We start from the raw sequence: 230,686 nt of genomic DNA on the forward strand, positions 1-230,686 counted from the left end.
CAGGTGCTGAAGCCGGGCTCTCCGCTGCCCAGGCCCAGGCCGTGGCGGCCCTTCTCGAAGATGTGCAGTTCGCTGGGAACCTTGGCCTTGCGCAAGGCCAGCACGAACAGGAGGCTGTTCTCGGGGGGGACGGCGGTGTCGGCGTCGGTCTGGGCGATGAAGGTGGGCGGGGTCTCGGCGGTCACCTGGGTCTCGTTGGACAGGCTGGCCACCAGGGCGGGGTCGGGGTTGTCGCCCAGAAGGTTACGGAGCGAGCCTCCGTGGCCGTAGGGGGTGGCCATCGCGATGACGGGGTAGAGCAGGATCGCGCGGTCGGGCCGGCTGCTCTGGCGATCGATCGGGTCGGCGGCGTCAGGCTTGCCGGCGTCGAAGTGGGTGGCGGCGGTTGAGGCGAGGTGGCCGCCGGCGGAGAAGCCGAGGATGGCGACCCGCTTGGGGTCGAGGTTCCACTCACCGGCGCGGGCACGCAAGGTGCGGATGGCACGCTGGGCGTCATGGAGCATGACTGGGTGGTGATATTTCGGCCCCAGCCGATATTCAAGGACGCCGGCGGCGATGCCCAGCTTGGCGAACCACTCGGCGACGTCGTGCCCTTCATAGCCAATGGCCAGGCCGCCGTAGCCGCCGCCCGGGCAGACGACCACCGAGGCACCCGTGGCCTTGGCGGGATCGGGCAGGTGCATGGTCAGCTTGGGGATGTCGGCGGATTCGGTCCCCTTGGCGCCCGGGGCGCCGTCGGCCCAGAGCGGGAACGTGACTGGCGCCGCGGCGTCGCTGGAGCGTGCGTTCAGGGCGATCGAGGCGAGGCCGAAGGCGGCCAGCATCAGGGTCCGTCGCGGACTGGGTCGGGCCATGGGGCACCCTGCCTTTACTTGGAGAAGTCGTCGTCCGTCTGGATGCTACGGGAGGCGAAGGGGCCGAGTGTCGCGGGCGCCGACGGGCCTGTCAAACCCCTGCCCCGGAATGTCAGGGCTCGACGCCAGTCTGCCAAAAAGGCAGATCGAGGGGGAAATCGTCAAAGGCCCAGGTTTACTCAAACCGTTTTAATGAATCGACTTAAGAATTTTTTCTGAGGTCCGGCACGCATCGTGCATCTCCCCGCGTCTGTAACACGGCGGTCGGGACCCGATTCGGGGCCAGGCCGTCGCGACCGTCCCAGGCTTCGGCGTCAGGGCGGGTGGAGTCGGCGACGCAGGAGAATGCACCGTGGCGAAGATGTTGGCCTACGATGAGGAGGCCCGCCAGAAGCTGGCCAATGGCGTGTCCAAGCTGGCCCGGGCGGTCAAGAGCACGCTCGGCCCTCGCGGCCGCAATGCCGTGATCGACAAGGGCTGGGGCAGCCCCACCGTGACCAAAGACGGCGTCACCGTGGCCGAAGAAATCGAGCTGACCGACCCCTACGAGAACATGGGGGCCCAGCTCGTCAAGGAGGCCGCCAGCAAGACCTCCGACGCGGCCGGCGACGGCACGACGACGGCGACCGTGCTGGCCGAGGTCATCTTCAAGGAAGGCCTGAAGGCCCTGGCCGCCGGCGCCGACCCGATGGCCCTGAAGCGTGGCATCGACAAGGCGGTCACCGCCGTCGTCGAGCACATCAAGGGCCAGTCGAAGAAGGTCTCCGGCAAGAAGGAGATCACCGAGGTCGCCGCCATCGCCTCGAATAACGACCTGGTCATCGGCAGCAAGCTCGCCGATGCCTTCGAGAAGGTCGGCACCGACGGCGTCATCACGGTCGAGGAAGGCAAGGCCGCCGAGACCACCGTCGACGTCGTCGAGGGGATGCAGTTCGACCGCGGCTACCTCAGCCCCCACTTCGTCACCGACCAGGACCGGATGGAGGTCGTCCTCGAGGACCCCTACATCCTGATCTACGAGGAGAAGATCAGCACCCCCAAGGTGTTGATCCCGCTGCTCGAGCAGATCGCCCGCGCCAACAAGCCGCTGGTGGTCATCGCCGAGGACGTCGAGGGCGAGGCCCTGGCCACCCTGGTCGTCAACAAGCTCCGCGGCATCCTCCAGGTCGCGGCCGTCAAGGCCCCCGGCTACGGCGATCGTCGCAAGGCCATGCTCGGCGACATCGCCATCCTGGTCGGCGGCAAGGCGATCTTCAAGGACCTCGGCATCGAGCTTGAAGCCGTCACCCTGGATGACCTGGGCCGTGCCCGCAAGGTGACCATCACCAGCGAGAACACGACCATCGTCGAGGGCATCGGCTCGGCCGACGAGCTCAAGGGCCGGGTCGAGTCGATCCGCCGCGAGATCGGCACGACCGAGAGCGAGTACGACAAGGAGAAGCTCCAGGAGCGCCTGGCCAAGCTGGCCGGCGGCGTGGCGCAGATCAATGTCGGTGCCGCCACCGAGACCGAGATGAAGGAGCGCAAGGCCCTCGTCGAGGACGCCCTGCACGCCACCCGCGCCGCCATCGAAGAGGGCGTTGTCCCCGGCGGCGGAACAGCCCTCATCCGCGCCGCCAAGGCGCTCGACGGCCTGAAGCTCGAGGGCGACGAGGCCATCGGCATCAGCATCATCCGCCGGGCGCTCGAGCAGCCCGCCCGCAACATCGCCGAGAACGCCGGCATCGACGGCTCGATCGTCGTGGCCAAGATCCAGAAGTCGGCCGACCCCCACTTCGGCTACAACGCCGATAACGGCACCTTCGTGGATATGTTCGCCTCGGGCATCGTCGACCCCGCCAAGGTCACCCGCTCGGCGCTGCAGAACGCCGCCAGCGTCGCGGCCCTGCTGCTGACGACCGAGGCCATCATCGTCGAGAAGAAGGTCAAGAAGGCCCCCGGCGGCGACCACCACGACCATGACCACGGCGGTGGCATGGGCGGGATGGGTGGCATGGGCGGGATGGGTGGCATGGGCGGCATGATGTGAGCCGGATTGCTCCGGTTCCCTGCCGCTCGACGTCGCATTACGAAACGAACCCGAGAATTCATCAACGGCCGTCCGGCCCCGCCCAGAGTGGCCGGGCGGCCTTCGAACGACTGAGGAAGCCCGAGATGGCCAAGATTCGCCCGCTGGAAGACCGCGTCGTCATCATCCAGATCGAAGCCGAAGAGAAGACCGCCGGCGGCATCGTCCTGCCGGACACCGCCAAGGAGAAGCCCCAGCGCGGCAAGGTCATCTCCGTCGGCCCCGGCAAGATGCTCGACTCCGGCGAACGCGCCCCGGTCGGCGTCGTCGAGGGGGACGAGGTCCTCTTCGGCAAGTATTCCGGCACCGACATCAAGGTTGACGGCGAGGAAGTCAAGATCCTCCGCGAAACCGACATCCTGGCGAAGATCGTCAAGTAAGTCACCAAAGCCCGGTCGGGCCCTGCCCGGCACCCTGCCCCTGACTCCGAGTCGGGTGGGGTGCGGCGGCCCTCCGGGCGTTTCGAGGAGATCCCTTCCGTGGCCAAGCAACTGCTCTTTTCCGACGCCGCCCGGCGCAAGATGTTCGACGGCGTCGACATCCTGGCCCGCGCCGTCGGCACGACGCTCGGCCCGACCGGCCGCAACGTCATCATCAACAAGTCCTTCGGCGGCCCGACGGTCACCAAGGACGGCGTGACGGTCTCCAAGGAGATCGAACTGGACGACCCGTTCGAGAACATGGGCGCCAAGCTCGTGAACGTCGTCGCCAGCAAGACCTCCGACGTGGCCGGCGACGGCACCACGACGGCGACCATCCTGGCCCGGGCCATCTATCGCGAAGGCCTGCGCAACATCACCTCGGGCGCCAACCCGACGGCCGTCCGCCGCGGCATCGAGAAGGCCGTCGAGGCCGCCGTCAAGGAGCTGTCCGAGAAGATCTCTCGGCCCGTCTCCAAGAAGGAAGAGATCGCCCAGGTCGGCACCATCTCGGCCAACAACGACGCGACGATCGGCTCGATGCTGGCCGACGCCGTCGAGCGAGTCGGCCGCGACGGCGTGATCACAGTTGAAGAGGGCAAGTCGGGCGTCACCACCCTCGAGTTCGTCGAGGGGATGCAGTTCGACAAGGGGTACCTCAGCCCCTACTTCGTCACCAGCCCGACGACGATGGAAGTCATCTTCGACGACGCCCTGATCCTCCTCTTCGAGAAGAAGATCAGCAACCTTCGCGAGCTGATCCCCCTGCTGGAGAAGGTCGCCCAGTCGGGCCGGCCCCTCCTGATCGTCGCCGAAGATGTTGACGGCGAGGCCCTGGCGACCCTGGTCGTCAACAAGCTCCGCGGCATCCTCAACATCGCCGCGGTCAAGGCCCCCGGGTTCGGCGACCGCCGCAAGGCGATGCTCGGCGACATGGCCGTCCTGACCGGCGGCACCGTGGTCAGCGAGGACCTGGGCCTGAAGCTGGAGAACCTCCAGGTCAGCCAGCTCGGCCAGGCCAAGCAGATCAAGGTGGGCAAGGACAGCACGACCCTGATTCAGGGCGCCGGCCAGAAGGCCGACATCCAGAAGCGGATCGACCAGCTGCGCCGCCAGATCGAAGAGACCGAGAGCGAGTACGACAAGGAGAAGTTCCAGGAGCGCCTGGCCAAGCTCTCCGGCGGCGTTGCCCTGATCAACGTGGGCGCGGCCACCGAGGCCGAGATGAAGGAGCTGAAGGCACGCGTCGAGGACGCCCTTCACGCCACCCGCGCCGCGGCCGAAGAGGGGATCGTCCCGGGCGGCGGCACCGCCCTGCTCCGCGTCGCCCCGGCCGTCGAGAAGGTCATGGCGTCGCTCTCCGGCGACGAGAAGCTGGGCGCCGCCATCGTCCTGCGTGCCCTCGAGGAGCCGGTCCGGCACATCGCCGAGAACTCCGGCCACGACGGCGCCGTCATCGCCGACGAGGTGAAGGCCGCGACCGGCGCGACCGGCTACAACGCCAATACCGGCGAATATGTTGACATGTTCGCCGCCGGCATCGTCGACCCGACGAAGGTGACCCGCTCGGCCCTGCAGAACGCCGCGTCCATCGCCGCGCTCATGCTGACCACCGAGGCCATGATCACCAACATCAAGGAAGACGAAGAGAAAGGCTCGCAGCGAGTCGAAGGCTCCGTCCGCTGAGCATCCGATCGAGGGCCCGCCTCGCGACCATTCGCGCGGCGGGCCCCGCCCCTTCGACCGACCCCTGGGGCCGCCCGCTATGGACCTCTGACGCGAGATTCCCGGCCAACACGACCTGCAATCTTTCCTGTCCGCCCTTCGACATGGTCCCCGATCGACGCGAAGACGAAGTTCCCGGTCAGGCTCAATCGACCGCGCACCGGGCCTCGAGCCCCATCATCGGCCCATCAGCCCCTCCGAACAGGGCGTCAAGCCCGGCGGGCCCGGCTGAACGGCGACCGATCGTGTCCCCAGTCCCGACCGAAATCTAGCCTTCCAGGGAGGCGGGCCAGCCGCGTTTCCGGTATCTGAACGCCGAGCCCCTGTGCTATCTTGGTCTCGTCGAAACGGAGCGGAACCGAACCCGATTGAGAAGCCGTGCCGATGGCGACCAAGCGCGATTTCTACGAAGTCCTCCAGATCAAGCGCGACGCGGGCGCCGATGATATCAAGAGAGCCTACCGGCAACTGGCCCTGAAGTATCACCCGGACAAGAACCCCAACGACCCCGAGGCCGAGACCCGGTTCAAGGAACTGGCCGAGGCGTACGAGGTCCTCTCCGACACCGGCAAGCGCCAGCGGTACGACCGCTACGGCCCCGCCGGGCTCGACGGCGCCGCCACGCACAACTTCAATAATGCCGAAGACATCATGTCGGCCTTCTCCGAGATCTTCGGCGGGGGGGGCGGCGGGCTCTTCGGCGACATGTTCGGCGCCCGGAAGCAGCGCGGCCCGCGCGCCGGCTCCGACCTGCTGATGAAGCTGACGATCGACCTGGAGGAGTCCGCCCGGGGCGCCACCAAGGTCGTCGAGGTCTCCAGGCGCAAGCCTTGCGAGGACTGCAAGGGCTCTGGCGCCCGCAAGGGGACCGTCGCGACGACCTGCTCGTATTGCGGCGGCCAGGGCCAGGTCGTCCAGTCTCGAGGGTTCTTCCAGGTGGCCACCACCTGCCCGGCCTGCGGCGGCGAGGGGGTGCGGATCACCGACCCCTGCCCCACTTGCCGAGGCCAGGGGCATGTCCCCGAGGTGGCCCAGCTCAAGATCGACATCCGGCCGGGCGTCGACACCGGGACCCGCCTGAGGCTGCCCAACCACGGCGAGCTCGGCGACCCGGGCGGCCCGCGCGGCACGCTCTACATCCAGATCGAGGTGCGCAAGCACGCCCTCTTCGAGCGCCAGGGCAATGACCTGGTCTGCCAGGTGCCCATCAGCTTCCCCCAGGCCGCCCTCGGCGCCGAGATCGACGTCCCCACGCTCGACGGCCCCGATCACCTGAAGATCCCCAAGGGAACCCAGACCTCCGACATCCTGCGGATGAGGGGCCGGGGGATGCCCGACATCAATGGACGGGGGCGCGGCGACCAGCTCGTCGAGATCTTCGTCGAGACCCCCAAGCACCTCTCGGCCAGGCAGGAAGAGCTCCTGCGAGAACTCGCCGAGCTGGAACACTCCGACGTCTCGTCCAAGCGAAAAGGGTTCCTGGAGAAGGTCCGCGACTACTTCACCGAGGAAGCCGACGACGTCGCCGAATGATCGAAGATCGACCGGATTCGCCCCCCGCACCGACACCCACGATCGAGGATAACCCGCCGGAGCGGCCCCCTTCCCGGGCCGACCGCCGGCGGCCAAGATCAGGAACGAGCACGATGGCCGACCCAATTCAGAACGACACCAACGACGAGACCCAGGCGACCGGCGACGTCGGGGCGCTGCAGCGCGAGCGCGACGAGCTGATCGAACAGCTCCAGCGGTCCCGGGCCGACTCCGCCAACTTCCAGAAGCGCATCCGGGCCCAGGCCGAAGCCGACCAGCTTTACGCCATGGGCCCCCTGGCGCTCGACCTGGTGTCCGTCCTCGACAACTTCGATCGGGCCATCGACGCCGCCCGGTCCGCCGGGGCGTCGACCATCGTCGACGGCCTGGAGCTGGTCCACAAGCAGATGATTGCCGCGCTCGGCAAGCATGGGATCGTGCCGATCCCGGCGCTCGGCCAGCCGTTCGACCCCAACGTCCACGACGCCATCATGCAGCAGCCCGACGCCCATCACCCCGAGGGGACCGTCGTCGGCGAGATGGGCAAGGGCTATCGCATCCGCGACCGCGTCCTGCGTCCCTCCAAGGTCGCCGTCTCGGTCATCCCCCAAGCCTGAGCTGAGCCCGCGCCCCCGACGCCCGAGGTCTGCATGCCCACTTATGATTACATCTGCGACGCCTGCGGACACGAGTTCGAGGCGTTCGAGTCCATCAAGGCCGACTCCCAGGTCGACTGCCCCACCTGCCACGAGCCCAAGCTGAGGCGCAAGATCGGCGGCGGCGGGGCGATCATCTTCAAGGGGTCGGGCTTCTACCAGACCGACTACCGCAGCGACTCTTACAAGAAGAGCGCCCAGGCCGACAGCGCCGCCAGCACGCCGCCCCCCGCGCCCAAGTCCGACTCGTCGGGCGGGTCGACGTCCGGCGGATCATCGGGCGGGTCGACTTCCGGCGGGTCATCGAGCGGGTCGACCAAATGATCCGCGGCCGCTGCCCCACCTGCCGCAAGGAGTACGAGGGGGAGTCGCTGGCCGCCCTGCCGCACTTCCCCTTCTGCTCGGCCCGCTGCCGCCTGATCGACCTTGGCCGTTGGGCCGACGGCACGTTCACCATCCCCGGCAAGGATGTCCCCCCTGCCGAGGAAGACAAGTCCGACGAAGGTGACTGATCGCGCCGCCGCGGCCGCTCAGGTGCCTTGTCCTGGCGACTTGATTCTCGACTCTACTTCGTTCGCCAGGGAGACTTCCGACAGGAGGCGACGCACCGTGTCATCGGTGTTCGCCTTCGTCGCCGTCCGGACAAAGTCCCTCGGGTCCGCGCCATACGTCACGCCGACCGTCAGCGAATCCAACTCGGACGTCCCCCGGAGCGTGGCGAGAACATCCGTGAAGTACTCCTCCAGCCCCTCGGCATCCTGACCGAACTCATCGCCTTCAAGCAACGGCCCGAGTAAGGGTTGGATGGGGAATTGGCCGGGGAACTCGCCATAGTCCCAACCATCATCGGGATTTGCCCAGCGCAGCCAGGCGGCAAGTTTCTGGCGCGGGTCAAACTCCTCGCCGTCGTTCCCACGGTATCTGTACCCGAGTTCGTGGTATTTCGAGGCCGTTCGTCTCAGCCCCTGCTCGGTTGCGACGGCATAGATTGGGGCCCCCGCCTGGCCCATAATCAGGGCGAATGCGTAAGGGGTTTCCGTCGGGTTCTGGCGACGATAGTCCCTCAAAACATGGACAATCGCGGCGCGGAGCATGTCGGAAAGCGGTGCCCGATCCATGTGTTGTATCTCCCCATGAAGCGCCTTGACCACCTCGGCGAAACGAGAACGCCCCGTCGAAGGCCAAGCCTGGCGACGGGGCGTCATGGATCACGATCGTCGAACTCGGCTCAGCCCATCAGGCGGTCGGCCTTCTGGAGCAGGCTGGTGACGGGTAGGCCGTGGGGGCAGGCCTCGTCCAGGTTCACCACTTCGAGCAGCCGCTGGCTGATCGGCGGCAGGGCCTGGTAGAGGGCCCGGGCGGCGGATCGCTTGCCGTAGGCCTCGTAGTAACGCAGGTAGCGGAAGACGGTGGCGACGGGGACGCCCTTGGCGGCGGTCTCGCAGAGGTGGCCGCAGCCGTGGCAGTAGAGGTTGGCCGTCTGCTGGCGGTGCTCCTCGAGGAGGCGGGCCTCCTTGGGGGTGAGCGCCTCGCGGCTGGCGGCGACGTTCTCGCGGAGGTCGCTGCGGTTGACCATCTCGCTGACGACGACCTGCATCCGGTCGTCCATCCAGACCGACTTGATGGCGGCGACTTCCTTCTTGAAGCCCTTCTCCTGGAGCGCCTTCATCTTATCGGGGAAGTTGACGGCGCCCCCCTGCGTCTTCATCGCGACCAGGCCGACGTTCGCCTTGACGCACTTATCGATAGCACGCTGGAGCTCGTCGTGGCGGTCCTTGCCGCCGACGTCGCGGAAGTTGTACTTGATCATGACCTGGTCGATCCAGCCAGCTTCGGCCACCGCTTCGAGCACCTCGGGCAGCAGGGCGTCGTGGCAGGAGAGGCCGCTGAAGCGGATCTTGCCCGACTTCTTCATCGCGGCGAAGGCCGCCTTCACGCTCGGGTCGCGGAGCATCGCGACCTGGGGACCGCCGATCCCGTGGATGAAGTAGGCGTCGACGTAGTCGGTCTTCAGGCGTTCGAGGGTGGGGTTCAGGTGATCTTCGAAGTTCTTCAGGACGGCGTCGCCCTTGGCCTGGCGGTAGTTGCCGTTCTTGCTGACGAGGTAGACGTCCTTGCGCATGCCGGTGCGTTCGAGCACCTGGCCGAGCGTGGTCTCGGACTTGCCGTTCTCATAGTTCTCGGACGTGTCGATGTAGCGCACGCCGGCGGCGATCGCCTGCTGGACGAAGCTAGGAGCCACCGACCAGCTCGTGCCCATACCGAGCTTGGTCACCATCTGGCCGGTCTTGCCGAGCTTGACCAGCGGCACGGCGGGGGGTGCATTGGCGGGTGCCGGTACCGGGGCCTGGGCCAGCAGGCTGTCGGCCGAGCCGAGTGCGACGCCGGTGGCGGCCGCCGTCTTGAGGAACTGGCGCCGGTCCCGATTGCCGCCGCAGGGATTGCACGTGTCGCCCATATCGCCGGACCTCCGCGAGTTGAGGCGGTTCGGCTCCGTGCGACGCCCGGCGGGCACGGCTTGACCGACCCGGGTTCGGCGTCATTCTGGCACGGGCGGATCGGGTTAGTCAACAAAGCTTCGACATCGAGGTGTCGACGTCCCGCGATCGCCCGCCCAGGCCGGGTGGTTGCTCAGCCTTCGTAGATCCCCTTGATCCCGTTGGCCGGGATATCGGCGATCTGCAGGACGGTCTCGGGACCGTGGACCAGGCCGAGTTGCTCGAGCACCAGCACGCCGTAGCGCGACTTGCGTGGGGCCCTGACCTGGGCGTCGGTGTCGGCGCGGATGATGCGCCCCTGGTACGTCGTGCCGGCGAACGCCACGCGGACGGCCGGCTTCTCGGTTTTTTGCTTCGTTCGCAGGCCGTCGAGCGTGGCCTGGCATTCCTCGAACGTCATCGGAACCCCTCCTTGAGGTCGGACCGAGGACGGCCTCGCGACCGGACACCTCGGTCGACTCCGATCATGGCGATGCCTCGAATTCCGGTCAACCCGGAACGCGTAAGGCCTCGGGGGGTCCGAATTCTCTCGGCGTACGCCGGCTCTCAGGCACGGGCGGCGAGGATTTCATCCAGGGTGACGACGCGTCCCTCGTCGACGGCCTTGCGCACCAGGAGGCCGGTGAGGGTCGCCTCGCGGGCCTCGGCCAGGCTAATCGGCGGCGCGACCGGCTCGGGCAGGCGAACGGCCGCCAGGAATGAGGCCAGGGCCAGCTTGGTGTCGACCTGCCGGGCCGGCGGCATCGTGACCCGGGGGCGCGAGCGGTCGCGGTAGGTGACCGATCCGGTCGAGAAGTCGAGCCCGCCGCCGCGGCCGACCACGCGCATCGACGAGCCGGTGAAGGCGTCGTCGGCCGGCGCCGCCCAGCTCTGCTGGAATGTGGCGCGGAAGCCGCCGGCCCATTCCAGCTGCACTGAGTAGTGGTCGGTGACGTCGCGTCGGGGCTGCGCCGCGGTGAACAGGTCGCGCCGGCCCATGCCGAAGGCACGCGTCGGCGGCCCGCCGGCGATCCAGTGCAGGAGGTCCCAGACGTGTACCCCCTGCTCGACCATCCAGTCGCCCGACCGCTCGCGGCTGGCCAGCCAGTTGTCGTGGCCGTTGACCGGCCCGTTGCTGCTGACCCAGGCGGCCGTCGCCTCGATCAGCTCGCCCAGGTCGCCCCGGCGCAGTCGCGCGACGCCGTCCTGGTAGAGCGGATTCGACCGACGCTGATGGCCGACGTGCACGATCAGCGAGGGGGCCGAGGTCGCCTCGGCCTCGATCGCGTCGCACTCCTCCAGGGTCAGCGCCAGCGGCTTCTCGCCGTAGAGGTGCTTGCCCGCGCGGAGGGTCGAGCGGTAGGTCGAGGCGTGCAGGTCGCACGGCAGGGCGACGACCAGGGCCTCGATGTCGTCGCGAGCGAGCATGGCGTCGATCCCGTCGAGGCAGTCGGGCCGCAAGCCTTTGGCCTTCTCGACGATGCCGCCGCCGCGAGTCCGGTTCTTATCGTCTGCGTCGGCCAGCGCCACGATCTCGGCATCGGGCAGGTCGAGCAGGGTCCGCAGCAAGCTCGTGCCGCGATTGCCCAGCCCCACGACGCCGATGCGCACCGGGCTCGACGGGTCGACCGCCTCGACAGGCCGGCCTTGAGACAAGGCCCAGCCCGCTGCGGCCGAGCATCCGAGGAAACGCCGGCGGTTGATGTGGATCGGCGGCATGGCGAGCGAGCCTCGCGGTCAGGTCGTGGGAGATCGCCCAAGTCTAACCCACCACACCCCTTCGCGGCAAATCAGGCCGGCGAGCGCCCGTCCCACTCCTGTTCCAATTTTGTTGGATCGCCAAACCGGCCCCGGCTATCCTGGCCGATCCAACAGCCCGACGCCTCCGGAGCCCGCCACCCATGCCCAAGCTCGTCACACTCCTGGTCCTCGCCACGTTGGGAGTTGCGTCCCGGGCGAACGCCGACGCCCCGTCGTTCCGCCTCAGCACGTTCCAGGCCGACGTCACCCCGCCGATGGGCCATCCCCTGATGGGGGGCGGGATTGCGCCGGCGAAGGAGGTCATCGACCGCGTGCAGGCCAAGGGCGTCATTCTGATCGGCGGCGAGAAGCCGGTCGTGATCGTGGCGGTGGACTGGTGCGAGATCCGCAACGAGGCCTACGACCGCTGGCGAACAGCGATTGCAGAGGCGGTCGGTACGGACCGGGCCCGGGTACTGGTCAGCAGCAACCACCAGCACGACGTCCCCGTCGCCGACCTGGATGCCGAGAGGATCCTGCTCGCCCGCGGGCTCGTCGGCCGCGTCACGAATCTTGAGTTCCACGAGGAGGTCGTCAGGCGCGTGGCCAAGGCCGCCGCCGAGTCCATTCCCAACGCGAAGCGAGTCACTCACCTGGGGACCGGCCAGGCCAAGGTCGTCGGGGTCGCCTCGAACCGGCGTTATCTCAGGGCCGACGGCTCCATCTCGTTCGATCGGACCAGTGCCTCGAAGTCGGCCGAGGCCCAGAGTCAGCCCGAGGGGATCATCGACCCCTGGCTCAAGACGCTCAGCTTCTGGGACGGCGAGACCCCGCTGGCGGCCCTGAGCATCTACGCCACGCACCCGATGAGCTTCTACGGCAAGGGGGGCGTCACCAAGGACTTCGTCGGGCTGGCCCGCGAGGCCCGCCAGGCGGCGAACCCGTCGGTCTTCCAGATCTACGCGTCGGGATGCAGCGGGAACGTCACCGCCGGCAAGTACAATGATGGGTCGCCGGCCAATCGGGGGATTCTCGCCGGCAAGATCGAGGCGGCGATGGCCGAGGCCTTCCTCGCCACGACGCGACACCCGCTGACCTGTTGCGATTTCAGGGTCGTGCCGCTACGCCTGGAACCCCGAAACGACGAGGGCTTCACCCCGGTCGACCTGGAGAAGCGGCTCTCCCCGGCTTCCAAGCCGTTCGACCAGTGCCTGGCGGCGATGGGCCTGAGCTGGCGCAAGCGGGCAGACGCCGGTGCGACGATCGACGTGCCGGCCCTCGACTTCGGCCCGGCGCAGTGGCTGCTCCTGCCGGGGGAGTCGTACGTCGAATATCAACTCTACGCCCAGTCGGTCCGGCCCGACTCCTTCGTCCTCACCTCGGGATACGGCGAGTGCGCCACCGGCTACGTCCCCACCGAACGGGCCATCGCCGAACATGACACCAACCTGCATGACTGGTGCTGGGTGGCCCCCGGCGCCGAGCCCCGGATGCACGCGGCCATCCGCGCCGTGCTGGAACCCCATCGCTGAGACCTCGGGCGGAGCGGCTTGCCATCCAGGGGTGCACACAGCCCTCGAACTTGATGACCGCCCGCGTTCGTTCGCCCCGGGCCCTCGTCAACGCCGAACCCCATCGGCGCGAGACTCGACCAACTCGCGCCGAACCCTGACGTCGTCCCGAGCCCAGAAGTACGACGAGGGCTCATCCAGAGGCAAGTAATTCGGGCGGCCGGGTCCAATTACTGTACCATTGCGCTTGGGTGGGTTGCGTGGAGGTTTAAGCCCAGACAAGCTCCCACCCGAATGGGCCCGATGCACCGGCGAGTCCCCCCTCGCCCGCGCCTCCGGTCGGGCCAGTCTACCGTTGACATTTCGATTTCCGGCCGTAAAAGGAGCGACAATGTTCGTCGATCCCAGATTGGCGGACCGGGATCGGGTCGACGACAACTCCGGTCGTGCCCGCATTGAGCCGGGAAATGAGCCTTCCGGGCTGGACCCGAGGGCCGGTCCCGACCTGAATCGATCGTCCTGCCGCCCGCTGGCGGGACCGCCTTGTGGGGACGCTCGCATTGAGAGTGAAGGCGGCGCCGGTTTCCATGAATGACTTCGATGTCGAGATCAGTCGAGCCATCCATGCTCGCCGCCACGCACTCTCGCTGGCCGTCGTCGAGCGGCAGTACTCGCACCATCCCGAGATGAGGGAACTCTACGGCGAGCGAGGATATGCGAAGTGTATCGAGGATACCGAGTTCCTCCTCGCCCACCTGTCGGCCGCCCTCCTGGCCTCCAGCCCCTCGCTCTTCGCCGGCTACGTCGGCTGGGCCGGGTCCGTCCTGTCAGCCGCCGGCATCCGACTGCAAGACATTCGCGAGAACCTGTCCTGCCTCCGGGACGTCCTGAAAGAGCAACTCACGGAGGAGATGGCGGGCGCCGCGACGGGTTACGTCGAGTCGGCGATGGAGCGGCTCGCCGGTACTCTTCCGGAGACGCCCGGCCACCTGCCGAAGGGTGAGTTGGGCGACGAGATCGCCGGGGAATATCTCCGCCTGCTCCTGGCCTGCCAGCGTCACGCCGCCGCGTGCCTGATCCTGGACGCCGTGGAGGCGGGTATGGCAATCCGCGACGTCTATCTCAGGGTCTTCCAGCCCTGCCAGCGAGAGCTCGGCCGGCTGTGGCAGGAGGGAATGGTCACCGCGGCCCAGGAGCATTACTGCACGGCGGCCACCCAGCTGATCATGTCCCAGCTCGCCCCCCGCCTCTTCATCACCACGCGTAACGGGCGCCGGGCGGTGGTCGCCTGCGTGGCCGGGGAGTCGCACGAGGTGGGGACCCGCATGGTGGCCGACCTTCTGGAGTTGGCCGGCTGGGACACGATCTATCTCGGCGGCAACGTTCCAATCACCGGGGTCGTCCAGTCGCTCGTCGAACACCGGGCCGATCTGCTCGCTGCCTCGGCGACCATGACGTACCACCTGCCGGCCATGGTCGACCTGATCGCGGCGGTGCGGGCCGAGCCGGCGCTTGTCGACCTCAAGGTCATGGTGGGCGGGCGCCTCTTCAACGCCGAGCCCGGCCTCTGGGAACGCATCGGCGCCGATGGCCACGTCGGCGACGCGGACGAGGCCTGTCGCCTGGCCGAGCGGCTCATGCAGCAGGAAGTCGGCGAGGGGCCGAGGGTCGGTCGTCGGGTCCTGGAGATGCGACGCGAGGCCGCCCCACATGCCCCATCCGCCTTGCCAGACACCTTCTACGACGAGCTCGGACGGGTCAACAGCGAAGTCGTCGCCCTGAACCGTGAGCTGGTCCGCAAGAATGCCGAGGTCGAACGGCTGCACGCCGAGGTCAGCCGCCAGGCCGAGGACCTGGCGGCTGCCGACCTCCGCAAGAACGAGTTCCTGGCCATGCTGGGGCACGAGCTCCGCAATCCGCTGGCCCCGATCATCAACGCCCTCGCGCTGCTGGGTCCCGAAGACCCCGACGCGGCGACGGTCCGATGGGCCAGGGACCTTATGGGCCGCCAGGTCCGGCAGATGATCCGGCTGGTCGACGACCTGCTCGACCTGTCGAGGATCATGCAGGGCAAGCTCGAACTCCTGAAGGAGCCGGTCCAGCTCGCGGCCATCATTGCCGACGCCGTGGAGACGGCCCGGCCCGTCATCGACGCGAAAGGCCACACGCTGACGGTCTCGCTCCCCGACCAGCCGCTGATCCTGGAAGCGGACTCGATCCGCATGTCGCAAGCGATCACCAACCTCCTGAACAACGCCGCCAAGTATGCCGATCCGGGCGGGAAGATCGACCTGACGTCCCGGCTCGAGGGGACCGAGGCCGTCATCCGCGTGCGCGATACCGGCGTGGGCATCACCCGGGAGATGCTGCCGAAGATTTTCGATCTGTTCATGCAGGAAGGGCGTTCTGCCGACCTGGCGCAAGGCGGGCTGGGGGTCGGGCTGGCGTTGGTGAAGAGCCTGGTGGAGATCCACGGAGGCGTCGTTGAGGCAAGGAGCGAGGGACTGGGCCGGGGAAGCGAGTTCACCGTCCGGCTCCCGATGCCCGCGTTGGCAAACATGGCGACGGCCGCGGTCGCGACGGGCTCACGCGAGGCGGAGCCGGCGGGGCTCTGGAAGTCGACCGACACAAGGTGGCCCCGCCGTCGGATCCTCGTGGTGGATGACAATGAAGACTCGGCCAACGCCCTCGGGAGGTTGCTCTCCAGGCTCTACGACCAGGACGTCGAGGTCGCCCACGACGGCCCCTCGGCGCTGGCGGCGGCCCTGAGATTCCGCCCCGAGGTCGTCCTGCTGGACATCGGCCTGCCGGGGATGGATGGCTACGAGGTAGCCCGGCGGATGAGGCAGATGCCGGGGTTCGCGACGGTCACGCTGCTGGCGCTCACCGGCTGGGGACATGAGCAGGACCGGCAGAAATCACGAGAGGCGGGCTTCGACCAGCACCTCGTCAAGCCCGTCGCCCCGGAGGCCATCCTCGAGCTTCTCACGAAGGCCGAGTCGGCCGGGGCCTGAGGGGCCCCGCATCCATCATCGTGCACTATAATGCGCATATGACGTCCGCTCGCCCAACGTCCGGCGCGGAACCCGAGCCATGACGCCGACCATCGCCGGAAGCGAACTGAATCAAACTCATATCGACGAATATTCTAGGATCCACCGGGCGGGTCGTTCGCCCCGCGCAATCCATCAATCGGATCCGGAATTTTCTTGGCGTGCCATCCCTGCATCGAGCAAGATGATCCGCCAGAGTCTGCGCCTCGGCGTCGCTCCAGGTCTCACGCCGGCGTCGGTTCGCGTCTCCCGTTCGAGACTCCGGGCCCATTCTCGCCGATCCGCCCCCCGAGGCCGGGATCGGATCCGGGCATTCGACGGGTGGAGCGACGGACGTCGTTGCCTCATCCGGGACGGATGCCGGCACACCATTCATCCGAAAGGCTGAACGGCCGGACGAGACAAGTCAGCTCGAACGAAGCGTTCAGGGCCGTGCCCTCATCCCTCAGGACGATCGAAGCCTGCTGGGATCCCCGCTCGCCGCAGCGATGTCGTTTGCCGACAAGGGTCCATTTCTCGGGTCGATCGAGCGACCCGGTTCCGAACCTTTTCGCGTTTGCCCTCCCAGGGCCGGCTCACTAATAAATAAACATATTTCTTATATTTGCCGGCCGACTCCCCGGCCTGCATCCGATCAACCACCTCTTCCACGACGCCCCATCGACCTGACCTAGATCGGTAGGGTTGGTCCCACTGGATTCGTCCTCGAGCGGACCGAGGTCATCGACCCGTTCCCTTCATTCGAAACCGTCACCAGGGCGGCTCACTCGTCACGGGGGCGGAGCCGAAATTGGTCTCCGTCCGACTCGCGGACCTCGCAAGGCCCAAGCTCGTCCTAAGTTCCATGAGTGCCGTGCGCTCCAACGCAAGTTGCGGGGCGTACGCCTTCGAAAATCATCGTAAAAAGGAGCGACAGGAATGAGACCGGTTTCACTCTGGTTCGCGATCGTGGCCCTCTCAATATCCCAGGGCTCGGGAGCCCAGGAGTCCGCGAAGCCGACCCCGGCATCCACGAGAGAGGCGGCGACGGCCAAGCGAGGCGATGACGCCAAGGCCATCGGCGAACTGGTCAACTCGTTCACCAGGGCGTTCGACGCCGGCGACGCCGACGCCGCTGCATTGACCTACGCCGAGGACGCCCTCGTCGTCGACGGGAGCGAACGGATCGAGGGGCGCGCCGCCATCCGCGACCGCCTCGCCGCGTCGATCGCCGACAGCCCGGGGAACACCATCGCCATCGAGGTGAGCTCACTGCGATTCCTCGGCCCCGACACGGCGCTCGAGGAGGGGAAGACGACCATCAGGCCCGCAAAGTCGGGAGAGGTCGCCGAGGTGACCCGATTCACCGTCGTTTACATCAAGCGCGACGGCCACTGGCTCCAATCCGCCGTCCGCGACGAGGCCGTCGTGGCCGACCTGAACCCTCACGACCGCCTGAAGGAGCTTGAGTGGCTGGTCGGGGATTGGATCAACGAGAGCCAGGACGCGGTCGTGCATACCACGTGCAAGTGGACCGACGACGGCAACTTCCTGACCCGCGACTTCACCATGAAGACCCGAGGCCTGCCGGTCCTGAGCGGCTCGCAGAAGATCGGTTGGGATCCGGTGAGGGGGCAGTTCAAGACCTGGATCTTCGACACCGAGGGCGGTTCCGGCGAGGGCTACTGGAGCCGCAACGGCGATGAGTGGGTCATCAAGGCCGAGGGGGTCAGGCAGGACGGCCGGCATGCCTCGGTCACGAACATCCTGAAGCGTCTGAGCAAGGACCGGGCGAGCTGGCAGTCGGTCGACCGGACCCTGGGCGACGTTGCAATGCCCGGGATCGAAGAAGTCATCCTGGTGCGCAAGCCACCCGAGGCCGGCAAGTAAGCCCCGGCGACCCCACGGCCCTACCTTTCTCTTCACAGGATTCGCATCATGAGTCGCATCCTCTTGAAACTGGCCCTCGGCCTTTCCCTTGCGCTCCTCGCCATTCCGTCCGACGTCTTCGCTGGTCGCGGCGGTGGCCGTGGCGGTGGCGGTGGCGGTGGTGGCGGATATGGAGGAGGGAGTCGAGGTGGATATGGAGGCCAGGGCGGCGGCTCGAGGGGGAATCCCTCATTCAGCCAGCCACGCCAACCGTCCTCACAATCGCGCCCGCAGGGCGGCTCGGGCTACCAGGATCGATCCTCGACCGGGAACCGCCCTCAATACGGCAATTCCGGTGGTGGCGCTTACCGGAATCAGGGGCAGTCACCGTCCAACGCCGGGGCCGCAGCGGCGGGAGCAGGTTACGCAAACAAGAACCAGAACAGGTCGCCCTCCAACGCCGGGGCTGCCGCGGCCGGGGCGGGCGCCGAGAACCGGAATCAAGGACAGACACCGTCCAACGCCGGGGCAGCAGCGGCCGGGGCGGGCTACGCCAATCGCAACCAGCAGCCGAATGCCTCCAACGCCGGGGCCGCAGCGGCGGGAGCAGGTTACGCGAACCGGAACCAGCAGCCAAACCTCTCCAATGCGGGAGCCGCGGCGGCCGGAGCGGGCTACGCCAATCGCAACCAGCAGCCGAACCTCTCCAATGCGGGAGCCGCGGCGGCCGGAGCGGGCTATGCCAATCGCAACCAGCAGCCGAACCTCTCCAATGCGGGAGCCGCGGCGGCCGGAGCGAGCTACGCCAATCGCAATCAGCCCGGCATGGTCAACGGATACTGGAACGGCAACAATTCCGCCGCCGCCTGGGGCGCGACGGCCGTCGGCCTTGGCGCGGCGGCCGGAGTTGCGGCCTGGGGCGTCGGCTCGCCGATGTATTCATACGGCTATTCGAGCTATAGCAATCCCTACGCCGGCCCATCCAACGGCCAGGTCGTCGATTCGCAGCCCTCGGCCGTGACGCAGGTCGCCGCCGCCGGCGCCGACTACTCCCAGCCGATCAGCACGACCTTCGCCCCGCCCGCGCCTCCCGTCGCCGACCAGTCGTCGTCGGCCTTCGACCAGGCCCGCCAGGCATTTCTTTCGGGCGACTACGACAACGCGCTCCAATTCGTCCAGCAGGCGCTGGCGAGTACGCCCAACGACACGACGCAGCGCGAGTTCCTCGCCCTGGTCTACTTCGCGAAGGGCAACTTCGATCAGGCCGCGGCGCCGCTCTACGCGGTCCTGTCGGTCGGGCCGGGCTGGGACTGGACGACCCTGAGCGGGATGTATCCCGACGTCGAGACCTATACTCGCCAGCTGCGTACCCTGGAGGCGTTCTCGAAGGCGAATCCGAACTCGGCCCATGCCTACTTCGTCCTGGCCTACCACTACCTGTGCCAGGGGCACGATGAGAACGCAATCGCCCAGCTCAAGAAGGTCGTGGCGCTCCAGCCGAGTGACACGCTCTCGGCGCAGATCATCGCCCAGTCTCAGCCTCCCGTAGCGAGTGCGCCCACGCCGGCCGCGGCTTCTCCGGCGGTCGACGGCAAGCTCACCGGGAATTGGACCGTAAAACAGGCGAAGGACGCGGGCATCACGCTGGCGATCCAGGACGACGGCCAGTTCAAGTGGGTCACCTCGGCCCCGGGCAAGCCGCCCATGACAATCGCCGGAACGTCGACCTTCGCGGACGGGGTCCTATCGCTCTCCGACCAGGGTGGACAGAATGGCGTGCTGGCCGGCCAGGTCGTGTGGCAAGACGCCGATCATTTCAATTTCCGACTTGCCAACGCACCACAGGCCGACACCGGGCTGAACTTCTCGCGATGAACGCGGTTGGATGTCGCTGGCGACTCCAAACGTTCGCCCGACCTCCCTGTTCCAGGCGGTCGACACGAGTCAGGTCGGTTGATTCGAGAACTCCGAGGCCGGAGGGGAGCGTCGCGCCCCTCCGGACGTCATTGGGAAAACCATGATGAGAGACGCGTTCTCACCGCTGGCTTTGATGGCCCTCCTGCTTTGCGCGTCTCTCTGGGGCGAGCCATCGGTCGCAGAGGCACAAGTCGTGACCGCGACGACTGAACCGGCGGCGGCCACCCCCGCTCACGCATCATCTTCGGCGGTCGCCCCGAAGCCTCGCTCTCCTCGGGCGACGGTGCGGACCTTCCTGATCGCGATGAGCCAGAACGAGGATGATCCGCGGCGGTTCGATGAGGCCGTCTCCAGCCTCGACCTCTCCGTGCTGCCGCCCGACCGGCGCGACGTGGGGCGGCTTGCGTTCGCGCTCGAGTTCATCCCGCGATCCACCTCAAGGCGTTCCGAGCGCCTGGGGATCTCGCCCGACAGCACGACGATCGTGCTCGAGCGGGAACATCAGGCGGCGGCCGGGATCATCCCCGGATAACCCTCTCACGATGCCGGTCGCTTGAGTTCTCTGGCATTCATCGAGGTTGATTGATGCCTGGGCCACGGCTCGTGCGCGGGCGGGCACACTTTCCCGAATCACGCGAAGTTTGAACGAACAGCAGGCAAGGTCTGTGGACCGCGTGGGCGACTCATCGAGAGCGCAGATCCCAACATGAAGGCGTTTCGAGCATGAAAATCGGGCCGATTAAAGTGGTCGTGTTCGTCGGGCTGGGGGCGATGCTGGGCTTCGTCGCCTCCACACAGGATGTCACTCCCATGTTAAGGGCCGGTGTCGTCGCACCTGTCGCGGCGCAGTCCGGAGCGACCGACAAGGACATTGAGAAGGCCAACGATGGTACGGAAGGCGTGAGCAGGAACCTCTTGCTCGCGCAGGCCGGCGCGAACTCGGCCAAGGCGAAGCCCGCCTCGGCCGCGAAGAAGCCGAACATCATGTTCATCATGGGCGATGATATCGGCTGGTTCAATATTGGCGCCTACCACCGCGGCATGATGGCCGGCAAGACGCCCCACCTCGACAAGCTCGCGGCCCAGGGCATGCTCTTCACCGACTATTACGCCGAGGCCAGTTGCACGGCGGGACGGGCCAACTTCATCACCGGCCAGTTGCCGATTCGCACCGGCATGACCACGGTCGGCCAGGCGGGCTCCCCGATCGGCCTGCCGGCCCAGGCACCGACCATCGCCACCGCGCTCAAGTCGATGGGCTACGCCACCGGCCAGTTCGGCAAGAACCACCTTGGCGACCTGAACGAGTTTCTGCCGACCGTCCACGGCTTCGACGAGTTCTTCGGCTACCTCTATCACCTGGACGCGATGGAAGACCCGTCGCATCCCAATTATCCGCCCGAACTCAAGGACAAGGTCGGCCCGCGCAACCTGGTCCACTCCTGGGCAACGGATCGGGATGATCCGACCTCTCAGCCTCGCTGGGGCAAGGTCGGCAAGCAGAAGATCGAGGATGCCGGCACGCTTTACCCCAAGCGGATGGAGACGGTGGACGACGAGATCCTGGAACACGCGTTGAAGTTCGTCGACAAGGCCAAGGAGGAGGGCAAGCCTTTCTTCTGCTACCTCAACCCGACGCGCATGCACATCGTTACCCACCTTTCCGAAACATACCAGAAGACCCGGACGCCGCAGAACGGCTGGTCGGAGTACGAGGCGGGGATGGCCCAGCTCGACGACATCGTCGGCTCGGTCATGAAGAAGCTGGCCGACATGGGCGTCGAGGACGAGACAATCGTCGTGTTCACGACCGACAACGGCGCCGAGAACTTCACCTGGCCCGACGGCGGCCAGACTCCCTTCGCGGGGGGCAAAGGGACCGTGATGGAGGGCGGATTCCGCGCACCTTGCATCGCCCGCTGGCCCGGCAAAATCCCCGCGGGCAAGGTCGAGAACGGGATCATCTCAGGCCTCGACTGGTTCCCGACGCTCGCAGCTGCCGCCGGCGAGACGAAGATCGTCGAGGAGTTGAAGCAGGGGAAGACGCTCGACGACACAACCTACAAGGTGCACCTCGACGGTTACGACCAGACGGACATGATCACCGGCGCGGGACCGTCGAAGCGCCACGAGATCTGGTACTTCGCCGAGGGCGCGCTCGGCGCGGCCAGGATCGATGACTTCAAGTATCGATTCATCGATCAACCCTCGGGCTGGCTCGGCGGGACCGTCAGGCCGGATGTTCCGATCCTGGTGAACCTGCGTCTCGATCCCTTCGAGCGCACCGGGTTCACCGGCTCGCTCGAGTACTTCCAGTGGTTCAAGTACGAGTTCTGGCGCTTCGTCTACGTCCAGGCGGAAGTCGCGAAGCTGGCCAAGACGGCGGTCGAATTCCCACCCATGCAGAAGGGTGCGAGCTTCAACCTCGAGGCCGTCAAGGACCAGATCCAGAAGGCAGCCCAGTCGCGGGCCGGCAAGTAGGTTGAGCCGACGCCCTCGGGCTCGGCGAGCCCGAGGGCGCTCTCGATTGCGCGCAGACACCGGAGTTTGAATGCGATCAGGGCAGAGAGCGGGCCAGGTAAGCCGCGGTCCGGCTCGATGACACCCTGGCGACTTCCTCAGGGGGGCCGGCGGCAACAATCCGGCCCCCGTCCTCGCCGGCGCCGGGGCCAATGTCGATGACCCAGTCGCTGGCCGCGGCGACCCGCATCTCGTGCTCGACGGCGATGACGGTGTTGCCCGAGTCGACCAACCGGTCGAGCTGCGCCATCAGCTTATCCACGTCCGAGGGATGCAAGCCGTTGGTCGGCTCGTCGAGGATGTAGAGCGTGTCGCCACGCTGGGCACGTTGCAGCTCGGTCGCCAGCTTGATCCGCTGGGCCTCTCCCCCGGAGAGCTCGGTGGCGGGCTGACCCAGCCGCAGGTAGCCCAGGCCAACTTCGCCCAGGACGAGGAGCGAACGCTCCACCTGCGGCTCCTCGGCGAAGAATTCGCGGGCCGCGTCGACCGTCATCCCCAGCACGTCGGCGATGGTCCTGCCGCGATACCGGATCTCGAGCGTTTGCGCATTGAATCGAGACCCGTGGCAGGCGGGACATGGGGCGTAGACGCTGGGGAGGAAGAGCAGCTCGACCATCACGAACCCCTCCCCCTCGCAGGTCTCGCAGCGCCCCTTGGCGACGTTGAACGAGAATCGGCCCGCGTCATAGCGGCGGTCCTTCGCCTCCTTCGTCGCGGCGAAGAGCTTGCGGACGTGGTCGAAGAGGCCGGTGTAGGTTGCCAGGTTGGACCTGGGCGTCCGGCCGATCGGCTTCTGATCGACCCGAACCAGCCGCCTGATCCCACACAGGCCCCCCTCGATCCGACCGCCGATGGGGGCGTCGACGTCCGACTCCAGCTCTTCTCCCTGGTCCTCGTCGGGCGCGAGCGTTTGGCCGAGCTGAGTCGCGACGAGCTCGGCGAGGGCCTGGCTGACCAGGCTCGACTTTCCCGAGCCCGAGACCCCCGTCACGGTCGTGAAGACGCCCAGCGGGAACCTGGCGTCGATCCCCCGCAAGTTGTTGCGCCTGACATCGGCCAGACGCAGCCAGCCGACGGGCTCGCGCGGCGTCCGACTCCCGGCCTCCCGGTTCCCGAAGAGGTGTCGTCGGGTTTGGGATTCGCTCACATGTTCGAGCCCCGCGGGCGGGCCGCTGTACAGGATGAATCCGCCCTGCTCGCCCGCCCCCGGCCCCACGTCGACGATCCAGTCAGCTTGGCGGATCAGGTCGAGGTCGTGCTCGACGACGAACAGCGAGTTGCCCGAGGCCTTCAGCCGGTTGAGCGCCCGCACCAGTGCCTCGGTATCCGCCGGGTGAAGGCCCGCCGAGGGTTCGTCGAGCACGTAGACGACGCCGAACAGGTTCGAGCGGACCTGCGTGGCGAGCCTCAACCGTTGCAGTTCGCCGGGCGAGAGCGTGGGCGTGCCGCGCTCCAGGGAGAGATAGCCGAGCCCCAGGTCGAGCAGCACGCCCAGCCGACCGACCAGGTCGCGGGCGATCCTCCGGACGACGATCAACTTCTCGGGCGACTTCTCCGCCAGCTCGACCATGCCTGGGGCCGTCCCCTCGGCATATTCGGGCAGGATTGCCGCGAGCCTGGCCATGGGCAGCCTGGAGAATTCGGCGATATCGAGCCCCGCAAATGTCACCGAGAGTGTCTCGCGCCGCAGCCGCTTGCCGAGGCAGGTCGGGCATTCTCGGCTGAGCATGTAATGGAGCGCCCGACGCTTCATCGGCTCGCTCTGCGTCTTGGCGAAGGTGTGCAGGACGTGCCGCCTGGCGCTGGAGAAAGTCCCCATGTAGCTCGGCTCGTCCTTCCGCAGGACGGAGCGCCGCACCTCCTCGGCGGTCAGCCCCGAATAGACCGGCACCACCGGCTGGTCGTCGGTGAAGAGGATCCAGTCGCGGTCCTTCCGGGGTAGCTCGCGCCAGGGCCGGTCGACGTCGTAGCCGAGCGTCATCAAGATCTCGCGCAGGTTCTGGCCGTGCCAGGCGGTCGGCCAGGCCGCGACGGCCCGCTCGCGGATCGTCAGCGAGTCATCCGGCACCATCGATCGTTCCGTCACCTCGTACACCCGGCCCAGGCCGTGGCACTCGGGGCAGGCCCCCTCGGGGGTGTTCGGCGAGAACGACTCCGCGTACAGGAGGGGCTGGCCGGCCGGATAATCTCCGGCGCGCGAGTAGAGCATCCGGATCAAGTTCGAGAGCGTCGTGACGCTGCCCACCGACGATCGGGTCGAGGGAGACCCTCTCTGCTGCTGCAAGGCGACCGCCGGTGGAAGCCCCTCGATTTCGTCGACCTCGGGCACCCCGAGTTGGTGGAAAAGTCGCCTGGCATAGGGCGAGACCGATTCGAGGTAACGCCGCTGGGCCTCCGCATAGAGCGTCCCGAACGCGAGCGATGACTTGCCCGACCCCGAGATCCCCGTGAAGACGACCAGCGCATCGCGGGGGATGTCGAGGCTTACGTCCTTCAGATTGTGCTCGCGTGCCCCCCGGACACGAACGAACTGGCTGTTTTGATGGTCTTCGTTCATGCAATTTCAGGCGTTCGCAAGTCGTTCGGGCGAAGGTCGTTTCGTGGAACGATCTGCGAAGCATTCAAATCCCGCGCCAATCAAATCGCCACCTCGATGACGACCGCTCGCAGCTCTCAACTCCCATGATCCTGGCCGGATCCGGACTCAAGATCATCGAGAGCTTGGGGCAATTTCGTCGTCAATAATGGCGATTGGTCAATCTTTCAAGACGCTGGATCGGGCGTGCCATTCCCCGGTGATGGTACGAAACTCGATTCGGAATTGCGACAAGACTGCATGAAATCGGGCATGGGCCCTGATCGATCGCTCCAGGCATCCGGGCATCGATCGCCTAGATGAGCCACCAGACAGTCTCGTCATCACGCAGCGATTCAGGAAGCGTCGTGCCAAAGTTCTTGACAAGAAGTCTCGCGACCGTAAATTGAGTCTTGTTGGGACTGAATCTCAGTTTCAATCATCTCCGAACCGATCCGGCGCTGGTCCCGCCGCGTGTTTGGTCCGGAGACGGGGCGTGCCCGGAGCGTTTTTCGCCTCCGGGGCGCGAATGTCCGGGAATCGATGACGTTCACCTCGCCCGCCGTCGGGCCTGTCAATCTCGCCCCGGATCGCCCGCTTGAGTGCGGGCACGGGCCGGGCCGGACGGCACCTCAAGTCAGGACCAGGACCATGAGTTCGCCGACCTCCCCTCGCCGCCGCCGCGCCGGCTTCACGCTCATCGAGCTGCTGGTCGTGATCTCGATCATCGCGGTGCTCATCGCGCTGCTCCTGCCGGCCGTGCAGAGCGCCCGCGAGGCCGCCAGGCGCATCCAGTGCGTCAACAACCTGAAGCAGCTCGGGCTGGCGCTGCACAACTATGAGGGCGCCAACCAGGCGTTTCCGCCGGCTTCGCAGGGGGGATTGAGCTCGGTGTACATGAATTACACCGGGTACAGCTTCATCCTGCCCTATCTTGAGCAGGGCAACGCCTACAACACATTTAACTTCTCGTTGAACTCGTTCAGCGGGACGACCCCCTATTACGGCTGGTCGCTGCCGGGCAATAGCACGGGCGTCTCGCTCCAGTTCGCCGCATTCCTCTGCCCGTCCAACCGGGCCATCGGCGAGGTCGGGGCCACCATCGGCTCGGGTTCCGCGGCGTACACGCTCGAACCCGGAAAGATCGCCGTCACCGACTATCTCTTCAACGCCGGCGCGGGCCGCTATGTCATCCCGGGCTACAATGACAGCCAGCTCGGCCCCATCGGCTTCGACACCGCCACCAAGATCGCGCAGATCACCGACGGCACCAGCAACACCATGCTGATGGGCGAGTCGGCCGGCGGCAACGCACGCAACAAGACCCGCGCCGTGGGCAGCGGCGACGCCCGCGTCTGCGTCCCCCTGAGCCCCGGCCTGGCCGCCGCGCCCACCGCCACCGTCTATTACGACAACCTCATGTTCCTGGCCTACGGCCGGTCTCGCCTCTGGGGCACGGACAAGCGGATCATCGGCTCGCTCGTGGGCCGCACGGTGGACCATATCGGCTATCCCTACAAGCCGAATGACTGCGGCATGGACTCGCTCACGGACGTCAGCAAGCCCGCCCCCGGCGATCCGGCTCCCGCCCCCGGTCAGCAGCTCAGCAACTTCCGCTCGACCCACCCCGGCCTGATCAACTCGGTCTTCGCCGACGGCAGCGTCCGGGCCATCAAGAACACGATCTCGATGCCCACCTACATGGGGATCTCCACCATGAGCGGTGGCGAAGTCATCTCCGCGGACGCTTATTGAACCGCCATCGAGGTTCTCACTCCCATGATCGATGCCATTCGCCCCCCCCGGCTCATCGCCCGGGGGGCCGTCTTGCTGGCCCCGGCGGCCTTCCTGCTAACCCTTTCCCTCGCCGGCTGCGGGCAGGAGCCGTTGCACTCCGAGCAAGGCTCGCCCGTCGTCTCGGTCGACTCCGAGGCGGGGAAGAAGGCCCTCGCCGAGTCGCAGCAGCTCTACGAGCTCCGCAAAGAACAGGAAGCCAAGGGGGCCAGGCGAAAGCGGGCCCTCCCCGTCGACCCGGGCTGATCCGCACGACGAAGCCTTGACCGCGTTCCCCCTACACTGATCCGAGGACACGCATGATCCGCGCAGCGACGAAGCACCTCTCACGGGCGGCACTGGCCGCCGCCCTGCTCATCCTCCCCACGGCGGCGTCGGCCCACTTCATCTGGATCACCGTCGAGCCCGCCAAGACGGCCGGCGGTAGCGCCACCATCCGCACCTTCCTCAACGAAGAGCCCGAGCCGGGCGGCGAGGCGTTCCTCAAGTACGTCAAGGACGTGAAGCCCACCGCCCAGGGCCAGCCCATCGCGGCCTCCCTCGGCGAAAGCTCGCTCGACGCCTCGTGGGCAGGCGCCCTGCCCGCCGCCATCGACGCCGAGAGCGTGCTGGGCGTCAAGACGGACAAGGCGAAGGTCTCCTATCGCCTCGTGTACACCGCCCGCGCCCAGAGCAAGGCCGTCGCCGCCGACGCCCCCGAGAAGGGCTCGCTCCTGCGTGTCAGGCTCGTGACCAAGGACGGCAAGTCCTACTTCCAGGCCCTCTTCGACGGCAAGGCCGTCCCCAAGGTCCGGGTCAAGGCGTACCCCTCCGAGGGCGACACCATCGACCTCACCTCCGACGATGCCGGACTCGTTGAAGTCGCCGGCCTCGCCGAAGGCAAGACCGGCGCCTGGGCCAACTGGACCGAGAGCAAGCCCGGCGAGCTCGACGGCAAGCCCTACACCGAGAGCCGCTACTACGCCACCCTCACCGTGGTGCCGACCCCTGCGCCGGCCGCAGCCTCGGCCGATGCGAAGGCCGGCGAGACGCCCGCCGTGGCCGTCGCCACCACCTTCGCCACCATGCCCGCGCCGGCCGTCAACAGCTTCGGCGGCGCCGTGCTGGGCGACTGGCTCTACGTCTACAGCGGCCACGTCGGCCGGACCCACAAGTACAGCACCGCGACCACCTCGAAGCACTTCCGCCGCCTGAATCTCAAGGATCGGACCACCTGGGAAGACCTGCCGATGACCGTCGACCTTCAGGGTGTGGCCCTGGTTTCCGACGGCAAGGCCATCTACCGCCTCGGCGGGATGGCCGCCAAGAACGCCCCCGGCAGCCCGCAGGACCTGCACTCGGTCGCCGACTTCGCCCGGTTCGACCCCGAGACCAAGGCCTGGACCGACCTGGCCCCCATGCCCACCCCCCGCTCCACGCACGACGCCGCCGTCGTCGGCCGCAAGATCTACGCCGTCGGCGGCTGGATCATGAAGGGCAGCAGCGAAGACTCCGACTATTGCGAGGACGCCTCCGTCTACGACCTCGACAACCCCGAGGCCGGCTGGAAGACTCTCGACCAGCCCTTCCGCCGCCGCGCCCTCGCAGCGGCCGAGGCCGGCGGCAAGCTCTACGTCCTGGGCGGCCTGACCGATGACTTCAAGGTCGAGCCCCGCGTGGACATCTACGACCCCGTCGCCAACGCCTGGACCGAAGGGCCCAAGCTGCCCGGTTCCGGCAAGACCGAGGGATTCTCCGCCTCGGCCTTCGGCGTCGAGGGCAAGCTTTACATGAGCGCCATCTCGGGCGTCATCAACCGCCTGAACACCGGGACGAACCAGTGGGAGGCCATCGGAGCCTGGGCCCAGCCCCGCCTGACCCACCGACTCCTGCCCGGTCCTGACCACTCCCTCCTCGCCGTGGGCGGCAACTACAAGGGCGACCAGACTCCCCTCATCGAGTCCATTTCCCTCCCTGCCACCCCCGACAAGACCAGCACCGCCGCCCGCTGAGGCTGGCTGATACGCTGATCTGACCGACACACCAACGCGGCGCGGCGGAGACCCACTGGCCTCCGCCGCGCCGCGTTGTCCCATTCCGGGATGGTCGAAGTCGCGGGGCGTCACCAATACAGTGAAACAGGCGTGACATACTTGCGTAAGAGTCGGATCAAGTTCGCGCCTTTGAATCGGAGGCCCGACAGCGAGTCGAGCGCACTCCCGGCCGGGGCCAGCCTCAGCAGGTCCTCGCCGGAGGGCCCCAAGCCGATGTCGGGGAAGAGCAGGAAGACGCGCGACTTATGAGATCGCGACCCAAACATGAGCGGAAACGGCCGAATTCAGGGCTGTGCAGCACGTCAGAGGCTGCGAGGCCGATCATAGTATCGCAATCCCATTGATTAACGCATTCCTTAATGAAATCGAGGAGCGTCCTCGAATCGTGCGAGTAACCACCAATCAAGCGAGTTGTCAGATCAAATTTCATCAAGTCGATGAGACTGATATCAACGTATCGTTCGGGACGATGAGGTCGATGAGATCGGCGATCAAAAACCCCGTCGCGGAGACTTCGAGCGTCATTCCGTCGGCGATCAGGCGGGCGCCAGCATCGGTCTTGATCCGTGCCTCGAAGGCCTTGACTCGTCGTGGTCGGTCCCACCCGGGTCTCCGATGGTCAGAATCGACAAGAAACGCTCGCAAGGATTCAGCTCACCAAAAGTTAAACATCCGCCCGCCGCGGAACGTTGGCCTGTCTCACGAGTTCCCAGGGCTGTCCGTGCCGGCGTCGTGGACAAGGTAGGTCGCGGGGGCAACGACGAGATCCGCCGGCCGACGAAGCGGGCAATGCGGTGGACGTTCATCGGGTCTCCTCCCACGATCGGGCACTTCCCAAACGCCGCGGGGCGTCGGACACTGTTAGGACCAAGGGCGTGCGTCTCACAGGCTGTGAGAGTCGACGCATGGGTGGCCCAGGGTTCGCGTGACGTCGGAGGGAGGCCGGCCCCGACGCGACCTAGTGTAAGCATGGCGTCCGCCGCCTTTTCGGATCCCACGGTCAAAACCAGACTGCAGGAGTTTCAAGCAATGGCCCGCCTGACCTCGGAAACCTTGCGTCAATTCCTCAACGGGGGTGATTCCCCCATGATCTCCATCTACCAGCCCACGCATCGGACGAACCCAGACGCCCGCCAGGATCCGATCCGCTACAAGAACCTCCTGAGTACCGCCGAGGCCTCGCTTCGCGAGAAATTTCCAACCCGTGAAGTGCAGGCCCTGCTGGCGCCCTTCCGCGCCCTGGTCGACGACACTTCATTCTGGTCGCACCAGGAGCACGGATTGGCCATCCTCGGCTCGGCCAACTCATTTGAGATCTTCCAGCTCCAGAGGCCCGTCGAGGAACTGGTCGTCGTCGCCGACAGTTTCCACCTGAAGCCCCTGATCCGGATCCTCCAGTCGGCCGACCGCTATCAGGTCCTCTGCCTCGACCGTCGCAAGGCGCGGATCCTCGAGGGCAACCGGGACCTGCTCGTTGAGCTGGACACCGGCGACCTGCCGATGACGCTCAAGCACACCGTCGGCGAGGAGAAGACCGAGCCGCACATGGCGGTCGCCGTGGTCATGAACGGCGGAGGAGCGGGTGCAGGAGCAGGAAGTGGCGCGGGAGGATTGCAGTCGGGCAACGGCGTCGCACCGGCGGTCATCCACGGCCATGGGGGCAGGGAAGACGAGGTGAAGAAGGACACGGAGCGATTCTTCAGGGCCATCGATCGCGAGGTCCTCGCGAACTTCTCACGCCCCTCGGGCCTGCCGCTGATCCTGGCCGCGCTGACCGAATATCACGCCGAGTTCCGAAAGCTGAGTCACAACCCGTTCCTCCAGAGTGCGGGAGTTTCGATCAACCCGTCGGCCCTCTCGGCCGAGCAGTTGAGGGACGACGTCTGGAAGGCCGTCGAGCCGATCTACTTCGCCCGCCTGGCCCACCTTTCCGACGCCTACCTCGCCGCTTCCGCGCACGAACACGGGCTTGATAATCCCCACGACGTGGCCAAGGCCATCGTCGCCGGCCGGGTCGGCACCCTCCTCGTCGAGGCCGACCGCATCAGCCCCGGACGCTTCGACGCCGCGACCGGCGAGATCCACATCCAGCCGCTGAAAGACCCCGCGATCGACGACCTGTTCGACGACTTTGCCGAGGCCGTGCTGAAAACCGGCGGAGAAGTGGTCATCGTCCCCGCCGACAAGATGCCGACCAAGACCGGGGTGGCAGCCACGCTTCGATATTGATTCAGGGGCAGAATCCCCGGGTTTTCTCGATCGAAATTGAGGTGAGCGGCCGGGATTTCGCCGAGGGATCCCGGCCGCTCACATTCCTCGGCCTGTCGTTCTCGATGAGTCGATCCATCGAGCCGGCAGCGTTCCTCCGTGATGATCGAAAAGACAAGTTCGGGCTGGGCTCGCCCTCGCGGCCTGACAAGATGGTCAAGCCACACGGGCATCATGACCGGGTTAAGAAGCCTCCCGGTGCGAAGGATATGGCTCCAATCCGCTCGGCCTGGCTGCCTTTCGTTGGCACGACCAGAATGTTGGGTTGCCCATGGGAAATCCACTCTGCCCATTCCCAAACGGCTTTTCACGGGGCACGGGCCCCAGCAACCTCATCGCGAGACAGGCTCTGTTCGGGTCGTCGCCCCTCGACAACGCGAACAACTGCTCGCACACCCGGATCGAGGAGGTACATACCCGATGGCCGATCTGCCCGCCGCGACCGAGCTCCGACGCCGGTGTCGTCCGACCTTGATCTTCCTGGCCTTCGCCTGTCTCGGGCCGGCCCGTACGTTCGCCGGCCCGCCCGAAGCCCCTCCGAAACGGTACGAGGCGGCCGTCGCCGCGCTCGACGCCTTCATCGCCCGCGAGGTCGTCCAGAAGAAGATCCCGAGCCTCTCGATCGCCCTCGTCGACGACCAGGCGATCGTCTGGTCCAGGGGCTATGGCTTCTCGGACATTGCTGGCAAGGTCCCCGCCACAGCCGACACCGTTTATCGGGTCGGGTCGGTGTCCAAGCTTTTCACTGACGTCGCCGTGATGCAGCTCGTCGAGCAAGGGAAGATCGACCTCGACGCTCCCGTCACGAAATACTTGCCCGACTTCGCGCCGAAAGGCCCGGCGACCGAGACCATCACGCTCCGTCGGATGATGGCCCACCGTTCGGGCCTCGTCCGCGAGTCCCCCGTCGGCCATTACTTTGATCCGACCTCGCCGACCCTGGAAGCGACCGTCTCCAGTCTCAACGGCACCGCCTTGGTCTACCCGCCCGGCACCCGCTTGAAGTACTCGAACGCGGCGATCGCCGCAGTCGGCCTTGCGCTCTCGAAGGTCGAGGGTATGCCGTTCGTCCCCCTGGTGGCCGATCGGGTCCTCAAGCCGCTCGGGATGTCCCGCAGCGGCTTCGCCCCGACGCCCGAACTGGCCAGGGACCTGGCCGCCTCGACGATGTGGACCTACCACGGCCGTGAGTTCCGCTCGCCGACCTTCGAGCTCGGGACCAGCCCGGCCGGCTGCATGTACACGACCGTCATCGATCTCGGCCGATTCATGAAGGCTCTTTTCGCCGGCGGGAACGGGGCGAACGGGTCAATTCTCAGGCCAGAAACCCTCGCCGAGATGTGGAAGGTCCAGTTCGCCGGACGCCCCGAAGACACGCGGGGGTTCGGACTCGGATTCTCGATTGGTGAGTTCAATGGACATCGGCGGATCGGCCACGGCGGTGCGATCTACGGCTTTGCAACCGAGCTTTCGGCCTTGCCCGACGAGAAGCTCGGCGTGGTCGTGATCGCAGCCCGGGACTGCGCCAACGGCCTGACCTCTCGGATCGCCGGCCTCTCGCTCGGCCAGATGCTCGCCGCCCGCGAGGACAAGCCGCTGCCCGCGATCGAGACGACGACCCCGCTCGCCTCGGGCCTGGCGAAGCGACTCGCCGGCCATTATCGGGCCTCGGGAGGTCGCACGTTCGACCTCCTCGAACTCCAAGGACGGCTCTGGATGGAGCGGGGGGAAGGTGGAGAACGGGTCGAGCTTCGAAGCTCGGGCGACGACCTCGTCGGCGATGACCTGCTCGTCGGCTTCAGCCCCCGGATCATTCCGGAAGGGGGCAAACTTCGCCTCGGCGACACGATCTTTGAGCGCGTCGCCGATGGGCTCCCCCCTGCCCCTCCCGAAGCGTTCAACGGCCTGATCGGCGAGTACGGCTGGGATCACAATGTCCTCTACATCCTCGAGAAGGAAGGTCGGCTGCACGCCTTGATTGAGTGGTTCTTTCTCTATCCGTTGACGCAAGAGGAACCGGACATTTATGCCTTCCCCGATGCCGGCCTGTACCAGGGTGAAAAACTGATCTTTCGCCGCGACTCCAGCGGCCGGGCCACCGCGGTGGAGGCCGCGAGCGTGTCCTTCAAGCGTCGCTCGATTGACGGCGAGAATGGCAAGACGTTCCGGATCACACCGGTCCGATCCGCCGCTGAGATCCGTCTCGAGACGGCAGAGATGAAGCCCCCCTCCGAGCCCGAAAAACCCAGGAAAGCCGACCTGGTCGACCTGATCGCCGTCGTGCCCGGCCTCAAGCTCGACATCCGCTACGCGACGACCAACAATTTCCTGAGCACGCCGCTCTACACCTCGGCGAGGGCCTTGATGCAGCGACCGGCCGCCGAGGCACTCGCGAGGGTCCAGGCCGGCCTTGCACCCAAGGGGTACGGCCTCCTCATACACGACGCATATCGTCCCTGGCGGGTGACCAAGCTGTTCCGCGAGGCCACCCCGCCGGCGCAACACATTTTTGTCGCCGATCCGGCCAAGGGATCGAAGCACAACCGAGGCTGCGCCGTGGACCTGACCCTCTGCGACCTGGCCAACGAGCAACCGATCGAGATGACGGGAGGCTACGACGAGTTCTCCGACCGCTCATTCCCCGGCTACCCCGGCGGCACCTCCCGCCAGCGCTGGCACCGCGACCTCCTCCGAAACGCGATGGAGGCCGAAGGATTCAACGTCATCGACACCGAGTGGTGGCACTTCGACTACAAGATCTGGAACGATTACCCCATCATCGACATCCCGTTCGAGGACCTGCCGCCCGCTTGATCCGGCTGAACCGCAAGGCTGACCCGGGCCGGCTCCGTGTCGACCTGCCCTCATTTCCTATGTGCGACATCCGACCCGGTGCCACAATCATGATCGGGATTTGACGCGGCTCCTGACTTCCGCCAGAGGATTCCCTCCGCCTCGGAGCTGTTCGCCCCGGCGAATTCGTCCAGCTTTTGATCTCGGCCCGTGGGCTCGATCGAACAGGACCACCACGTCTTCATCTCGCACGCGGGGCAGAGAAGCATCGGTCGTCAATCCAACTCATCGACCTGATCCGACTCGTTCATTCCGCACTCGTTGAGTGTGGCATGCCGGATCCCCGGCATGTGGCCCGCCTCATGAATCGCCGCCTGTAATGTTCGGCGGAGGACAACCTCGGGTTCGATCTTCGGGTCGCTGAACTGATGGATCGACCGGACACCGACCCGTTGGAGCTGTGATGCCTGCCCGAAGACGTCGTTGGATTCATCGCCAGGAGTGAGATCAACGGAACTGAGGGCGAGCACCGCTGCCGCGTTGATCGTCCGATCCTTCCGGAGCGGGACGATGATGGATGGCGAATTCAACTGGTCGTCCCGGCCTTCGCGATCTCGCCATGCAGACGACGGGATCGCTTCGAGTGCGATCGATGGCGGGCTCCTTATCGGCAAACCATAGAATCGGCCGAGGGCGTCCGCGGTGCGATCGACCGGCGTTTCATGCTCGACCTCGACGCTGCCGAGATGTTGGAGATCGATCGTCGTTCGAAGTTCCGTCGAGTGGTTCAGTCACTCGGATCGGTAAGCCTCGAACATGTTGCCACCGATCGAGCAAACAGCTAGACTGATGTCACGGATACGCAGGTGTACACTAATACGATAGAATTGGTGTTGCTACGTTTTTGCTTACAATGAGTGGAGACGAAACATGGGCGGCGATCTGGACGTGCTGATCGGCAAATGGATCGTCAAGGTACGGCCAATCGGCAGGCCCGACCCTTGGACCTGGGAGTATGAGTTCCACCCAAGTGGGAGAGTAACCTGGCAGGATCTGAAGGGCGCGGAGAAAGGCGTGGGCACCTGGGCCTCCACCTCGACGTTGGTGAATCTCTCGTGGAACGACTCGGCGACCCGCGAAAGCTGGTCACGACCGCTGACGCCCACACCTCCCCCCAACAAGACCTGGTATGAGTCGAGCTACTACAAGGGACAATATCAGGTTGAAAAACCCTTATGCCCCGGTTTCTCGACGGATGCGCCGTTCAAATTAGAGGCCCCCGGAGATATCCAGCAGAAGGGCCTTCTTTGTTGGGCTGCTGGTTCGGCCTCATGGCTACAGGGCACAAAGCGTGGTAATACCACCGTCGAAGAATTGGTGAAAAAGTTCAAGGCCGCCGGCAAACTCGACAGTGACAACGCCTTACGTGAAGAACACATGATCGACGTGTTCCTCGAGATTGGGATTACCCTGAAACTGATGCCCGCGGTGGATTTTACTTATTGTTTCGCCCTGGAAAAGTTGAAAACAAAGGGCCATCTCGTGCTGATGTCCGGATCCCCTGGCAATGCAATGGGGCACACTCGAGTCGTGTATGGAGTCGGCGAGCCATCAAACGAATACTTCAATGTCTTTGATCCCTTGGAGAATCATGGATACGAACTCAGACGATTCAGCGAACTGAGTGGCAACATCTACGTGGGCTGGGCGAAGTAAATTTGAGCGGATTGTGGGGGCCCGCTGGCCCCCCTCCGGACGCCGAAGAACGTGGCGTCGACGGGCACGCCGAAGAGGAGGCCCTTCGACAGGCATTCCACGCTGAGAATGATCTTGCCGCGAGAGAGACTGTCCCATCACGCGATCGCCTGGAATGCCCTGCCGAGCACGTCTGATCGCAGGAGGTCACTCCCACCAGCCATGCGAGGTTCGCCAAGTGAGTGCAGTCCCATCTTTGCCCGGCCCAGTCTCCGCTTCCATCCCGACCCCAAGGCCACGAAGACCAAGAGCAGCATGGTTGCGCGGAACCATTTCACCAAAACCATGTGTCCTCAATTGAAATCAAGGATTTTCGTTTTTGCTTCCACCGACCGAAATCACCTAGTAAAAATAAGGATCTCTCGCACAGATTTTTCCTCAAGTCATTAAATTTTAACGACTTAAGAACACCGCATCGAACGTGTATATTGCTCAGAACGTGTTGGAGCTTGAAAACGAAACGAACCCAAACGCCAAAATGGCAGCTTGCAGCGCATCCGAGTCAAGGTTAAGCCTCAACGCGAGAACCTCAGGTCAAACCGGAACGAAAGCCGAGACCCTGATCTTGTCGGGACGGCCGCCGGTCGTTACATTGCTTGATTCTTGCTTCCTCGCCTCTCGCCCGGACTTCGCCCATGTTCGACGACCTACAGAAACGGATGGCCAACGCGTTCGGGCGATTCCGCACCCGCGGCGTGCTGACCGAAGCCAATATCCGCGACGGGCTCGGCGAGGTTCGATCCTCCCTGCTCGAGGCCGACGTCAATTATGACGTGGTCAACGAGTTCATGGCCAAGGTGACCGACCAGGCCATCGGCACCCTGCAGATCAAGAGCGTCAGGCCCGAGCAGCAGATCGTCAAGATCGTCCACGATCAGCTGATCGAGCTGATGGGGCCGAGCGACCCTTCGATCCGATTCGAGAAGACCGGGCCGACGATCATCATGCTCTGCGGGCTCCAGGGGGCGGGCAAGACGACCACCTGCGGCAAGCTCGCCAAGCTCCTCTCTGACCAGGGTCGCAAGCCCTTGCTCGTGGCGGCCGACTTGCAGCGGCCCGCGGCCGTCGAGCAGCTCCGGGTGATCGGCAAGCAGCTCGACGTCCCGGTCCACGGGTCCGACGGGTCCACGGCCGACCCGGTCAAGGTCTGCCAAGACTCGATCCTCGCCGCCAACCGCCTGGGCCGCGACACCATCATTCTCGACACCGCCGGCCGGCTTCATGTCGACGACGACCTGATGCGCGAGCTGCAGCAGATCGAGAAGAAGGTCAAGCCGCAGCACGTCTACTTCGTCTGCGACGCGCTGACCGGCCAGGATGCGGTGGCCTCGGCCTCGACCTTCAACAAGGCCCTGGAACTCGACGGGGTCATCCTCACCAAACTCGACGGCGACGCACGCGGCGGCGCGGCCCTGTCGGTCCGGAAGGTGACGGGAGTTCCGGTCAAGTTCGTGGGCAAAGGGGAGAAGCTCGACAAACTCGAGGCCTTCAACCCCGAGCGCATCGCCGGCCAGATCCTGGGCATGGGCGACATCGTCGGCCTGGTCGAGTCGGCCCAGAAGGTGGTCGACGAGGACGAGGCAAAGCGTCAGCAAGAGAAGCTGGCCAAGGGGAAGTTCGACCTCAACGACTTCCGCCAGCAGATCGTCCAGATGAAGAAGATGGGGTCGGTCCGCGACCTCATGAAGATGATCCCCGGCCTGAGCGCCATGCCCGTCGACCTCGACTCGATGGACGCCGACGGCGAGGTCAAGCGGATCCAGGGGATCATCGACAGCATGACGCCCGACGAGCGGGCGTTCCCGGCCAAGATCGACATCGGCCGTCGGCGCCGGATCGCCGCCGGAGCGGGCGTCGACCCGTCGGACATCTCGGGCCTGGTCAAGCAGTTCGACGCGATGGCCTCGGTCGTCAAGCAGATGGCCCAGATGTCGATGCTCGACAAGATCCGCGCCCTCTCGGGCATGGGCCACGCCGGCGCCTTCAATCCGGGGGCCAAGCTGTTTGCCCCCAAGATGGGCTCCGGCAAGCGGCTCAGCCCCAAGGAACGCGAGAAGCTGAAGAAAGACCGCGAGAAGGAAGAGCGCAAGCGCCGCCGAGAGATGAAGGACGGCAAGGGAAGCGACCCCAACAACCCCGCCCGTCCCACCTGACGAGGCCACCAAGCCAAAGAGGCCCGGCCGGCGACCACCGTTCGCCCCGCCGGGCCAGTCCGTGCACGTTCGCCGTCCGATCAGGAGATGACCGAGGCCGACCTGGCTCTCGTCGGGAGAAACCCCGACGACCGGGACGGCCGAGGCGCGAGGCCGCCGCGGCTCGGGACGCGGCCTCGTCCTAATGTGGGGTCTCCGACGTGTCTCGCCATGCGTCCGAGCCGTGTTCGAAGTGTAGGAGTCTCGAGTGGTCCGCCTCCGCATGAAGTCGTTCGGCCGTCTCCACCGCCCCTTCTTCCGCATCTGCGCCATGGACGCCCGGTCCCCCCGCGACGGCAAGGCGATCGAGGAATTGGGGCACTACGACCCGATGGTCCGCGAGCTTGACAAGCGCGCCGTGCTGAACGCCAGCCGGATCCGCTACTGGCTCTCCGTCGGCGCCCAGCCGAGCGAGAAGGTCCAGTCGATCCTGGATCGTCACGGCATCGTCAAGCCCAAGCCGGGCGAAGACTGGAAGCTCCCCGAGCCCACCCCGGTCGCCCCCGCCTCGCTGGCCCCGACCCTGGCCTCGGCCCCCGTCGCGACCTCGACGGCCACCCCGCCCACCGCCTGAGCCGGAACCGGCACGTACCGAGACGCGGCGAATCGACCCGACCAGTCAGGCAGCAAAGCGACCCGCCCTATGTCCCCGCCCGCGATCCGGTTCGACCTGTTGACGCTCTTCCCAGGGCTGTTCGAGGGCTTCCTGTCCGAGAGCATCCTGGGCCGGGCGATCGCGGGGGGACTGGTCGAGGTGGGACTCTGGGACATCCGCCAGTGGGCCGAGGGCCGGCACAAGCAGGTGGACGACCGCCCTTTCGGCGGCGGCCCCGGCATGGTGCTCATGGCCCCCCCGGTCGTCGCGGCGGTCGAGGCGGTGAGGGCCAAGGGTGAAGACCCCGGCCGACTCATCGCCCTGACCCCGCAAGGCCGGCGGCTCGACCAGGCGTTGGTCCGCGACCTTGCCGGCTCAAGCCGCCTGGTCCTGCTCTGCGGCCGCTATGAAGGGTTCGATGAGCGCATCCTCGACGTGCTGGAGCCCGAGCTCGTGTCCATCGGCGACTATGTCCTGTCCGGCGGCGAAGTGCCGGCCATGGTCCTGGTCGACGCCGTCATGCGGCTGATCCCGGGGGTCCTCGGCGATGCCGAGAGCGCCCTGGACGAGTCGTTCGGGCCCGAGACCGGCCTGGAATATCCCCACTACACGCGTCCGCGCGAGTACAGGGACCGGGCCGTGCCGGAGGTCCTCTTGAATGGCGACCACGCCGCGATCGACCGCTGGAGACGCGAGCAGGGCCGGATCCGCACCGCCGAACGCCGGGGCGACCTGGTCGTTCCGACCGCCACGGGACCGAAAACACCGAAGAGGGCGAAGCCGACGGGCCAACCGCAGGCCGACGCCCGACCCGAGACCGACGACCGAACACCGCAATCCCCCCCCGAAGAGCCCGGCCACGCCGGCGCACCGGGGCGGACGGAGTAACCCATGCAGAACCGTTTGATGGAGCTGGTCGAACAATCCAGCATGAAGGCGACGCTCCCCAAGTTCGAGATCGGCGACACCGTGGACGTCCACGTGCGCATCTTGGAAGGGGAGAAGGAGCGCATCCAGATCTTCAACGGCGTCGTCATCGCCCGCTCGGGCGAGAAGACCCGCGAGATGTTCGTCGTCCGCCGGATCGTGCAGGGCGAAGGCGTCGAGCGTAAGTTCCCGCTCCACTCGCCGCGCATCGCCGACATCGTCGTGAAGCGATCCGGCAAGGTTCGCCGGGCCAAGCTGTACTTCCTCCGCGACCGGACCGGCAAGGCCGTCCGCCTCAAGGAGCGGTTCCCGTCCGGCAACGCGACCAGCGAGCAGGCCAAGGCCGCCAAGGCCGAACGCCGCGCCGCCCGGTCCGCCCGCAAGGTCGAGCGTGCCGAGCGTGCCGCCGCCTCCAAGGCCGGCACCACGGCGACCCCGGCCTCCGAGTGACCTCGGACGCCTGAAACCGAACGCAACGCGGGCGGGCCCCTCCAGTTTGGAGGGGCCCGCCCGCGGTCGTTTCGGTTGCCCCGAAGCCTCGGAGATCAGGCCTGCTTGTCGCCCTCGGCGATCTCAGTCAGGATCTCGTCCCCATGATGCGGCCCGGCCTTGGGCCGGTAGAGCATGCTGGCGATGAGGATTGAGATCATCCCGCCCCAGAAGAGCCAGTCGGGCATCTCGAAGGCGAAGTTGCGGACGGACTCGGGCAGGCCCAGCCGCCAGTCGCCCGCGGGCAGGTCGATGTGCTTGCCCCTGAGCCCGGTGGGATGAAGCGCGGTGTGGATGCCCTCTCCGACGAGCTTCAGGCCGATCCAGGCGACCAGCACGTAGGCCCCGGCGGCAAGCCCCGCGAAGCGCTCCAGCAGGATCAGGAAATAGCCGGCGACGAATCGCATGGTGATGATGCCGAGGATGCCGCCGGCGTAGACCACCGCCAGCTCGATGGTCAGGTCGAAACCCAGGATGTTGGCGATTACCGTGTCGCGGAGGTCTTCACGCAGGCCGTCGGCCATGGCCACCGCGGCGAGGATCGAGTCGATCGAGAAGGCGATGTCGGCGACCTCGACGTTGAAAACCGTCCGCCAGAAGCCGTACCCCGGGCGGCTCGCGGTGCCACCTTCACTGCCGTGGTCCCCTGAGAACAGGTGGCCGATCGCCAGATAGAGCAGGTAGAGGCCGCCGAACAGCTTGAGGAACCAGTAGTCTAGCAGCGACGCCGCGAAGAGCACCGCGATCGCGCGGAAGGCGAATGCGCCGATGATCCCGTAGCGCAGCGCGTGCTTCTGCCCCTCCTTGGGCAGGTGGCGGACCATCACGGCGAGAACCAGGGCGTTGTCCGCGCTGAGAAGGCCCTCCAGGATCACCAGGAACAGGACCGTCCAAGCAAGGACGCCGATGTCTGGCAAGGTCAACGCCCACATGCCGGGAAACTCCTCCGACTGCCGAAAGGTGCGGGGACGGGGACCCCGCGGGGCCGCGGGCATCGTCGGTCGCCTGCCGCGGCTTTGGGGGAAGGGTGGTCCCCGCCATCCAATTTCTCTTTCCGATCCGATGCGGATGGGCCACGTGCCCGGAGACGGGGCATTGCGCCCTGGGCGGGCGGGCGCAGTCCCCATCGGAAGCGATCATGATCGCATCTCCTTGCAGGCGGCGGCAAGGGACGACTATCGCCGCCGTGGGCTGCCGTGAATGGCCCGCTCGGTCGGGATCACAGCCGGGTCGATTCCTTGCATCCACGGTTTGCAGGCCGTGCTTCCATCCCCTATCCTTTTCTAGCCCCGCCGGGCCATCCCGGCGACGGCCCGGCGCAATGCCACGCGGAAGGACCCATCGATGAGCTCGCGCCGGAACCCCCATCGCGCCAGGATCGCACTCGAATCGCTCGAGGCTCGCAGAGCCCCGGTCGCCGACTTCGCCCTGGCGATCGGCCTGGGGGTCGCCCATTCCGAATCGTATGTTGACCTGAAGATCAACGCCACGGCCGGGGATGCCGCCGGCAATGTCGTCGTGGTCGGCTCGGTCCTGGGCACGGCGAATTTCGGGACGACGGCCAGCCCGTTGAACTTGACCAACTCGGGGATGCGCGACGGCTTCGCCGCCAAGTTCTCGGCGGACGGGTCCCTCGTCTGGGCGAAGACTCTGGCCGGGATGACCCCGTCGGCGTTCTCGCAGGGCTCGGCCGTGACCCTCGATGCCCAGGGGAACTTTCTGATCTCGGGAGTCTACAACGGCTCGGTCGACTTCGACCCGGGGGCCGGCACGCACCTCATGACGACGGCCGCCGACAGCTACGACGCCTATGTCCTCAAGCTCACGTCCTCGGGGGCATTCGCCTGGTCCGCGGTCGTGGCGGGGACCAACGGCTCGTACGCGTACAACCAGGCGACCTCGATCGCCGTGGACCCAGCGACCGGAGACGTCGCCTTCGCAGGCTCGTTCACGGGCCAGTCCGGCCTGATGGGCGCCACGTTCGACGCCGGTTACCGCACAGAACAGTTCGTTGCCAGGCTCGGGCCCGACGGCCAGCTCCGCTGGGCGGTGTCCACGGCCGGCTCGGCGTCATCGGTGGCTCAGGCGACCGGACTCGCGTTCGACGGGCTGGGCAGCGTCATCAACGTCGGCTTCTATGCGGGGACGGTGGACTTCGATCCGGGGCCCGGCCAGGTGCTGCTCGCCGGCGCGGGCGGTCGTGACGCCTACGTTCAGAAGCTCGACAGCCTGGGGAATTTGCTCTGGGTCAGGGGGTTCGGCTCGACCGACTTCGATCAGGCGAATGCCGTGGCCGTCGATGGGGCGAACCGAGTGATCGTTACCGGGTCGTTCAGCGGCTCGGTCGTCTTCGATCCGTCGAGCTCCGCGTCAACCTTGACTTCGGGCGGCGACTTCGACGGCTTCGTCGCTGTTGTCGGCCCGACCGGATCGCTCTCCTGGGTCCGGCAGGTCCAGGAGCAGGCGGGGGGAAGCTCCGGCGGCCTCGGCCTGGCGGTCGACGCGGGGGGCCGCATCTTCGTCGACGGCTTCTTTTCCGGCACGGCGAACTTCAATCCGGCCGGAGCGGCCGTCTCCAGAACAAGCGCTGGGCAGTACGACGTCTTTCTCGCCACCTACAGCGGCTCGGGCTCGCTCTATGGCGTCCTCCAGGCGGGCGGCACTGGCAACGACGTCGCATTCGGCCTGGGAATAACTCCCGGCGGCGATGCCTGGATCGCTGGGAACTATGCCGGCCCTGCGCAGTTCGGCGGGGTGGGATCATTGCCCGCCGTCGGAGCCGTAAGCGTCTTCCTGGCCCGTGTCGTCCAGCCGATCCCCCCCGTCGCGCCGCTCGCTCCGACGCTCCAGCCGGGCAGTGACTCGGGCTCGAGCAATTCCGACTCGATCACGAATGTCGCCCAGCCAGTCTTTGATCTGGCGGGGATCGTGGCCGGCAACACCGCGAGCCTGATGCGAGACGGCCTGATCGTGGCCAGCCGGGTCGGCCCCGGGCCACTGGCCGATCCGGGGCCGATCGCCGATGGCGTCCATCAATACTCAGTCAATCAGACCGACCCCTCGGGTACGGCTGGCGCATCGGGCCCGTTCGTGGCGGTGACCTACCTCGGCACGAAACCGGCGGCCCCCACCTCGTTGACCCTGCTGGCGATCGATGACAGCGCGACACCCGGCGACAGCATCACGAACGTGGCCCAGCCCAGGCTGACGGGCTCGGCCGTCACTGGGCTGACGGTCCAGATCGTCGACGCATCATTGAACATCGTCGCGACCACCGTGGCCAACTCCTCGGGGGCCTACACGGCGCGTCCCGTCGCGGCGCTCGCCGACGGCACTTACACCCTCTTTGCCCGGAGCGTGGACATCGCCGGGAATCAGGGACGATTAAGCCAGGCGTTCTCTCTCACGATCAAGGCGAGCCTGCCCGCCACCCTCGGGACGCCCGGCTTACTGGCGGCCGACGATAGCGGCACGGTCGGCGACGGCATCACGAACGTCGTCCAGCCCAGGCTGACGGGCTCGGCGACGGCGGGAACCGAGGTGCAGCTCGTCGATTCGGCCGGTTCGATCATCGCAACGGGGCTGGCGTCGGGGTCGGGTGTGTACACGATCCGGGTTCCGTCTCCGTTGATCAACGGGACATCCACCTATCGAACACGCGTCGTCGACGCGGCGGGGAATCTCGGCGTCCTCAGCCCGTCGTTCTCGCTGGTCGTCCTGAATGGCAAGCCCGCCGCGCCGCTCGCGCCGACGCTCTTCCCGGGAGATGACAGCGGCGTGGGGGGGGATGGGATCACCAACGTCGTGCAGCCCAGGCTGACGGGTGTCGTTGCCGGCGGCCTGACGGTGCAACTGGTCGACCCGGCCAGGCCCGACGTGGTGCTCGGTTCGACGGTTGCGGACGGATCCGGCGTTTATCTGGTCCGTCCGGCGGCGCCCCTGCCCCAGGGGGGCAACTCGCTGGCGGTGCGTGTGGTCGACGTCGCCGGGAATACGAGCGAGGTCGGGGCCAGGTTGTCGCTCACGATCATGACCGCCCCGCCCGCGACGCCCGCCGCACCTACGCTGTTTCTAGCAGACGACACGGGCATTGCCGGCGATGGAGTCACCGCGGTGCGACGGCCCAGGTTCGCCGGGTTGGCCGCGGTGGGCTCCTCGGTCGAGCTGATCGACGCCCAGGGACTGGTGATCGGCTCGGCCAGGGCGTCCGCCACCGACGGCTCGTACGTCGTCCAGCCCTGGGCTTCGCTGCCGTTGTACGCCAGCTCGGTGCGAGTGCGTGCCACCGACCTGGCGGGGAATCCGTCGGCCGCAGGCGCCTCGTTCGCGGTGTTCGTCGTCGGACCGACGGGAGACTTCGACGGCGACGGCAAGGCGGATCTGGTGACCTACCGGGCGAGCTCGGGCGTCTGGACGGTCGGAAGCTCATCGGGAGGGCCGATCCAGTCCTTTGTATGGGGGGCGGCGGGCAGCGGCGACATCCCGATGCGCGGCGATCTGGACCGCGACGGCAAGGCCGAGCTGCTGGTCTATCGGCCTCAGACCGCTCAGTGGTTCAGCCGGACGACCGCCGCAAATCCAATGGTGAATAGCCTGGTCTGGGGGGTGGCGGGCGGCGATACGAGGCCGGTCGTGGGCGACTTTGACGGCGACGGCAAGGGAGACATCGCCGTCTACAGCCCGAGCCAGGCCACCTGGACCATCCGCTATTCCGGCGGTGCCGCGCCCGCGTCGATCGTCTGGGGCGTGGCCGGCGGTGGTGACATTCCCGCGGCGGCCGACTTCGACGGCGACGGCAAGGCGGACCTGGCCGTGTACAACCCCTCGACGGCCACCTGGTTCGTCCGCTACTCGGGCGGTGCGGCGCCCATGTCGGTCGTCTGGGGCGTGGCCGGCGGCGGCGATGTGCCGATGCCGGCTGACTTCGACGGCGACGGCAAGGCCGACATCGCCGTCTACAGCCCGGGCTCGGCCGCCTGGTTCTTCCGGATGTCGGGCGGCGGGCTCAGCTCGGTCATCTGGGGCGCCGCGGGCAGTTCCGACCTCCCGATCGTGGGCGACTTTGACGGGGACGGCAAGGCCGACATCGCCGTCTATCGGCCGCAGTCGGCACAGTGGATCATCCGCCAGAGCCTCGACGGGGTCGTCGTCCGCGTCTTCGGCGTCGCAGGGGCCGACCTGCCCGCGCCGAACAGCTCGGCCCTGGCAACCTCCTCGACCTCGGCGCGAGCCGCATCATCGATCCTCGCGAAAGCCGCGACGATCGTATCGCCGCCCCCCCCCTCCTCGACGACGGCCCGCACCTTCGCCGCGTCGGCCCCCTCATCCTCGTCCCGCTCGACGACCGTTATCCCGGCCCGGCCCAGGGTTCTGCGGCGTCAGTCGTCGAAGCCTCGGGCGATTTCCGGCTCGTCTCTGGCCGAGATCCGGACAGCCGACGGCGTTTGAGAAGCGACGGAACCTGGTCCGAGCCCGAGTCTCGAGCCAGACCGGGTTGGGGTCGAGTCGAAAGGCACTGGCCGGTTATAGTGTCTTTCGGGGTCAGACTGCGGACGAGAACCGGTCGAGGGAGGCGGGCAACGTGGCACCGACGGGGCCTACGGACGAATTGCGCGAGCAAGGGATGCCAGCCGCCGTGGATTCGGCCTGCTCCTGGGCCGACCGCACCGGTGCGCTCGTCCGGATGCTCAACCGCAGCTCTCAGCCGTTCATCGCCGCCGACGTGGACGCCCGGATCACCTACGCGAACCCCGCGTTCGAAGCCCTCGTCGGCTATACCCTGGACGAGCTTCGCGACCGGACCGTCCACGACATCACCCCGACGGCCTGGAACGAGGCACGCGGCCAGGCCCTTCTCTCGGTGCTCGCGACCGGCAAACCCGCCCGCTATGAAAAGGAATACCGCCACAAGGAGGGGGGGCTCGTCGCGGTCGAGGCGATCGTCGACCTGGACCTCGACGACAACGACCGCCCCCGCGGATTCCTTGCCTTCATCACCGACATCCGGGTGCGTCGCGCCGCCGAGCGGGCCCTGCGCGAGAGCGAGCACCGGTTTCGAGAACTCTTCGACCAGGCCCCGTTCGGCTACCACGAGATCGGCCCCGACGGGCAGATCCTGGCGGTCAACCAGACCGAATGCGAGATGCTGGGCTGCTCACGCGAGTCGATGATCGGCCGGCCGATCTTCGACTTCGTGGTCGAGGAGGACCGTGAGCTATCCCGCCAGGCCGTCGCGAGGAAGTTTCGAGGCGAGCTCCCGTTAAAGCCGATCGAGCGGACCTATCAGACAGCCGACGGCCGTCGGCTGTCCGTCTCGATCGAGGAACGGTTCCACCTCGACGAGCAAGGCCGGCCGATCTCGATCCGCAGCACGGTGCAGGACATCACCGACCGCAAGCGGACCGAGCAAGCCCTGGTCGCCAGCGAGGCCCGCGCGACGGCCCTGCTACAGGAAGTCGAGGCCAAGAACCGCGAGTTGGCATTCTCGGAAGGCCGCTACCGCCAGCTCACCGAGGGGAGCATCGATGCGGTGATCGTCGCCGATCGTCGCGGCAAGATTACGCTCTTCAACCCCGCCGCCGAGCACATCTTCGGATTCGATGCCGCCGAGGTCGTCGGCCAGGACATGTCCATGCTCATCCCCGAGGGGGTGCAGGAAGGGCGCGACGTCGGCCGGACTCTGGAGATGACCGGCCTGCGTAAGGACGGCTCGACCTTCCCGCTGGAGATCTCGCTCAGCGCCGTTGACCTGGGAGGCGAACTGCAACTCCTGGGCTCCATCCGCGACCAGACGGAGCGTCAGCGGATGCGCGCGATGCTCGGACAGTCGGAGAAGCTCGCCTCGATCGGTCTGCTCAGCGCCGGCGTGGCCCACGAGATCAACAACCCTCTGGCCTACGTGGCCAACAACCTGGCGGTGCTCGACCGGGACCTCGCGGGCATCCTCGACATGGTTAACACTTACGAGCAAGCCCGCGACCGCCTGGCCGCCGTGGCCCCCGAGGTGACGGCCAGGATCGCCGAGATCTCCGAGGACCTGGACTGGGAATATGTCCGAGACAACCTGCCGAAGATGCTGGCCCGTACCCGCGAGGGGGTGCAGCGCGTGGCCAACATCGTCTCGAACCTGCGAGGGCTTGCCCGCACCTCGCCCCCCAAGATGGAGCAGGTCCAGCTCCCCGACCTCGTCGAGGGGGCGCTCGAGATGGTACGCGGCCGGCTGAGGCGGCACGGCGTCGAGGTCTCGACCCGGCACGAGGGCCCGCCCAGGGTTGTCTGCGTCGCGAACCAGATCAGCCAGGTCGTGCTCAACCTGCTCATCAACGCCGTGCAGGCGGTCGAGCAATTCAGGCCCTCCGGCGGCGGCCTGATCGAGGTGCGTACCGCCACGCTCGACGACCATCTCGCCGTCGAGATCCGTGACAACGGGCCGGGAATCGCCGCCGAGGACATCCCCAGGCTGTTCGATCCGTTCTTCACCACCAAGCCGGTGGGAGAAGGGACCGGGCTGGGACTGTCCATCTCGCACGGGATCGTCAGCGGCCACGGCGGACGGATCGAGGTCGAGTCGTGTCCCGGCCAGGGCACCTGCTTCCGGGTCCTCCTGCCGCAGAAGACCTGAGCCGAGGTGGCCCCTCCGATGTCCCGATTTCTCGAAAGCTGGAGCCGATGAAGCCAGTCACCAAGCACACTCTCCTGGTCGTCGACGACGAGCCCGACGTCTGCGACTCGGTGCACAACCTCCTCAGACGCGAGTTCCGGGTCCTCACGGCGAACGACGCCCGTGAGGGAGTCCGGATCATGCAGGAGGAAGAGGTGCACATCATCATGACCGACCAGAGGATGCCGCGAGTCACGGGCGTCGAGCTCCTCAAGCTGATCAAGGCCGGGCACCCCAAGGCGGTCCGGATGCTGTTCACCGGCTTCGCCGACCTGGAGTCGATCATCGACGCGATCAACCAGGGGCACATCTACCAGTTCCTCAAGAAGCCCTGGCAGCCCGAAGAGCTGATCGACGCGGTCCGCCAGGCCGCCGCCGAATACGACCGCCTCGTCTGCAACGGAGAGCAAGGCCAGGCCCTGCTCTCCGAGGTCGGGCAGCTGAAACAACGCATCTCCAGCCTCGAGGCGGAAGTCCGCCGCCTCGGCGGAAGCCTGCCCGAACCCGACGGAGCTTGAACCGGCGATGGAAGAACCTCGCCCCACGCTGCTGGTCGTCGACGACGAGAAGGACGTTCTCGAGAGCGTCCGCCATTTCTTCAGGCGCTCTTACCGAGTCGTAACCGCCGAGGGGGGCGCCTCGGCCCTGGAAATCCTCCGACGCGAGCCCGTGCACGTCATCCTGTCCGACCAGCGGATGCCGGGAATCTCCGGCGACGAGCTGCTGCGCCAGGCCCGCGACATCCAGCCCGACGCCGTCCGACTGCTCTTCACCGGCTACGCCGACCTGCCCGCGGTGATCCGGGCCGTCAACGAAGGCCAGATCTTCCGCTACATCAGCAAGCCCTGGGACGCCGCAGAGCTCGAGTCCATCGTCCGCCAGGCCGCCGCCCAGGCCACCTTGCTGGCCGAGCGCAAGGCCTTGATGGCCGAGCTCACCCGCACCAACGCCGACCTGAGCCGGGCCAACCGAGACCTGGCCGAGGCCGACCAGCTCAAGACCGCCTTCCTCGAGGTGGCCAGCCACGAGTTCAACACTCCCATCACCCTGATCCTCGGCCTCAGCGAACTTCTCCTCCTCTCGGGGGCCGAACGCGAACCGATGATGGTCGAGATGCTGGAGGCACTCTCCGCGGGCGCCCAGCAGCTCGCCAGGATGGTGGCCAACACCCTCACACTGCTCCACGGCAACGACTTCCGCCAGACCATGCGCACCAGTCCGGTGGATCTGACCGCCCTCCTGCGTTCCGACGCCGAGAAGCTCGCCCCGTTCCTGGGCGCACGCGGTCAGACCCTGACGCTCGACCTGGCCGACAACCTGGGCACCTTCGAGGTGGACGCCGATAAGGTCTCGGGCGCGGTGGTCAATCTCCTCACCAACGCCATCAAATTCACCCCTGATGGCGGTACGATCCGGCTGGAAGCCGCGGCCGACGATGAAGGCGCGACGATCCGCGTGGTCGACACCGGAATCGGCATCGACCCGGCGGCACTCCGGCGGCTGTTCACCCCCTTCTTCACCGAGCTGGATGCGAGCCGGCATTCCTCGGGCGACTTCGGATTCAACAAGCGAGGGCTCGGGCTGGGACTCTCCCTGGTCCGCCTTTTCGCCGAGATGCACGGCGGCCGGGTCCATGCCGAGAGCGACCCGGGTTCCGGCTCGACCGTCACGATCTGGGTCCCGCGCCGTCCAATCCAGGATCGGCCGCCCGTCTCCGAGGCCGGCCGTGCACCGTCGACCGGGTCCGTCGCCACCCCTTGAACGCCGTCGACCGCCCCCCAATGGTCCCGGAGCCCTCTCCTGATGCCGACCGCCCTGATCGTCGAGGATGAGCCCGAGGCCAATCGCCTGCTCGGGATGTTGGTCCAGCTGAAGGGCTATCGGGCCGAGAGCGCCTACACCGGGGCCGAGGCGCTGGCTATCGCGCGCCGCCAGCCCCCCGACATCATCTTCCTCGACCTGATGCTGCCCGACGTGAGCGGCCACGACGTCTGCCGGACCCTGAAGGCAGACCGGGAGACCGACCAGGTCCCCGTCGTCATGGTCACGGCCCGGCTCGCCCCCGAGAACCGCCGAGAGGGTTTCCGCGTCGGCGCCGAGGAGTACATCGCCAAGCCCTACCTGCCCGACCAGATCTTCCGGGCGATGGCCGAGGCCGCATCCAATCGGAAGCAGATGGATCAAGGGGAGCTCGCCGGCCTAATCACCCTTGATGACGCCGATCCGACGACCTGGCGGGAACTCTCCCGGCTGCTGACCTTGGCCCGTTCCATCACGCCGCTCGACCCCGCCGTCATCGACGCCGCGAGGTCCCTTGTTGACGAGGCCATGGTCGAGGCCCTGCCCGGCCACGTGACTCCGACGCTCGCCTACCACCTCGACGACGACCGCCTGACCCTCCACCTGACGGCCGACCCTGCCTGGGTCGCGAGTCTGAGACGACCCGACTCCGACCGCCTCGACCGGATTTGTCGGCCCACCCCCACATTCGACCAGATCGCTGTCGACCCGGTGAAGGGGCTCCTGACCCTGTCCTGCCACCGACCCGCCGGAAGGGCCCAGCCCCCCGAAAACACAATCTGACACAATTGGACCCATTTGGGCTTGGAACGTCGAGTCAGTTCGAGTAAATTACCTTCCTCACGCCGAGAGGCGTTTCGCCTTCCTAGCTCAATTGGTAGAGCAGCTGACTCTTAATCAGCGGGTTGTAGGTTCGAGTCCTACGGGAGGCAGTTCTGTCCGTCGCGTTCAGGCTAAGCCTGATGACGACCGATGGTTCTTCCTGCGACGAGTTCGATCTCTCCGTTATCTCACCACTGAACTTGTCCTCTCCCTTCTTCATGCCAGCGACTGCCCTCCTTGCCTCTGACTTGGGGCAAATCACGGGAACGGTTTTCGCTATTTCCACGCTCGATTCGGCTCACGCCCCCATCATGGCCAATCGATGCGGTAAACAGGTCTAGCTTTACGGCTCTCACCCGTTTGAGGCCGCGCACGCGAGGCTTGGTCTCTAGCTCCGAGTCGAGCAATTCGACCTGGCCAGAGATCAGAGTGCTCGCCGATGGTTTTGTCCTTCCGCGTTCGCACCGACTCGGCACGCCACAGGCTCGCCGAGTCGATGTTCGGTGCGTCAATCCGGCGACCATAAGATCCGAACGCCCCGCCATCATCCAGTGAGTTCGGCTGAGGGGTTTCCGCGGCAAGCGTCCGTGGATCGATCCCACGCATCGGACGGCTCGGCCGAGGCCGCGTCCATGGCAAGCAAGGCGACCGAACGATAGACGCTCCCGCAGCCTGCTGGGCGTGATCGACCGATTGCGCGCTGCAAGCAGCTCGATCTGGATACGGCGAAGTCGGGCTGCTCGACAGCCTAGCTGGATGCGGCCGAGGATCCAGCAAACACATCCAGCGACCGAATCGAGGCGATCACAACCTCCAAGCTGATCGGCTCGGGTCTCAGACGCCATCACCGGGGCGAGCGGAGCAGGCGACAGCGAGATCGGTGTCGTCGGCACAATCGCGAAGCATTACCCCAATTTGAGGTCAGACAGTCGCCAGTGGTGGCGGCGAAAGTCGCCTCTTTGCCACAGCATCAAGCATTACCCGAACGAATCGACCAAGCGCACTCGAACCAATCGATCGGCGAGCTCGCCTACGCGATGGCCGTTGCCCAAAAGTCGGGAAGATCAGGCCTTGGGCACCGCCCGGATCCAGATCATCTTGGCTGTACTCGTTCGATGGCGAGGGAGCGCTTCCTGAGCGAGCGGGCGTAGCCCTGCTGGGATTTCGTCGACGACGGACGCACGACATGGCGGGCCTGGGTCAACCTGACCTCGAAGACCATGCGTGCGGAGGCTTTGATCATCGAGAATCGCTCGGTGCCGATGGGAGCCCTGCCATAATCGCACCAAGGAAGCCGGCGAAAGCAATTCCAGGCGGACTCATCGCGATGGCAAAAGCCCCGGGACAGTGCCGTATCCCGGAGGGAAGCCCGCTGGATGCAGAATCGAGTCTAACTCACCGCATCAGGAAAAAAACATTTACACAAATTACAATATTAAAAACGAAAAGCAGACTTTAAGGACAATAACATGAAGTAGACTAAATTTACTTACTTTAGTGGCTCATCCGGCAAGTGTCCTGACACCCGGTACGGCGGCGATTCCCGGCGTTCGGCGTGGTTGATGGCGACGACGACGGCCCCAGACGAAGGGGTGACGATGCGCGTTCCAGTACGCTGTCGCTCGTTCGACCGCCTGGCAGATCTCCTCCCAAGTCTCGAACCGGCGGCCCTTCAACGCCAGGCTTCTCAGCACCTTCCACCACGGCTCGATCAGGTTCAGGTACGCCGCGGAGACTGGCTGGAAGACGAACTCCCAGCGGGGATGGGCCAGGCTGAACAGCAGCACGTCGGTGGCGCGGTGGGCGCTCAGGTTGTCGAGGATGGCGTAGACCCGTTCGGCGTCCGCCGGGACCCACGCCTCGACCTGGCCGAGGAACTCGACCCAGTTGCGGGTCGAGCGGCTGTCGTAGGGGCGGGTGAAGGCTTCGCCAGTGGCGGGTCGGAAGGCGCCGAAGACGTAACCCTTGCCGCGGCGGCCGTAGTCGGCCTCCTGCCGAGCGCGGCCGGCGGGCTGGCGGCTGCCCTCGGCCGTCGTCTCGGGCTTGGTTCGCAGGGGGTTCTGTCCCGGGAAGCTTTTGGCGCTCTCCGGCCCCATTTCGTCGAGGCAGACGACCGCCGAATCCGCCGGAGGCTCGCGGTAGAGTCGCTCGATGGCCCCCTTTTTTCGGCGAATTCGGGGTCCACCCGCTCGCCGAACCACGTCTCCTGCTTGCGCCAGCGGAGGCCCTCCTCCGCGAGGATCTCGTCGATCCGACTCCGCTTGATGGCGATGTCCTTCTGCTCGTTGAGGTAGGCCTCCAGGCGGTCGAGCGTCCAGCAGCCGAAGGGCAGGCCCAGGTCCTGGGGGGCGGTCAGCGCGACGGCCAGGACCTCGGCCCGCTGGTCGACGGTATAGGTCGGCGGTCGGCCGGCGCGGGGCCGCTCCTGGAGGCCGGCCATGCCCAGCTCGCTGAAGCGACGGATCCAAGCATAGACGGTCGGCCGCGAGCAGCCGAGGGCCGCAGCGATGGTGGGGGCCGATCGGCCGTAGGCGGCCTCCTGGACGATGCGGGCTCGCTCGACCAGGCGGACCGGGGCGGTGCGCGAGTGGAGCAACTCGGCGATGGCCTGCTGCTCCTCGGACGTCATCGGGCGGAGAAGGACGCGGGCGGCCATGGCGAGGTCTCCTGGGAGATACCTCCATCCACCTGCAAATCACCTGCCGGATGAACCATTTAGCTACACCATCAAAGACGGCTGAGTCAAGCAGATTTTCAGCTCGTCTAATTCGCACTTCTCCAGGAGATCTGCTCGATGTTTTCTCCCGTCTGGCAGGTGAGCCGAAAGCCCGAGACCGCTTCCTCCCTCGCCAGGACCCGGGAGAGGCGTGGTCGTCATCGGCTTTCGTTGCCGATGCTGGAGCGTTGCGAAGATCGAATCCTTTTGGCCAACGTGTCGTTGCTGGGGACGGCCCAGAGTTTTGCGGTCCTGGGGGCCACCACGGTGACCAACACCGGACCGTCCATCATCTTCGGAGATTTGGGCGTCAGCCCAGGTTCCGCGATTACCGGCTTTCCCCCGGGGATCGTGACCGGCGGGACGATCCATGCAAACGATGGCGTCGCAACGCAGGCTCACGCCGACCTCGCCACCGCCTACGGTGTGCTCGTGGGCTCGACGTCCACGCAAGTCCTGGCTGGTAATCTGGGCGGGCTCACGCTCCTGCCGGGCGTCTACAGGATCAACACGGCGGCCCAGTTGACGGGAACACTGACCCTCGACGCCCAGAGCGACCCGAATGCTTCCTTCGACTTCCTCATCGGCACGACCTTGATCACGGCGAGCGATTCGTCCGTCAACCTGATCAATGGAGCCCATGGCGACAACGTCTTCTTCCAGGTCGGGAGCTCCGCGACCTTGGGCGCGAACACCGCGTTCGCGGGGAACATCCTGGCGAACACGAGCATCACCCTGACGACCGGGGCCAGCATCGCGAACGGCCGGGCCCTCGCGGTCAATGCCGCAGTGACGATGGACACCAACTCCATCGCGATCGCCCCCGCGCTACTGGTAATCGACGACGTGACGGTGAACGAAAACGAAGGCACCGCCACCTTCACCGTCAGCCTGTCCCGCCCCAGCGGCGAGGCCATTTCTGTGGTCGCCGACACGGCCAACGGCTCGGCCGTCGCCCCGGGCGATTACACCGCAACCTCCTCGATCCTCACCTTCGCCCCGGGCGTGACCTCGCAGACGTTCACCGTCCCGGTGGTCAACGACGCCCTGAACGAAGCGACCGAGACATTGACGGTCAATTTGACGGGTGCCATCGGAGCCAACATCGCCGACTCCGTCGGTGTGGCCAGCATCCTCGACGACGACCCAACTCCAACGCTGTCGATCGACAGCGTGACGATCGACGAGAACGCCGGCACCGCGGTCTTTACGGTCACGTTATCGGCGGCAAGCGGCCAATCCGTGTCGGTCGGCTTCGCGACGGCGCCACAAGCGGCGACGGCACCGGCAGACTACCAGGCCGTCGCCGGCACGCTGACATTCCTGCCCGGCGGTGCCCTGACGCAGACGATTATCGTTCCAATCGTCGACGATGCCATCTTCGAGACCAGCGAGTCGTTCCTTCTCAACCTCTCGGCACCGACCAACGCCACCCTGTCCAACACCGTGGGGACGGGCACGATCGTTGATGATGAGCCTGAGCCCACGATCACCATCACCGGCTTGGCGATGACGGAGGGAGATGCCGGGACCAGTTCAGTGGCATTCGTGGTCACTCTGTCAGGTCTCTCGTCGCTTCCCATCACCGTCCAGTTCGCCACCGCCGACGGCACGGCGACGGCGGGCGTTGACTATGTCGCCAGTGGCGGGACGCTGACCATCCCCGCGGGAAGCCTGACCGGGACGATCCTCGTGCCGATCACGGGCGACCTGCTCGACGAGACCGATGAAGCATTTGTCGTCAATCTGACGGCGCCGACGAACGCCACGCTGGCCCTCGGCCAAGCCCAGGGGGCGATCCTCGACGACGACGCCACACCCACCGCGACGATCAGCGGGGCGACCGTGACGGAGGGCGATGCCGGGACGACCAACGCCGTCTTCACCGTCACGCTTTCGGCCGTCAGTGGCCGCGATGTCACGCTGAACTTCGCCACCGCCGACGGCACGGCGACGGCGGGCGTTGACTATGTCGCCAGTGGCGGGACGCTGACCATCCCCGCGGGAAGCCTGACCGGAACGATCCTCGTGCCGATCACGGGCGACCTGCTCGACGAGTTCGACGAAGCATTCGTCGTCAACCTCTCCAATCCCACCAACGCGACCGTCGCCGGCGCCCAGGGCTTGGGGGCGATTCTCGACGACGACACCTCGCCTGTTGCTGTCGCGGACGGATTTACTGGCGCACGAGGCACGACGCTGACCGTCTCGGGTCCCGGCGTTTTGTCCAACGACTCCGATGGCGACGGCAATCTGCTGACGGCCGTGCTTGTCTCCGGCCCGAGCAGCGGCGTCCTCGTTCTGAATGCCGACGGGTCATTCACCTACACGCCCAATGCGGGCTTCTCCGGCCTCGATCGCTTCACCTATCGCGCCATCGGAGGGGGCAATTCGAGCACCGTGGCCACCGCGACAATCACCATCCGGGACATGGTCGGCCCGGCCGTGCCGGACCTCACACGCTTCGGCTTCCACGCGAGCCCGACGTTCCTGGTCCTGACCTTCGGCGAAGACCTGAACCCAGCTCGGGCCGGCGACGTGTCCAACTATCGACTGCTCGGGCCGAACGGGCGTCCGATCGCGCTGACCTCGGCCGTCTACGACGGTGCGACAAGAACCGTGACACTTCGCCCCAGCCGCATGCTCCCGCTCAACTCTGGGTATCGGCTGGTTGTTAATGGTTCGACGCCGTCGGGAGTCGCCGATCAGTTCGACAACCTGCTCGATGGCGATCGAGATGGCCTGGCCGGCGGCGACTCGACACTCGAGTTCGGCCGTGAGGCGCTACGGGCCCTAGCCACCAACCGCACGCAAAGGGCGCTTGCGAGGCGGTTCCAGATCCCGGTCGTCAGCGACAGTGGCCTGTCCCGGCAGCTCATCGGGACGATGAATTCGCCTCGGTTCCTCCGCCTGCTGGCACGCACGTGGCGTTGATCTGAGGATACGCCACCGTGTCGCGTTAGCGTGAAATGACGTGCCCACGGATTCTCACCGCGATGGTCAGAGAATCCGGGGGCACATCGACAACAGATCCTGGTTACCTGGGCGTCCCCGGCCGCGGGCGTCATCTGATTCCGCATTTTTACATTATTGCATATGCTGATATAACCTGTTTCGTCTTAGCCAGTGACGCAATCGGCGTGGGCGAGGCATACGAGCAAATACGCCGATCCGTTCAGTGGGCCGCGATCGCCTCGGTGACAGGTTCATCCGACTCGTCCTTGATGAGGCTGCTCTTGTCGGCAATCACGCCGAACAAGTAATACAGGCCGGGAATGAACAGGACCCCGATCAAGGTGCCCACGAGCATCCCGCCGACTGACGCGGTGCCAATCGTTCGATTTCCGATCGCACCGGGGCCGGTGGCATAAACTAACGGGAGGAGACCGGCGATGAACGCGAAGGATGTCATCAAGATCGGCCGGAAACGCAATTTTCCGCCCTTGATCGCCGCCTCCTTGATGCTCAACCCCTCACGGTGCAGTTGCACCGCGAATTCCACGATCAAAATCGCGTTCTTGCCGAGCAGGCCGACCAGCATGACCAGACCGATCTGGGCGTAGACGTCGTTGGACAATCCCATGACCTTCAGGAGCAGGAAGGCTCCGAAGATCCCGATCGGCAACGACAGGATCACCGCCAGCGGCAGCATGAAACTCTCGTATTGCCCGACCAGCACGAGATAGACGAAGACAACGACGACCAGGAAGATATAGATCGCCGTGTTCCCCGCTCCCGCCTCATCATAAGATAGGCCTTCCCAGCCGATGTCGTAACCGTGGGGCAGAGTCTCGGCGGCGACCTCCTGGATCGCCTTGATGGCTTGGCCGCTGCTGAAGCCGGGAGCTGGTGCACCCTGAATGGCGGCGGAGGGATACAGGTTGTAGCGGTTGATCTCGTTCAGGCCCTGCTGCTTCTTGAGCGTCATGAAGGAGGAATAGGAAACCATCTCCCCTTGTTCGTTCTTGACGAACATTGTCTCCAGGTCCTCGGGATACCGCCGGAACTCCGGCGCGGCCTGAACGAAGACCTTGAAGAACTGGCCGAAGAGGATGAAGCCTTGCTCCCATGTGCTGCCCACGTTGATGGATAGGTTGTCCAACGCGGCTGCGATCGACACCCCCTTCTGCATGGCCACGTCGTTGTTGATGACCAGTTCATACTGCGGGTAGTTGCTGGCGAAGAAGGTGAACAGGCCCTTCACCTCTTTACGCTTCGACAGGGCGGCCATGAACTTTTCGGTCACTTTACCGAGTCGTTCGTAGTCATTCGTGTTCGTCTTGTCGAGGACACGCGTGGAGAATCCCCCGGCCGCGCCGAAGCCCGGAACCGCCGGAGGCTCGAAGAACTCGAGCTTGACATTGGAGATCGCACGACCTTTTTCGTCGAGCTTTTCGATGATCTCGCGGGAGGTCAGCTTGCGATCGGCCCATGGTTTCAGATTGATGAGGCAAGTCCCCGCGTTCGACCCGCGTCCCTCGGTCAGGACCTCGTAACCCGCCAACGAGGAGACCGAGTTGACTCCTTCGATGCCTTTGGCAACCACCTGCAGTTCGTGAGCCTTGGAATTGGTGTATTCGAGGGTCGAGCCTGGAGGCGTCTGGATGATCCCGTAGATCATCCCCTGGTCTTCGAGCGGAATGAAGCCGGTCGGGAGCTTCGTGTTCACGAGGTAAATGGCGACGCAAAAGCCCATGATCACGAACATGGTTAACGTGCGGCTCGTGACGATCGGGCGTAGGACCGCGGCATATCCGCCCGTGACCCTCTCGACCCCTCGGTCGAAGAGATGGAGCAAGTAGGCGAGCGGGCCACGCTTTTTCACCTGGTTCGAGTGGGGCTTGAGAAGCATCGCGCAGAGGACCGGCGTGAGCGTCAGGGCCACGACGCCGGAAAGCACGATGGCCATGGCCATCGTGAGACCGAACTGGCGGTAGAAGACGCCGACCGGCCCGGTCATGAAGGTCACCGGAATGAAGACCGCCGTCATCACCATGGTGATCGCGATGATCGCCCCGCTGATCTCCTGGACAACCTCCTTGGTAGCCCGATAGGGCGAGAGATGCTTCTCGGCCATCTTGGCATGCACCGCCTCGACCACCACGATGGCGTCGTCAACCACGACCCCGATCGCCAGCACCAGCGCGAAGAGCGTGATCAGGTTGATCGATAGGCCGAACAACAGCATGAAGAAGAAGGTCCCGATCAACGACACCGGAACCGCCAGGGTCGGGATCAGCGTGGAACGCCAATCACCGAGGAACAGGAAGACCACCAGGGCCACCAGGATGAAGGCCTCGAAGAGCGTGTGGAGCACCTTCTCGATGGAAGCCTCGAGGAACGCGGAGACGTCGTAGGTGACCGCGAAGTCCATGCCTGGTGGGAATGACTCCCCCTTCATCTCCTGGAGCTTCTCCTTGACCTCCTCGATGACGGCGGCGGCGTTGGAGCCCGGGGTCTGCTTGAGGACGATGGCTGCGGAGGGGAGGCCGTCGATGTCCGAATAGAGGTTGTAGTAGGAGGCACTCAGCTCGACCTTGGCGACGTCCTTGAGCCGCAGGATCTCTCCGTTAGGATTTGCTTTAATAATGATATTTTCATACTGCTCCGTCTTGTTGTAGCGTCCCACCCAGGTCAGGACGTACTCGACCGTCTGCGAGGTCGTGCCCGTCGCCTGGCCGAGCCGACCGGGAGAGCCGATCATGCTCTGCTGTCCGAGGGCCTTCATGACGTCCTCGGAGGACAGATTGTAGGCTCGCATGCGGTCGAGATTCAGCCAGACCCGCATCGAATACTGGCGGCTACCGAGGATCGTGGCGGTGCCGACGCCCCGGACCCGCTTGATCTCGGGCAGGATGTTGACGAAGGCGTAGTTGTAGAGGAAATTCTGGTCGACGCCCTTCTGGGTACTGAAGACGTTCACATACATCAGCATGCTCGTCATCATCTGCATGACGACGATTCCCTCCCGCTCGACCAGGGGAGGCAGCCGGTTCTTCACCATGTTGATCCGGTTATTCACGTTCAAGACCGCCACGTTCGGGTCCGTGCCCGGCTCGAAGACGATCTGGATCGTTGCCTCACCGGCACTGGTGGCGGCGGAGGCCATGTAGCGCATGTCCTGCACGCCGTTGATGGCCTGTTCCAGGATGATGAGGACCGAGTCGACCAGGACCGCGGCACTGGCGCCGGGATAAGCAACCGTGACCACCACGCTGGGCGGCGCGACGGAAGGGAACTGGGAAATCGGGAGGGTGTTGATCGCCAGCCCGCCCAGGAACAGGATGACCACCGAGATGACGATTGCCAACGCCGGCCGCTGGAGGAATTTTGCGAACATGGGCCTGACCGCACTTTCCTAAAGATTGCACGAATGTGGATGAGCCGAATTCCGGGCACCGACCGCTGCAACCGCCACGCCGAACGGCCGACACCAACAAACCGATCGGCTATAACCAACCCGCCAGGTTGTCCCGTTTCGCTCGGCAGGCAGTCGGCTCCGACCGACTCAGCCCCCCGCTCAACCTCGACCGCCGATTTGCCCGCACCGATGAGAGCCGGGCAAACCGAGCGGAATTCAGATCGGGCCGCGAATCGAATCCAGCCCTCATGATCCGAATTCGTCAATTGCTGTGCCGAGTGGAATGGACCGCGGCCCGTCGTGAGAGCCTCGGCTATTCAGCCCTGTTCTTGAGGTTCGACATGACCAGTTCCGGGGCGCTGAACTCGTATTTGACCTTCTCGCCGTCGCGAACCTGTTGGAGCCCCTCGAGGACGATCCTGTCTCCCACACCGAGTCCGTTCTTGATGACAAAAATATCGTCCAAGGTGTTCTGGACGACAACCTCGCGCTGGTGCACCACATCATCCTTACCGACGACGTAGGCATACCGCTTGTCGAGGATCTCGAAAGTCGCCCGCTGGGGGATCACGAGTGCGTCCTTCACCACTCGGTTGATCAACACGGTGCCGGTCTGACCGTGGCGAAGCAGGCGGTCCGGGTTCGGAAAATCCGCGCGGAAGGGGATGTTGCCGGTCTCGTTGTTGAATTGGGCCTCGATCGCACCGATCTTGCCGACCTGCTTGAACGTGCTGCCGTCCGCCAGACGGAGTCCAACTTTCCGCTCGTCCTTGTGATGATTCAGGCCGGCCATGTATTCGAGGTATTGGGCCTCGGGCACGTTGAAATAAACCCACATCAGGCTGTTGTCGGACAGGGTCGTGAGGTCGTCCCCCTCCTTGATCAGGCTGCCCAGTTGCTCGTGCAGGCGGTCGACGATTCCATCGAAGGGCGCTTTGACGTTGGTGAAGTTCAACTCCGCCCCGGCCAGTTCCGCCTTTGCCTGGGCCTTTGCCAGCTTGGCCTCGTACATCAGCACGTCATTTTGAGAGACCACTTTGGTGTCGAACAACCTCTTGCTGTACTTGAGCTCCAGTTGCGCGAGCTTGGCCTCGGCGTTCTCGGCGTCCAGCCTCGCCTGGTAGAGGGTCGGCACGATCTTGAACATCAGATCGCCCTTCTTCACCGCTTGGCCCTCCTTGACCATGATCGACTCGAGATAGCCGCTCTCCAAGGCACGGACATTGATGTGTCGCTGCGAGTGGATCTGGCAGACAAATTCCTGGGTGATCGTGACGTCTTGCGCCTTGGGGCTGGTGACCACGATCTTGTGTTGCTCCCCGTGCGGCTGCTCCTCATGCGCGTGAGAATCCGACTCGAGCTTGCCGGCGACGAGTTCATTCGCCCGCATGGCCTTCACGCTGATATCATCGAGATATGCGTAAATCTCTTTCGTGTGCAGCGACGGGAGGTCCACGCGCATCTTGTACAGGGCGAGGACGCCGCCGCCCAGCAGGACGATTGCCATCATCAAGGTCTTCACCGGCCGTCGCTTGGCGATTTCAGTCTGATTCATCGCAACGACGGGTTCATTCTGGTTCATCGCGGAACTCCTGTGCGACTCTTCTCGACTTTGTCCCGATTCCTCGGACCAAGGAATCGCGGTGTGGATTTGAGGGATTCGAGTACGGACAACGATCCGACTCGGTCCGACACCAAGGGGGGGGACGAGGTGGCGTCTGAAGGCGCGCAGGATGAACTCTCGACGGATCCTCAGCGATCGATCGCGGATCTCGGCCAACGGACCACGCCGAATCGACGGCCACGAGGGTCGTCGAGCCCCAAGACTTGGGCAGCGGCGAGACACGAATGAACCGAGTCGACGACGTCGATCGAACGACATCCCCCAGGCTCAGGACCTGGATGATGCGTGCAGGACCGGCGAAAGATCAGCCGGCATGAGGGGCGATTGGAGGGGGATTAACAGCGGAGAGGGTAGAGCGAGAGGATCGAGGGGCGGGCGATCGGCTGGCGATCGGGGAGATTGCGGAAGGACCACGGGATCAGGAAGGAATCACAAGACTTGGCCAGAACATCGGTCCAATCCTGCTCTTCATCCTCGGAAGAGATGGCTTTCAACTTCAGGAAGTCGTCGATCTCCACCGGTGCGACGCGACAGATCGTCGCTAGGCCCGGTGGTAGTGCGAGAGTGCGGCGAAGGCAATCGGGCCGGGACGAGAGGTTAACGGAGCGCGAGGTCCGGATCGGGGCAACCAACGCAAACGCCAGGAGTGCGAGCAGCACCAGCGAGGAAGTGAGCCAGAGCGTGAAAACGAGGCGTTTACGGTCGGGCATGGCATCTCGCTTCTCGAACGTCGTGATTCGAGGTTCGCTCGCCGAATTCCGGCAAGATAGCATTTCTACCAAATCGCTCCGCGATTTCCCCGGCTAGACGGGTGAAGCCCATGGCCCTGTTTTATCGACTCTCTCGGCTCCCGAGGAAGTCCCAAAGTTTTGGGTCAAGCGATACACGACGGTCAAGTCGTAAAATTTATAGCTAGACTCTCGACGAAAGTCAAGAAACGGTGTGGTCGTTCGATGCCTGGCAAGTCGCTTCGGTTGACCCTCCAGAGCAACTACGCACACGTGCTGCTCTGCATCGCAAGAAGGCCCGTCCCGCTTCCAACTCACGTCCAGGTTGCGTCTCCAGGGACTGAGCCGCTGGATCCAACAGGTTCGGCCGTGCTTCGTGTCAGATTATCGTCCACGTCGCGGATCGTTGAAAGCCGCGGGTCGGTCCGATTGCCCGGTCCTCGATCACCCAACCTCGAACGGGTCGGTTGACCACCCTTCTTCAGCTGAATGAACCTGGCCGCCCTGGCCCCGCCTCCAGGAGGCGGGGCCAGGGCGGCCGTCGTTCGAAGTCGAGCCGTTCGGTGGAAACAAGTCGCGACTGACCGTGAACGCCTGCTCCGAGTCAGTGGTTCGGAGAGGATCGCCCCCACGCATCGTAGGCAACGAGCGGATCGACCGATCACTTCCCCGCCGTCGCCGTATCCGTCGACGGTGGGGAGGGTTTGGTAGCAGCGGTGGATTCGACGACGGGGTCTTTGGACCCCTCCTGGTTGAACGGGCCGGGCAAGCTTGCGGGGGGTGGCGGGGGCGGGAGTGTCTCCGGTTTGTCGCCGGGCACCATCTGGGGGAGGGCCGGCGGAGGCGCGGGGATCTCCTCGATCAGGGCCGGGTCGAGTCGGTCAACCGGAGGGATGACGATCTTTTCGCCGACCTTCAGGCCGTCGAAGGTGGGGACAAGGTCCTTGTTAGCCGCCCAGAGGGCCTTGCTATACCGGGCCGACCTGTAATAGAGCAGCGAGATCGTCGAGAAGCTCTCGTCGCTGCGGACCGTGTGGGTGTACGGATATTGACCGTGAAAGTCTGCCGGGGTCGAGATCGTCAACACACCGCCGCCGAGCGCCTGATACGCATTCGCGGTGGCTGCCAGTTGCTCCGCCTTGGTGTCGATCAGGGTAGTCCTCGCATCCCTGAGGTCACGCTGGGCATAGAGCACGTCGATGTATTCGGTCCGGGCATTCTGGAAGAGAGTCTCGGCGACCTTGACCGAGGCCTCGAGCGAAGCCAGCTGCTGCTTCTTGATCTCGATGCTCTTGGTGTAGTTCTCCACCATCGTCACCCGGTTGATCACCTCGGTGAAGGCATTGAGGACGACGCGCTGGTAGTTGTAGACGCACTGCAATTGCCGGGCATTTGCGGTGAGGTACTGGGCCCTGATCGCTCGCTTGTTGACGAGCGGCGCCACCAGGCCACCGGCGATATCGCCGAGCACGGCTTGCGGCTCGAACAGATGACTCAGGTTGAGGGACTGGAGGCCAACGCCTCCGTTGATCACAAGCTGAGGGAAGAAGTTGACCCTGGCGACCTTCACGTCGAGCCCAGCGGCCGCCAGTTCACGCTCTGCTTGGCGGATGTCGGGGCGGTTCTGAAGCAGTTCCGACGGCACACCCACGCTCAGCGGGTGAATAGTAAGGTCGTAGAATCCCTCAGACACTCGTTCGACACGCTGCGGGTAGCGGTTGACGAGGAAGTTTATGCGGTTCTCGCCCTCGATGATACTCTGGTTGATGATCAGCTTTTCGCTCTGGTTGCGTTGAACTTCGGCCTGGAAACGAAGGACTGCCAACTCAGTGCCTCGAGCTGCTTCCTTCCTGAATTCGGCAATTTTGAGACTTTGCTCTTGAAGCTCGATGATTTGATCCAGATTCTCAAGCCGTTTGTCGAGCGCCATCAGCCTGTAATAATTCTCGGCAATCTCCGCGATCATGCGGGTCACGAAGAAGTTCCGCCTCTCGCTGGCGACGACGTAGCGCTGCCCGGCCGCGTCCCTGGCATTCCTTAGCTGCCTATAGATGTCCAGTTGCCAGGAGAGGTTGATGCCCGCCCCGTAATTTCCATGCGGATTGGAAAAGAATCTCCCGGGGAGGAACGGGTCGTTGAGCAGGGCGGCTCCGTCGAGCGTGAAGCGGCTGAATCTCTCCAGCCCCGCGCCGGACGCGATGCTGACGAAGGGAAGGTACGCCCCCGACCGCGCAAGCACCTCGTTGCCGGCGATCTGGACCTCCTCATTCAGTCCCTTCAGCTCCCGATTGTCGACCAGCGCCTTCTCGATCAAGCATGTAAGCATGCGGTCATTATAAAACTCGTCGATCCCGAGCTGGGATGAGTTTTCAGTGCTTGTCGTTCCATTGAAGTCGTTTGGCAGGCCTGGCGGCGGTTGCGGATGACGGAGGGCGGGGATTCCACAGGACGGCAGAACCAGCAGCATGATGCTGCAAGCGATCGCTCTCGCAATCACGTGCCACATCGTCTTTGTGTTCGAGAATCTCACTGTGAGGTTCATCTGCCTCGTCCTTGAGGAGGTTTTGCTCGTCGACTAGACCGCCGACCAAGCTGTTGGCCATCAACTCCTGGCTCGAGCAGGGCTCATTCGTGAGCGTCCTCGGCCCATGGTCGAACAAACGATGCCAGGGGGGGGACTGGATAATGATCGGCTTGTGCGGATTGTGGCTTGAGCAGCGATTTAAGCGACCAGGAAAACTGACAGGCCTAACCTCAGCTGAAATCGAAAAATTCTCAGCGTTCCAATTTTTCAGGCCCCGACTACGACCGCTTGCACCTGGTCTGAGGCGCGGTGCCGCGACGCGCTCAGCATGGAGATCACTTTCCCAATCGCTTCCTAAGCGGCGTTCGACGCTTCGACTGCTCGACCTCAAGCCCTCACCTACGAACCAGCGGGGAGCGTCAGACGCCGAATGCGGTGAGGGGGCGAGTTGATCAAACTTTCCCGGCTATGTCGGCGAAACTCATGACACGGATTTTCGGCACGACTGATGTGTCATACGTAGATCGGAGCGGAAACGCTGGCCCGGCCTCCGGTCTAGCCAAAATCGGCTACGTCCGAGATGCCCGCCAATTCGTGTGATAAATTCCAGGCGGAGATATCGAAAGGACTCGATGGCGGAGGAATGAATGCCCAAGCTTTTGTGCCGAAGCTCGATCGCCCAGGCGGCCATCGTGGTCGCCATTCTCTGGTCAAGGCCCGCCCACGCGCAAGTCGTCATTTACCAGGGCCCGCCCCGAGAACCCGGAGGCTTGGTGAACAACCTGGTCACGGGAGTCCAGTATGATCTCGTGAATCAGGCGAAAGCCGAGAGACGCCTCCAGCATGTCCAGGCGAAGCTCTGGCGCGATACCGAACGAGGCAACCCAGCCGCCGTGGAACGCGACGTCCGTCGGATCGACAGCCTCAAGTATCGCATCGTCGTAGACGAATGGTTGATCCGGAAGAATTTGCTCCTGGATCCCGGCTGCTATCCGTATCCGCTTCGGATGGACGCCATGACGTGCGAGGCTATGGCTCTGGTCCGGCGGCCAGCGCCCTAACCCCTCCTGACCAGCGAGCCTGGCGCCCCGCTTACGAAAGACTTGCCCCGCCCGCCCCACGAAGGTTTCTTCGCGGGCCTGCTCCGCCACTGATGCAACTCGCAATGTTGGTGGGCCTACCGCTCCGGCCATTGAGCCGGTCGCAGAAGTGAGGCTACCAAGTCAGATGTCCGGGGCTGCGAAGTTTTCCGGCGCCAGTGGGCGAGCGCCCAAGCTGCTCGGGGGCCGACCTGTGTAGGACCGCAATCGACGACACCCAGAACGCGGCCTCGTCTCTCACCAGCTTCAATCCGAGCGTTCAAGCCTCGAACCGATATCAGCGACCGGGACGGAAACGGGACGCATCAAGCATCCACTGTGCCCATTAATCGTCCACAGCAGGGGCGGGTCGCGGCGGTTGGTGGTGGATGTTGTCGCGAAAGGCATCGCAGAGATCGGCCGTAAACCCTTGACCGTGGCGGGGTTTGACAGCCTGGGGCGGGATCTGACGGGGAGGGGGGCGAATAGCGGCGTCCGGACTCGAACCGGAGACCTGCGGATTATGAGACCGCGGGAACCAAATGTCAAAGCGTTCGCGGATAGAGACTTAGAAGAACCAACTGCTTCGCTTGCCCACCATTTGCCCACCGGAACTCTCGACTCGATAAATGACCCGGACCTTTCCCTCCTTAATGAACTCTGGCCCGATCTCAAACCGGAGATTCGAGCCGGGATCGTCGCTATGGTTAAAGCAAGCGTCATCCACAAGCATTAATAATCCCGAACTGGACTAACTCCACAAATGGCGAGCACCAAGCTAACGGATTAGCAAACCGTCGCGGTTGCGACATAAGTGTCATTTCTGAAAGCAGGTTGCGGAACGATCGACGAGAAGCTTCCCACGATTTGCCCACTGGCGATTGTCGAATGTTAAACGACTTAAGCCTTGTGGTCCAAGCTTGGGCGGAATTACCCGAAGCGATCCGGGCCGGGATTCTCGCTCTGGTGAAGGACTCCGGTGCATGACTACTTATGACAAAAGAGCTAGCCGGTCGTTGGGGGGCACCTCAAGGATTGGAAGGCAGGGTTAGGCACCATCCGCCACGATGAGCTTATCGCCGACTGATTCGGTTCCAGGGGGCAGGTCAGTCGGGACCTGTCGGCCCCTGGCATTAATTACCGGCGGTGGGATTCGAACCCATACGGGGGCTCCCCCCCGGGGGATTTTAAGTCCCCTGAGAGCCCAGCGATAACTTTCGATCAGGCAACGACTTTGCATCATATCGGCGGTTGCAAATCCCTTCCCTTTCCCCTCGGGATAGGAGAGACGCAGTGGACCTCGCAGAATCTGCTCGGCGACCGTCATTACGACCTCGCACGGCTATGTTGTGCGAGAACCATCGCAGATTCTCGCCGAACTTGGGAAGGCTCCTTCCTTCACGAGTTTCCTTCGCAAGCTTGATCCACGCCGGAAATAAGGGCCCACGCCTAGACGTTGTCCCCTTCGGTGGAGGTGGACGCCGAGCCAGCCTGCAACTGCGCCCCCCAGCTCCAGGCGCTGATTGCCGGGATGTCATCGCCGTGTTGTGCGATGTATTCCTTGTGCTCGATCAGCTTCTCGTGGATCGCCTGCTTGAAGTAGGCGGCGCGGGAGCCGAGCTGGGGAAGCCGATCGATCACGTCTTCCACCAAGTGGAACCGGTCCAGCTCGTTGAGGACCACCATGTCGAAAGGCGTCGTCGTCGTGCCCTCCTCCTTGTAGCCCCGGACGTGGAGATTCTTGTGGTTGGTTCGCCGGTATGTCAGCCGGTGAATCAGCCAAGGGTAACCGTGGAAAGCGAAGATGATCGGCTTGTCCTTCGTGAACAGGGCGTCGAAGTCGTGGTCCGAGAGTCCGTGAGGGTGCTCGCTGGCCGGCTGCAGCTTCATCAGGTTCACGACGTTCACCACGCGGACTTTCAGCTCCGGCAGGTGCGTGCGAATGAGCTCGACCGCCGCCAGCGTCTCGAGGGTCGGGACGTCTCCGCAGCAGGCCATGACCACGTCCGGCTCGCCCCCCTTGTCATTGCTGGCCCACTCCCAGATGCCGAGGCCAAGGGTGCAATGCTTGAGGGCTTGGTCCATCGTCAGCCACTGCGGCGCGGGCTGCTTGCCCGCGACGACGACGTTGACATAGTTGCGGCTGCGAAGGCAGTGGTCAGTGACCGAGAGCAGGCAGTTCGCGTCGGGCGGCAGGTAGACGCGGATCACCTCTGCCTTCTTGTTGACGACGTGGTCGATGAAGCCGGGATCCTGGTGGCTCAGACCGTTGTGGTCCTGCCGCCAGACGTGCGAGCTGAGGAAGTAGTTGAACGATGCGATCGGCCTGCGCCAGGGAATGTGGTTGCATACCTTGAGCCACTTGGCATGCTGGTTGAACATCGAGTCGATGATGTGTATGAACGCCTCGTAGCACGAGAAGAACCCGTGACGGCCGGTCAGGAGGTATCCCTCCAGCCAGCCCTGACACTGGTGCTCGCTGAGCACTTCCATCACCCGACCGTCCGGGCTCAGCTTGTCGTCCTCGGGGTAGATCTCGGCCATGTAGCAGCGGTCGGTGACCTCGAGCACGTCCTGCCAGCGGTTCGAGTTATTCTCGTCCGGGCTAAAGATTCGGAAGTTCTGGCTCTCAAGGTTCAGCTTCATCACGTCCCTAAGAAAGGTGCCCATCACTCGCGCCGACTCGGCCGTAGTCGCGCCAGGGCTGGGCACGTCCACCGCGTAGTGACGGAAATCGGGCATCTTCAGGTCCCGCATCAGTAGGCCGCCGTTGGCATGAGGATTATCGCTCATCCGGCGGTGGCCCTTCGGGGGCAAGTCGGCCAGTTCAGGTGTCAGCCTCCCTTGGGCGTCGAACAGCTCCTCGGGCCGGTAGCTCTTCATCCAGTCCTCGAGGATTCGGATGTGATCGAGCTTGTCCATGTCGCCCATCGGAACTTGATGGCTCCGCCAGTAGTCCTCGCACTTCTTGCCGTCGATCTCCGGCGGGCAAGTCCACCCCTTCGGCGTGCGGAAGATAATCATCGGCCACGCCGGGCGCTTCAGGTTGCCCCTCGTCCGGGCGTCGTCCCAGATACGACCGATCTCCGCCACGACGGCATCGAGCACTCCGGCGAGCTGCTGATGGACCGCCGTCGGATCGTGCCCCTCGACGAAGTACGGCTTGTAGCCCATGCCCTCGAAGTACTTCTGAAGTTCTTCCTTCGGGATCCGGGCGAGGAAGCAGGGATTAGCGATCTTATAGCCGTTGAGGTGGAGGATCGGCAGTACGCAGCCGTCGCGCGCCGGGTTGAGGAACTTGTTCCCGTGCCAGCCGGTCGCGAGAGGGCCGGTCTCCGCCTCGCCGTCGCCGACGACACATGCGACGATCAGACTTGGGTTGTCGAAGGCCGCCCCGTAGGCGTGGCTCAACGAGTAACCGAGTTCGCCGCCCTCGTGGATGCTGCCCGGCGTCTCCGGCGCGACGTGACTAGGAATGCCCCCCGGGAAGCTGAATTGTTTGAACAGCCTTCGCATTCCCTCAGCGTCCTGACTGATCTCCGGGTAATACTCGCTATAAGTTCCTTCGAGGTAGGCGTGGGCAACCAGGGATGGGCCGCCGTGCCCCGGCCCGATGATGTAGATCATGTCCAGATCATCTCGCTTGATGACCCGGTTAAGATGCGTGCAGAGCATGTTCAGGCCTGGCGACGTGCCCCAATGGCCGAGCAGCCTGGGCTTGATGTGCTCACGCCTGAGCGGCTCTCTCAGGAGGGGATTATCGAGCAGGTAGATTTGCCCGACGGACAGGTAGTTGGTGGCACGCCAGTAGGCGTCGAGCTTGCACAACTCGTCCGACGAAAGAGGCGTCTCTTCGCCACGAGAATTGTCCGAGGGCATGGCGGTCTCGTTTGGTGCTCGAGTCATCGGTGTCACGTCCATTGGTCCACTCCGCAATAGAGATCGCTGGCATTTACTAAATCAAAAATGCATGTTATACTTATATTGAAAGTAGGCATGTTGTTTTCGTCGTAATTATGCCTTTCTAGTCAGTAGATATCACTTGCAGATAGTCGAGTTCGCGTCCGGGAAATCGGCGTTTCACCCGACGCATTTCGTCCGAAGGCGATATCAATTCCGAAGAGTTCGAGCCCCTCGCAGATGCGGCTGCGGACATCGGGAGAGTTTTCGTCGACACCCCCGGACAAAGTGCGAGTGCTCTTGCTCAGCCCTGTCCGTGGCATTTGCTAATCCGCAGTCGTGATTCTGGTCGTCCAGAACGATCATTCGCTCAGTACCTATCAATGAGCGTACTCTCACCACCTTATCGCGTTGATTCGGCCATCAGGCCCGCTGGAGGAGCATCGGTGTCAATATCACCGCGATTCGGTCGATTTCCAAGCGGAAAGAGGCCGATTGCACAAATCGACTCTTTACGCAGACGATTCGCTTCCAGCTAGCCCTTGCTATCGGTCACATCCCATCAGCTTATAGGTGACAGCTTCGCCCATCAACGCTCGGGAAACCGCAGCTTTCTGGCCTATTTGCTTACGGAGATCGATTGGCGGAACTGTCGGAGACTGAATGCGAAAAAGGCGAGGCCGATAGTGGAAACGGCTAAGAATTGGGGCCAGACGGTCTCGAGCCCGGCGCCTCGGAAGATGATCGCCTGCGAGAAACTGACAAAGTGGCGGGAAGGCAGCAGCAACGTGAGTCGCTGCATCCAGAAGGGTTGGCTTTCGACCGGCGTGTTGCCGCCCGAGAGTAATTGCAGCACGATGACAACCAAAATAATCAGCAATGCGAACTGGGCCATGGAACGGGCGATCGTTCCTAAGTAAAGCCCGAGCGCGGTGGCGGAGAACAGGTAGAGCACGACACCGAAGAGGAAGAGTCCGAGCGACCCTGCGATCGGCACGTGCAAAAGACCGCGCACGACGAAGATCATCGAGACTGATACGGCCATGAGAATGACGAGGCCGTTCGCCCAGACCTTGGAAATCGCGATCTCGAATGGGGTAAGCGGCAGCGTAAGAAGGTGCTCGATCGTGCCATGCTCGCGCTCCCGGATCAGCGCTGCCCCGGTGAGCACCACCGTGAGTGTGGTGATTTGATTAATTAGCGCAACGATCGCGGTGAACCAAGACGCCTCGCCATTGGGGTTGAATTCCTTGCGGACCACGACGCGCAGAGGCTGGTCGAGCTTCGCGTCCGTGCGCAGGATGAAAGAGGAAACCCGATCGTTGAGTATGCCTTGAATGTAGCCGGCACCGATGCTCGCCTGTTGCATCGCTGTAGCGTCCACGTTCACTTGCACCTCGGTGGGCCGGCCGCGGCGAAGGTCAGATTCAAATCGCGTCGGGATCGTGACTATGAACATGAAACGGCCGCGGTCCATATCTCTCGAGGCGTCATCAGGCGCGATGAGGACGGGCCGCTGGAATTGAGGAGGAAAGAATGAAGCGATCAACTCTTTCGACAGCTGGGACTCATCCTCATCAATAAACGCTAGGCTGGCGTTATTGACCTCGGATTTGACACCTCGCGCCTGTGTAATGATCGACAGCGAAAACGCATAAATGATAAAAAGAACGAGGACTGGGTCACTCGCTAGGCTGCGTAATTCCTTCACGCCGAGCCAGAGGATATTGGAAGGCCGCCTCATACTATTTCTCCTGGCGGGGTAGCCCCGCAACGCTGAGACCGATGAGGATCGGAATGAAGGCGGCCAGGGCGAGGGCATCTGTAAGGAGGCCGTAGGCCCCCAGGCCCTTGGTAAAGGCACCGACGCTGGCGTGCATGTAATACGTGGTGGGCCAGAGCATGCCGAAGACTCGGGCACCGCCGTCCAGGGTTGAGACCGGTTGGAGCAGGCCGGAGAATTGCGTGGTAGGCAGGATCGTGAGGATCGTCGTGATGAAAACGGCTGCCACTTGGCTGGAGGTGAACGTCGCGACGAGCATGCCGAGCGACGTGGTGGCCGTCACGTAAAGCAGAGCGCAGACTGTCAGCATCCAACCACTGCCCTTGAGCGGAACTCCGAATAAGAGGACGGCCATAAGCAGGAGCGCAACGTGATTGATCATGCCGATAGCGATGTATGGCAATTGCTTGCCCACTAGAAACTCAAGCCGACGTGTGGGTGTGACGTAGAAGTTGATGATCGATCCCAGTTCCTTTTCCCTGACGATACTCACGGCCATGAGGATTGCCGGGATGAGAATCAGCAAGATGGCGGGCACGCTCGGCACGATGGCGTAAATACTCTCGAATGTTGGGTTGTAGGCGAAACGGGTCTGGATCTCGACGGCGGGTTGCCTTGGAAAGTCGCCGGGGCTGCTCCGCACGTATTCCTCCAGGAATGTATTATGCACGCCCTGTAGGTACTGGCGAAGGCTCTCCGCGCGGTTCGTGGGAGCGCCGTCAACCCAGGCTGTAATCTCGCCTTTGTTGCCCTTGCCGAGGTTCCTACCGAAATTGGGCTGCACCTCGAGGGCGACCTCGATTTCATGCGATTTCAATCGCAATTGCAGGTCTTCTTGCGTCTTGGCTGGTGAATGACGGACGAAGTAGCGTGAGCCCTCGAATGAAGCGAGGTATGCGCGACTCTCGGGTGACTGATCAAGGTCCAAATAGGCAAACCGAATGTTCTCGACATCGGTCGTAATGCCGAAGCCAAAGGCAAGCATCATCAAGGCCGACCCGACGAACGCGAAAAGCAGACGAACTGGGTCGCGTTCGATCTCCTGGGCCTCGCGACGGCTGTAGGCTAGTGTCCGGCCTAGGCTCAGACCGGATCCCGGTTGATGCGTCAGGGCATTCGTATACGACGTGCCGGGTGCGGGCGTTACCGTCGCGTCTGAATTGCCGCTCGGCTTTGTCGCGTCAGGTACGTGTAATTCTGCCTCAACCTGCTTCTGTCGGGCGGCCTCGGCCTCGGCGATGTAGACGATGAAGGCGGATTCCAGGTCCTTGGTGCCGCGTACGGTCGCTAGACGCGTTGGGGTGTCGCAGGCCAGCACGACACCCGCGTGCATCAGGGAGATCCGATCGCAACGCATTGCTTCGTTCATGAAGTGCGTGGAAACGAAGATCGTCACTCCTTGTCGGCGTGACAGGTCGATGAGCAACTCCCAGAACTCGTCGCGGGCGACAGGGTCCACCCCTGAGGTTGGCTCATCGAGCAATAGCATATCCGGCTCGTGCAGTACGGCGACAGCAAGTGAAAGCCTCTGTTTCAGACCTAGAGGGAGATCCTGCGAGGGAGCATTGAAGTGTGCCCGCAGGCCGAAACGGTCCACCAGTTCGTCGATTCGGGAGCGGGCTCGGTCTTTCGGGATGTCGAAGATTTTGGCGTGGAGGTCAAGGTTTTGCCGCACTGAAAGCTCGCCGTAAAGCGAGAACGCCTGCGACATGTATCCCACCCGGTTCCGGGTGGATAGATCGTTGGCGTCCACGGGCTCGCCGAAGAGCTTTGCCTCTCCCTCGCTGGCGGGAAGTAGGCCTGTGAGCATCTTCATCGTCGTGGACTTGCCGCAGCCATTCGAGCCGAGGAATCCAAAGATCTCGCCGCGGCCGATGGTGAAACTTACACGGTCGACCGCGACGAATTTCCCGAAGCGTTTGGTGAGTCCCGTAGCCTGAATTGCCGGCTCTCCCCCCGGGTCCACGCGCGGCGGGATCACCAGGGTGCGACGACCACTCGTCTCGGCGCCGGGCAAAAGCGAGACAAATGCTTCCTCCAAGCTGCTCGCGCTGGTTCGTTCCATCAATTGGGCGGGTGTGCCGATGGCAAGGACTCGACCGGCGTCCATCGCGATTGTCCAGTCGAATCGCTGAGCCTCCTCCATATAGGCGGTCGAGACGAGCACGCTCATTCCAGGGCGTTGTGCTCGAATGTTGTCGATCAGGTTCCAGAACTGCTGGCGGGACAGGGGATCGACACCGGTAGTCGGCTCGTCGAGGATGAGCAGGTCGGGGTCGTGGATTAACGCGCCACAGAGGCCGACTTTCTGCTTCATGCCGCCGGAAAGCTTGCCCGCGGGCCGATCTGGAAACGGGCCCAGCCCGGTGGCGTCCAACAGCACCTTGATCCGTAGCTCGCGCTCCGCGTCTGGCACGCCGAAGAGTCGCGCAAAGAAGTCAATATTTTCGAAAACGCTCAACTCGAGGTATAGGTTCTTGCCAAGACCCTGGGGCATGTAGGCGATTCGTGGACACACTTCGCTTCGGTGCCCTGCATCGTTCATATCACCGCCGAGAACGAGGACCTCGCCCGTTTGGATCCGCTTCGAGCCGGCGATCAGGCCCATCAACGTTGACTTTCCCACGCCGTCCGGCCCGATAAGGCCAACCATGCAGCCGGACGGGACCTCGACGTCGAGGCCGTCCAGTGCGCGCACCGCTCCGTAAACGTGCGAAACGCCGCGGACCGAGACCACAGACTTATCGTGTTCAATCGGACTAGCGGACCTGCTGGATGTGGCCATTGGGTCCTCAAATCACTATTTGGAGGCTGTTTCGCCGGCAGCCGCGGGGACGACTGGCTTCTCTTTGGCTGGCGGGGCGGGTGCGGGCTTCTGAGACGGGTCGCTCGCGGGCGCCGCTTCGTCCGCTCCATCTTTCGAGGATGCATTCGCCGTTGCCGAGGCCGGGCTACGCGCGGGCAATCGCCGTTCGAGATGCTCCGGCCACTTCACGGTGTCGTCGAGCTTGACATAACCCACTCCGCGGATGCCGGTTTTTACTCGCTCGATGTACGGCAGGACACGCTCAGGGGGCACGGTCAACTTAACCCGGAACATCAGCTTGTCGCGCTCACTGCGAGTCTCAACTTGTTTGGGGGTGAACTGAGCCTCCGGAGCGACAAAACTGACCTTTGCCACAGCGGCAAACTCGGGGGCGATGTCGAGGACGATGCGGGCGTCAGCACCGATCTTGATCTTTACGGCATCCTGGGCAGGCAGGTAGATCTCCATGTAAACATCGGCGAGGTTAACGAGTGTGAGAACTTTGCCGCCGTTGCCCAAGACCTCCCCCTCCTCGGCGAGTCGATAGAGGACGCGCCCCTCGACGACGGAGTAAAGGGTCATATCGTTAATTCGCGTTTGGATATGTGCCACTTCGGCCTTGGCGGCGTCGACCGTCCTTCGGGCAGTGTTCATTCGTGCCTTCTCGCCGTTCAATGTCGCGCTGCAAGTCTTTACCAAGGTCTCCTTGAGGTCGAACTCGGCGCGGGTTGCGGCTTTGCGGGCGACGAGTGCGCGGGTTCGTTCGAACTCGATCTGGGCAAGCTTCAACTGGCTTTCTGCCTTAGCGATTGCCGCGTCGACCTCTATCGCCTTCGCTTCCTCCTCGGCGACTGTCGCCTCGCCTTGAGCAAGTTCCGCCTCGAGGGTGACGATGTCCATCTTCGCGACGACTTGGCCGGTTCGAACCATGTCCCCCTCGTGAACGAAAATCTTCGTTACCCGGCCAGGTATCTTCGTTGTCACGTCCACTTGAACCGACTCGATCCGCCCGTTTCCCGATGCGATACCCGGCGGCAGCGCCGTCAGCCGGGCTTGATAAGCCTGCCAGGCAAGGACCCCGCCCCCAGCTAGGAAGGCTAGAATCAGCACTAAGAATGTTCTCCTCTTCATCGTGGTCGCTCCCAACGATCCATTGACTCGCTTGCTGCGATTGAACCCAATCCCAGCCAGAATGAGGCCTACGTATCGTCGAGTGGGAAGCACGGATCAGGGCTTGACAGCCCCGAACAATATTCACTTCACGACGTGAACCCAGGCCCTGAAACCACTAACGCGGGCGACGGAACAAAATTGTAGCAGCGGAATTCGCGCCAGTTAAGGACCACGCGCGACAAAGCCAACGCGACGAAGACACAGTCGCCCGGCATCCGGTACAACCACGAATTGAGTCGCTACGAAAGCTCGAATTCGAGGAAGATCTCCCTCTGGCGAAACGGCAGTCTCTCCGAATGACCTATTAATTTGAAACGTGGAGAGGAGCTGAGCATGAGCCATAGTGACAAGATCAAGCGGGATAGGGCGCACGCGGCGAAGGAAAACTCGGCGGCAAGGATTCTTAACACGAACTTGCGAAACTGCGCGTAGAACTCGTAAAGCTGCAGTAGTGGGTGCGACATCAAGGCCTCAAGGTCTGCATCGTGTTCGAAGGATGTGATGGCGCTGAAAAAGTGACTGTGTTTCGAGACAAGGCCTCAGGTGCCGTTTGATTCGGAGATCGTGAGCTGACATTCAGCGGGCCAGCGCCAACTCCGGCTCCCACGGCCGGCCGGCGCGGACCACCGCGGTGGCGATCACCAGCAGCTTGCGAGCGACCGCCGTCAGGATCACCTTTGACTTCTTGCCCCACGACACCAGGCGTTCCTTGAACGCCTTCATTGCGGGGTTGTATCGCACCGCCGACAGGGACACAAGGTAGAGCACCCGTCGGAGCACGGCTCGGCCGCCGCGGACATGCCGACAGCCATGGCGAGTGCCGCTGTCGTCGGCGAACGGCGCCAGACCGACCAGTGCCGACATCCTGCTCCCGTCAAGGGCACCCGATTCCGGCAGGGCGGCCATCAGCGTCAGGCTGGTCTCCGGCCCCAGCCCGAGGATGCTCCTCAGCGGCTCGTCCCGCTCCTTCCACGCCGGGCTCGCCTTGACCGCCTCGTCCGGGAGGCGATCGGCCTCTGCGGCCTCGACCCCCAGCTAGGCAATTTGCCGCTCAAGGCCGGCCCTCACCATCGCATCGGAGCAGGAGCCCAGGCGATTGGATTCCATGAGCCGCATGCCCGGCAGTTATTGGCGTCGTGACTGCAGGGCGTCCAGGGCCCGGACCTCGGCCGAGGGGAGCGGTCGGGCCTCGGGGTGGATTGCCTTGGCGCAGTGGGCCAGGGCCTCGGCGTCGATCCGGTCGGTCTTGGCCAGGGGGCCTGAGGCCTTGGCGAAGTCGCCAGCCTGTCGCGGGTTGATCGCGGCGACGGGGATGCCGGCAACCAGGGGCAGATCGAGGCCGCCGGTGGCCTCGACGACGATCAGGGCGGGAGCCAGGGGTCTCAGCCGGGCGACCACCGCGTCGATGCCGGCCGGATCGTTTGAGTCGCGGTTCGGCGCGGAGCTGGGGCGAGTGGCGGTGTCGAGATCGGCCTCGGAGACGTCGATTCCGATGTCGATCGGGGGCTTGGTGTCCAGCATGGTCTCGGCACGATGAGGGTCTCCCGGCGTGTCCCGTCCTTGCAGATGCGGCCTCGGGGGGCCTGGCGACTGTTCAGGATCCGGTCGGGGTGGCGATGGAGGTGGCGAACCTCGCTTTTTCACGGCCTCGCGGTGTACGGGCCAAGGGGGCGACGGAGTAGTTGTTGAAGCCCGCCTCGACGGCCTCCCTCAAGCCGCTCCGGGTCGTATGACTACGCCGTGGAATCTCCTGATGCTTGATCTGCCTGAAGACCGGCTCGATCCGGTTCGGTTCCGTCGAGTCGGGCGGCAGGAAAGACAAGTAGATTTCCCGCTCGGCTAGATCCTTCCGGGCTGCGCGGACGGCCTTGCTCGTGTGGAAGCCGGCGTTGTCCAGCACCACCACGCGAGGCGCCTTCGACCACGGCAAGCCTTCAGGACCCCATCAGGTCGTGCAAGTCCCAGGTCCGCTCGGCCGTGAAGACCTCCAGCCGGCGCGTCCGCCCGAACGGCCTATCGGCCGCAAGGGCGTTGACCCTCCGGCCCTGCGGGGCCTCGTACCGGATGAACTTCCTCCGCCCCGGCAAGCTCCAGTTGTCGCCCACCGGCCGCGTGGGCGAGAAGCCGCACTCGTCGAGATCGTACAGCACCACGGAGCCGGCTTTGGCCCTGGCCATCAGGTTGGCCAGGACCCTGCCGGCCCGCTCGGCCTTGGCCGGGTCCTGCTTGTGCTTGAGCGTCGAGGCCGTGCGGCGATAGCCGGCCCTCATCCGCTTCAGGGATCGGCGGACCTGACGCGGCCCGAGCCCGATGCCGCGATCGGCCAGCGCATCGGCGAGTTGGCGGCTGGTCCGGGTGCGGTCCTCGGCGAGCAACCTCACCAACTCGTCGGTGACCTGAACGTGGCGTGCGGCATCGGGAGGCGGTCCGGAGCGAAAGGGCCGAAGGGCGTCGGTCCCTCGTGCGAGGAAGCCGCGGAGCAGGTCGCGGACAGTCTGGCCGCAGTAGCCCAGGTGCGAGCCGATTCTGGGTGCCGACCAGCCGGCATCGGAGAGGAGGACCATCGCGATGTGGTCCGGACCTTATTGACCTTCGGATGGTTAAATTCCGGTTCGGAAATGGGAGATCCGACCCGTTCCAGAGCGACCGAATCAGCCCCGGATTGCCCCTGACACCTCGCAGATTCTCCCGGACCACCCGCTCCAGGTGGAGGACATCCTCGGGCACGAAGTTGGCCATCCGCCCGTGCTTCAGGTGGCCCCAGATCATCTCCACCGGGTTGAGATCCGGGGCGTAGCCGGGCAGGTGCTCCAGCGTCAGCCGGGGGTAGCGCCCCAGCAAGGCTCGGATCGCCGGCCCCTTGTGGTTGCTCCCCCCGTCCCAGACCACGATCACCCGGCCCTTCAGGTGCCGCAGCAGGCCCCGGAGGAAGGAAACCACCGCCTCGGCGTCGATGTAGCCCTTGGGATCGGTCTTCCAGCACAGCCCGAGCCGGCGCCGCCCCGGCGCGACGCTGATGGCGGCGATCGTCGAGACCTTCTGGCGATGTCGCCCGCACCCGGTCAGCACCGGAGTCTGCCCCTTGGGGGCCCAGGTGCGGCGGACCGCCGGGTTGAGGAAGAAGCCGCTCTCGTCGATCAGGACGACGTGGGACCCCTCGTCCCTCGCTTTTTTTCGATCCGGGGCCAGTCCTCGGCGGCCCAGCGGGCGATGGCCGGGTTGTCCCGCTCCACCGCCCGGACCTCGGGCTTCGGCGGCGAGGAGCCTCGCCGGGTGAGCCAGCCGGCCAGGTCGTTGGAGTTGAAGCGGACGCCGTACTTCCTGGCGATGACCTCGGCCAGTCGCCTGGTGGTCCAGAGGTCGGTCTTGTCGCCGAAGGCTTGCGGGCTCCTGGCCAGCCAGGACAGGACGGATTGCTCCCTGCGGCGGGTGAGCTTGGGGGCCGGCCCGGGGTGGGGCGTCGCCTTGAGGCCCTCCTCGCCGGCCTCGCGGTGGGCGGCCACCCACCCGCCGACGGCCCGGGTCGAGACGCCGAGAAAAGCGGCGACATCCTGCTGCTTCCAGCCCTCGGCGACCCGCTGCACGACGAGACGTCGGCGGGCTTCGGGTTCGGTCGATGTTCCGGTGGGTCTCATCGCCGGAAAGTATCGGAAACGGACGCCATCCGACAAGAAGTTAGCCGCCTGAGGGGCAATAGGCGGGAGCGGAACCCGCCGCAAGGCGCGGAGTTCATCACGGATCGCGTCGTCGAGTGGAGTGCGGATCATACCGAATTAGAGAGAGACCGAGTCCTGATGCTCAGCGGGCGCAGCGCCGTCGGTGACGGTCGAGGCCGGCTACACGAAAAATAGCGATCGGGCGAGCCTCCCCCTGCCCTCCGACGTCGCAGCCGATCTGCCCCGGTTCGTCGCCGAGATACCGCCAGACGGCCCTGTCTTCCCGCTGTCGGACAAGGGCGCGGACATGCTGAAGCTCGACCGTGCCGCCGCGGGGATCGCCTATAAGAACCAGGGGGGCCTCGTCTTCGACTTCCATGCACTTCGATGCCAATGCGCTACACTCGCCGATGAAGCCGGAGTCTCGCGCCGCGTCGTCCGGAGGTTGATGCGGCACTCGACGCTCGAGTCGACCGGGCGCTATACCAGCCCAGGACAGTAGACATCGAGAATGCGGCCTCGTCGCTTCCCAGCCTCCGCCCAGCCAGCCCGGACCGTGAACTCACGGCGACCGGGAGGGAGGGAAACGCATCAACGATCCCCTTGCCCACTTTTTGCCCACCTGAGGGGACGGGTTGGGGCGGGCGGTGGCGGATGCTGGCGTGAAGGGCGTCGAGATGGTCGGCGAGGAGATCGGCCGTAAACCCTTGGCCGTGGCGGGGTTTGACGGCCTGGGGCGGGGCCTGACGGGGAGGGGGGCGAATAGCGGCGTCCGGACTCGAACCGGAGACCTGCGGATTATGAGACCGCCGCTCTAACCAACTGAGCTACGCCGCCGCTTCTGCAAGCGGGCTATTCGCCGCGAGGAGAGAATCTTATCACGCGGGGGCGATGGTTTCAAGGTCCGACGTCGCCGACGTTTGGACCGATGGGTGGGATTGGAGACGAGATCGCCGGGAGTGGGGACCGTGCGAGGGCGGCGGGGGATTGCCCGTAGCGGCTGGGCGGGATACCTTTGCCGGCCTTGGGATTGCGCGTGACGCGATCCCGTCTACCCGACGGTGACTGAGCCATGAACCTGCTGACCACGTACGCCGGGTCGATGATGGAAGGGTTCTTGCCAGCGGGCTGGGACCTGGCGAAGATCGACGCCTGTGCCTCGCATCCGCCGGGATCGATCGGCGAGCGGCAGCCCTGGTGGAATCCGGGGTTCAACCCGGTGGTCTGCGAGACGGTGGCCGACTTCGATGTGATGCTCGGGCATGAGATCGCCCTGACCATCAAGCGAACCGCCGACGAGGGGCGGGAGGCCGCGCTCATCCTGCCCGTGGGGCCGATGGGCATGTATCGCTGGGCCGTCTACTTCCTCAAGGAGTGGGGGGTCGGCTGCGAGCACGTCCACGGCTTCAACATGGACGAGTGGAGCGACCGCGAGGGTCGGACCCTCCCCTCGAATGACCCCGGCGCGTTCCAGAATGCGATGGAAGGGGCCTTCTACGGGCCGATGGGGTCGCGGAGCGTGCCGGCGGACAGGCGCTGGTTCGCCACGCCCGAGCGGCTTCCGCATTATGGAGAGCGGATCGCGGAGTTGAAGGCGAAGGGGGCCGAGCTCTCGGTGATCTTCGGCATCGGTCGGGTTTGCCACATCGCCTTCTGGGAGCCCCATTTCGCCGCCGATTACAAATCGGTGGAAGAGTGGAAGGCGCAGACCTACAGGCTGGGGGCGAAGCTGCATCCGCTCACGATCGAGCAGAATGCACTGACGAGCTTCAAGAGCCGGACGACGCTGGTGCCGGCGTTCGCCAACACGATCGGGCCGGGGGTGTTCCTCCAGGCCGACCGGATTATCGGCGGGGCCGACGGCGTGTTCGACCGGGGGATGCAGTGGCAGGGCCTAAGCCTCTGGATGACCCTGCGATATGGGCCCGACCCGTGGGTGCCCAGCAGCTTCATGCCCACCCTGCCGGGACGTCTCTTCTACCTGAAGGGCCTGGCCGGCCCGCTGGTCCCCGAGATGAACTGACGGCAGGCCGTCAAGGACCCCGCAGGACATGGCTGGTGTTGAAGCCGGCGGAGTTGGCGGGGTCCTCGATGGTGGCGAGGTAAAACCGGGCCGTGTTGATGTGGTCGGACCGAGTGAGTGAGGGTGTCGCGAGCAGCCCACCGGGCCCGGGGACACGATAATTCCAGACTCCCGCGACGTGAGCCTGGCCGCCATAGCCGCTGGGGCCGGGGGCCCAGTAATTCTCGACCCTGGCGGCCGAGTTGGCGACGCAGAGTTGGCCGAAGATGACGTCGTGGTGGCATGAGGCAGGGTCCAGGAGCGTGACCTGCCCGACGAGCCTGCCGGTGCGTCCGGCGATCGCCTGCGCGGCAGAGGCCATCAGCGTACCGCCGGAACTCTGGCCGATGAGGTGGAGTCGCTCGGGGGGGACGCCCGTCGCCAGCAGGGCCTCGGCGAGGCGTTGGCCGTGGTCTTCGGCGCGGGCGAGGTTACGTCTGGGGATGACGCTGCCGACCGAATCGGCCCCCCAGGCCCACTCCAGGACATTGGCGGAGTTGCCAAGTCGGCGGCCGATGGCGGCAGCAAAGGTCGGGGCGATCGTGTAGTGGATTCGGCCCGAAAACGGGTTGGCGCCGACGGCGATGACGACGGTCGGCCGCGACGGATCGAAGGGGTCGGCCGGCCCGCCGCCCGCGGTCAGATTGATGAGCACGCCGGCGTTGGCGTCGGGGCCTCGCTCGAAAAAGGCGGGCTGTAGACGGTACGGATTGGCTCCGACGGCCAGCGAGATGGCCGCGACGAAGAGGCACGACATGTGGTGCGACTCATGGTGGGTGCTGCGGCGCATCCCTGGCGATCGGCTCCGATCCGTCTACCCATAATCTACAACGTGGGCGAGGGGGCGGCGTGGAATCTCGTCGGGGCGGGTTCAGTCGATGCTCAGCGCCATAAGGGCGCAAACGATCATCATGAGTAGCAGGCCGATGATGAAGATGATGTCCGCGGTAAGGTCGAAGACCCGACGCCGCCTCCGGCTGCGATCGCGGAGCGCGAAAAAGCTGAGCATCGAGCAGGTCAGGAAGGCGAGGGCGTCGGCCGCCAGCAACTCCTCGGCGACGGTCTGCACCGCCCTGAGATGCGACAGGACGCCGATGAGGCCGATACCGGTGAGGCATACTCCGACCATCCCCCCCGAGGTGGAGAAGATCGTCAATCGGTGGGCGAAGGAATTGCCGTCGTCGTGCTCTTGAGTCATGGATGGCCGGCCGTCGGGGTGGCCGGTCCCCGGTCGAGCGACGCTGGACCGGGGCCGGACGGGCTATGCTAGAACGGCGGCCGCCCCGGTTCAATGACCGCCCGAGGCGAGGACTGCGTACTCGGCCGGGGGCCCTTCGTGGGTGTGGGTGCCGGGCTCGGCCCACTTGATCAGCTTGAAGTCCTCGACGAAGAGGACGTAGAGGACCGGGACGACGACCTTGGTGACGAGCGTCGCGAGCAGCAGCCCGACGATCTGCACGTAGCAGAGAGGCTCCCAGAGCGGCCCTCCCTTGATGGCCAGCGGGATCAGGCCGCCGACGGTGGCCAGGACCGTGACGAGCACAGGACGAAGGCGCACGAGCGCGGCGTCGATCACCGCCCGCCGCAGGGGCTCGCCCCGCTCGTGGGCCTCCTCGATGTACTCGAAGAGCACGATGACGTGGCTGATGATGACCCCGGCCAGCGACGAGAGCCCCAGCAGCGCGAAGAAGCCGAGCGGGACGTCGAACACGAGCAGGCCCATCAGCCCGCCGACCATGCCGAAGGGGACCGCGGCGAAGACAACCAGGGGCTTCGTCAGGCTGTTGAACTGGAGCACGAGCGCGATGTAGATGGCCACGATCGACGTGATCATGGCCACGGTCATCGTCCCGAAGCCCTTCTCCTGTTCCTCCTTCTCGCCGCCGAAACTGTAGTGATAGCCGGCCGGCCAGTCCTTCGTGGCCTCGGCCAATTTCACCCCGAGGGCCTCGACGACGCGGCTGGGGAGCACCCCGGGGATGGCGTCGCACTTGACGGTCAGGCAGCGCTCGTTGTCGCGCCTCATGATCTTGGGGGCGACGGCCTCGGGCCGGAAGCTGGCCACCTGGTCGAGCGGCAGGCGGAGGTTGCCGAACGCGCTGGTGAGGCTCAAGGTGCGCAGGTCGTCGAGCTGGCTGCGCTCGTCGGGCCTGAGCTTCAGGGTCACCGGGATCAGGCGATCGCGGGAGCGGATCGCGGTGGTCGGCAGGCCCGAGAGGGCCCCATTCATCAGCGACGCGATGGTCTGGTTGGAGACGCCGGTGAGGTTGGCCCGCTCGGCGTCGACCTTCAGGCCGAGTTGGAGGATCTCGGGGTCCCAGTCATCCTGGATGTCGATCGTGCCCGGGTAGTTGCGCATGAACGACTTGACCTGCTCGCCCAGACGCCTGATCGTCTTCAGGTCGGGGCCCATCAGGCGGACCTGCACCGGCACGCCGATCGGGGGGCCTGTCTCGAGCTGGTAGACGCGGACGCGTGCCGCGGGGACCTTGGAGGGGAGGATCGCCTTGAGCCTGGCCCCGAGCGCGGCAGTCTTCAGGCGGTCGCGGGTGTGGATCATCACCTGGGCATAGTTGGCCGCCGGCTGTTCGGGCACGATCGAGAGCCAGAACCTAGGCCCGCCCGCGCCGACGTAGGTCGTATAGGATTCGGCGTCATCGCCGAGCACCTCGTCGATGTGGGCGATGGCCCGCATCGCCTCGTCCTTGGTCTGGCGGATGGGTGTCCCCTCGGGCAGGAACAGGTCGACGCAGAAGACCGTGTGGAGATCCTTGGGGAAGAAGTTGGTGCCGATGAGCGGGAGCAGGCTGATGGCCGAGCCCAGCACGATGAAGCATGCGATCAGGGAGGTCCACTTGTGATCCATGCACATCTCTGAGAACCCGTTGTAGACCCGCGCGAACCGAGAGCCCTTGCCCCCCTCCCCCACGCCAGCCTCCATGCCGACCTGCCCCCTGAGCATCAAGTAGCCGAGCATCGGGATGAACGTCATCGACACGATACGGCTGGCCACCAGCGAGGCGGTGACGACCACCGGCAGCGAGTAGATGAACTCGCCGACCACGCCGCTGACGAGCAGCAGCGGCAGGAACGCGACGCAGTTTGTGATGGTTGCGTAAAGGATCGCCCTGGAGAGCTTCTGCGGGCCGAGCCAGGCGGCGACGTCGCGAGGGGTGCCATGCGCCAGCTCTCGATTGATCGCGTCGCCGGCCACCACCGGGTCGTCGACCAGCAGGCCGAGCGCGATGATGAGCGCGGCGATGGAGATCTGCTGGAGGTCGATGCCCAGCAGCGAGCAGATGCCAAGAGTCATCGCCAGGGTGATGGGGATGGAGATGGCCACGAGCAGGGCGCTGCGCCACTCCATGAAGAGGAGGGCCACGATGACGACGATGACGATGGCCTCGATCAGGCAGTCGTCGAACTCGTGGATCTTGTGCCGGACACGCTCGGGCTCGTCGCTGGTCCGATCGATGCGGAGGTCATCGGGCAGGACCCCGCGCATCTCGCCCAGCACTCGATCGACATCATTGGAGAACTCGGCGATCTGCGTCCCCTTCACCTGACGCACGGCCAGGGTGATCGCCCTGGTGGTCCAGAGCTGCTTGGGGCCGCCTGATTTCGAAGCCTCTGCCGCACCGTGGCCCTCCACACCGCCCGAAACCATCCCGGTGCCGACGTCGGGCTGGAGCGAGGTGGGCGGGTGCGCGGGGTCGGCCTTGATGGTGCGGAAATTCAGGTTCCGCGGGGGGTCCTCGTAGCCGCCGACGACCTCGACGAGATCCCTGAGGTAGACGGGATAGCCATCGCGGACCTCGACGACCACGTCGCGCAGCTCCTCGGCGCCGCCAAGCTTACCGGTTGGCTTGACGACCAGGTTCTGGCCGGGTAGCTCGACGGTGCCGCCCGGGACGTCGATATTTCGCTGGGCGAGCGTGCGGGCCAGCCCTTCGAAGTCGAGTCCGGTCGAGGCCGCGCGACGTCCGCTCATATAGAGATAAACCGCCTCCTCGACCACGCCCAGCTGCTCGATCTTGCCCACCCGGGGCGTCTGCCGCAGTCGATCCTGGATCAGGTCGGCGTGGCGTCTCAGCTCCTCGTAGCTGTACCGAGCCACCCCGCCCGGCTCGGCCTGACACCGGCGTTTCAGCTCGCCGACCAGCTCGGAAAGATCGGCCACGAGAACGCCCGGCCAGACGTCGGGGTGCCCCAGGCCGCTGCCCACGGCCGAGGCCTGCCAGCGCTCGACCTCGCGGCCCAGGGAAGCCCGGTCGATCCCGTCGATCAGGCGAAAGTCGACCACGCCGGCACCCAGGAGCCCCACATACTGGCCGTCCTCGGCCATCCCTGCGTCCTTCAAGTGGAGCAGAAGCGATTGGGCCAGGCGCTCGATGAGCGCCGGGTCGAGCGACGTGGGGTGGACGAGCACGCCGCTGTGCCTGCGGTCGCGCAAGCCCTCGGGCCGCGCCTCGCGCACGGCCTTCAGGCGTTCGGCGATGAGTGCGGCGCGACGCTCGACCTCGACGTCGGAGACGGGCGGGCTGCTGATCGTGAGCATCACCGCGACGGTGTCGCCGAAGTCCTTGTCAAGCCTCGGCCTTGGTGCCTGGCCGCCGGACATCGGCAGGTCGGTCATCGCGGCGAGCTTGTTGTCGAGGTCTTGCCAGATCGCCTCGGCGTTCTTCGTCGTGTCGTACAGGTCGACGAAAACCACGGAGAGCCCCTGGCGGCTGAGCGAGCGGACATGCTCGACGGCGGGGTTCTCGGCCAGCTTCTTCTCGATCTTGCGCGTCAGCTCCTGCTCGACCTCGATGGCGTTGGCGCCCGGGACGTTGGTCAGGACCACGCCGCTGCGGACCTGGATCACCGGGTCCTGCCGCTGCGGCATCGACCGGTAGGCCTGCACGCCCCAGAGGAGGGTGAAGACCAGCAGGGTCCAGGCGATCGGCCGCTTGTAGACGAAATACTGCGACGTGGTCATGGACGTCCACCGGGTTGAGGCCTGCGCTGGCGCGTTTCCATCCGTCTTACTCGGCGACCTGGACGGCCTGGCCGTCGTACAGCCTGTGTGTGCCGGTGGCCACCACCCGATCGCCGTCGCGGAGCGCCCCGGCCTGGCCGTCGAGTCGGACGGCGATCCGATTATTGAGGACGTCTTCAAACTCGACGGGGGTGGCCCGCACCACGTCTCGGCCGTCTTCCTCGATGACCCGGTAGACGTCGTAGCCCGATCCCGTAATCCTGGGGACGATGGCGGTGAGCGGAAGGAGGTGGGCGTTCACCTCGCGGCGGAAGGCGACGGTGGCCATCATGCCGGGGCGCAGGCCCTCGGGCCTGTCGATGCGGACCTCGACGGCATATGTGCGCGTCTGCGCATCGGCCATCGAGCCAATCTTGTGGATCGTCCCCTGGAACCGCCGGCCAGGCAGGGCGTCGCTGGTGACCTCGAACGTCTGGCCCAGCGAGAGCCGGCCGACGGCCGTGTCGGGGACGCCGAAGGCGATGACGACGCTGGAGAGGTCCAGCAGCAAGAACGCCTTCTGGTTGGCGGCGATGCGCTCGCCCCCCTCGATGGACCTGGCCGCGACCGTCCCCTCCTCGAACGGGGAGACGAGCGTGCAATACGAGAGGTTGGCGTCGGCCTGCTCCAGGTCGATCTTGGCCGACTGAACATCTCGCCGGGCCGCGTGGACGGCGGCCTGGGCCGAGAGCTGCTTGGCCTTCGCCGCGTCGAGGTCGGCCGACGTCGATGCATTACGGCGGACGAGCTGGTCAGTTCGCCTCAGCTCAACCTGGGCCAGGCCGGCGTCGGCCTCCTGCTGTTCGAGCCTGGCCTCGGCCGTCGCCAGCTTCTCCCCCGCCACCCCCCGCTCGCGAACATAGTCCGAGCGATCGAGCTGCGCCAGCGCCGTCCCCTTGGGGACGCGATCCCCTTCGTGAATGTTCCGCACCTGGCCACCGTTACCCCGGACCTGATACAGGGACTCGACCGTGCCGCCGACGCGGAACGAGAGCTCGGCCTTATGAAGCTCCTTGACCGCCGCGCTGTAACGCAGGCCCGAGGCGACGACTTCGGGCTGGAGCATGACCACGCGGACGGACGCGGGGGCCACCTCGGTCGAGACAACCTCCCTCGACTTCACGACAGAGGCCATCCACTGACGCCCGCCGAAGGAGGCCCCCGTCACGACCGAGAGCACAATAAGGCCGATCGTCAGTTTTCGACGATTCGTCGAAAACTGCGCAAAAAAAGGGAGAGGGCGCAATTCAGCTGGTGGCGAGGCCGACACGATTGCATTCATCGGCGAAGATCTCCCGGGCGACCTTGCGGAGGGTCTCGGCGTAGTCCCACTCGGAGACGAGTGGCCTCCAGCCAAGTCCATCGAGGAAGTGCTGGATGTTCTGGCTCATCACGGCGAAGGGGTCGCCGATTTCGAACGCGTTGAGCGTGTGGGGCAGCTTGGTCATCGCCTCGTGGGTGCCGATGGCCAGGGTAAAGACACCGAAGGCGACCGAGCCGGCCGTCGTCGGGGGCTTCAGGACGATATCGCCGGCCCGTTCCGCGTCGCGGACGATGTCGCAGACCCAGCCGCAGATCAGGTCGTCCTGGCATCCGAAGGCCCCCAGCCGCTCGGCCGTGGCCCGGTCGCCGAGGTCGGCCATGCGGACGATCATCTCGGCGTGGAAGTAGTGCGGGTGCAGCCGGGCAAAGAGCTCGTCGGCAAATCCGAGGGCGACCATCCGCTCGCGAGGTCGACCGTTATAGACCCTGGCCCGGTCGAAGAGGGCGATCCGCTGGGCGTTGCTCTGAACGGCGAGCGCGGTGACGAGGTCTTCCTTGGTTGCGAAATGGTGGTAGACCGTCCCCTTGGAATACTCCGAGGCCTCGGCCAGGCGGTCCATGCTCAGGCCCGCATAGCCCTGCTCGATGAGCATCGTCCGGGCGAGCGCCAGCAGCAGCTCCTCTCGCTGCTGGACCTCGCGTTGTTTGCGCTCGCTCGTCTTCATGGCGAGATTATCGACGGTTCGTCAGAAATCGTCAAGGCGTCAAATCACAGGCCAGCGGTCGAGTCCGGCGGGCCATCCAGGGGCCCGCGTGGGCGTGGGCTCAATCCGCCCGAGATTCGCCCGAGCTGGACTCGACGGGGATGGGCTCGACGCGGACACGGCGGATCCGGGTGGGGTCGGCCTGGAGGACGATGAGCCGATGGTTGCCGACGTCGACGGAGTCGCCCGTGCGGCCGAGCCGGCCGAGGATGTCCAGGATCAGGCCGCCAGCCGTCTCGGCGTCGGTCTCGGGGACGACGACCCCGCATTCTTCGGTGAGGGTGTCGAGCGGGCAGGTGGCGTCGATCTCGAAGGCGCCCCCCTCGACGGCCGTGACCTGGGGCGTCTCGCGGTCGAACTCGTCCTGGATCGGGCCGACGAGCTCTTCGAGGACGTTCTCCAGGCCGACCATGCCGACGACGCTGCCGTATTCGTCCAGGAGCATGGCCAGGTGGACCCGGTTGCGCTGGAACTCGATGAGGAGCTGGTCGAGCCGCAGGGATTCGGGGAGGAAGGGGACCTCGCGAACCCACTTGCGGAGGTCGGGCCTGCCGCTGGCCTGGCCGCCGGCGCGGAAGACGTCCTTGACGTGGATCATGCCGATGACGGTGGTCAGGTCGTCTTCGCAGAGGGGGTACCGCGTGTGCCCCGCCTGGCGGGCGATCCTGAGGTTATCTTCCAGGGGGCGCGAGAGGCTGAGGTAGACGATGTCGGGGCGCGGGACCATGATCCGGCGGGCGGTCTTCTCCTCCAGGTTCAGCACGTTCTCGATCATGATGCGCTCGGTGCGCGAGAGGTGGCCGCCGGCGACGCTCTCGGCGACGATGTGGCGCAGCTCTTCCTCGGTGTGGGTCATCTCGGAGTGGTCGGTCGCACCCAGGCCGACGACCCAGAGGGTCAGGTTGCTGGCCGAGTTCAGGAGCCAGATGATCGGCCAGAAGGTGTAGTAGAACGCGATCAGCACCGGGGCCGTCCAGAGGGCGACCGGCTTGGCCGAGCGGATGGCCAGGCTCTTGGGTGCCTGCTCGCCAAGGGCCATGTGCAGGAAAGTCACCAGCGAGAGGGCCATGAACGGCACCATCGTGGCGATCAGGCCGGTGGCGCCGTGCTCGGTCTGGACGCCCATCCAGGCGAACGTCTGGATGATGGCCGGCTCGACCTTCTCCTCGATGGCCCGGCCCAGAGCGAGGCTGGCCACCGTGATGCCAAGCTGCGAGGCGGAGAGATACGAGTCGAGCCGGTCGAGCGCCCGCAGGGTGAGCTTGGCCGCCCAGTTGCCGGCCTCGGCGAGCTGCTCGATCTGGCTGGTCCTGACCTTGACCAGGGCGAACTCGGCGGCGACGAAGAATCCATTGATGAACACGAGCCCGGCGATGACCAAGAGGTCGGTGAGTCCCATTGTCCTGCTGGTCCGCCGGAGGGGGGGTGGTCGGGCCGGTTGCCGCGCCCCGCCTGAGGTGGGGGCGACCAGAGCAGAATCGGCCCGGAGGTCGCCACAATTCTATCCGATTGATGGCCGAGGTGCACGGGGGTACCGCCGCGCCAAAGGCGCCCCGCTCGGCGGCCGCCCAGGATCCGAATTGCCGAGGGGCGCGGGGCCTCGCTAGAATCGGCCACCCAGACGATCGCAGGAAGAGGAATCCGTCCATGACCGCCGAAACTCCGCTGCAGACACCCCTCCACGCCTGGCACAAGGCCCACGGGGGCAGGCTCGTCGAGTTCGGCGGCTGGTCGATGCCAGTCCAGTACACCACCATCGTCGACGAGCACAACGCTGTCCGCAGGCACGCCGGCCTGTTTGACATCGGCCACATGGGCCGGCTCCGGTTCCGAGGGCCCGACGCCCTCGCCTGGGTCGAGCGGCTCACGACCAATCACGTCGCGAAGCTTTCCGTCGGCCAGATCCAGTACAGCCTGATGGCCAACGAAGCGGGCGGCCTGGTCGACGACGTGCTCGTCTACTCCATGCCCGACGGCCTGGCGATGGTCTGCAACGCCTCCAACCGGGCCAAGGTCATCGAGCAGTTCGAGTCCTCTAAGCAGGGCCTCAACGCGCAGCTGATCGACGACACCCCGACCACCTCGATGATCGCCGTGCAGGGGCCGGCGGCCGTCGGCCTCGCGCAAACGGTCTTCCAGGGGGCCGACCTGGAGGCCCTCAAATATTACTGGGCCACCGACGGCCGGGTGCTGGGTCAGCCCGCGGTCGCCAGCCGGACCGGATACACCGGCGAGGACGGCATCGAGCTCGTCGTCCCCGCCTCGATCGCCATGGCCACCTGGGAGGCCCTGATCGCGGCCGGGGCCATCCCCTGCGGTCTCGGCGCACGCGACACGCTGCGGTTCGAAGCGGGCATGCCCCTGTATGGCCACGAGATGGACGAGACGGTCAACCCTTACGCCGCCGGCCTGGGCTGGGCGGTGAAGCTGAAGAAGGGGCCGTTCATCGGCCGAGACGCGCTCGTCGGGTTCAAGGCCAACCCGGGCCGGACCCGGGTGGGCCTGAGGCTCGACGGCAAGCGGATTGCCAGGCAAGGGTATGAGGTCAGCGACGGCGGTCGCACCGTCGGGGTTGTGACCTCGGGCTCGTTCCCGCCGACCATCAACGCCAGCCTGGCCATGGCGCTGATCGAGCCCGCCTTATCGGCCGTGGGCACACCCCTGACCGTGAACGTCCGCGGCAACCTCGAGACGGCGACCGTCATCGCGCTCCCCTTCTATCGTCGCCCCGAAGCCTGACGCCCACCCCTCCAGTTCCCCACTTCCCCAAGAACGCCAAGCCGGGACACCCGACTCCAATGGAACCGACCCGCTGCCTCTACACGCCGACCCACGAATGGGTGCACCTGGACGGCGACGTGGCCACCGTGGGCATCTCCAAGTTTGCCGTCGACCAGCTCACCGACCTGATCCTGATCGACCTGCCCAAGGTTGGTGCGATGGTGACGCGTGGCAAGAGCTTTGGCGAGATCGAGAGCGTCAAGGCGGTCAGCGACATGTACGCCCCGGTCGACGGCGAAGTCGTCGAGGTCAACCCCGCCGTCGCCGCCGACGTCCAGCTCCTGGCCGCCGACCCCTACACCAAGGGCTGGCTCATCAAGGTCAAGCTCTCCGCCCCGCACCTGCCCGACGGCCTGCTCGACCACGCCGCCTACGAGAAGAAGGTGGCCGACGAGGCCCACTGATCGGTCGATTGGCGAGGGGAGCCGGGGGCGGCCCAGGTCCTGGGCCGCCCCGATCTTGAGGTTGATCTAGCCGATCGGGGCGACTTTTCCTAGGATACCCCGACCGCCCGCCACGATTTGTCGGGTCAAGTCACCTGGACTCCGCCCCCCGCATGGCCTCCCGGCTCGATGTCCGGGAGGGAATCTTTTCCATGGCATATATCGCCAATACGCCGGATGACGTCCGCGTCATGCTCGGCGCCATCGGGCTCGACTCGCTCGATCAGCTCTTCGACATGGTGCCGCCGGAGTACCGACTCCGTCGCCCGCTGGACATCCCGCAGGCGCTCGGCGAGCTCGAGCTGACCGATCACCTCACGCGTCTGCTCGGCCGCAACGAGGCGACCGACCGGCGTCCCTGCTTCCTCGGCGGGGGGGCGTATGACCACTTCGTCCCGGCCGTGGTCGACTCGCTCGCCTCGCGCGGTGAGTTTTTCACCGCTTACACCCCGTATCAGCCCGAAGCCAGCCAGGGGACGCTCCAGGCGACCTTCGAGTACCAGACACTGGTCTCCCAGCTCACGGGCATGGACGTCTCCAACGCCAGCCTCTACGACGGCGGATCGGCCGTGGCCGAGGCCGTTCTGATGGCGATGACCGTCACAGGCAAGCACGGGCGCGTGGTCGTCGCCGGCAGCCTGCACCCCGAGGCCCGGCAGATTCTGGCCACGTTCCTCGCCAGTCTCGCCCCGGAACTCGTCGAGGTCCCGGCCCGAAACGGCAAGGTTGACCCCGACGAGCTGGCCGCGGCCGTCACCGACGACACGGCCGCCGTGGTGCTCCAGTACCCGAACTTCTTCGGCGTCCTGGAGGAGATCGAGTCGCTGGTCGACGCCGCCAAGTCGAAGGGCGCCCTGGCGATCGTCTCGGTCGACCCGATCAGTCTCGGCCTGCTGCGCCGGCCCGACACCTACGGGGCCGACATCGTGGTGGGCGAGGGCCAGGGGCTGGGCAACCCGCTGCAATACGGCGGCCCGTACCTTGGCATCATGGCCTGCCGCGAGGAATATGTGCGCAAGATGCCCGGGCGCATCGTCGGTCAGACGGTCGACCGCCACGGCAAGCGGTGCTGGGTCCTGACCTTGCAGACCCGCGAGCAGCACATCCGCCGCGAGAAGGCCACGTCCAACATCTGCACGAATCAAGGCCTGTTGGCGCTCAGGGCCAGCATCTACCTGGCCGCGCTCGGGCCCGTCGGCCTGCGCCAGGTCGCCGAGCTCTCCACGCGCAAGGCCCATTACGCCGCCGAGACACTGGCCAAGGTCCCCGGCCTGACGCTCGCCTTCGATGGGCCCTTCTTCAAGGAGTTCGTCGTCCGGTCGGCCAAAGACCCGGCGAAGGTCCTCGCCGAGGTGGGCAATCGCGGCTACCACGGCGGGATCGCCCTGGGGCGATGGTACCCCGACCTGGCCGACGGCATCCTCGTCGCCGTGACCGAGAAGCGCACCCGCGAGGAGATCGACGGGCTGGCCGCCGCCTACGCCGGGGCGATCGCCGCTGCCTGAGCCGACCACGCCGTCGCCGAGATGTCACCGGAACCAACCGGCCGCAAGGCACCGCCCGCCTGGGCCGCTCCGCGAACCGAGCGATCCGAAATCCCATGTACAAGTTCCCCCACGTCCCGCTGCTCTTCGAGTCAAGCCGCACCGGTCGTTACACGGCGATCCTGCCGGGCTCCGACGTGCCCGAGGTGCCGCTCGACTCCCTGATCCCCGGCGAGCACCTGGCTGGCTCGGCCCCCCCGCTGCCCGAACTGGGCGAGCTGGACGTGGTGCGGCACTACACCAACCTGTCGACCCGGAACATGTCCATCGACTCCAACTTCTACCCGCTGGGAAGTTGCACGATGAAGTACAACCCCAGGCGCAACGAGCGCCTGGCGGGCATGACCGGGTTCTCGTCCATCCACCCCTACCAGGACGAGTCGACCCTGCAAGGGTTGCTTCAAATCCTCTTCGAGCTGCAAGAGCACCTCGCCGAGATCGCCGGCCTCGACGCCGTCAGCTTGCAGCCGGCCGCCGGGGCCCAGGGCGAGCTGGCCGCGTTGATGGTGGCCGCGGCCTATTTCCGCGACAAGGGCATGGCTCGCACCAAGGTGCTGGTGCCTGACAGCGCCCACGGCACCAATCCCGCCTCTGCCAACCTGGTCGGCTTCGAGGCCGTGACCATCAAGAGCAACAGCAAGGGATTCGTCGACCTCGACGACTTCAAGGCGAAGCTCGACGACCAGGCCGCCGTGTTCATGATTACAAATCCGAATACGGTCGGGCTGTTCGACCCCCAGGTCGGGACGATCGCCGAGCTGCTCCACGAGCGCGGGGCCCTGCTCTACCTCGACGGCGCCAACATGAATGCGATCCTGGGTGCCGTGCGGCCGGGGGACATGGGGGTGGACCTCATGCACTACAACCCACACAAGACGTTCTCGGGGCCGCACGGCGGAGGTGGCCCCGGGGCCGGCCCGATCGCCGTGCGAGAGCACCTGGCCCCCTACCTTCCCGCCCCGATGGTGGCCCGCGACGGCGACCGCTACCGGCTGGACCACGACCGGCCCAAATCGATCGGCCGGGTCCGGGCCTTCTTCGGCAATACGGGCGTGCTGTTCCGGGCCTACTGCTACATCAGGAGCCAGGGGCCAGACGGCCTGAAGGCGGTCAGCGAGCACGCGGTCCTGAATGCAAATTACCTGATGTCACTGGTCCGACACGTCTATCCCGTCCCCTACGGCGACCGCTGCATGCACGAGTTCGTCGCCTCGGCACGCGGCCTGGCACGCGAGAAGGGCATCCGGGCCATGGACGTGGGCAAGGGGCTCATCGACCGCAACTACCACGCCCCCACGGTCTACTTCCCCCTGATCGTGCCCGAAGCCCTGATGATCGAACCGACTGAGACGGAGAGCCGCGAGACGCTCGAGGATTTCGCCAGGGTCCTGCTCGAGATCGCCGAGGGCGACCCCGCGTCGCTACACGAGGCGCCCCACACGACCCCCATCAGTCGGCCCGACGAGGTTGCCGCCGCGCGGACGCCCATCCTCCGCTGGACACCGCCCGCGCCGGCCGCCGCCGACGGCCAGGCCCTGCAGGGGCGTCCGGTGCCCGCCGGCCGCTGAACTCACGAGATCCCGAACGCGACCGGGGCTGCCGACCATGAACTGCCGGATCTTGCCCCACCAGTTCGGCGACGGCCCCGGTCAGATGGCCCTGGATGAGGCGCTGCTCGACTCGGTCGGCGCCGCGCCCGAGTCGGCCGTCCTGCGCACCTACGGCTGGACGAGGCCGACCCTGAGCCTCGGCTATTTCCAGCCCGCTGAGCTGGCGGACGACGCCCGCTGGTCCGACCTGGAACTCGTCAGGCGGCCCACCGGTGGCGGGGCCCTGCTGCATCACCACGAGGTGACGTACGCGGTGGTTCTCCCCTCCACCCATCGACTCGCCAGGCGCGGGCCCGAACTCTATCGGGCGGCGCACGCCGCCATCGCGTGCGTGCTGTCCGAGCTCGGGGCCCCTGCGTCCAGGCGGGGCGAGCCGGGATCGGGGCCGCAGTCCGAGCCGCTCGGCACTGCCAAGCCGTTCCTCTGCTTCGCCGATCGCGACGCCGAGGATCTCGTCTTGCTCGGCCACAAGCTCGTCGGCAGCGCCCAGCGCCGTCGGGTCGGCGCACTGCTCCAGCACGGCTCACTCCTGCTGTCCCGGTCCCCGTTCGCCCCCGAGCTGCCCGGCCTGGCCGAACTTGCCTCGCTCAACGCCGAAGCCGTCGACTGGCACGGCCGGATCACCGCCGCGATCGCCGAGGCACTCGAACTGGACCCGGCACCCGGCTCGGCCACCCCCGACGAGCTGCGGGATGCCGAACGGCTGCAACGCGAGGTCTATCGAACCGATCGGTGGACACGTAAACGCTAATCCATATCGTCTCAAATCACCCTCAATTGAGCGTAACTTAATCCTTATTTAAGCCTGGCCCATGAGGAACTTTCTCGATTTTTCCGGGGAATGCTAATTTTCTGGACACTGAGCGGCTGATCTTATAATGATAGAGACTGGGGCTGGGCGAAGATCCGTCCCATCGGATCTGACCCATCCGGCCTCTTCGAGATCCTGCCCTTCGTTCCGAGTCTCCGTTTAATCTGTGCATGCGTGTGCGATCTCGGGCGTCTACTCCTCGAGGAGGGCGCCAACCGACGACTCGTCCGATGATGATCCGTTCAACGCCGCATCTTGCCCGTCCGACTCCCTATCTCGATTTCGGCCTCCATTTAGTCATCCCGGGCGTTGATCGTCTTCAGGACAACGCGGTGGTCCCCTGGCTCGAAGTGGTTGACCCTAACAAGGTCGGGACGGTGCACATGAAGGTTCAGCTCATCGTGGTTCAGGGAAAGCCTGAAGGGAAGACGATTCCCCTGGCGGGCCCGACATTCCGTATCGGCCGCGGCGATACGTGCCACCTGCGACCCAGCAATGAGCTGGTCAGCCGGGAGCACGCCGAGTTCGCGGTCAAGGGAGATCGCGTCACGGTCCGCGACATGGGCAGTCGCAATGGCACCCTCGTCAACGGCAAGGTGATCGCCACCGAGGTCAACCTGAAGGATAATGACACGGTCACGGTGGGCAACCTCACCTTCGCCGTCTCGATCCAGCAAGACGCCAAGGCGTCCGCCGCCGCCCCCGCTGCTGCCCCCGCGGGCAAGGCCAAGGCGATCCGCTCCCTCGACGACGTGGCGTCCGACGACATCGACTCGTGGCTCGTCGGAGACTCGGCCAACGGCATCCCCACCAGCCCCGCGGAGGTCTATCGCGGCGAGACGCTGACGATCGACTCCTTCAAGGCTTCCGAGAAGCCCCAGGCCAAGCCCGCGGCGGCCGCCCCGGCTCCCCCTCCCGTCGCGGCCAAGCCCGCGCCCGTCCCTCCCAAGCCCGCGCCGGCTCCGCCGAAACCCGCTCCGGCCCCCGTCGCCAAGGTCAAGGTTGAGGAAGAGGAGGAGACGCCCGTCGACGATGAGATCGTCGACGAATACGTCGAGGAAAATCAGGACGAGGAGGAGGAGGAAGACGACGACGACGCCTCGCCCGATGAGGAGTTCGTCGACACGTCCAACCCCTTCTATGTCCCCAAGAAGAAGGCGGGCGAGGCGGATGCCGCTCCCGCGTCCAAGCAGATGCACGGCGACACGGCCACCGCCGCAAACGACATCCTTCGCAAGATGATGGAACGCCGGCGCGCCTCGAAGTCCTGACCCGGACCATTGACGGCGACGCCCGAGAACCACCGCGAACCACGCCCCACGGGCCCGGCGAGGCATGCACCCTTCGCCGGGCTCGCGTTGTTTTCGAAGAGGATCACGCCCAAGTGACCAACGCCGACGACCTCGACGACGCGGGCCCCATCCTCGACGCCCTGCTCGACCGGCTGGAGACGGCCATCCTCGGCCAGCGGCCCTTGCTGGAACGGCTGGTCGTCGCCCTTCTGGCCGGCGGCCATGTGCTCATCGAGGGGGTGCCCGGCCTGGCCAAGACCCGGGCCGTGCGCACCCTGGCCGATGCGCTTGACCTCTCCTTCAGGCGGATCCAGTTCACCCCCGACCTGCTGCCGGCCGACCTCACCGGCACGCAAATCTACCGGCCGGGGACCGCCACCTTCGACGTTCGGCCCGGCCCGATTGTCGCCGGGGTGCTGCTGGCCGACGAGATCAACCGGGCCCCGGCCAAGGTCCAGAGCGCCCTGCTCGAGGCCATGCAGGAGGGTCAGGTCACCATCGGCGACCAGACCATCGTGCTGCCCGACCCCTTCTGGGTCCTGGCCACGCAGAACCCGGTCGAGCACGAGGGCACCTACCCCCTGCCCGAGGCCCAGCTCGACCGCTTCCTGATGAAGCTCAAGGTGAACTATCCCCCGCGAGATGCCGAGTTGGCCATGCTCGACCTGCCCGGAATCGCCGGCCGGCGCGGGCTCGGGCACGTCGAGACGGCCTTGCCCAGGCTGGGTGCCGAAGGGGTGCGTGCCCTGAGGCGCCGCGCGGCCGCGATTCACGTCGCGCCGGAGATCAAGGCCTACATCGTGGACCTGGTCCGCGCCACCCGCGACCCGGCCGCTTACGGCCTGGACCTGGCCCCCCTGATCGAGCTGGGGGCCAGCCCCAGGGCCTCACTCGCCCTGCTCGCCTGCGCCCGGGCCAACGCCCTGCTCAGCGGCCGCGACTACGTCACCCCGCACGACGCCAAGACCCTGGCCCGGGACGTCCTCAGGCACCGGGTCGTCCCCAGCTTCGAGGCCGACGCCGAGGACCTCTCGGCCGACGACCTCATCTCGCGGGTCCTCGACCGGATCCCGATCCCCTGAGCCCGGCTCAGGGCTTCGACGGGTCCAGCTCGACCGACGCCGAGTTGATGCAGTACCTCAGGCCCGTCGTCGGCGGCCCGTCGGGGAAGACGTGCCCCAGGTGGCCGCCGCAGCGCGAGCAGGTCACCTCGGTCCGGACCATCCCGTGGGTCGTGTCACGGTGCTCGTCCACGTTCGACTCGACCTTCGCACGGTCGAAGCTCGGCCAGCCGCAGCCCGAGTCGAACTTCGCCACGGAATCGAACAGCTCCAGGCCGCATCCCGCGCAGCGGTAGGTCCCTTCGCCTTTCGCGTCCCAGTACTTCCCAGAAAAGGCCCGCTCGGTCCCCTTCTGCCGCAGGACCTGGAACTGCTCGGGCGTCAATTCCGACCGCCATTCCGCGTCGCTCTTGGTGATCTTCTCGGACATCGGCGACTCCCTCCCGTCGGTTCGTCTTCAAGCCCGGCTATTGTAGACGATGCCCGGCAATGTCCACGATCAGGATGCCCGGATGATCCCCCTGGCCAGGCAGATGACCTCCAGCCCCTCGGCATGGTCGACGTGAGTCATGGCCGGCGGGCAGAATTCGGCCTGCGAGCTGGACGGGGTCGCCGCGCGAATGTCGTTGACCAGCTCCCGCAGCTCGTGGCGGATCCGGTCCACCTCATCGAATCCCCCGGCGAGCAGGCGCCGATAGGTCACCCGGATCAGGGTCGGCCCGTCGGGCACCTGGATCAGCTCGATGCCCGGGAACGGCATGGCCCAACCCTCGGCGGGCAGCCCGGCGGAAAGCCGGTCGAACTCGGGGCCGATCTCAGCCTCGCGCGGGGTCACCTCGTCGCGGAAGAGGTCGAGCACGCCGTTGGGCGTCGGGTTATCCAGCGGCACGGCGGAGCCTCCATCCTGTCCTGTGCGGATTCAAGTCAGTCGACGAGTTGAATCCGGGCAATTCACATGCCGAGTCGGCACAAGGTCTGCAGGCCGATCGCGCCTGGCGACCCGATCATCTCACCGCCAGGCGACCATTCATGGGCACTACGCTAAGTTCAAGGTCGAGGTCCGTCGGCAGGTGGATCTTTGGCATCCTGTTCATCCTCGCGGGCATCGGCCACTTCGCCCGCCCCGAGATGTACATGAAGATCATGCCGGACTACCTGCCCTACCACCGCGAGCTGGTCCTGATCAGCGGCGCCTTCGAAAGCGCCCTCGGCCTGATGCTACTCATCCCGACCACCAGGCGGCTGGCGGCCTGGGGACTCATCGCGCTGCTCATCGCGATCTTCCCCGCGAATCTCGATATGTTCCTCCACCCCGAGAAATCGGGCCTCTCGCCGGTCGCCCTGGCCATCAGGCTGCCGATCCAGGGGCTGCTCATCCTCTGGGCCTGGGCGTATACCGGGCCGGAACGGCCGACCGACGATCGACCCTGAGCGTCGCAAGGCGCAGGCCCCCGAATCGGCCGGGTCGCCGGGCCCGTTCCCCGTCACGGGTTGACACCCGATGCTAAGATGAGGATGTGAACCCTTCCCGTTGCCAGTCGGGGCCTGACATGTTGCTGTCCGTGAGAGTGACCGCGGCCTACAACCTTGGCGCCGAGACCTTCCTCAGCCTGATGATCGAGCCTCCCCTGATCGGGACCTCGTATCGGGTGATCACGGAGTCGTTCTCGACCTCGCCGACGCTCTCGTGCGACATCCGCAGGGACCTGTACGGCAACATCCAGCGCCACGTCGTGGCCCCCCCCGGCCAGTTCTCCTTCGAGTTCAAGGCGACGATCGACGCCACGCCCAACTTCGCCGTGCCGCTGGACGCGATCGAGCACCCGATCCAGTTCATCCCTCCCGAGGCGATGACCTTCCTGATGCCCTCGCGCTACTGCCAGGCCGACCTCCTCACCCGGATGGCGCTCACCGAGTTCGGCGACCTCCCCCCGGGCGGCGCCAGGGTGCTCGGCATCGCCGAATGGGTCAGGCGCCACGTCGAGTACTGCTACGGCACGACCGACGCCCGGACCTCGGCCTTCGACACGGCGACCGAGCGGGTCGGGGTCTGCCGCGACTTCGCCCACCTGGTCATCGCCTTCTGCCGCGCGATGGGCATCCCGGCGCGTTACGTCTCGGGATACGCACTCGGCCTCGACCCGCCCGACTTCCACGGCTTCGTCCAGGTCTATCTGGGCTATGCCTGGCATAACGTCGACGCCACCTTCGACAAGGTCCGCCCCGCCCTCGTCCCTATCGCCCTCGGCCGAGACGCCGCCGATGTGGCCATGACTACCACCTGGGTCCCGCACACCCTCCTGGAACAGACCGTCGAGGTCTCACAGATCGGCGACTGACCGGGCCGCCTCAACATCTGCAATGGAATCCCGCCCGGCGCATCGAAGAGGAGGGCTTGGGTCGGAGTGGAGGGGCCCGTCGTGGCATGCGGGCTGCGAGTCAACCTCTCAGTTCGGGCTGCGCCGGAGGCCGGACGCAGCCCATCCCCCCCAATCCAGGCCAAAGGGAGCCCGTGCGGACCACCGCCCGGGTCATTCATCGGGATGAGAACCGACCAGTTCAAGAACGTGCTCGCCCAGCGCAATCAGGTCCTCTGGATGATCCTCGCTTTCCAGAGCGGCTTCATGAACGCGGGTGGCTTCCTATCATGCCACCAGTTCGTCTCGCACATCACCGGCTACGGCACCGAGGTCGGCATCGAGGTCGGCCAGAAGGCCTACTTCGCCGCCTTCGGGACGGCGCTCGCCCCCCTCTTCTTCCTCTTCGGGGCGATCTATGCCGGCTGGCTCGTCGATCGCAGGGTCATCCAGGGCAAGGAGCCGCGCCTGGAGACGGGCATCGTCACGCTCGCCCTCCTGAACCTGGCCATCTACGCGGGGGGCCTCGCGGGTTTCTTCGGCGAGTTCGGCGAGCCCCTCATCCTGAGTCGTGACTTCCTGCTCCTATTCTCCCTCTGCTTCGCATGCGGGCTCCAGAACGGGCTGTTCACAGGCCTGACCTCGGGCCAGGTCCGCACCACCCATATTACCGGGCCCACCACCGACATCGGCCTGAACATCGCCAAGGCGTTCACCCTGGGCCGCGACGACCCCGAGCGGGGCACGCTTGTGGCGCAGAACTGGCTGCGGGCGAAGGTCATCATCGCCTTCTCCGGCGGGTCGATGATCGCCACCATGGCGTTCTCCCAGCTCAAGTACGAAGGCTTCGCCATCCCGTTCGCCCTCTCTCTGTTCCTCATCTGGTACATCCGGAAGCTGCTCAGGCTGGCCCACGGCGCGACCGCCGCGGCCGAGTCGCCGTCGGTCATGGTCCCCGTGGAGCCCACCAACGGCGGGGGAGTCGCCTGAGGCCGGGTGTCGCTCTCGATCTGGATGGTCGCTCCCTGGCCCCAGGATGACGGGGGTTGGCCCGACATCCCGGGAGCCTTTTTCATCACAACACATTGATATCATATTTAGCTTATCGATTTCGGGTCCTACGTTGTTTTAGACCACGGAGCCGGGTCATGGAATCGGCGGGCCTCCGAAGTGTTTGATACTTGTCGGACCGCGTGCGACCTCGCATACTAGGCTCGGAAGATCCGACCGAACCGCAACGTTCGGACCGACGCATCCTCGGCGTGAGGTGGCCATGATTCGTGTTCTGGGCGGTCCCAAGCGTCTCTGCGACGGTCTGACTCGCCGCGACCTGCTTCATGTCGGCTCGTTGAGCCTGCTCGGGCTGTCGGCGGGCGTCGACGTGCGGGCCGGGACGCCGTTGGCGGGGGCGAGGTCTTCGTTCGGACGCGCCAAGTCGTGCATCCTGCTCTTCCTCTACGGATCGCCGAGCCAGTTGGAGACGTTCGACCCGAAACCCGACGCCCCGATGCAAATTCGCGGGGAATTGGGCTCGATCCGCTCGAATGTGCCCGGCATGGACGTCTGCGAGCTGCTCCCTCGCCTCGCCAAGGTGATGGACAAGGTCACCGTGCTCCGCTCGATCTCGCACCCGTATCCGCTGCACGGAGTGGCCTTCGCGACGACGGGCATCCAGAAGATCGACGCCCCGATCGAGTTGAGCCCGAGAGATCCAGGGCACTGGCCGTTCATCGGTTCCGTCGTCGATTACGTCGACGGCAAGCGAGACGCGGGTGCGAGGAAGCCGGACGTCCCGCGGAATCTCGTGCTCCCTTTTCCGCTGAGTAGCCAACGCGTCGGCGAGCTTCCTCGCTCCGGCCCATACGGCGGTTTTCTGGGCCAGGGGTATGATCCGATCACGACGGAGTTCGTCGGCAAGGGGACGCAGAAGTCGACCAAAACGCTCGGCTCGCAGACCTGGAACGACTACGAGCTTTATCGAGGGATCACCCCGGAAAGTCGGCTCCAGCTCTCGTCGGTCTCGGAACTCGGGCCAGAACTGACGCTCGATCGGCTCGATCGCCGACGCTCACTGCTGACTCAGTTCGAAGAGGCTCGACGGGGGTTCGATTCGGCGGTCGAGGGTTCGCCCGCCATCGATCGCCACCGCGCGATGGCTTACTCCTTGCTCGGCTCGCCCCGGCTGCGACAGGCGTTCGACCTCGATCAGGAATCGGCGACGACCCGCGACGATTACGGCATGACGCTGTTCGGCCAGGCCACGCTCACCGCCCGACGGCTGGTCGAGGCGGGCGGCCGTTTCGTCACGGTGTTCTGGGATGAATACGGCCTCGCCATCGCGGGCTGGGATACCCACACCGAGCATCTCCCGCTCATGAGGGACGAGTTGCTGCCGGGCCTCGACCGCACGCTCTCCGCCCTCCTGATCGACCTCGACAACCGAGGCATCCTGGACGAGACGCTGGTCGTCTGCCTGAGCGAACACGGCCGGACCCCGCAACTGGCCAACTCGCCGGGCGGCGGCGGCCGCGATCACTGGTCGCGTTGCTACTCGGCCCTGCTCGCCGGCGGCGGCGTCACGCGAGGCAACGTCATCGGCCGATCCGACAAGATCGCGAGCGACCCCGTCGACCGGCGGGTTTCCCCCAAGGATATCCTGGCGACGATCTATCACCTGCTGGGGATCGACCCCAACACCACGCTCGCCGACCGCCAGGGCCGCCCGATGGCCCTCAATCCCGAAGGCGAAGTGATCACCGAAATGCTCGCGTAATCGAGCATCAGGTTGTCCGCGTTGGTTTGACCCGAGGCGGGCCGGGACGTTGAAGGGCTGGCATGGCTCGGGCCCGTCGACGACAATCGGCGAGGTTTATGCCTCCGTCCGCGGCGCAGTCTCACGCCGGTGGGTCGAGGGCGACAGGAGCCGGCCGACCATGCCTCGAACGAAAAAACTCGCGTCACGCGTGCTCATCCTCGCTCTGCTCGCCACGTCGGAAAGCCTCCAGCCCGCCCGCGCGGGCGAGGCCCAGGTCAACGGCCGGTCGTTCGCCCTCAAGGACGGCTTCGAAGTGCAGCTCATCGCCGGCCCGCCGCTGGTCGACCGCCCCGTCACGGCCGATTTCGACGAGCAAGGCGCCCTCTACGTCTGCGACTCGTCAGGCTCCAACGACCCGCCCGCCAAGCAGCTCATCGACCTGCCCCACCGGGTCGTCAAGCTGGTCGATACCGACGGCGACGGCACCTTCGACACGCGCACCATCTTCGCCGACAAGATGATGTTCCCCTCGGGAACTCTCTGGCACGACGGCTCGCTCTACGTCGCCGCGCCGCCGAGCATCTGGAAGCTCACCGACACCGACAATGACGGCGTCGCCGACCGCCGCGATGAGTGGTACAAGGGCAACACCCTGACCGGCTGCGCCAACGACCTGCACGGCCCCTACCTCGGCCCCGACGGCCGAATTTACTGGGCCAAGGGGGCGTTCGCCGAGCAGGCCCACGACCTTCCCGGTCGTGCCCCGTCGGGCAGCAAGGCCGCACACATCTTCCGGGCTAAGTCCGACGGCACCGCCAAGGAAGCCGTGATGACCGGCGGCATGGACAACCCCGTCGACGTCGCCTTCTCCGGCGGCGGCGAGCGGTTCTTCACGACCACGTTCCTCCAGAATCCCGCGGGCGGAAAGCGAGACGGTATCCTCCACGCCATCTACGGCGGGATCTACGGCAAGCCCAACGCCGTCACCGACGACCACCCCCACACCTCCCCCGGGATCCTGCCCGTCGTCATGACCCATCTCGGGCCTGCCGCCCCTTCGGGCCTGGCCATGTCCGAGTCCCGCGTCAACGGCGACGACCACTTCGGCAATCTCTACGCCGCCCAGTTCAGCATGCAGAAGATCTCGCGCCACGTCCTCGTCCCCGACGGTGCCACCTTCACGACCAGGGACGAGAACCTCATCTCGTGCGCCGACCGCGACTTCCACCCTACCGACGTCCTGGAAGACGCCGATGGGAGCATCGTCGTCTTCGACACCGGCGGCTGGTACAAGCTCTGCTGCCCGACCTCGCAGCTGGAGAAGCCCGACGTCCTGGGTGCCATCTACCGGGTCAAGAAGTCTGGCCTCCCCAAGCTCGACGATCCCCGAGGCCTCAAGCTCGCCTGGGCTAACGTCCCCGCCACCGACCTCGCCGCCCGACTGGCCGACTCCCGCCCCGCGGTCATTCGCCGGGCCCTGAAGTTGCTCGGTGAAGCAGGCGCCGGGGCCGTCCCCGCGCTGGCCACACTCATCAAGGCGGGCACGACCGCGGACACGCGCAGGAACGCCGTCTGGGCCGCCACCCGGATCGACGCCCCCTCGGCCCGCGACGCCGTCCGGCCCGCCCTGGCCGACGCCGACGAGTCGGTCCGTCAGGCCGCGATTCACTCGGCCAGCGTCACCCTCGACCGTCCCGCGGCACCGCTGCTCATCACGCTGCTGGCCTCGCCTTCGAGGCAGAACGCCCGCGCCGCCGCCGAGGCCCTCGGCCGGCTGGGAGACGCCTCGGCGATCCCGGCCCTGCTCGACGCCATCGATCGCTCGCCCGACGTCGTCCTCGAACATTCGCTGATCTTCGCTTTGATCGAGCTGAACCTGCCCGACGCGACCGCCCCCGCCCTGGCCGGCCCGTCCGACGCCCGCCGTCGCGCCGCCCTCATCGCCCTCGATCAGATGCCCGCCGGCCGCCTGACCTCGGCGTCCGTGGCCTCGGCGCTGACCTCGACCGACCCCGGCCTCCGCGAGTCGGGGGCCTGGATCATGGTCCGGCACCCCGAATGGGCCGACGACCTCGGCGGCACCTTGCGCGACCGGCTCAGCTCCGCCGACCTCGCCCCGACCGATCGTGCCGCCCTGGAAAGCCAGCTCGCCCGCTTCGCCAAGTCTCCGACCATCCAGGCCCTGATCTCCGGCAGCCTGGCCGACGCCCAATCGACCGTTGAAGTGAAGCTCAGCCTGCTGAGGACCATGGCCCAGGCCCGTCCGGGCGACGTCCCCGACTCCTGGCTCGCCGCGCTGTCGCAGGCCATCAAGTCCGAGGACCGGGCCGTCGCCGACGCCGCCATCGCGGCCGCCCGGTCGCTCCCCCTCGATCCCAAGAAGTCGGCCGCCATCACCCGGACGTTGCTCGAAGTCGCCCGGACGAAGTCGGAGCCGACCAAGGCACGACTGGCCGCCCTGGCAGCCATCCCCGGGGGCCTCCAGGAGGTCGACGGGCCGACCTTCGTCTTCCTCGCGGATCGTTCCTCACTCGACCTCACCCCCGCCGATCTGGGCGCTTCGGTCGAGGTCCTCTCCAGGGCCAAGCTCACCCCCGAGCAGCTCGAAGCCACGCTCCCGCTGCTGCGCGACGCCACCCCGTTCGACCTCGACCGGCTGGTCACCGCGTATCTGAAGTCCGACGACGCTGTCCTCGGCCGCAAGCTGCTGGACGCCCTCGAAGTCGCCTCCTCGCGATCGTCGCTCAGGATCGGCACGCTCAAGCCGGTCCTCGACCACTTCGGCGAGTCCCTCCGACCGGCCGCCGAGGCCTTCCTGGCCACCCTGGATGTCGACCAGCCCAAGCAGCGGGCCCGCCTCGAACAGCTCCTCGGCCAGGTCAAGGGGGGGGACATCCGCCGTGGCCAGGCCCTTTTCAACGGGACCAAGGCGGCCTGCGCCACCTGCCACGCCATCGGCTACCAGGGGGGCAAGCTCGGCCCCGACCTCTCCGCGATCGGCAAGATCCGCGAGGAGCGTGACCTCCTCGAAGCCATCGCCTTCCCCAGCGCCAGCTTCGTCCGCAGCTACGAGCCCGTCGCCATCGCCACCCGGTCCGGGAACATCCACAGCGGGATCCTGACCGCCGAGACCTCCGACGAGCTGGTCCTCACCGTCGCCGCCGACCGTGAGCTGCGCATCCCTCGGGCCGACATCGAGGAGCTGCGTCCCTCCACCGTCTCCGTCATGCCCGCCGGCTTCGACCAGCAGCTCACCACCCAGGAATTCGCCGACATCCTCGCCTTCCTCAAGTCGAGGCGTTGAGCAACGAACGACGCCCGCCGACATCGTCTTGTCGGCGGGCGTCGTGTTCAGGCAGCAACCGGCAGGCTTTTTCAGGCGAGGCGGGTTTTGAGGTTGGCCGCCAGGGTGGCCAGGAATTCCTCGGTGGTCTGGTAGGGCTGATCGGGGCCGATGAGCAGGGCCAGGTCCTTGGTCATCTTGCCGCTCTCGACGGTCTTGATAACGACGTCTTCCAGGGTCAGGCTGAAGTCGATGAGGGCCTGGTTCTTGTCGAGCTTGCCGCGATGGGCGAGGCCCCTGGTCCAGGCGTAGATCGAGGCGATCGGGTTGGTCGAGGTCGGCTTGCCGGCCTGGTGCTGGCGGAAGTGGCGGGTGACCGTGCCGTGGGCGGCCTCGGCCTCGACGACCTTGCCGTCGGGGGTGGCCAGCACGCTGGTCATCAGGCCCAGCGAGCCGAAGCCCTGGGCGACGGTGTCGGACTGGACGTCGCCGTCGTAGTTCTTGCAGGCCCAGACGTAGCCGCCCTCCCACTTCAGGCAGGCCGCGACCATGTCGTCGATCAGACGATGCTCATACGTCAGGCCAGCCGCCTTGAACTTGTCCTTGAACTCGGCGTCGAAGACCTCCTGGAAGAGGTCCTTGAAGCGGCCGTCGTAGGCTTTCAGGATCGTGTTCTTCGTCGACAGGTAGACCGGGTAGTTGCGGGCCAGGCCGTAATTCAGGCTGGCGCGGGCGAAGTCGCGGATCGAGTCGTCCAGGTTGTACATGGCCATGGCCACGCCGCCGCCGGGCGACTGGAAGACCTCGTGCGTGATCGGCGTCGAGCCGTCCTTGGGGGTGTAGGTGATCGTCAGCGTGCCTTCGCCCTCGAACCGGAAGTCGGTGGCGCGGTACTGGTCGCCGAAGGCGTGACGGCCGATGATGATCGGCTTGTTCCAGCCGGGCACCAACCTGGGGATGTTCGAGATGATGATCGGCTCGCGGAAGATCACGCCGCCGAGGATGTTGCGGATCGTGCCGTTGGGCGACCGCCACATCTTCTTGAGCCCGAACTCCTCGACCCGCGCCTCGTCGGGCGTGATCGTCGCGCACTTGACGCCGACGCCGTGCTTGAGGATGGCGTGCGCCGCGTCGACGGTGATCTGGTCGTTGGTCTCGTCGCGCTTCTCGATGCCGAGGTCGTAATACTCGAGGTTGATGTCGAGATAGGGGTGGATCAGCGTGTCCTTGATGGCCGCCCAGATGATCCGGGTCATCTCGTCGCCGTCGAGGTCGACCACCGTGCCTTCAACCTTGATCTTGGACAATGCACCGCTCCCGGGAATCTTCGCCGTTCGGGCCAACGAACAGCGTGCTCGACCGCAGTTCGATCTCGACATCGAGGGGGTGTTGGCCCAGCGAATTCGCACCCTCGGCCGGTCGGGCCGCCAGTATAACGCCCCGATCGCGACGCAGGTAGCGCGCCGCGCGACCGGTCGCCGCGCGCGACGCCACCCCTCGCGGGACAACCCATCCCGCGGGGGTGTTTAAAAGCGTCATTTCGCGTCCGAAGGCGTCAGCGGGCAACCTTTGAGGTCCGCCCGAAGTGCGGCGTCGGCACGCTCTTCGACGGCACGGCCGGCGGCGTCTGGGCCTCGGTCAGCAGGAACGGAGCCGGACCGCGGTGGACCGTCTGGGTCAGCTCGCCGAACCTGGCCGACTCGCAATACGACCGCATCAGGGCCGACGACGCGTGGTGCACGTCCCCTTCGATCCCCGCGACGCAGACGTCGAAGATGAACCAACCCCAGAGCGCATCCCGATATCCGTCGATCAGGAGCATCCGGCCGCCCGGCGCCAGCACACGGCGGATCTCGGCCACCGCGCGGTCCTGATGGGGATAATGATGGAAGCTATTGGCGCAGGTCACCGCGTCGAACGACCCGTCGGCGAACGGCAGGTTTTCGCTATCCCCTTGTACGGGCTGGACATCGGCGGAGAGCCTGGACCAGCGTTCGGCCCCCTTGCTCAGCATCCCGCGGACCAGGTCCATTCCCCAGACCTGAGCATTGGGTAACGCGGCCCGCACCCGCTCGGCGAAGATTCCGGTGCCGCAGCCGACGTCGAGCAGCTTGAACGGCCGGTCGCCGTGCACCGCCTTCAAGCGGCGGATGAGCGCCCTGTGTGATGGCCCGAACAGGAGAATCTGCAAGATGCTCCGGTCGTAGCTCTCGCTCCAGCGGGTGAACTCGTGAGTGGCCTGACCTTTGTCGTACGCCATGCGGCCTCCCTGCCTTCGGCGGTGCGGATTCAACGGTTCTTCGCCTAGGTAGCCGAATCCGACAAAGTCGGCAAGCCGGATCCCGGCCACTTTTCCGCTCCTTGAATGGACCCAACCTGCGACGTACCATTCCCCATCACCCTTCGAGACCCCGGCGAGCGGAGCGACCCCAACGTGCCGGACCTGCCCGTCTACATGGACAACCACGCCACGACCCGCGTCGATCCACGTGTCGTCGAGGCGATGATGCCTTATTTCACGACGACTTACGGCAACGCGGGGAGCGTCTCGCACCGGTTCGGATGGGACGCCGCAGCCGCCGTCGACTCGGCCCGCGAGCGGATCGCGGCGGCGATTGGGGCCGAGGCCCGCGAGATCGTCTTCACGTCGGGCGCAACCGAGTCGAACAACCTCGCCCTCAAGGGGGCTCTGCCTCAGCTCGCCAGGAAGGGAAAGCACGTCGTCTCGGCGATCTCCGAGCACAAGGCGGTGCTCGACCCCCTCAAGCGGCTGGCCCGCGAAGGCTGGGACGTCACCTTCGTCCCTTGCGACGCCACCGGTTACGTCTCGGCCGAGGTCATCGAGGCCGCGCTCAGGCCCGACACCGTGCTCGTCTCGGTGATGGCCGCGAACAACGAGGTTGGCACGATCAACCCGGTCCGTCAGATCGGCCTGATCTGTCGCGATCGAGGGATCGTCTTCCATACCGACGCCACCCAGGCCGTCGGCAAGGTGCCGATCGACGTTAACGACGACGCCGTCGACCTGCTCAGCCTGTCGGCACATAAGATCTACGGCCCCAAAGGGATTGGAGCCCTTTACGTCCGTCGCCGCGACCCGCAGGTCCGCCTCACCCCCATCTTCGACGGCGGCGGGCATGAGCGCGGGATGCGGAGCGGCACGCTGGCCGTCCCGCTCATCGTCGCGCTGGCCAAGGCCGTCGAGATCATGGGCCAGGAGTCGGAGGCGGAGAACGCCCGGATCCTGACCCTTCGGGAGCGGCTGCATACGAGCATCGGGGCACGCGTCGAGTCGATCCAGCTCAACGGGCACCCGACATTGCGCCTGCCCGGAAACCTCAACCTCAGCTTTGGTTACGTCGATGGTGAGGCCCTGATGATGGCGATGCGCGAGGTGGCCGTCTCGTCGGGGTCGGCCTGCTCGTCGGCCGAGCCCGACCCCAGTCACGTCCTGCTGGCGATGGGCCTGGATGACGACATGGCCCGTGCCAGCCTTCGTTTCGGGCTTGGGCGGTTCACCACCGCCGAGGAGGTCGACTTCACCGTCGACGCCGTCTCCCAGGCGGTCGCCCGGCTCCGGCCGATGAGCGCCGCATGGTCGTCCCGACCCTGATTTCCAGGGGCTTCCAACGCCTTCGGTTGTCAACCCGATTGACGACCCTGTATGATAGAAGCATTCCCGGCGGCGCGAGCCGTTGTTTGTATGACTCCCCTGCGACTTGAGAGGAGTGAGCGCGATGGCCGTGTCACTGAGCGAGAAGGCCGCCACCGAGGTCAAGAAGATCATCGAGGAGCAGAATCTGCCCGAGGGCACGGTCCTGCGAATCGGCGTGCAGGGCGGCGGTTGCTCCGGCTTCGCCTACAGCCTGAACTTCGACACCGAGACGACCGACAAGGACCGGATCGCCGAGTTCCACGGCGTCCGGATGGCGGTCGAAAAGAAGTACGACCCCTACCTCGACGGCACCGTTGTCGATTTCTACGACGGCCTGGAGAAGCGCGGGTTCGTCTTCAATAATCCCAACGTCGTGAAGAGCTGCGGTTGCGGCAGCTCGTTCCAGGTCTGAACCGACCCGGATGGCCCGACGGCGGATCGACCGCGATCCGCCGGGGCCGAACCGACTTGTTCCGATGAAACGCCGGTGCTTCCTCCTCGCAATCGCTGCGAGAGGGAGCCGCCGGCGTTGTGTCGTTTCGGGGACGGACCCAGGCGACCGGCACCGCCGCCCGGGCCCTGAAGGCAACCTCAAGGCTGACGACCTTTCCGCCTTGGGGTGGCCCTTTTCGCCCCGGCCCAGGCCCGTTTCTCGGCCGGGAAGGCGAAGGCGCCGGCTCAGGCCACGTCGACCTCCACGGGAATGACGTGGTGGATCTTCACGGTGCGCAGGTCGTCGTCCCGGGTCATCGGCTGAACCGCGCCTCGGTCGCTGGTCGCCCTGGCCATGAGGGTTTGCTTGCCGGGGGTGTCGGGAACCTGCCAGGTCCACTGCCAGAGCCGCCAGGCGAACTTGACCGGGTCGCCCAGCAGTTCGGCCTTGCTCCAGGTCTTGCCGCCGTCGACGCTCAGGTCGACTCCCGCCACCCCGGCCTCGCCGGCCCAGGCGGCTCCGCTGACCCGGTAAGGCTTGCCCCTGGGCACGACTTCCATGCGGGCGGGGCGGGCGATCTGCGACTTCAGGCCGTTCTCGCCCAGCGGCACCAGCGTCGGCTGACCTTGCACGCGGTCGAAGGTCGAGTAGTCGAAGGTCTGGAAGTAGCCGCCGAAGGCACGGTCGGTCACCAGGATGCGGGTCAGCCACTTCACCGAGGCCATGCCGTACCAGCCGGGCACCAAGGCCCGGACGGGGGCTCCGTGGAGCTGCGTCAGGTCCTTGCCGTTCATCTTGTAGACGAGCACGACGTCGTTGAGCGCCTTGGCCAGGGGAACGCTGCGGGCGTATTGGATGACCCCGGGCGTCTTGGGATCGGCGTCGATCCTCCCCTTGTCGGCCCCTTCCAGCACCACGTCCACGGCCCCGGGCTTGAGGCCGGCACGATCCAGCACGGCGGCGAGCGGAACCCCGGTCCACTCGGCGTTGCTGACGGCCCCGTTCTCCCAGAGCAGGCCGTTGGCCCTGGGCGTGAGGAAGACCCGGCCGTTGCCGGCGCACTCGATCATGGCCGTCAGGGTCCTGGAAGGGAGCCGTTTCAGCTCGTCCAGGCCGATCTCGAAGGGCGTCGCGACGGCCCCGTCGACCGCCAGGCTCCAGGTCGCGGCGTCGAGCTTGGGCACGGGGAAATGGCTGCGGACGAAGAACCGGTCGGTCGGCGTGATGAAGCTTTCGAGCGACGAGAACGGGGACTCGAGGTTCCTGGGCTCGGACTGCCGCAGCACAAACCCCGGGGCAGGCGGCTCGGCGTCGGCGGCCAGGGCCCCCGCGCGGGCACCCAGCAGCGGGATCGCCGCGGCGCCCCGGAGCAGGTCACGGCGTCCGAATCGAAATATTGAATCATGATCATTCATCGTCGCCAACCCCTAACCTGCCCGGCCGCGGGCGGTCGCCCCGAACCCGCCCCCGGCACGACATCCCGTCAAACCCGGCACGGGACCGATTACAACCGCAGCCGGGTCGCGCGGCAACGCCTAATCGGATCGGAGCTCGGCGAGCTCGCCCTCCTCGACGGCCGTGCCGGGCGGCGTGCGGTCGCGTCCGCCCAGCACGACGAGCCCGGCGGCGCTGAAGAGGGCGGCGGCAAGGAACGGGCTGCCCGGGAAGCCCCCCGAGGTCCCCGTCAGCGTCGAGGCCGCGAAGAGACCGGTGTAAAGCGGCGGCCCGAGGAACTCGGTCATCGCCCCGATCGACACGAGGCTCCCCTGAAGCTCCCCCTGCTCGGCGGAGGGGACCCCCGCCGAGATCAACGACTGCAAGGCCGGGCCCGCGACGAAGGAGAAGCAGGTGGCCGCGAAGATCGGGTACATCATCCAGCCCCGGCCGGCCAGCGCGATGGCCACCATCCCGGCGGTGGTGCAGAGCAGCCCCAGGCGGATCGCCCGGCGCTCGCCCAGCAGGGCCGAGGCCCGGCCGGTCAGGCCCCCCTGCGTCAGGGCGATCAGCAGGCCGACGAAGCCCAGGGAAAGCCCGACCTGCGCCGCGTCCCATCCATAGCGGTGCTCGGTGTAGAGGGTCCAGACGCTGACGTAGACCTGCTCGGCCATGAAGAAGAGGGCGTAGACGCCGATCAGCCGGGGCGCCATCCGGGCCGACTTCATGAGCGACCTCAGCGGGTGGAACTGGCCGACCTGCACTGGCCTCCGGCGCTCGGCGGGCAGCGACTCGGGCAGCACGAGCAGGCCGAAGGCGAAGTTCATGAGGTTGAAGGCCGCGGCCGCCAGGAACGGCGCCTCGACCCCGTACCGGCTCGCGAGCAGGCCTCCGACCGCGGGCCCGGCGATGAAGCCCAGGCCGCCCGCCGCGCCCAGCATGCCGAAGTTGGCCGACCGGTTGGAGTCGTCCGAGGTGTCGCCGACGTAGGAGTTGGCCACCGTCATGCTGGCGCCGGTCAGGCCCGAGATCAGGCGGCCCACGAACAGGATCGACAGGCTCGAGGCGTAGGCCATCAGCAGGTAATCCAGGCCCGCCGCCAGCAGCGAGACCAGCAGGATCGGCCGCCGGCCGTAGCGGTCGGACAGGGCGCCGAGGACGGGCGACGCCAGGAACTGCATCAGGGCGTAGCTCGCCACGAAGTAGCCGAAGTAGACGTTGACCATGGCCGGGTCGCGGCTGAACCTGCGGATCACATCCGGCAGGCTCGGGATGATGAACCCCAGCCCGAACGCGTCCAGGAACATCGTCACCATGATGAAATAGAGGCTCTTCATCGTCGCTCGCAGGCCACACGTCGTTCCACGCCCGAGATCACGCCGACGAGCGGACAAGCGACATCCCGGGCAGGTTCGGAGGGGAAGGCCACCGCCCCGGACCCGGCCGATCGGCCAGACACAGGCTGTTCGATCATGACCACACCAACCTCCGCCCGCTCGCGTGTCGAGTCTATCCGGCGTCACACCCGCCAGCCAGGGGCCTTCTTCAGGCCATGCGGCGCCTGCCACTCGAGCATCAATCGGCCCCCGAAAGGCGAAGAATTCCGGCGTCGACGCGTGAAAACCGTGGTTCCGCTTCGTCATTCAAATCATTATAGATTCGACCGATCTGAGTCAGGATTGCAGTGCCACGATCCATACCTCACTAAATCGGGCGACTTAATTATCTTGTAGTTGACTTCTCCGGTCGACTTGGCAAAGTATCTTCCGAAGCAAGCATTGTCGCGGTGTGTTCATCAACACCTCGGCCGGGGTTTCGCCCGGCCTTGGTGGGGGGAAGTCAGATCATGATCGTCCTTCAGAATTCCGAGAATGGATCGTCGGAGCACAGGGACGTGCCGACCTCGAAGGCCGCGTGCCCGGCTCGGAGGGGCTTCACGCTCATCGAGCTGCTGGTCGTCATCTCCATCATCGCCGTCCTGATCGCACTCCTACTGCCCGCCGTGCAGAGCGCACGCGAGGCCGCCAGGCGCATCCAGTGCACCAACAACCTCAAGCAGCTGGGCCTTTCGCTGCACAATTACCACGACACCCACAATCGGTTCCCGCTCGGCTCGACCTCGGCGACCTTGAAGAGCGGCTACCTCTATCGCCAACCGTTCCTGTCGGCCCTGCTGCCGTTCCTGGAGCAGCGTTCGCTGTACGAGAGCTTCAACTACAACCTGAGCTTCCAGGAGACGGCCAACGTCACGTCGCGTGCCGCGCGGGTGAACGCCTTCCAGTGCCCGACGGACACCCCCCAGACATTCGTCAACAACGGCGGCGCCGTCGTTGACGTGAAGGGAAACTACGGAGTCTCCTGGGGTCAGAACGTCTACGCCAACCAGCTCCTCCAATCGGTCTTCGACCTGAACTTCGGGGCCAGCTTCGCGGAGATCAGCGACGGGACCGGACAGACCCTGCTGTTGGCCGAGCTAATCCAGACTCCCCACCCGACCGGCCAGGACGTCTCGGTGATCGACCGCCGCGGCCGGATCTGGAGCGAGCAGTCGTCGTCACATCAGTTCTCCACCAAGCTCGCCCCCAACAGCCCCCTGCCCGACTACGGCGCCTGCTGGCCCAACTCGGTCCCCAGGACACCCTGCACTCGCAACACCGGCGACGCGATTAACCATTACATCGGATCGCGCAGCAACCACCCGGGCGGCGTCAACGTGCTGCTGGGCGACGGCTCGGTCCGGTTCATCAAGGACACCATCAACCTGGCCAGCTGGAAGGCCCTGAGCAGCCGGGCCGGCGGCGAGATCATCAGCGCCGACAGCTACTGATCCCGAACCTGCGAGAATGCCCCCGCCGCGCAGGGCGTGGCACGGCCCGTGTCGGGGGCGAGGTGACGTCCGGATTGCCAAAGATCGAGCGTGAATTGGCGGCGCGACGCGGGCGCGGTGGGGCGAAGAAGCCTCGCGGATCAGGCGGAAACGAGCTGACGCATCGCAGCGGCCCGGCGTGCCCGGCGAAGTCGGCCGGCACGATCCTCGATCCGGGTCTCGCCGGGAGACCGCAATCCGGCGGGCCCCGACGAAGTCGCCCGGGCGAGCGGCCCGTCCGCCCTCACGGGCTGGTTTTGAACCGATCCGAGCGCATCGACCAGGGACGGGCCGACCTGGATCGGCCGAGCCTGAGAGGCGTTCGCCCCCTCGAAGTGGGTTCGGTCGGGCGCGGAATGGGTTCGCCCGGCGCCGATCCCGCCGCCGCCGTGGCCACCACCGTTGCCATGGCCATTGCCGCGATCGATCCCGCCGTCGTGGTCGCGACCGGGCCGGTCTCTGAAATCCTGGTGCGAGGGGATTGGGGCCTTGTAGGCGGGGGGATCCCAGACCTCGCGGGGGACGGGCTGCTGGGAGCGTGATCGACCCCGGTGCATCAGGTCGAGCGCCCAGCGAAGGCGGCGGAAGCTCGCGGTTTCGTAGCGTCGGAGCAGGACGAGCCTCGGGTCGTCGAGGGTGGAGAGGCCCTGGATGGCGGCCTCGCGCTCGTCCTCGTCGATCTCGTCGAGGTTCTCATCCTTGCGTGCCAGGAGGCGTTCGAGCTGGTCGTCGACCAGGTCCTGGCGGTGGGCGATGGGGTCGTCGCCGTCGGGGGCGTCGGTCGGGTTGGGCAGGTCGCGCAGCTCGTGGGCGAGGCCCAGCAGGTCGAGCGCCAGCGTGTGTTGATCGTCGGACCAGTCGGCCCCCTTGTCGAGCGCGTGGCCCAGGGCCCGCCAGCGGTCAATCTGCCAGTCGCAGCCGGGGGCCGAGGACGAGAGGATCGCGGCGGTCTCGGCCGGCCTGCGTGCCATGCCGCGGGCGATGCGCTCGACGGCGGCCTTGCGCTCGTCGCCCCAGCAGGTCACGGCGCGGCGCGAGCGCGTGTCGCGTGCGAGGCGCTCCTCGATCCGGCAGCGCTCGATGCGAAGGCTCTCAACGGCGATCGTCTCGACGAGCCCCATCTCGAACGCGTTCATCGGCCGGAGCGACGAGTTCCACTGCTCGGCGCGCTCCTGGGCGGCCTTGCCCTCGGAGTCGGGGTGGACGACGACGCCCGAGCCGGCGAGCCCGTGGATCAGGCCGTTGCGACGCGACTTCGCCTTGCCCTCGGCGGTGCGGGGGCCGGTGCTCCGGAGCGCATTGCGGCGGTTGGCGTCGATGCGCCTCTGGCTGACTTCGATGGTGCCCATGGGTGCGGCGTCGCTCTCAAGGGGTGGAACTCAGGGGGTGCCGCCGACGTCGGCGGAGGGCCCACCGCGCGGCATCGCGCAGCAAGGGCCTCTCTAGATACCATCCTGAAAATCGCCGATTTCCTCCCTACTATTTCGGAATTTCGCGCGAATTTTTCGGGATCGTCTCGGAGATGAACGGCCGGTCGGTGAATTGCGTCAAAGGGGCCCGCAACTTTTTATGGCCTCCTTGGCAGGGGGTGGCGACGGAGACAACGATGACGTGACATCCACTTTCACCAAGCAGAATTCACCGATAGATCATGCGAACCCACCCGGATATTGTCGTCGATCCCGGCCGAATTCGCAGGAATTAGCGGGAATTAGCGGGAATCGCCCGGGCCGCCCAGCCTTGCGTGGAGAGGATGGATGGGTGGGTCGAGCATTTTCAAAGAATTAAAATTTTCGACTTGGCGCCGTTGCACGCTCTCATTAGGCTTACAAGTGCAAGAATTCTTTCACGGCCAAATTCCATCCTCGGCCCGCTGGAATTCTTGCCCGGGTGCAATCCACTCCGCACCCGCGTCTCGAACGTCCTAATCTGTTTTTTCGTCAGCAATGTGGGAGTCCCCATGTCCCGACGCGCATTCGCTTTCTCGCGCCTGCTCGCGGCGGCGGCCCTTTGCATGCTGATCGTCGGTTGCGACGGCCCGACCACGGGCACGGCGACCGAGGCCCACGACCAGGACAAGTCGGCCGGCCACATGGTCCATCCCGCGGCCGGCCCCAACTCTCCCATGGCGAAGAAAGCCGCAGCGAAGAAGGCCGCTCAGGCCCCCCAGTAATCCCCCCTCTTTCGGCCCGCCCCGGCCGGGTCGGGCCGCGCCAACCGTCTCCCTGAGTCGATCTCAACGATCGAACGGGGCGTCTGCGCCCTTCGTCGCCCTCGCCGGCCGCTAACGCATCAATGCGCGTGCCGGCCCCATTGCGCATCTCATTCGCCCGCGTCTCCCCCCTTGCTCGTGGAGGTCCTCGATGCAGATCCATCGTCGTTCTCGCGGCTTCACGCTCATCGAACTGCTCGTCGTCATCTCCATCATCGCCGTCCTGATCGCACTCCTCCTGCCCGCCGTACAGAGCGCACGCGAGGCCGCCAGGCGTACACAGTGCGTCAATAATCTGAAGCAGATGGGCCTCGCGGTCCACAATTACGAGAGCACCAATGGGTGCTTCCCGCCCTCTTCGATCTATCCTTCTCCGCTCGACAGCTGGGGCTGGGCTCCCGCGGGTCACCTGGCCCTGCTCCAGTATGTGGAGCAAGGCGTGATGTATAACGCGTATAACGCGGGTGCCGTGCACCCGAACGGCAACGGGAGCCAGATGTATGACATGAACGCGACCGTGTTCAACACGCAGATCGCCACCCTGCTCTGCCCGTCCGACCCGCCGATGGTGAAGGTGAGCCTCTGCAGCTATGTGGGCAACGCCGCGGGACCGTTCCCGATGACGGGCTACAGCGGCACCTTCGTGCCGACGGAAGCGTCGTGGCCCGAGGGCGCGCCCAGCCCCGGGGCGAACACGTCGACCCTGAAGATCTCCGGGATCGTCGACGGCACGAGCAACACGGCCCTGTTCAGCGAGAAGCTGACGGCGCACTCCAACGTGGGCAACGTGACGGCGGCCAGCGGCAACCCGAACGATGCCCGCCGCGTCTGGTTCAGGGCCCCCGACATGGGCCGCGAGAAGACCTCGCAAACCCTCCTGGCGGTCCAGACGATGCTGGCCAGCTGCAAGTCGATGGCCCCGTCCACGGTGGCGACGGGCTCGGCCAGCGAGACGTCGGGGTGGTTCCGCAGCTACCCTGCCTATGCGAACTACGGCGTGTACCACCACACCGGGACGCCGAACAGCCGGAACTGCGGGGCCAACTTCATCGCCGAGTGGGGACAGGACTTCTGGGGCACCTCCAACGCGTCGAGCCTGCACCCGGGCGGCGTGAACACATGCTTCTCCGACGGCTCGATCAAGTTCATCAAGGACACGGTCAGCCAGCAGACCTGGTGGGCGATCGGCACCCGGGCCGGCGGCGAGGTGCTCAGCTCCGACTCCTACTGATCTCTCGATTGATGCGACAACACCAGGCCGGTCGATGCTGCCCGGCCCCTGATCTTCGCCCCCCCCGCGACCTCCAGTGTCGGTCGCGGGGGGTTCTCGTTTCATCCCCCCTTCGGATCAGATCAGCTCGCGGATCGGCTCGCCCCGGGCCAGGAGCGGGATGGGCCGGCCGGAGTGGTCGGGGAACGAGAGGGTGTGGTCGATGCCGAGGTGCTTGTACCAGGTGGCCAGGACGTCGCCCGGGTCGAGCCTCCGGTCCTTCGGCTCCTCCCCCTTGCGGGTGGTCGAGCCGACGACCTGGCCCATGGGCATGCCGCCGCCGGACATGAGGATGGACATGGCGCCGGGCCAGTGCTCGCGGCCGGGCTGGCCGTTGAAGTTGGAGAGCCTGGGCGTGCGGCCCATCTCGCCCATCACGACGACCAGGGTGTCTCGGTCCATGCCGCGCGAGTGGATGTCGGCGATGAGCGCCGAGACGGCGCGGTCGAGCACGGGGAGGCGCTTGGCCATCTCGTCGAAGATGTTCCAGACGCTGGCGTGGTCGTCCCAGGAGAAGGCCTTCTGCCCCTCGATGCAGGGGAAGTCAACCGTGACGAGCCGCGCGCCCGACTCGACCAGTCGCCTGGCGAGCAGGCACCGCTGGCCGATGACGTCGCGGCCGTAGCGATCGCGGAGCCTCGGGTCTTCGCGCGAGAGGTCGAAGGCCCGACGCGCGGTGTCGCCGGTGAGCATGGAGACGGCCTGACGCTCGAAGGCGCCCAGGGTGTCGACCAGCCCCGAGGCGTCGAGGTCGGACCGCATCGTGTCGAACGCGGAGAGCAGGCCGAGCCGGCCGCGGAGCCGCGCCTTCTTCGAGTCGTCGAGCGCGAGGGCCGGCACGCCGAAGCCGTCGAGATTGGGGTTTCCCGCCACCGTCAGCGGGTCGTAAGCCGGGCCGAGGTGCGCGCCCCCGCCGTAGCGGATGACATCGGGCAGCCCCAGGTACTGGGGCATGCCCACGCGGCGGGTGGGCAGCACCTTGTTGGCGACGGAGAAGAGGACCGGGTAGCGGGGCCGGAAGGGGGGCGTCTCCAGGAGCTCTCCGGGATAGCCGGTGAGCATGCTGTGGGTGCTGTTGACGTGGCCCGGGCTTTCGTGGGCACATGAGCGGACGAGGCAATACTTGTCGGCCATCGCGGCGAGCAGCGGCAGCCGCTCGGTGATGGAGATGCCCGGGACGTTGGTGGGGATGGCGGCCTGGAGCCCCCGATACTCGACCGGGGCGTCGGGCTTGGGGTCGAACGTCTCCATGTGGCTGGGGCCGCCCCAGAGCCAGACGACGATCATCGAGGGGTCGCCGGCGGGGGACTGGGCCGCGACCGACCGGGCGCGGAGCATGTCGGCCAGCGACAGGGCCGACCAGCCGGCGAGCCCGGCCCGGAGGAAACCGCGGCGTGGGAGCGTCCCCTCGCAGGCGGTTCGTGCAGCAGGGCGCTGGCCGTGAGTCATGGCGGGGCCTCGCGGGTTCGACGCGCCCGGGCCGGATCGTCGCGAGCCGGCGGCCGTCGATGTTGAAGGCTAACGCGTCGACGCCCTCGCGGCAATTCTTTGTTGAGCAATTGTCGGCGAACGACCGGATCGAGGAGTTCAGCGGGCCTCGATCGCCTTGATCCGGGCGGCGGCTGCGGCGGCCTGCGTGCTTTTGGGGGCTTCGTTGACGATCCGCTTGTAGTAACCGAGCGCCGCGGCGGCCTTGCCCGACTTTTCCAGGTTCTGGCCGAGGGTGAGCCAGGTCGCGGCGCGGTCGACGACCTTGGCCTTGGGGGCGGGCTCGGCCTTGGACTTCGACGCGGGTTTGGCCTTCGGCTCATCGGGCATCGACTCGGACTCGGCGGGGACCAGGCCTTCGAAGCCGTCGTCACCGCCGCGGGAGGTGCCCTTCGAGGCCGGCTTCGAGGTGCCCGACTTGGCGGCGGCGGCGATCTTGGCGAGGTATTTCTCGGGGCTCTCCTGGAACTCGTCGCGGCAGCCGGTGCAGCAGATGGGGAAGGTCTTGCCCTGGTAGCTGATCGTCAACGTGGCGGCCCCGCCGGTGACGACGCACTTGGGCAGCTCGCCAGTGGATCCGGCCGCGGCGAAGGCCTCGCCCTCCTTGGTCAGGCCGACATCGATGATTCGCTTGTACTGGGGGGCCCCGGCGACCTTGCGATCGAGCCAGAGGGTGTATCTGATGCCGTTGGAGGGCATGCGTAGGGTGAGCCGCTCCTTCGAGCCGTCGGGTCCATCGCCGTCGCGATCGAGGACCAGCGACCGCTTGTCGGCGCCCAGGGCCCCCTTGAATCGGGCGGGCTTGCCCTCGGGGTCGGTCCCCTCCAGGACGAACTTGCCGCCGGATTCGGCGATGAGGCGGGCCTTCGCGAGGGTCTTGTTCCCCTCGAACTCGACGGACATCCCGGAGGGGGCGCCCGCTTCGAAGGTCCAGGCCCAGCGATGGGTCTCGGGCCAGCCGCGGACGGTGTCGGCCGCGGGGACGGCTCGGCCCTTCCAGGGGGCGACCAGGTTTTCCAGCGTCGCATACGCGGGCGGGATGCGCAGGCCGTCGGCCAACATCAGGGCGTGGGCGACGGGCAGGGCGACGACCCCGGCGAGGGCCAGGCCCAAGGCGGCCCTGGTTCCGGCTCTGAGCATGGCGTGACTTCCCCGGGGTCGGCGGCCTGGATTCAATCGATGCGTGGCGTTCAAGTCTAAGGTGGCGGGCCCTGGATTGGTACGGCCCCGACTCAGAGGCGCAGCTCGGAGCGGACCCCGCGCAGGTCCATCTCGAACTCGATGTCGACGATCGGCGGGCGGGCCTGGAACCAGCGTAGCCCGTGGATGGCGGCCTCGCCGGCCCGGCCGAGGATGCGCTCCATGAGTTCCGGGCTCGTCGGGTGCGCCGTGTAGACGTCGACGGCGGTGGTCGCGGACCAGGGGACACCCAAGCCGTCGAGCCTGGCCTGCATCAGGCCGAGGACGAACTCGGCCTTGGCGGCGATGGCCTCGGGGCTGGTCTCGCCGCCGCGGATGATGCCCGGCGCGTCGAGGACCCCTTCGGGAAGCTCGCCGGCGCCTGCGACGATGAAGGTGGGGGCATCTTCGAAGAGGACGGGGCGGCTGTAGGCGAAGCCATAGAGGGCGGGCTCAGGCGGCGCCGCGACGACCGGCGCGACGTTGGTGCGCGCCACCGGATTGACGCCGTCGACGAACAGGCCCCAGCCCTTGAGGATCGACGCATACTCGGCATTGAAGGCCGCGAACCCTTCGAAGGTGAACGGGACCGGGCTGCGCAGCTCGATCGAGCAGAGCGACTCACGCGGCCGACCGACGCGGGTCAGCTGGTCGGCGATGGCGTCGAAGCCCGCCCGATAGGGGAGCGGCCGGTTGAAGGTGACGTGGGCGATCTCGAAGCCGGGGGACGAGACGACCCCGCACGAGTAGGGGGCGATGCCGGGGAGGAACTGGTAATCGCCCTTGGGGTGGCTAACGAGCGGCATGGTCGAGGGGCCTCGCGGGGTGGGCGTGCGGGGGTTAGGATGGCGGGTCTGGCGGGGCGTTTCTTGCGTTGGACCGGGCGGGGCGATCGATTCGTGGCGATCACGAAGACCAACGCGGTGCGGCTGCTGGAGCGGCTGGGTGTGCCGCACGAGCTGCGCGACTACGAAGTGGACCCCGACGACCTGGCCGCCGAGGGGGTCGCCGTGAAGCTGGGCATGCCCGCCGAGCAGGTCTTCAAGACCCTGGTCGCACGCGGCGACCGCCACGGCATCTGCCTGGCCGTGGTGCCCGGCGATGCGCGGCTGGACCTGAAGGCGCTGGCGCTGGTCAACGGCGACCGCAAGGTCGAGACCGTCGCGCTGAAGGAGGTGCAGCCGCTGACCGGCTACATCCGCGGGGGCGTGACGGCGCTTGCCGGCAAGAAAGATTACCCGGTCGTGGTGGACGAGACCGCACAATTGTTCGACAAAATCTCGGTCTCGGCCGGAATCCGCGGCCTGCAAATCCTGATCGCCCCCGACGACTACCTGCGCGTGACCGGCGGCCGTTACGCCGCAATCGCCGGTGAGAAGCCCTGAGACCACCGGAGTTCCCGCGCATGACCGAGGTCTTCCACATCACGACCCGCGACGCCTGGGAGCACGCCCTGGAGGCGGGCGAGTATCGCTCCGACACCCTGGCGACCGAGGGGTTCATCCACGCCTCGACACGCGAGCAGGTTTTGTCGACCGCCAACCGCTTCTTCGCGGGCCGGGACGACCTGCTGGTGCTGCGCATCGACGTGTCAAAGCTCGCCTCGCCGCTGAGGCTCGAGCTTGGCGCCGATGTGCAGGAACTCTTCCCGCACCTGCACGGTCCCCTGAATCTCGACGCGGTGACGGGCGCCCGGCCGCTTGAGCCGGACGCTCGAGGTCACTTCACCGGGCCGATCGACTGAATGAACGGTCCGATCAGCGAGATTCTGCGGCCGTCGCGAGCTTGGGGACGTCGGCGTCGAACGGGGTGAAAACGGTGTTGACCAGGCTGTCGTCATGGACCAGGGCGGCGACATCTCCGGCGAAGAACGAGTGGTCGTCGGCGACTTCGAGGTTGAAGACCGGCTGCACCTTGTCGGGGTCAATGGCCGCGACGCGGGCGGTGCCGTTGGAGACGCGGAGGAGGTCGCCGGGCTCTAGCTCCCTGGCCATCTTCCAGCCCACTCCCACCTTCCAGAACCGGTGGATGGGGGTGGACACGATGGCCTTGCCGCCGTCGAGCCGGACCTTCAGGGTGGCGGTCGGTGGGTTATGGGCCACCTTCAGCACGGGTTGATATCCAATACCTCCCGTCCGCGGATTCTGGCTGAGCACGAGGTCTCCCAGCCTGATCGCCTCGATCGGCCGCGAGCCGTCGCGGGTCCGGACGACGGTGCCGGCGGCGAAGCAGGAAGACGACCCGATGAACCTGGGCGTCGGCGTCTCAACGATCACGTCGAAAGTGGGCTTGGAGTCTTGCTGCGACCGATACGCGTAGCCCTTCTGATCGGCCCACCACGCCTTCCAGGCTTCGGGGTCGCTGCCGAAGTCCTGCTTGGTCAGGCCGATGAGGACGGGGACGGCCCGTTCATTGACTCCCTCGATGTAGGCGTTGTAAGCGGAGATGATCTCGACATCATTGGACATCTGAGTCTGCGTTGCGATGAAGGCCCGGTCCGCTTCCCCGAGATTCCAGAGCGCCTCATTGCGCCAGGTCCGCGTGTTGTCACTCTCGATCGGGACGAATTGCTGGGGAGGCACCTGTCGGAAACCGGGGCCGGTCAGGTTCTCTTTCCCGTACGCCGGCTGGTGCGAAGGATGCTGCGACGGCGTCGACTGACCATCGAGCGGGGCCAGGGGCTTGGCGGGCGCGAATTGGGCCGGGAGGAAGGGGAATGGAGAGTCGCCGAGGTTCTGGGGCGGCGATGGCTGCTGCCCCGCAAGGCTCGAGTTGGCCACCAGCGCCGTGGCCCGGCCCGCGTCTCCCGTCGCAAGCGTCAAGAGCTCGACGGGGCTCGGGGCGGAGGCAAACGGGCGGAAATTGGGGCCCGGCCGCACCTGCTGGTTGTACTCCTGCACGGTGATGCCCGGTGTCGTATTGAGCGCCTGGACTTGGCGATCCAACAAGAGGACCTCGGTGGTCCGGTAGATTCGCCTGATATTGAACGCCTCGCCCTCGACCAGGAGGATCCCCGGCTCGCCGGCCTGGCGGGGACGCTGGACACCGGTAATGATCAGGGGCTTGTGGATCTGTCCGATGATCGCGTCCATGTAGTCGCGCGGGTCGCGGATCACCAGAGTCTCGCGTGCCAGGCGGCGGACCTCGGCGTGCTGGCTATGAACGGCCAGGGTGGCCAGCGCCTCGGTGGCCGACGCCGTGTCGATCTGGCCGAGGAGCTGAACGGCCAGGGTCTGATCCTCGGCCAAAGGGGTGACAAACCCCGCCCAGACGGCGGGGACGGCGCGGGAGTCTTCCAGGCCGTTGAGCTTGGCCGAGGCTTCCTCTCGTTTCGCCTTCTGGCGGAGCTGGCCCTTCCACCTTGCCAGCGTCGTGGACCATTGGCGGTTGGCCAGCTTCTGGGCCTGCGCCTCCTGCTTTGCCTCGGCGACGGCCTCGGGGGTCATCCAGCGGCCGTTGAACTTCTTGCAGCCGAGCTGCTTCCAGGCGTCGGCGTCATCGGGCTTCAGGCGGGTGACGGCCGTGAAGTGGGCACGGGCCTCGTCGGCCAGGCCGTTCTGCTTGCACCAGACGGCGAGCAGATATTGCGGCTGGGCCTTCTCGGGCGTCTTGTCTCGGCGGGCGTTGTACTCGGCCAGCTTCGAGGCCAGGTCGGCGTCGGCCTTCACCGCGGCGGCGACCTCGTCGGGAGACTTTAGCGTGCCTGCGTAGTCGACCAGGCCCAGCAGGCCGGGGGCGATCGGGTTGTCGGGCGAAGCGGCCAGCGCGGCCTTCAGCTCGCGGGCGCGGCCCTGCGGCAGGCCGCGGGCCTCGAAGGCCAGCGCCTTGCGGATGTGGGCCTCGGCATCAGCCGGCGCGGGGAGTTTCACCTCGGCGACCGGCGCGGGAGGCGGAGTTTCGGGGGTGGCCTGGGCGACGGCCAGGGCCATTCCGGCGATCAATGTGGCGATCACGGCGGAGCCTCCCGCTCGGGGTGGAGTCGGCCCGTACGGGAATGCGTCGGGCCGGCCCCCTTGGAGATGTTCCCAGAGTATGCACCGCCGGACGTGACCGCACAAGTCCATGCCTTGGTGCATGGGCTATTCGCGGCCGACCCTGGGTCGAGCCGGCGGGCGTCCAGCTCCCGGGGCCGGACGCCTGCTCAACGAATGCTCGTCCGAACCTCAGCGAGCTTCGGCCGCCGATGCGAGCTTGGGTGCGTCGGCGTCGAACGGGGTGAAGACGGTGTTGACCAGGCTGTTGTCGTGCACCAGGGCACCCGACTCGCCCACAAAGAAACTGTGGGCGTCGGCGACTTCCAGGTTGAACACCGGCTGCACCTTGTCGTCGTCGATCGAGGCCACGCGGACCGTTCCGTTGTAGAGACGGAGCAGGTCGCCCGGCTCCAACTCGCGGGCCATCTTCCAGCCCTTGCCCACCTGCCAGAAGCGGTGGATCGGCGTGGCCACCACTGTCTTGTTGCCGTCGAGCCGTACCTTCAGGGTTGAAGCGGGCGGGTTGTGGTGGACACGCAAGACCGGCTGGTAGCCGAGCGAGCCGGTCCGCGGGTCCTGTGCAAGGACGACATCACCCGAGCGGAGCGACTCGATGGGACGCGAACCCTCGCGGGTGCGGACCATCGTGCCGGCGGCGAAGCAGGAGTGCGCCCTCGGGTTCATCAACTGCTGGAAGTTGGGGGTCACGGTCTCGGCGAACTCGCTGACGACCGGCTTGACCGACTCCTCGGGGGAGCGGTAGGCGTAACCCTGGCGGTCAGTCCACCAGGCTCGCCAGGCTTCGGCGTCCGCCCCGAAATCCTGCTTGGTCAGGCCGCGCAGGGCCGGGATGACGCGATCGTTGATCTCGGCGACCGAGACGTTGTACTCGGCGATGAGCGCGAGGTCCTTGCTCATTTGCTGCTGGGTGGCGATGAAGGCCAACTCGGCCTGCGCGAGGTTCTCCCGGGCCCACATCCGATTCTTCTCGGCCAGGACATTCCGCGTGTTCCGCGTCATGTCGACCCGCATGTTGGGGAGCAGGCCGTTTGGCGTGTCTGCCACAAGATCCTGGACGCCCTGGGCATTGTGCTCGGCCTGCTTGGCGGCGCCGTAGTTGACCAGCGCGCCCAGGATCGCCCCGGGGTCGTTCCCCGGATTGTTCGCGACCGACTGGAACGGGGACGGAGCCCCCGAGGAGGACCCGGCGGGCTGGGCCGCGGGGAATGGCTGAGTGTCGTCGGGTCCGGTTAGCGAGTTGACCTCGTTGTCGGTCATGACGTAGGCGGTGGTCTGGTACATCCGCTGGACGTTGAACTGCTCCCCTTCCACGAGGATGACGCCGGCGCCGCCAGGGGTCTGAGGACGCTGGACCCCGGTGATGACCAAGGGCTTGCGGATCCGGGCGATCATCGCATCCATATAGTCGCGCGGGTCGCGCCTCGCCAGGGTCTCGCGTGCCAGGCGGCGAACCTCGGCGTGCGGGCTGTGGATGGCCAGGTCGGCAAGCCCCCGGGTGGCCGAGGCGGCGTCGATCTGGCCGAGGAGTTGGACCGCCAGGCGCTGGTCGGGCTCCTCCGGGGTGATGAAAGTCGCCCAGACGGCCGGGACGGCGCGGGGGTCATCGATCTCGTCGAGCCTTGCGGCGGCCTCATCGCGGTTCGCCGGCTGGAGGAGCAGCCGTTTCCAGCGGGCCAGGAGGGGCGTCCATCGACGATCGGCGAGCGACTGATCCCGGGCATCCTGCTTCAGGGTCTCGATGGCCTCGGGGGTCATCCAGCGGCCGTTGAAGCGCTTGCACCCCAGCGCTTTCCAGGCCTCGGCATCCTTGGGATTCAGCCGCGTGACCGCCGTGAAGTGCGCGCGAGCCTCATCGGCCAGTCCGTTCTGCTTGCACCAGACGGCCAGGCGCAGGTGCGCCGACGCCTTCTCGGGCGTCTTGTCGCGGCGGGCGTTGTACTCGGCCAGCTTCGCAGCCAGGTCGGAGTCGGACTTGACGGAGGCGACGACCTCGTCGGGAGATTTGAGGGAACCAGCGTAGTCGACCAGCCCAAGCAGGCCGCGAGCGACCGGATTGGATGGGGCGACGGCGAGGGCAGCCTTTAGCTCGCGGGCGCGGCCCTGCGGCAATCCACGGGCCTCGAAGGCGAGGGCCTTGCGGATGTGCACGAGGGCGTCGGTTTCGGACGAGACCGGGGCCGATTTCGGGCTCGCTGGCTTCGCCGCGTTGGCCTGAGCCGGGGGTACGGCGGGCGTGATTTCGGGGGCAGTCTGGGCGACGGCCAGGGCCATTCCGGCGATCAGCGTGGTGATCACGGCGGAGACTCCCGCTGAGGGATAGGGGGTCGGACCGGCGGGAGAGCGCCGGGCCGAATTCCCTAGGATGTGTCCCCAGAGTATGCATCGGCGCGTGGCACCGATCAAGTCCATGCTTTAGTGCATGGACTATTTTTAGGCGAGCAACTCCTTGACGACGCGGCCGGCGACGTCGGTGAGGCGGAAGTCTCGGCCCTGGGAGCGGACGACCAGCTTGGTGTGGTCGAAACCGAGGAGGTGGAGGATCGTGGCGTGGAGGTCGTTGACGTGGACCTTGTCGCGGGCCACGCCGAAGCCGAGGTCGTCGGTCTCGCCCAGGGTGACGCCTGGCTTGATGCCGCCGCCGGCCATCCACATGGTGAAGGCGTTGGGGTGGTGGTCGCGGCCGTCGTTGCCCCCCTGCACCATCGGCGTGCGGCCGAACTCGCCCCCCCAGATGACGAGGGTCTCGTCGAGCAGGCCGGTGCGCTTAAGGTCTTTGATGAGCGCGGCGGCGGCCTGGTCGGTGTCCTGGCAGTTGTGCTTCAGGTCGGCGACGAGGTTGCCGTGCTGGTCCCAGGCCTCGTGGAAGATCTCGACGAACCGGACCCCGCGTTCCACCAGCCGGCGGGCCAGCAGGCAGTTGGCGGCGAACGACGGCTTGCCGGGCTCGGCGCCGTAGAGGGCGAGGGTTTCCTTGCTCTCAAGGCCGATGTCCATCACCTCGGGGGCGTTGGCCTGCATGCGGCCGGCCATCTCGAACGAGTTGATGCGGGTGGCGATCTCGGGGTCGCCGGTGGCCTCCAGGCGTACGCGATTGAGCTGGCCCAGGGTGTCGAGCGTGTCGCGCTGGAGCTCGTCGTCGACCCCGGGTGGGTTGGAGAGGTAGAGGACGGGCTCGCCGCCGCCGCGGAACTGGACCCCCTGGTAGACGGTGGGCAGGAATCCACTTCCCCAGTTGGAATTGCCGCCGCTGGGCCCCTTCTTGCCCGAGCTGAAGACGACGAAGTGCGGCAGGTCGCGGGACTCGGAGCCGAGGCCGTAGGTGGCCCACGAGCCGAGGCTGGGGCGGCCGAATTGCTGCGAGCCGGTGCTCATCAGAATCTGAGCCGGCGCGTGGTTGAAGGCGTCGGTCGACATCGATTTCACGATGGCGATGTCGTCGGCCACCTCGGCCAGCTTGGGGAGCAGCTCAGACAGCTCGGCGCCGCTCTGTCCATGCTTGGCGAACTTGAACTTGGGGCCGAGCAGCTTGGAGTTGGGGTTGATGAACGCCGCGCGATACCCCTTGAGCAGCTCGGGCGGGGGGAGCGTGCCGTCGAACTGGGCGAGCTTCGGCTTGTAGTCGAACAGCTCCAGGTGGCTGGGGGCTCCGGCCATGAACAGGAAGATGACGCGCTTGGCCTTGGGGGCGAAGTGCGGCTTTTTGGGCGAGAGCGGGCCGGCCGCGGCGTTCGCGTTGTCCGAGTCCGAGAGCGCCGAGGCGTAGCCGCCGTCGGTCATGAGCTGGCCGAGGGCCATCGAGCCGAGGCCGACGCCGCACTGCTGGAGGAACCAGCGGCGGGCGACCTGTCGGGGGTCGAGGCGTCGATACAGGTGATCCTGACAGTTCATCGGTCGCCTCGCCTCAGGGTTTGGTGATGGTCTCGTCCAGATTCAGCAGCACGCGTGAGGCGGCGGTCCAGGAGGCCGCCTGCGCCGGGGTGACTCCCTCGGGCAAGGCGGGCGGCTTCGCCGGGTCTGAGGCGGCGAGGGTCCAGGGGTCGACGCCCCCGGGCCCGAACCGCTTGGCCTGGCGCTGGAGCAACGCCAGGAGCGGGGCCGTCTCGCGGTCCTCGGGCGTGCGGCCGGTGCAGAGGCGGAAGGCGTAGGCGATGCGCTCGGGGTCGGAGTTCCCCCCTTCGCGGAGGACGCGGAGGGCCATGGCGCGGGCGCAGTCGAGGGCCAGGGGCTCGTTCAGGGTGGTGAGCGCCTGGAGCGGCGTGTTGGACCGGCTGCGGCGGACGCAGGCGAAGTCGCCGTTGGGAGCGTCGAAGACCTGGAGCGCCGGGTAGGGGACTGACCGATAGCGGAACGTGTACAGGGCACGACGGAAGCGTCCCGCACCCTTGGACTCGGCCCAGGTCTTGGGCCCATAGCTGGCCGGCGGCTGGAAGAGGAACTCGGGGGCGGGGGGGAAGACGCTGGGGCCGCCGATCGTGTCGTCCAGCAGCCCGCTGGCCGCGAGCGCCACGTCGCGGACCACCTCGGCGTCGACCCTGAACCGGGGGCCGCGGGCCAGCAGCCTGTTCTCGGGGTCGCGGGCCGCCATCTCGGGCGAGACGACGGACGACTGCCGGTAGGTGGCCGACTCGGTGATCAGCTTATGGAGCGCCTTCATGCTCCAGCCGCCGTCCATGAACTCGACGGCCAGCCAGTCGAGCAGCTCGGGATGGGTGGGGGCCTCGCCCTGCGAGCCGAGGTCTTCGCTGGTGGAGACCAGGCCGGTGCCGAAGTACGACTGCCAGACGCGGTTGACCGCCGCCCGCGCGGTGGTGGGCGAGCGGCGGTCGACCAGCCAGCGGGCGAAGGAGAGGCGGTCGGTCGGTGCGTCGGCCGGCAGGGCGTTGAGGAACCCGGGGGTGCCGGGGGCCACCGTCTTGCCCGGCTTGAGGAAGTCTCCGCGCTCCAGGACGTGCGTCATCCTGGGGGTCTCGCGGGCCTTCAAGACGAGCTGGGCGGAGCCTTCGGGGTGGGTGGCCCAGAGGGCGTTGATGCGGTCGTTGGCGTCCTTCCAGTCGGCGACGGTGGTCCGCCAGTGGGCGAAGATGGCGGCGACCTGGGCGGGGGTCCGGCTCTCGGCGGGAACGTCCAGGGCCTTGCGGACGGCGGCGGGAATGGGGTCGGCCTTGGCGTTTTCGGAGGTGGTGACGGAGAGGCGGAAGCGGCCGAGGTTGTGGTTCTGGTTGTCGTCGCTGTTCCAGCCGCCGTGGTTCTGGGCGAGGTAGACCGTCAGGGCGGTGCCTGCGTCGTGGCTGATGGGCTCCTGTGCGACGAAGACGGCCTGCCTGGGCTGGTTGCGGCGGGCCGGGCCGACGTCGATGCCCCAGGCGGTCTCGGGCTTGTCGTCGATGGCGAACGCGACGGGGCCGGTGACCCGGAGCTTGCCGCTCTTGTCGTCGTACATCGACTTCAAGGGGGTCTCGGGCGGGTTGACATCGGCGGTGGCCGAGACGAGCTTGACCGGCTTGGTCTTGTCGGGCGTGTCCGCGGGGGCGGCCTCGACGGCAAACTCGGTGAGGGCGGAGGTCCCCTCGGGCGACCGGCCGGGCCCGCCGAGCGGCAGGTTGGGATCGTTGAGCTGCTCAAGGCGGAAGGCGCGGATGCCCTTCAGGTCGGACGGCAGGGTGGCCGTGAGCTTGAGCCGGTGCTTGGTGGGGGCGTAGCCCTGGCAGAGCAGCGAGCCGTCGTCCATCGCCTGGAACTTCTCGCCGCCGTCGGAGAGCGGGTCGACGGCCGGGCGGATGACGACCCATTCGGGCCCGGCCTCGGCCTTCGTCGTGGCCTCCCAGGCGGCCATGCGAGCGGGCCAGTCGGGGGTCCTGTGCTTGAGGTCGTCCTCGATCTCGGCGACCTGGCGGAAGAGGTCGGCGCGGCGGGTCTGATCGGCGGCGGTGTAGACGGCGACGTTGGACTCGTGCGACTCGTTCAGGAAGGCGAACAGGCGATAGTAATCATCATGCGTGATCGGGTCGAACTTGTGCGTGTGGCACTGGGCGCACTGGATGGTCAGGCCGAGGATCCCTTTGCCGATGGCGTCCATCCGGTCGAACATCGCCTCCATGCGGAACTGCTCGGGGTCGGCCCCCCCCTCTTCGTTGATCATCGAGTTGCGCAGATAGCCCGTCGCGACGGTCTGATCCTGCGTGGCGCCCGGCAGCAGATCGCCGGCAATCTGCTCGACGATGAACCTGTCATAGGGGAGGTCGCGGTTGATCGCGTTGATGACCCAGTCGCGATAGAACCAGACGTTGCGCGGCTTGTCCTTCTCGAAGCCGTCGGAGTCAGCATACCGGGCGGCGTCGAGCCAGATGCGGGCCCAGCGCTCGCCATGGCGCGGGCTGTCCAGCAGCCGGTCGGTCGCCCTGCTGAGGGGCTCAGGGCCGCGGTCGCCGAGGGCGGAGTCGAGTTCGGATAGGGTCGGGGGCAGGCCGATGAGGTCGAGGCTCAGGCGGCGCATGAGCGTGGCGGTATCGGCCTGGGGGGCCGGGGCGAGCCCTTCCCTCTCCAGCCTCGCCAGGACGAACGAGTCGATGGGGTTGCGGGCCCAGTCCTGACGCTTGACTGCGGGGATCGACGGCCGGACTGGGGGCTGGAACGCCCAGTGGCGACGGAACGGGGCGCCGCCGGCGATCCAGGCCTTGAGGGTGGCGGCCTCGGCCTCGGTGAGGGGCTTGCCCCCCTTGGCCGGCGGCATCCGCCGGTCGGGCTCCTCGGCGATGAGGCGCTGATAGACCTCGCTGTCGTCGAGGTTGCCGGCGACCACCGCCTTCTCGCCCGACTTGCCGGCGCCGAAGAGCCCTTCGGGGGTATCGAGCCTGAGGTCCGCCTTGCGGCGTTCGGCGTCGGGTCCGTGGCAGGCGTAGCACTTGTCGGAGAGGATCGCGCGGACCTGGCGGTCGAAGTCGGGCACGGCGGCAGCCGTCGCGTCGGCGGGATCGCCGGCGCGGGCGGCGTTGGCCGACAGGGCCAGGGCCAGGGCCATCCAGGCGGTTGCGGGTCGGCTCATCTCGGCGTGTCCCCGTCGGGAATTCGGCGCGTGGGAGAGGGTTCTACTCTTGTCCATCAGGCGTTGTTTGACAAGGGATCGAGGATCTCGGCGGGGCGATCGGGCCCGCTCAAAGGGGACCTTGCCCGGCCAGAGCGTTCGCTTCGGGAACCTCGCTAGCGGCCGGATTCCGGGGTCTTTGCGCAGCGGAAGCCCAGGTGGGACGAGCCGGTATCGACGGAGCCCCGGCCGCGGCCTCCGGGCATATAACGCGAGCAATACTGGTCGCTGCACAGGAACGAGCCGCCGCGCTGGACGCGCTTGAGCTGGCCCGGTTCCTGGGGGTCGAAGCCGTTGGTGGGGCCGGTGGGGTTCTTGCGAGCACCGAAGCGGTAGGCGTCGGGGCGGTACCAGTCGGCGCACCACTGCCAGACGTTGCCGGCCATATCCTTCAGGCCGAAGCCGTTGGCGGGAAACTGGCCGACGGGCGAGGTGCGCGAGAAGCCGTCGTCGCGGGTATTGCGGTCGGGGAACCGGCCCTGCCAGGTGTTGGCCATGATGGACCCCTTGGGGCGGAACTCGTCGCCCCAGGCGTACGATTTCTGGGACAAGGCGCCGCGCGCGGCATACTCGAACTCGGACTCGGTGGGGAGACGCTTGCCGGCCCAGCGAGCGTAGGCGGCGGCGTCGTCCCAGCAGACCTGCACCACCGGATGATCGTCGCGCCCGACCAGGTCGCTGCCCGGCCCCTCGGGGTGCCTCCAGCTAGCCCCCGGGACGTAACGCCACCATGCGGAGAGGTCTTCGAGATTCACCCGGCCGACCGGGGGGGTGAAGACCAGGGAGCCGGGGACGAGGTTTGCCTCTGGCGCGCCGGGAAAGTCTTTGGGATCTGGCTTACGCTCGGCGACGGTGATGTACGCGGCCGCCTTGACGAAGGCGGCGAACTGGGCGTTGGTGACGGGGGTGGTGTCCATCCAGAAGCCGTCGAGCTCGACGGTGTGGATCGGCCGGGCGTCGCGGAACGGCTCGTAGTCGCTGCCCATCGAGAACCGACCGGGCGGGATCCAGGTCATGCCGGCCGGCGCGGGGCCGGGGGGCTTGGGGTCGAGGATGACGGTGGGCTCGGCCACGCCGGCGCGCGGGGCGGTGGCCTCGGCGGTGCCGGGCACAGGGAGCCTGGGCGGCTCGTCGTCGGCCCGGGATTGGGCCGGATGCATGAGCAACGTGAGGGCGAGCAGCAGCGAAGGTCGTACCGGTGCCCTGCCCCTCAGCGAGTAGGCACCGGCGGAAGAAAGCGTCACCAACGAGCCAGCCATCAGCGCATCCCTCGGACCCCTGGCGTCCCGACGGCGACGCCGTCGACCCGACCTATGATTGTCCCGCCTGGATCGCGCGGGTGGAAGACCGGCCCGACTCTGTCGTGGTTGAACAAGCCAGCGTTGGCCGCGGTTCACTCCATGTCCAGGTCGTTCCGGAGTTGCCCGCAGTTCGCTGTCAACGGCGGGCATTGGCCACTACAATGACCGCACGGACACCCCACTTCCAGACCCCGGCCAGGCCCGGGAAAGGCCCCCGTCGATGAATCTGTTCCCCCCGGCCGATGAGACCATCGAGGGCGTCGGCCGGGCCCTGCGCGACGGGCGGCTGACCTGCGTCGGGCTGCTGGGGCTCTGCCTGGCTCGCATCGACGACCGCGAAGCGGATGTCAGGGCCTGGGTGGTGGTCGACCGCGAGGGGGCCGCCAGGCAGGCCGCCGGGCTCGATGCCGACCTGGCCTCGGGGCTCGACCGGGGGCCTCTGCACGGCATCCCGCTGGGGATCAAGGATATTGTCGACGTAGAGGGGCTGCCCACGGCGGCCGGGGCGAAGCAGTGGGCGAAGGGGGCGGCCGCGGACGATGCCGAGGTCGTGGCCAGGCTGCGGGCCGCCGGCGCGGTCATCCTGGGCAAGACGGTGACGACCGCCTATGCCTGGGTCGACCCCGCCGTCACGCATAACCCCTGGGACCTGGACCGGACGCCGGGGGGCTCGTCGTCGGGCTCGGCCGCGGCGCTGGCCTCGGGGATGTGCCTGGGGGCGATCGGCACCCAGACGGGGGGCTCGATCGTCAGGCCATCGTCGTACTGCGGCATCGCCGGCTTCAAGCCGCGATTCGGCGAGAACCCGACACGCGGGGTGGTGCCTCTCGCCGAGCACCTGGACCACCCCGGCCCGATGGCCCGCTGCGTGGCCGACCTGATCCACCTCCAGCGCGTGCTGGCCCCTTCGAGCGATTTCGAAGCGAAGGACGACGCGCCGCCGAGGGTCCTCGTGGCGGCCTGGATGCTCCAGCGGGCCGAGGACTCGATGCGCCGGGCCTTCGACCGGGCCCTCGAGGCGCTGGACCGGGCCGGCGCCACCATGATCGGCGTGGCCGACCCCCTCCCCTTCGAGGAGATTTTGGCCGACTACCGCAAAATCGTCGCCGTCGAGGCCGCGCACGTCCATGCGGCGCGGATGGCCGAGCTTCCAGGGGACTACCCGCCGCGGATCCGGCTGCTGGTCGAGGAAGGCCTGAAGGTTGCGGCCGACGACTATCGAGTGGCCCGTGAGCGGCAGGAGGCCCTCAGGTCGGCCGGGTCGCGGATCGACGGCGATTTATTGGCCGCGCCGGCCACAATGGGGGCGGCCCCCGACCGAACGACTACGGGGGACCCGTCGATGAACGCCCCGTTCAGCTTCCTGGGCCTGCCCGTCGTCACGTTCCCGGTCGGGCTGTCGGCCGAAGGGCTGCCGCTGGGCATCCAGCTCGCAGGGATCGGCCCGAGGGCGGGGTCGTCGGCCGCGACGCTCCGCGCGGCTGCCTGGTGCGAGCGGGTCGTCCGCGAAGGGTTCGCGACTTCGTTCGCCTGAGATTCAGATCCAACCCGAACCCAGCCCCGGTCGAAATTCTCCAGAGGCCCGCCGATGCCGGATCCGGTCGAAGCCCCAGGCACCCCGCTCCAGAATCTGGCCGACGAGGCCGCAGTCCAGGCGGCCCTCGATGATGCGATCCGCGCCGCGGGCGCCACCGACGGCGACGGCCTGTTCGTCCGCGCCCGCGAGAGCCTGGAGCAGACGATCAAGGGCTTGAAGCTCAGCCCCGAGGAGGAGCAGGCGCTCTCAGGCGAGATCGGCCAGTTGCGCGACCTGGCCGTGAAGCTCGACGAGGGGAGCGTGGAGATCGCCGCCTTCGGCATGGTCAGTCGCGGCAAGTCGTCGGTCCTCAACGCCCTGCTCGGTCGCGAGATCTTCCAGGCGGGGGCCACGCACGGCACGACCGTCAGCCGGGGGACCGAACGCTGGGAAGGCGCGACCTCGGCCGACCACACGTTTCACGGCTCGAAGCTGGTGCTGGTCGACACCCCCGGCATCGACGAGGTGGGGGGCGAGGCCCGCGAGAAGGCGGCCCGGGACGTCGCGCGGCACGCCGACCTGATCCTCTTCGTCGTCTCCGGCGACATGCAGCGCGTCGAGTTCGAGGCCCTGGCCACCTTGCGCGAGGCCAAGAAGCCGATCATCCTCGTCTTCAACCAGATCGACCGCTACCCGGACACCGACCGCGACGCCATCTACGCCAAGATCAAGGACGAGCGAGTGCGGGCCCTGGTGCGGCCCGACGACGTGGTGATGACGGCCGCACGGCCCGACCCGATCAAGGTCGTCACGAGGCTGGCCAACGGCACCAAGACCGTGGAGTGGGAGCGTCCCGAGCCCGACGTCGGGGCCCTGAAGCGGCGGATCCTCGACGTGCTCGAGCGCGAGGGGAAGGCGCTCGTGGCCCTCAATACTCTGCTCTTCGCCGGCGACCTGCACGAAGAGATCGTGGCGCACAAGCTGCGGATCCGCGACGAGGCCGCCAATCGCCTGATCTGGAACTACTCGCTGGCCAAGGGCGCGGCCGTCGGGCTGAACCCGATCCCGGTGGCCGACATGGCCGGCGGCCTAGCCGTCGACGTGGCGATGATCGTCGGCCTGAGCCGGCTCTACGGGATCGCGCTCACTCAGCAGACCGCCCGCAGCCTGGTCTACGACATGATCCGGGCCCAGGGCGCGCTCGGGGCCGTCGAGGTCATCACCCGCCTGGCCGGCTGGGGGATCAAGGCGTCGCTGGGCGGGGCCACCGCGGCGACCGGAGGGATGGCCCTGCCGCTGGCCGCTCTGGGGTACACCGCTCTGGGGCTGACCCTCGGGAGCACGGCCGCCTCCACGTCGTACTTCCTGGGACACGGGGCGAAGTTCTATCTGAAGCAGGGGTGCCAGTGGGGCCCCGCGGGCATCAAGACCGTCATCCACGAGATCCTCCGCGAGGCGCGTGAGGACTCGATCGTCGAGCGCCTGCGCGACGAGCTGAAGCGGACGATCGGCGAGAAGCTGCGGGGGCTCAGGGGCAAGAAGCCCTTGTCCTGAACGTGCGGGCCGGTCGCCTTGCAGGGATTCTCGTCAGGCCGATGGCGAGAACCGGTGACCGGCTCCGGAGCGCGGCGAGTGCGACTTCTCCCCGAATTTCCCGGGGCTGAGGTTCGAGTGCCGACGGCTCCGGGGCGGCCCGTAATCCGGCTGGGCAACGATGGGGCCTTGTGCTAAAGTCCCCGCCGATCGTCGCCGGAGCCCACTCGAGCCTGCCCGCATCGCGCCCGAATCCCGGCAAGGACGCCCAGGACTCGCGTATCCAGGCATGGAGGAGAGGGACACCTTATGAACGCTTCGCTGACCTTGAAGGCGCTGACCGCGCTGGCCTGCTTATCGGCACCGGTCCTTGCCCAGAGCCCCGCAGGCAGGGGCTTCCGACTCGGCGGCAACCGCGCCGCGGCCCAGGCCAAGGCGGCGGCCGCGGCCGCTCAGGCCACCCCCGTCGCGGTCGACGAAGCGCCGGCCAAGAAGGACCCGAAGCTGGTCCCCGCCGGCTCGGTCCCGTCGCCCCTGTCGCTGGAAGACACGCCGCAGCCGACGATCTCGCTGCCCGACGAGCCGGTCGAGCCCTACCTGCTGACCAAGGACGCCGGCCCGTTCATGGTGCTGGCCCACACCTTCCGCGACCCCAACGCGGTCAAGTACGCCATCGCCCTGACGAAGGAGCTGCGTGCGCTGGGCCTGCCGGCCTATGTCCTCCAGCTCAAGGATTTCCCCGGCCGCAGCAACGTGCATAACGTGCCACCGACGGCCCCGAAGTACATCAACCAGCCCAACATCACGCCGCCGGAGAAGTACCGCACTTACGACGAGGCGGCGGTGATGGTGGGCAAGTGCAAGTCGAAGGACGAGTCGGAGAAGCTGCTCCACCAGGTCAAGAAGATCAAGCCGGCTTGCCTCAACGGCATCCCGACCATTTTCCACTGGCGCGACAAGAGCCTCAGCCGCGCCTCGATGACCACCAACCCCTACATCCCCGTGCAGCATCTCTACTCGCAGAAGGCCGACCCGATCATCAAGCAGATGAACGGCGGCCCACACGCCATCTACCAGTGCCCCGGGCAGTACTCGCTGCTGGTCGCCGACTTCAGCGGCCGGTCGACGACCGACGTCAACAACAAGACCTTCCTCAGCCAGTCGGCGCTGAAGACGAGCCCGCTGGCCACCGCCGCGGATGATGCCGAGCGGCTGGCCGAGACCCTGTCCAAGGACCCGGCCCTGCGGCAGACCGGCTACAAGCCCTACGTCTACCACGACCGGTCCAGCAGCAAAGTCTTCATGGGCTCGTTCACCGACCCGGTCGACCCGGCCGCCGGTCAGCTCCGCGAGAAGCTGCTGCGTGCCGCCGGCGACCGCACCAGCACGATCAACAAGAAGGAAGGCGACATCATGGTCGCCCCGTCCGAGAAGCTGACCGACCTGGCACGCATCAAGGGCTGAGCGAGCAAGCCCGAAGCAAGGCCACCATGGCACACGAAGGGCGGGACACGACGCAGTGCCCCGCCCCGAGTCGTCGACACCATACGAGCAGACACCCGATGAACGACCCGATCCGCCTCTACCTGGGCACCCGCAACGCCAAGAAGCTGCGCGAGCTGGCCCAGCTCATCAACCCGCCCTGGGAGTCGAACGCCCGCCTCGGGCGGCTCGACGTCCATTCCCTCGACGCCCACCCCGACCTGGCCGACGTGGTCGAAGATGCCACGACCTTCGCCGACAACGCCGCGAAGAAGGCCTCCGAGGTCGCCCTGGCGCTCAACGCCTGGGTCCTCGCCGATGACTCGGGCCTGGCCGTCGACGCCCTCAACGGGGCCCCCGGCGTCATGTCGGCCCGCTACGCCGGCACCCACGGCGACGACGGCGCCAACAACCTGAAGCTGCTCGCCGACCTGGCCGAAATCCCCGAATCGCGTCGAGGCGCCGCCTTCGTCTGCGCCCTCGCCCTGGCCGATCCGACCGGCGCCATCCGCCTCGAGGCCGAGGGCGCCTGCCGCGGGCGAATCATCCGCGAAGGGAACGGCGAGGGCGGATTCGGATATGATCCGCTCTTCCTGATTCCCGAGTATCACAAGACCTTCGCCCAGATGGGGGCCCTGGCCAAGCATCAGCTCAGCCACCGCGCCCGCGCCTTCAGCAAGCTCAGGCCGATGCTCGACCGGCTCATCGCGACGGGGGCGATGGACGGCCCGGCATCCTGATGCGGGGCCCTGGGGTGTCGACGAAAAAACGGACGCCCCCCGAGTGGTCTCGGGAGGCGTCCGGTCGAGTCGGCAGTGTTTCGACGGGCTGATTCAACTCAGCGGCGGAACAGGCGTCCGACCAGGGGATGACGGCGGTCGCAGGGGTCGCACGAGGCGATCGCCAGCGGCTGGGCACCCTGCGGCGAGGCCAGGATGCTCTGGCTCGACGGCAGCACGGCGGCGCACTCGACGGTGACCGGCACCTGCACGCAGACCGTCACCGGCACCTGCTTGCAGATCGTCCGGGGGACGCAGATGGCCTTGGTCTCCATCACCTTGCGGGTGACGCAGACCGGCTCGCAGATGGTCGAGGTGACCGGGATCTGCTTGCAGGTCGTGAACGGCTCCCTGCGGATGCACTGCACGGTCTGGAGCTCGCAGACGGTCTCGGGAACGCAGCGAGTACGAGTCTCGCAGACGGTCTCGCAGACGGTCTGGGCGACCCGCTTGACGCAGGTCTCGGCCACCAGGCGGCAGGTGGTCACGGGGACGGAGCACTGCTTGGTCTCGGTGACCATCCGGCAGGTGACGACCGGGACCTGCTTGACGCACGTCTCGGAGACCATCCGGCAAATCGTCACGGGAACCCGCTTGACCATGGTCTCGCGGACCATCCGGCAGGTGGTCACCGGATCCTGGCGATAGGCGGTTTCCTTGACCATCCGGGTGACGGTGTACGGCACCTGGCGGTAGGCGATCTCGGCGACGGTCTTGCTGGACTGGTAGGCTTCCTGGCGGCAAGCCGTCCGGCTGACCATCTCGGTGACGCAGACCGGGACCTGCTTGACGCAGGTGCGGGGGACCATGTTGCAGACCGTGTAGGGGACGGTCCTGTACGCGGTCTCGGTGACGTTGCGGCGGACGGTGACGGGGACCTGCTTGACGACCTCGTTGGCGACCGTCTCGCAGATGGTCTCGGGGACCTGCTTGGTGACGACCTCGGAGACCGTCCGGCAGGTGGTCACGGGGATCTGCTTGACGACCTCCTGCGGGACGAGCACGCAGGTGGTGACGGGGACCTGGCGGCTGGTGGTGTAGGGCACCTGGCGGCAGACGGTCACCGGCACCTGCTTGCAGATCGCCTGACGCTCGTAGACCGTCTCTTCGACGTTCCGGACGACCGTCTGCGGCTGCCAGACTCGCTTGCAGACGTACGACCCGGGGCACTGGACCCACTGGCCGTTGACGCAGGCGACCTTGCCGGGGATGTAAACCTGCTCGGTGGCCCACTGGCCGCACTCGGTGACAACCTGCTTGGTGACGGTACGCGGGACGCAAACCGTCTCGTTGACGGTCCGGACACTGGTCTCCGTCACGTTGCGATAGCCGGTCTCGCAGACGGTCTTGTAGCTCGTCTGCTGGACCTGCCGGTTGACCGTGTAGCGGCACTCACGCAGGCTGGTCTCCTGCACCTGACGGTTCACCGTATACGAGCAGGTCTTCATCACCGTCCTGCGGACGGGGGTGTAGGTCGTATACCGGCATTCCTTCATGATGGTCTCGCAGACGGGCCTGCAAACGGTGTAGGCCACCTGCTTGTAGGCACACGTCTTGACGGGGACCATCTGCGTGTACGACTGGGACTGGAAGACGGTCTTCTTCACCGGCACCTGAACGGTATAAGGAACCGTCCGGTAGCAAGTGATGGGGACCTGCTTCATCACCTTGTAGGCGCACGTCTTGTAGGCCGTCTCCTGCACGGGGCGGCAGACGGTATACGGGACAGTCCGCATGTGCGTTTCACGCACGGGGCGGGCGACCGTGTAGGTGCAGTCCTTGTAGGTCACTTCCCGCACGGGCCGCTGGACCGTGTAGGGGACCGACCGGAACGACGTCTCGCGGACGGGCCGCTGGACGCTGTAGGACCGGGTCTCGAGATGCGTCTCACGCACGGGGCGCTGGACGGTATAGGAGACGTCCTTGTAGATCGTCCGCGAGACGGGGCGCTGGACCGTGTAGGTCTGCTGACGGGACACCGTCCGGTAGACCGGGCGCTGGACCGTGTAGGGGACCTCGCGGCAGCCGCGCTCGTAGACGGTCTTCAGGGTCGTGATGGTCTTCGGCTGCAAGATCGTTTCCGTGATCTCGCGCTCGGTCGGAACCAATTGCGTCTCATAAACGGTCTCCGTCACGGGACGGAGCACGGTCTGACGCTGGAGTTGGTATTCGGTATGTCCCTGACAATCCTGTGGGACGGGGCAACAACGGGTCGAGGCCGCACCAGCATAGCTAGCCGCCTCGGCGGAGTGATCGGCCGAGAACGCCAGCAGGCCGGCAATCAGGGCCACCAGCGAGGCAGACAATGGGTAACGCATCGCAAGACGCTCCTCGAAACACTCCCGACTTCATTTCGGGATTGCGGCCCCCATTCCCAGAGCCTCCGGCTCGAACCTGGGGGTCGCCAACTCAAGGTTAACTTTCGTCCAGAGCTCCCCCCCTCCATCAGCGTCTTTATCTAAATTCTCCAACTCTCCCCAAGGCCCCCAACGCAAGGTTTACCCATCCCTTACCCTGATTACGACCCATCCCCAGACCACCAGCATGACCCACCATCTCGACGGGATCAGCCCAATCGAAACTGCGTGCAGCCCTTGCCCTACCCCGTTATCCTGGGCAGGCGTTCGCTCGTCGCTCCTGGACGAGGCGGCCCCGCACCGACCAAGAATTCGAGGCTCTGAATCATGGGTGTCCTGGATCGTTTCCGGCTCGACGGTCGGGTTGCGTTGGTAACCGGGGGCTCGCGAGGGCTCGGCCGGGCGATCTGCCAGGCGTTTGCCGAGGCGGGAGCGACAGTCATCCTGACGGCGCGATCGGCCGACGCGGCGCAGGCGGTCGCGGCCGAACTGGCCTCGCAGACCGGCGCCAGGACGTTGGGCCTTGCCGCCGAGATGACCTCCGCCGCCGACGTCGAGGCGATGGTCGACCGTGCGCAGGACGCCTTCGGCGGGGTCGACATCCTGGTCAACAACGCCGGGATCAACATCAGGGGGCCGATCGAGACCCTGGCCGAGTCCGACTGGGACGCGGTGATCGACACCAACCTGAAGGGCCCCTGGCTCGCCTGCCGCGCCCTGGCCAAGCCGTTCAAGGCCCGGGGCTGGGGCCGAGTGATCAATGTCTCCAGCATGCTCGGCGAGATCAGCCTCGCCGATCGGACCCCTTACTGCTCGAGCAAGGGGGGGCTGACGCTGATGACCAAGACCCTGGCCCTGGAATGGGCCCCTTACGGCGTGAACGTCAACGCCCTCTGCCCCGGGCCGTTCTCCACCGAGATCAACCTTCCCCTGCTGAACGACCCCGTCCTGCGCGAGACGATGGTCTCCAAGGTGCCGATGAAGCGCTGGGGCGACCCGGAGGAACTGGGGCCGATCGCCGTCTTCCTGGCGTCGGACGCCTCCAGCTTCGTGACCGGCTCGACCTTCTTCATCGACGGTGGCTACACCGCCCAGTAGGCCGAGGTCAGCACTGCCCCGGCCCGCCGGCGAGGCCATAGAGGAACTGCCGCTCGATCCAGTCGGCCAGGTCGTCGGGCCAGGGCCTGGGGGTGGCCACCATGATCCGGTGCAGCATCCCCAGCAGGGCCAGCGTGGCCCGCTCGGGCTGGCCGATCGGCGCCACCCCGTCGGCTTCTAGCGAACGCAGCGTCTCGACGATCAGGCCGATATACCGGGCCCGCTTCGCTTCAATGTCCGCGTCGCGCTTCTCCGGCGGGGTGCTGTCGAGTTGGTGCAGCACCTCCAGATAGTGGGGGTAGAGGTCGGAGAAGCGCACCGACTCGTCGATGACGATGCGAAGGCGATCGCGGGCGCCGGGCACGTCGGCCAGCCGCGACTCGACCTCGTCGAGCCCCCGGCCCATCGCGTCGGCCACCATCGCGCGAAAGAGCCGCTCCTTGTCCTTGAAGAAGAGATAGAGCGTCCCCTTGGCCACCCCCGCCTGGGTGGCAATATCTTCCATTCGCACGGCGTGGAACCCGCGCTCGGCGAAGAGCCTCGTGGCCGACGCGAGGATCCTCGGCAATTTCTCGGGATCGGCCGGGCGCACGTGTCGCTCCCCAGACAACTCGGGTCCCGGCGCACGAACGTCGGGGCCTCCATTCTACCCCGCAACTCGCGACGGTGCCCTTGACACCAGCGAGGCCGGCTCGACACTATTCATGACTCGAAAGTCATTAACGATCAGGTTCCTTCGCCTGCGGGAGAAATTCCGATGAAGACCCCGGGACTGATGGGCTTGCAGGCCTTCGGCGGCCAGCTCAGGGAGGCGATGACGGGGCGAGTGCCGGCGGGCGAGTCATCGCCCCACGACGAGGCCCCGTCTTACTCGCTTGAGGCGTCCGACTACCTGGACTCGCTCTACCGGATTCCGGCCGCGGGGCACCTTGATCCGTCGGCCCGGTCGTCGACGGGAGGAGCACGAGTCTCGTTCCTCCGCGTGCTGCCGGGGATGGAAAGCCCGTACCTGGTCCGACATCGGCGCGACGAGGTCGTCTACGTGGTGACGCAGGGGCGGGGCCAATTCCTGGTCGACGGCGAGGCGGTGGACGCACCGGCCGGGACCGTGCTGCGGGTGAGGCCCGAGTCGTCTCGCGCCTGGCGCAACCTCTCGACCGAGGACTTCTGCCTGATCGTCGTCCAGACACGGGCGCGGCGGCCGGGGCCTTCAAGGCGGTCCGACGCCGTCGGACTCGCGGCCCCGATCCGCTGGCCCCGCTGAACGGCGATTGCGTCGCCCCGAGCCCCCATCATAGGATGAGCGAGGGCCTCGAACCTGGACGCTGGCTGCCGTGTCTTCCGGTGTCAAGCACGGGCGGCCGATCGAAGTGACGTGGACGAGAAGGACGGGCGAATCATGGCGGGTGCGAACGGTCAGGCGTCGCTGAAGATTCCGAAGGGCTATCGGGCCGGGGCCGTCCGGGCCGGGATCAAGCCCTCGGGGGGCCTGGACCTGACGGTGCTCGCCTCGGAGACCGATTGCAGCGCGGCCGGCACGTTCACGCTGAACAGGGTCGCCGCGGCACCCGTGAAGTGGGGCCGCGACCACGTCCCGTCCGGCGCCATCCGCGCCATCGTCATCAACGCCGGCAACGCCAATGCCGCCACCGGGGCCCAGGGCGAGGCCGACGTCTCGGCGACCGCCGAGCACGTCGCGCGAGGGCTCGGCTGCCGGGCCGATCAGGTGCTCGTCGCCTCGACGGGCGTCATCGGCCATCATCTGCCGATGGCGAAAGTCGAGGCCGGGGTCGCCGGTGCGATCGCCGAACTCTCCGCCGGCGAGGAAAACTTCCGGCTGGCCTCCCAGGCGATCATGACCACCGACACCCGGACCAAGGTCGTCGCCCGCACAATCGAGCTGGCAGGGCGCGAAATCCGCATCCTCGGCCTGGCCAAGGGGGCCGCGATGATCGGCCCGCGGATGGCCACGATGCTCGGGTTCCTGCTGACCGACGCCAACGTCAGCCCGACGGACCTGCAAGCGGCCCTGGGCGAGGCGGTCGAGACGTCGTTCAACTGCATCTCCGTCGAGGGGCACACCAGCACCAACGACACGGTCTTCCTGCTCGCCAACGGGGCGGCCGGCGGCGACCCGCTTGAAGGCGACGACCTGGGCCGGTTCGCCGACGTCATCAAGGACGCCTGCGGAGAGCTGGCGCGGATGATCCCCGAGGACGGCGAGGGGGCGACGCACCTGATCACCATCGACGTGGTCGGGACCATCGACCGCGAGGAGGCCCGCACCATCGCGCGGGCTGTGGCCGACAGCCCGCTGGTCAAGACCGCGATCCACGGCGCCGACCCCAACTGGGGCCGGATCGTGTCGGCGGCCGGTTATTCGGGGGTCGAGTTCGACGAGTCCGAGTTGTCACTGCACCTGAACGGCGTCCTGCTCTACGAGGATGGGGCCCCCCGCCCCTTCGACGCGGTGGCCGTGTCGGATTCGATCCGCTCCAACCGCGAGACCGCCATCAAACTCACCCTGACCCGCGGCGACGGCGCCATCCGGTTCTGGACATGCGACCTGACCGCCGAGTACATCCGGCTCAACGCCGACTACACGACCTGAACTCCGGCCGCCCGGCCCTTGCATCCGCCGTTCCCGTGCTAGCTTTGCACGGGGCGTGGTCGCCCCTTTGATCCAAGGGACTGCGATCAACGGATGAGGGCCGATGCCATGCGACGCCTGATGATCCTCGGTGCCATCGTTTTCTCCTGCCTTGCGACCGACGCCCAGGCCGGGGGCTGGTTCCGCAGGCGCGAGACGGTCGGCGGCAACAACGGGCCGGCGATGGCCAACGTGCCGCACTGGGCGGCCGAGCGGATGAGCCGATACCCGGCCCCCCTGAGCGTTCCGCAGCAGGGCCGTCGCCCCTGGGCCTATGCCCTGGCCAATGAGAACACGCAGTCGGCCCACATGGCCCGCTATTACCAGCTTGGCGGCGGCGTGGGACCGGTCCCCGACGCCTCTAACGGCTTCAGCGGCCCGTTCGGCCCCTTCTCGACCTGGAATGCAGCCATCCCTTGATCGGATTGGCCCGCATGACAAATGGCCCGGCGCGAGGAATCCCCGCACGCCGGGCCTTTGGCGTTTCAACTTCGACCGACTTTACCGGTTCACATCGTCATCAGACGATGCGCCGGATTCCACTCCTACGACCGGCGAGGACCAGGCCAGCCAGGCCGAGGCCCGACATGACCAGGGTCGAGGGCTCGGGCACGGCGGCCGAGACGGTCGTGAAGTTGTAGGTGAAATTGCCCGACGCCGTCGCTTCGGGATTTGCGCTGTCCAGGTCCACCAGCCGGAAGGTGGCGGACAGGACCAGGCCAGCCGAGATCAGAGAGTCGGTGGCGAAGATCGGGTTGAAGGGGCTGAACGAATCGGCGAAACCAAGGCTGTACTGGTCGCCGACGTTCGCCAGTAGCGTGTTCCCCCGCTCGTCGAGGACGGAGAGCCCGTCCGAGATCGAGACGAGTTCATAGCCGACGCGGATGCCGGCGAGGGAGCCCTGGTAACGGCCCGCGCTGCTGTCGGCCAGGATCTGGGTGGTGGAACCGGCCGGCTGGCCGAGCAGCTCGTTGAACGAGCGGACTTCGAGCCTGCTGTACTCCGAGGCGCTGGAGCCGTCGTCGAACGGGGTGCTGATGAGGCGACCGTCGAAGATGCCGGCCCCCGGCGAGAGCTGGAGCGTGCCGTTGGCCGAGGCCTCGGGAATCTGACCGGTCGCACCGCCGTAGACGCCCAGCCGGTGGAAGTGGTTCCCGTGGTTTAACAGCAGGGTCAGATGGCCTGAATTGGTGCCGGCCGTGGCGCCAATGTCTCGGCCGATGTAGTAATCGGCGAGGTCGGCGCGAGCCGAGGTCGTCAGGGCGGCGGCCAGGATCGCGGGTACGGCGAAGAATCGGGTCATGGTCATCACTCAAAGAACTCCAGCTCAGGGAACAGAAAGGGGGAAGTGCCCGACGGCCCATCGCCGCCGGGCAGAGAGATCAACCGAGGGGACCATTCAGGCCTCGACGGTGATGGTCTTCTTGCGGCGCAGCCCGGCGAAGCAAACGCCGGCGAGGCCGAGGCCCGACATGACGAGCGTGGCGGGCTCGGGGACGGCGGGGGTCACCGGGTCGGGGAGGTTGGTCGTGCCCGTGAACCGCAGGGTCAGGTTGTAGACGCCGGCCCCGCTGAAGCCGAAGTAGTAGTGGGCATGCGCACCGATGGCCGGCTCGTCGAAGGTGTTGCCGGGTGTCACGCCCGCGGCCGAAGCAAGCAGCGGTCTGGCGCCGCCGGGGCCGAACGTCCAGAGGGCGAACTGGCCGCCGTTATCGATCCCCGTGCCGCTGGCGCCGAGGAGCGACCACTGGCCGGAGGTGAAGATCGAGTTGTCCAGGTCCTCTGTGGCGAAGCCGAGATTCGGGGCCCCCTGGGCGGGGCTGATCGGGACGCCGTAAATGCTCCCGGCGCCCGAGGTGCCGAAGTAATCGCGGATCGACGGCGACAGCTCGCCCGCCTTGAGCTGATAGTTCACGACCGAGGCGACCGATTCGGGCGTCCGTTCGACCCCATCGGATGCCCCCACGGTGCTGCCGCCCAGGGTGGCTCCCTTACCGATGTGATAATGCAGGTGCAGACCGCCGTCCTCATAGGCGACGCCGATGTCGCCGTGACCGGCGGTGAGGCTATCCTTGCCGGAGACGCCGGCGGTGCCCTCGCCCACGATGAACGTGAACGTGGCCGTGTCGGTCAGGACCTGGTCGGCTCCCGCGGGGGCCGCCGAGAGGAACAGGCCCGCGGCGAACGCGGAAGAGATGGCGGAAATCATTCGATTTTTCACGTGTGTCGTTCCCTTGGATGCGAAAAGTGGGACATAAACTGAGAAAACGCGACTTCTGCACGCCGGTCGGTGGAAAGGCCGGCGCGCACCCTCCACGGGCGGCCGCGGGTTGTTGCCCGCGTCGGTGTGGTGTGGCTCGTGGTTGGGCCCGATCGATGCGGGCGCCTTGGTTTATTTGCCGATGCGTTCCAGGGTGGCGAACCAGCCGCGGTCGGTGACGACTTCGCGGGCCTGATACTCACAGCCGGTGCCGTCCCAGTGGGTGAACCGGCAGGTCTTTCCGACGGGCGTCCCGTGTTCCAGCCCCGGGGCTTTCAGCGTCAGCATCTGCGTCAGGACGGTCGCGGGCAGCTCGTGCCGCTCAACGCCTCGCAGGGACTTGGGCAGGGTCAGAAGCTCGGCTTTCTCGCGGCGGACAACCCAGAGGCGATAGGAGATCTCGCCGTCGACCGACTCTGCGTGGCAGATCGCGACGTCCGCGGGCAAGAGCGCCGCCAGCTCGGTGGGAAGCTCCTGGCGCATTTCCTCGCCAGACCGCTCGGCCTGGCCAGTCGTGCCGCACCCGGCCGGGCACAGGCCCGACGCGAGGAGCGCCAGACATGCAAAGAACCAGCGATATTCCGTCCGAGCAATGACCACCGAAACAACCTCCTCATCCGCTGAGAATCGATCCCAGAGTTCGCTCAGAACGCCGCCGAGGCGTCGACGATCTCGCCGCCATTGCGGCTGCCGAGCGACCACCAGACGGGCTGGGCCACGGTCGTCTTGACGAACCGGACGGCGCCATCGCCCAGCAAAACGTTGATCCCGCCGGGGTGCTGGCTGCTGGGCGTGACCAGGATGTTGGCGTCCTGCTCTCCGCCGTAGATGTGGCAATTGCGGCCGTTGATCTTCAGCACCTGGAGATACGTGGTGCCCGCGTGGCCCCATCCTGAGATCCAGGACCGGCCGTGGAAGGCAGACCAGGCGGGGTCGGGCACGTCGATCACCTGGCAGTAGCGTTGCCATCCGCCGAGGTCGCGCATGGTGCCGGTGGTCCCCGCGCAGAAGGAACGCATCGGCTCCGGCTCCCGGAAGGCCGACGCCGGGTCCAGTGCACTGCTCATCCCGCTGATCCGCCTCTCGGCGACGGCCACCGTCTGGCTCAGGCCGTCGGTGACCTCCGAGATGCGTACCGGCCCCGTGTGCCAGGTCGCCTTCACCGCCGACGTGTCCAGCCCGATAAAGCCGTTATGCCGGCCCTCGGAGGTATGACCGGCCGCCATCGGTGCGATCCCGGTCGCCTGCGGCGTCCAGCCTGCGTTCCCGGAGTAATTCGACGGGGCCGGTCGAGAGCTACCCATCACGTCATTGTCCGCATAGCGATCCGAGGGGCAGAGCAATGCGTTGATGACCGTCCGCGCGGCCGTGGCCGAGGGGTGCGTTCCGGAGATGACCGCCTGATGGCTGAGCGCGAACGCATCGCCGCAATTGTCGGCCATGCCCACCGCGAAGTTGATGGAATTGGCCAGCGGAGCCTGCTCCATCATGGGCAGGACCCGGGCGAACCAGCTGTGTAGCCCATTAAGGCAGCCCCCGTCCGGCCCTGCCGCCGCCGAGGTCGCCCCATAAGGAAATGATCCATGCGTTGACTCGTAGTTATGTAGTGCCAGTCCCAACTGCTTCATGTTGTTGGTGCACTGGATGCGCCTGGCCGCCTCGCGGGCCGATTGGACGGCCGGCAGCAGCAGTGCGATCAGGACCGCGATGATGCTGATGACGACCAGCAGCTCGATCAGTGTGAACGCGCGGACCCGCACCTTGCACGAGGATCTCATGCGAAGCTCTCCGTCAGGACGCGCAGACCCGACCTGAACCCATTTCGGGCCAGAGCGGACATGCCGCGTCACATGAACACGATTAATCAATAGGGGATGATCTGCGCTGTCGCTCATCCGTGCGCGTCAAGACGCACATGGCGAAGGCGAACGAGTCGCGAGGGCGAGCATGTCACTTCGGGGCTGGCCGATGGGTCAACGAGCTAGCCCGGGCGCACAAGTCGCGAGTGGGATGGGGGTTCAGGCGAGGGGTGGGGCCCGGCTGGGCTGGCGGCGCAGGGGCTCCGAGACGACCGGGCTGTGACCGGCGATCGGCTCGATGTCCAGGCACTGGACGAGGCCAAGTGCGATGGGGGGAGGTGCGACCTGATGGTCGACCTGGAGCTGGCACGCGGCGCAATCGTCGTCATGCCGGGCCAGGTCGTTCGCGGGGGCGGAGTCGCGGTGGGAAGATGATGCGTCGGAGAGGGAGGAACTGGTGGTGGAATCGCCCAGGCGCACCTTGCCGTGGTCGTGCAGGCCGGGGGCCGCGCACGTGGCAAACGCATAAACGAAGATCAGCCACCAGTGCCGCAGGTTCATTCAACGACGATCCGAGGGGGTGTCGACGGCAAGCCGCCGAGCTTGATCGAGGTCATATTCGCTCGAGCCGGTCTAAACTATCAGCCTCGTGGCTAACACGTCAACCTTGCAATCCGACATTCGCCGGCATGATCGGCCCGGCAATCCGTGCCATCTGCACCTATCTTCATCATTCCAGGATGACTCGCTCCTCCCCTTCTCCGGCCCTGTGCAACTTTTGCGCAACGTCTGATTGTCGCCGCGGGCGGCGCGTGCTAGCCTCGGCGAGTTGCATCGACGACGGCGTCGTCCCGGGGCCGCCCTCACGATCGCACGCTCCAGGAATGGTGGGGAGTCCTCCGATGAGTTTCCGACCGAGAGGCCCGGCGGCCTGGTTCGCCGCCGCTTGCCTCGCCGCATTTGCATCGCCCGCGAATGCCTCCGCGCCGGTAGGTTTGGGCTCACGCCCGATCGTCCCGGCCTTCGAACGCCTCGGTTCTAGCCTGCCCCTCGCCCAGGGAGGCGGGCTTCTGATCGGCGAACTCAACTGCGTCGCCTGCCATCGGGCCGAGGCCGGGATGACCGGGCCGGTCGCCCCCAAGCAGCCACCGATCCTGACCCGGGTCGGTGAGCGGACCAACGTCGCCTACCTGCGCACCTTCCTGTCCGGGCCGGCCGCCGCGGACCGCGGCACGACCATGCCCGACCTGATCGCCGGCTTGCCCGAGGCCGAGCGTGCGGCCACCGTCGAGGCGCTCGTCCACCTGCTGGCGAGCACCGGGACCGTCAAGGAGAGCTTCCCCGCCCTCCGGTCGATCAACCGCGGCCGGGCGCTCTTCGGCAAGGTCGGGTGCGTCGCCTGCCACGGCGACGTCGAGTCCAAGGACGCACCCCTGGCCGACTCGGTGCCGCTGGGGAATCTCGCGGGGAAATACACCCTCCCGGGGCTGTCGGAGTTCCTGGCCGACCCGCACAAGGTCCGCCCGTCGGGCCGGATGCCGTCCCTGAATCTGAAGAAGGACGAGGCCCTCGACGTCGCCGGCTACCTGCTGCGCGACACGATCCGCCGGCTCCCCACCAACACGGCCTTTACCGCGTATGAGGGAAGCTGGTCGTCGCTTCCCGACCTCTCACAGTTGACGCCGACCACAGCCGGCTTCGCCCGGGGCTTCGACCTGGGGGCTTCCGGGGCGACGAACAACTACGCCCTCCGATTCGAGGCCAGCCTCCCCATCCCGGCCGACGGCGAATATCGCTTCCAGCTCAGCTCCGACGACGGCAGCCGCCTTGAACTCGACGGCAAGCTCGTGGTCGACCATGACGGCGTCCACCCCTCGAGCGAGAAGTCCGGCCGGGCGACCCTCAAGGCCGGGGCACATCAGCTCGTCGTCACCTACTTCGATTCCGGCGGCCAGACTTCGCTGGATCTCGAGATGGAAGGGGAAGGCCTGCCCTGGCAGCCCGTCGAGACCCTCTTGACCCCCGCCGGCCCCGCCATCGAGCCGACCGCACCCGCGCCCGAACCGTTCCGGCCCGACCCGTCGCTGGTCGAGAAGGGCCGGACCGCGTTCACGACTCTGGGTTGCGCCTCGTGTCACGAACTCCGAGTCGGCGACACGCTCCTGACCTCGATGAGCCAGGGTCCAGGCCTCGCCTCGCTCGAGGCGACGAAGGGTTGCCTGGCCGAGGCGCCGGGCGGCAAGGCGCCTCGGTACGGCCTCGACCGTACTCAACGTGAGGCGATCGCCGCGGCGGTCCTGGAGTTCAAGGCGCCCGCCGTTCCCCTGCCTCCGGCCCGGGCGATTGCCCGGACGATGGCGGCCTTCAATTGCTACGCCTGCCACAAGAGAGACGACATCGGCGGGGTCGAAGAGGCGCGTGATCTGGCCTTCCAGACGACCCAGAAGGAGATGGGCGAGGAGGGCCGCCTGCCGCCGCCGCTCGACGGCGTGGGGGCGAAGCTCACCGATGCCTGGCTGCGAACCTTGCTCGACGAGGGGTCCAAGGACCGTCCCTATATGGAGACGCGGATGCCCCGCTTCGGCGGCAAGAATGTGGGCCATCTGGCGGCCTTGACTCAGGCCGTCGATCACCTCGACCCGGCCCCTCCGGCCGAGTTCAACGAGTCGGATCGCAAGGTCAAGGCTGCTGGGCGGATGCTCGCCGGGAGTCGCGCGTTCGGATGCGTGGCCTGCCATACGTTCAACGGTTCGAAGGCATCGGGCATCCAGTCGATCGACATGACGCTGATGACCGCCCGCCTGCGTCACGATTGGTTCAGGCGGTACGTGGTCGACCCCCAGTCGTTTCGGCCAGGGACGCGGATGCCCAGCGTGTTCTATCAGGGGAAGAGCATGCTCCCGGCGGTCCTCGACGGCTCGCCGGCGCAGCAGGTGGAATCCATCTGGAAGTTCCTCTCCGACGGCCGCTCGGCCGCGCCCCCCGCCGGCGTGGGCCGCGAGCCGATCCCGCTCGTCCCCAACGCCGACGCGATCATATACCGCAACTTCATCGAGGGGGCCGGCCCACGAGCGATCGGCGTCGGATACCCCGAGCGGGCGAACCTGGCCTTCGACGCCAATGATCTCCGGCTGGCCCTGGTCTGGCAGGGGGACTTCATCGACGCGTCGAGGCACTGGATCGGCCGCGGCGAGGGCTATCAGCCTCCGCTGGGCGACAACGTCCTGAGCCTGCCCGCCGGCCCCGCCTTCGCCAGCCTCGTCAGCCCGACGACCGCATGGCCGGCCGAGTCGCCGCGTAAGCCGGGCTCCGGCTCGCATTTCCGAGGTTACAGGCTTGGCAACGGGCGCAAGCCGACGTTCCTGTACGACGTCGGCGGTGTGCAGATCGAGGACCGGCCCGTTCCCGTCCCGGGCGTCGGCAAGCAGCCCGCCGGCTTCCGCCGCGAGTTGACCCTGACCCCGCCGAAGGCTCTCGAAGGTCTCTACTTCCGCGTGGCCGTGGCCGACTCGATCGTCCAAGGGCCCGGCGGTTGGTTCACGATTGGCGGCGACTGGAAGACCCGGCTGACGGGCGATGCCGCGGGCCCTGGAATCGTCCGCGAGTCCGGCGGACGCAAGGAACTGCTCGTGCCAATCCGACTCGAAGGCCCCCGGGCGACGCTCATCCAGGAGATCTCGTGGTGACGCACATGAATCGGTCTGGATGGACATTGGGTGTCGGGCTGCTCGCTCTGGTGTCGCTGCAAGCGGCGCGGGCCCAGGAGCCGGCGAAGAACCCGGAGGATGCGTTCTCGACGATCGAGGGCTTCACGATCCCCGCCGGGGTGGTGCTGGAGGTCGGAGCCCTGGAGTGGCTGCCCGGCGACCGGCTGGCGGTGTCCTCGCGGCGTGGCGAGATTTACGTGGTGCACAACCCGCTGGCCGCCGAGCCCGCGACGGAGTCCAGATTCGTCAAGTTCGCCGAGGGGTTGCACGAGGTCCTGGGCCTGGCCTATCGCGACGGCTGGCTCTACGCCACCCAGCGAGGGGAGGTCACCCGCATGAAGGACGAGGACGGCGACGGGCGGGCCGACCTCTTCGAGACGGTGGCTGACGGCTGGGAGATCGGCGGCGACTATCATGAGTATGCGTTCGGATCGAAGTTCGATAAGGACGGCAACCTCTGGGTCGCGCTCTGCCTGACTGGCTCGTTCAACAGCGACAACAAGTTCCGCGGCTGGGCCCTGCGCATCACGCCCGACGGCAAGGTCGTCCCCACCACCAGCGGCCTGCGTTCGCCCGGCGGGATCGCGGCCAACGCGGCCGGCGACATGTTCTTCACCGAGAATCAGGGGCCCTGGAACGGGGCCTGCGCCCTGAAAGAGCTGCGCCCGGGCCACTTCGTCGGCCACCCGGGTGGGCTGAAATGGTACGACGACGCCCCGGGCATCGCGGCCAGGCCGGCCGAGCCGAAGAGCGGCTCGCGACTCATCGAGGAATCGAAGCGCATTCCCGAGCTGATCCCGCCGGCGGTCTACTTCCCCTACCCCGTCATGGGCCAGTCGTCCAGCGGCATCGCCTGCGACCTCTCGGGCGGCAAGTTCGGGCCCTTCTCCGGCCAGTTCTTCGTGGGCGACCAGGCGGCCAGCACCGTGATGCGAGTGGCCCTCGAGAAGGTGAACGGCCGCTACCAGGGGGCCTGCTTCCCGTTCCGCAGGGGCTTCGGCTCGGGCAACGTGGCCCTGCTCTTCGGCCCTGGGGGCGAGTTGTTCGTGGGGGGGACCAACCGCGGCTGGGGCTCGCGCGGGCCGAAGGAGTTCGCCCTCGAGCGGCTGACCTGGAAGGGCGAGACGCCATTCGAGGTCCATCACATGACCGCCAACCCCGACGGCTTCTCCCTGTCCTTCACCGCGCCCGTCGACCGAGCGACGGCCAGCGACCCGGGGTCGTACCCCATGCGTGCCTACACGTACATTTATCAATCGAGCTACGGCAGCCCCGAGGTTGACGTCTCGACGCCGAAGGTGACCCGGGCCGAGGTGGCCGACGACGGGAAGAGCGTCCGGTTGACGGTCGACGGCCTGCGCGAGGGGCACGTCCACGAGCTGCATATGGACGCCCTGCGCGACGCCAGCAAAGGGCCGCTGCTGCACTCCGAGGCCTATTACACGCTCAATGTCATCCCCGGCCGCTGACGCGAGCACGCCCGCATCCATCCGTGCGGCCGCAGAATCGGGAGCGTCCCCCCGAAAGAGTCCGGTGCCCCGTTGCAAGGCGGGCCCGGACGGGGGACGATGAAAGTTAGCCGGCCTCGGGGGCAACGGACGAGGGAGCCCCCTCTCCCGGGCCTTCCGCATCTCATCAATCGGAGCGAACGCATGACCGACAAGCAGACGGTGAGCCGTCGCGGATTCCTGGAGACCGCAGGCACGGCGACGGGTGCCCTGGTGGCGGCGAACACGTTCGCGCATCCCGCGATCGGTGCCGTGAAGGGTGCCAACGAGAAGATCAACTTCGCGATCATCGGCCCGGGCGGTCGCGCCCAAGCCCATATCGACCTGCTGAACAAGTTCAAGGCCGAGGGCAAGGCCGTCGACATCGTCGGCGTCTGCGACGTCTGGGACGGCAACAAGGAGACGGGCCGCGGCCTCTACCCGTCGGCCGAGAAGTGCGGCCTGAAGGCCGACGACAAGAACGCCGTCACCAAGGACTATCGCCGGCTGCTCGAGCGCAAGGACATCGACGCGGTGGTGATCGGCACGCCCGACCACTGGCACGCCAAGCAGACGATCGACGCCATGCTCGCGGGCAAGGACGTCTACTGCGAAAAGCCGATGACCCACACGATCGAGGAGGCCCGCCAGGTCGCCGAGACGGTCAAGAAAACGAAGCAGGTCATGACCGTCGGCGTCCAGTCCACGGCCGACCCCCGCTGGAAGATGGCCAATGAGATGATCACCGCCGGCAAGATCGGCAAGGTCATGCAGGGCCAGACCAGCTACTACCGCAACAGCACGATGGGGCAGTGGCGGTACTACAAGCTGACGAAGGACATGACCCCCAAGACGGTCGACTGGAAGATGTTCCTGGGCACCGAATTCGGCCTCGCCCCGGACCAGCCCTTCGATCGCGCCAAGTACGGCCAGTGGCGCTGCTACTGGGACTTCGGCGGCGGCATGTACACCGACCTGTTCGTGCATCAGTTGACACACATGCTCCAGGCCATGGGCCTGAAGTTCCCCCGGCGCGTCGTCGGCGGCGGCGGCCTGTACATGGAGTATGACGGCCGGGACGTCCCCGATGTCGCGACCGTGGTCGCCGACTACGACGAGGGCGCCCAGGTCATCATCTCGGCGACGATGTGCAACGATGTCCAGCTCGGCGAGGTCATCCGCGGCCACACCGCCACGATCCGCTTCGGCGGCTCGCCCCGCGACGGCTTCACCGTGGCCGAGCAGCAGATCTCCGGGCGCCCGGCCCCTCCGGGAGCCAACTCCGGCGACGGCGGCCAGAAGTTCGCCCCCGATCAGCCCAAGGACGACACCCGCGCCCTCTGGGAGCACTACCTCGAGTGCATCCGGTCGCGCAACGTCGAGACCCTCTGTCCGGCCGACCTCGGCTTCGCGGCCATCGCCACGGTCAACCTCGGCGTGCAGTCCTACCGCGAGGGCAAAGCCTTCTTCTTCGACAAGGAGACCGGCAAGGTCTCCGAGGCCGACGACTCGTGGGCCAAGAAGTGGGAGAAGCGCAGCCACGAGCGCGGCAAGCCCGAGCAGGTCATCGGCTGGAACGCCGGCGACACCGGCTCCCTGCTGACCGCCCCCCCGTACCAGAAGCTGGAAGGCGACTGGGTTGACGGCAAGGACCCCGCCGAGAGCGCCTGAGCTCCGACGGAACCCGCGATATTCGACCTCGAGACGCCCCCCGAGCCCCAGGCTCGGGGGGCGTTCTTCGTGAGCGACCGGGAACGCAAACGGGCGGGCGGGATGACAGAATCATCCCGCCCGCCCGTCTCGATCGATCGATCGATCGATCAAGCAATCAACCGAATCGCATGCCTTGCGTCAGGAGCCGAGGACCTTGCGGACGTTCTCGGCGTTGACGGGGGCGATGATGCCCTTCTCGGTGATGATCCCGGCGATGTTGGCCGCGGGGGTCACGTCGAAGGCGGGGTTGTAGACGTTAATGCCCTCGGGGGCGGTCACCCTGCCGAAGCCGGCGGTGATCTCCTTCGGATCGCGCAGCTCGATCGGGATGAACGAGCCGTCGGTGATCGTCAGGTCGAACGTGCTGCTGGGGGCCGCGACGTAGAAGGGGATGCCGTGGGCCTTGGCCAGGATCGACACGCCGTAGGTGCCGATCTTGTTGGCCGAGTCGCCATTGGCCGCGATCCGGTCGGCGCCGACGACGACGAGCTGGATCTTGCCTTCCTTCATGACCTGGGCGGCCATGTTGTCGCAGATCAGGGTGACGGGCACCCCGCGCCGCTGGAGCTCCCAGGCGGTCAGTCGAGCGCCTTGGAGCAGGGGTCGGGTCTCGTCGGCGAAGACGTGGATCGACTTGCCCTGCTCGTGGGCGCTGAACATAACGGCCAGCGCCGTGCCGTAATCGGCGGTGGCCAGGCCGCCCGCGTTGCAGTGGGTCAGCACGCCGTTGCCGGTCTTGATGAGATCGGCGCCGAACGCACCGATCTGGCGGCACATGACCCGATCTTCGGCCTCGATCGCCCTGGCCTCTTCGAGCATGCGGTCGAGCAAGGCCTCGGGGGTGTTTGCCCCCGATTCCTTGCGGACCCGGTCCATGCGATCGAGCGCCCAGAACAGATTGACGGCCGTGGGCCGGCTGGTGCGGAGGAAGTCGGACGACTCCTGCGCGGCCTTGTGCATGGCGTCGACGGAGCCGCCCGGGGTGTAGCCGACGCGGGCCCCAACGACGGCGCCGTAGCCGGCCGCCACGCCGATGGCCGGCGCCCCACGCACGCGGAGGGCGCGGATGGCCTCCCAGATGGCGGGGACGTCGGAGAGCTCCAGGAAGAGCAGCTCGGTGGGCAGCAGCGTCTGGTCAATCATCCGGACGCGGCCATTGGCCGCGTCTCCGGCCCAGCCGACCGTCTCCACCGCGGGGGCTTCGTGGGTGCTTGCGCTCAAAGGTCTTCCTCGCCGTCTTCGTCGTCGTCGCCTTCGGCCTCTTCCGGGTCGATCCAGGCGTGGAACTCGGAGTAGACGTCCCAGATGTTCTTGAGCGCGCCCTTCAGCTCGGTGTGCTTGACCGGCGGGTGGGTGCCGCCGTAGCCGGAGACCTCGGAGGCGAGCTTCAGGAGGTCGAGGTTCTGCCGACGCAGCTCCAGGAAGATCTGGCTCTGGGTGTCGAGCTCCAGGGCGTCGCCCAGGACCTCTTCGGCGGTCTGCTCGTCTTCGTGCTCTTCGGCTTCGTCGAGATGGTCGTGCATCGGACTCGGATCCTTTCGGGGGGATCTTGCCCCGGCCTCCCGCGGTTCTTCGCGGGCCGGGTCGGGGGTTGAGATCATCGGAGAGTTCGGGACGGTTCAGGCGACCGCGTCCCAGGCCTCGTAGGTCAGGCCGAAGGTCTCGGCGACCGGCCGGTTGGTGACCCGGCCGGCGTCGATGTTGACCCCGTCGGCCACGCCGGGTAACGCCCTGGCGGCGGCCCGCCAGCCAACTTTGGCGAATTGGATCACGTAGGGAAGCGTGACGTTGCAGAGCGCGTAGGTGCTCGTCCGACCGACGGCGCCCGGCATGTTGGTCACGCAGTAGTGCACGATGCCGTCGACCAAGTAGGTCGGCTGCCGGTGGGTGGTCGGTCGGCTGGTCTCGATGCAGCCTCCCTGGTCGATCGCCACATCCACGATGACGGCGCCCGGCTTCATGCGGGCGAGGTCCTCGCGGCGGACGAGCCTGGGGGCGCGGGCTCCGGTGATGAGAACGGCTCCGATGACCAGGTCGGCCCGCTCGATCGACTCCAGGATCGTGTGGCGGTCGGAATAGAGGGTGGTCACATTCGGCGGCATGATGTCGTCGAGATAGCGCAGGCGGTCGAGGTTGACGTCCAGGATCCGGACGCTGGCGCCCAGCCCTGCGGCGACCTTCGCCGCGTTGGCGCCGACGACCCCTCCGCCCAGGATGGCCACCTCGGCCGGGGCCACGCCCGGGACGCCGGCCAGCAGGATGCCTCGGCCCTCGTTGGGGCGTTCCAGGTACTTGGCGCCTTCCTGGATGCTCATCCGGCCGGCGACCTCGCTCATGGGGGTCAGCAGCGGCAGGCCACCGCGCGGGTCGCGCAGGGTCTCGTAGGCGATGGCGGTGATCCCGCTGTCGATGATCGCGAGGGTGAGGGCCTCGTCGGCGGCGAAGTGGAAGTAGGTGAAAAGGACCTGACCGCGGCGGAGGTGGGGCCACTCGGACGCCTGCGGCTCCTTGACCTTCACGACCATGTCGGCGCGAGCCCAGAGGCTCGCGGCGTCGGCAACGAGTTCGGCCCCGGCGGCGGAATAGGCCGAATCGGCGATACCGCTGCCCGTGCCGGCCCCGGCCTCGACGAGCACGGTGTGCCCCGCGAGGGTCAATTCTTCGGCGCCGACGGGGAGCATGGCCACCCGGTACTCGTCCGCCTTGACCTCTTTCGGGACGCCCACGATCATCGTCAGCAGCTCCGTTGGGGGGCGACAAACCGCCCCGCGCAACCATTCCATCAGACCGCGTCGCTCGAATCAAGCCGAGACGCGACGGACACTTGCACGTCCGCCCCGGCTGCGGCAAGATCGAGGTGCCGCGCGGGTCACTTGCAGCCCATCGGAGGGGCCGACGCCTTGGACCTGAATCTCGAGCGGATCACGGCCATGGTGTTCTGCGTGGCCCTCGGGGGCGTGATCGGCTACGCCGTCGCGACCGCCCTGGGGGATGACCAAGAGCACCGGATACACTTCGCCCTGGTCAACGCCTACCTTGCCTGGGCCGGGTACATCGCCGGCTGCCTGGTGCGGGAACGCGTCCGGCCCCGCGATGATCGCGACACCCTCTGAGCCCGGGACGCGGGCGGCGGCTTGACGACACGCTCACCAGGTGCACAACACCTTGGGGGAGCGGGCGGCCGCTTTCGCGGACGGGCAGTCCCTGGAGGCGTCGCGGACCGATGCGTTTCGTCAAGGAATCTCACATCGCGGCCCCGCCGGGCGTGACCTTCGCGTTTCACGAGAGTTCCGGGGCACTCCAGCGGCTGACTCCCCCCTGGGAGAAGGTCGAGCTCGTCTCCGGAGGCGAGTCGATCCGGCCAGGCAGCCGGGTGGTCCTGCGCACCTGGTTGGGGCCGATCCCCTTGACCTGGGTGGCCGAGCACGTCGAATACGAGGTGGGCCGGATGTTCGCCGACCGCCAGGTCTCGGGGCCCTTCGCGTCCTGGTTCCACCGACACCTTACACTCGACGACGGGCAGGGCGGGACGACCTTGCGGGACGAGGTCGACTACGAGCCGCCGCTCGGCCTGCTCGGGCGGACGCTCGGGGCCGGGTTCCTCGAGCATAAGCTCCAGCAGATGTTCGACTACCGTCACGAGCAGACCCGAATCATCGTCGAGGCCCGCGACTTCCCGGGGGCACCCTCCGCGACGTCCTGAAGGCCGGTCAGTCGAATGAGTTGATCCTCAGGGCGAGGGCGATTCTGGAGATCGCCCTGGTGAGTTGCATCCGCCGGCCATCGGGCGTGCCTCCCATCCTGGCGGCCAGCCCGACCCAATCCAGGCCGGAATCACGAAGGGCTACGATCTGCTTCTCCTCCTCGGTCAGGTGGGAGCGGAACTCGCTGAGCAACTCGCCGCGAGAGATCATCTCGCTGGGAGAGTCGGCCGTGGAAGCGGGGCCTGCGAATCCGGACTCCATCGGTTCGGCCCTTCGGTAGTCGCGGCGGCCGGCCCTGAGGCGCTGAACTTCGTGGGCTAACTTGTTTCGGGCCATCGTGTTCAGCAACTTGGGGAGCTGAGAAGGCTCGTCAAGGTCGTACTGGCCCAGGGCGGCCCGGACGCAGAAGCTGGCCAAAACGGACTGGCAGATGTCCATCGAGTCGAACATCCGCCTGAGCCGCTGATCACGTAGGCGGAGCCGGATGGAGCGGCGGATGAATGGCTCGTAGTCGCGCACAAGCTCGGCGACCGCGTCCTCATCCCCGGCCCTGAGGCGCTCGACCAGCCTGTTGAAGTGGCTGTCGTGTCCCATCGTGTGCCGCCACCTCGGGAGAGATCCAATGGGCAAAACCCCCACCGGTCGTCCGGCGTGAGGGTCCAGGTCCAAAGGCGATGATTTAAGATGATCCCCGCTGAGGACAAGACTTAGATCGTCTCGACTCGGTCCTGAACTCTTATCGCCCGAAGATCTGAGTCGCTATAATAAAGTTCTATTCGCTTTCTTCCTGACCTTATGCAAATCGCGTGTTAAGGGCCAAATTCGTCGGCGACACCGGCTGTCTGTTGTCCGACGAGCGAACCCGACTCCGGATCGGCCAACATCCGGCACTGGCCAGGGTAAAGGAGGCCGGCCGCGAGCCCCGGGGCAAAACCGACGAGGTCGGCGGCGAGGTCGCCCAGGGTCGCATCTCGGCCGATGGCCGGATGGAGTTGGAGCAATTCACTGCCCACCGCCAATGCGATCCCGGCGATGATCAACTGAGGCACTATCGAGCGGGCGCCATCGACCCGCATCCAGAGAAAACCTAAGACGCCAAAAATCGCGGCATGGATGACCTTGTCCAGATGCTTGATCTCGCCGATCCCGTTGGCACCTTCGTTGACCGGCAGTCGATGGCTCGGCCAACCGCAGGCGACGATGACCACGGCGGTCCAGAGCAAGGCCATCAGCAGTCGATTCATCAGTCAAAGTCCCCGATTCCGCCAGGCTGCGGTGCCCGCGAGATGATCGCTGGCCCGTCTACAGGATGGGAAAGTCATCAAGGTCGGATGCCAGAGTCGGGAGGGCTTCCCTGGCATGGTTCCGGCTGATCGACGCCGCGAACCATCTCCATCCTACGCTCCACGCAAAACATTTGGCCACGTTGCCTGTCGACACGAGCCCGGGTGTCCCGGGGACATTTGACCGACTCGAACCGATCGCCGTTGCGTCCGAACCTATGACGGCACAGTCTCTTAAGCTCGTGCCGGGCGAGCATCCGGCGGCCGATTCGCTTGACCCCTCCGGCGGGGCCAAACTACACTTGGGATTCGTCGAGCCTGCGCGGCCGGCAGTGAATCTTCGAGGTTTGGGGGATGCATCAACGTGGCGTTGGAGTTCCGGGGCGGATCGATCGAACTTGACGCGGGGGATCGACTTATCGCGACCTGCACGGGCCCTCGCCTCTCGCAGGGCGCCGATCCCGCCGAGGCGGCGTTTCTTGCCCTGGCCGCGCCGCTCGATTTCCCGCCGCTTCGCCATGCCGTGGTCCCGGGTGACATCGTGGTCATCGCCAATGATGGCGAGACGCCATGCGCTCCGGCCGTGATCGCGGCCGCCTGCCAGGTCCTCTTCGATGCGGGAGTCGAGGCTGGGTCAATCACCGTGCTCTGCTCGTCGGCCCCCGAAGTTCCACTGCAACTTCCGGAAGGTGTTGAGTTTGCGGTTCATAACCCGGACGACAAGGAGCAGATGTCCTACCTGGCGACGACCCAGGAAGGGCGGCGGGTTTACCTGAACCGAAGGCTGACCGACGCCGATTTCGTCCTGCCTGTTGGTCGTCTGACGTTCGATCCCGCGTTCGGCTACAGGGGGCCCTGGAGCACCCTGTTCCCGGGGATGAGCGACACGGAAACCCGCCGCTCGTTCGCCCTCAGATCCAGCGACGACACCCCGCCCGACCCGGACCTGCCCAGCCCCGCGTTACTCGAGGCGTCGGAGGTCTGCTGGCTGATCGGCTGTCAGTTCCACGTCGGGGTCCTGGGCGAGCCGTCGGGCCCGATCCGGGTGGTGGCCGGCCTCGAGTCGTCTGTGCAGCGACGAGGGGCCGAGGAACTGGACGCCAACCTCCGGTTCAGGGCGCCGAGCCGGGCCGAGGTGGTGATCGCGTCGGTGGAGGGGAGCGACCTGGATGCCCTGACGGCCGGCCTGAACAATGCGGTGCGACTGGCCCGCCGGGGGGGCAAGATCGTGATCCTCTCCGGGGTGGAAGGTGACGTGGGCATGAACCTGGCCCGGGTCCGCGATGCGGGCGATCCCCGATCGGCGCTCGCCGCCATCAAAGGGGGGGAGGGCCAGCCCGACTACTTCGCCGCCCGTGCGATCGCCGAGGCGACCACCCATGCCGACGTCTACCTGCTGAGCAAGCTCGACCCCGATCTCGTCGAGGAAATGTCGATCACGCCGCTGAGCAAGCCCGAGGAATCTCGACGCCTGGTCGCCGCCGCCAGCGACGTCATCCTCGTCAATAAGGCCGATCTCGTGCGCTGTGACGCGGACGAGGACTGAAGGGGGCGGAACAGCCGGGTTGGGTTCGTTTCGTAAAAAGCAGGGTCAGCACGCCCAGAATGGGTTCGTTTCGTAAAAAGGCGGGATCACGACGTCCGAAATGGGTTCGTTTCGTAGAAAAGCGAGCTTACTTCGCCAGAAAATGGGGTCGTTCGGTTCGTTTCGTGATCTCGCGCCCGCAAGTGGGTTCGTTCGGCACCGGTGAGGCCGTGAGGTTTTGGTGCGAATTGCCAAAGATCGCGGTCGCCCCGAACGCGGGCTGGGTGAGCGCGGTCGAGGTCCATTCCTTAGAGTTGCGATCGGCGCGGAAAACCGGCGGAAATTCTCGGAATTCTTTTCGGGAATGGTTCGAGGGCCGTTAGACGGCCTCGGCGGCCGTGTAGAGGGGGGCGATGACCTCGCCGCGGGCGAGTTGGATCGGGCGTCCCAGGCGGTCGCGGAGTTCGGTAGCCGGGTCGATTCCGAAGGCGTCATAAATGGTCGCGGCCAGGTCGCCGGGGGAATACGGGCGGCTGGCGGGATAGGCCCCGATCCGGTCGGAGGCGCCGATGGCCTGGCCGCCCCGGACGCCCGCGCCGGCAAGGACGGTGGAGAAGACCGACGACCAGTGGTCGCGACCGGGCACCGTCGAGCCGACGCTGAAGCCGATCTTGGGCGTGCGGCCGAACTCGCCGGTGATCACGACCAGGGTCTCGTCGAGCAACCCCGAGACATGCAAGTCTTCGAAGAGGGCGTCAAGCGCCTGGTCGAGCGGCGGCAGCATCCGGTCTTTCAAGGTCTTGAAGATGGCGCCGTGGTGGTCCCATGACTGGACCCGTCCCATGTTCGCCTGCACGATCGGCACACCCGACTGCACCAGGCGCCGGGCCAGCAGCAACGACTGGCCGAAGGGGTGACGGCCGTATCGGTCGCGCACCTTCGGGTCTTCTCGGCCCAGGTCGAAAGCGTGGCCGACCTTGCCCGAAAGCAAGAGCGCATAGGCCAGGTCGCGCTGCTTGGCCAGCGGGTCGGCGACGGGGCTGGCCTCCAGGGCGTCGCGCTGCGCCGACAGGTCGCTGAGCAGGGACCGACGCGAGTTCATCCGCTCGACGCTGAAGCCGACCGGCATGCTCAGGTCATCGACCCGGAACTTGGGGTCGTTGGGGTCCTGGCGGATCTGCCAGGGGTCGTGCTTCGGGCCGAGGAAGCCGGCGTGCTGGCCGGGCCAGACGAGCGGGCCTTCCATCAGGAACGTCGGCAGCATGACGCCGGTCGGGATGCCGTCGGCGCGCGGCTTCAGGTAGTCCAGGGCCGCGGCGTAGCAGGGGTAATCGTCGCGCGAGGCGATCTTGTCGAAGAAGGCGCCCGGCTGCGAGTGCCCCGTCAGCAGCTCGTGAGTCCCGTTCAGGTGATTCGTGAAGCCGTGGGCCATCGACCGGATGACCGCCAGCTTGTCGGCATGCCCGGCCAATTTGGGCAGGTGCTCGCAGAACCTGAGGCCGGGTGCCCTTGTCTCGATCGTGGCGAACTCGCTGCGGATGCCGTCGGGGGCGTCGGGCTTGGGATCGAACGTGTCGATCTGGCTGGGAGCACCCGTCAGGAAGACGACGATCATCGACTTCGCCCTGGGCGACTTCGCGGCCAGCGTCGCACCGCGTGCCGCGCCCGCCAGCAGGCCCGACGTGCCCAGGCCCAGGAAGCCCGAGAACCCAACCTGGAGAAATTCGCGGCGAATGACCCCGTACGGGTGGCGATGGTCCGGAATCATCGGAGTCGTCCCCAGGTCTGAGCGCAGGTCCGGGCACCACAGGAGGCCTCAAAGTTCAGCTTATCTCAAACACGGCGGCGGGGCAATGACCCCTCCGAAAGCAGTGAAACAATGTTCAGTGGAATTTCATTGACGCAGGATTAAGGGTCGCTTAGTGTACGCATGTCACTCGAAATCAGCCGGGAGATCGGCCCGGGTGCGGCGGAGGAATTCGGTGATGACGATGCGTAGGACGTGCCTGGTGCGGGGCCCCCTGCTCTTGCCGGCGCTGCTGGCGGCCGGCTCGGCCTGGTCGGCCGGGCCGAAATCGGCGCCCGTCGTGGCGATGGCGGCGTTCGACATCCTGGGGAAGCTAGCCGGCGAGTCGGACCAGGCGAGGCCGGGGAGGGTGCGCCCGGGTCGCCTGTCGCGCCGACTGATTCGCGGGGCCTCGACGGTGGTGGCGGTCTTCTCCCCGGCAATCGGCCGGGAGATGGCGTCGGTGGATTTTCTCGACGGCGACCTGATGGCGATGAAGAACCCCGGCCCCAAGGAAAACCGGCAGACACCCAGGAGCGAACCGGTCGCGGCGAGGAAGGTGGTTGAACTCGGCCCCACATCCGAGAGCGATCCGAATCGAGACGAGTCGTCACCGACGCGAATGCGTCTCGTTCGGAACTGGGCGAGGGGGGTCAAGACGATCGAGGCGAGCTGGAGCCCTCATGAGGTGGGCCGGCCCGCCCTCGCGCGGCGATTCCGGCTGTGCACCTCCTCGCGTTGACGCCCTCACTCGACGGCGATAAGGGGAGACGGGCGACGCCCATGCCTCGCGGGTGCCCGTCCCCCTCGTCTCGTCCGCTCGGTGCGAACGGCTGCGGCCTCACTCTCCCTTGCGGATGAGCCATACCTCGGCAACCTGGCAGCCCCTGCCGTTGCCGCCTCGACCCGGCTCGCGGGTCCAGGAGAGCGTGAGGCGACCGTCGGCGGTGGCCTGGCGCGGGATGTCGAACTCGAGCGGGCGAGTCGGGCTTGGCTTGGGGATGGGGGGGTGGACGACGAGTCCTTCGGCCTTCAGCTCGATGGGGACCGGGTTCTGGTCGCCGGCGTAGACGACCCTGACGGTGTAGGCGGCGTGTGGGTCGAGGTCGTCGTAAGTCATCCGGTACGGGGCGTCATACAGGCTCTCGCCGTGGCGATACCAGGTGAGCGGCCATTCCGGGCGGGGCTGGAACCCCTGGCGGTCGACGCGGAGCATCGGGTCCGCCGAGACATCGGGTCCGCGTTCGACGTGCGGCCGTCGCGCGGGGTTCCCGGGGGCGTCATAGAACCCGCCCGGTCCCGGGTCGGTCCGATGGATGATCCGCTCGATCCCCCGCTTGCGCTCCGCCTCGTCGGGCAGGGCGGCGAGCCTGTCGAACTCGGCCTCCAGCCAGGCCCGGTTGTTGAGGGGCGCGTCGATGGAGTCGAGGTTCGCCCCGCGCTCCTCGCCGATCGCCTTGTAGCGCGGGACGCTCAGTTGCATGTGGATGCTCTGGAAGAGGGCCTCTCCCAGCTCGAAGACCCTCGCCCTGCGGTCGGCCGAGACCTTCGTCGTCCTGGCGAGGTCGAGATCCTCGCGGGCCAACTGGAGCGACTTGAGTGAGCCGAGTTCCTCGGCCCGCCTCAGGTCGTCCATCGCCCGGTCTTCCAGGCGAGTCTCGAAGATGAGCCGCTCGCGCACCAGGGCATCGTAATAGGCCCGATAGAGGGCCTGCTGGAATCGCCAGTTCTTGAGGTCACCTGGGGACGCCTGCCGCTCCAGATCCTGGAATTGCAGGAGGGTCGTCTCGACGGCGGCGTTGCTCAGCAGCGGGCCGACCCAGTTCCGCTCCAGCGAGAGTAGCCCCTGGGCGAAGCCCTCCGCGAGCTTCGGGCTGATGAAGTAGCGGCCGTACTGGCGCAAGACTTCGACGACCGGCGTGTCGGGCTCGAAACCGAGGGCGCTCCAGACGACCTTGTTCACGTCGTCGTTGCACCCTTCCGAGTAGGTGACGAAGCCGACGTGATCGCCGAGGGCCTTGATGATCTCCGCGCTTGCGCGGGGCCGGGGGATGATCGGCTCGCGGCCCTGGGTGACGAAGTAGGCCAGGTCCCAGTCGGGGACAGGGAACTGGCACTTCATGGTGTGGGTGATGTCGGGATAGAGGCGAACCGGATAGCGCCTTGGGACGCCCGCGCGGACTTCGGCCAGCGAATCGCGGGTGTGGGGCCCGTAGACGATGCCCGAGAGCCAGGCCGGCTCCTTGGCGACGATGGCGTAGAACTCCTCGGTCCAGGCCTTGTCGAAGCCCTGCGTGGAGACCCAGAGCTGCGCCTTGGGGTGGGCGTGCCTGAGCACGGCGGCGGCCTTTTCCAGGTGGAGCATCAGGCCACCGGGCCGGGTATGGCCGGGGTCTCCGCCGGGCACGAAGACGGCGTCGACGCGCGGCAGCTTGCCCAGCACCTCGGCCCAGCGCTCGAGCGACAGGCGTGCCTCGTCCGGCTTGGTGTCGAGGGCGTCGGGCACCGGATACCAGACCCAGACGTCGAGGCCGTAGTCGTCCAGGAGCTTCGACATCCCGACCATCATCTCCAGCGGCGGCCGGGGAAAATGGGGGCTTTCGGACTCGTCATCGGTCTCGGGAGGGAGGAGCTCGACGGCGTTGGTCCCGAAGACGGCCAGGTCGCGGATATACCGCTCCCACTGGTCGAGGTCCCAGCCGTCGTACGAGTTGGTCTTGGGACGGTAGCCGAGCTGGTGCCCCCGGATCGAGTCTTTTGGCGCCGAAGCGATCCGGAAGTCGGCCGGCAGGTCGACCCGGCCGGGGCTCATCCGCAGCTCGCGGAGCAGCCGGCCGACGCCGAAGAGGACCCCGCGTTCATCGCGGCCCTCAACCCAGACGACGGGGGCCTTGCCGGCGACCCAGACGCGATATCCCTCGGGCCGCGCGGGGGATGCGGGGCCCTCGTCGAACCCGGGCTTTCCCGAAAACGCCGCGCCGGAAGCGGAGGAACCGACCACGACCAGCGGCCCCGGGGTCGCCGGCCAGTCCGAGGTCACCGACCAGCTCTGGCGAGTGCGCCGGCCGACTTCCTCGACCAGCATCGACACGGCCTTGCGCTCGCGGGCGGTCAAGCTGGCGGGGACCACGACGGTCGCATTGCCCAGCGCGATCATGCGCGTCTCGGGCGTGCCCTCGATGACCGCCCCCTCGGCCGATGAGAAGGCGGAGAGTAGGGCGAAACCAAGGAGAAGGCTACCCCAGAACGGGTGCTTCGTTGCCTTTTGTCTCATGTCCGGACGATTCCTTGGGGACCGACACCACTTGATGCGATGACTGCCTAAGTAAAGTGACTATAAGACCGGTGATTCTATTTGACTTTAGGACTATCATCTATCTAAGCTGACCGGCCCTGTCGAGGCTGTAGTTTCTTAATAGTTCGACCGCGATCGTCGCTGACGCTCAATCCAACAGATTGGCCCGGGCTCATCCGAGTCCAGGGTGCTGTGGGCTGCGCTTCGCCATGTCAGGAGCTATGTTGCTCCTGTCCTGGATTCATCGTTGCAGTTCAGGCCTCAGATCATTTCTCCAGATCGAGGGAGTCTGTGCATGCGCGTTAATCACGAATTGAAGGGCCGGACCGGCCCGTCCCGCCGGCTCGTCGGCTTCACGCTGATCGAGCTGCTGGTGGTCATCTCGATCATCGCCGTCCTGATCGCGCTTCTGCTGCCGGCGGTGCAATCGGCCCGCGAGGCGGCCAGGCGGATGCAATGCGTCAACAATCTCAAGCAGCTTGGGATTGCGATGCATAATTACGAGTCGTCCACCTTGTCGTTTCCCTGGGGGCACGGCGGTTACAACAATAACGACTGGGGCGCCTTCGCGTTATTGCTCGCGAATTTCGAGCAATCGCCCATCTATAACGCGATCAATTTCTCGGACACCGGCCGCGCGACCGCGAAGCCGAGCAACGAGAACGCGACGGTCCAGTATGCGCGGCTGGGCGTCCTGGTCTGCCCGAGCGACCTCGACCGGCTGACCACGGGCTTCGGGCCGGTGAACTACGCGGCCAGCTTCGGGGCGACGCCCGCGGGGTTCGGCCTGCCGTCGCCCAACGGCCTGTTCGGCCACGTCGGCTGGACCAATATCGGCCCCGGCTACGGCCCCGACGAGCCCATCGTGCGGATCGCCGACGTCACCGACGGCCTGAGCAACACGGCGGCGTTCAGCGAGCGGGTCAAGGGGATCGGCACCTCGAACAGCTCCCAGCTGGACACCCTGATCCCGAGTGCCACGGCCACCGCCGTCCTGACCTCGACGTATCCCGGCAACAATGCCGTCGACTCGAACAACAAGGCCCTGCTCGACCCCTCGCTGGCGAACGGCCCGGCCCTGTATCAGAACCTCTGCCTGACGACGGGCAATCCGAGCAAGGTGCTAGGCGGGCTGCCCGCGGGCGGGCCGAGCCCTCCCTGGGGCCCGTCGGGGCCGGTCGGCGGCTACTGGTGGCTGGCCATCATGCCGTACGGAACGGCCTACAATCACGTCATGACCCCGAACACCTGGTCCTGCACCAACGGGACCGGAGGCCGGCTCCTCGGCGGTGCCTGGACGGCGGGCAGCCGGCATCCGGGCGGTGTGAACGTCAGCTTCGGCGACGGCCACGTCCAGTTCGTCAAGCAGACGATCGGCCTGCAGGTCTGGTGGGCGATCGGCTCCAAGGCTGGCGGCGAGGTCGTCTCGTCCGACTCGTTCTGAACGTTGAACTGGCGGAGAGTCCCGAAGATGAATCGACGGAGTTTTCTCGAAGCCGCGGCCATGGCCTTCGCGCTGATGACGGCCGCGTCGGGATGCAACTCGGGCGGCTCGCCCGGCGGGACCACGTCCGACGAGGCCAAGGTGGCCGGCAAGGTGACATTCCGCGGGAAGGTGCTGGACGGTGGAACCCTCCACTTCAACGCATCGATGCCCGGACGGATCGTCGGCAGCCGCGACGCCCCGATCTCGAAGGATGGTTCCTACACCATCAAGGCCCTGGCCGGACAGAACGTCGTGACCATCACGCCGAAGACGCGGACCAAGGCGACCTTCGGCCTGGAAGACGAGGAGAAGACCCTCCAGGTCCAGGCGGGCGAGAACTCCTTGAATCTCGACTTCATGCCCTGATGGAACGAAGCCGCCCGGCCTTCGTCGCGACGAGCGGGTCGGGGACTTGGGCTTGAATCAAACGGAAGGGCGGGCGGGGAGCATCGGCTCCCGGCCCGCCCTTCCGGCGTTTCTGGTCCACGAATCAATCGGCCACCCGCAAGGATCAGGGACGCGTGGGAACCAGTGCGGCTTTCAGGGGCTCCAGACCCGTGATGGGGGCCTGACAGGTGAAGCGCTCGCAGATGTAGGTGGTCGTCTTACCTTCGCGGGCGGCCCTGCGGGCGAGGAGCGGGACCAGATCGGCGGGGGCGGTGGCCTGGGGGCTGGCGGGGGCGACCACCTTGTGGGGGAGGAACCGGGCGGCGATGGCGGCCAGGACCGACCGGAATTCGTCGGGGTCGGCGCCGGCGAAGACGGCGAATTCGCGCGAGGGGGCGAGGAGGAAGTCGAGGGCGACCATGGATTGGCCGGCGGCCATGGGAACTTTCTCGAGGATGGTGTGGATCGACTGGAGCGTCGACCGGCCCAGGGCTTCGAGGTCGGCCCGGCCGGTCAGGGCGGCCAGGCGAAGCAGGCCGGTGGCGGCCATGGCGTTGCCCGAGGGGGTGGCGTTGTCGTAGGCGTCCTTCTGGCGGGTGATCAGGGCCTCGTGGTTCTTGCCGGTGTAGAAGAAGCCGCCGGCCTCGTCGTCGTGGAACTCGGCGATCATCTGGCCGGAAAGGTCGACGGCCGCGGCGATCCAGCGGGGCTCGCCGGTCGCCTCGTAGAGATGGGTCAGGCCGTCGATGAGATTGGCGTAGTCATCGAGGTAGCCGTTGAACCTGGCCTGGCCATCTTTGTAGCTATGAAGCAGGCGGCCGTCGGGCTGGCGCATCCGGTCGAGCAGGAAGGCGGCGGCGCGGCGGGCGGCGTCGACATAGCGAGGTTCGCCCAGGATCGCGCCCGCCTCGGCGAGCGGGGCGATCATCAGGCCGTTCCAGGAGGTCAGGATCTTGGTGTCCTTGGCCGGCGGGATGCGCGTCTCGCGCAGGGCCAAAAGCTTGGCGCGGTCCTCGGCCAGGTCGGCGAGGAGGCCGGGCTCGTCGCGGTTGAGAACACGGGCGAGGTCGGACAATGCCCGTGGGAGGTTGAGGATATTGCTGTGTTCCCAGTTCCCGGCCTCGCTGACGTCGTAGGCCTGGGCGAAGATGGCGGCGCGGTCGGCCCCCAGGGTCTCGCGGATCTCGGCCAGGGACCAGACGTAGAACTTGCCCTCGACGCCCTCGCTGTCGGCGTCCTCGGTGGAGTAGAGGCCCCCTTCGGAATCGGTCATCCGGCCCAGGACATAGTCGAGGGTCTCGCGGGCGACGCGGGCGAACTCGGGCTCGCGAGTGACCTGATACGCTTCCAGGTAGACGGATGCCAACAGGGCGTTGTCGTAGAGCATCTTCTCGAAGTGGGGGACCAGCCAGCGGTCGTCGGTGGAGTAGCGCGCGAAGCCTCCGCCAAGGTGGTCATAGATCCCGCCATAGGCCATCTTGAGCAGGGTCAGGCGGACCATGGAGAGCGACTGAGAATCGCCGGTGCGGCCGTAATGGCGCAGGAGGACCCGCAAATCCATGGGGTGCGGGAACTTGGGGGCGGAGCCGAAGCCTCCGTTGGCGGGATCGAACTGCTTGGCCAAGGCCCAGGCCGCCCCGTCGAGGAGGCGCAGGGTGAGTTCGCCGTCGGAGGGAGGGACCTGACCCGAGGTCTCCAATCGCCGGAGCATCTCGCCGGCGCTGTCGACGATCTCAGCCCGCCGCTCGCGCCAGGCCTTCTCGACGCCGAGCAGGACCCTGGGGAACCCTGCCATGCCGCGCGAGTCGACGGGCGGATAATACGTGCCGCCGAAGAAGGGGACGAGGTCGGGTGTGAGGAAGACGGACATCGGCCAGCCGCCGTGTCCGGTCAGGGCCTGGACGGCGGCCATGTAGATCTGGTCAATGTCGGGGCGTTCCTCGCGGTCGACCTTCACGTTGATGAAGTGCTCGTTCATGAGCGCCGCGATGGCGGGGTCTTCGAAGGACTCCCGCTCCATGACGTGGCACCAGTGGCAGGCGCTATAGCCGACGGAGAGGAAGATGGGCTTGTCTTCGGCCCGGGCCCGGTCGATGGCCTCCTGGCCCCAGGGGTACCAGTCGACGGGGTTCGACTGGTGCTGGAGGAGGTAGGGGCTGGTCTCGCCCGCGAGTCGGTTGCGGGGGTGTTCGCCGTGCGTCTGGGCCATGTCGGGTGCTCGTCTCGGCGGTCGCGAGGGCGTCGCCGATGCGGCCGGACGGAGCGGGCCGGCCCCGACTGCGTTGATGCCTTCTCGCCGAATCGACGGGCGCCCCTTGATATTTCCACCAATCATCGGGCCGCAACGGCCGAAACGGCAAGCCCCCAGCGATTGGAGGCCGCCGATCCGGTCGCTCGTTCGTTCAGGCGGGACAGTTTGGTCCGGGCGTTAGAAGCCGCCGCGGTCGATCAGGGGTAGGCGGCGGATCGCCCGCGAGATCAGGATGATTCCCGAGGAGAACGCATAGCCGCCGATCAGCCAGGCCAGGGCAAGCAGGCCAATGTGGGGGACGTGCACCAGGTAGAGGCCAAGCCCTCCGGTGATGGCCCCGCCGAGGGCGGGCATCCAGTGACCCGGGACTTCCCGGCTCGTGCTGGTGGCGGTGGACAGTTCGAAGAGCCCGACGGAGACGACCCAGCCAGCGATGATGTAGAGCAGCGCCAGCTCAGTAAGGCCGGGGCGCACGAGGGTGAGCACGCCGAGGCCCAGGACGATGAGCGTCTCGGACGTGAGGGGCTTGCGGTCGCCGACGATCGCGGAGAGGACCTCGGTCAGTCCGTAGGCGGTGGCGCCGACGCCGAAGGCCAGGACCAAGGTCTGGACTGCGAGGCCCGGGTAGGCAAAGGTCGCCACCCCCAGCAGGAGCAGGGCCAGGCCGGGGGCACCCGCGACCCAACGGCTGGTCGCCGAGGAAACTTTCATGCTGGGCTGGGCCGGGCCGCCACCGACAGCTTCGTCGGTCCGCCCCGAGGAGTCACCCTGTTCGCCGAGATTTTCTTGGTTTGACGGAGTCATGAGGAAGAAATCCCCCGATCCCGAAGACCGATCGTGGTCTTGGGGCCTGCCTTCGGGTGCCGAACCCGGGAAACGACGGACGCGGGAAGATCCCGACCAGGCCCGAAGATCCGCAAGACGAAACGAGGCGATGCAAGGCGATTCGAGTTTTTCGGCGGACGATTCGGGACGAGGAGGGTGGGGCGAACTCAGCGGCCGGTCGCGTGAAGGTCTCGCGACGGGTGCGGACGGTTGCCGATGGGGTGGAATCCTTCGGGCTTGGTCCGCGAGAGAGAGGAGAGAACTTCGACGATCCGGGTGGCAGCCCTTGCCGAGGCTCCGGGCTTGGCGACGTCCGCCCGGAGGTCGGCCAGCGTCTGCGACGCCAACTGCCTCGCCGCGGGATCACCCAGCCACCGACTCGCCCAGCCGGCGAGTTCGCCGGAGACGTCGTCGGCCGTCAGATACTCGGGCATCACTTCCCGGTCGGCCATCAGGTTCACCAGGCTGATGAACCGACTCTTGATGAACGGCCGGGCGATGATCAGGTCGATCCGGTTCACCTTGTAAAGGACGACAGAGGGAAGGGCCTCGACCATGAGTTCGAGCCCCACGGAGCCCGAGACAGCCCAGGCAACCTCCGCCATCCGAATTAATTCGGGCGTCCGCCCCGCATGCACGACGATGGGGAGCGTGAGCCCGGATTGGGCGATCTGATTAAGTATAAGCTGGCGGTGAGCCTCGTGAAGAGCACAAACCTCGAAATTTAACTCGAATTTCTCGCGAGCTAATTTCGAGGCCGCCTCCAGGAAGACGGGCATGTTGCGCAGGACTTCCTGGGTCCGCGACCCGGGGAGGATCGCCACCTTGCGGCCGGGGATCGCCCGCCGCTCGGCGAGGAAGGCCTCGTCGAGCTCGCGGCCATCGAGCTCGTCGAAATAGGGATGGCCCACGAAGATGGCCCCCTCGACCCCGCGATCGCGATACCACTGCGGCTCGAACGGCAGGCTGCATAGCAAGTGATCGACGTATTTGCGCACTTTCTTCACACGCCAGCCCGCCCAGGCCCAGATTTGGGGGGGGACGTAGTAGAACACCGGCACGCCGTGCCGCTTGGCCCGCTTGGCCAGGGCCCAGTGGAACCCCGGATAGTCGATCAGGATCACAGCATCGGGCCGCTCATCCCGGAAGTAGCGCTCGGCCTGATTGGCCAGGCCGATGAACTTGTGGAGATTGAGCAGGACTCGCAAGAACCACATCACGGCCAGGTCGACCAGGGGGAAGAGCAGCCTGGCCCCTTCCCGCTCCATGTGCGGGCCGCCGAACCCGACGATCTCGACGTCGGGCCGCAGACGCTTCAGCTCGCGAATCAGGTTCGCCGCGTGCAGGTCGCCGCTCGGCTCGCCTGCGGAGATGAATAACTTCATGATGTGCCTCTGCATCCTTGCCGGCGACGATGGCGCGAGTCCATTCGCGAAGATCCCTCTCAAGCTAGACGATCCCGGGCGAGTCGTGAAGGCGATTTGTCAAATTCGCGTGCCAATCCGAATGACGACCATGGCAAGCGGTCCTCCGCCTCAATCCCAGGCATGCCTCTTCAACCGAAGGACCGTCAAGGCTCCAACCCTTCCCAGGATCTCCCATTTTCTCTCGTGAGCTTAATTCACCGGGCCGGTCGACCAACTTGACATCGCCGAGCGTGATGCTTAATCTGCTTTCTCTGAGATTGAATCTCAGTGTCTAAACCCTCCTGGCTGAGCTGCGTCGTGGTCTCGCTCGCTCAGCCAAATATGCGAAAACGCGGACGCTGATCCGAATCTCGAACGGGAACTGATCCACAACGCTGAACGACAACCGGCAGTCCGAGGCTCAACGGGCCTCGGGGCGATCCTGGACCGGCCGGCCCCCTCACGGGTCGGCCCTTCGCCCAGATCCGGTGCGTCGGGAGGCAAGGCCGTGACGCCCCGACGGTGTCGCGGCTCGCTGGTGGATGGCCTGGTCCCCTGGCCTTCGACGATCTCGACTGTCGTCCGCGGACCGCACAACGCCCCTTCCCCCCAGGAGAGACCGACCGATGCGACGTCAGAAGCCCCGCGGATTCACCCTGATCGAGCTGCTCGTGGTGATCTCGATCATCGCCATCCTGATCGCGTTGCTGCTCCCCGCTGTCCAGAGCGCACGCGAGGCCGCCAGGCGGGCGCAGTGCACCAATAATTTGAAGCAGATCGCCCTGGCGTTCCACAATTACCACGACGTCAACGGCTGCTTCCCGTTCGCGCTCATCGGCCCGACCAAGTTCTCGGCCTTCACCGGCGTGCTCCCGTACATGGAGCAGACGCCCCTGTTCGCCACCTATAACACGGGGATGGCGGCCAGCGCGGTCGACAACACGACCAGCTCGAGCACCATGGTCGGCTCGTTCCTCTGCCCGACGATGATCGTCCCCTACACCAAGCCCGACTTCGCGGTGAGCGACTTCCTGGCCCCGACCAGCTACGTCACGTCCAACGGCAATGCCTACGCCAACCTCTACAGCGGCAGGCACCTCTACGGCCTGCCCACCGGCGTGATCATCGGCGCCACCACGACCAACAGCGGTGACACCGCGGCCCCGCTGACGACCATGACCTCGCCGCAGATCAGCATCGGGTCGATCACCGACGGGTCGTCCAACACCCTGTTCCTCGGCGAGCAAGACTACGGCTTGAAGAACGACTTCTTCAGCGCGACCAACAAGCGAGCGGGGCAGCTCCGCGGCGGCCAGGGCGTCTGGGCCCACGGCTATCCGCGCGGCCTGAACTTCTCCACCTGGGGGACGTTCAACCGCCACACCGTCACGGCCGACGTCACCAGCGAAGACAACGGGATCTACTCGTTCCGCAGCCAGCACCCGGGCGGCGGCAACTTCGCCTTCGCCGACGGCACCGTCCGCTACCTGAAAGACACCGTCACCAAGGCGGTCTACCGCGGCCTCTCGACCCGCGCCAGCGGCGAGGTCATCTCGGCCGACAGCTATTGATCAGCCGGCCGCCCTTGAAGCCTCCGACCCCCGGGTGCCTTCCCCCGAAAGTGGCACCCGGGGCGTGGGCCTCCGATCCCCCGATCGCCAACGACCGAAGACCGACGATCAGACCTGGACCCACCGACCATGCGATTTCGACGCACCCTCGCTTCGGCCACCGCGGCCCTCGCACTTCTGACCGCCGGCTGCGGCAACCCCACCGACCCCACGATCGTCTACAAGAAGCTGACCCCCGAGGAGTTCGCCAAGCTCCCGCCCGAGGAGCAGGAAACGCCCGAGGTCAAGGAGAACATGGGCGCCCTCTGGAAAGACCCGAACAACCCGAAGACCGCCACGAACCCGAAGCGTCGGCGTTGATCGGCCCGAGGCCCGGCGAGAAAGCCCCCCGATGAGCCGACGCGTCCTGATCGCCTGCGTCGCCGCCTGCGTGGCCACCGCGGGCCTGGCCCTCGGATTGCGCGAGCCGAAGGAGCAAGGTTCGGGCAAGCCGTTCCTGGAAGAACCGTGGACGGCAAGGACCGTCTCGGGCACGAAGATCGACCTGCGCTCGCCCGACCGCGGCGCCTCCGTCGTCATCTTCAATGCTCCACGCGACCTGGCCTCGCCGCGCACCGCCGAGGCCCTGCGCCAGGCCCACCCTGCGAACCGCGTCCAGGTCGTCGACATCTGCGTGGGAGACGTCCCCCCTCAGGGGTTGCCCCCCTTGCTCTCGGTCATCGACGATCGAGACGCGAAGCTCGCGCGCCGGTTCGGGGTCGGGGACCTGCCCGAGGCGTTCGTCCTGGTCGGAGACGGCAGGCTCTCCTATCGTGGAACGCTCGACGGGATTGACGAGGCTCTCGCCTCGGCGCTCTCGGGGCATGCGCCGGCAGCCATTTCGGATCAGGCCATCGCAACCCATCGGCCGGCGCCACCCATCGTCACCACTCCCACGTTCTATGGCGACGTCGAGCCGATCCTGCGGCGGAGTTGCCGGTCTTGCCACCAGCCCGGCCAGTCGGCCCCCTTCTCGCTGATCACGCACGCCCAGGCGGCCAAGCGAGCCGGCGACCTGGCCGACGTCGCGGAACGTCGGCTGATGCCCCCCTGGAAGCCCGACCCGGCCGAGTCGCCCCCCCTGCTCCACGACCGGACCCTGCTCGCCGACGAGATCGCCACTCTCCGCGCCTGGGCCGACGCCGGCGCCCCCGCGGGTCAGGCCCTTTCCAGAACGCCTGAGCCGGCCGCCGCGAGCATCAACCCCTCGGGCTGGGCCCTGGGCGAGCCCGACCTGATCCTGGAGATGCCCGAGGAGTTCGCCATCCCGGCCGAGGGAGGCGACGTCTACCGCTGCTTCGTGATGCCGACGAACGAGCCGACCGACCGCGCGATCACCGCCATCGAGGTCCAGCCCGGCAACCCCAGGGTGGTCCATCACACATTCAGCTATCTGGACGTCAGAGGCCTGGGTCGGGAGCGTGACACGAGCGACCCTGGGCCCGGCTATATGTGCTTCTCCGGCTTCACCGGCGACCGGATCTTCGGCGCCCTGGGGGGCTGGACGCCGGGCAACGAGGCCCATTTCTACGGCGAAGGAATCGGCCTGAACCTGCCGAAAGGGGCCGACGTGGTGATGCAGGTGCACTATCACCCCAGCGGCAAGCCCGAGACCGACCGCACCCGGCTGGGCATTCACTTCGCACGCAAGCCCATCCGCCAGTCGCTGCAATGGATCTCCGCCTGCGCCGATCCCGAGACCTTCGAACTGCCCCCGGACGAGTCCAGGATCCTGGTCGAGGCCGAGCTGACGATCCCGATGGACGTCGACCTGCACGCGATCACGCCGCACATGCACCTGCTCGGCCGGATGATCACCGCCAGCGTGAACACCCCCGACGGCCGAACACGGCCGCTCATCCACATCGACGACTGGGATTTCAATCGCCAGGACACCTATTACCTGCGCGAGCCGATGCACCTGCCCGAAGGCTCGGTCATCCGCGTCCTGGCCCGGTTCGACAACTCGGCCGGGAACGCGCGCAACCCGTCCAGCCCGCCTAAAGGCGTGCGCTGGGGCGAGGCGACCACCGATGACATGATGATCCTCTTCCTGGCGCTCACCCGATCGGGCCAGGACCTGACCCAGCCGGGTTCCAAGGACGACTTCATGGACGAGTTCTTCCGCAGGGCTGCCAGCCTGCCCGGGACCTCGGCCGCGAAGACGACCGAAGCACCGCCCGACAAGCCCGCGAACTGATCGCGTGTGCGTTCAGACCCAGGGGTTGTAGGTGCCGATGGTCCAGACCTGCCCCTCGGGATCGCGGCAGGTGAAGCTTCGGCCGCCAAAGTCTTCGTCCTTGATCTCGATGACGATCTCAGCCCCCGCCTTCTTGGCGCTTGCGTAAACCGCGTCGGCGTCGTCGACGATCATGCAGACGCTCTGGGTCACGAAGCCGCCGACCTGCTCGGGCCGCTTCATCAAGCGGCCGTATTCGGTGTCGCCGCACGACCCGAGCATGATCATCCCTCCACCGGAGGTCAGCTGGGCGTGGGCGATCGTCCCGTCATCGTTGCGGATGACGAGCTGGGCTTGCAGGCCGAAGGCGCGGTCCAGCCAGTCGATCGCAGCGGGAGCGTCGCGGTAGCGCAGGCATGAGATCAGGCTCGACCTGGGCGATTGCTCCGACATTGACGGCTCCTTTTCCTGGGTCCGATCGATCCGAGATCCACCCCTCGAACGGGGCGGTCGGCCAGACAATACGGGAATCGGGACGACGTTCCAGCCCACTCTCGTTGCGACCGGTTCGCGCCCGGCCCAGGTTCGCCGCTTGCCGGCAGGCACGCGAGATGCAAGCGTCCCCACATCCAACGGGCGGCGAACGGTTGCCAACCACCCCCGCCTTCCTCGATAGTTGGCCCTGAACCTCGATCGCCCCCACCGGTCCCGAGCATCCCCACGCATGATCGAGCTACGCCGCATCTCCAAGTCATACAACGGCAAGGTGGTCTTGCCCCCGCTCGACCTGACCTTCGCCACGGGCAAGACCACCGTCCTGATCGGCCCGAGCGGGTGCGGCAAATCGACGATCCTGCGGACGATCATCGGCCTGGTCGTGCCCGATGAGGGGACGGTCGTCATCGGCGGCAAGCTGCTGACGCCCGAGACCGCCGAAGCCGTCCGTCGTGGGCTTGGCTACGTGATCCAGGACGGAGGCCTCTTCCCCCACCTGACGGCGCGAGGCAACGCGGCGCTGCTGGCCCGCCACCTTGGCTGGGATGAGCCGAGGATCGCGGCGCGGATCGACGAGCTTGCCGAGCTGACCCAGTTCCCGCGCGACGGCCTCGACCGCCATCCCGGACAGCTTTCGGGCGGCCAGAGGCAGCGTGTCGGCCTGATCCGCGCCCTGATGCTCGACCCCGACGTCGTCCTGCTCGACGAGCCGCTCGGGGCGCTCGACCCGATGGTCCGGGCCGAGTTGCAGGCCGACCTCCGGGGCATCTTCCGATCCCTGAACAAGACCGTCGTGATGGTCACCCACGACCTGGCCGAGGCCGGCTGGTTCGGCGACGAGATCGTCCTGCTCCGCGCCGGCCAGGTCATGCAGCGCGGGCCGCTGGACGCCTTGATCGAGTCGCCCGCCGACCCGTTCGTCACCCAGTTCGTCCGGGCCCAGCGTGGGCTGGTCGAGATCCCCCGCGGAGCCGACTCGTGATCTATCTCGCGGCCTTCCTGCTCGTCGCCCAGGCGTCCCCCGCCGACCATGAGGTCCGCGTCGGATCGAAGGTCTTCACCGAGTCGGTGATCCTCGGCGACCTGGCGACCCAGATGATCCGCGCCGAGGGGGGCAAGGCCGTCCATCGTCGCGAACTGGGCGGCACCCAGATCCTCTTCCACGCCCTGGAGGCCGACGAGCTGGACGTCTATCCCGAGTACACGGGGACGATCTCGGGCGAGATCCTCGCCGGCAAGGTGGCCGCCGGCGACGACTCGCTGCGGGCCGCGCTGAAAGCCCGGGGGATCGGGATGAGCCGGCCGCTCGGATTCAATAACACCTACGCGATCGGCATGCGAGAGGACGTCGCCGCCAGGCTGGGCATCGTCAAACTTTCCGACCTGGCCGGCCATCCAACCTTGAAGTTCGGATTCGGCAATGAGTTCATGGAACGCGCCGACGGCTGGCCCGGCCTGCGCGACCGCTACCGACTTCCCCAGCGCGACACCCGAGGCCTGGACCACGACCTCGCCTATCGGGCCCTGGAGGCGCGCGAGATCGACGCCACCGAGCTTTATTCCACCGACGCCGAGATCAAGGCGCAGAAGATCCGGGTGCTCGCCGACGACGAGGGGTTCTTCCCCCCTTATCAATGTGTCCTGCTCCACCGGCTCGACCTGGAGCGGCGTTCCCCCGAGGCGTTCGCCGCCCTGAAACGACTCGAAGGGACGATCGACGAAGGCAAGATGATCGCGATGAACGCGAGGGCCAAGTTCGATCGGGTTCCCGAGGAGCGCGTCGCGGCCGACTTCCTGGCGAGCCGATTCGGCATCAATGCGGAAGTCGCCTCGAATTCGAGGATGTCGCGCATCCTGTCGAGGCTCGTCGAGCACATGGGATTGGTGAGCGTCTCCTTGACCCTGGCGATCCTGGCGGCGATCCCGCTCGGCATCGTCGCGGCCAAGCGACCGAGAATCGGGGCCTGGATCCTGGGCGCGACGAGCGTGATTCAGACGATCCCATCGCTGGCCCTGCTCGTGTTCATGATTCCATGGCTGGGCATCGGGGCCAAGCCGGCGCTCGTCGCCCTGTTCCTCTACAGCCTGCTGCCGATCGTGAGGAGCACCGCGACCGGACTGCTCGAGATCCCCCCGTCGCTCCGCGAGAGTGCGCAGGCCCTGGGGCTGCCCGCCTGGGCGCGATTGCGGCTCGTCGAGCTGCCGATGGCGACGCGCGGCATCCTCTCGGGGATCAAGACGGCCGCGGTCATCAACGTGGGGACCGCCACGATCGGCGCCCTGATCGGCGCGGGGGGCTTCGGCCAGCCGATCCTGACGGGCATCCGCCGCGACGACCTGGGCCAGATCCTCTTCGAGGGGGCCATCCCCTCGGCGATCCTGGCCCTGGCCGTGCAGACCGGGTTCGACCTCGCCGAGCGTTGGCTCGTCCCGCGCGGGATGAAGGGTTAGCGAGCTCAGGCGACGGTGAGGTGCTGGACCGCGAAGTAGCCGAGCGGGTCGAGCCACTGACGGCCGAGCGACCAGCCTGCGTCGTCGGTCATCGCCCGGATATGTTCGAGCGAATACTTGTGCGAGTATTCGGTCAGGATCGTCTCCCCCTCGGCGAAGTCGAACGTGGCCGGGCCCACCGTTACGGCCTGCGGCTTCAGGCTGACCAGGTGCATCTCGATCCGTTCATGCTCCGGGACGTGGACCGCTCGGTGCTCGAAGGCATCGAGGTCGAAGTCGGCCCCCAGCTCGCGATTGGCCCGGATCAGGACGTTGCGGTTGAACTCGGCCGTCACGCCCAGCCGGTCGTTGTAGGCGGGGATCAGGACCGCCGGGTCCTTGTCCAAGTCGAAGCCGATCAGGAGGCCTCCCCCCGGACCGACCATCTCGGCGATCCGGCGCAGCAGGCGGCGGGCCGCACGCGGTTGGAAGTTGCCGATCGTCGAGCCGGGGAAGTAGACCACCCGTCGCGCCCGAGGGTCGCCGGTGTGCGGGATCGGCAGGTTCTCGGTGAAATCGGCCGCGACGGGCATGATCCGCAGGCCCGGGAACGTGTCGGCGAGCGAGCCGGCCGACCGCACCATATGCTCCGCCGAGATGTCGACCGGGATGTACGCACGGGGAGTGCGCAGGGCCGCCAGCAGGAGCCGGGTCTTCAGGCTGCTGCCGCTGCCCAGCTCGATCAGAGCGATGTCTTCCCCCAGCTCGTGGGCCATCTCGGGGGCGTGGTCGCGGAGGATCGATAGCTCGGTGCGGGTGGGGTAGTACTCGTCGAGGTCGCAGATCTGGTCGAAGAGGTCCGACCCATGCTCATCGTAGAAATATTTACAGGAGATTTCCTTCTGGGTTCGGCCGAGGCCCGCGATCAGGTCGTCCAGGAAGGGGGCACGCGCGGAGGGGTTGCGCGCGCGGTCGCCCTTCGTGAGTGTCGTTGATTTCATCAATCTTTGGCCAATCTGATGCCGGACACTTGCCAACGTGTCTCGGCGGGGAAGAAGTTACGGTAAGTCGCCCGGATATGCGAGGCGGGGGTCAGGCACGATCCCCCTCGCAGGACGAGTTGATTGCACATGAATTTGGAGTTGTATTCGCCCAGGGCCCCTTCGGCCGGCCTCGCGCCCGGGTAGGGGATGTAGGGGCTGCGGGTCCATTCCCAGGCGTCGCCGAACATCTGAGCAAGTCCCGGGCCGGCGGCGGCCTCGGGGTGGAACGCCCCGGCTTCCAGGAAATTCCCGGCCTGTTCAACCCGGCTCGCGGCAAACTCCCACTCCGCCTCGGTCGGCAGCCTGGCCCCGGCCCAGCGTGCGTAGGCGTCTGCTTCATAGTAGCTGACGTGGCAAGCGGGCTCCGAGTCGTCGAGCGCCCGGAACCCATTCAGCGTGAACGCCGACCAGCCCCCGTCGGCCCGCTCCCAGTACGTCGGGGCGTTCCATCCCAGCCTCTGGACCGCGCCCCAGCCATCGGAGAGCCAGAACTCGGGCTTCCGGTAGCCGTCCGCCCCGATGAATTCGGCATACTCGCCGACCGTCACCAGCCGGGAGGCCAGGGCGAAGTCTTCCAGGTAGACCCGGTGTCGCGGCCCCTCGTTGTCGAACGCGAACCCCGGCCCGTCCGTCCCCAGCCATTCCAGCCCCCCCTCAAACGGCAGCCAGGTTAGTTCGGGCGCCCGCCTGGACGGGCGAACGACCGGCTCGACGTAGGCGGGCCGCAGCGGATTCTGGGCGAATGCGTACTTGAGATCGGTGAGGATCAATTCCTGATGCTGCTGCTCGTGGTTCAGTCCCAGTTCGACGACATCCGCGAGTGGGTCCCCCTCCGACAGGCAAGACTCCTCCATGAACGCGACCATGGCGTCATCGATCGCGCGGCGATACCGGTAGACGAAGTCGAGCGAGGGCCGGGTCATCAGGCCCCGTTGCGCCCTGGGGACGCGGTCGCCGATCGAGTTGTAATAGGAATTGAACAGGAAGTTGAACGCGGGATCGAACGGCCGGTAATCGGGCAGATGCGGGGTGAGGAGGAAGATTTCGAAGAACCAGGACGTATGTGCCAGATGCCACTTCACCGGGCTGGCATCGGGCATCGCCTGGACCTGGCAATCCTCGGGCGTGAGACGAAGAGAGATCGACTCGGTCATCGATCGCACGGCACGATAGCGGTCGACCAGCGACGGGCGGAACTCGGGCTTCTGGATGTCACTCCCAGGCAAAACTTCAGGTTCTCGATCAACTTGGATTGACATGTTTCATCCACCAGATCAAGCAAGACATCGGAGAGATCCGGTACGCCGGGAGTGGCCGCGAGCCGTCCATTTGATCCGTTCGGATTGCGGTTGCCCACCCTGGCCCAGCATCAGGTCTGCAAGCAGCAGGCCGAACGGATCGAAAACCGGAGCGGGCCTGCGAGTCAGAATACGCGGCGGACCGGGTTCGGCCAGGGTCGATTGTCGAGTGAGGATGGACCGACCGCGGATCCATGACCTAGACTTGAACGGCGAAATCCCGAAGCGGGTTCGCGTCCGCACTCATCCGGTCTCCGTCCGTCGTCCGCAGGACTTGGAGGACGCCTTGATGCCCGTCGCTCGCCGACCGAAATTCTCGCCCTCGTCCCTCGAGCTGCTCGAAGGCCGGACGCTGCTCAACGGGTCCCAGCTCGCACGCGTCGCGGCGGCCCATCCGGCGGCGGTCACGTTGCTGACGGCCTCGGCGATCAAGACCGATCCGGGCGCGGCCGCGGCGATCACGTCCGCCCTCCGCGGGGGAATCGGCAGCGAGTGGGCGACCTTGATCCGCAAGCAGGTGCGCAACCCGCTGGCGGTCGTTCGCTCCTTCAGCACCAATCAGGCGTCAACCTACACCGTCAACGGCCTGACCTTCCGCACCCCGGCCGCGCAGCCGGCCTTCACGGGCAGGGCATACGACCAGCTCCTGCCGACCGCGGCCGGCGCGGCCGTGTTCAAGCGGAATGTCTTCGAGCTGGCCGCCGTGATGCGCGGGGAGTTCCGCAATCCCGAGACGTCCTACTACGTCTTCGCCCTCGACCGAGGCGCCGGCGCCCGTCTGGGCCCGACGTTCGCCTCGCGGCCTGGCATCACGCCCGACGCCCTGGTCACGATCACCGTCGGCCCTTATGGCTCGTCGGCGTCGGGCACCATCCGCGACCTATCCGACGGCTCGACCCAATCGATCGACCCGGCACGCATCAAGATCCAGGGGGCCACGCTCCGGGTCTTCCTCGATACCGGCCAGGTCCCCTCGCGGGGGGCGGCGCTTGCTCAATATCGGTTCTCGATGTGGACCCAGACCCAGCCGGGATCGGACCTCGCCAACGTCGCCGGCTTTGCGCCGGATTCGACGATGGTGAGGATCGCGGTCCTGAAGAACGTGGCCGCCCGCCGCTGATCGGGTCAGGCGGGCGAGGAGGCCATGATCTCGCGGACGATCCTGGCCTTCTGGCCGTTGGTCAGGCGCTGCTCGCGGCCGTTGGCGTTGTAGACCAGGGTCTCGTGGTCGAGGCCCATCAGGTTCAGGACGGTCGCCTGGAAGTCGTTGGGGGTGACGACGTTCTCGACGGCCTTATGGCCCACCTCGTCGGTGGCGCCATAGGTCATGCCGCCTTTGATCCCGCCGCCGGCCATCCAGAGCGAGAACCCCTGGCCGTTATGGTCGCGGCCCGAGGTGTCGTCCAGGTTCCCCTCGCTGACCGGCAGTCGGCCGATCTCGCCCCCCCAGTGCACAATCGTGGTGTCCAGCAGTCCGCGTTGCTTGAGATCCAGGACCAAGGCCGCCGAGGGCTTGTCGGTCTTGCGGCAGATCGCGGGCAAGCCGGTGCGGATCGCCTGGTGATTGTCCCAGGGCTGGCCGCCCAGGAAGAGCTGGACGAACCGGACCCCGCGCTCGACCAGCCGCCGGGCGATCAGGCAGCGCGTGCCATACTCGCGGGTCAGGTCCTGGTCGAGCCCATACATCTTCTTGATGTATTCGGGCTCGTTGCTGACGTCGAGCGCCTCCTTGGCGGCCGTCTGCATGTGCGAGGCGAGCTCGTAGCTCTGGATGCGTGTCTCGAGGTCGGACTCGCCCGGGTGGGCCCCCTGGTGGCGTCGGTTGAGCGTGTTCAGGAACTCGAGGTTCTGCGCCTGGAGCGGCCCGCCCAGGTGCGGCGGCGGGTCCAGGTTCAGGATCCTCGGCTCTTGCGGGCGCAGGACGGTCCCCTGATAGAGCGGCGGCATGAAGCCGTTCGACCAGTTGTGGGAGGCGTCGACCGGGACCCCGTCGGGGTCGGACAGGACCATGTACGCGGGCAGGTCGCGAGACTCGCTGCCCAGGGCGTAGACGACCCAGCTCCCCAGGGTCGGCCGACCCGTGATGCCGGCGACCCCGTTGTGGAAATAGCGGATCGAGACCTCGTGGCCGTTGTGCCCGGTGTGCATCGATCGGACGATGCACAGGTCGTCGACGATCTTGGCGGTCTCGGGGAGCAGCTCGGAGACCTCGGTTCCGCACTGGCCGTGCTTGGCGAACTTCCAGGGGGAGCCGAACAGCTTCTTGCTGGCCCGGTTGACGAAGCTGAACCCCACCTCGCCGCCGTAGTCGGTGCCGTGGTGCTTGGTCAGGTCGGGCTTGGGGTCGAACAGGTCGACGTGCGACGGCCCGCCGTGCATGAACAGCGAAATCATCGCATTCGCACGCGAGGGGGCCTGGGGGGCCCTCGGCCTCAGGTCGAGCGGCAGGTTCTCGCCCGGCTTCTTGGGCGTGTCGGCGGCGAGGAGGCCCTCCTGACGGAGCAGGTGGGCGAGCGCGAAGGCCCCCACGCCGAAGCCCGTCTCCGCCAGGAATTCCCGCCGGTTGCGTCCGCGAGGATCAATCCACATAGAGAAACTCGTTCGAGCTGAGGAGTTGCTGGCAGAGGTTCGTCAACGCGGTTCGCTCGCGATCGGCCGCCCCGGCCCGGGCCAGCGTGGTGAGCTGGCCCTCGACGAAGACGCAGGCCGCGTCGAGCTCGTCGGGGGTGATCGGCCGGCGATAGGTCAGGGGCCAGGCGTGCGCGATCATCTGGGGGATGGAAACCGTCATCGGCCCCTGGAAGTCGGCCGAGGCATCCCAGACTCCCGCCGGGTCGCCCGATGACTGGCTGAGCGTGACCTTGGGGGCCCACTCGAATGTGTCGCAGTCATGGCCTTCGACGCAATCGACGGCGAAGTCGATCGTGTCGCCGGCCTGCACCTCGATCCGGGGGACGTCGGTGGCCGCCTCGCCCCGGGTGGCCCGCCAGGTCCCGAGCAGGCCGGCCCTCGACGAGACGACGCGTGCACGGACGCCGTCGCCGGTCGCACCGCCGTGCTTGAGCTTGCCCGAGACGGCGACGAACCCCGCGGCGGGCGCCACCCATCGGCGGATCGTGGCGTGCTGGGCGTCGTTGCCCGCGTGGCCGCCGCCCGAGGTCAGCATGCTCCAGCCGGCCTCGGCGTCGGGGAGCGAGGCCCCCCCCTGCCAGGCCGTGCCGCTCCAGTGGGCCATGGGGGTGAACCCTGTGATGCGCTGGCTGGCCTCATCGAACGGGCCGTGGCCATACTGCCAGGCCGAGGCCGGCCGCGTGATCTGCCCCGAACGCGAGGCGGTCAGCTCGGCCGCGTATCCGACGGGGGTCTCGACGGCGAGGCGTCGGGCGAGCATGCCGGCACGCTTGAGGATGAAGTCGCTATTCATGAGCATGAGCGACTGCATCGACGACGTGCTGGGAGTGCGCCGGTCGCAGTTCACCGCCATGATCGGGGCGTCGAAGGCGGCGAGGAACGAGACGGGCTTGGTTCGCAGCGACTGCAAGTAGATGCTCCGCCGCGCCGAGTCGCCCGCGGGCATGACCTGGCCGCCGATGTCTTCGGACACCGCGACCGGCGGCCCGAACTGGGTCAGGTCGAGCTGACCGCTGACCGCCAGGATCCGGTCCCGCATCGATTCGGCGTCGAGCCGTCGCAGCGGGGCCCGGCCGTACAGGATGTTGTCCTGGTCGACCGCATCCTGGGCCGGATTCCTGCGCGAGGTCTGCCGGTAGGCGGTCGACGTCATGATCAGGCGATGGATCGCCTTGAGGCTCCACCCACGATTGGGCAACTCGCCGGCAAGCCAGTCGAGCAGTTCCGGGTGCGAGGGCCGCCTGCCCAGCACGCCGAAGTCCCCCGGGCTGTCGACCAGACCCCGTTCGAAGTGGTGGAACCAGATCCGGTTGGCGAGCACGCGATTGACCAGCGGATGCGTCCCGTTCATCAGGTGACGGGCATACGCCAGGCGTCGGCCGGACGTGGGGAGCGAAGGGTCCTTGGGGGGGACGTCGAACCGCTTCCCCTCCTCGGCCGCGATGGTGAGGTCGCCGGGCTCGATCGTCTGGAGCGGCTGCCGATGATCGCCTCGGTGGAACAGCTTGGTCTCGGGGACCACGCCGGGGACCTCGTCGACCACGCTCACGAAGTCTTCGGGGGTCTTCTCGGCACGCTTCGCGGCGACCTTCTCCCGATCCTTCTTCAGCTCGTCGGCGGCCGGCTGGTTGTACTGGTAGAGGACCCCCTCGCTGATGTTGGCGCTCGGGTTGGCCGCGAGCAAGGCCTTCTGCTCCTCCGTCCGCTTGTCTGCGGGTGCCTCATACGCGGCCTTCAGCGCGGCCCGCTGGGCCTCGGGGAACGTGGTCAGGTGCTTGTCGAAGGCCGCGGCCAGGAACTTGACGACCTTGGCGTTCACCACCGCGTCCATCGCCACCGCCTCGGCCTCGATCGCCGCGGAGCGGGCCCGGTCGGCGTCGTGATAGAGCGAGACGAGCCGCTGGCCCGGTCGACGCCAATGGTTGGGGTCGAGGGCGGGCTCGAACACGGCGCGGAGGCGGAAGTAATCCGACTGCGGGATCGGGTCGTACCGATGATCGTGGCACTGGGCACAGCCCACGGTCAGGCCAAGCAACGACGAGCTGACGATCTTCAGCGTGTCGGCCACCACCTGGTTCGAAGCCAGGGGCTCGTCGGGCGAGCCGGTTGTCGTCGCGTCGACGGCCGTCCGCAGATACCCGGTCGCGGCCAGGGTCTCGGCCTGGTCGGGGGCCAGGTTGGTCCAGGGGCGCGGGACCAGCTCGTCGCCGGCCATCTGCTCGATGATGAACCGGTCGAGCGGCTTGTCGGCGTTCAGGGAACGGATCACGTAATCGCGATACTTGTACGCGTAGGGCCTCGGCGTGTCCTCGCCGCCGTTGCCGTCGGAGTCGGCATAGCCCGCGACGTCCAGCCAGTGCCTGGCCCAGCGCTCGCCGTACCGGGGCGACTCCAGCAAGGCGTCGATCATCCGCTCATAAGCGTCCGGCGAGGTGTCGGCCAGGTAGGCGTCGATCGACTCCTGCGAGGGGACGAGCCCCGTCAGGTCGGCGCTCGCGCGACGGATCAGGGTCAGGCGGTCGGCCTCGGGCGAGAACGCCAGCCCCTTCTCCTTGAGCTTCGCCACCAGGAACGCGTCGATCGGCGTCCGCACGCGGTCTTCGGGCTTCGCCTCGGGCGGTACGGGCTTGGAGATCGGCTGGAAGGCCCAGAAGGCGCGGTCTTCGGGGGTGATGTCGATGCCCGGCGGCAGGTTCTCCGGCTCGACCCTCGATGTCACCGCGCCCGCGGCGATCCAGCGCTCGATGATGGCGATCTGCTCGGGCGGCACCTTCTTCTCGCCGGGCGGCATCTCGCCGTCCTGCATCCGCATCAGCAGCAGGCTGTCGTCGGGCTGGCCCGCGACCAGGCCCGCGCCGGTCCTGCCCCCGCGCTCGGCGAGCCGCTTCAGCCGCAGGTCGAGCTTCCCCTTCGGCTTGCCGGTCCCGCCGTGGCAGTCCAGGCAATATGCCTTGAAGATCGGGCGGACGTCCCGCTCGAAGACCGGCGTCTCCCCGGCCGTTGCCCTCCCGAGCAGGCCCAGGACGCCGATCGCGACGGTCAGGCGGAGAGCATGCATGGCGGTCCCGGCGGCATGACGGCCGGTGTCGCCGGCCTTTCGAACCATCCCCGACGGCGGGACGGAGTGCATCGTCGCTGAATTATTGTTGGACAATCCGGCGAAAGCAACCCCGAACCGGTCGGGCGATGTTCGGACGCAACGTCAGGAGTTGGCGAAGCTGGGCTCCGGTGCGGGCTGGTAACGGACCGCCAGATGCGGCGTTTCGAGCCGGCGGCCATCGGCCTGCGACTGCAACGCGGCCGCGACGAGCCCGCTCGTCAGCAGCGTCCGCTCGACCGGATAGGGGGCCTTGCCGGTCATGAACATCGCCTCGGCGCCCGCCATCAGCGGAGCCGAGTACGCGACGTTGGGGTTGGGCGGCAGGTAGAACAACGTCGACAACGGCTGGGCCTGCCCCTTCAGGCGTGCGGCGAAGGTGAAGTCCTGCACCAGGCCGTTGAACTGGAGCATGGTCGCCTTCAGGCCGTCGGCGTACTCGATGCGATACGCGATCGGGGCCTTGACCCATTCGCGGATCTGCTCGTCATTGGGGTAGCGCTGACTGAACGTCTTGGGCTGGGCGATCGTCTGGCTGCGCGACAGCGCGGCCTCGAACAGGCGGGGGTCCCAGCCGCCGCCGGCCCACGATCCCGACGCCATCGCCTTCCAGACCGCGTCGCCGCGCAGGGCGTGCACTGCGGCCACGCCGGTCTCGCCCCCTTTGCGGCGTTCGGCCATGCACTGCATCATCTCCAGCGCGTGGAAGTCGTAGACATCGACGCCGCCGAAGGCGAGGCCCAGCACCTCCTCGATCTCGGCCCCCTGCGGCATGTCCACCGAGGGCATCCGCCAGGTCACGGCCAGCGACGACCCGGCCAGGAACGGGAAGCCCATGGTCTTCGACGTCTCGACCATCTCCTTGGCCCAGTCCCACTTCCAGGACAGATGCTTGTCGTTGAAGATCGGGGCCGTCTTGCCGTCCTCGCGATAGACGTCGGTGATCTGCTTGAACAGCTGATAACGCGGGTATTCCTTCTGGCCGATCGCGTTCGTCGGATACTCGCCGTGCTCGCCGATGACCAGGACGGCATCAACGGCGAGCTTCCCCTGGCCGTGCCGCAGGGCCTCGGCGACGGTCGGATAGATCGTGAAGCCGAACTCCTTGGCCCGGCCGCGGCTCAGGTCGTCGTCGGGCGTCTGGTCGACGTAAGCCGAGACGACGTCGAGATTCGGCCGATGCCACCCCCCCTTGTACGGATAGCCGACCAGGAACCGCTCGGCCATGTGCCAGGCGTGCGAGCCTTCCTTCCAGACGGTCGTGACGATCGCCAGCCGCTTGCGGGGCTCGTCGCGCGCCCAGAGCGTCGACGGCGAGACCGCCGCCAGCCCCGCGCCAAGACCGATCCCGCCCAGGAAGTCGCGTCGAGTCAGCATCCGTTGATCTCCAGGAGACAGGTCGTGGGGGCGCATCCGATGCCGGCGCCGGGGCACGAGTGTCACTCAGGAGCGCGGCCGGATCAAGGACCGCCCGGAATCCGTCAGCGATCAGTCATCCGTCGAGCACGACTGCGCCGCAAGCCAGCCCATGCTCCAGGCCCCCTGGAAGTTGTAGCCGCCGATGGCCCCGTCGAGGTCGAGCACCTCACCGGCGAAATAAAGGCCGGGCTGACGCAGGCTCATGAGCGTCTTCGGGTCCACCTCGTCCAGGTTCACACCGCCGCTGGTTACCTCGGCCTTCTCGAATCCGAGCGTTCCGGTGATCGGCAGCTCGAGGCCCTTGGCGGCCCTGCCCAGGCGCTTACGCTCGTCACGCGAGAGGTCGGGGCCCGTGCGGTCCTGGGGAATCTCGGCGGCCTCCATCAGGCGGACGCCCAGGCGTTTGGGGATCGCGTCGGGGAGGATCGAGAGGACCTGGCGGCGGCCTTCGCGGGCCGAGGCCTGGAGCTGGCGGTCGAGGGACTCGGCGTCGATGGCAGGCAGGAAGTCGATCCTCAGGCGGGGCTCGCCCACGTGCTCCCAGCGGGCCACCGCGCGGCTCACGTCCAGGATCGCCGGGCCGGTCAGGCCGAAGTGGGCGAACAGCAGCGACTCTCGGCGGCGCAGGACCGAGGCGCCCGCGCCGTCGATGACGCCGATGTCGGCGTCGGGCACGGTCAGGCCCTTCAGGTCGGGCACCCAGGCGGCCCCGACGCGGATGGGCACCAGGGCTGGGCGTGGATCCTTGATCGTGTGGCCGAACGAGCGGGCCCAGGAGTAGCCGTCGCCGGTGGTGCCGCTGCCCGGGAACGACTTGCCGCCGACGGCCATGATGACCTTGCGCGCCTGGATCTCGCCGTCGGCCAGCCGCAGCGTGAAGCCCTCCTCGACCGCCTCGACGCCCAGCACCGAGGCCGCCGTGCGTAAGAGGGCACTCGTACGCCCCAGACGCCTGAGCAGTGCGTCCAGCACGTCGACGGCGCGGTCGGTGGCGGGGAAGATCTTGCCGTTGGCCTCGACCTTGGTCCGGACCCCTTCGCGCTCGAACATCTCGACGGATTTCTCCACCGAGAGGCAGCGCAGCGACGGGCCGAGGAACGCACCGCCGTCGCCGAACGCCTTCTGGATGCTGCGGGCGCCCAGCGACTCGCGCGGGTCGAAGGCGGGGTCGATCGGCCCGGTGACCACGCGCAGGTCACGCAGGCCGCGCGCATTGGTCAGGTTGCAGCGGGTGCCCCCCGACATCAGGATCTTCACGCCCGCCCTGCGGTTCTTCTCCAGCAGGACGACCGAACGCCCACGCTCCGCCGCATTGATCGCGGCGCAGAGGCCGGCGGCTCCGGCGCCAAGCACGGCCACGTCATACATCATGGGATCGAGGGGCCTGTTCCCGCGCCCGGCGTGTCGGGGCTAGCCCGACAGGCCCGGGTCAGTCGGTGCGAATGGGGTGCATCTCGGCGAGGCAATGCTGGTAGTGGCGGAAGATCATCTCGACGTCCATCATCGAGAGCCCGAAGGCCGAGGCGATGGCCCGATCGTCGGCCCCAGGCTCCATGTGGCTGCGCACCCGGTTGGCCAGCGGCCGAAGCCGATCGGGCAGTGCGGGGACCGGCGTGTGGCGGCGGTGTTCAACCCAGGGGTGGCCCAGGGCGCGGAACCCGTCTTCGAACCAGTACTCACGGCCCCCGACGTTCAGGAGCCGGAGGAACCAGGGGTTGAATCCGTCGGCGATCAGCCTGGGCTTGCTCTGGCAGAGGTCGTCGCCCGAGGTGAACAGCGGGCAGTCGCCGCCCGGCCAGGGGTAGGCCAGGTCGATGCAGACCGTCTCCATGTTCGGGTTGCCCAGCTCGAACCAGCTCTCCGGCTGCACCACCATCCCGGGAATCTGCGCGAACGGGACCATCGGGCCGATGGCCCCGAGCGGGTGGATCAGGGGGCCTTGCGGCCCGTAGAATCCGTCGGAGATGTGCAGCCAGGCCCGCAGCCCTCGGGGCAGGCGGAACCCATGTCGACGCTCCCAATGCTCGATCGCACGGGTCGAGGCCGGGGGCCGGCACGCCTGAGGGGCGCCGTCGAACGCCGACCGCAGCGCATCGGGCGTGGGCAACGAAGCGGGGTCGAGGCCCATGGCCTCCCCCCATCGCCCGACCGCCTCGATCAGCCCGTTGGTCATCGAGGTTGCCTCCCGCTTGCCCGCCGCGACCGATCGCCGCTCGCCCGCCGGCCAATCCAGGGTCCGTTCAATTTGCACCGGCCGGCACCCCTTCGGTCGTCACTACGCGGCCAAACAGCGACACAACGCCCGCCTCGTCCACCCGAACGTCGATAAACTGCCCGATCAGCCGATCGTGCCCCTCGAACAGCACGACCCGGTCGCACCAGGTGCGCCCCGTGAGCTGGCCGAACTCAGACCCGGGCTCGCGATCCGGCCCCATCTTGCTCGGCCCCTCGACCAGGACCTCGACCGTCGTGCCGACGAACGGCAGGTTGTCCTCGCGACAGATGTCCGTCTGGGCCTTCAGAAGCTCGTTGTTCCGCCGCTTCTTCACGAGCTCGGGGACGTCGTCGTTGAACAACGTGTCGGCCTTGGTCCCCTGCCTGGGGCTATATTTGAAAATATAGCTGTTCTTGAACCGGGCTCGCTCGACCAGCTCGACGCTCCTGCGGAACGACGCCTCGGTCTCGCCGCAGAACCCGACGATGAAGTCGCTGGAGACCGACGCGCCCGGGATCGTCTCGCGGATGCGGGCCAGCATGTCGTCGTACAACGCCACCGAGTACATCCTCTTCATGCGCGACAAGACCTCGTCGCAGCCGCTCTGCGCGGGGACGTGCAGATAACGCGAGACCTTGGGCAAATCCCGGACCGCTTGCAGCAAATCGTCGGTCATGTCGTTGGGAAAGTTGGTGACGAACTTGATTCGCCGGACTCCTTCGATGGCATCAATTCGCGCCAGCAGGTCCGAGAGCCGGGTACGCCGGCCGTCACTCTCTTGATAGCGATAACTGTTGACCGTCTGGCCGATCAAAGTGATCTCGGTCGCCCCCTGGTCGGCCAGGATGCGGGCCTCGGCGACGATGTCGTCGGGGGGCCGGCTCTGCTCGGGCCCACGCACCGACGGGACGATGCAGTACGTACAGAACTTGTCGCACCCCATCATGATGCGCAAATACGCCTGGAATGCGTTGGGACGCATCGCGGGCTCGCGCAGGGGGTCGTACTCGGCGAAGCTGGCCGTCACCGCGAGCCGCCCACCGCCGGTTCGGGGCAGGCTCACGGCCATCCTGGGCGTGCCGGTTTCCTTGGCCTCGGCCAGCAACCGGGAGACCTGCCCGAGCTGGCCGGGCCCGATGACCACGTCCACATGGGGGGCCCTGCGGAGGATGACCCCTTGGTCCTTCTGCGCCATGCACCCGAGCACGCCGATCGACAGCGAGGGCTTCCGCTCCTTCAGCCGGCGGAGCTTGCCCAGGGCGCTGTAAGTCTTGTCCTCGGAACGCTGCCGGATCGAGCAGGTATTGTAAAGGATGGTGTCGGCCAGCTCGATGTCGTCGGTCAGCTCGTAACCTTCGCCGCGCAGCTTCCCCACGACGAGCTCGCTGTCGAGCACGTTCATCTGGCAGCCGACGGTCTCGACGTAGAGCTTCTTGCGAGGCGGGGTGGGGCAATCGTCCGGCATCATGGCGGCTCCAGCACCCGGCGGAACTCATCCGGGCTGGCGGCTCGGGGCACCTTCGACTCGCGAGGAGGGAGTCAAGCCCCTTCTCCGACCCGGTAGCGATCTTAGCACGCAGGCCCCCCATTGGGAATGCCCGTGTTTGGCCGCCTATCCGATGCATGCGATCGGGAAATCCCCCTCTCAGATTCGTCAGGTGTGGATGACACAGGGCCAGGTCATCGGTGGCGTCATTTCTGCCACTTTGATTCCGACACGGGAACCAATTTGCGCAAAACCGAATTTACATCCACCCTCTCCGTTTGCGCGTTTCATTCAATTTTTGAAATTCATCTTCAGACAAGCACTCCAATTGCACGCAAGCAAGCGGAGGAATCCTTTCGTCATACTTCCCGTTAAACCAATATCCAGACGAGGCAAGCAAACGGTTTTCGACGATTGTTCAAATGACAATCATCCTCGATCCCTCTGTCATTCAAATCTTCAAAAATGCTTCTTCGATGCCCATCGGCTTCGCCCGAGAGGGCCGATCCGTGGCCGGAATTTTGCAAATGTGAGGCTCGTCAGAAGAGGTTGCCTGTCGCTGACGGCCTTGCTCAAATGTCTGGAGGCGTGCCTTCACCACGGTCATCCAGAGGGTGTTACATGGTGGCTTCGGACGAGGGAGAGTACATCCCCCCGGAGAATGTCCAGGAATTGCTGCGGCGATACGCGAGCGGCGAGCGCCAATTCCCCGGAGTTGACCTCAGCGATGCCGAACTCGCGGCTGCGACGCTGGACGGTGCCAACTTCGAAGGCTCGTGGTTCTGTGACGCCAGCTTCGAGGGGGCGAGCCTCCGGGGAACCAACTTCCGGCTGTGCAACGTGAAGTGCGCCGACTTCCGGCGGGCCGACCTGACCACGGCGTCGTTCCGACGCGCGGCGGTCGAGGCGACCGACTTCGAAGGTGCCATCCTGACGGGGGCGAGCTTCGAGGGCGCGGGCCACTACGGTTACACGATCCATGACGGGGATGGGTTTCCGAACGGCGGACCAGACGGCTGATCCCGCGCGGTGACTATCCAGAATTCGACGGCAAGGCCGCAAATCGCCTCGTCCGACCGGGCCCTCCCGGGGCTCTTCAATGAGCGCATCACCATCCAAAAGGCGGGGGCATACGCATGTCGCAGAATCGCTCCGCCGGGGTGCGTCCGAGTTAGCGAAGCGAGCGGGGGCCGCCGGCGTCTCCGATGACGAGCCGCTCGATTGCCCCGACCAGGTCGTGCAGACGCTGAGCCGCCTCGGGCCTGGGGCGGGCTCCCGGGCCGGGCTGTTGGAGCATGATCGCGTAGACGACCGGCCCGTTGGGCGATTCGATCCAGCCGGTGCGGCACCGGGTAATGGGGTCGGTATCAAGGCTGCCGGTCTTGGAGATGAGCGTGCGGCCGTTCACTTTCCGGGTCTCCATCGCACGCCGGATGGCCTCGTGGGTCGGCCCGGAAACCCCCTTGAGCGTGCCCGCGGCCAGGCGTTGAATGACGGCGGCGAGCGCCCGCGTGGTGGCCGTGTTGTCGCCGGGCTGGTCGCGAGGGGCGAGCATGTAGCGGCGGGCCTGGATGGGCGCGAAGGCGGGGTCGCGCGCGGCAATCTTCGCGGTGAGTGCCACCGGCCCGCCCAGCGCAGCGGTCACCAGGCTGGCCGCCGCGTTGTAGACGTCGTTGGGGGCCTCGAAGCCGCCCATCATCGTCTCGCCAATCCGCCTCGTTGAGGCGCCCCGGAGCGACTTGCGGATCCCGGCACGCTGGTCGTCGGTGTAGGGGGCAAGCGCCGGATGGCCGGTCTCGTTGAGGATCGCGTCGGCGCCCGGCAGCGGGGCGTCCAGAGCATCCGGATAGGCGGCGAAAAGCTCGATGAGGTAGGCGGTCTTGATGGTGCTGGCGGTGGGCATCACGGCGTCAGGGCGGATGCTCAGCGATGGCTCGCCCTCGACTCCGCCGACCCAGATTCCCGCCTCGACTCCGTCGCCGTGCGCATCGATCATCCCCTTGAACGCGGCGCCGAGGTCTTCCGCCGCCTGGGCGCCGGTCGGGGCGAAGGTCGCCATGAGGAAGGCCAGCAGGAGCGAGGCGAGGGTTCGCGCGGACATGATGTGGCCTCGGGAAATCAGGGGCGGCGAGGCGGTTGCGATTGTTCTCGAACGCCAACCGGCCGGGGGGCTAGCCCAGGCGTTCGCCGGAGAGCTGGAAGCCTCGCAGGAAGTCGGCGGCTGGCATTGACTTGCGGCCCGCCATCTGGACGACCAGGATGCTCACTGCGCCGCGGCCGGCGGCGATGACGAACCGGTCGCCGAGCGCCTCCAGCACGGTCCCGGGCTCGCCACGCTGGCCTTCGGCCTCGTCCACCTCGGTCTTGTGGATCATCAGGCGGAACTCGGCCGCCTCAATCCCCTCGCGTTTCCAGGGGGTCGACGCCCCCGGCCAGGGCTGCATGGCCCTCACCTGGTTGTGGACCTCCTGGGCCGACTTCGTCCAGTCGATCAGGCCGTCGTCCTTGCGCAGCTTGGGAGCTCGGGTGACTTTGGATTTCCGCTGCGGCAAGACCTGCGCGGTGCCGTCGACCAGCGACGGGATGGTCCCGACGATGAGCGGGGCGCCAATCCGCGAGAGCCGGTCTTCCAGCTCTCCGGCGGTCTCGGCGGGGTCGACCGGCGTGCGGGCGACGGCGATCATCCCGCCGGCGTCGATCCGGGGGGTCATCCGAATGACCGTGACGCCCGCCTCGGTCTCGCCGTTCTGGATGGCGCGGGCCACCGGGGCGGCCCCTCGATAGGAGGGCAGGATCGATCCGTGCAGGTTCACCCCGCCTAGCGGCGGGATGCCCAGCAGGTCGGCCGAGAGGATCTGGCCGTAGGCCGCCGTGACGAACAGGTCGGGCGTCAGGGCCGCGATGTGCGCCAGGCTGTCGGCCGCGTTCACGTCCTCGGGCTGGAAGACGGGGATCCCCCGCCCGAGGGCGTACTGCTTGATCCGGCTGGGGATCAGCTCCTGCTTGCGACCCTGCGGGCGATCGGGCTGGGTCACCAGGGCGCGGACGTCGTGGCCCGATTCGCAGAGCAGTTCGAAGGTCGGCAGGGCGAAGTCGCCGGTGCCGAACATGACCAGGCGTGGCTTGGTGGGCATGGCGGAGAGAGCCTCGGTCGTTCGGGCGAGCCGCTCACTCAGGTGAGCTTGGTGGCGGAGGCCGCGGCCATGGCCGCGAGCTGGCCCTCGATGGTGTCGTCGGCGGGGAAGATGCCCTCGAGCTGCGCCTTGCGGTAGCCGGCCTCGACCTCGCGCACCTTGGCGGCGGTGGCCACGCGGTCGGCCTCGTCTAGCAGGTCGATGAACAGCTTGCCCGCCAGGTGGTCGGTCTCGTGCTGGATGGCCCGCGAGAGCAGGTCGTCGGCGTCGATCTCGACCGGCTTGCCGGCCAGGTCAAAAGCGCGGACCCGCACCTTGCGGGCGCGGCGCACCTTGGCGTAGATGCCCGGGAAGCTCAGGCAACCCTCCTCGTCCTCGACGGCCGAGTGCCGCTTGACGATCTCGGGGTTGACGAAGACCTGCTCCTGATCGGCCTGCTCGGGGTCGGCGGTGAGGTTCAGGATGAAGAACCGGAGCGGGATGCCCACCTGGTTGGCCGCCAGGCCGATCCCCTTGGCGGCGTACATCGCGTCGAACATCTGCCGGACCACCGCCCGGAAGTCGTCGTCGATGCGCGCCACCGGCTTCGACTCGAAGCGCAAGGCGGGGTGAGGATACGGGACGATGCGAAGCACGCCGGAGGCTCCCAGGTCGAGAGAAGTTAGGTCGTCCCCGATTGTAGGAAAGCCAGCCAGCCCACGCCAGTCGAGCCGACTCAGCGAGGCGCAACCGGCGCGTCGGGCATGAATGGGTCGAGCGGCAAATCCTCGGGGCGGGTCGGCGGGAACAGCAGTCCGCCGATCACGTTGCCGGACAGGAGGAACGCCGCCCCTTCGGCCCCTGCGTCCGTGGTCGCGTAAAACGAGCCGACCAGATCCGGGGCCCCGACCCGCAGCACCTTCGGGCCGTCGTCGGATTCCAGGCTCAACGTCAGCAGCGGCGGAGTCAGGCCGAGCTTCCCGGGGAACGGGCCGTTTTGATGGACGAATTTGGTCGTGCGAAGCTCCTTCAGCGTCTCCAGCAACTCCGGGATCGGCGTCGGGTCGAAGCCGCTGCCGTCGAACCCCGACGCGATCTGCCAGGCCCCGGCGCTGCCCAGCGGCCCCGGTTTCCGCTCCAGTGCCACCGTCCGGTCGGGCCACCCCAGGACGATCCGCCTGATTCGCGCCGGGTTGAAGGCGAGGACCCTGCGGTCGCGGAACTCGATGTTCAGGATCGCGCCGACGACCGGGTCGACCGTGAAGACGCCGGAACCGCCCAGGATCGCATAGCGATCCTTGGAGCCCCCCCCCACCTCGCGGCCGATTTTCAGGCTTCGCGCCTCGGAGTCGGCCGAGTCGGGCGTCGAGCTCGCCTGCCAGCTCACCTCGGCGAGCGGCCGATCCAGGCCGTACGGGGTGGGCGAGGCGTCGGTTCCGGCCACGAACCGCTCGGCTCGCAAGGTGGACAGCATCCGGAGCACGGCGGCCACCGAATCGGCATCGGCGGCAGCAACGGCCCGGCCGGGCAGGATCACCTCCCAACCACGGCCATCGAGGCCCGCGGGCGAACCTGGCGGTCGCCTCAGCCGGGTCGTTCCGTCGCCCGTCTTCACCGTCAAGCTCCAGACCGGCTTGTCCCCGACCGCCGCCAGCGTGCGGTTGCGGAACGGCCAGGGCTCCGAGGGGAGCGCATCGGCCAGGCTCTCCTGGACCGCCAGGGTCGCCGGATCGCCCTCAACGCGTGCGAAAATCACCTTCTTGAGCCGATCGCGGCGCCCCAGGGCCAGCGTCAGGTCGGCCGGACGGCCCGGGTCGGGCGAGATCGAGCCGGCCTTCGCCGTCGAGGGCGGGGAACCCGACCGGCCCGCGTTGGCCGGCGCCCACCAGAGCCGCAGGGTCGAGGAAGGCGGGTCCACTCCGGCCTCGGCCGCCTGCTCGGGGGCCAGCGATTCGCTGATCACGGCCTCGTTCAGGGCCTTCAGCAGGGCCGCCGCCCCCGCTTGATCGACGTCGAATCGCTGACCGTCCTGCTCGCCGCCGAAGGCTGGCTGCGACGTCATGCCGCCGGAGCCTGACGCGAAGAGCACCACGCTGGACCTCGGCGACTGGTATTCGATCCGCGTCACCTGCCCCGGCTCGACCGCCGCGAGCTTCCTGATGCGCAGCTCGGCCAGCCGCTTGCCCAGGTCGAGCAGCGGGCCGGGATCAATCTTCACCACGTCGTCCTGGCCCGGCCGATGGGCGAACAGGCGGCGGGCGTCCACCGAGTCCGCCGGGGCCTCGCCGCCAATCTCCAGCGTCTGCGTCGCCCGGGGCCCATGCACCTCGACCGTCAGCGTGGGCTTGTCCAGCCCATACGCATGCAGATCCTTGACATCGTCGGCAACGTACCCAGCCCGGCCGTCGGCCACCGCCAGGCCGGTAACCTGGGCCAGCAGGGCTTCCACCTTCTTCGTGTCGGCGGGGGCCGGATAGGGCCGGACGATGCGCCAGACCTTGCCGTCGCGCTTCAAGGCGACGTCCAGGCCCTCCCCCTTCACCGTCAGGCCGTCGACCTCGTGCGCGGGCATCGCCAGCGGCCGGCTCTCGCGCCAGCGCCAGTCGGGAATGTCGGCCAGTGCCAGGGCCGCGGCGTCGACGACGTGAATGCCCGGCTCGCCGGGGACGCGCACGTAGCGGTTGCCGCGGACGACGTCGCCCAGCTCGATCGTCGCCAGCGGCCTCGCGCTGTCCGAACCGTACAGCCGGATCGTTTTCGGACGAGAGCCGAACCCGTAGGACTCGGGTGATCCGTCGACCGTCCCGGCGTCGGGCACCACGCGCAAGACTTTCAGGTTGTAGGCCAGGTTCTCGACTAGCGCGTCGTCGGCCAGAGTATCGACCGGGTTCATGAGCCTCCAGTGCCCCGATGGCTCACGCCTGGCCATGATCGAGGTCTCGCCGCCGTTAATCTCCAGCCGACGCAGGTCGCCCTGCCTCAACTCCACCAGCTCGGGCAGGACACGGCCGCTGAGCCCCGCGCGGTCGAGCGACGTGGGGACGCGCCAGTACTGGGCGACCCAGAGACCGAGCAGGCCGCCGAAGAAGAGGACCAGGAGCAACGCCGTCGATCGATTCTTCATGGACAAATTCCGATCCAATCACGTACCAACGATTCGCTCAGCTCAGCGTCGCCGCGCCATCGCCGTGCCCACCCCCAGCGCGATGATGATGGCGGCGGCCATCACCGTGGGGACGAACACCAGCTTCGTCCGCTTCTCGGGCCCCGACGTCAGCGTCAGCGCCACATGCGTCTTGGGCGCGATGCCCACAAGCTCGGGCTTGCCCCGCAGCCACTGGCTCGCGTTGATGAGGAGGTCCAGGTTGCTCGGCTCGATCCCCACGAAGGCGTCGTCTCCCAGGAAGGGCGACGAGAAGACGACCATCTTGGGCGCCCCGTCCGCCTGCCCTGTGGTCGTAGACGGCCCCGTGATCGCCAGCCCCACCACGATTGGCCCGGCTGCATCCTTGGCCGCGTCGCGCACCGGCGGCGAGACGTCCGGGTCGCTCTCCACCCACGACCCTGGGCTCGTCCAGAGGATCGGATAGGCCTCGCCCACCCCCGCGGGGCCGGGCCCTTTCAGCACCAGGGGAGCGGCCGACGGGACCAGCACCGCGCGATTGCCCAGGCCGTCGGCGATCGGGTGCGGCGGCCCGCCCGGCCCCATCGGCGGAGCGAAGACCATCGTCATCCGACCGTTATAGTTGTAGGTGGGATCGACGACCCGCCCGGGGCCGAGCCGCACCTCGTAGGGGTCGAGCAGGCCCGCGAGCCCCGCCGCCTGGGCCGAGTCCGTCAGCAGCAGCACGCCCCCTCCGCGATTCATGTGCTCCTGCACCTTGGCAAGCTCGTCGGGCTGGAAGGGCGATTTGGGCGCGACGATGATGAGCAGGGCCAGGTCGTCGGGAATCGGGTGCCTGGCCGTGTCCAGGTCGTCCAGCCGCATCCCCAGGGCGCTCATCCGCTGCTTCCAGAGCGCCAGGCTCGGCTGCCTGGGGTCGCCCGAGAGCCCGGTCGGCTCGCCGTGTCCCGCGGTGAAGGCCACGCGGACCGGCTTCCCCTCGACCAGCCGGATCAGGGCCGACGTCAGCGCGTCTTCACCATTGAACCGGGTCGTGAACCGATCGGGCACGGTTCGGCCCGACTCGTCGGCGACCAGCGAGAACAGCTCGTCTCCCCGCACCACGGTGCGCCTGGCGTCGTCCCCCTCGCCATATTGCAGGATCACCCCGCCGGCAGGGCTGAGCGCCACCGAGGGCACATTCCTGGCCAGCTCTTCCCAGGCCGTCGGCTCGGCATAGGGGTTGATCGTCGACAGCCGGACCAGGTCGGGCCTCGCCCCCCGGTACAGGTCCGCAAGCTCGCCCACTCGCGCAAGCTGGGCCTGAGACCTCGCCGCACGGCCGTAATAGGTCGTCAGCGTGAGCGGCCTGTCCAGCGACCCCAGCGCCTTGAGCGTCAGGGGAGACAGGCTGTGCGAGCGCTCCACGGTCAGGTCGATCGGCCGGCCGCCGTAGCGGAACGCGACCAGGTTGCCCACCAGCAGCACGCCGGCCAGCAACGAGGCCGTCAGTGCGGCGTCGGCCGCCCCCACCACCCGGCGAATCGCCGGGCTCTCGTGCTTGAACCGCTCGTTGCGCCTGGCCAGAGTGATCCAGGTGCCGAACCCGCCGGCGAACAGCGGCAAAGACGCCGCCACATAGTCCGACAGCAGCAGCCCCACCCCCGCCAGCACCAGCACCAGCCCCGCGGCGGCCCCCAGATAAAGCCGAAGCGCCAGCCGGCGCAGGCCCGCCGCGTCGTATTCGCCCGCCCTGGGGCGGCTCGCCCCGCGCAGCGACCAGCCGAGCATCCCCAGGGCGGCAAGCCCCAGGATCAGCAGCGATAGAACCGGCCTGGACAACCAGCCACCCATCATCCGGCCGTCTCCCTCGAACGCAGGACTTGCACCGTCAGATAGAGAAACAGCACGCAGACCGAGACGTGAAGCGCCAGGAACCTGAGGTCGAGCTGCCCCACCCCCAGCGTCAGCGCCTGGCCGATCGGCGAGCAATAGCGCGCCACCGCCGACCAGGGAGAGCCCCGCTCCACGGCCGTTCGCTCGCCGATGAACGTCACGAACAAGAGCAGGAACAGCGTGACGAACGTCGCGATGGCCGCCAGCACTTGCTGACGCGTCAAGGCGCTATAAAACAGGCCGATCGCCGTGAACATCATCCCCAGCGTCAGCATCCCCAGGCCCAGGGCCAGCGGCGGGCCCAGGTCGAAGCGGTAGTCGGCCTGGAAGTAGAGGAATGGCAGGTAGAGCCAGAACGGGACCAGCAGGGCGACGAACATCGCCAGGCCCGCCAGCCACTTCGCCATCACCACCTGGGCCTCGGTCACGGGGGCCGTCAGCAACGTCTCGATCGTGCCGCTCCGCCGCTCCTCGGCCAGCAGCCGCATCGTCAGCACGGGCACGGCGAAGACCACCGCGAACCAGAACGGCATGCTGCCGGACAGGTACGCGTTGATGGGACTTTGCGCCACCGAGAGCGTGCGCTGGGGCCGCGCCAGCACGTCGACCAGGTCCCAGAAGTTTAGCCAGGCGACCGCCTGGAACGCCAGCAAGACGAGGTAGGCCGTGGGCGTCAGGAAGTAGGCCGCCAGCTCGCGTGAGCAGAGGGTGAACACATGCCGCATGATGGTCTCAGGCCGCCTCGCTCGGTTCCGTTTCGCCCAGATTCGCGACCAGGCTCGCCGCGCCCACCGCCTGCACGAACCGCTCCTCCAGCGTCGTCCGCCGCAGGTCCAGCCGCCGGATCGGCCAACCGCGACCGGCCAGCGCCAGGCCGATCGCCTCGCGAGGGTCGGCCCCCGGCTCGCTCCGCACGTCCAAGGTCAGATGCTCGCCGTCGCGGCTCGCGACCACCACCTGCGCGACGCCCGCCACCCCACCAACCGCGTCGAGCATCGGCCCGGCCGGCCCGCGCGCCTCGACCACCACTCCCTGCTCGCCCGCCCCGGCCTCCGTCGACGCATCCAGCGCGATCCGCCCACGGGCGATGATGATCACGCGCCCGCAGGTCGCCTCGACCTCGGGCAAGATATGCGTGCTCAGCAGCACGGTATGCGACTGGCCCAGCTCGCGGATCAGGGTCCGCACCTCGCGCACCTGCAACGGGTCGAGCCCCGCCGTCGGCTCATCCAGGATCAGGACATCGGGCTCGTGCAGCAACGCATCGGCCAGCCCCACCCGCTGGCGGAATCCCCTGGAAAGCTGGCCAATAATCCGGTCCCGCACCTCGTCAAGCTTGCAACGCTCGATGGCCGAATCCACCGCCCGCCGCCGCTGCCGCCACCGTACGTCCTTCAGCTTGGCCCGGAACACCAGATAGTCGCGAACCCGCATCTCGCCATAAAGCGGCACATTCTCGGGCAAATAGCCGATCCGCCGCCGAACCTCCAGCGGCTCGTCCAGCACGTCATGCCCCGCCAGCGCCGCCCGCCCGCTCGTCGGCGGCAAGAACGTCGTCAGCATCCGCATCGTGGTCGTCTTGCCCGCCCCATTCGGCCCGAGCAGCCCCACCACCTCGCCGCGGCCCACGTGGAAGCTCAAGTCCTCCACCGCCGCAACGCCGCCATACCGCTTGCAGAGCCGATCGACCCGAATCATACGCCGACCTCGCCCATGCCAACACGCACCGCACCCGCGCGGCCAAGCCCAGAGCTTAACCCCCGCCCCCACCCCTTGGCCACGCCCGCCGTCCCTTTGAGGCGCAACGCCGCCCCGAAGTTCCCGGCCTTCGTCGCAAACCAAGACGCACGACATCGCCCGTCGTGACTCAAAGGCCGGCGCCAACTGATCCATCCTGGATTTCCGGAACGTCCTGAGTCTTGGGCTGTCGTGCAAGCAAGAACCGCCGGCATCACGGGACGTTAAAGAACGTCACGCCAGCGGCCAAGGCGGCGGCTTTCAGCTTTCCATCGAAGCAGGCCATCGGCAAGCCTCGCCTGATTGCCAGCTCCAGGTAAGCGGCGTCGTAAGACGAGAGCTGGTGTGACCGCGCCAGGTGTGTGATGGCGGTGAACGCCCGGCCGGTCGTGCCGTCATCGATGGCGATCGGCAAGCCGCTCAACATCGCGAGGAAGCGGCCGCTGCGGGCCTCGTCAAGCCGCTTGCGGCGTTCGCCCACGAGCAGGGCATTGGCCACTTCCAGCGGCCAGATGGCCGGAACGACCGCCCTGACCGATTTCAAGGCGTCCTGGACGCCATCCGCGTAGAGGCTGGCTTCGTCCTCGAAGCACCAGGCCATCGTGACCGAGCAGTCGAGCACGAGACCATCCTTGGCGTCTTCCACGGTGAATCCTTTCCGGTGGCGATCAGAAGCGGCGGCCGTCTTCGATCAGGTCACGAATGGTGAGGCCGTCACCGAGCGTGTTTCCTTTGCGGAAGGCACGCATCTCGTCGATCAACTGCTGCACGTCGGGCCTTGCCTGAACCGGGCGGGCGGGGACCAAACGGGCCACCGGCTTGCCGTGCTTGGTAATCTCGATTTCCTCGCCTTTTGCCACATCGTCCAGAAGCTGGGGCAAATGGGTCTTCGCTTCGTAAGAGCCGATTGTACGCATGGCAGACCCCTAAACAATCTCGACTGGTCTGGACTAGTCTGACACGAATTGCCCAGTTTGCCAAGCGGTTTTGCTGAACAGGAACGCGACCGTGCGAGGGAAAATGAGCCGGGAGCTGCCTTATATCGATGAGCCAGCCTCGCACCATTCAAGTATGATGCAGCCCGATCAGTGCCATCGCCTCCGCCGCCAACTCGGGCTGGGTAACCAACTGACGCTTCATCTCCAGGGCGGCATTGATCGCCGCAACCCCGTTCGCCTCCTGGGCGAACCGATCGTCGGACAGGCCGCTCCTGAGCAGCCATTCGGCGACATCTTGCCAGTTCCAGGCGGGCGCGGGTCCCGAGATGCCGCCGACGGGCGGGGGGAATCCGCCGGGCCCGGTGGCGCCCGAAACATACTGGTGGACAAGCTGGCGGCTTCGACCGATCTTCCTGGCGATGTCCGATTGGCTCATGAGCCCTTCGAGATCCACCCGCACGATCTTCGGGCCGAGCCCCGCCTTCGCGACATCGGCGATGGCCGACAGGACGGCATCCTTGAACGAGGGCGCCTCCCGGCAGAACGACAGGGTGAGTCGCCCATGTCGCTGCGAGACCGTCGCGTCGTCGCATCCCGCCTCGAAGAGCGAGTCGGTCAATTCGTCGGTGAAGGCCACGCCTTCGGCGAGGCAGATGTCGAAGTCGTGCTCCGTCGACTCGGCTCCCATGTCTTCCATTCGAGTCCCCTTCGTCAGGGCTGGTAGGTGCATCTGGCGAGGTCGCTCCTGATCTTCCTGGCGTGATTGGCCGGGTTCCTGGGAGTGGACCACACGCTGAAACTGCAACCGTCGCGGTTCTTGGCCGGGCAATCGAGACGGCCCCAGGCATGACCGTTCGAAGCCTGCCAGGTCCACCCCAGGGCCTCAGCCTCCTGGACGGCCGCCTCGATCTCTTTGTTGGGGTGCCGTGGCCTCATCTGACCATTTTCATGCCGCCCTTGACATCCGTCAAGAGAACGCCGAGACGAATCTTCCGAGGGATTCACGCCCAAACCCTTGCCGCCCTCACCGCTGCGGCGTCCGGCCTTGCTCGCCCGATTCATTCGATCACTTCGCAAAACAGGACACCCGGATGGCTGGAATCGAACCTCCCCAAATCGCCTCATCAGGAGATTCTTACCAAACTTCCAAAATTTCATGATCGATTGAGACGCATTTCGTGATGAGATTTAGGCGTGTCCCGCCGCGCGACGCTTGCGCAGCCTGGCCAAGATCGCCAAAGTTAGCGATATTCACTCATTGAATCTCCACCCCAAGGAAGCGACGCAGCACCATGGGCAGCACAGAAACCAGCCAGAAGCGGATCGACGCCAATCGACGCAACGCCATGCGCAGCACCGGGCCGAGGACGGTCGAGGGCAAGGCACGGTCGCGCCGCAATAGCATGGTTCATGGACTGGCGGGCGCCGGGATTGTGGTGCCGGAGCAGGATGCCCAGGCCGTACGCGAGCGCGCCGAGCAGTGGAACTCGTCGCTGCGCCCTTATAACGCCTTTGAGATCAACCTGGTCGAGACCATCGCCGTCGAATCGTTGCGCATCGAGCGGTGCCGGATCGAAGACCGGCTGGCTCGCGACTTCCGCGCCCGCAAGGCGGCTCACTGCTGGAGCGAGGAGCGCAAGGTCGCCATCGAGCGCGAGGCGAGCGCCCTGAGCGCCAAGCCCGCCGCGACGGCCAACCTGCTGGCCACGTCCGCCCCGGGCTGCGACTGGCTCATCGACCGATGGCGGCTGCTCGGTCATGCGCTCGACAAATCAGGTGTCTGGACCGACGAGCAACACACACTCGCCCTCGACCTGCTGGGCATCGCCGGTGCGCTGCGCGACCTGCCCAACCCGACGGATGCCGACGAGGGCGAGAGCCTGCTCGAACACCGACAGTGCCTCGTCGACGACCAGCTCGAACGGCTCCTGACCCTCAAGGACGACGGCCACGACGACATCGAGGAGGAGCACCGCGAGGCCGCCATGCAGGGCCTGAACACGGTCGACGACCCCAAGCTCATCTTGCTCCGCCGATATGAGACCGCCAGCCTGCGGCGGATGCGGTGGGCCCTCGACCTGCTGAACAAGGGGAAAGGGCTGCCCAACGACCAGAACCGAAACCCCAAGTGGGACGACGACGGACCCGCCAGGTCGCCCCGCCGCCCGGGGCCAGGCGCGAATGCCGACGAAGGCGCCGAACGAAGCCAACCGCCGCCGGAAAACCTCTTCCACAAGGCCATGGAGGCCGCCCGGGCCCTGCCGCCGAGGCCTTCGACGCGGCCCGAGATCGCCTCGATCGCCAACCCGAAGCCCGAGAACACCCCTCGCGCGGCCGATCGCCGGTCGCGGCAGGCCCGCAGGCGGCGGGCCGCGTCCTTGCAGCTCATGTCCTGCTGACCAGATGATGCATATTCAGGTCGCCCCGGTGCATGCTTCGCGGCAAGGTGCGTCGCCCTGCGCAGTCACAGCGATTTGACCGGATGCGGAACCGGGGCAAGAGTTGCGTTCCCGTTCGGCGGCTAGCCTCCCGGACAATCTCGGGGGCCGGCCGACGAATCCTCTATCCACGCAGGCGCCCCAGATCGACCCGACCCGTCGGGTTGAGGCCGCCTGCGAGGGAGCCACCGACGATGCAAGCGTTCGAGGATCGGAGACCGCCGGGCCGGCCCTATGGGGGCCTGGTCGACCGCCTGCTCCGCTACGGCCTTCCCGGCGTCGTGCTGCTGATAGCCGCCTGCGTTCTGGCGGTCATGGTGATGTACAACTCGTTCAAGATCGAGGTCGGCACCGGCGAGCAGGCCGTGCTCGTCCGCCTGACCGGGCTCGACCTGGAACCCGACATGGAGCTGGCCCCGCCCCCCAAGGCCGGCGCCTACTACAAGGGCGTGCAGGCGGGCGGGCCAAATAATGGCGTGCTCACCGAAGGTAGGTATTTTTATAATCCGTACGTCTGGAACTGGGAGATCATGCCCCAGTTCGTGGTGCCCCAGGGCAAGATCGGCATCCGCATCGCGCTCGTCGGCGAAGACCTTCCCGCCGGCCACGCCCTGGCCGATCCCGGCCAGAAGGGGATCATCCGCGGCCAGGCCTTGAAGCCCGGCCGTTACCCGTACAACCCCTACGCCGAGACCATCGAGACCCACGACCCGGTCACCGTGCCGGCCGGCTTCCGGGGTGTTCTCACCCTGCTCGCCGGCCGCGAGCCCAAAGACCCGAACGTCTTCCTGGTCGAGGACGGCGAGCGCGGGGTGCAGACGAAGACGCTGGAGCCCGGCACCTACTTCCTGAACCCTTACGAGACGCGGGTCAGCCAGGTCGACTGCCGCTCGCAGCGGTTCAACCTGGGCTCGGAGACCGGCGGCACCGACTTCCTCTCGGCCGACGGATTCCTGGTGTCGCTCGACGGGGCCGTCGAGTTCCGCGTCCTGCCCGAGCGCGCCGCCGAGGTCTTCGTCAAGTACAACGAGGAGCACGACGGCGACGACATCAAGGACCAGATCATCTCCAAGATCATCACCCCCGAGAGCCGGTCGATCTGCCGGATCGGCGGGTCGAAGCTCACCGGCGGCCAGTTCATCAGCGGCACCGACCGCGAGGTCTTCCAGCGCGACCTGATCAAGTCGCTCACCGAGAACTGCAAGAAGCAAGGCGTCGAGATCCTCGCCGTCGCCATTACCTCGATCCAGCCCCCCGAGGAGATCGCCGGCCCGGTCCGTCAGCGCGAGGTGGCCAAGCAGGAGCGGAGCCAGTTCGTCCAGGAGCGGCTCCAGCAGGTCTCGGAGGCCCAGCTCAAGGTGCAGCAGATCCTCGCCGACCAGAAGCGCCTGCTCGTCGAGGCCGAGCAGCTCGTCGTCCAGAAGACGACCAAGGCCGAGGAGGAGCAGCAGGTCGCCGTCACCCTGGCCGAGCAGCAGCTCGCCGTCTCCAAGACCAAGCTGGAGGCCACCGTCGACCAGGCCGCCGCCATCCGGGCCAAGGCCGAGGCCGACGCCGAGGTCATCCGCTTCAACAACAAGGCCGAGCTCGCCGGCCTCGCCGCGCGGGTGCAAGCCTTCGGCGGCGACGGCGCGGCCCTGGCGCAGAACATCCTCGTGAGCAAGCTGGCCCCAGCCTTCCGCTCGATCCTGTCCAACTCCGAAGGCCCCCTGATGGACCTCTTCGGCCAGTTCACCGCCGAGCCCCCCCCGCGCCGGCCCGCGGCCGATTCTCCCCAGGCCGCCGCGAAGCCAGAAGCGAAGCCGGACTCCAAGCCCGAAGCCAAGGCTGACGCCGAGTTGCCCAAGTCGGTCTTCTCGAACACACGGGAGATGCCATGAACCGCCGCCTGACCGAGTTCCTGACCGGCACGGCGGTCGTCGTGGTCGCCGTCCTGGCCTTCGCCTACTTCGGCATCTGGCAGTGGATGTTCTGCCGGGTCGAGGTCCCCCCCGGCCAGAGCCTCCTGCTGCGTTACAAAGGCCCCTTCCCCTTCGGCCTCACCGAGAGCGCCCCGGAGGGAACGCTGGTCGACCTCGACTCCCGGGGCCGGCCCAAGCTGGTCGGCATCCTGGCCGCCATGCCCGGCCCCGGCCGCCACTTCTACTCGCCGCTCGAGTACGAGCGCAAGCTGGTACCCGACACCGTGATCAAGCCCGGCGAGCTGGGCATCGTCAACTCCAAGGCGGGCAAGGCCAGCCCCGACGGCTCTTACCTGGTCGACGAGCCCGGCTACCGAGGCACCTGGCGCAAGGTGCTGACCCCTGGCCGCTACCGGATGAACGGCTACGCCTACGACGTGAAGGTGGTGCCCGCCGACGCCTGCGTCGACCCCGCAACCGCCGTGGTGCGCCGCGAGGGCGACCCCATCCTGATTCCCCCCGGCTACGTCGGCGTGGTGACCAACAAAACGGATAACCCCCGGACCAAGCAGGTGCAAGGAATCCAGGACCGGGTCTTGCAGCCGGGCCTGTATTACATCAACCCCCAGGAAAAAGTCGTCAGCATCGTCAGCATCGGCTACAACGAGACCAGCCTGAGCGTCGAGCAGGACGTGGAGGCCACCGCCCGCGCCAACGCCGAGGCCGCCGCCCGTCCCGCGCCGGCCGCCGACGCCCGCCTCTTCGCCAGCAGGCCCGTCCCCCGCGACCCCATCTACAAGGCCGGCAAGGGGATCGAGTTCCCCTCCAACGACGGCTTCCTGATCCACCTGGACTACACCGCCATCTGGGGCATCGTCCCCGACCAGGCCCCAGGCGTGGTCCGCCAGTTCGGCAACCTGAAGGACGTCGAGGACAAGGTGATCCTGCCGCAGATCGGCTCGATCTGCCGCCTCCACGGCTCCAAGCGAGGCGCCGTCGACCTTCTGGTGGGCGACTCCCGCGAGGCTTTCCAGGAGGAGTCGGCCGACGAGCTTGAGCGGGTCCTCGCCTCCAAGAAGCTCTCGCTCCTGTTCGGCTTGACCAGGCATATTTATGTGCCGGCGCAAGTGCGAGAGCCGATTCAGAAGGCCAAGATCGCCGACGAGCTGAAGCTGACCAGCGACCAGAAGCAGCTCACCGCCAAGGCCCAGGCCGACCTCTCCGAGGCCAAGGCCAAGGTCATCCTCGAGGAGAACCGCACCCGGGCCGAGACCGAGAAGAAGGTCGCCCAGGTCGCCGCCGAGGGCGAGAAGATGGCCCGCGAGATCGAGGCCACCACCGAGAAGCTCCGAGCCCAGATCGACGCCAAGGCCGCCCTCACCGACGCCCAGGCCTCCCGCACCATGGGCGAGGCCCGGGCCAAGACCATCGAGCTGTCCAACCAGGCCAAGGCCGAGCGCTACCGCCAGTACGTCGATTCCCTGGGAGGCCCCGCCGCCTACAACCGCTACGTCTTCGCCGAGGGCCTGCCCGACGACCTCCGCCTGAGCATCTTCTACGCCGGCCCCGGAACCTTCTGGACCGACCTGAAGGGCTTCGACCAGACCATGCTCGGCAAGCTAGCCTCCGACCAGACCACAACTCCGGCCCCGGCCAAGCCCCCCCGCGTCAATCCCTCCATCGCCCCCGCCGGCCTGGAGGCCAAACCTCGCTGAGCAATCCCGAAATCACCCGAGGACGCATGGGCAAGTTCCATTGTGCCCATGCGTCCGCATTCTGAAACCACGGGACGACCCTTCCCTGGTCTCCGCTGCGAACGGCGACTTCTCATGGGTATCCGTGATGAAATTCAAACACGAACATATCATTGCAACAACAATCATCTTCGTCGTGGCGGGAACCTATGCCTTCAAGACCTGGAAGGCTTGGCCCCCGCTGACGACCCTTGAACGCGGCCTCGTCGGCAATTGGGTCACTCGAGTCAGAGACACCAAATATTACAACGGGTCATCGACCAAATCCCGTGAACACTGGGAACTCCGGCGCGACCACACATATTCCAGGTCGGTCATCACGCCGGGCAACCCGGAGTACGTGATGCTCAACGGCGAGGGCCGTTGGGCCGTCGAAGGTTCCAGGCTTCATCTCAAGGCCTTCAAAATCGACTCCCGAACCGTGAACGTGCCCCGAGACATCCTGAATTTCTTGCTCAGTCGCGGAAAGCCGTGGACCTTCCCTGGGGCCAACATCGGGCTGCTCGCCCCGATCCGGCTCATCGACGGCGAGACCTGGGAAATGGAAACCCCCTACAACCGGCCAATCATCTGGAAGCGTGTCCCCTAGACTTCAGGCCAGCCACCTTGCACACGACCAAAACCAACCTTCCTGGCACGACCGACGTATGATGGAATGGCCCAAACACTCTGGATCAGATCAGGGAGCGAAACCCCATGGACCCGCAAGTGCAGGACCATCGACCGTCCGTCGAATTGCTGGAATCCCACCACATCTTCCCCGGCGTCTTCCGGATCAAGGTCATCGGCAACGTCGCCGACGACTTCGAAGGCCGGGCGCTGGCGGCGGTGCACCAGGAGGTCTCCGGGGTCAGCGAGGTCGACCACTCGATCCGCAATACCGTGAGCGGCCGGCATATCTCGCTGACGCTCGACATCAACGTCCAGACCGCCGAGCAGGTGCGGGCGATCTACGGCCGGTTGCAGGAGGTCCAGGGCCTGAAGCTGCTGCTCTGAAAAAGCACCGGCGCGGCCCCGATCGGGCCGCGCCAGGTCCGTCCTCAGAGCACCGTCTTGAAGTAGTCCAGGGTGCGGACCAGGCCGTCGGCACGCTCGATCGTCGGGTTCCAACCGAGCAGGGTCTGGGCCCGGGTGATGTCGGGCCGGCGCCGCTTGGGGTCGTCCTGCGGCAGCTCGCGGTAGTCGATCGTGCTCTTGGTGCCGGGGACCATCGCGATGATCTCCTTGGCCAGCTCAAGCACGGTCAGCTCCGACGGGTTGCCGATGTTCACCGGCTCGACGAAGTCCGAATTCAGGAGCCGGTAGATGCCGTCGACCAGGTCGGTCACGTAGCAGAAGCTCCGCGTCTGCTGCCCCTCGCCGAAGACCGTGAGCTGCTCGCCTCGCAGAACTTGCCCCATGAACGCCGGCAGCACGCGCCCGTCATTCAGGCGCATCCGGGGTCCATACGTGTTGAAAATCCGCACGATCCGCGTCTTCACCCCGTGGTACCGGTGATAGGCCATGGTGATGGCCTCGGCGAACCGCTTGGCCTCGTCGTAGCACCCGCGCGGGCCGATCGTGTTGACGTTGCCCCAGTAGTCTTCGCGCTGGGGGTGAACCTCGGGGTCGCCGTAGATCTCCGACGTGCTGGCCAGCAGGAACCGGGCGTCCTTGTTCTTGGCCAGGCCGAGCGCATTGTGCGTGCCCAGCGAGCCGACCTTCAAGGTCGGGATCGGGTGCGCCAGGTAGTCGGCCGGGCTGGCCGGGCTGGCGAAATGGAGGATGTTGTCGACCGGGCCATCTACCGTAATCGGCTCGCTGATGTCATGCTCGACGAACCGGAAGGAGGGATTGTCCAGGATCTGGAGGATGTTGTTCCGGGAGCCGGTCAGCAGGTTGTCGACGCAGACGACCTCGTGCCCCTCGGCCAGGAACCGCTCGCAGAGGTGCGAGCCAACGAACCCTGCGCCGCCGGTGATGACCGTTCTCAATGTCCTGACTCCTTCTCGTCCCGAGGGTCGGCCGTCGACCCTGCATCGTGTTCGTCGTCCGCGGGGCGCCGTCCCGGCGCCAGCCGACCGAGGATCCGGCCGGCCCAGGCCGCCCATGTTCCATCGAGGGGGGCCCGCGATGAAAGCCCTTGACCCCCGAGTGCGGAGCCGTCCTCGTCACGGGTCACGCCGAATGGCCGGGCGACGGCGTGATAACCGGCCAGATCCAGCTGCATCGTCATGGCGAACGCCGCGTCCGGATTCCAGCTATGGACGACGAACCGAGTGGCCCGCAGGTGCGGCCTCGGGCCGTCCCGGCAGAGCCAGCGGACGACCTCCATGCCGCAGTCATCTCGATGGCTCTGCACGAACGTCTCGCCGCCGAGGTCGTGATCAAGGTGCACCTCGTCCCACCCCTCGGCGGCCTCGAGCATCTCGATGCACTCGCCCACCGTGCTCACCCAGACGGCCTCCGGGCAGCCTGCGAGGAAGGCCCCCGCGCGGCCCGGATCGTCATCGAGGAACAGCACTCGCGCGGGTTCCGGCGTCGTCTCGTCCCCGGCCGGCTTCGTCATCGGGGCGCCTCGCCCTGCGCCGCCGCCCGCCATCGCTCGCGGACTTCGGGGAGCGGGTAATCGAGGAGACTGACGCCTTCCTGCCCCATCAGCTCGCAGAGCCGCAGGTAACCGCGCGTGACCCGCGTCTCCTCGGCCGAGACGAACTCGGGGTCGAGTTCGGCCTTGTCGAATGGCCCCTCGACGGCGACCGGCTCGAAGCCCTCGGCCACGATGAACTGGGCCCTCGACGGGTTGCAGCGGAGGTGCCGCTCGGCGACCTTGTGGAGCAGGTCGGGCTCGACCTCGCCCAGGACGTACCGCAGGTAGAGGTCGGAGTCGACGAGGTCGTCGACCTCCTGCCCGCAGACCTCGCAGAGATATCCCTGGTCGCAGACCGCCATGCACGTCGCCCCTTGTCCCGGTCAGATCGTGTCGCCGAGAAGGTCGGACATCGCGTAGAGCCCCGGACGCTTACCGGCCAGGAACGCCGCGGCGTCCAGGGCCCCGCGGGCGAACCCGTCGCGGTTCAGGGCCCGATGGGACAGCTCGAGGCACTCGCCCATCAGGCCGAAGACGACCGTGTGCTCGCCCGGATTGTCCCCGGTGCGCAGGGCGTGCAGGCCGATCTCGCCGCGGGGCCGCTCGCCCACCTGCCCCTCACGCCCATTGACGAACTTGCGGATCCCGATGGCGCCGGCCACTTCCTCGGCCAGCCTGAGGGCCGTGCCGCTGGGGGCGTCCTTCTTGAAGTGGTGGTGCCGCTCGATGATCTCGACGTCGGCCTCATCCCCGAGCGCCTTGGCCGCCTCGCCCGCCAGCCTGATGAGCAGGTTGACCGCACGGCTGAGATTCGGCGAGATCAGGAGCGCGATCTCATCCTTGGCGGCCCGGATCTCTTCGAGCTGCTCGGGCTCGAATCCGGTGGTGGCGACCACGACCGGGATCTTCCGCAGCCGGCACGCCGCGACCAGGGCCACGCTCGCCGCCGGGGTGGAGAAGTCGATCACCGCATCAATAGGAACGGTCTCGGGCAGGGTGCAACTGAGCGGCACACCCAGCGGGCCAAGCCCCAGGACGACGCCCACATCTTCGCCCAGCTTGGGGTGCTCGGGGCGGTCTACGGCCGCGCCCAAGGTCATCCTGGGGTCGTCCTGGATGAGTTGGATCAGGCGAGTTCCCATCCGTCCGGTCGCGCCATGAATGGCGACCGAGATCGACTTCGTTTCCAAGGTATCCCGCCCTTCGATCGGCCTGTCAGACATGAGAATTCGGCCTATTTAATGCGCGCCGACGGTTCAAGAGTCGAGCTCGGCCTCGGACGCCAACGAAATATGGCGGATGATCGCGTCCAGGTCGTTGGGCACGATCACGGGGCGGTTGGCGAACCCGGCACGCTTGACCCCGCGCGACCCGAGCACCTTCTCGAACTGCTCCTGGTCAGTGCCATGATAGGCCACCGTCGCGGTCGGGTCCTTCAACTGGTGCCCGGTCAGGATGCAGACAACCCGGTCGGACGGGGCAATGACCCCCTCCTCGCGCAGCCGCTTGGCCCCGGCCACCGACGCCGCGCTGGCGGGCTCGCAGCCCATGCCGCCGGCCCCCACCCAGGCCTTGGCGTCCAGAATCTCCTGGTCGCCCACCTGGCGCACCACGCCGTCGCAGAAGTCCAGCGCCCGCAAGCATTTCTTGAGGTTCACGGGGCGGTTGATCTCGATGGCCGACGCGATCGTGTTCGCCTTCGCGTTGGCGTCGGTCATCCGCTGATAGAACGAGCTGGTCGTGTCGTCCGAGGGCAGGCCGTCGTTCCATCGAAGGTCGTGGCTGTTGACCAGCTGCTCGAGCGTCTGGGCGCCCGACGCGTTGATGACCGCGAGCCGCGGAACACGATCGATCAGGCCGAGGGCCTTCAGCTCGATGAAGGCCTTGCCGAAGGCGCTGGAATTGCCCAGGTTGCCGCCGGGGACCACGATCCAGTCGGGGGGCTCCCAGGCGAGCGACTCCAGGACCCGGTACATGATGGCCTTCTGGCCTTCGAGCCGGAACGGATTCACCGAGTTCATCAGGTAGATGCCAAGCCGGTCGGCCACCTCGCGGACGCGGGCCATGGCGTCGTCGAAATCGCCGACGATCTGGATCGTCAGGGCGCCGTGGTCGAGCGCCTGGGCCAGCTTCCCGTAGGAGATCTTGCCCGATCCGATAAAGATGATCGCCTTGAAGCCGAACGACGTGGCGGAGCAGTAGACCGACAGGGCGGCCGAGGTGTTGCCCGTGCTGGCACAGGCCACGCGGCGGGCGCCGACCATCCGCGCGTGGGTGAACGCGGCGGTCATCCCGTTGTCCTTGAAGCTGCCCGAGGGGTTCATCCCCTCATATTGCAGCAGCAGGTTGCCGGGATTCATCCCGACGTGCACGCCCACCTTATCGGCGACCTGGAGCGGGGTCTGGCCCTCGCCAATCGTCACGACCATCTCGGGCGGGGCGAACGGGAGCAGCTCGCGGAACCGCCAGACGCCTGAGTAGTTCAGGGGGTTGAGCCGGTCCGTCCACTTGGCCTCGAATTCCGAGAGGCTCCGGGGCACGGGCAGCCGGTCCCAGTCATACACCACGTCGATCAGGTCGCCGCAGCGCGGGCAGGCGAAGACGGCCTGGTCGACGGCCAGCGTCTGGCCGCAAGCCGGGTTGATGCAGCGCTGGTAGGCGCGATCGGTCAGGACGCCGCCGGTCACCACGGCCATCTCGATGCCTCGCCTCGCCACGCGGACGTTCAGTCGGTCGATTGCGGGGATGCGCCAGGGTGTCCGGACCCCGGCAAGCTCTCGACTACTGTAACGACGTCGACGAGCGCCGGGCAAGCCGAAACCGGCCGGGGGGCCGTCAGACAAATCGCGACGTCGGATCCTGGAGCGTGGCGCCATCGCCGCCCGCGACCGGCCCGCTGTCGGGGTTCAGCCGCTCGTAGACCTCGTGGCGATGCACCTCGACGTCCGCCGGAGCCTCGATGCCCAGCCGGACCTTGTCCCCCTGAATCCGGACCACGGTCACGACGATCGATTCGCCGATGTGTATCCGTTCTCCTACCTTGCGCGTCAGGACGAGCATCGTTGTCTCACTCCTCGATTGGTGTCGGATCAAGGGCGTCTGCACGATGCATCCCGGCATTGGCCGCGCATCACGCGAGGTCTCCCGCGACGACTCCGACGTCGGCGTGGACCTCAGCGTCCTCTGCATCACTTACGCCGAGCATGGAAGGATTGTGACGCCAGGCCTCGGGCCTCGAAAACCAGGACGTCAGGCACGACCGGTTTAGGCGGCCAAGTTTGTCGAAGTTTCACTCACACAAGGGCTTGACGTTAAGATTCAATCTCATATGCTTTAACTTGCCTGGTTGATCTCTCCTCTACGCTGGCATGTGCCTAAACACCAGTACTACACGAGACATCTTGAGGATTCTCATGGCAGCGGCCCCCAAGAGCAGCACGTCTTCGAAGACCGTCAAGGTGGCCACTCCCGCCGGTCGCCCGCTGTCTGAAGTCCGTCGTGTCGCCGACCTGCTTAAGCAGGTCTCCGACCCCACCAGGCTTCAGATCCTGCTGCTGCTGGCCGAGAAGGAGCGGAATGTCTCGGAACTCTGCTCCGACCTGGGCACCCAGAGCCAGCCGGCCGTCAGCCATCACCTGGCCCTGCTCCGTCACGGTCGGCTGATCGAGCCCCGCCGCTCCGGCAAGCACAATTTCTACTACCTGACCGATGGCGGTCGCGACCTCACCGCGGTCGTCGACACCGTCATCGGCTGACACCAGCCGTCGGGCCCACGAGCGATGACGCTCGCCCGTCACCCGGCCCGTGCATCTCGAGTCGAGTCGGCACCGCTAAGCCTGCCCCCGGGCGATGACGCCCAATTCATCGAGCAAGTGACGCAGGTGCGACTCGATCTCGCGGGCCGTTTCCAGGTAGACCTCGCGCCCGGACCCGATCGGGTCGTCCAGATCGCCCCCCCTCGGGTCGAGGAGCCTCGCCTTCGGCCTCGCCTCGGGCGCCTGCTCGAGCAGGATCTCCAGGTGGTCGGCCGTCATCGCCAGGACATGGTCCGCGGCCGAGGCCAGCGAGGCCGTGATCATCCGGCTGGCGTGGTCCTTCAGCGACCCGCCGCGTGACCGGACCACCTCGACGGCGTACGCCGCGGCCGGCATGCCCGGGTGGGCCGCCACCCCGGCCGACATCACCACGAACCCGTGGTCCTCGAGCGCCCCGGGATCGCAGCCGAGACGACGCGCCAACTCCGCCTTACAAAGCGCCTCGGCCATCGGACTGCGGCAGGTATTGCCCGTGCAGACGAACAGGATCAACGTGCCCGACATCCTCTTTAACTCCTCGGGACCGGCCGCCCCTTCGCTCAGGATCGTCCAGCGCTCGCCCTCGACGAGCACGACCGTCGGCGCGTGACCCCGCTCGGCCGGGCCATCATCGATCAGGATGTCGCACCGAGGTCCCGCCTCCAGGTCGTCCACCCGGGCGACGGTCCCCGACAGCACGACCGGCCCCGGCAGCAGCCGCAAGACCTCGCGCAGCAACGGGTGGGCGGGCGCCCTCAGCGAGATCGACGAGTCGCGGACAACCTGGGCCCGCACCGTGCCGGGCAGGCGCGACGCCAGGCCGTCGGCGACTTGGCCCCGGAAGACCAGGGTCAGGGGACCGGGCCAACCTCGCCTGGCCAGCCTGAGGGCAGCCGGACTGACATCAGGCACCCAGTCGGCCACCTCGTCGGCCCCCTTCACAAAGAGGGACGGCAATGGCCCTTCGGCCCCTTCGGGCATGCCCAGGCGTGCCACCGCATCGGGCTTCAGCGCGCTGGCGACCAGGCCGTAAGCGTCGCCCGTCGGCAGGCCCACGACGCCCCCCTGAGCCAGGCAGGCGACCACCCGATGCACCACGTCCCGGGGGTCGTCCGCTCGCCTCAAGTCGATGCGTTCCGGCTTGGTTCCGGGCTCGGCCATGAATCGTCCGCCGTCGTGATCGGGAGCCGGTGAACCGAGCCCGCGCCGGCGCGGACTCGCCTCCCCCACTCTACGAATTCGCCACTCGGCCGGTCAATCCGGCCCGCCCGGCCTGCGATCAACCGGGCCTGCCGCCCCTCGCTCACGCGCGTGAATGGGGTCAATTGGCATTGCCACGCCTAAATAATCAGTCGCTTCCCTATGAGCCGTCGAAATCGGCCGAAGATCGCCGGGCCCGCCTTCGTTCTCTCAGACCGATTTAAACTTGTGCAATCTTGGGTCGATGAGGAGGCCCCGGGCGTCGACGACATCACCGGGACCCCATCAAGCCCAGGGCTCGGCCCCCCCGCCGGGGATGAGAAACCACCGACGTCCGATCCGAAGGCCGACGTCAGATGGCGATGTCCTGGAGGTTCAACCTCCCGCCCGAATGATCCGAGGCTCGGGCCCCTGCCCGGCGCGCGAGGGCAAGTCCGCCGGACCGTCGTCGCTCGCTCGTTTTGGTGTTAGAATCCGTGAGACCATCGCCGGTCGGACGGTCGACCGGCCAGGTTTCCCGGGAGGTCGTCGTTCTCATGCGCATCCTGGTCGTCGGCGGTGCGGGATATATCGGCAGCCACGCAGTCCGCAGCCTGATCGGGGCCGGGCACTTCGTCAAGGTGTTCGACAACCTCGACGCGGGGCACCGCGCGGCCGTGCCCGAGGGGTTGCTCATCCGGGGCGACCTGGCCGAGCGCGAGGCCGTCGAGGATGCGCTGCTGGCCCACCGGATCGACGCGGTGATGCACTTCGCCGCGTTCACGTCGGTGCCCGAGAGCGTGGCTGACCCGTCCAAGTATTATCGCAATAACCTCATCGGCACCCTCAACCTGCTTGAGGCGATGCGTTCGACGGGCGCCCGATCGATCGTCTTCTCCAGCACCGCGGCCGTCTACGGAGCCCCCGACGCCGGGGCGATCTCCGAGCAGAGCCCGACGCGGCCCATCAACCCTTACGGCTTCACCAAGCTGACGATGGAGCGGGCCCTGGCCGACTACGCCGCCGCCTACGGCTTCGGCTTCGCCGTGCTGCGTTACTTCAACGCCTGCGGCGCCTCCGCTGACGGCACGATCGGCGAGGACCATTCGCCCGAGACCCACCTCATCCCGATCATCCTCCAGGTCGCCCTCGGCCAGCGCCCGCATCTCTCCGTCTTCGGGTCCGACTACCCGACTCCCGACGGCACGTGCATCCGCGACTATATCCACGTCGAAGACCTGGCCGAGGCCCATCGGCTGGTGCTCGGGCAGATCTCTCCCGGCAAGGGCCTGACGTATAACGTCGGGACCGGCAAGGGGTTCAGCGTCCGCGAGGTCATCGAGTCGGCTCGCCGCGTCACCGGCCGGCCGATCGCGGTCGTCGAGCACGACCGCCGGCCGGGCGACCCGCCTTCCCTGGTGGCGTCGTCGGACGCGATCAAGCGTGACCTCGGCTGGACGCCCCGCTACGACGAAATCGACGCGATCGTCGCCTCGGCCTGGGCCTGGCACTCGTCCCACCCCCGGGGCTATGCCGATACTCGCTGAGGCCAGGGCGTCGCCCTTCACCGGGCTCGCCCATGCTAGGGTGGTCACCTGATCACCTTGATGGGAACAGGCGATCATGGTATTCCGATGAACCGTATGGTCGCTGCGTGTTACGCCGCGACCAACGGCCGTTGCGCGCCCGACCGCGTCGGGGTGCCTCGGGCAGATCGGGGTCGGGACGAGGGGGCGTGATGGCCGACACGGAGTCGTCGCTGGCGAAGATGCTGCTAGGGGAGCTCTCGACGCTCGAGCCGGGGCAGGAGGCGGTCTGCTACGCGGCGCTCGCGGAGAAGACCCGGGCCTTCACGAAGATGCAGTCTCCCTATTGGAAGTGCGTCTTCTCGGACCGCTACGCCAAGCGAGACTTCATGCTCTGGTCGGACGACCCCCTGCACGAGCGGGCCGCTACCTGGGCCGACGGCCTGGTCTATCGCCTTCACGTCGCCAGCCGCAGCTCGCCGCGAGGGACCACGGTCCGGGTCCTCAGCATCCGCGAGGTCTCGATCGAAGATGCCGAGGAAGGCTACAGGGTCTCCGACGTCTATGAGGCGTCGAGGTTCGAGCCCGAGGAGTCGATCCAGGCGATCTACAAGATCGTCGGCGAGTGTATCGACGATAAGTATCTCCGCGAACTGGTCTTGCGGATCTTCCAGCAGCACGACGCGGCGATCCGCGAGATGCCGGCGGCCAAGAGCATGCACCACGCCTTCACCGGCGGCCTGCTCGAGCACATCCGCAGCATGGCCCGCGTCTGCGCCTCGTTGGCCAAGCATTACGGCCGCTATTACCACGACCTCGACCCTCCCTTGAATTGCAGCCTGATCGTGGCCGCGGGCATCCTGCACGACGTCGGCAAGCTTTACGAGCTGGAATATCACCCGGTCGCCGCCCGCTACACCACGCTCGGCCAGCTGATCGGCCACGTCGTGATGGGCCGCGACATGGTCCGCGCGGCGGCCGCCGAGATCGAGGGGTTCCCCGTGGAGACGCTGCTTCAGCTGGAGCACGCGATCCTGGCGCACCACGGCAAGCGCGAGTTCGGCGCCCCGGTGCTGCCGGCGACCCTGGAAGCCCTGATCGTCTCGTATGCCGACGACCTCGACGCCAAGATCAACCAGGCCGCGCAGGCCCGCCTGCGGTCCAACAGCACGGCCGAGTTCACCGAGGACATCTTCTTCGGCGCGGAACGCAGGCGCATTTACAAGGGCGTGCGATCCGAGCAGGAACGCGACACAGGTCCGTGCGACCCCGACTCCTGAGCCTTCCGGAAACCCCCGGACAATGCCCGTTGGCGACGGCCCGCCCCGGCCTTACAATGAGGCCTCCTCCGCCCCCGGCGTCCGCTGGAAGCCGTGGAGTCGGCGGACGAAACACGACCCACGGGATATCACACCGCGATGAAACTCGAACGATCCTTGATGTGGGCGGCCCTGCCCCTGATCGCCCTGGTCGGCTGTACCGACCCGAACATGACCAACGAGCCGCCCGCCAACCCGCCCGCCGTCACGGCCCCCGGCACGGCCCCCGGCACGGAACCGATCCAGCCCGAACACGCCGAGGGCAAGGACAAGCCGGGCACGCCCGCCCCCGCGCCGGTCGAGGCCGTCCCGACCCCCGCACCGGCCGAGGTCAAGCCGGCCGAGCCGACCCCGACCCCCGCTCCGACCCCGGCCCCGGCCCCGGCCGAACCGAAGGACGCCCCCGCGCCGGCCTCCGCCGACCCGAAGGACGCCCCGAAGAGCGTCGAGCTCAGCGCCGACGAGATCGACGCGATCAAGAAGCTGCCCGAGGCCGACCGCGGCATCGCCCTGGCGCAGCTGGTCTGCCCGGTGAGCGACGAGCACCTCGGCTCGATGGACGTGCCGGTGAAGGTCTCCAGCGACGGCAAGGTCGCGTTCCTCTGCTGCAAGGGCTGCAAGAGCGACTTCGACAAGGACCCGAAGGCGATCTTCGACAAAATCGCCAAGAAATGACCTGAGAGCCCGCCCTCCGGTCTGCCCTCGAATTGTCGGGGGCAGGCCTCCCCGTCCCCGATCCTGCGCCGGCTGGGAGATTCGGGGAACTTCTCTCCGGGGCTGGCGATCCCGCGAACTGCTTGCTAGAATGCGCCCCCGGTGATAGAGGTGTTCGCGCGCGATCCGAGGTTGTCCCCGCCGCAGGCGCGGCGGTCGCCGCCCAGGATCGCATGCGGACCTGCCTGGCCGGATCCCCTCCGAAAGGCAACCCGGCGTCCCACTCGGGACGTCCGAGCCCGCCTCGACCGAGGCCGACGTCGGCCGCCAACTCCCCCTTCGCCTCGTGTGCTTGGCCCTCCCGCTGATGCGTCCGGTTTCCCGGCCTCTCCCGCATCGCCAGGACGAGCCCGACCGCCCCGCTCCGGCCCATGCCGGGCCCGATCTTCGCCGATCGGCCTGCCCGCCATGCCGCACTCGTCCTCCCAAACAACCCCTCGCTCGCTCGGAGTCCTCGGACCCATGGCCCAATCCAGTGCTCGCCAGAGCGCCATCGCCGCCATCACCACGTGGTCGACCGATGGCCATAGCAAGCCCATGAAGCAGACGCCGATCCGTCAGCTCTTCGGCTCCAACGTCTTCTCCGACGAGGTGATGCGGGCCAGGCTGCCTGAGAACACCTACAAGGCCCTGCGCAGCACGATCAAGAAGGGCGTGCCGCTGGATCCGACCGTCGCCGACGTCGTGGCCACCGCCATGAAGGAATGGGCGATGGAGCGGGGCGCCACCCACTACACGCATTGGTTCCAGCCCATGACGGGGCTGACCGCCGAGAAGCACGACAGCTTCCTGGCCCCCAGCGACGAGGGCATCGCCATCGTCGAGTTCTCCGGCGGCGAGCTCGTCCGCGGCGAGCCTGACGCGTCCAGCTTCCCCTCCGGCGGCATCCGGGCCACCTTCGAAGCCCGCGGCTACACCGCCTGGGACCCGACCAGCCCGGCCTTCATCCTCGAGAACCCCAACGGCACCACGCTCTGCATCCCCACGGCCTTCTGCTCGTGGACCGGAGAGGCCCTCGACAAGAAGACCCCCCTGCTCAGGTCGATGGAGGCCCTCTCCAAGCAGGCCGTCCGCATCCTGAAGCTGTTCGGCTCCACCGCCAGCCGGGTCTACACCACGGCGGGCCCCGAGCAGGAATACTTCCTGATCGACAAGAACTTCTATTACGCGCGCCCCGACCTGATCAACGCCGGCCGCACCCTCTTCGGCGCGAAGCCCCCCAAGGGGCAGGAGATGGAGGACCACTACTTCGGCGCCATCCCCGACCGCGTCCTCGCCTGCATGCTCGAGACCGAGACCGAGCTGTACAAGCTCGGCGTGCCGGTGAAGACCCGCCACAATGAGGTCGCCCCGGCGCAGTACGAGATCGCCCCGATCTTCGAGAACGCCAACGTCGCCACCGACCACAACATGCTGGTCATGGAGACCATGAAGCGCGTCTCCGACCGGTACGGCATGCAGCTCCTGCTGCACGAGAAGCCGTTCGCGGGCGTCAACGGCTCCGGCAAGCACCTCAACTGGTCGATGTCCGACGACCTGGGCAACAACCTCCTCCGCCCGGGCGCCACTCCGCACGACAACGCCCAGTTCCTGCTCTTCCTGGCCGCCGTCATCCAGGCCGTCAGCCGCCACGGCGACCTGCTCCGCGTGGCCATCGCCCATGCCGGCAATGACCACCGCCTGGGCGCCAACGAGGCCCCGCCGGCCATCATCTCCATCTTCCTCGGCGACATGCTCCAGGACATCGTCGAGCAGATCGAGGCCGGCGGCGCCAAGAGCACCAAGGCCGGCGGCACGATGACCATCGGCGTCAACGTCCTGCCCACCCTGCCGCGCGACGCCGGCGACCGCAACCGGACCAGCCCGTTCGCCTTCACCGGCAACAAGTTCGAGTTCCGCGCCGTCGGCAGCAGCCAGTCCATCGCCGGCCCCAACGTGGTGCTCAACACGATCGTCGCCGAGAGCATCGACGAGATCGCCACCAAGCTGGAGGCCTCCGTGGCCGCCGGCAAGGACCTCAACGCCGAGATTCAGACCCTCCTGGCCGCCGTCATCAAGGGCTCCAAGAAGGTCATCTTCAACGGCGACAATTACTCCGACGCCTGGCACGCCGAGGCCGAGGCCCGCGGCCTGCCCAACAAGAAGAACACGGTCGACAGCCTGCCCGACCTGGTCAGCCCCAAGTCGATCGCCCTCTTCGGCAAGTACGGCGTCTTCTCCGAGCGCGAGCTGCACTCTCGCTATGAGATCCTGCTGGAAGCCTACAAGAAGACGATCAACATCGAGAGCCAGATCACCGCGCAGATGTCCCGCCGCCTGATCCTGCCGGCCGCCCTGCGGTACCAGGCCGAGGTCGCCGGCTCCGTCACCGCCCTGAAGGCCGCCGGCGTCACCGTCCCGGCGTCGCAGCTCGAGCTGCTCAACGACCTGACTACCACCATCGGCGAACTCCAGGCCAAGACCAACATCCTGGTCAAGGCCTCCGAAGACCACGTCGAAGGCGACAGCCTGGCCCACGCCGCCCACTCGCGAGACGTCATCATCCCCGCGATGAACGCCGTCCGCGCCGCCGGCGACAAGCTCGAGACTATCGTCGCCGACGACCTCTGGCCCCTGCCGACCTATCAGGAAATGCTCTTCATCAAGTGATCGTTCGACCTTAAACGTCGATGATCTTTCTTGATAGAGTTTAAGGGCCCGGCCGGGCGACGTTCGGCCGGGCCCTGTCGCATGAACGCCCGAGAATCTGCTGATTCGAGCAGCCAAGATCACTGGCAAAAACCGGTGGCGAATATCTTCGACGATTCGGGCAGGCTAAAGGAGGCTATCCTGCACAAACCGACAACCGGTAGAGGCTAGTCCCTCGTTGTGAACACTCTGGCACTATGGCGTGTCAAGAGACGGGACCGCATGGGCTTGCACGAGGTTGAGAAGACGAAACAATGGCACAATTTACGGGAGGACCTACACACGACTATATTTGGGATAGGAAGCTCGTGTCTGCTCTGAAGGCTGTGAGAGCTGCTGCTAACTTGTGGTCTACCCAAGGAGCAGCTGCACTCGAAGTCGATTCGCTTCTTGCCGTCCTCTTTCACATTTTTGCGGACGAGTGGTTTTCATCTCCTGTTCCTGGCCAAATCAGGGCCGAGACGAGGACCTTTGCAGATTGGCGTCCGCTTGTATCCGCTGCGTTGATTGAAGCCCGGCGGTTGAATCCAAGGGTCAGCAGAGAAGTGGTTGAAGGGGTTGTTGATGTAGTAACAGGCGAACTTCGATTAATCGTAGAAGAGTGGTCACAGGGGGACCCTGAGCACCCGCCCACTGAGCACGTGCTAAATGCGGTTGTACACGCCCTATTTGAAGCGAATTTAGGAAAGCGGCCGGCAAGTCGGAAGTTACCGACTTCCTTTCCGACCATGTGACCTAAATCGACCAGTCCGCTTGGGCTGGCACCGAACACGGGCTGCGGTCACCCAAGCATCATCATCACATTTCCACAATATCGAACATAACCCCCATTCTCGGCCAGACATCGTTTGCGGTGATGGAATACCTTCCGATCATGTTAGGACTTGCAGCACCGAACGTGCTCGGCGGAATCGCGTCAGGTTGGCGCCGGCAAGGTGGCACTCGCTGGCTAAAAGTGCGACGGACAGCATGCCGCAAAGGTTGTCCATTGGAGAATTGCTCGCGAATTATTCGATCCGGAAAACCATTTCTCGGAATGATGTCCTAGCCTTCCCGGGTTCCTCGGACTTACGAGGGGCACTCCGTCTCACGTTGATGAGACGGCCGGAGATGGGTTGAGATCAATCCGGTCGGGCTCGCATGTCGGCGTTGAGGCCGATTGCTGGCTGGGGACGCCCCGGGTTGGACATTCTTTCAAGACGAAGGTCGATCGACGATGCGAATCGATGACGCGAATTACTCCGGGCGCCGCCTCTCGAAGGATCTCGCTCGCTCGGCCCGTCGCACGACGCTGCGTCCGCGGCTCAGGACGATCGAGGTCCTGGAGGACCGGCAGCTCCTCTCCACGTTCACGGTGTCGAACCTCAACGCATCCGGGGCCGGTTCGCTTCGCAGGGCAATCGTCGACTCCAACGCCCGTCTGGGAGCGGACACGATCGACTTCCAGGTGAACGGCACGATCAAGACGGGTCACGTCTCGCTGCCGTCGATCACCGACGCCCTGACCATCGACGGCTCCACGGCCCCTTCGTTCGCCGGCTCGCCCGTCGTGACGGTGGATTTCCAGGGCTCCAAAGGGCTCAAGTTCGACAGGGGGGCCGACGGCTCGACCCTCAAGTCGCTCTCGCTGGTGAAGGCCGGCAACGCGGGCGTCACGCTCAACGCCTCGCGCATCACGGTGGCCGGTAATTACATCGGCCTACGTGCCGACGGCAGGACCTCGGCCGGCAACCGCGGGGACGGCCTCCAGATCAACGCCTCGTCGCATGGCAACTTGATCGGCAACGCCAACCCGGTCTCGGGCGTCACCTTCTACAATTCCGACCAGGTGACGACGCAGCCAGTTTCTTACTGGCAGGGTATCCGTGGCGGCGATGTTGCCGGCCAGTACCTGATCTCGGGCACGTCGAACACGACCGGCCTGCTCTTCGTCGGCAATATCGAAGGGGTCGGCACGAGCTATCCCGTTCAGGTCCCTTTCTCCACGGTCACCAGCGCCTACGGCCCGGACAACCTGGGCAACGGCCGCGTGCGGGTGGTGGGCAGTTATCAGACCAACATCCCCTCACCCGACTCGGCGGTCGTCCACGGGTTCCTCTTCGAGGGGACGACGGCGGAACTCACCGCGGGGACCGGGAATTACCGGACAATCGACTACCCGGGCTCGAAGTTCAACTTCGTCCACAGCACCATGGGCGGTCTGGCCGTGGGCAACTCCGACGCCCCGACCTCGAGCGGCCAGCCGCTTGGCCCGGGCCAGGCTTACGTCTACGACCTCGCGTCGGGCACGTTCGCGGCGAGCGTCGTCTACCCGGGCTCGACCAGCAACACCGCCTACGGGATCTGGTCCAACGGCGGCACGAAGTACACCATCTGCGGCGGCTACAGCAACCTCAGCGTGAACAACCTCGATGGCCAGAGGCGACCGATCGGCGAGGCCTATCTCGTCGATTATGACTCCGCGACCGGCCAGTTCAGCAACTGGAAGACCTTCGAGTATCCCAACGGCGTCGTCGGCACCGACTACATCGCGCACTTCGAGGGGATCAGCAGCGTCGAGAAGGGGGTCTACACCCTCAGCGCCGACTCGGTCCAGACCACCGGCGGAACCGGCCTCGTCCAGGGCTCGCTGGTCACGGTCAGGCGCAACACGGACGGCAGCTTCGGCGACGCCGTCTGGGTCAACCTGCAATCCCCCGGCGACAAGGGCATCCCCAGCGCCAACTCGGTCTACGGTAATCAGGTCGTCGGGATCATCACCGACAGCTCGGGCGAGAGTGCGTTCCAGGCGACGGTCAACTCCGAATTCCAGCTCTCCAACGTTATTGCCGGCAACGGCGGCAACGGGATTGGGGTTTATGGGTCCGACGCGAACGTGATCGCCATGAACTACATCGGGACCGACGCGACCGGCACGCTGAAGCGCGGGAACGCCAAGAACGGCATCCTGCTGACGAAGGGTGCGGCCCGCAACGTCATCGGCGGCCAGGCCACGGCCGGGAACGACCCGACGGCCGGCGTCTTCGCCCGCCCCCCGCAGGGCAATCTCGTCTCGGGCAACGGCGGCAACGGCGTGCTCATCAACGACGGTTCCCATGAAAATCTGCTGAGCGGCAACTTTGTGGGGACGACGGCCTCGGGCAATGCGGCCCTGGGAAATAAGCTGGACGGCGTGGCGATCGAGAATGCCGACGCCAATTCGCTGATCGGCTGCACCTTCAGCCAGGACCCGTTCGTCTTCTACAACGTGCTCAGCGGCAACGGCGGCAACGGCCTGCGGATCACCAACTCGAATAACACCATGGTTCAGGCCAACTTCATGGGCGTCGGGGCCAACAACGCCTCGATCGTGGCCAACGGCGGCAACGGGCTCTTGATCTCGGGGTCGTCCAGGAACACGCAGGTCGGCGGCGTGATCCCGCTGGGCAACGTGATCTCGGGCAACAACCGCAACGGCATCGAGGTGCGCGACACGGCCAGCGGGTTCATCTCGTTCAACACGTTCGGAGGCGTCTATGCATTCGGGGGCGCCGCGCCGAACCGGGGCAACGGGATCCTGATCACCTCCAGCGGCGGGAACAACCAGGTCCGCACGTCGATCATCTCGGGCAACCGGGGCAACGGCATCGAGCTGGGCGGCAACGCGACCGGAGTGCAGATTTACGACGTCGCGGCCGGGACGAACACCAACATCACGGTGGCCATCCCCAACGCGGGTAGCGGCATCAAGCTCTCAGGACGTGCCCATCACAACGTCATCGGCGGCTTCCAGCCCTCGGTCGTGCCGCAGGTAACGCTCTCGGCGAACGGGCGCTACGGCGTCGAGGTCACCGGCTCCGCCCGCAACAACGCCATCTTCCACACATTCGTCGGCACCAACTTCCACGGCGCGGGCGACCTGGGCAACACGCTTGGCGGCATCTACCTCGGATCCGGCACCTCGTCCACCACGATCGGCGGGCCCGGGGCCCTCCAGAACCGGATCGAGAACAGCGGCGGCAACGGCCTGACGATCCAGTCCTCCTCCAGCAATACGGTCCTGGCCAACCTGATCAGGAAGAACGGCGGGGATGGGGTCGTCGTCGCGGGCCACTCGGCCGGGACGCGGGTCCTGGGCAATGAGATCGGCGACAATGCAGGCAACGGCGTCACGCTCGCCGCCGCCCGCAAGGTCAACATCGGCGGGAGCGTTCCCGGTTCGGGCAACCAGATCGTGGGGAATCGCCGCTACGGCCTCCTCGCCTTCGGCAACAACCACGGCACCGTGGTGCAGCGAAACGTGATCGCGGCGAATGCCTCGGGCAACGTCAACCTGACCAAGGCGAGCGGCATCACGTACATCCCCGCATAATCACATTGCCATTCAGGCAGTCGATCGCGAGCCCCGGCCGATCGTCGGCGACCCTCCCCGGGTCGGGACGATCGGCCGGGGTTCGCCCCATTCGGGTCTCGAGGAACATCGGGCCGTCGGAAGGTGGCGATACCCCGAAGTCCGAGGCGATCGGACCCGTCATGGCCTGCGGAAAGGCCCTGCGCCGGTCCGATTCCGCGGTCGCCGGCGTTCGTCGTCGCATTCGCGGCTCGCCCCGGATGGATGACGATCCCGGCTCATTCGTCCGGCGACAGATAGCCGTGATGCACGCCCAGCCAGTACGCGACCGTCCAGGCGACCCCGTCGTCCTCGGTCCTGCCCGCGTGGCCCCCGTCGGCCACCCAGGGATTGCTGTTCCAGCGAGCCTGCGACCGCTCGGCCGGCGAGAGCACTCGATCGAGCTGCGAGCTGTGGCGACGGATTCCCGGGGCGTTGGTCATGCGCACGTCGTGGCGCTGCGAGTTCTTCGTCGTCCATGAGACGAGGTCCAGGGGCCAGTCCTGGAGTGTGATCTTGGCCTCGTCGACGTCGCAGCGGCGACCGGTGGTCGCGCCATAGATGAAGTTGTAGAAGGGGTTGTGCTCGGGCCGGATCGCCTGCTCGCCTTCGATCGGCTCCCAGGTCCGGGCGATGCTCTGCACCAGCACGCGCCTGCGCGCCGGGTCCTTCTCCAGCATGAGAAGCGGATAGTAGACGAGGTACAGCAGCTCATCGTCGGAGTGATTGATGTCCGGGAACCTCCCGGTCGCCCCCCGGCGCATCAGCAGGCTATTGATCAGATAATGATGCTCGCGGATGAGCTTGTTCGCCGCCTCGGCGTACTTAGAATCGCCGGTGATGTGCTCGGCGACCTTCAGGAATGAGAGGATTTCCAGCGAGTTCAGGGCCCGCAGGTCGTAGTAGAGCGGGTGGTTGTTGATAAGCTCGGGGGCCCAGATCCCCCAGCGCGTCTTGCGGCCGGTGTGGTCGACCAGCGTGAAGCCGTGCTCGATGATCCCGTCGGTCACCCGGCGCACGACCGCGGCGATCTCGCGCTTCTCGGCGTCGTCGGCCACCAGGTCGTGGTAGAGGAACCAGGCGAAGTAGTGGCCGTCCAGCTCGTCGCTGCTGGTGTCACCCTTGCACCAGAGCCCTTCCCTGGCCTTCGACCGATACCAGACCTTCGTCTTGTCGCCGGGCGCGTGGACCGTGCCCTCGGGGTCGAATCCGCGGATGCCGGCGGCGATCTCGGCGTCGGTGACCATCGATCGGGCCGGGAAGCCGGGGATGCCCGAGAGGCGCTCCAGGTTGAGCAGGGCGTCCATCGAGGCCTTCGCCTGCTGGCGGGCCGCCGGGTCCTTCGTCGCCGCGTACCGCAGGGCCATGGCGCCCACGTACATCGAGGTCCAGAGGCCGTCGTTGTCGCTGGCGTCGTAGATGGCCCCCTTGGTCGGGTCGCCGGGCGTCTTCAGGTCGATCTCGCAGATGTACCCGCGTCGGTTATGGCGACTCTGGAGGATCCGGTCGTAATGCGCCGCCTTCTGGGCGAGCGTCATCGACGCCTCTTCGATGCTGGCGAGCCCCGTCTTCGTCCGGAACCAGGCCCGTCCATCTGTATCCGTCCAGATGGCCCGGACGTCGTTATCGGGCAGCCAGCGTCGCCCCCAGAAGTAGCGGAACTGGCCGTCGCGCAGCCTCCAGGCCCCTTCGGGCGTGCCCGCCCAGAGGTCGCCGTTGGGCGTCAGGTGCAGGCAGTTGATGGTCTCGAACGGGACCCCGTCGAGCCGATTCAGGCTCTGCCACCACTGCTCGCCGTCGGACAGGTAGATGCCCCGATCGGTGCCAGCCCAGATATGCCCGGTCGGGTCGGACACCAGCGACGAGATCTTGGCCCCCCAGCGCACCTCGGGCTGGCCGGGCTCCAGCACATGCGGGCCGATGTCCAGCGGCTCGAACCCGCCGCCGGCCGTCGACCGGAACGGCCCTTGATCGGTGAGGACCCAGACACGGCCGCTCGCCGCCCTGGCCGACGAGATGACTTTCGCCCCCGGGGGCAGCTTGCTCGCGTCCAGATCGGGCAAGACGACCGTCGGCGGGGGCACCTTCGCCCCCGCGTCATATTGCGTCGCCACAAGCTGCGGATAGGTGCCGGATCGGGCCGAGGCCGGGCAGAGTGCCAGCAAGGCTGCGGTTGCGGCGACGGATGCAAGGCGAATCCTGATGAGGCACATCTCAGCGATGCTCGAAGGCCGGGAGAGGCGCCTAGAGGATGCCCGAATGGCCACGCCCCCGCCACCATGCAGTCGGCAATTCGTCGCGAGGTTTGCCCGGCCCCGAACGGCGAGTCGACCGCCTTGTCGGCGTGGGCTCGTGCGTGCCGGGGCAAGCTGGGGGAATTAAGCACGAATCGGACAACAACCCAGGCCGGGCCCCGATTCTCGGCCTGAATCCCGGTTGCCGTTGAAGGGAGTGAGACCTGGCCTCGATCGCAACCGAGGCGGTCATCGGCCGCAACATCTTGCGAGGTCGGGGGCTTCCCCCTTGACTTGAGGTTCGTTCCCGCCTTTACTATTACCAATCCCGATACCGCCAACCTTCTATTATTGATAATTAGCGACCCCCGACGGGGCCTGGCGGACGATGCAGCTCGAAGCTCTGAAGATTTTCTGCGATGTGGTGCGCTGGGCGAGCTTCTCACGGGGAGCGGCCGAGAACAGCGTCTCGCAGTCGTGCGCGAGTCAGACCGTCCACCAGCTCGAGGATCGTCTCGGAGTGAAGTTGATCGACCGGTCCAAGCGTCCCCTGGTCCCCACCCCGCAAGGGAAGGTCTATTACGAGGGTTGCAAGGACCTGGTCGGCCGCTACCTGGAGATTGAAGGGCGGGCCAAGGCCGCCGCGACCGATGCGGGGAATGTGGTCGGGACGGTGCGTGTCGCGTCGATCTACTCCGTCGGGCTCAACCACATGAGCCAGTATTCTTCGAAGTTCGAGCGCCAGCATCCCGGGGCCAGCGTCCGGGTCGAATATCTGCACCCCAGGCGGGTGGTGGAGAGCGTGATCGACGAGTCGGCCGAGCTGGGCCTGATCTCGTACCCCCGCA

At 66.7% G+C, this 230,686-nt stretch carries 173 protein-coding genes, 3 tRNA genes and 5 pseudogenes (2 of these 181 running past the window's edge); 89 read left to right on the forward strand and 92 right to left on the reverse strand.

From position 1 onward, the window contains the following. Positions 1-854, reverse strand: partial view of an alpha/beta hydrolase gene (locus EP7_RS23925; RefSeq protein WP_463524709.1) — the 5' portion only. It extends 58 nt beyond the left edge of the window; the window shows 854 of its 912 coding nt (coding positions 1-854); it begins with the start codon at positions 852-854; its stop codon lies beyond the left edge, outside the window. 352 nt (positions 855-1,206) lie between these two features. On the opposite strand from EP7_RS23925, the gene groL (EP7_RS23930) reads away from it, so the two are divergent. The 7 genes from groL (EP7_RS23930) (at position 1,207) to EP7_RS23960 (ending at position 7,767) form a co-directional block, all read left to right on the forward strand. Next, positions 1,207-2,883, forward strand: coding sequence for a chaperonin GroEL (groL, locus tag EP7_RS23930; protein ID WP_463524710.1), 1,677 nt, complete (start codon positions 1,207-1,209; stop codon positions 2,881-2,883). A gap of 125 nt (positions 2,884-3,008) precedes the next feature. After that, the gene (gene groES, locus EP7_RS23935) at positions 3,009-3,302 is read left to right on the forward strand and encodes a co-chaperone GroES (protein WP_463524712.1); all 294 of its coding nucleotides are present in this window, start codon (positions 3,009-3,011) and stop codon (positions 3,300-3,302) included. Between the two features lie 99 nt (positions 3,303-3,401). Continuing rightward, positions 3,402-5,027, forward strand: a complete 1,626-nt coding sequence (gene groL, locus EP7_RS23940; RefSeq protein WP_463524714.1) for a chaperonin GroEL — start codon at positions 3,402-3,404, stop codon at positions 5,025-5,027. 423 nt (positions 5,028-5,450) lie between these two features. Next, complete coding sequence (gene dnaJ, locus EP7_RS23945; RefSeq protein WP_463524715.1) at positions 5,451-6,599, forward strand: molecular chaperone DnaJ; 1,149 nt, start codon at positions 5,451-5,453, stop codon at positions 6,597-6,599. A 113-nt stretch (positions 6,600-6,712) separates the two neighbouring features. Beyond that, a complete protein-coding gene (gene grpE, locus EP7_RS23950; RefSeq protein ID WP_463524717.1) occupies positions 6,713-7,216 on the forward strand; it encodes a nucleotide exchange factor GrpE in 504 nt (167 codons plus the stop codon). Between the two features lie 33 nt (positions 7,217-7,249). Continuing rightward, positions 7,250-7,579, forward strand: a complete 330-nt coding sequence (locus EP7_RS23955; RefSeq protein ID WP_463524718.1) for an FmdB family zinc ribbon protein — start codon at positions 7,250-7,252, stop codon at positions 7,577-7,579. Continuing rightward, positions 7,576-7,767, forward strand: a complete 192-nt coding sequence (locus EP7_RS23960) for a DNA gyrase inhibitor YacG (RefSeq protein ID WP_463524720.1) — start codon at positions 7,576-7,578, stop codon at positions 7,765-7,767. The genes EP7_RS23955 and EP7_RS23960 overlap by 4 nt, the downstream gene beginning before the upstream one ends. Before the next feature lie 18 nt (positions 7,768-7,785). Here EP7_RS23960 and EP7_RS23965 read toward each other — a convergent pair whose 3' ends face one another. The 4 genes from EP7_RS23965 to EP7_RS23980 form a co-directional block, all read right to left on the reverse strand. Next, positions 7,786-8,460, reverse strand: coding sequence for a DUF4303 domain-containing protein (locus tag EP7_RS23965; RefSeq protein ID WP_463524721.1), 675 nt, complete (start codon positions 8,458-8,460; stop codon positions 7,786-7,788). Positions 8,461-8,483: 23 nt separating this feature from the next. Next, the gene (locus EP7_RS23970) at positions 8,484-9,713 is read right to left on the reverse strand and encodes an aldo/keto reductase (protein WP_463524723.1); all 1,230 of its coding nucleotides are present in this window, start codon (positions 9,711-9,713) and stop codon (positions 8,484-8,486) included. A gap of 173 nt (positions 9,714-9,886) precedes the next feature. Beyond that, positions 9,887-10,153, reverse strand: a complete 267-nt coding sequence (locus EP7_RS23975; RefSeq protein ID WP_463524725.1) for a hypothetical protein — start codon at positions 10,151-10,153, stop codon at positions 9,887-9,889. A 146-nt stretch (positions 10,154-10,299) separates the two neighbouring features. Next, positions 10,300-11,451: a Gfo/Idh/MocA family protein gene (locus EP7_RS23980; RefSeq protein WP_463524727.1), complete on the reverse strand. Its 1,152-nt coding sequence runs from the start codon at positions 11,449-11,451 to the stop codon at positions 10,300-10,302. Between the two features lie 182 nt (positions 11,452-11,633). Between EP7_RS23980 and EP7_RS23985 the strand changes: the two genes are divergently transcribed. The 6 genes from EP7_RS23985 (at position 11,634) to EP7_RS24010 (ending at position 22,282) form a co-directional block, all read left to right on the forward strand. Next, on the forward strand, positions 11,634-13,004 hold the full coding sequence (locus EP7_RS23985) for a hypothetical protein (RefSeq protein ID WP_463524728.1): 1,371 nt from the start codon (positions 11,634-11,636) through the stop codon (positions 13,002-13,004). Positions 13,005-13,570: 566 nt separating this feature from the next. After that, positions 13,571-15,997, forward strand: a complete 2,427-nt coding sequence (locus tag EP7_RS23990; RefSeq protein WP_463524730.1) for an ATP-binding protein — start codon at positions 13,571-13,573, stop codon at positions 15,995-15,997. Positions 15,998-16,954: 957 nt separating this feature from the next. Beyond that, positions 16,955-17,905 (forward strand): YybH family protein, encoded by a 951-nt coding sequence (locus tag EP7_RS23995; protein ID WP_463524731.1) that lies wholly within the window; start codon positions 16,955-16,957, stop codon positions 17,903-17,905. Between the two features lie 48 nt (positions 17,906-17,953). Next, positions 17,954-19,759: a tetratricopeptide repeat protein gene (locus EP7_RS24000; RefSeq protein ID WP_463524732.1), complete on the forward strand. Its 1,806-nt coding sequence runs from the start codon at positions 17,954-17,956 to the stop codon at positions 19,757-19,759. Positions 19,760-19,994: 235 nt separating this feature from the next. Then, positions 19,995-20,333, forward strand: coding sequence for a hypothetical protein (locus tag EP7_RS24005; RefSeq protein WP_463524734.1), 339 nt, complete (start codon positions 19,995-19,997; stop codon positions 20,331-20,333). Positions 20,334-20,524: 191 nt separating this feature from the next. Next, positions 20,525-22,282, forward strand: coding sequence for an arylsulfatase (locus EP7_RS24010; RefSeq protein ID WP_463524736.1), 1,758 nt, complete (start codon positions 20,525-20,527; stop codon positions 22,280-22,282). A 76-nt stretch (positions 22,283-22,358) separates the two neighbouring features. Here the strand turns inward: EP7_RS24010 and EP7_RS24015 are convergent, their stop codons facing one another. Continuing rightward, the gene (locus EP7_RS24015) at positions 22,359-24,878 is read right to left on the reverse strand and encodes an excinuclease ABC subunit UvrA (RefSeq protein ID WP_463524738.1); all 2,520 of its coding nucleotides are present in this window, start codon (positions 24,876-24,878) and stop codon (positions 22,359-22,361) included. 669 nt (positions 24,879-25,547) lie between these two features. On the opposite strand from EP7_RS24015, the gene EP7_RS24020 reads away from it, so the two are divergent. From EP7_RS24020 to EP7_RS24040, 5 genes are all read left to right on the forward strand, one after another. Continuing rightward, positions 25,548-26,651: a DUF1559 family PulG-like putative transporter gene (locus EP7_RS24020; RefSeq protein WP_463524739.1), complete on the forward strand. Its 1,104-nt coding sequence runs from the start codon at positions 25,548-25,550 to the stop codon at positions 26,649-26,651. A 24-nt stretch (positions 26,652-26,675) separates the two neighbouring features. Beyond that, positions 26,676-26,936: a hypothetical protein gene (locus EP7_RS24025; protein WP_463524740.1), complete on the forward strand. Its 261-nt coding sequence runs from the start codon at positions 26,676-26,678 to the stop codon at positions 26,934-26,936. Positions 26,937-26,989: 53 nt separating this feature from the next. Then, positions 26,990-28,681 carry a Kelch repeat-containing protein gene (locus EP7_RS24030; protein ID WP_463524741.1) on the forward strand — a complete coding sequence of 564 codons (1,692 nt, stop codon included), beginning with the start codon at positions 26,990-26,992 and terminating at the stop codon, positions 28,679-28,681. A gap of 1,071 nt (positions 28,682-29,752) precedes the next feature. Then, positions 29,753-30,952, forward strand: a complete 1,200-nt coding sequence (locus EP7_RS24035; protein ID WP_463524742.1) for a baeRF3 domain-containing protein — start codon at positions 29,753-29,755, stop codon at positions 30,950-30,952. Between the two features lie 459 nt (positions 30,953-31,411). Then, positions 31,412-33,805 carry a serine hydrolase gene (locus tag EP7_RS24040; RefSeq protein ID WP_463524743.1) on the forward strand — a complete coding sequence of 798 codons (2,394 nt, stop codon included), beginning with the start codon at positions 31,412-31,414 and terminating at the stop codon, positions 33,803-33,805. A gap of 254 nt (positions 33,806-34,059) precedes the next feature. Here EP7_RS24040 and EP7_RS24045 read toward each other — a convergent pair whose 3' ends face one another. Next, positions 34,060-34,374, reverse strand: coding sequence for a hypothetical protein (locus tag EP7_RS24045; RefSeq protein WP_463524744.1), 315 nt, complete (start codon positions 34,372-34,374; stop codon positions 34,060-34,062). A 340-nt stretch (positions 34,375-34,714) separates the two neighbouring features. On the opposite strand from EP7_RS24045, the gene EP7_RS24050 reads away from it, so the two are divergent. The 5 genes and pseudogenes from EP7_RS24050 to rplS form a co-directional block, all read left to right on the forward strand. After that, positions 34,715-35,500 (forward strand): papain-like cysteine protease family protein, encoded by a 786-nt coding sequence (locus EP7_RS24050; protein ID WP_463524745.1) that lies wholly within the window; start codon positions 34,715-34,717, stop codon positions 35,498-35,500. A gap of 674 nt (positions 35,501-36,174) precedes the next feature. Then, the gene (gene ffh, locus EP7_RS24055; RefSeq protein ID WP_463524746.1) at positions 36,175-37,692 is read left to right on the forward strand and encodes a signal recognition particle protein; all 1,518 of its coding nucleotides are present in this window, start codon (positions 36,175-36,177) and stop codon (positions 37,690-37,692) included. 247 nt (positions 37,693-37,939) lie between these two features. Further along, entirely contained in the window at positions 37,940-38,305 is a 366-nt protein-coding gene (rpsP, locus tag EP7_RS24060; RefSeq protein WP_463524747.1) for a 30S ribosomal protein S16, read from the forward strand. 84 nt (positions 38,306-38,389) lie between these two features. Further along, positions 38,390-39,064, forward strand: a pseudogene (gene trmD / locus EP7_RS24065) (tRNA (guanosine(37)-N1)-methyltransferase TrmD); the annotation flags it as partial. Between the two features lie 153 nt (positions 39,065-39,217). Next, positions 39,218-39,559 (forward strand): annotated as a pseudogene (gene rplS / locus EP7_RS24070) (50S ribosomal protein L19); the annotation flags it as partial. 239 nt (positions 39,560-39,798) lie between these two features. On the opposite strand, the gene EP7_RS24075 reads toward rplS, so the two are convergent. Next, a complete protein-coding gene (locus tag EP7_RS24075; protein ID WP_463524748.1) occupies positions 39,799-40,674 on the reverse strand; it encodes a TerC family protein in 876 nt (291 codons plus the stop codon). A 412-nt stretch (positions 40,675-41,086) separates the two neighbouring features. Here EP7_RS24075 and EP7_RS24080 point away from each other — a divergent pair, with 412 nt between their 5' ends. The 6 genes from EP7_RS24080 to EP7_RS24105 all read left to right on the forward strand — a co-directional run bounded on the left by EP7_RS24080 (position 41,087) and on the right by EP7_RS24105 (position 50,134). Continuing rightward, complete coding sequence (locus tag EP7_RS24080; protein ID WP_463524749.1) at positions 41,087-45,190, forward strand: Ig-like domain-containing protein; 4,104 nt, start codon at positions 41,087-41,089, stop codon at positions 45,188-45,190. A gap of 175 nt (positions 45,191-45,365) precedes the next feature. After that, entirely contained in the window at positions 45,366-47,363 is a 1,998-nt protein-coding gene (locus EP7_RS24085) for a PAS domain-containing sensor histidine kinase (RefSeq protein WP_463524750.1), read from the forward strand. A 47-nt stretch (positions 47,364-47,410) separates the two neighbouring features. Then, positions 47,411-47,920 (forward strand): response regulator, encoded by a 510-nt coding sequence (locus EP7_RS24090; RefSeq protein ID WP_463524752.1) that lies wholly within the window; start codon positions 47,411-47,413, stop codon positions 47,918-47,920. Positions 47,921-47,927: 7 nt separating this feature from the next. Then, positions 47,928-49,163, forward strand: a complete 1,236-nt coding sequence (locus EP7_RS24095; RefSeq protein WP_463524753.1) for an ATP-binding protein — start codon at positions 47,928-47,930, stop codon at positions 49,161-49,163. A 42-nt stretch (positions 49,164-49,205) separates the two neighbouring features. After that, positions 49,206-49,985 (forward strand): response regulator transcription factor, encoded by a 780-nt coding sequence (locus EP7_RS24100; RefSeq protein ID WP_463524754.1) that lies wholly within the window; start codon positions 49,206-49,208, stop codon positions 49,983-49,985. A gap of 76 nt (positions 49,986-50,061) precedes the next feature. Then, a tRNA-Lys gene (locus EP7_RS24105) sits at positions 50,062-50,134 on the forward strand. Between the two features lie 1,392 nt (positions 50,135-51,526). Here EP7_RS24105 and EP7_RS24110 read toward each other — a convergent pair. Both EP7_RS24110 and EP7_RS24115 read right to left on the reverse strand, forming a co-directional pair. Then, positions 51,527-52,198, reverse strand: coding sequence for an IS630 family transposase (locus EP7_RS24110; protein ID WP_463528381.1), 672 nt, complete (start codon positions 52,196-52,198; stop codon positions 51,527-51,529). A gap of 74 nt (positions 52,199-52,272) precedes the next feature. After that, positions 52,273-52,680 (reverse strand): annotated as a pseudogene (locus EP7_RS24115) (helix-turn-helix domain-containing protein); the annotation flags it as partial. Positions 52,681-52,956: 276 nt separating this feature from the next. On the opposite strand from EP7_RS24115, the gene EP7_RS24120 reads away from it, so the two are divergent. After that, complete coding sequence (locus EP7_RS24120; protein WP_463528462.1) at positions 52,957-55,674, forward strand: Calx-beta domain-containing protein; 2,718 nt, start codon at positions 52,957-52,959, stop codon at positions 55,672-55,674. Positions 55,675-55,915: 241 nt separating this feature from the next. On the opposite strand, the gene EP7_RS24125 is transcribed toward EP7_RS24120, so the two are convergent. The 4 genes from EP7_RS24125 to EP7_RS24140 form a co-directional block, all read right to left on the reverse strand. Further along, positions 55,916-59,080: an efflux RND transporter permease subunit gene (locus EP7_RS24125; protein ID WP_463524755.1), complete on the reverse strand. Its 3,165-nt coding sequence runs from the start codon at positions 59,078-59,080 to the stop codon at positions 55,916-55,918. 334 nt (positions 59,081-59,414) lie between these two features. After that, positions 59,415-60,683 (reverse strand): efflux RND transporter periplasmic adaptor subunit, encoded by a 1,269-nt coding sequence (locus EP7_RS24130; protein WP_463524757.1) that lies wholly within the window; start codon positions 60,681-60,683, stop codon positions 59,415-59,417. 377 nt (positions 60,684-61,060) lie between these two features. Continuing rightward, the gene (locus tag EP7_RS24135) at positions 61,061-61,435 is read right to left on the reverse strand and encodes a hypothetical protein (RefSeq protein ID WP_463524759.1); all 375 of its coding nucleotides are present in this window, start codon (positions 61,433-61,435) and stop codon (positions 61,061-61,063) included. A gap of 679 nt (positions 61,436-62,114) precedes the next feature. After that, on the reverse strand, positions 62,115-63,995 hold the full coding sequence (locus tag EP7_RS24140) for a TolC family protein (RefSeq protein WP_463524760.1): 1,881 nt from the start codon (positions 63,993-63,995) through the stop codon (positions 62,115-62,117). A 629-nt stretch (positions 63,996-64,624) separates the two neighbouring features. Here EP7_RS24140 and EP7_RS24145 point away from each other — a divergent pair. Further along, the gene (locus EP7_RS24145; protein ID WP_463524762.1) at positions 64,625-65,038 is read left to right on the forward strand and encodes a hypothetical protein; all 414 of its coding nucleotides are present in this window, start codon (positions 64,625-64,627) and stop codon (positions 65,036-65,038) included. Positions 65,039-66,194: 1,156 nt separating this feature from the next. Here EP7_RS24145 and EP7_RS24150 read toward each other — a convergent pair. From EP7_RS24150 to EP7_RS24170, 5 genes are all read right to left on the reverse strand, one after another. Then, positions 66,195-66,305 (reverse strand) — tRNA-OTHER (locus EP7_RS24150). 200 nt (positions 66,306-66,505) lie between these two features. Further along, on the reverse strand, positions 66,506-68,962 hold the full coding sequence (locus EP7_RS24155) for a phosphoketolase family protein (RefSeq protein ID WP_463524763.1): 2,457 nt from the start codon (positions 68,960-68,962) through the stop codon (positions 66,506-66,508). Positions 68,963-69,575: 613 nt separating this feature from the next. Then, positions 69,576-70,700 (reverse strand): ABC transporter permease, encoded by a 1,125-nt coding sequence (locus tag EP7_RS24160; RefSeq protein ID WP_463524764.1) that lies wholly within the window; start codon positions 70,698-70,700, stop codon positions 69,576-69,578. Between the two features lies 1 nt (position 70,701). After that, the gene (gene rbbA / locus EP7_RS24165; protein ID WP_463524765.1) at positions 70,702-73,524 is read right to left on the reverse strand and encodes a ribosome-associated ATPase/putative transporter RbbA; all 2,823 of its coding nucleotides are present in this window, start codon (positions 73,522-73,524) and stop codon (positions 70,702-70,704) included. A 15-nt stretch (positions 73,525-73,539) separates the two neighbouring features. Further along, positions 73,540-74,676 carry an HlyD family secretion protein gene (locus tag EP7_RS24170; protein ID WP_463524766.1) on the reverse strand — a complete coding sequence of 379 codons (1,137 nt, stop codon included), beginning with the start codon at positions 74,674-74,676 and terminating at the stop codon, positions 73,540-73,542. Positions 74,677-75,131: 455 nt separating this feature from the next. Between EP7_RS24170 and EP7_RS24175 the strand changes: the two are divergent. Beyond that, positions 75,132-75,233, forward strand: a pseudogene (locus tag EP7_RS24175) (polyphosphate kinase 2); the annotation flags it as partial. Positions 75,234-75,294: 61 nt separating this feature from the next. Here the strand turns inward: EP7_RS24175 and EP7_RS24180 are convergent. The 6 genes and pseudogenes from EP7_RS24180 to EP7_RS24205 all read right to left on the reverse strand — a co-directional run bounded on the left by EP7_RS24180 (position 75,295) and on the right by EP7_RS24205 (position 78,353). Next, complete coding sequence (locus EP7_RS24180; RefSeq protein ID WP_463528463.1) at positions 75,295-75,753, reverse strand: transposase; 459 nt, start codon at positions 75,751-75,753, stop codon at positions 75,295-75,297. A 90-nt stretch (positions 75,754-75,843) separates the two neighbouring features. Next, a complete protein-coding gene (locus tag EP7_RS24185; RefSeq protein WP_463524767.1) occupies positions 75,844-76,239 on the reverse strand; it encodes an IS110 family transposase in 396 nt (131 codons plus the stop codon). Positions 76,240-76,312: 73 nt separating this feature from the next. Next, a complete protein-coding gene (locus EP7_RS24190) occupies positions 76,313-76,648 on the reverse strand; it encodes a transposase (RefSeq protein WP_463524768.1) in 336 nt (111 codons plus the stop codon). 4 nt (positions 76,649-76,652) lie between these two features. After that, a complete protein-coding gene (locus EP7_RS24195) occupies positions 76,653-77,282 on the reverse strand; it encodes a transposase (RefSeq protein ID WP_463524769.1) in 630 nt (209 codons plus the stop codon). 241 nt (positions 77,283-77,523) lie between these two features. Beyond that, positions 77,524-77,922, reverse strand: a pseudogene (locus tag EP7_RS24200) (transposase); the annotation flags it as partial. Then, positions 77,856-78,353 (reverse strand): helix-turn-helix domain-containing protein, encoded by a 498-nt coding sequence (locus EP7_RS24205; protein ID WP_463524771.1) that lies wholly within the window; start codon positions 78,351-78,353, stop codon positions 77,856-77,858. The pseudogene EP7_RS24200 and the gene EP7_RS24205, both read right to left, overlap by 67 nt. Positions 78,354-78,537: 184 nt before the next feature. On the opposite strand from EP7_RS24205, the gene EP7_RS24210 reads away from it, so the two are divergent. Beyond that, positions 78,538-78,876 (forward strand): hypothetical protein, encoded by a 339-nt coding sequence (locus EP7_RS24210; RefSeq protein WP_463524772.1) that lies wholly within the window; start codon positions 78,538-78,540, stop codon positions 78,874-78,876. A 261-nt stretch (positions 78,877-79,137) separates the two neighbouring features. Here the strand turns inward: EP7_RS24210 and EP7_RS24215 are convergent. After that, positions 79,138-79,211: transfer RNA gene (locus EP7_RS24215), tRNA-Met, on the reverse strand. Positions 79,212-79,446: 235 nt separating this feature from the next. Here EP7_RS24215 and EP7_RS24220 point away from each other — a divergent pair. Continuing rightward, positions 79,447-80,397: a 6-phosphogluconolactonase gene (locus EP7_RS24220; RefSeq protein WP_463524773.1), complete on the forward strand. Its 951-nt coding sequence runs from the start codon at positions 79,447-79,449 to the stop codon at positions 80,395-80,397. Positions 80,398-80,407: 10 nt separating this feature from the next. Here EP7_RS24220 and EP7_RS24225 read toward each other — a convergent pair whose 3' ends face one another. The 6 genes from EP7_RS24225 to EP7_RS24250 form a co-directional block, all read right to left on the reverse strand. Beyond that, positions 80,408-81,226: an alpha/beta hydrolase family protein gene (locus EP7_RS24225; RefSeq protein ID WP_463524774.1), complete on the reverse strand. Its 819-nt coding sequence runs from the start codon at positions 81,224-81,226 to the stop codon at positions 80,408-80,410. 81 nt (positions 81,227-81,307) lie between these two features. Further along, entirely contained in the window at positions 81,308-81,634 is a 327-nt protein-coding gene (locus EP7_RS24230) for a hypothetical protein (protein WP_463524776.1), read from the reverse strand. Between the two features lie 90 nt (positions 81,635-81,724). Beyond that, the gene (locus EP7_RS24235) at positions 81,725-85,417 is read right to left on the reverse strand and encodes an efflux RND transporter permease subunit (protein ID WP_463524777.1); all 3,693 of its coding nucleotides are present in this window, start codon (positions 85,415-85,417) and stop codon (positions 81,725-81,727) included. A gap of 46 nt (positions 85,418-85,463) precedes the next feature. Beyond that, positions 85,464-86,591, reverse strand: coding sequence for an efflux RND transporter periplasmic adaptor subunit (locus tag EP7_RS24240; RefSeq protein ID WP_463524778.1), 1,128 nt, complete (start codon positions 86,589-86,591; stop codon positions 85,464-85,466). Positions 86,592-86,703: 112 nt separating this feature from the next. Further along, positions 86,704-87,444 (reverse strand): TetR/AcrR family transcriptional regulator, encoded by a 741-nt coding sequence (locus tag EP7_RS24245; RefSeq protein ID WP_463524779.1) that lies wholly within the window; start codon positions 87,442-87,444, stop codon positions 86,704-86,706. A gap of 100 nt (positions 87,445-87,544) precedes the next feature. Beyond that, positions 87,545-88,882, reverse strand: coding sequence for a hemolysin family protein (locus tag EP7_RS24250; protein WP_463524780.1), 1,338 nt, complete (start codon positions 88,880-88,882; stop codon positions 87,545-87,547). Between the two features lie 248 nt (positions 88,883-89,130). On the opposite strand from EP7_RS24250, the gene gcvT reads away from it, so the two are divergent. The 7 genes from gcvT to EP7_RS24285 all read left to right on the forward strand — a co-directional run bounded on the left by gcvT (position 89,131) and on the right by EP7_RS24285 (position 97,046). Further along, on the forward strand, positions 89,131-90,222 hold the full coding sequence (gcvT, locus tag EP7_RS24255) for a glycine cleavage system aminomethyltransferase GcvT (protein ID WP_463524781.1): 1,092 nt from the start codon (positions 89,131-89,133) through the stop codon (positions 90,220-90,222). Positions 90,223-90,281: 59 nt separating this feature from the next. Next, positions 90,282-90,668: a glycine cleavage system protein GcvH gene (gcvH, locus tag EP7_RS24260; RefSeq protein WP_463524782.1), complete on the forward strand. Its 387-nt coding sequence runs from the start codon at positions 90,282-90,284 to the stop codon at positions 90,666-90,668. Between the two features lie 191 nt (positions 90,669-90,859). Then, positions 90,860-92,212, forward strand: a complete 1,353-nt coding sequence (gene gcvPA / locus EP7_RS24265) for an aminomethyl-transferring glycine dehydrogenase subunit GcvPA (RefSeq protein WP_463524784.1) — start codon at positions 90,860-90,862, stop codon at positions 92,210-92,212. Positions 92,213-92,307: 95 nt separating this feature from the next. Then, positions 92,308-93,819 carry an aminomethyl-transferring glycine dehydrogenase subunit GcvPB gene (gcvPB, locus tag EP7_RS24270; RefSeq protein ID WP_463524785.1) on the forward strand — a complete coding sequence of 504 codons (1,512 nt, stop codon included), beginning with the start codon at positions 92,308-92,310 and terminating at the stop codon, positions 93,817-93,819. A gap of 37 nt (positions 93,820-93,856) precedes the next feature. Next, complete coding sequence (locus tag EP7_RS24275; RefSeq protein ID WP_463524786.1) at positions 93,857-94,612, forward strand: lipoate--protein ligase family protein; 756 nt, start codon at positions 93,857-93,859, stop codon at positions 94,610-94,612. A gap of 290 nt (positions 94,613-94,902) precedes the next feature. Beyond that, positions 94,903-95,943 carry an FHA domain-containing protein gene (locus EP7_RS24280; RefSeq protein WP_463524787.1) on the forward strand — a complete coding sequence of 347 codons (1,041 nt, stop codon included), beginning with the start codon at positions 94,903-94,905 and terminating at the stop codon, positions 95,941-95,943. Between the two features lie 113 nt (positions 95,944-96,056). Continuing rightward, the gene (locus tag EP7_RS24285; RefSeq protein ID WP_463524788.1) at positions 96,057-97,046 is read left to right on the forward strand and encodes an AAA family ATPase; all 990 of its coding nucleotides are present in this window, start codon (positions 96,057-96,059) and stop codon (positions 97,044-97,046) included. Between the two features lie 7 nt (positions 97,047-97,053). On the opposite strand, the gene msrB is transcribed toward EP7_RS24285, so the two are convergent. Together msrB and EP7_RS24295 are read right to left on the reverse strand one after the other, a co-directional pair. Further along, positions 97,054-97,455 carry a peptide-methionine (R)-S-oxide reductase MsrB gene (gene msrB, locus EP7_RS24290; protein ID WP_463524789.1) on the reverse strand — a complete coding sequence of 134 codons (402 nt, stop codon included), beginning with the start codon at positions 97,453-97,455 and terminating at the stop codon, positions 97,054-97,056. 69 nt (positions 97,456-97,524) lie between these two features. Continuing rightward, positions 97,525-97,914, reverse strand: a complete 390-nt coding sequence (locus EP7_RS24295) for a hypothetical protein (RefSeq protein ID WP_463524791.1) — start codon at positions 97,912-97,914, stop codon at positions 97,525-97,527. Positions 97,915-98,054: 140 nt separating this feature from the next. Here EP7_RS24295 and EP7_RS24300 point away from each other — a divergent pair, with 140 nt between their 5' ends. From EP7_RS24300 to EP7_RS24320, 5 genes are all read left to right on the forward strand, one after another. Beyond that, on the forward strand, positions 98,055-98,456 hold the full coding sequence (locus EP7_RS24300; RefSeq protein ID WP_463524792.1) for a DoxX family protein: 402 nt from the start codon (positions 98,055-98,057) through the stop codon (positions 98,454-98,456). A gap of 119 nt (positions 98,457-98,575) precedes the next feature. Then, positions 98,576-99,364, forward strand: a complete 789-nt coding sequence (locus EP7_RS24305; RefSeq protein ID WP_463524793.1) for a transglutaminase-like domain-containing protein — start codon at positions 98,576-98,578, stop codon at positions 99,362-99,364. A gap of 204 nt (positions 99,365-99,568) precedes the next feature. Continuing rightward, on the forward strand, positions 99,569-100,372 hold the full coding sequence (locus EP7_RS24310) for a YoaK family protein (RefSeq protein ID WP_463524794.1): 804 nt from the start codon (positions 99,569-99,571) through the stop codon (positions 100,370-100,372). 283 nt (positions 100,373-100,655) lie between these two features. Further along, positions 100,656-102,155 (forward strand): DUF1501 domain-containing protein, encoded by a 1,500-nt coding sequence (locus EP7_RS24315; RefSeq protein ID WP_463524795.1) that lies wholly within the window; start codon positions 100,656-100,658, stop codon positions 102,153-102,155. 160 nt (positions 102,156-102,315) lie between these two features. Then, entirely contained in the window at positions 102,316-105,441 is a 3,126-nt protein-coding gene (locus EP7_RS24320) for a PVC-type heme-binding CxxCH protein (protein ID WP_463524796.1), read from the forward strand. 71 nt (positions 105,442-105,512) lie between these two features. On the opposite strand, the gene EP7_RS24325 is transcribed toward EP7_RS24320, so the two are convergent. Then, positions 105,513-106,727: an NADP-dependent isocitrate dehydrogenase gene (locus EP7_RS24325; RefSeq protein ID WP_463524797.1), complete on the reverse strand. Its 1,215-nt coding sequence runs from the start codon at positions 106,725-106,727 to the stop codon at positions 105,513-105,515. 248 nt (positions 106,728-106,975) lie between these two features. Beyond that, positions 106,976-107,680 (reverse strand): class I SAM-dependent methyltransferase, encoded by a 705-nt coding sequence (locus EP7_RS24330; RefSeq protein ID WP_463524798.1) that lies wholly within the window; start codon positions 107,678-107,680, stop codon positions 106,976-106,978. A gap of 174 nt (positions 107,681-107,854) precedes the next feature. Between EP7_RS24330 and EP7_RS24335 the strand changes: the two genes are divergently transcribed. Both EP7_RS24335 and EP7_RS24340 read left to right on the forward strand, forming a co-directional pair. After that, the gene (locus tag EP7_RS24335) at positions 107,855-109,033 is read left to right on the forward strand and encodes a cysteine desulfurase family protein (RefSeq protein WP_463524799.1); all 1,179 of its coding nucleotides are present in this window, start codon (positions 107,855-107,857) and stop codon (positions 109,031-109,033) included. Positions 109,034-109,157: 124 nt separating this feature from the next. Then, complete coding sequence (locus tag EP7_RS24340) at positions 109,158-109,487, forward strand: HesB/IscA family protein (RefSeq protein ID WP_463524800.1); 330 nt, start codon at positions 109,158-109,160, stop codon at positions 109,485-109,487. 266 nt (positions 109,488-109,753) lie between these two features. Here the strand turns inward: EP7_RS24340 and EP7_RS24345 are convergent, their stop codons facing one another. Together EP7_RS24345 and EP7_RS24350 are read right to left on the reverse strand one after the other, a co-directional pair. Continuing rightward, positions 109,754-110,923, reverse strand: coding sequence for a sulfite oxidase (locus tag EP7_RS24345; RefSeq protein ID WP_463524801.1), 1,170 nt, complete (start codon positions 110,921-110,923; stop codon positions 109,754-109,756). Between the two features lie 120 nt (positions 110,924-111,043). Then, positions 111,044-112,279, reverse strand: coding sequence for a TCR/Tet family MFS transporter (locus tag EP7_RS24350; protein ID WP_463524803.1), 1,236 nt, complete (start codon positions 112,277-112,279; stop codon positions 111,044-111,046). Positions 112,280-112,836: 557 nt separating this feature from the next. On the opposite strand from EP7_RS24350, the gene EP7_RS24355 reads away from it, so the two are divergent. Beyond that, positions 112,837-113,769 carry a DUF1559 family PulG-like putative transporter gene (locus tag EP7_RS24355; RefSeq protein ID WP_463524804.1) on the forward strand — a complete coding sequence of 311 codons (933 nt, stop codon included), beginning with the start codon at positions 112,837-112,839 and terminating at the stop codon, positions 113,767-113,769. Between the two features lie 140 nt (positions 113,770-113,909). Here EP7_RS24355 and EP7_RS24360 read toward each other — a convergent pair whose 3' ends face one another. Continuing rightward, a complete protein-coding gene (locus EP7_RS24360) occupies positions 113,910-115,157 on the reverse strand; it encodes a hypothetical protein (protein WP_463524805.1) in 1,248 nt (415 codons plus the stop codon). Between the two features lie 611 nt (positions 115,158-115,768). On the opposite strand from EP7_RS24360, the gene EP7_RS24365 reads away from it, so the two are divergent. Beyond that, positions 115,769-115,981: a hypothetical protein gene (locus tag EP7_RS24365; protein WP_463524806.1), complete on the forward strand. Its 213-nt coding sequence runs from the start codon at positions 115,769-115,771 to the stop codon at positions 115,979-115,981. A 190-nt stretch (positions 115,982-116,171) separates the two neighbouring features. Next, positions 116,172-117,251: a DUF1559 family PulG-like putative transporter gene (locus EP7_RS24370; protein ID WP_463524807.1), complete on the forward strand. Its 1,080-nt coding sequence runs from the start codon at positions 116,172-116,174 to the stop codon at positions 117,249-117,251. Positions 117,252-117,368: 117 nt separating this feature from the next. Here EP7_RS24370 and EP7_RS24375 read toward each other — a convergent pair whose 3' ends face one another. The 3 genes from EP7_RS24375 to cnbZ form a co-directional block, all read right to left on the reverse strand. Beyond that, a complete protein-coding gene (locus tag EP7_RS24375) occupies positions 117,369-118,739 on the reverse strand; it encodes a DUF1501 domain-containing protein (RefSeq protein ID WP_463524808.1) in 1,371 nt (456 codons plus the stop codon). A gap of 138 nt (positions 118,740-118,877) precedes the next feature. After that, entirely contained in the window at positions 118,878-119,918 is a 1,041-nt protein-coding gene (locus tag EP7_RS24380; RefSeq protein ID WP_463524809.1) for a YHS domain-containing protein, read from the reverse strand. Between the two features lie 92 nt (positions 119,919-120,010). Further along, entirely contained in the window at positions 120,011-120,763 is a 753-nt protein-coding gene (cnbZ, locus tag EP7_RS24385) for a 2-amino-5-chloromuconate deaminase CnbZ (RefSeq protein WP_463524810.1), read from the reverse strand. Positions 120,764-120,856: 93 nt separating this feature from the next. Here cnbZ and ybaK point away from each other — a divergent pair, with 93 nt between their 5' ends. Next, positions 120,857-121,342 carry a Cys-tRNA(Pro) deacylase gene (gene ybaK / locus EP7_RS24390; protein ID WP_463524811.1) on the forward strand — a complete coding sequence of 162 codons (486 nt, stop codon included), beginning with the start codon at positions 120,857-120,859 and terminating at the stop codon, positions 121,340-121,342. Positions 121,343-121,362: 20 nt separating this feature from the next. Then, positions 121,363-121,701: a DUF952 domain-containing protein gene (locus tag EP7_RS24395; protein WP_463524812.1), complete on the forward strand. Its 339-nt coding sequence runs from the start codon at positions 121,363-121,365 to the stop codon at positions 121,699-121,701. A 13-nt stretch (positions 121,702-121,714) separates the two neighbouring features. Here EP7_RS24395 and EP7_RS24400 read toward each other — a convergent pair whose 3' ends face one another. The 5 genes from EP7_RS24400 to EP7_RS24420 all read right to left on the reverse strand — a co-directional run bounded on the left by EP7_RS24400 (position 121,715) and on the right by EP7_RS24420 (position 132,292). Next, complete coding sequence (locus EP7_RS24400; protein ID WP_463524813.1) at positions 121,715-123,910, reverse strand: polymorphic toxin-type HINT domain-containing protein; 2,196 nt, start codon at positions 123,908-123,910, stop codon at positions 121,715-121,717. Between the two features lie 210 nt (positions 123,911-124,120). After that, positions 124,121-126,247, reverse strand: a complete 2,127-nt coding sequence (locus EP7_RS24405; protein ID WP_463524814.1) for a polymorphic toxin-type HINT domain-containing protein — start codon at positions 126,245-126,247, stop codon at positions 124,121-124,123. A gap of 135 nt (positions 126,248-126,382) precedes the next feature. Then, a complete protein-coding gene (locus tag EP7_RS24410; RefSeq protein ID WP_463524815.1) occupies positions 126,383-127,840 on the reverse strand; it encodes a DUF1501 domain-containing protein in 1,458 nt (485 codons plus the stop codon). 13 nt (positions 127,841-127,853) lie between these two features. Beyond that, positions 127,854-130,994 carry a PSD1 and planctomycete cytochrome C domain-containing protein gene (locus EP7_RS24415; RefSeq protein WP_463524816.1) on the reverse strand — a complete coding sequence of 1,047 codons (3,141 nt, stop codon included), beginning with the start codon at positions 130,992-130,994 and terminating at the stop codon, positions 127,854-127,856. Positions 130,995-131,149: 155 nt separating this feature from the next. Further along, positions 131,150-132,292, reverse strand: coding sequence for a formylglycine-generating enzyme family protein (locus EP7_RS24420; RefSeq protein WP_463524817.1), 1,143 nt, complete (start codon positions 132,290-132,292; stop codon positions 131,150-131,152). Between the two features lie 262 nt (positions 132,293-132,554). Between EP7_RS24420 and EP7_RS24425 the strand changes: the two genes are divergently transcribed. The 4 genes from EP7_RS24425 to rdgB all read left to right on the forward strand — a co-directional run bounded on the left by EP7_RS24425 (position 132,555) and on the right by rdgB (position 137,605). Further along, on the forward strand, positions 132,555-133,868 hold the full coding sequence (locus EP7_RS24425; protein WP_463524818.1) for an amidase: 1,314 nt from the start codon (positions 132,555-132,557) through the stop codon (positions 133,866-133,868). A gap of 54 nt (positions 133,869-133,922) precedes the next feature. After that, complete coding sequence (locus EP7_RS24430; RefSeq protein WP_463524819.1) at positions 133,923-135,404, forward strand: DUF697 domain-containing protein; 1,482 nt, start codon at positions 133,923-133,925, stop codon at positions 135,402-135,404. Between the two features lie 288 nt (positions 135,405-135,692). After that, positions 135,693-136,847 (forward strand): hypothetical protein, encoded by a 1,155-nt coding sequence (locus EP7_RS24435; protein ID WP_463524820.1) that lies wholly within the window; start codon positions 135,693-135,695, stop codon positions 136,845-136,847. 98 nt (positions 136,848-136,945) lie between these two features. Then, positions 136,946-137,605: an RdgB/HAM1 family non-canonical purine NTP pyrophosphatase gene (gene rdgB, locus EP7_RS24440; RefSeq protein WP_463524821.1), complete on the forward strand. Its 660-nt coding sequence runs from the start codon at positions 136,946-136,948 to the stop codon at positions 137,603-137,605. 98 nt (positions 137,606-137,703) lie between these two features. Here the strand turns inward: rdgB and EP7_RS24445 are convergent, their stop codons facing one another. Continuing rightward, a complete protein-coding gene (locus EP7_RS24445; protein ID WP_463524822.1) occupies positions 137,704-139,962 on the reverse strand; it encodes a hypothetical protein in 2,259 nt (752 codons plus the stop codon). A 366-nt stretch (positions 139,963-140,328) separates the two neighbouring features. Here EP7_RS24445 and EP7_RS24450 point away from each other — a divergent pair, with 366 nt between their 5' ends. After that, complete coding sequence (locus tag EP7_RS24450; protein ID WP_463524823.1) at positions 140,329-141,099, forward strand: SDR family NAD(P)-dependent oxidoreductase; 771 nt, start codon at positions 140,329-140,331, stop codon at positions 141,097-141,099. Between the two features lie 7 nt (positions 141,100-141,106). Here the strand turns inward: EP7_RS24450 and EP7_RS24455 are convergent, their stop codons facing one another. Then, complete coding sequence (locus EP7_RS24455; protein ID WP_463524824.1) at positions 141,107-141,691, reverse strand: TetR/AcrR family transcriptional regulator; 585 nt, start codon at positions 141,689-141,691, stop codon at positions 141,107-141,109. A 165-nt stretch (positions 141,692-141,856) separates the two neighbouring features. Here EP7_RS24455 and EP7_RS24460 point away from each other — a divergent pair, with 165 nt between their 5' ends. The 3 genes from EP7_RS24460 (at position 141,857) to EP7_RS24470 (ending at position 144,169) form a co-directional block, all read left to right on the forward strand. After that, on the forward strand, positions 141,857-142,363 hold the full coding sequence (locus EP7_RS24460; RefSeq protein ID WP_463524825.1) for a cupin domain-containing protein: 507 nt from the start codon (positions 141,857-141,859) through the stop codon (positions 142,361-142,363). Between the two features lie 135 nt (positions 142,364-142,498). After that, on the forward strand, positions 142,499-143,710 hold the full coding sequence (argJ, locus tag EP7_RS24465) for a bifunctional glutamate N-acetyltransferase/amino-acid acetyltransferase ArgJ (protein ID WP_463524826.1): 1,212 nt from the start codon (positions 142,499-142,501) through the stop codon (positions 143,708-143,710). A gap of 108 nt (positions 143,711-143,818) precedes the next feature. Then, positions 143,819-144,169, forward strand: coding sequence for a hypothetical protein (locus EP7_RS24470; RefSeq protein ID WP_463524828.1), 351 nt, complete (start codon positions 143,819-143,821; stop codon positions 144,167-144,169). Between the two features lie 100 nt (positions 144,170-144,269). On the opposite strand, the gene EP7_RS24475 is transcribed toward EP7_RS24470, so the two are convergent. The 5 genes from EP7_RS24475 to EP7_RS24495 form a co-directional block, all read right to left on the reverse strand. Continuing rightward, positions 144,270-145,058 (reverse strand): all3515 family Zur-repressed PEP-CTERM protein, encoded by a 789-nt coding sequence (locus EP7_RS24475; RefSeq protein ID WP_463524829.1) that lies wholly within the window; start codon positions 145,056-145,058, stop codon positions 144,270-144,272. 90 nt (positions 145,059-145,148) lie between these two features. After that, the gene (locus EP7_RS24480) at positions 145,149-145,958 is read right to left on the reverse strand and encodes a PEP-CTERM sorting domain-containing protein (protein ID WP_463524830.1); all 810 of its coding nucleotides are present in this window, start codon (positions 145,956-145,958) and stop codon (positions 145,149-145,151) included. 183 nt (positions 145,959-146,141) lie between these two features. Further along, entirely contained in the window at positions 146,142-146,609 is a 468-nt protein-coding gene (locus EP7_RS24485; protein WP_463524831.1) for a hypothetical protein, read from the reverse strand. A 44-nt stretch (positions 146,610-146,653) separates the two neighbouring features. Continuing rightward, positions 146,654-147,787 (reverse strand): DUF1559 family PulG-like putative transporter, encoded by a 1,134-nt coding sequence (locus EP7_RS24490; protein WP_463524833.1) that lies wholly within the window; start codon positions 147,785-147,787, stop codon positions 146,654-146,656. A gap of 240 nt (positions 147,788-148,027) precedes the next feature. Beyond that, positions 148,028-148,369, reverse strand: coding sequence for a hypothetical protein (locus tag EP7_RS24495; RefSeq protein WP_463524834.1), 342 nt, complete (start codon positions 148,367-148,369; stop codon positions 148,028-148,030). Between the two features lie 341 nt (positions 148,370-148,710). On the opposite strand from EP7_RS24495, the gene EP7_RS24500 reads away from it, so the two are divergent. From EP7_RS24500 to EP7_RS24510, 3 genes are all read left to right on the forward strand, one after another. Next, complete coding sequence (locus tag EP7_RS24500) at positions 148,711-151,494, forward strand: PA14 domain-containing protein (RefSeq protein WP_463524836.1); 2,784 nt, start codon at positions 148,711-148,713, stop codon at positions 151,492-151,494. A 5-nt stretch (positions 151,495-151,499) separates the two neighbouring features. Next, complete coding sequence (locus EP7_RS24505; protein ID WP_463528464.1) at positions 151,500-152,984, forward strand: PQQ-dependent sugar dehydrogenase; 1,485 nt, start codon at positions 151,500-151,502, stop codon at positions 152,982-152,984. A 183-nt stretch (positions 152,985-153,167) separates the two neighbouring features. Beyond that, a complete protein-coding gene (locus tag EP7_RS24510) occupies positions 153,168-154,673 on the forward strand; it encodes a Gfo/Idh/MocA family protein (protein ID WP_463524837.1) in 1,506 nt (501 codons plus the stop codon). Between the two features lie 180 nt (positions 154,674-154,853). Here EP7_RS24510 and mtnA read toward each other — a convergent pair whose 3' ends face one another. From mtnA to ald, 3 genes are all read right to left on the reverse strand, one after another. Next, entirely contained in the window at positions 154,854-155,936 is a 1,083-nt protein-coding gene (gene mtnA, locus EP7_RS24515) for an S-methyl-5-thioribose-1-phosphate isomerase (protein ID WP_463524839.1), read from the reverse strand. After that, a complete protein-coding gene (locus EP7_RS24520; protein WP_463524840.1) occupies positions 155,933-156,238 on the reverse strand; it encodes a hypothetical protein in 306 nt (101 codons plus the stop codon). The genes mtnA and EP7_RS24520 overlap by 4 nt, the downstream gene beginning before the upstream one ends. Before the next feature lie 96 nt (positions 156,239-156,334). Then, complete coding sequence (gene ald / locus EP7_RS24525) at positions 156,335-157,447, reverse strand: alanine dehydrogenase (RefSeq protein ID WP_463524841.1); 1,113 nt, start codon at positions 157,445-157,447, stop codon at positions 156,335-156,337. Between the two features lie 168 nt (positions 157,448-157,615). Between ald and EP7_RS24530 the strand changes: the two genes are divergently transcribed. Continuing rightward, positions 157,616-157,828, forward strand: coding sequence for a hypothetical protein (locus tag EP7_RS24530; RefSeq protein WP_463524842.1), 213 nt, complete (start codon positions 157,616-157,618; stop codon positions 157,826-157,828). A 110-nt stretch (positions 157,829-157,938) separates the two neighbouring features. After that, a complete protein-coding gene (locus EP7_RS24535; protein ID WP_463524843.1) occupies positions 157,939-158,418 on the forward strand; it encodes an SRPBCC family protein in 480 nt (159 codons plus the stop codon). A 7-nt stretch (positions 158,419-158,425) separates the two neighbouring features. Here EP7_RS24535 and EP7_RS24540 read toward each other — a convergent pair whose 3' ends face one another. Together EP7_RS24540 and EP7_RS24545 are read right to left on the reverse strand one after the other, a co-directional pair. Then, complete coding sequence (locus EP7_RS24540) at positions 158,426-159,013, reverse strand: RNA polymerase sigma factor (protein WP_463524844.1); 588 nt, start codon at positions 159,011-159,013, stop codon at positions 158,426-158,428. Between the two features lie 215 nt (positions 159,014-159,228). Continuing rightward, positions 159,229-159,627: a VanZ family protein gene (locus EP7_RS24545; protein WP_463524845.1), complete on the reverse strand. Its 399-nt coding sequence runs from the start codon at positions 159,625-159,627 to the stop codon at positions 159,229-159,231. A gap of 439 nt (positions 159,628-160,066) precedes the next feature. On the opposite strand from EP7_RS24545, the gene EP7_RS24550 reads away from it, so the two are divergent. Continuing rightward, the gene (locus EP7_RS24550) at positions 160,067-161,248 is read left to right on the forward strand and encodes a lactate racemase domain-containing protein (RefSeq protein WP_463524846.1); all 1,182 of its coding nucleotides are present in this window, start codon (positions 160,067-160,069) and stop codon (positions 161,246-161,248) included. A gap of 358 nt (positions 161,249-161,606) precedes the next feature. Here the strand turns inward: EP7_RS24550 and EP7_RS24555 are convergent, their stop codons facing one another. After that, positions 161,607-162,995, reverse strand: coding sequence for a DUF1501 domain-containing protein (locus EP7_RS24555; protein WP_463524847.1), 1,389 nt, complete (start codon positions 162,993-162,995; stop codon positions 161,607-161,609). Positions 162,996-163,212: 217 nt separating this feature from the next. Between EP7_RS24555 and EP7_RS24560 the strand changes: the two genes are divergently transcribed. Next, positions 163,213-163,755 carry a hypothetical protein gene (locus tag EP7_RS24560; RefSeq protein ID WP_463524848.1) on the forward strand — a complete coding sequence of 181 codons (543 nt, stop codon included), beginning with the start codon at positions 163,213-163,215 and terminating at the stop codon, positions 163,753-163,755. 99 nt (positions 163,756-163,854) lie between these two features. Here EP7_RS24560 and EP7_RS24565 read toward each other — a convergent pair whose 3' ends face one another. Next, entirely contained in the window at positions 163,855-166,287 is a 2,433-nt protein-coding gene (locus tag EP7_RS24565; RefSeq protein WP_463524849.1) for a beta-N-acetylhexosaminidase family protein, read from the reverse strand. 316 nt (positions 166,288-166,603) lie between these two features. Here EP7_RS24565 and EP7_RS24570 point away from each other — a divergent pair, with 316 nt between their 5' ends. Then, positions 166,604-167,752 (forward strand): DUF1559 family PulG-like putative transporter, encoded by a 1,149-nt coding sequence (locus EP7_RS24570; protein ID WP_463524850.1) that lies wholly within the window; start codon positions 166,604-166,606, stop codon positions 167,750-167,752. A gap of 27 nt (positions 167,753-167,779) precedes the next feature. Next, complete coding sequence (locus tag EP7_RS24575) at positions 167,780-168,160, forward strand: hypothetical protein (RefSeq protein ID WP_463524851.1); 381 nt, start codon at positions 167,780-167,782, stop codon at positions 168,158-168,160. A gap of 145 nt (positions 168,161-168,305) precedes the next feature. Here the strand turns inward: EP7_RS24575 and EP7_RS24580 are convergent, their stop codons facing one another. The 3 genes from EP7_RS24580 to lpxB form a co-directional block, all read right to left on the reverse strand. Continuing rightward, the gene (locus EP7_RS24580) at positions 168,306-170,390 is read right to left on the reverse strand and encodes a thioredoxin domain-containing protein (protein WP_463524852.1); all 2,085 of its coding nucleotides are present in this window, start codon (positions 170,388-170,390) and stop codon (positions 168,306-168,308) included. Positions 170,391-170,609: 219 nt separating this feature from the next. Further along, positions 170,610-171,236 carry an HdeD family acid-resistance protein gene (locus EP7_RS24585; protein WP_463524853.1) on the reverse strand — a complete coding sequence of 209 codons (627 nt, stop codon included), beginning with the start codon at positions 171,234-171,236 and terminating at the stop codon, positions 170,610-170,612. Positions 171,237-171,424: 188 nt separating this feature from the next. Next, positions 171,425-172,642: a lipid-A-disaccharide synthase gene (gene lpxB / locus EP7_RS24590; RefSeq protein ID WP_463524854.1), complete on the reverse strand. Its 1,218-nt coding sequence runs from the start codon at positions 172,640-172,642 to the stop codon at positions 171,425-171,427. A 647-nt stretch (positions 172,643-173,289) separates the two neighbouring features. On the opposite strand from lpxB, the gene EP7_RS24595 reads away from it, so the two are divergent. The 3 genes from EP7_RS24595 (at position 173,290) to EP7_RS24605 (ending at position 176,473) form a co-directional block, all read left to right on the forward strand. After that, on the forward strand, positions 173,290-174,234 hold the full coding sequence (locus EP7_RS24595) for a DUF1559 family PulG-like putative transporter (RefSeq protein WP_463524856.1): 945 nt from the start codon (positions 173,290-173,292) through the stop codon (positions 174,232-174,234). Positions 174,235-174,363: 129 nt separating this feature from the next. Then, entirely contained in the window at positions 174,364-174,594 is a 231-nt protein-coding gene (locus EP7_RS24600; RefSeq protein ID WP_463524857.1) for an oxidoreductase, read from the forward strand. Positions 174,595-174,625: 31 nt separating this feature from the next. Next, positions 174,626-176,473: a redoxin domain-containing protein gene (locus EP7_RS24605; RefSeq protein ID WP_463524858.1), complete on the forward strand. Its 1,848-nt coding sequence runs from the start codon at positions 174,626-174,628 to the stop codon at positions 176,471-176,473. 12 nt (positions 176,474-176,485) lie between these two features. Here EP7_RS24605 and EP7_RS24610 read toward each other — a convergent pair whose 3' ends face one another. Beyond that, the gene (locus EP7_RS24610) at positions 176,486-176,905 is read right to left on the reverse strand and encodes a VOC family protein (RefSeq protein WP_463524859.1); all 420 of its coding nucleotides are present in this window, start codon (positions 176,903-176,905) and stop codon (positions 176,486-176,488) included. 271 nt (positions 176,906-177,176) lie between these two features. On the opposite strand from EP7_RS24610, the gene EP7_RS24615 reads away from it, so the two are divergent. Both EP7_RS24615 and EP7_RS24620 read left to right on the forward strand, forming a co-directional pair. Then, positions 177,177-177,929, forward strand: a complete 753-nt coding sequence (locus tag EP7_RS24615; RefSeq protein ID WP_463524861.1) for an ATP-binding cassette domain-containing protein — start codon at positions 177,177-177,179, stop codon at positions 177,927-177,929. After that, entirely contained in the window at positions 177,926-179,398 is a 1,473-nt protein-coding gene (locus tag EP7_RS24620; RefSeq protein ID WP_463524862.1) for an ABC transporter permease/substrate-binding protein, read from the forward strand. The genes EP7_RS24615 and EP7_RS24620 overlap by 4 nt, the downstream gene beginning before the upstream one ends. Before the next feature lie 5 nt (positions 179,399-179,403). Here EP7_RS24620 and egtD read toward each other — a convergent pair whose 3' ends face one another. Together egtD and egtB are read right to left on the reverse strand one after the other, a co-directional pair. Beyond that, positions 179,404-180,378, reverse strand: coding sequence for an L-histidine N(alpha)-methyltransferase (gene egtD / locus EP7_RS24625; protein ID WP_463524863.1), 975 nt, complete (start codon positions 180,376-180,378; stop codon positions 179,404-179,406). Continuing rightward, a complete protein-coding gene (gene egtB / locus EP7_RS24630) occupies positions 180,378-181,646 on the reverse strand; it encodes an ergothioneine biosynthesis protein EgtB (RefSeq protein ID WP_463524864.1) in 1,269 nt (422 codons plus the stop codon). The genes egtD and egtB overlap by 1 nt, the downstream gene beginning before the upstream one ends. A gap of 361 nt (positions 181,647-182,007) precedes the next feature. Between egtB and EP7_RS24635 the strand changes: the two genes are divergently transcribed. After that, complete coding sequence (locus EP7_RS24635) at positions 182,008-182,838, forward strand: hypothetical protein (protein WP_463524865.1); 831 nt, start codon at positions 182,008-182,010, stop codon at positions 182,836-182,838. Between the two features lie 5 nt (positions 182,839-182,843). Here EP7_RS24635 and EP7_RS24640 read toward each other — a convergent pair whose 3' ends face one another. From EP7_RS24640 to miaB, 6 genes are all read right to left on the reverse strand, one after another. Next, positions 182,844-184,307 (reverse strand): DUF1501 domain-containing protein, encoded by a 1,464-nt coding sequence (locus EP7_RS24640; protein WP_463524866.1) that lies wholly within the window; start codon positions 184,305-184,307, stop codon positions 182,844-182,846. Then, on the reverse strand, positions 184,297-187,407 hold the full coding sequence (locus EP7_RS24645; protein WP_463524867.1) for a PSD1 and planctomycete cytochrome C domain-containing protein: 3,111 nt from the start codon (positions 187,405-187,407) through the stop codon (positions 184,297-184,299). Before EP7_RS24645 ends, EP7_RS24640 begins: the two co-directional genes overlap by 11 nt. Positions 187,408-187,551: 144 nt before the next feature. After that, on the reverse strand, positions 187,552-188,823 hold the full coding sequence (locus EP7_RS24650; protein ID WP_463524868.1) for a twin-arginine translocation signal domain-containing protein: 1,272 nt from the start codon (positions 188,821-188,823) through the stop codon (positions 187,552-187,554). A gap of 111 nt (positions 188,824-188,934) precedes the next feature. Further along, positions 188,935-190,233, reverse strand: coding sequence for a BaiN/RdsA family NAD(P)/FAD-dependent oxidoreductase (locus EP7_RS24655; protein ID WP_463524869.1), 1,299 nt, complete (start codon positions 190,231-190,233; stop codon positions 188,935-188,937). Positions 190,234-190,294: 61 nt separating this feature from the next. Further along, entirely contained in the window at positions 190,295-191,116 is an 822-nt protein-coding gene (locus EP7_RS24660) for an SMI1/KNR4 family protein (RefSeq protein ID WP_463524870.1), read from the reverse strand. Then, positions 191,106-192,545, reverse strand: a complete 1,440-nt coding sequence (gene miaB, locus EP7_RS24665; protein ID WP_463524872.1) for a tRNA (N6-isopentenyl adenosine(37)-C2)-methylthiotransferase MiaB — start codon at positions 192,543-192,545, stop codon at positions 191,106-191,108. Before miaB ends, EP7_RS24660 begins: the two co-directional genes overlap by 11 nt. Positions 192,546-193,187: 642 nt before the next feature. Here miaB and EP7_RS24670 point away from each other — a divergent pair. After that, positions 193,188-193,586, forward strand: a complete 399-nt coding sequence (locus EP7_RS24670) for a pentapeptide repeat-containing protein (protein WP_463524873.1) — start codon at positions 193,188-193,190, stop codon at positions 193,584-193,586. Positions 193,587-193,737: 151 nt separating this feature from the next. Here the strand turns inward: EP7_RS24670 and EP7_RS24675 are convergent, their stop codons facing one another. From EP7_RS24675 to EP7_RS24725, 11 genes are all read right to left on the reverse strand, one after another. Beyond that, on the reverse strand, positions 193,738-194,667 hold the full coding sequence (locus EP7_RS24675) for a serine hydrolase (protein WP_463524874.1): 930 nt from the start codon (positions 194,665-194,667) through the stop codon (positions 193,738-193,740). A 70-nt stretch (positions 194,668-194,737) separates the two neighbouring features. Next, positions 194,738-195,700 (reverse strand): methionyl-tRNA formyltransferase, encoded by a 963-nt coding sequence (gene fmt, locus EP7_RS24680; protein WP_463524875.1) that lies wholly within the window; start codon positions 195,698-195,700, stop codon positions 194,738-194,740. A 38-nt stretch (positions 195,701-195,738) separates the two neighbouring features. Then, a complete protein-coding gene (gene def / locus EP7_RS24685; protein WP_463524876.1) occupies positions 195,739-196,335 on the reverse strand; it encodes a peptide deformylase in 597 nt (198 codons plus the stop codon). A gap of 80 nt (positions 196,336-196,415) precedes the next feature. Beyond that, positions 196,416-198,803 carry a DUF4340 domain-containing protein gene (locus EP7_RS24690; protein WP_463524877.1) on the reverse strand — a complete coding sequence of 796 codons (2,388 nt, stop codon included), beginning with the start codon at positions 198,801-198,803 and terminating at the stop codon, positions 196,416-196,418. Positions 198,804-198,845: 42 nt separating this feature from the next. Beyond that, on the reverse strand, positions 198,846-200,636 hold the full coding sequence (locus tag EP7_RS24695; RefSeq protein WP_463524879.1) for a Gldg family protein: 1,791 nt from the start codon (positions 200,634-200,636) through the stop codon (positions 198,846-198,848). Further along, the gene (locus EP7_RS24700) at positions 200,636-201,403 is read right to left on the reverse strand and encodes an ABC transporter permease (RefSeq protein ID WP_463524880.1); all 768 of its coding nucleotides are present in this window, start codon (positions 201,401-201,403) and stop codon (positions 200,636-200,638) included. Before EP7_RS24700 ends, EP7_RS24695 begins: the two co-directional genes overlap by 1 nt. 7 nt (positions 201,404-201,410) lie before the next feature. After that, a complete protein-coding gene (locus EP7_RS24705; protein ID WP_463524882.1) occupies positions 201,411-202,376 on the reverse strand; it encodes an ABC transporter ATP-binding protein in 966 nt (321 codons plus the stop codon). 253 nt (positions 202,377-202,629) lie between these two features. Then, on the reverse strand, positions 202,630-203,061 hold the full coding sequence (locus EP7_RS24710; protein WP_463524884.1) for a type II toxin-antitoxin system VapC family toxin: 432 nt from the start codon (positions 203,059-203,061) through the stop codon (positions 202,630-202,632). A 22-nt stretch (positions 203,062-203,083) separates the two neighbouring features. Next, positions 203,084-203,332 carry a type II toxin-antitoxin system Phd/YefM family antitoxin gene (locus EP7_RS24715; RefSeq protein WP_463524885.1) on the reverse strand — a complete coding sequence of 83 codons (249 nt, stop codon included), beginning with the start codon at positions 203,330-203,332 and terminating at the stop codon, positions 203,084-203,086. A gap of 148 nt (positions 203,333-203,480) precedes the next feature. Next, entirely contained in the window at positions 203,481-204,050 is a 570-nt protein-coding gene (locus tag EP7_RS24720; RefSeq protein WP_463524886.1) for a hypothetical protein, read from the reverse strand. A gap of 14 nt (positions 204,051-204,064) precedes the next feature. Beyond that, the gene (locus EP7_RS24725) at positions 204,065-204,289 is read right to left on the reverse strand and encodes a hypothetical protein (RefSeq protein ID WP_463524887.1); all 225 of its coding nucleotides are present in this window, start codon (positions 204,287-204,289) and stop codon (positions 204,065-204,067) included. 356 nt (positions 204,290-204,645) lie between these two features. Between EP7_RS24725 and EP7_RS24730 the strand changes: the two genes are divergently transcribed. From EP7_RS24730 to EP7_RS24750, 5 genes are all read left to right on the forward strand, one after another. Beyond that, positions 204,646-205,752: a hypothetical protein gene (locus EP7_RS24730; RefSeq protein ID WP_463524888.1), complete on the forward strand. Its 1,107-nt coding sequence runs from the start codon at positions 204,646-204,648 to the stop codon at positions 205,750-205,752. A gap of 233 nt (positions 205,753-205,985) precedes the next feature. Further along, a complete protein-coding gene (locus EP7_RS24735) occupies positions 205,986-207,671 on the forward strand; it encodes an SPFH domain-containing protein (RefSeq protein ID WP_463524890.1) in 1,686 nt (561 codons plus the stop codon). Continuing rightward, positions 207,668-209,407 (forward strand): SPFH domain-containing protein, encoded by a 1,740-nt coding sequence (locus EP7_RS24740; protein ID WP_463524891.1) that lies wholly within the window; start codon positions 207,668-207,670, stop codon positions 209,405-209,407. The genes EP7_RS24735 and EP7_RS24740 overlap by 4 nt, the downstream gene beginning before the upstream one ends. Before the next feature lie 127 nt (positions 209,408-209,534). Continuing rightward, complete coding sequence (locus EP7_RS24745; protein WP_463524892.1) at positions 209,535-210,035, forward strand: hypothetical protein; 501 nt, start codon at positions 209,535-209,537, stop codon at positions 210,033-210,035. A gap of 107 nt (positions 210,036-210,142) precedes the next feature. After that, the gene (locus EP7_RS24750) at positions 210,143-210,442 is read left to right on the forward strand and encodes a YbeD family protein (protein ID WP_463524894.1); all 300 of its coding nucleotides are present in this window, start codon (positions 210,143-210,145) and stop codon (positions 210,440-210,442) included. A 44-nt stretch (positions 210,443-210,486) separates the two neighbouring features. Here the strand turns inward: EP7_RS24750 and EP7_RS24755 are convergent, their stop codons facing one another. The 6 genes from EP7_RS24755 to csrA form a co-directional block, all read right to left on the reverse strand. Continuing rightward, entirely contained in the window at positions 210,487-211,419 is a 933-nt protein-coding gene (locus EP7_RS24755) for a UDP-glucuronic acid decarboxylase family protein (RefSeq protein WP_463524895.1), read from the reverse strand. Next, complete coding sequence (locus EP7_RS24760; protein WP_463524896.1) at positions 211,416-211,994, reverse strand: cyclic-phosphate processing receiver domain-containing protein; 579 nt, start codon at positions 211,992-211,994, stop codon at positions 211,416-211,418. The genes EP7_RS24755 and EP7_RS24760 overlap by 4 nt, the downstream gene beginning before the upstream one ends. Further along, complete coding sequence (locus EP7_RS24765) at positions 211,991-212,377, reverse strand: hypothetical protein (protein ID WP_463524897.1); 387 nt, start codon at positions 212,375-212,377, stop codon at positions 211,991-211,993. Before EP7_RS24765 ends, EP7_RS24760 begins: the two co-directional genes overlap by 4 nt. 21 nt (positions 212,378-212,398) lie before the next feature. After that, positions 212,399-213,205, reverse strand: coding sequence for a 4-hydroxy-tetrahydrodipicolinate reductase (gene dapB / locus EP7_RS24770; protein WP_463524898.1), 807 nt, complete (start codon positions 213,203-213,205; stop codon positions 212,399-212,401). A 66-nt stretch (positions 213,206-213,271) separates the two neighbouring features. Continuing rightward, positions 213,272-214,711 (reverse strand): threonine synthase, encoded by a 1,440-nt coding sequence (gene thrC / locus EP7_RS24775; RefSeq protein WP_463524899.1) that lies wholly within the window; start codon positions 214,709-214,711, stop codon positions 213,272-213,274. Between the two features lie 139 nt (positions 214,712-214,850). After that, positions 214,851-215,075: a carbon storage regulator CsrA gene (csrA, locus tag EP7_RS24780; RefSeq protein ID WP_463524900.1), complete on the reverse strand. Its 225-nt coding sequence runs from the start codon at positions 215,073-215,075 to the stop codon at positions 214,851-214,853. 353 nt (positions 215,076-215,428) lie between these two features. On the opposite strand from csrA, the gene EP7_RS24785 reads away from it, so the two are divergent. Further along, positions 215,429-215,770, forward strand: a complete 342-nt coding sequence (locus EP7_RS24785; protein ID WP_463524901.1) for an ArsR/SmtB family transcription factor — start codon at positions 215,429-215,431, stop codon at positions 215,768-215,770. A gap of 75 nt (positions 215,771-215,845) precedes the next feature. Here EP7_RS24785 and EP7_RS24790 read toward each other — a convergent pair whose 3' ends face one another. After that, positions 215,846-216,970 (reverse strand): arsenate reductase/protein-tyrosine-phosphatase family protein, encoded by a 1,125-nt coding sequence (locus EP7_RS24790; RefSeq protein WP_463524902.1) that lies wholly within the window; start codon positions 216,968-216,970, stop codon positions 215,846-215,848. A gap of 575 nt (positions 216,971-217,545) precedes the next feature. Here EP7_RS24790 and galE point away from each other — a divergent pair. The 5 genes from galE to EP7_RS24815 all read left to right on the forward strand — a co-directional run bounded on the left by galE (position 217,546) and on the right by EP7_RS24815 (position 227,586). Next, entirely contained in the window at positions 217,546-218,535 is a 990-nt protein-coding gene (gene galE, locus EP7_RS24795) for a UDP-glucose 4-epimerase GalE (RefSeq protein WP_463524903.1), read from the forward strand. Positions 218,536-218,726: 191 nt separating this feature from the next. Further along, the gene (locus tag EP7_RS24800; protein ID WP_463524905.1) at positions 218,727-219,794 is read left to right on the forward strand and encodes a 3'-5' exoribonuclease YhaM family protein; all 1,068 of its coding nucleotides are present in this window, start codon (positions 218,727-218,729) and stop codon (positions 219,792-219,794) included. A 138-nt stretch (positions 219,795-219,932) separates the two neighbouring features. Next, positions 219,933-220,508 carry a hypothetical protein gene (locus EP7_RS24805; protein ID WP_463524907.1) on the forward strand — a complete coding sequence of 192 codons (576 nt, stop codon included), beginning with the start codon at positions 219,933-219,935 and terminating at the stop codon, positions 220,506-220,508. A gap of 501 nt (positions 220,509-221,009) precedes the next feature. Continuing rightward, positions 221,010-223,196 (forward strand): glutamine synthetase III family protein, encoded by a 2,187-nt coding sequence (locus EP7_RS24810; protein WP_463524909.1) that lies wholly within the window; start codon positions 221,010-221,012, stop codon positions 223,194-223,196. Between the two features lie 1,255 nt (positions 223,197-224,451). Further along, positions 224,452-227,586, forward strand: coding sequence for a beta strand repeat-containing protein (locus tag EP7_RS24815; RefSeq protein WP_463524910.1), 3,135 nt, complete (start codon positions 224,452-224,454; stop codon positions 227,584-227,586). Positions 227,587-227,843: 257 nt separating this feature from the next. Here EP7_RS24815 and EP7_RS24820 read toward each other — a convergent pair whose 3' ends face one another. Then, positions 227,844-229,817, reverse strand: a complete 1,974-nt coding sequence (locus EP7_RS24820) for a hypothetical protein (RefSeq protein WP_463524911.1) — start codon at positions 229,815-229,817, stop codon at positions 227,844-227,846. 409 nt (positions 229,818-230,226) lie between these two features. Here EP7_RS24820 and EP7_RS24825 point away from each other — a divergent pair, with 409 nt between their 5' ends. After that, on the forward strand, positions 230,227-230,686 hold the beginning of the coding sequence (locus tag EP7_RS24825) for a LysR family transcriptional regulator (protein WP_463524912.1). 533 nt of this gene lie beyond the right edge of the window; 460 of the gene's 993 nt are visible here — the first part of the coding sequence; its start codon is at positions 230,227-230,229; the stop codon falls past the right edge of the window.

Source organism: Isosphaeraceae bacterium EP7, assembly GCA_038400315.1.
Taxonomy (GTDB): Bacteria; Planctomycetota; Planctomycetia; order Isosphaerales; family Isosphaeraceae; genus EP7.

Bases quoted from the DNA above. Each gene is read 5' to 3' on its own strand.
- groES (WP_463524712.1), top strand. From the start codon at position 3,009: ATGGCCAAGATTCGCCCGCTGGAAGACCGCGTCGTCATCATCCAGATC.
- dnaJ (WP_463524715.1), top strand. From the start codon at position 5,451: ATGGCGACCAAGCGCGATTTCTACGAAGTCCTCCAGATCAAGCGCGAC.
- grpE (WP_463524717.1), top strand. From the start codon at position 6,713: ATGGCCGACCCAATTCAGAACGACACCAACGACGAGACCCAGGCGACC.
- EP7_RS23955 (WP_463524718.1), top strand. From the start codon at position 7,250: ATGCCCACTTATGATTACATCTGCGACGCCTGCGGACACGAGTTCGAG.
- EP7_RS23960 (WP_463524720.1), top strand. From the start codon at position 7,576: ATGATCCGCGGCCGCTGCCCCACCTGCCGCAAGGAGTACGAGGGGGAG.
- EP7_RS23965 (WP_463524721.1), bottom strand. From the start codon at position 8,460: ATGACGCCCCGTCGCCAGGCTTGGCCTTCGACGGGGCGTTCTCGTTTC.
- EP7_RS23970 (WP_463524723.1), bottom strand. From the start codon at position 9,713: ATGGGCGACACGTGCAATCCCTGCGGCGGCAATCGGGACCGGCGCCAG.
- EP7_RS23975 (WP_463524725.1), bottom strand. From the start codon at position 10,153: ATGACGTTCGAGGAATGCCAGGCCACGCTCGACGGCCTGCGAACGAAG.
- EP7_RS23980 (WP_463524727.1), bottom strand. From the start codon at position 11,451: ATGCCGCCGATCCACATCAACCGCCGGCGTTTCCTCGGATGCTCGGCC.
- EP7_RS23985 (WP_463524728.1), top strand. From the start codon at position 11,634: ATGCCCAAGCTCGTCACACTCCTGGTCCTCGCCACGTTGGGAGTTGCG.
- EP7_RS23990 (WP_463524730.1), top strand. From the start codon at position 13,571: ATGAATGACTTCGATGTCGAGATCAGTCGAGCCATCCATGCTCGCCGC.
- EP7_RS23995 (WP_463524731.1), top strand. From the start codon at position 16,955: ATGAGACCGGTTTCACTCTGGTTCGCGATCGTGGCCCTCTCAATATCC.
- EP7_RS24000 (WP_463524732.1), top strand. From the start codon at position 17,954: ATGAGTCGCATCCTCTTGAAACTGGCCCTCGGCCTTTCCCTTGCGCTC.
- EP7_RS24010 (WP_463524736.1), top strand. From the start codon at position 20,525: ATGAAAATCGGGCCGATTAAAGTGGTCGTGTTCGTCGGGCTGGGGGCG.
- EP7_RS24015 (WP_463524738.1), bottom strand. From the start codon at position 24,878: ATGAACGAAGACCATCAAAACAGCCAGTTCGTTCGTGTCCGGGGGGCA.
- EP7_RS24020 (WP_463524739.1), top strand. From the start codon at position 25,548: ATGAGTTCGCCGACCTCCCCTCGCCGCCGCCGCGCCGGCTTCACGCTC.
- EP7_RS24025 (WP_463524740.1), top strand. From the start codon at position 26,676: ATGATCGATGCCATTCGCCCCCCCCGGCTCATCGCCCGGGGGGCCGTC.
- EP7_RS24030 (WP_463524741.1), top strand. From the start codon at position 26,990: ATGATCCGCGCAGCGACGAAGCACCTCTCACGGGCGGCACTGGCCGCC.
- EP7_RS24035 (WP_463524742.1), top strand. From the start codon at position 29,753: ATGGCCCGCCTGACCTCGGAAACCTTGCGTCAATTCCTCAACGGGGGT.
- EP7_RS24040 (WP_463524743.1), top strand. From the start codon at position 31,412: ATGGCCGATCTGCCCGCCGCGACCGAGCTCCGACGCCGGTGTCGTCCG.
- EP7_RS24050 (WP_463524745.1), top strand. From the start codon at position 34,715: ATGGGCGGCGATCTGGACGTGCTGATCGGCAAATGGATCGTCAAGGTA.
- ffh (WP_463524746.1), top strand. From the start codon at position 36,175: ATGTTCGACGACCTACAGAAACGGATGGCCAACGCGTTCGGGCGATTC.
- EP7_RS24075 (WP_463524748.1), bottom strand. From the start codon at position 40,674: ATGTGGGCGTTGACCTTGCCAGACATCGGCGTCCTTGCTTGGACGGTC.
- EP7_RS24080 (WP_463524749.1), top strand. From the start codon at position 41,087: ATGAGCTCGCGCCGGAACCCCCATCGCGCCAGGATCGCACTCGAATCG.
- EP7_RS24085 (WP_463524750.1), top strand. From the start codon at position 45,366: ATGCCAGCCGCCGTGGATTCGGCCTGCTCCTGGGCCGACCGCACCGGT.
- EP7_RS24090 (WP_463524752.1), top strand. From the start codon at position 47,411: ATGAAGCCAGTCACCAAGCACACTCTCCTGGTCGTCGACGACGAGCCC.
- EP7_RS24095 (WP_463524753.1), top strand. From the start codon at position 47,928: ATGGAAGAACCTCGCCCCACGCTGCTGGTCGTCGACGACGAGAAGGAC.
- EP7_RS24100 (WP_463524754.1), top strand. From the start codon at position 49,206: ATGCCGACCGCCCTGATCGTCGAGGATGAGCCCGAGGCCAATCGCCTG.
- EP7_RS24125 (WP_463524755.1), bottom strand. From the start codon at position 59,080: ATGTTCGCAAAATTCCTCCAGCGGCCGGCGTTGGCAATCGTCATCTCG.
- EP7_RS24130 (WP_463524757.1), bottom strand. From the start codon at position 60,683: ATGAACCAGAATGAACCCGTCGTTGCGATGAATCAGACTGAAATCGCC.
- EP7_RS24135 (WP_463524759.1), bottom strand. From the start codon at position 61,435: ATGCCCGACCGTAAACGCCTCGTTTTCACGCTCTGGCTCACTTCCTCG.
- EP7_RS24140 (WP_463524760.1), bottom strand. From the start codon at position 63,995: ATGAACCTCACAGTGAGATTCTCGAACACAAAGACGATGTGGCACGTG.
- EP7_RS24145 (WP_463524762.1), top strand. From the start codon at position 64,625: ATGCCCAAGCTTTTGTGCCGAAGCTCGATCGCCCAGGCGGCCATCGTG.
- EP7_RS24155 (WP_463524763.1), bottom strand. From the start codon at position 68,962: ATGACTCGAGCACCAAACGAGACCGCCATGCCCTCGGACAATTCTCGT.
- EP7_RS24160 (WP_463524764.1), bottom strand. From the start codon at position 70,700: ATGAGGCGGCCTTCCAATATCCTCTGGCTCGGCGTGAAGGAATTACGC.
- rbbA (WP_463524765.1), bottom strand. From the start codon at position 73,524: ATGGCCACATCCAGCAGGTCCGCTAGTCCGATTGAACACGATAAGTCT.
- EP7_RS24170 (WP_463524766.1), bottom strand. From the start codon at position 74,676: ATGAAGAGGAGAACATTCTTAGTGCTGATTCTAGCCTTCCTAGCTGGG.
- EP7_RS24185 (WP_463524767.1), bottom strand. From the start codon at position 76,239: ATGCTGGACACCAAGCCCCCGATCGACATCGGAATCGACGTCTCCGAG.
- EP7_RS24195 (WP_463524769.1), bottom strand. From the start codon at position 77,282: ATGGTCCTCCTCTCCGATGCCGGCTGGTCGGCACCCAGAATCGGCTCG.
- EP7_RS24205 (WP_463524771.1), bottom strand. From the start codon at position 78,353: ATGAGACCCACCGGAACATCGACCGAACCCGAAGCCCGCCGACGTCTC.
- EP7_RS24220 (WP_463524773.1), top strand. From the start codon at position 79,447: ATGAACCTGCTGACCACGTACGCCGGGTCGATGATGGAAGGGTTCTTG.
- EP7_RS24225 (WP_463524774.1), bottom strand. From the start codon at position 81,226: ATGCGCCGCAGCACCCACCATGAGTCGCACCACATGTCGTGCCTCTTC.
- EP7_RS24230 (WP_463524776.1), bottom strand. From the start codon at position 81,634: ATGACTCAAGAGCACGACGACGGCAATTCCTTCGCCCACCGATTGACG.
- EP7_RS24235 (WP_463524777.1), bottom strand. From the start codon at position 85,417: ATGACCACGTCGCAGTATTTCGTCTACAAGCGGCCGATCGCCTGGACC.
- EP7_RS24240 (WP_463524778.1), bottom strand. From the start codon at position 86,591: ATGGCCTCTGTCGTGAAGTCGAGGGAGGTTGTCTCGACCGAGGTGGCC.
- EP7_RS24245 (WP_463524779.1), bottom strand. From the start codon at position 87,444: ATGAAGACGAGCGAGCGCAAACAACGCGAGGTCCAGCAGCGAGAGGAG.
- EP7_RS24250 (WP_463524780.1), bottom strand. From the start codon at position 88,882: ATGGGACTCACCGACCTCTTGGTCATCGCCGGGCTCGTGTTCATCAAT.
- gcvT (WP_463524781.1), top strand. From the start codon at position 89,131: ATGACCGCCGAAACTCCGCTGCAGACACCCCTCCACGCCTGGCACAAG.
- gcvH (WP_463524782.1), top strand. From the start codon at position 90,282: ATGGAACCGACCCGCTGCCTCTACACGCCGACCCACGAATGGGTGCAC.
- gcvPA (WP_463524784.1), top strand. From the start codon at position 90,860: ATGGCATATATCGCCAATACGCCGGATGACGTCCGCGTCATGCTCGGC.
- gcvPB (WP_463524785.1), top strand. From the start codon at position 92,308: ATGTACAAGTTCCCCCACGTCCCGCTGCTCTTCGAGTCAAGCCGCACC.
- EP7_RS24275 (WP_463524786.1), top strand. From the start codon at position 93,857: ATGAACTGCCGGATCTTGCCCCACCAGTTCGGCGACGGCCCCGGTCAG.
- EP7_RS24280 (WP_463524787.1), top strand. From the start codon at position 94,903: ATGATGATCCGTTCAACGCCGCATCTTGCCCGTCCGACTCCCTATCTC.
- msrB (WP_463524789.1), bottom strand. From the start codon at position 97,455: ATGTCCGAGAAGATCACCAAGAGCGACGCGGAATGGCGGTCGGAATTG.
- EP7_RS24300 (WP_463524792.1), top strand. From the start codon at position 98,055: ATGGGCACTACGCTAAGTTCAAGGTCGAGGTCCGTCGGCAGGTGGATC.
- EP7_RS24305 (WP_463524793.1), top strand. From the start codon at position 98,576: ATGTTGCTGTCCGTGAGAGTGACCGCGGCCTACAACCTTGGCGCCGAG.
- EP7_RS24310 (WP_463524794.1), top strand. From the start codon at position 99,569: ATGAGAACCGACCAGTTCAAGAACGTGCTCGCCCAGCGCAATCAGGTC.
- EP7_RS24315 (WP_463524795.1), top strand. From the start codon at position 100,656: ATGATTCGTGTTCTGGGCGGTCCCAAGCGTCTCTGCGACGGTCTGACT.
- EP7_RS24320 (WP_463524796.1), top strand. From the start codon at position 102,316: ATGCCTCGAACGAAAAAACTCGCGTCACGCGTGCTCATCCTCGCTCTG.
- EP7_RS24330 (WP_463524798.1), bottom strand. From the start codon at position 107,680: ATGGCGTACGACAAAGGTCAGGCCACTCACGAGTTCACCCGCTGGAGC.
- EP7_RS24340 (WP_463524800.1), top strand. From the start codon at position 109,158: ATGGCCGTGTCACTGAGCGAGAAGGCCGCCACCGAGGTCAAGAAGATC.
- EP7_RS24345 (WP_463524801.1), bottom strand. From the start codon at position 110,923: ATGAATGATCATGATTCAATATTTCGATTCGGACGCCGTGACCTGCTC.
- EP7_RS24350 (WP_463524803.1), bottom strand. From the start codon at position 112,279: ATGAAGAGCCTCTATTTCATCATGGTGACGATGTTCCTGGACGCGTTC.
- EP7_RS24360 (WP_463524805.1), bottom strand. From the start codon at position 115,157: ATGGGCACCATCGAAGTCAGCCAGAGGCGCATCGACGCCAACCGCCGC.
- EP7_RS24365 (WP_463524806.1), top strand. From the start codon at position 115,769: ATGTCCCGACGCGCATTCGCTTTCTCGCGCCTGCTCGCGGCGGCGGCC.
- EP7_RS24370 (WP_463524807.1), top strand. From the start codon at position 116,172: ATGCAGATCCATCGTCGTTCTCGCGGCTTCACGCTCATCGAACTGCTC.
- EP7_RS24375 (WP_463524808.1), bottom strand. From the start codon at position 118,739: ATGACTCACGGCCAGCGCCCTGCTGCACGAACCGCCTGCGAGGGGACG.
- EP7_RS24380 (WP_463524809.1), bottom strand. From the start codon at position 119,918: ATGCTCAGAGCCGGAACCAGGGCCGCCTTGGGCCTGGCCCTCGCCGGG.
- cnbZ (WP_463524810.1), bottom strand. From the start codon at position 120,763: ATGCCGCTCGTTAGCCACCCCAAGGGCGATTACCAGTTCCTCCCCGGC.
- EP7_RS24395 (WP_463524812.1), top strand. From the start codon at position 121,363: ATGACCGAGGTCTTCCACATCACGACCCGCGACGCCTGGGAGCACGCC.
- EP7_RS24410 (WP_463524815.1), bottom strand. From the start codon at position 127,840: ATGAACTGTCAGGATCACCTGTATCGACGCCTCGACCCCCGACAGGTC.
- EP7_RS24415 (WP_463524816.1), bottom strand. From the start codon at position 130,994: ATGAGCCGACCCGCAACCGCCTGGATGGCCCTGGCCCTGGCCCTGTCG.
- EP7_RS24420 (WP_463524817.1), bottom strand. From the start codon at position 132,292: ATGGCTGGCTCGTTGGTGACGCTTTCTTCCGCCGGTGCCTACTCGCTG.
- EP7_RS24425 (WP_463524818.1), top strand. From the start codon at position 132,555: ATGAATCTGTTCCCCCCGGCCGATGAGACCATCGAGGGCGTCGGCCGG.
- EP7_RS24430 (WP_463524819.1), top strand. From the start codon at position 133,923: ATGCCGGATCCGGTCGAAGCCCCAGGCACCCCGCTCCAGAATCTGGCC.
- EP7_RS24435 (WP_463524820.1), top strand. From the start codon at position 135,693: ATGAACGCTTCGCTGACCTTGAAGGCGCTGACCGCGCTGGCCTGCTTA.
- rdgB (WP_463524821.1), top strand. From the start codon at position 136,946: ATGAACGACCCGATCCGCCTCTACCTGGGCACCCGCAACGCCAAGAAG.
- EP7_RS24445 (WP_463524822.1), bottom strand. From the start codon at position 139,962: ATGCGTTACCCATTGTCTGCCTCGCTGGTGGCCCTGATTGCCGGCCTG.
- EP7_RS24450 (WP_463524823.1), top strand. From the start codon at position 140,329: ATGGGTGTCCTGGATCGTTTCCGGCTCGACGGTCGGGTTGCGTTGGTA.
- EP7_RS24460 (WP_463524825.1), top strand. From the start codon at position 141,857: ATGAAGACCCCGGGACTGATGGGCTTGCAGGCCTTCGGCGGCCAGCTC.
- argJ (WP_463524826.1), top strand. From the start codon at position 142,499: ATGGCGGGTGCGAACGGTCAGGCGTCGCTGAAGATTCCGAAGGGCTAT.
- EP7_RS24470 (WP_463524828.1), top strand. From the start codon at position 143,819: ATGCGACGCCTGATGATCCTCGGTGCCATCGTTTTCTCCTGCCTTGCG.
- EP7_RS24475 (WP_463524829.1), bottom strand. From the start codon at position 145,058: ATGACCATGACCCGATTCTTCGCCGTACCCGCGATCCTGGCCGCCGCC.
- EP7_RS24480 (WP_463524830.1), bottom strand. From the start codon at position 145,958: ATGATTTCCGCCATCTCTTCCGCGTTCGCCGCGGGCCTGTTCCTCTCG.
- EP7_RS24490 (WP_463524833.1), bottom strand. From the start codon at position 147,787: ATGAGATCCTCGTGCAAGGTGCGGGTCCGCGCGTTCACACTGATCGAG.
- EP7_RS24495 (WP_463524834.1), bottom strand. From the start codon at position 148,369: ATGAACCTGCGGCACTGGTGGCTGATCTTCGTTTATGCGTTTGCCACG.
- EP7_RS24500 (WP_463524836.1), top strand. From the start codon at position 148,711: ATGAGTTTCCGACCGAGAGGCCCGGCGGCCTGGTTCGCCGCCGCTTGC.
- EP7_RS24505 (WP_463528464.1), top strand. From the start codon at position 151,500: ATGAATCGGTCTGGATGGACATTGGGTGTCGGGCTGCTCGCTCTGGTG.
- EP7_RS24510 (WP_463524837.1), top strand. From the start codon at position 153,168: ATGACCGACAAGCAGACGGTGAGCCGTCGCGGATTCCTGGAGACCGCA.
- EP7_RS24520 (WP_463524840.1), bottom strand. From the start codon at position 156,238: ATGCACGACCATCTCGACGAAGCCGAAGAGCACGAAGACGAGCAGACC.
- ald (WP_463524841.1), bottom strand. From the start codon at position 157,447: ATGATCGTGGGCGTCCCGAAAGAGGTCAAGGCGGACGAGTACCGGGTG.
- EP7_RS24535 (WP_463524843.1), top strand. From the start codon at position 157,939: ATGCGTTTCGTCAAGGAATCTCACATCGCGGCCCCGCCGGGCGTGACC.
- EP7_RS24540 (WP_463524844.1), bottom strand. From the start codon at position 159,013: ATGGGACACGACAGCCACTTCAACAGGCTGGTCGAGCGCCTCAGGGCC.
- EP7_RS24555 (WP_463524847.1), bottom strand. From the start codon at position 162,995: ATGATTCCGGACCATCGCCACCCGTACGGGGTCATTCGCCGCGAATTT.
- EP7_RS24560 (WP_463524848.1), top strand. From the start codon at position 163,213: ATGACGATGCGTAGGACGTGCCTGGTGCGGGGCCCCCTGCTCTTGCCG.
- EP7_RS24565 (WP_463524849.1), bottom strand. From the start codon at position 166,287: ATGAGACAAAAGGCAACGAAGCACCCGTTCTGGGGTAGCCTTCTCCTT.
- EP7_RS24570 (WP_463524850.1), top strand. From the start codon at position 166,604: ATGCGCGTTAATCACGAATTGAAGGGCCGGACCGGCCCGTCCCGCCGG.
- EP7_RS24575 (WP_463524851.1), top strand. From the start codon at position 167,780: ATGAATCGACGGAGTTTTCTCGAAGCCGCGGCCATGGCCTTCGCGCTG.
- EP7_RS24580 (WP_463524852.1), bottom strand. From the start codon at position 170,390: ATGGCCCAGACGCACGGCGAACACCCCCGCAACCGACTCGCGGGCGAG.
- EP7_RS24585 (WP_463524853.1), bottom strand. From the start codon at position 171,236: ATGACTCCGTCAAACCAAGAAAATCTCGGCGAACAGGGTGACTCCTCG.
- lpxB (WP_463524854.1), bottom strand. From the start codon at position 172,642: ATGAAGTTATTCATCTCCGCAGGCGAGCCGAGCGGCGACCTGCACGCG.
- EP7_RS24595 (WP_463524856.1), top strand. From the start codon at position 173,290: ATGCGACGTCAGAAGCCCCGCGGATTCACCCTGATCGAGCTGCTCGTG.
- EP7_RS24600 (WP_463524857.1), top strand. From the start codon at position 174,364: ATGCGATTTCGACGCACCCTCGCTTCGGCCACCGCGGCCCTCGCACTT.
- EP7_RS24605 (WP_463524858.1), top strand. From the start codon at position 174,626: ATGAGCCGACGCGTCCTGATCGCCTGCGTCGCCGCCTGCGTGGCCACC.
- EP7_RS24610 (WP_463524859.1), bottom strand. From the start codon at position 176,905: ATGTCGGAGCAATCGCCCAGGTCGAGCCTGATCTCATGCCTGCGCTAC.
- EP7_RS24615 (WP_463524861.1), top strand. From the start codon at position 177,177: ATGATCGAGCTACGCCGCATCTCCAAGTCATACAACGGCAAGGTGGTC.
- egtD (WP_463524863.1), bottom strand. From the start codon at position 180,378: ATGAAATCAACGACACTCACGAAGGGCGACCGCGCGCGCAACCCCTCC.
- EP7_RS24635 (WP_463524865.1), top strand. From the start codon at position 182,008: ATGCCCGTCGCTCGCCGACCGAAATTCTCGCCCTCGTCCCTCGAGCTG.
- EP7_RS24640 (WP_463524866.1), bottom strand. From the start codon at position 184,307: ATGTGGATTGATCCTCGCGGACGCAACCGGCGGGAATTCCTGGCGGAG.
- EP7_RS24645 (WP_463524867.1), bottom strand. From the start codon at position 187,407: ATGCATGCTCTCCGCCTGACCGTCGCGATCGGCGTCCTGGGCCTGCTC.
- EP7_RS24650 (WP_463524868.1), bottom strand. From the start codon at position 188,823: ATGCTGACTCGACGCGACTTCCTGGGCGGGATCGGTCTTGGCGCGGGG.
- EP7_RS24655 (WP_463524869.1), bottom strand. From the start codon at position 190,233: ATGTATGACGTGGCCGTGCTTGGCGCCGGAGCCGCCGGCCTCTGCGCC.
- miaB (WP_463524872.1), bottom strand. From the start codon at position 192,545: ATGCCGGACGATTGCCCCACCCCGCCTCGCAAGAAGCTCTACGTCGAG.
- EP7_RS24670 (WP_463524873.1), top strand. From the start codon at position 193,188: ATGGTGGCTTCGGACGAGGGAGAGTACATCCCCCCGGAGAATGTCCAG.
- EP7_RS24675 (WP_463524874.1), bottom strand. From the start codon at position 194,667: ATGTCCGCGCGAACCCTCGCCTCGCTCCTGCTGGCCTTCCTCATGGCG.
- fmt (WP_463524875.1), bottom strand. From the start codon at position 195,700: ATGCCCACCAAGCCACGCCTGGTCATGTTCGGCACCGGCGACTTCGCC.
- EP7_RS24690 (WP_463524877.1), bottom strand. From the start codon at position 198,803: ATGAAGAATCGATCGACGGCGTTGCTCCTGGTCCTCTTCTTCGGCGGC.
- EP7_RS24695 (WP_463524879.1), bottom strand. From the start codon at position 200,636: ATGGGTGGCTGGTTGTCCAGGCCGGTTCTATCGCTGCTGATCCTGGGG.
- EP7_RS24700 (WP_463524880.1), bottom strand. From the start codon at position 201,403: ATGCGGCATGTGTTCACCCTCTGCTCACGCGAGCTGGCGGCCTACTTC.
- EP7_RS24705 (WP_463524882.1), bottom strand. From the start codon at position 202,376: ATGATTCGGGTCGATCGGCTCTGCAAGCGGTATGGCGGCGTTGCGGCG.
- EP7_RS24715 (WP_463524885.1), bottom strand. From the start codon at position 203,332: ATGCGTACAATCGGCTCTTACGAAGCGAAGACCCATTTGCCCCAGCTT.
- EP7_RS24720 (WP_463524886.1), bottom strand. From the start codon at position 204,050: ATGGAAGACATGGGAGCCGAGTCGACGGAGCACGACTTCGACATCTGC.
- EP7_RS24725 (WP_463524887.1), bottom strand. From the start codon at position 204,289: ATGAGGCCACGGCACCCCAACAAAGAGATCGAGGCGGCCGTCCAGGAG.
- EP7_RS24730 (WP_463524888.1), top strand. From the start codon at position 204,646: ATGGGCAGCACAGAAACCAGCCAGAAGCGGATCGACGCCAATCGACGC.
- EP7_RS24735 (WP_463524890.1), top strand. From the start codon at position 205,986: ATGCAAGCGTTCGAGGATCGGAGACCGCCGGGCCGGCCCTATGGGGGC.
- EP7_RS24740 (WP_463524891.1), top strand. From the start codon at position 207,668: ATGAACCGCCGCCTGACCGAGTTCCTGACCGGCACGGCGGTCGTCGTG.
- EP7_RS24745 (WP_463524892.1), top strand. From the start codon at position 209,535: ATGAAATTCAAACACGAACATATCATTGCAACAACAATCATCTTCGTC.
- EP7_RS24750 (WP_463524894.1), top strand. From the start codon at position 210,143: ATGGACCCGCAAGTGCAGGACCATCGACCGTCCGTCGAATTGCTGGAA.
- EP7_RS24760 (WP_463524896.1), bottom strand. From the start codon at position 211,994: ATGACGAAGCCGGCCGGGGACGAGACGACGCCGGAACCCGCGCGAGTG.
- EP7_RS24765 (WP_463524897.1), bottom strand. From the start codon at position 212,377: ATGGCGGTCTGCGACCAGGGATATCTCTGCGAGGTCTGCGGGCAGGAG.
- thrC (WP_463524899.1), bottom strand. From the start codon at position 214,711: ATGGCCGTGGTGACCGGCGGCGTCCTGACCGATCGCGCCTACCAGCGC.
- csrA (WP_463524900.1), bottom strand. From the start codon at position 215,075: ATGCTCGTCCTGACGCGCAAGGTAGGAGAACGGATACACATCGGCGAA.
- EP7_RS24785 (WP_463524901.1), top strand. From the start codon at position 215,429: ATGGCAGCGGCCCCCAAGAGCAGCACGTCTTCGAAGACCGTCAAGGTG.
- EP7_RS24790 (WP_463524902.1), bottom strand. From the start codon at position 216,970: ATGGCCGAGCCCGGAACCAAGCCGGAACGCATCGACTTGAGGCGAGCG.
- galE (WP_463524903.1), top strand. From the start codon at position 217,546: ATGCGCATCCTGGTCGTCGGCGGTGCGGGATATATCGGCAGCCACGCA.
- EP7_RS24800 (WP_463524905.1), top strand. From the start codon at position 218,727: ATGGCCGACACGGAGTCGTCGCTGGCGAAGATGCTGCTAGGGGAGCTC.
- EP7_RS24805 (WP_463524907.1), top strand. From the start codon at position 219,933: ATGAAACTCGAACGATCCTTGATGTGGGCGGCCCTGCCCCTGATCGCC.
- EP7_RS24810 (WP_463524909.1), top strand. From the start codon at position 221,010: ATGGCCCAATCCAGTGCTCGCCAGAGCGCCATCGCCGCCATCACCACG.
- EP7_RS24815 (WP_463524910.1), top strand. From the start codon at position 224,452: ATGCGAATCGATGACGCGAATTACTCCGGGCGCCGCCTCTCGAAGGAT.
- EP7_RS24820 (WP_463524911.1), bottom strand. From the start codon at position 229,817: ATGTGCCTCATCAGGATTCGCCTTGCATCCGTCGCCGCAACCGCAGCC.